This window comes from Streptomyces sp. NPDC059679, assembly GCF_042734105.1.
Taxonomy (GTDB): Bacteria; Actinomycetota; Actinomycetes; order Streptomycetales; family Streptomycetaceae; genus Streptomyces.
The window spans coordinates 1-187551 of sequence record NZ_JBHWES010000013.1 but is presented as its reverse complement, the minus strand read 5'-3'; the positions used below and the strand labels follow the sequence as shown (position 1 = coordinate 187551).

General features: G+C 71.2%; 159 protein-coding genes and 4 pseudogenes. 92 read left to right on the top strand and 71 right to left on the bottom strand.

What is annotated here, in order from left to right:
• From ACFV2X_RS17375 to der, 9 genes are all read left to right on the top strand, one after another.
• A partial coding sequence (locus tag ACFV2X_RS17375; RefSeq protein WP_385617020.1) for a hypothetical protein occupies window positions 1-289 on the top strand: 289 nt, incomplete at its 5' end.
• Between the two features lie 236 nt (window positions 290-525).
• Window positions 526-1677 (top strand): segregation and condensation protein A, encoded by a 1152-nt coding sequence (locus tag ACFV2X_RS17370; RefSeq protein ID WP_385617018.1) that lies wholly within the window; start codon window positions 526-528, stop codon window positions 1675-1677.
• Window positions 1674-2390 carry an SMC-Scp complex subunit ScpB gene (scpB, locus tag ACFV2X_RS17365; RefSeq protein ID WP_385617016.1) on the top strand — a complete coding sequence of 239 codons (717 nt, stop codon included), beginning with the start codon at window positions 1674-1676 and terminating at the stop codon, window positions 2388-2390. The genes ACFV2X_RS17370 and scpB overlap by 4 nt, the downstream gene beginning before the upstream one ends.
• Window positions 2390-3514 carry a pseudouridine synthase gene (locus ACFV2X_RS17360; protein WP_385617015.1) on the top strand — a complete coding sequence of 375 codons (1125 nt, stop codon included), beginning with the start codon at window positions 2390-2392 and terminating at the stop codon, window positions 3512-3514. Before scpB ends, ACFV2X_RS17360 begins: the two co-directional genes overlap by 1 nt.
• 166 nt (window positions 3515-3680) lie before the next feature.
• Window positions 3681-4043: a chorismate mutase gene (aroH, locus tag ACFV2X_RS17355; protein ID WP_385617013.1), complete on the top strand. Its 363-nt coding sequence runs from the start codon at window positions 3681-3683 to the stop codon at window positions 4041-4043.
• A complete protein-coding gene (locus tag ACFV2X_RS17350; protein ID WP_385617012.1) occupies window positions 4040-5137 on the top strand; it encodes a prephenate dehydrogenase in 1098 nt (365 codons plus the stop codon). The genes aroH and ACFV2X_RS17350 overlap by 4 nt, the downstream gene beginning before the upstream one ends.
• A 168-nt stretch (window positions 5138-5305) precedes the next feature.
• A complete protein-coding gene (gene cmk, locus ACFV2X_RS17345; RefSeq protein ID WP_385617010.1) occupies window positions 5306-6019 on the top strand; it encodes a (d)CMP kinase in 714 nt (237 codons plus the stop codon).
• Window positions 5980-6717 (top strand): lysophospholipid acyltransferase family protein, encoded by a 738-nt coding sequence (locus ACFV2X_RS17340; protein WP_385617008.1) that lies wholly within the window; start codon window positions 5980-5982, stop codon window positions 6715-6717. The genes cmk and ACFV2X_RS17340 overlap by 40 nt, the downstream gene beginning before the upstream one ends.
• Window positions 6718-6806: 89 nt before the next feature.
• Window positions 6807-8273 (top strand): ribosome biogenesis GTPase Der, encoded by a 1467-nt coding sequence (gene der, locus ACFV2X_RS17335; protein ID WP_385617006.1) that lies wholly within the window; start codon window positions 6807-6809, stop codon window positions 8271-8273.
• Between the two features lie 59 nt (window positions 8274-8332).
• Here der and ACFV2X_RS17330 read toward each other — a convergent pair whose 3' ends face one another.
• The gene (locus tag ACFV2X_RS17330; protein WP_385617004.1) at window positions 8333-8764 is read right to left on the bottom strand and encodes a hypothetical protein; all 432 of its coding nucleotides are present in this window, start codon (window positions 8762-8764) and stop codon (window positions 8333-8335) included.
• 227 nt (window positions 8765-8991) lie between these two features.
• On the bottom strand, window positions 8992-9783 hold the full coding sequence (locus ACFV2X_RS17325) for a hypothetical protein (RefSeq protein WP_385617002.1): 792 nt from the start codon (window positions 9781-9783) through the stop codon (window positions 8992-8994).
• Window positions 9784-10056: 273 nt separating this feature from the next.
• Here ACFV2X_RS17325 and ACFV2X_RS17320 point away from each other — a divergent pair, with 273 nt between their 5' ends.
• From ACFV2X_RS17320 to ACFV2X_RS17305, 4 genes are all read left to right on the top strand, one after another.
• Window positions 10057-11307, top strand: coding sequence for a glycosyltransferase family 4 protein (locus ACFV2X_RS17320; RefSeq protein ID WP_385617000.1), 1251 nt, complete (start codon window positions 10057-10059; stop codon window positions 11305-11307).
• Window positions 11304-12200: a hypothetical protein gene (locus ACFV2X_RS17315; protein WP_385616998.1), complete on the top strand. Its 897-nt coding sequence runs from the start codon at window positions 11304-11306 to the stop codon at window positions 12198-12200. Before ACFV2X_RS17320 ends, ACFV2X_RS17315 begins: the two co-directional genes overlap by 4 nt.
• Before the next feature lie 124 nt (window positions 12201-12324).
• Window positions 12325-12498: a hydrophobic protein gene (locus tag ACFV2X_RS17310; protein WP_385616996.1), complete on the top strand. Its 174-nt coding sequence runs from the start codon at window positions 12325-12327 to the stop codon at window positions 12496-12498.
• An 80-nt stretch (window positions 12499-12578) separates the two neighbouring features.
• Window positions 12579-13538, top strand: a complete 960-nt coding sequence (locus ACFV2X_RS17305; RefSeq protein ID WP_385616995.1) for a helix-turn-helix transcriptional regulator — start codon at window positions 12579-12581, stop codon at window positions 13536-13538.
• Here the strand turns inward: ACFV2X_RS17305 and ctaD are convergent.
• Complete coding sequence (gene ctaD / locus ACFV2X_RS17300) at window positions 13507-15240, bottom strand: cytochrome c oxidase subunit I (protein WP_385616993.1); 1734 nt, start codon at window positions 15238-15240, stop codon at window positions 13507-13509. The two genes, ACFV2X_RS17305 and ctaD, sit on opposite strands and share 32 nt — an antisense overlap.
• A gap of 532 nt (window positions 15241-15772) precedes the next feature.
• On the opposite strand from ctaD, the gene ACFV2X_RS17295 reads away from it, so the two are divergent.
• Entirely contained in the window at window positions 15773-15988 is a 216-nt protein-coding gene (locus ACFV2X_RS17295; protein WP_385616991.1) for a proteinase inhibitor I78, read from the top strand.
• 182 nt (window positions 15989-16170) lie between these two features.
• Here the strand turns inward: ACFV2X_RS17295 and ACFV2X_RS17290 are convergent, their stop codons facing one another.
• Together ACFV2X_RS17290 and ACFV2X_RS17285 are read right to left on the bottom strand one after the other, a co-directional pair.
• Window positions 16171-17211: a phosphatase PAP2 family protein gene (locus ACFV2X_RS17290; protein ID WP_385616989.1), complete on the bottom strand. Its 1041-nt coding sequence runs from the start codon at window positions 17209-17211 to the stop codon at window positions 16171-16173.
• A gap of 275 nt (window positions 17212-17486) precedes the next feature.
• On the bottom strand, window positions 17487-18689 hold the full coding sequence (locus ACFV2X_RS17285) for a mannosyltransferase family protein (protein ID WP_385616987.1): 1203 nt from the start codon (window positions 18687-18689) through the stop codon (window positions 17487-17489).
• A gap of 327 nt (window positions 18690-19016) precedes the next feature.
• Between ACFV2X_RS17285 and ACFV2X_RS17280 the strand changes: the two genes are divergently transcribed.
• Together ACFV2X_RS17280 and ACFV2X_RS17275 are read left to right on the top strand one after the other, a co-directional pair.
• Window positions 19017-20855, top strand: coding sequence for an MFS transporter (locus ACFV2X_RS17280; RefSeq protein WP_385616986.1), 1839 nt, complete (start codon window positions 19017-19019; stop codon window positions 20853-20855).
• A 191-nt stretch (window positions 20856-21046) separates the two neighbouring features.
• Window positions 21047-22243: an acyl-CoA dehydrogenase family protein gene (locus ACFV2X_RS17275; protein WP_385616984.1), complete on the top strand. Its 1197-nt coding sequence runs from the start codon at window positions 21047-21049 to the stop codon at window positions 22241-22243.
• A 24-nt stretch (window positions 22244-22267) separates the two neighbouring features.
• Here ACFV2X_RS17275 and ACFV2X_RS17270 read toward each other — a convergent pair whose 3' ends face one another.
• The gene (locus ACFV2X_RS17270; RefSeq protein WP_319697288.1) at window positions 22268-22699 is read right to left on the bottom strand and encodes a cell division protein SepF; all 432 of its coding nucleotides are present in this window, start codon (window positions 22697-22699) and stop codon (window positions 22268-22270) included.
• Window positions 22700-22936: 237 nt separating this feature from the next.
• On the opposite strand from ACFV2X_RS17270, the gene ACFV2X_RS17265 reads away from it, so the two are divergent.
• From ACFV2X_RS17265 to ACFV2X_RS17215, 11 genes are all read left to right on the top strand, one after another.
• Window positions 22937-24157 (top strand): DUF5685 family protein, encoded by a 1221-nt coding sequence (locus ACFV2X_RS17265; protein WP_385616982.1) that lies wholly within the window; start codon window positions 22937-22939, stop codon window positions 24155-24157.
• Window positions 24158-24599: 442 nt separating this feature from the next.
• On the top strand, window positions 24600-26630 hold the full coding sequence (locus ACFV2X_RS17260) for an FAD/NAD(P)-binding protein (protein WP_385616980.1): 2031 nt from the start codon (window positions 24600-24602) through the stop codon (window positions 26628-26630).
• 33 nt (window positions 26631-26663) lie between these two features.
• Window positions 26664-27821, top strand: coding sequence for an LLM class flavin-dependent oxidoreductase (locus ACFV2X_RS17255; protein WP_385616978.1), 1158 nt, complete (start codon window positions 26664-26666; stop codon window positions 27819-27821).
• Entirely contained in the window at window positions 27818-29140 is a 1323-nt protein-coding gene (locus tag ACFV2X_RS17250) for an NtaA/DmoA family FMN-dependent monooxygenase (protein ID WP_385616976.1), read from the top strand. The genes ACFV2X_RS17255 and ACFV2X_RS17250 overlap by 4 nt, the downstream gene beginning before the upstream one ends.
• A gap of 262 nt (window positions 29141-29402) precedes the next feature.
• Entirely contained in the window at window positions 29403-30305 is a 903-nt protein-coding gene (locus tag ACFV2X_RS17245) for a S1 family peptidase (protein ID WP_385616974.1), read from the top strand.
• A gap of 274 nt (window positions 30306-30579) precedes the next feature.
• A complete protein-coding gene (locus tag ACFV2X_RS17240; protein ID WP_385616972.1) occupies window positions 30580-31542 on the top strand; it encodes a slipin family protein in 963 nt (320 codons plus the stop codon).
• A gap of 179 nt (window positions 31543-31721) precedes the next feature.
• On the top strand, window positions 31722-31907 hold the full coding sequence (locus ACFV2X_RS17235; protein WP_385617038.1) for a hypothetical protein: 186 nt from the start codon (window positions 31722-31724) through the stop codon (window positions 31905-31907).
• Window positions 31904-32758 (top strand): hypothetical protein, encoded by an 855-nt coding sequence (locus tag ACFV2X_RS17230; protein WP_385616970.1) that lies wholly within the window; start codon window positions 31904-31906, stop codon window positions 32756-32758. The genes ACFV2X_RS17235 and ACFV2X_RS17230 overlap by 4 nt, the downstream gene beginning before the upstream one ends.
• Window positions 32759-32786: 28 nt before the next feature.
• On the top strand, window positions 32787-33725 hold the full coding sequence (locus tag ACFV2X_RS17225) for a DUF6895 family protein (protein ID WP_385616968.1): 939 nt from the start codon (window positions 32787-32789) through the stop codon (window positions 33723-33725).
• A complete protein-coding gene (locus ACFV2X_RS17220; protein WP_385616966.1) occupies window positions 33722-34849 on the top strand; it encodes a serine hydrolase domain-containing protein in 1128 nt (375 codons plus the stop codon). Before ACFV2X_RS17225 ends, ACFV2X_RS17220 begins: the two co-directional genes overlap by 4 nt.
• 249 nt (window positions 34850-35098) lie before the next feature.
• Complete coding sequence (locus ACFV2X_RS17215) at window positions 35099-36172, top strand: S1 family peptidase (protein ID WP_385616964.1); 1074 nt, start codon at window positions 35099-35101, stop codon at window positions 36170-36172.
• Between the two features lie 135 nt (window positions 36173-36307).
• Here the strand turns inward: ACFV2X_RS17215 and ACFV2X_RS17210 are convergent, their stop codons facing one another.
• Both ACFV2X_RS17210 and ACFV2X_RS17205 read right to left on the bottom strand, forming a co-directional pair.
• On the bottom strand, window positions 36308-36751 hold the full coding sequence (locus ACFV2X_RS17210; RefSeq protein WP_385616962.1) for a subtilase-type protease inhibitor: 444 nt from the start codon (window positions 36749-36751) through the stop codon (window positions 36308-36310).
• A gap of 259 nt (window positions 36752-37010) precedes the next feature.
• Window positions 37011-38303 carry a LuxR C-terminal-related transcriptional regulator gene (locus tag ACFV2X_RS17205; protein ID WP_385616960.1) on the bottom strand — a complete coding sequence of 431 codons (1293 nt, stop codon included), beginning with the start codon at window positions 38301-38303 and terminating at the stop codon, window positions 37011-37013.
• Window positions 38304-38459: 156 nt separating this feature from the next.
• Here ACFV2X_RS17205 and ACFV2X_RS17200 point away from each other — a divergent pair, with 156 nt between their 5' ends.
• Both ACFV2X_RS17200 and ACFV2X_RS17195 read left to right on the top strand, forming a co-directional pair.
• On the top strand, window positions 38460-39365 hold the full coding sequence (locus tag ACFV2X_RS17200) for an NADP-dependent oxidoreductase (protein WP_385617036.1): 906 nt from the start codon (window positions 38460-38462) through the stop codon (window positions 39363-39365).
• Window positions 39366-39437: 72 nt separating this feature from the next.
• Window positions 39438-39918, top strand: a pseudogene (locus ACFV2X_RS17195) (phosphotransferase); the annotation flags it as partial.
• 683 nt (window positions 39919-40601) lie between these two features.
• Here the strand turns inward: ACFV2X_RS17195 and ACFV2X_RS17190 are convergent.
• From ACFV2X_RS17190 to ACFV2X_RS17180, 3 genes are all read right to left on the bottom strand, one after another.
• Window positions 40602-40730, bottom strand: a complete 129-nt coding sequence (locus ACFV2X_RS17190) for a hypothetical protein (RefSeq protein WP_385616958.1) — start codon at window positions 40728-40730, stop codon at window positions 40602-40604.
• Between the two features lie 18 nt (window positions 40731-40748).
• Entirely contained in the window at window positions 40749-41597 is an 849-nt protein-coding gene (locus ACFV2X_RS17185) for an SDR family oxidoreductase (protein WP_385616957.1), read from the bottom strand.
• Window positions 41598-41747: 150 nt separating this feature from the next.
• Window positions 41748-42629, bottom strand: coding sequence for an SDR family oxidoreductase (locus ACFV2X_RS17180; protein WP_385616955.1), 882 nt, complete (start codon window positions 42627-42629; stop codon window positions 41748-41750).
• 88 nt (window positions 42630-42717) lie between these two features.
• Between ACFV2X_RS17180 and ACFV2X_RS17175 the strand changes: the two genes are divergently transcribed.
• The gene (locus ACFV2X_RS17175; RefSeq protein WP_385616953.1) at window positions 42718-43296 is read left to right on the top strand and encodes a TetR/AcrR family transcriptional regulator; all 579 of its coding nucleotides are present in this window, start codon (window positions 42718-42720) and stop codon (window positions 43294-43296) included.
• 92 nt (window positions 43297-43388) lie between these two features.
• On the opposite strand, the pseudogene ACFV2X_RS17170 reads toward ACFV2X_RS17175, so the two are convergent.
• Window positions 43389-43523 (bottom strand): annotated as a pseudogene (locus tag ACFV2X_RS17170) (Tn3 family transposase); the annotation flags it as partial.
• 227 nt (window positions 43524-43750) lie between these two features.
• On the opposite strand from ACFV2X_RS17170, the gene ACFV2X_RS17165 reads away from it, so the two are divergent.
• Both ACFV2X_RS17165 and ACFV2X_RS17160 read left to right on the top strand, forming a co-directional pair.
• The gene (locus ACFV2X_RS17165; RefSeq protein ID WP_385616951.1) at window positions 43751-47488 is read left to right on the top strand and encodes a DNA polymerase III subunit alpha; all 3738 of its coding nucleotides are present in this window, start codon (window positions 43751-43753) and stop codon (window positions 47486-47488) included.
• Window positions 47485-48606: a hypothetical protein gene (locus ACFV2X_RS17160; RefSeq protein ID WP_385616949.1), complete on the top strand. Its 1122-nt coding sequence runs from the start codon at window positions 47485-47487 to the stop codon at window positions 48604-48606. The genes ACFV2X_RS17165 and ACFV2X_RS17160 overlap by 4 nt, the downstream gene beginning before the upstream one ends.
• 139 nt (window positions 48607-48745) lie before the next feature.
• On the opposite strand, the gene ACFV2X_RS17155 is transcribed toward ACFV2X_RS17160, so the two are convergent.
• Window positions 48746-49375, bottom strand: coding sequence for a pyridoxamine 5'-phosphate oxidase family protein (locus tag ACFV2X_RS17155; RefSeq protein WP_385616947.1), 630 nt, complete (start codon window positions 49373-49375; stop codon window positions 48746-48748).
• 233 nt (window positions 49376-49608) lie between these two features.
• Here ACFV2X_RS17155 and ACFV2X_RS17150 point away from each other — a divergent pair, with 233 nt between their 5' ends.
• Complete coding sequence (locus ACFV2X_RS17150; RefSeq protein ID WP_385616945.1) at window positions 49609-50493, top strand: esterase/lipase family protein; 885 nt, start codon at window positions 49609-49611, stop codon at window positions 50491-50493.
• 114 nt (window positions 50494-50607) lie between these two features.
• On the opposite strand, the gene ACFV2X_RS17145 is transcribed toward ACFV2X_RS17150, so the two are convergent.
• The 3 genes from ACFV2X_RS17145 to ACFV2X_RS17135 form a co-directional block, all read right to left on the bottom strand.
• Complete coding sequence (locus ACFV2X_RS17145) at window positions 50608-51216, bottom strand: TetR/AcrR family transcriptional regulator (protein ID WP_385617034.1); 609 nt, start codon at window positions 51214-51216, stop codon at window positions 50608-50610.
• A 226-nt stretch (window positions 51217-51442) separates the two neighbouring features.
• On the bottom strand, window positions 51443-52330 hold the full coding sequence (locus ACFV2X_RS17140) for an alpha/beta fold hydrolase (RefSeq protein WP_385616943.1): 888 nt from the start codon (window positions 52328-52330) through the stop codon (window positions 51443-51445).
• A gap of 100 nt (window positions 52331-52430) precedes the next feature.
• Window positions 52431-52937 (bottom strand): MarR family winged helix-turn-helix transcriptional regulator, encoded by a 507-nt coding sequence (locus ACFV2X_RS17135; RefSeq protein WP_385616941.1) that lies wholly within the window; start codon window positions 52935-52937, stop codon window positions 52431-52433.
• A 66-nt stretch (window positions 52938-53003) separates the two neighbouring features.
• Here ACFV2X_RS17135 and ACFV2X_RS17130 point away from each other — a divergent pair, with 66 nt between their 5' ends.
• Together ACFV2X_RS17130 and ACFV2X_RS17125 are read left to right on the top strand one after the other, a co-directional pair.
• Window positions 53004-53426, top strand: coding sequence for a MarR family winged helix-turn-helix transcriptional regulator (locus ACFV2X_RS17130; protein ID WP_385616939.1), 423 nt, complete (start codon window positions 53004-53006; stop codon window positions 53424-53426).
• A gap of 37 nt (window positions 53427-53463) precedes the next feature.
• Window positions 53464-53598, top strand: a complete 135-nt coding sequence (locus ACFV2X_RS17125) for a hypothetical protein (protein WP_385616937.1) — start codon at window positions 53464-53466, stop codon at window positions 53596-53598.
• A 101-nt stretch (window positions 53599-53699) separates the two neighbouring features.
• Here the strand turns inward: ACFV2X_RS17125 and ACFV2X_RS17120 are convergent, their stop codons facing one another.
• The gene (locus tag ACFV2X_RS17120) at window positions 53700-54116 is read right to left on the bottom strand and encodes an organic hydroperoxide resistance protein (protein WP_089513347.1); all 417 of its coding nucleotides are present in this window, start codon (window positions 54114-54116) and stop codon (window positions 53700-53702) included.
• 105 nt (window positions 54117-54221) lie between these two features.
• On the opposite strand from ACFV2X_RS17120, the gene ACFV2X_RS17115 reads away from it, so the two are divergent.
• Window positions 54222-54758 carry a MarR family winged helix-turn-helix transcriptional regulator gene (locus tag ACFV2X_RS17115; RefSeq protein WP_385616935.1) on the top strand — a complete coding sequence of 179 codons (537 nt, stop codon included), beginning with the start codon at window positions 54222-54224 and terminating at the stop codon, window positions 54756-54758.
• 8 nt (window positions 54759-54766) lie between these two features.
• Here ACFV2X_RS17115 and ACFV2X_RS17110 read toward each other — a convergent pair whose 3' ends face one another.
• Window positions 54767-56089 carry an APC family permease gene (locus ACFV2X_RS17110; RefSeq protein WP_385616933.1) on the bottom strand — a complete coding sequence of 441 codons (1323 nt, stop codon included), beginning with the start codon at window positions 56087-56089 and terminating at the stop codon, window positions 54767-54769.
• A gap of 80 nt (window positions 56090-56169) precedes the next feature.
• On the opposite strand from ACFV2X_RS17110, the gene ACFV2X_RS17105 reads away from it, so the two are divergent.
• Complete coding sequence (locus tag ACFV2X_RS17105) at window positions 56170-56625, top strand: Lrp/AsnC family transcriptional regulator (protein WP_089513265.1); 456 nt, start codon at window positions 56170-56172, stop codon at window positions 56623-56625.
• Here the strand turns inward: ACFV2X_RS17105 and ACFV2X_RS17100 are convergent.
• The 3 genes from ACFV2X_RS17100 to ACFV2X_RS17090 all read right to left on the bottom strand — a co-directional run bounded on the left by ACFV2X_RS17100 (window position 56542) and on the right by ACFV2X_RS17090 (window position 59715).
• Window positions 56542-58923, bottom strand: a complete 2382-nt coding sequence (locus ACFV2X_RS17100; RefSeq protein WP_385616932.1) for an MMPL family transporter — start codon at window positions 58921-58923, stop codon at window positions 56542-56544. The genes ACFV2X_RS17105 and ACFV2X_RS17100 overlap by 84 nt on opposite strands.
• A gap of 148 nt (window positions 58924-59071) precedes the next feature.
• Window positions 59072-59341: a hypothetical protein gene (locus ACFV2X_RS17095; protein ID WP_385616930.1), complete on the bottom strand. Its 270-nt coding sequence runs from the start codon at window positions 59339-59341 to the stop codon at window positions 59072-59074.
• A complete protein-coding gene (locus tag ACFV2X_RS17090; RefSeq protein ID WP_385616928.1) occupies window positions 59341-59715 on the bottom strand; it encodes an ArsR/SmtB family transcription factor in 375 nt (124 codons plus the stop codon). Before ACFV2X_RS17090 ends, ACFV2X_RS17095 begins: the two co-directional genes overlap by 1 nt.
• Before the next feature lie 97 nt (window positions 59716-59812).
• Here ACFV2X_RS17090 and ACFV2X_RS17085 point away from each other — a divergent pair, with 97 nt between their 5' ends.
• From ACFV2X_RS17085 to ACFV2X_RS17065, 5 genes are all read left to right on the top strand, one after another.
• The gene (locus ACFV2X_RS17085; protein WP_385616926.1) at window positions 59813-61405 is read left to right on the top strand and encodes a carboxyl transferase domain-containing protein; all 1593 of its coding nucleotides are present in this window, start codon (window positions 59813-59815) and stop codon (window positions 61403-61405) included.
• A 108-nt stretch (window positions 61406-61513) separates the two neighbouring features.
• Window positions 61514-62815: an acetyl-CoA carboxylase biotin carboxylase subunit family protein gene (locus tag ACFV2X_RS17080; RefSeq protein ID WP_385616924.1), complete on the top strand. Its 1302-nt coding sequence runs from the start codon at window positions 61514-61516 to the stop codon at window positions 62813-62815.
• The gene (locus ACFV2X_RS17075) at window positions 62812-64680 is read left to right on the top strand and encodes an IucA/IucC family protein (RefSeq protein ID WP_385616922.1); all 1869 of its coding nucleotides are present in this window, start codon (window positions 62812-62814) and stop codon (window positions 64678-64680) included. Before ACFV2X_RS17080 ends, ACFV2X_RS17075 begins: the two co-directional genes overlap by 4 nt.
• 43 nt (window positions 64681-64723) lie before the next feature.
• A complete protein-coding gene (locus ACFV2X_RS17070; RefSeq protein WP_385616920.1) occupies window positions 64724-66475 on the top strand; it encodes an IucA/IucC family protein in 1752 nt (583 codons plus the stop codon).
• A complete protein-coding gene (locus ACFV2X_RS17065; protein ID WP_385616918.1) occupies window positions 66472-67743 on the top strand; it encodes a type III PLP-dependent enzyme in 1272 nt (423 codons plus the stop codon). Before ACFV2X_RS17070 ends, ACFV2X_RS17065 begins: the two co-directional genes overlap by 4 nt.
• On the opposite strand, the gene ACFV2X_RS17060 is transcribed toward ACFV2X_RS17065, so the two are convergent.
• Window positions 67730-68515, bottom strand: coding sequence for a glycosyltransferase family 2 protein (locus ACFV2X_RS17060; RefSeq protein ID WP_385616916.1), 786 nt, complete (start codon window positions 68513-68515; stop codon window positions 67730-67732). The two genes, ACFV2X_RS17065 and ACFV2X_RS17060, sit on opposite strands and share 14 nt — an antisense overlap.
• A gap of 40 nt (window positions 68516-68555) precedes the next feature.
• Entirely contained in the window at window positions 68556-69596 is a 1041-nt protein-coding gene (locus ACFV2X_RS17055; RefSeq protein WP_385616914.1) for a hypothetical protein, read from the bottom strand.
• A gap of 51 nt (window positions 69597-69647) precedes the next feature.
• Here ACFV2X_RS17055 and ACFV2X_RS17050 point away from each other — a divergent pair, with 51 nt between their 5' ends.
• The 4 genes and pseudogenes from ACFV2X_RS17050 to ACFV2X_RS17035 form a co-directional block, all read left to right on the top strand.
• Entirely contained in the window at window positions 69648-69842 is a 195-nt protein-coding gene (locus ACFV2X_RS17050) for a hypothetical protein (RefSeq protein WP_385616912.1), read from the top strand.
• Entirely contained in the window at window positions 69839-71284 is a 1446-nt protein-coding gene (locus tag ACFV2X_RS17045) for an MFS transporter (RefSeq protein WP_385616911.1), read from the top strand. The genes ACFV2X_RS17050 and ACFV2X_RS17045 overlap by 4 nt, the downstream gene beginning before the upstream one ends.
• 200 nt (window positions 71285-71484) lie before the next feature.
• Window positions 71485-73668: an RICIN domain-containing protein gene (locus ACFV2X_RS17040; protein WP_385616909.1), complete on the top strand. Its 2184-nt coding sequence runs from the start codon at window positions 71485-71487 to the stop codon at window positions 73666-73668.
• A 114-nt stretch (window positions 73669-73782) separates the two neighbouring features.
• Window positions 73783-74574: pseudogene (locus ACFV2X_RS17035) on the top strand (ThuA domain-containing protein); the annotation flags it as partial.
• A gap of 394 nt (window positions 74575-74968) precedes the next feature.
• Here the strand turns inward: ACFV2X_RS17035 and ACFV2X_RS17030 are convergent.
• The gene (locus ACFV2X_RS17030) at window positions 74969-75466 is read right to left on the bottom strand and encodes a TetR-like C-terminal domain-containing protein (RefSeq protein WP_385616907.1); all 498 of its coding nucleotides are present in this window, start codon (window positions 75464-75466) and stop codon (window positions 74969-74971) included.
• Between the two features lie 168 nt (window positions 75467-75634).
• On the opposite strand from ACFV2X_RS17030, the gene ACFV2X_RS17025 reads away from it, so the two are divergent.
• Window positions 75635-77074, top strand: a complete 1440-nt coding sequence (locus ACFV2X_RS17025; protein WP_385616905.1) for an SMI1/KNR4 family protein — start codon at window positions 75635-75637, stop codon at window positions 77072-77074.
• 465 nt (window positions 77075-77539) lie between these two features.
• On the opposite strand, the gene ACFV2X_RS17020 is transcribed toward ACFV2X_RS17025, so the two are convergent.
• On the bottom strand, window positions 77540-78301 hold the full coding sequence (locus ACFV2X_RS17020) for a hypothetical protein (RefSeq protein WP_385616903.1): 762 nt from the start codon (window positions 78299-78301) through the stop codon (window positions 77540-77542).
• Window positions 78302-78473: 172 nt separating this feature from the next.
• Entirely contained in the window at window positions 78474-79049 is a 576-nt protein-coding gene (locus tag ACFV2X_RS17015) for a hypothetical protein (RefSeq protein WP_385616901.1), read from the bottom strand.
• Window positions 79050-79100: 51 nt separating this feature from the next.
• Here ACFV2X_RS17015 and ACFV2X_RS17010 point away from each other — a divergent pair, with 51 nt between their 5' ends.
• Entirely contained in the window at window positions 79101-79868 is a 768-nt protein-coding gene (locus ACFV2X_RS17010; protein ID WP_385616899.1) for a hypothetical protein, read from the top strand.
• Between the two features lie 44 nt (window positions 79869-79912).
• On the opposite strand, the gene ACFV2X_RS17005 is transcribed toward ACFV2X_RS17010, so the two are convergent.
• Window positions 79913-81196, bottom strand: a complete 1284-nt coding sequence (locus ACFV2X_RS17005) for a cellulose-binding protein (protein ID WP_385616898.1) — start codon at window positions 81194-81196, stop codon at window positions 79913-79915.
• A gap of 195 nt (window positions 81197-81391) precedes the next feature.
• The gene (locus ACFV2X_RS17000; RefSeq protein ID WP_385616897.1) at window positions 81392-83770 is read right to left on the bottom strand and encodes a hypothetical protein; all 2379 of its coding nucleotides are present in this window, start codon (window positions 83768-83770) and stop codon (window positions 81392-81394) included.
• Between the two features lie 150 nt (window positions 83771-83920).
• Between ACFV2X_RS17000 and ACFV2X_RS16995 the strand changes: the two genes are divergently transcribed.
• On the top strand, window positions 83921-85465 hold the full coding sequence (locus tag ACFV2X_RS16995) for an SMI1/KNR4 family protein (protein WP_385616895.1): 1545 nt from the start codon (window positions 83921-83923) through the stop codon (window positions 85463-85465).
• 50 nt (window positions 85466-85515) lie between these two features.
• On the opposite strand, the gene ACFV2X_RS16990 is transcribed toward ACFV2X_RS16995, so the two are convergent.
• Window positions 85516-86103 (bottom strand): TetR/AcrR family transcriptional regulator, encoded by a 588-nt coding sequence (locus ACFV2X_RS16990; protein ID WP_385616893.1) that lies wholly within the window; start codon window positions 86101-86103, stop codon window positions 85516-85518.
• An 82-nt stretch (window positions 86104-86185) separates the two neighbouring features.
• Here ACFV2X_RS16990 and ACFV2X_RS16985 point away from each other — a divergent pair, with 82 nt between their 5' ends.
• From ACFV2X_RS16985 to ACFV2X_RS16970, 4 genes are all read left to right on the top strand, one after another.
• Window positions 86186-87139: an oxidoreductase gene (locus tag ACFV2X_RS16985; RefSeq protein ID WP_385616891.1), complete on the top strand. Its 954-nt coding sequence runs from the start codon at window positions 86186-86188 to the stop codon at window positions 87137-87139.
• Window positions 87140-87287: 148 nt separating this feature from the next.
• Complete coding sequence (locus ACFV2X_RS16980; RefSeq protein ID WP_385616889.1) at window positions 87288-88115, top strand: FAD binding domain-containing protein; 828 nt, start codon at window positions 87288-87290, stop codon at window positions 88113-88115.
• Entirely contained in the window at window positions 88112-90859 is a 2748-nt protein-coding gene (locus ACFV2X_RS16975; RefSeq protein ID WP_385616887.1) for a molybdopterin-dependent oxidoreductase, read from the top strand. Before ACFV2X_RS16980 ends, ACFV2X_RS16975 begins: the two co-directional genes overlap by 4 nt.
• A gap of 4 nt (window positions 90860-90863) precedes the next feature.
• Complete coding sequence (locus ACFV2X_RS16970; protein ID WP_385616885.1) at window positions 90864-91835, top strand: antibiotic biosynthesis monooxygenase; 972 nt, start codon at window positions 90864-90866, stop codon at window positions 91833-91835.
• Window positions 91836-91914: 79 nt separating this feature from the next.
• Here the strand turns inward: ACFV2X_RS16970 and ACFV2X_RS16965 are convergent, their stop codons facing one another.
• Entirely contained in the window at window positions 91915-92880 is a 966-nt protein-coding gene (locus ACFV2X_RS16965; protein ID WP_385616883.1) for a helix-turn-helix transcriptional regulator, read from the bottom strand.
• Window positions 92881-92950: 70 nt separating this feature from the next.
• Between ACFV2X_RS16965 and ACFV2X_RS16960 the strand changes: the two genes are divergently transcribed.
• Window positions 92951-93382 carry a VOC family protein gene (locus tag ACFV2X_RS16960; protein WP_385616881.1) on the top strand — a complete coding sequence of 144 codons (432 nt, stop codon included), beginning with the start codon at window positions 92951-92953 and terminating at the stop codon, window positions 93380-93382.
• A gap of 419 nt (window positions 93383-93801) precedes the next feature.
• On the opposite strand, the gene ACFV2X_RS16955 is transcribed toward ACFV2X_RS16960, so the two are convergent.
• Together ACFV2X_RS16955 and ACFV2X_RS16950 are read right to left on the bottom strand one after the other, a co-directional pair.
• Complete coding sequence (locus ACFV2X_RS16955; RefSeq protein WP_385617033.1) at window positions 93802-95994, bottom strand: ATP-binding protein; 2193 nt, start codon at window positions 95992-95994, stop codon at window positions 93802-93804.
• Window positions 95995-96174: 180 nt separating this feature from the next.
• Window positions 96175-96717: pseudogene (locus ACFV2X_RS16950) on the bottom strand (BTAD domain-containing putative transcriptional regulator); the annotation flags it as partial.
• 283 nt (window positions 96718-97000) lie between these two features.
• Here ACFV2X_RS16950 and ACFV2X_RS16945 point away from each other — a divergent pair.
• Window positions 97001-99427, top strand: coding sequence for an ATP-binding protein (locus ACFV2X_RS16945; RefSeq protein WP_385616879.1), 2427 nt, complete (start codon window positions 97001-97003; stop codon window positions 99425-99427).
• Between the two features lie 673 nt (window positions 99428-100100).
• On the opposite strand, the gene ACFV2X_RS16940 is transcribed toward ACFV2X_RS16945, so the two are convergent.
• Window positions 100101-101345 carry a hypothetical protein gene (locus ACFV2X_RS16940; protein WP_385616877.1) on the bottom strand — a complete coding sequence of 415 codons (1245 nt, stop codon included), beginning with the start codon at window positions 101343-101345 and terminating at the stop codon, window positions 100101-100103.
• A 262-nt stretch (window positions 101346-101607) separates the two neighbouring features.
• On the opposite strand from ACFV2X_RS16940, the gene ACFV2X_RS16935 reads away from it, so the two are divergent.
• Window positions 101608-102504, top strand: coding sequence for a sigma-70 family RNA polymerase sigma factor (locus tag ACFV2X_RS16935; protein ID WP_385616876.1), 897 nt, complete (start codon window positions 101608-101610; stop codon window positions 102502-102504).
• Window positions 102505-102606: 102 nt separating this feature from the next.
• On the opposite strand, the gene ACFV2X_RS16930 is transcribed toward ACFV2X_RS16935, so the two are convergent.
• Window positions 102607-104238 carry a TlrC/CarA/OleB/SrmB family ABC-F type ribosomal protection protein gene (locus ACFV2X_RS16930; protein WP_385616874.1) on the bottom strand — a complete coding sequence of 544 codons (1632 nt, stop codon included), beginning with the start codon at window positions 104236-104238 and terminating at the stop codon, window positions 102607-102609.
• Window positions 104239-104465: 227 nt separating this feature from the next.
• Between ACFV2X_RS16930 and ACFV2X_RS16925 the strand changes: the two genes are divergently transcribed.
• Window positions 104466-105239: a sulfite exporter TauE/SafE family protein gene (locus ACFV2X_RS16925; protein ID WP_385616872.1), complete on the top strand. Its 774-nt coding sequence runs from the start codon at window positions 104466-104468 to the stop codon at window positions 105237-105239.
• Between the two features lie 128 nt (window positions 105240-105367).
• On the opposite strand, the gene ACFV2X_RS16920 is transcribed toward ACFV2X_RS16925, so the two are convergent.
• Window positions 105368-106159 (bottom strand): TetR/AcrR family transcriptional regulator, encoded by a 792-nt coding sequence (locus tag ACFV2X_RS16920; protein ID WP_385616870.1) that lies wholly within the window; start codon window positions 106157-106159, stop codon window positions 105368-105370.
• Window positions 106160-106352: 193 nt separating this feature from the next.
• Between ACFV2X_RS16920 and ACFV2X_RS16915 the strand changes: the two genes are divergently transcribed.
• Window positions 106353-108587, top strand: a complete 2235-nt coding sequence (locus tag ACFV2X_RS16915; protein WP_385617031.1) for an ATP-binding cassette domain-containing protein — start codon at window positions 106353-106355, stop codon at window positions 108585-108587.
• Between the two features lie 13 nt (window positions 108588-108600).
• On the opposite strand, the gene ACFV2X_RS16910 is transcribed toward ACFV2X_RS16915, so the two are convergent.
• The 4 genes from ACFV2X_RS16910 to ACFV2X_RS16895 all read right to left on the bottom strand — a co-directional run bounded on the left by ACFV2X_RS16910 (window position 108601) and on the right by ACFV2X_RS16895 (window position 112240).
• Window positions 108601-109098 (bottom strand): GNAT family N-acetyltransferase, encoded by a 498-nt coding sequence (locus ACFV2X_RS16910; RefSeq protein WP_385616868.1) that lies wholly within the window; start codon window positions 109096-109098, stop codon window positions 108601-108603.
• Window positions 109099-109133: 35 nt separating this feature from the next.
• Complete coding sequence (locus tag ACFV2X_RS16905) at window positions 109134-110057, bottom strand: helix-turn-helix transcriptional regulator (protein WP_385616866.1); 924 nt, start codon at window positions 110055-110057, stop codon at window positions 109134-109136.
• Window positions 110058-110184: 127 nt separating this feature from the next.
• Window positions 110185-111228 (bottom strand): LacI family DNA-binding transcriptional regulator, encoded by a 1044-nt coding sequence (locus ACFV2X_RS16900; protein WP_385616864.1) that lies wholly within the window; start codon window positions 111226-111228, stop codon window positions 110185-110187.
• Window positions 111229-111289: 61 nt separating this feature from the next.
• Window positions 111290-112240: a helix-turn-helix domain-containing protein gene (locus ACFV2X_RS16895; RefSeq protein ID WP_385616862.1), complete on the bottom strand. Its 951-nt coding sequence runs from the start codon at window positions 112238-112240 to the stop codon at window positions 111290-111292.
• Window positions 112241-112438: 198 nt separating this feature from the next.
• Between ACFV2X_RS16895 and ACFV2X_RS16890 the strand changes: the two genes are divergently transcribed.
• A complete protein-coding gene (locus tag ACFV2X_RS16890; protein WP_385616860.1) occupies window positions 112439-113362 on the top strand; it encodes an ABC transporter ATP-binding protein in 924 nt (307 codons plus the stop codon).
• On the top strand, window positions 113359-114204 hold the full coding sequence (locus tag ACFV2X_RS16885) for an ABC transporter permease (protein WP_385616858.1): 846 nt from the start codon (window positions 113359-113361) through the stop codon (window positions 114202-114204). The genes ACFV2X_RS16890 and ACFV2X_RS16885 overlap by 4 nt, the downstream gene beginning before the upstream one ends.
• 21 nt (window positions 114205-114225) lie before the next feature.
• Here the strand turns inward: ACFV2X_RS16885 and ACFV2X_RS16880 are convergent, their stop codons facing one another.
• A complete protein-coding gene (locus ACFV2X_RS16880) occupies window positions 114226-115509 on the bottom strand; it encodes an MFS transporter (RefSeq protein WP_385617030.1) in 1284 nt (427 codons plus the stop codon).
• A gap of 341 nt (window positions 115510-115850) precedes the next feature.
• Between ACFV2X_RS16880 and ACFV2X_RS16875 the strand changes: the two genes are divergently transcribed.
• On the top strand, window positions 115851-116681 hold the full coding sequence (locus tag ACFV2X_RS16875; RefSeq protein ID WP_385616856.1) for a putative protein N(5)-glutamine methyltransferase: 831 nt from the start codon (window positions 115851-115853) through the stop codon (window positions 116679-116681).
• A 277-nt stretch (window positions 116682-116958) separates the two neighbouring features.
• Window positions 116959-120444 (top strand): BTAD domain-containing putative transcriptional regulator, encoded by a 3486-nt coding sequence (locus ACFV2X_RS16870; protein WP_385616854.1) that lies wholly within the window; start codon window positions 116959-116961, stop codon window positions 120442-120444.
• A gap of 294 nt (window positions 120445-120738) precedes the next feature.
• Here ACFV2X_RS16870 and ACFV2X_RS16865 read toward each other — a convergent pair whose 3' ends face one another.
• Window positions 120739-121167, bottom strand: a complete 429-nt coding sequence (locus ACFV2X_RS16865) for a hypothetical protein (RefSeq protein ID WP_385616852.1) — start codon at window positions 121165-121167, stop codon at window positions 120739-120741.
• A gap of 94 nt (window positions 121168-121261) precedes the next feature.
• On the bottom strand, window positions 121262-121945 hold the full coding sequence (locus ACFV2X_RS16860; RefSeq protein WP_385616850.1) for a response regulator: 684 nt from the start codon (window positions 121943-121945) through the stop codon (window positions 121262-121264).
• A gap of 160 nt (window positions 121946-122105) precedes the next feature.
• On the opposite strand from ACFV2X_RS16860, the gene ACFV2X_RS16855 reads away from it, so the two are divergent.
• From ACFV2X_RS16855 to ACFV2X_RS16845, 3 genes are read left to right on the top strand one after another with little or no spacing between them, the layout of a single operon-like run.
• On the top strand, window positions 122106-123101 hold the full coding sequence (locus tag ACFV2X_RS16855; RefSeq protein WP_385616848.1) for a Bug family tripartite tricarboxylate transporter substrate binding protein: 996 nt from the start codon (window positions 122106-122108) through the stop codon (window positions 123099-123101).
• Window positions 123098-123679, top strand: coding sequence for a tripartite tricarboxylate transporter TctB family protein (locus ACFV2X_RS16850; protein WP_385616846.1), 582 nt, complete (start codon window positions 123098-123100; stop codon window positions 123677-123679). Before ACFV2X_RS16855 ends, ACFV2X_RS16850 begins: the two co-directional genes overlap by 4 nt.
• A gap of 4 nt (window positions 123680-123683) precedes the next feature.
• On the top strand, window positions 123684-125180 hold the full coding sequence (locus ACFV2X_RS16845; protein ID WP_385616844.1) for a tripartite tricarboxylate transporter permease: 1497 nt from the start codon (window positions 123684-123686) through the stop codon (window positions 125178-125180).
• A gap of 105 nt (window positions 125181-125285) precedes the next feature.
• Here ACFV2X_RS16845 and ACFV2X_RS16840 read toward each other — a convergent pair whose 3' ends face one another.
• Entirely contained in the window at window positions 125286-126227 is a 942-nt protein-coding gene (locus tag ACFV2X_RS16840) for a GNAT family N-acetyltransferase (RefSeq protein WP_385616842.1), read from the bottom strand.
• Between the two features lie 124 nt (window positions 126228-126351).
• Here ACFV2X_RS16840 and ACFV2X_RS16835 point away from each other — a divergent pair, with 124 nt between their 5' ends.
• Together ACFV2X_RS16835 and ddaH are read left to right on the top strand one after the other, a co-directional pair.
• Window positions 126352-126732, top strand: a complete 381-nt coding sequence (locus ACFV2X_RS16835) for a GntR family transcriptional regulator (RefSeq protein WP_385616840.1) — start codon at window positions 126352-126354, stop codon at window positions 126730-126732.
• A gap of 126 nt (window positions 126733-126858) precedes the next feature.
• The gene (ddaH, locus tag ACFV2X_RS16830; protein WP_385616838.1) at window positions 126859-127635 is read left to right on the top strand and encodes a dimethylargininase; all 777 of its coding nucleotides are present in this window, start codon (window positions 126859-126861) and stop codon (window positions 127633-127635) included.
• Between the two features lie 51 nt (window positions 127636-127686).
• Here ddaH and ACFV2X_RS16825 read toward each other — a convergent pair whose 3' ends face one another.
• Window positions 127687-128784, bottom strand: coding sequence for a DUF5925 domain-containing protein (locus tag ACFV2X_RS16825; RefSeq protein ID WP_385617028.1), 1098 nt, complete (start codon window positions 128782-128784; stop codon window positions 127687-127689).
• Window positions 128785-128983: 199 nt separating this feature from the next.
• Between ACFV2X_RS16825 and ACFV2X_RS16820 the strand changes: the two genes are divergently transcribed.
• The gene (locus ACFV2X_RS16820; protein ID WP_385616836.1) at window positions 128984-130351 is read left to right on the top strand and encodes a xylan 1,4-beta-xylosidase; all 1368 of its coding nucleotides are present in this window, start codon (window positions 128984-128986) and stop codon (window positions 130349-130351) included.
• A 166-nt stretch (window positions 130352-130517) separates the two neighbouring features.
• The gene (locus ACFV2X_RS16815) at window positions 130518-130748 is read left to right on the top strand and encodes a hypothetical protein (protein WP_385616834.1); all 231 of its coding nucleotides are present in this window, start codon (window positions 130518-130520) and stop codon (window positions 130746-130748) included.
• Here ACFV2X_RS16815 and ACFV2X_RS16810 read toward each other — a convergent pair.
• The 6 genes from ACFV2X_RS16810 to ACFV2X_RS16785 all read right to left on the bottom strand — a co-directional run bounded on the left by ACFV2X_RS16810 (window position 130745) and on the right by ACFV2X_RS16785 (window position 139398).
• Window positions 130745-134479, bottom strand: coding sequence for a lipopolysaccharide biosynthesis protein (locus tag ACFV2X_RS16810; RefSeq protein WP_385616832.1), 3735 nt, complete (start codon window positions 134477-134479; stop codon window positions 130745-130747). The genes ACFV2X_RS16815 and ACFV2X_RS16810 overlap by 4 nt on opposite strands.
• A 4-nt stretch (window positions 134480-134483) precedes the next feature.
• Complete coding sequence (locus ACFV2X_RS16805) at window positions 134484-135281, bottom strand: polysaccharide deacetylase family protein (RefSeq protein WP_385616830.1); 798 nt, start codon at window positions 135279-135281, stop codon at window positions 134484-134486.
• A complete protein-coding gene (locus ACFV2X_RS16800; RefSeq protein ID WP_385617026.1) occupies window positions 135278-136267 on the bottom strand; it encodes a glycosyltransferase family 2 protein in 990 nt (329 codons plus the stop codon). The genes ACFV2X_RS16805 and ACFV2X_RS16800 overlap by 4 nt, the downstream gene beginning before the upstream one ends.
• 215 nt (window positions 136268-136482) lie before the next feature.
• Window positions 136483-137340: a glycosyltransferase family 2 protein gene (locus tag ACFV2X_RS16795; protein ID WP_385616828.1), complete on the bottom strand. Its 858-nt coding sequence runs from the start codon at window positions 137338-137340 to the stop codon at window positions 136483-136485.
• A 435-nt stretch (window positions 137341-137775) separates the two neighbouring features.
• Window positions 137776-138870, bottom strand: coding sequence for a GNAT family N-acetyltransferase (locus ACFV2X_RS16790; protein ID WP_385616826.1), 1095 nt, complete (start codon window positions 138868-138870; stop codon window positions 137776-137778).
• A gap of 18 nt (window positions 138871-138888) precedes the next feature.
• On the bottom strand, window positions 138889-139398 hold the full coding sequence (locus ACFV2X_RS16785) for a hypothetical protein (protein WP_385616824.1): 510 nt from the start codon (window positions 139396-139398) through the stop codon (window positions 138889-138891).
• A gap of 371 nt (window positions 139399-139769) precedes the next feature.
• Between ACFV2X_RS16785 and ACFV2X_RS16780 the strand changes: the two genes are divergently transcribed.
• Window positions 139770-140582, top strand: coding sequence for an SGNH/GDSL hydrolase family protein (locus ACFV2X_RS16780; RefSeq protein ID WP_385616822.1), 813 nt, complete (start codon window positions 139770-139772; stop codon window positions 140580-140582).
• A 115-nt stretch (window positions 140583-140697) separates the two neighbouring features.
• On the opposite strand, the gene ACFV2X_RS16775 is transcribed toward ACFV2X_RS16780, so the two are convergent.
• The 3 genes from ACFV2X_RS16775 to ACFV2X_RS16765 form a co-directional block, all read right to left on the bottom strand.
• Window positions 140698-142356 (bottom strand): sulfite exporter TauE/SafE family protein, encoded by a 1659-nt coding sequence (locus ACFV2X_RS16775; protein ID WP_385616820.1) that lies wholly within the window; start codon window positions 142354-142356, stop codon window positions 140698-140700.
• Window positions 142357-142459: 103 nt separating this feature from the next.
• Complete coding sequence (locus ACFV2X_RS16770; RefSeq protein WP_385616818.1) at window positions 142460-143806, bottom strand: tetratricopeptide repeat protein; 1347 nt, start codon at window positions 143804-143806, stop codon at window positions 142460-142462.
• Between the two features lie 187 nt (window positions 143807-143993).
• Window positions 143994-145535, bottom strand: a complete 1542-nt coding sequence (locus ACFV2X_RS16765; protein ID WP_385616816.1) for a DUF4331 domain-containing protein — start codon at window positions 145533-145535, stop codon at window positions 143994-143996.
• Between the two features lie 204 nt (window positions 145536-145739).
• Here ACFV2X_RS16765 and sigK point away from each other — a divergent pair, with 204 nt between their 5' ends.
• The 3 genes from sigK to ACFV2X_RS16750 all read left to right on the top strand — a co-directional run bounded on the left by sigK (window position 145740) and on the right by ACFV2X_RS16750 (window position 147616).
• Window positions 145740-146315, top strand: coding sequence for an ECF RNA polymerase sigma factor SigK (gene sigK / locus ACFV2X_RS16760; protein ID WP_385617024.1), 576 nt, complete (start codon window positions 145740-145742; stop codon window positions 146313-146315).
• A complete protein-coding gene (locus ACFV2X_RS16755; RefSeq protein WP_385616814.1) occupies window positions 146312-147226 on the top strand; it encodes an anti-sigma factor domain-containing protein in 915 nt (304 codons plus the stop codon). The genes sigK and ACFV2X_RS16755 overlap by 4 nt, the downstream gene beginning before the upstream one ends.
• Before the next feature lie 126 nt (window positions 147227-147352).
• Window positions 147353-147616, top strand: a complete 264-nt coding sequence (locus tag ACFV2X_RS16750; RefSeq protein ID WP_043487934.1) for a hypothetical protein — start codon at window positions 147353-147355, stop codon at window positions 147614-147616.
• A gap of 314 nt (window positions 147617-147930) precedes the next feature.
• Here ACFV2X_RS16750 and ACFV2X_RS16745 read toward each other — a convergent pair whose 3' ends face one another.
• The 6 genes from ACFV2X_RS16745 to ACFV2X_RS16720 all read right to left on the bottom strand — a co-directional run bounded on the left by ACFV2X_RS16745 (window position 147931) and on the right by ACFV2X_RS16720 (window position 152950).
• On the bottom strand, window positions 147931-149169 hold the full coding sequence (locus ACFV2X_RS16745; protein ID WP_385616812.1) for a type ISP restriction/modification enzyme: 1239 nt from the start codon (window positions 149167-149169) through the stop codon (window positions 147931-147933).
• Window positions 149170-149245: 76 nt separating this feature from the next.
• On the bottom strand, window positions 149246-150694 hold the full coding sequence (gene tnpB, locus ACFV2X_RS16740; protein ID WP_385616810.1) for an IS607 family element RNA-guided endonuclease TnpB: 1449 nt from the start codon (window positions 150692-150694) through the stop codon (window positions 149246-149248).
• Window positions 150691-151266 (bottom strand): IS607 family transposase, encoded by a 576-nt coding sequence (locus ACFV2X_RS16735; protein ID WP_385616808.1) that lies wholly within the window; start codon window positions 151264-151266, stop codon window positions 150691-150693. Before ACFV2X_RS16735 ends, tnpB begins: the two co-directional genes overlap by 4 nt.
• Window positions 151267-151819: 553 nt before the next feature.
• Complete coding sequence (locus ACFV2X_RS16730; RefSeq protein WP_385616806.1) at window positions 151820-152017, bottom strand: DUF397 domain-containing protein; 198 nt, start codon at window positions 152015-152017, stop codon at window positions 151820-151822.
• Window positions 152018-152072: 55 nt separating this feature from the next.
• Window positions 152073-152702, bottom strand: coding sequence for a DUF5753 domain-containing protein (locus tag ACFV2X_RS16725; RefSeq protein ID WP_385616804.1), 630 nt, complete (start codon window positions 152700-152702; stop codon window positions 152073-152075).
• Window positions 152687-152950: a helix-turn-helix domain-containing protein gene (locus ACFV2X_RS16720; protein ID WP_385616802.1), complete on the bottom strand. Its 264-nt coding sequence runs from the start codon at window positions 152948-152950 to the stop codon at window positions 152687-152689. Before ACFV2X_RS16720 ends, ACFV2X_RS16725 begins: the two co-directional genes overlap by 16 nt.
• Window positions 152951-153222: 272 nt before the next feature.
• Between ACFV2X_RS16720 and ACFV2X_RS16715 the strand changes: the two genes are divergently transcribed.
• Window positions 153223-153672 (top strand): hypothetical protein, encoded by a 450-nt coding sequence (locus ACFV2X_RS16715; RefSeq protein ID WP_385616800.1) that lies wholly within the window; start codon window positions 153223-153225, stop codon window positions 153670-153672.
• 366 nt (window positions 153673-154038) lie between these two features.
• A complete protein-coding gene (locus tag ACFV2X_RS16710) occupies window positions 154039-154467 on the top strand; it encodes an RICIN domain-containing protein (RefSeq protein WP_385616798.1) in 429 nt (142 codons plus the stop codon).
• Window positions 154468-154504: 37 nt separating this feature from the next.
• On the opposite strand, the gene ACFV2X_RS16705 is transcribed toward ACFV2X_RS16710, so the two are convergent.
• Genes ACFV2X_RS16705 through hmgA form a run of 3 tightly spaced genes read right to left on the bottom strand, consistent with a single transcriptional unit; the run spans window position 154505 to window position 156756 of the window.
• A complete protein-coding gene (locus ACFV2X_RS16705; protein ID WP_385616796.1) occupies window positions 154505-154651 on the bottom strand; it encodes a hypothetical protein in 147 nt (48 codons plus the stop codon).
• Between the two features lie 24 nt (window positions 154652-154675).
• Window positions 154676-155425, bottom strand: a complete 750-nt coding sequence (locus ACFV2X_RS16700) for a GntR family transcriptional regulator (protein ID WP_385616794.1) — start codon at window positions 155423-155425, stop codon at window positions 154676-154678.
• Window positions 155422-156756: a homogentisate 1,2-dioxygenase gene (hmgA, locus tag ACFV2X_RS16695; protein WP_385616792.1), complete on the bottom strand. Its 1335-nt coding sequence runs from the start codon at window positions 156754-156756 to the stop codon at window positions 155422-155424. The genes ACFV2X_RS16700 and hmgA overlap by 4 nt, the downstream gene beginning before the upstream one ends.
• An 85-nt stretch (window positions 156757-156841) precedes the next feature.
• Here hmgA and ACFV2X_RS16690 point away from each other — a divergent pair, with 85 nt between their 5' ends.
• The 6 genes from ACFV2X_RS16690 to ACFV2X_RS16665 all read left to right on the top strand — a co-directional run bounded on the left by ACFV2X_RS16690 (window position 156842) and on the right by ACFV2X_RS16665 (window position 164037).
• Window positions 156842-157486 carry a TetR/AcrR family transcriptional regulator gene (locus ACFV2X_RS16690; protein ID WP_089513462.1) on the top strand — a complete coding sequence of 215 codons (645 nt, stop codon included), beginning with the start codon at window positions 156842-156844 and terminating at the stop codon, window positions 157484-157486.
• 162 nt (window positions 157487-157648) lie between these two features.
• Entirely contained in the window at window positions 157649-159934 is a 2286-nt protein-coding gene (locus ACFV2X_RS16685; RefSeq protein ID WP_385616790.1) for a molybdopterin oxidoreductase family protein, read from the top strand.
• A 244-nt stretch (window positions 159935-160178) separates the two neighbouring features.
• Window positions 160179-161621: a CitMHS family transporter gene (locus ACFV2X_RS16680; protein ID WP_385616789.1), complete on the top strand. Its 1443-nt coding sequence runs from the start codon at window positions 160179-160181 to the stop codon at window positions 161619-161621.
• Window positions 161622-161702: 81 nt separating this feature from the next.
• On the top strand, window positions 161703-162938 hold the full coding sequence (locus ACFV2X_RS16675; protein ID WP_385617022.1) for an MFS transporter: 1236 nt from the start codon (window positions 161703-161705) through the stop codon (window positions 162936-162938).
• Between the two features lie 74 nt (window positions 162939-163012).
• Entirely contained in the window at window positions 163013-163660 is a 648-nt protein-coding gene (locus tag ACFV2X_RS16670) for a TetR/AcrR family transcriptional regulator (RefSeq protein WP_385616787.1), read from the top strand.
• A gap of 113 nt (window positions 163661-163773) precedes the next feature.
• Entirely contained in the window at window positions 163774-164037 is a 264-nt protein-coding gene (locus ACFV2X_RS16665; RefSeq protein ID WP_385616785.1) for a hypothetical protein, read from the top strand.
• A gap of 553 nt (window positions 164038-164590) precedes the next feature.
• Here ACFV2X_RS16665 and ACFV2X_RS16660 read toward each other — a convergent pair.
• On the bottom strand, window positions 164591-164866 hold the full coding sequence (locus tag ACFV2X_RS16660) for a hypothetical protein (RefSeq protein ID WP_385616783.1): 276 nt from the start codon (window positions 164864-164866) through the stop codon (window positions 164591-164593).
• A gap of 170 nt (window positions 164867-165036) precedes the next feature.
• Here ACFV2X_RS16660 and ACFV2X_RS16655 point away from each other — a divergent pair, with 170 nt between their 5' ends.
• Window positions 165037-168888 carry a helix-turn-helix domain-containing protein gene (locus ACFV2X_RS16655; protein WP_385616781.1) on the top strand — a complete coding sequence of 1284 codons (3852 nt, stop codon included), beginning with the start codon at window positions 165037-165039 and terminating at the stop codon, window positions 168886-168888.
• A gap of 20 nt (window positions 168889-168908) precedes the next feature.
• On the opposite strand, the gene ACFV2X_RS16650 is transcribed toward ACFV2X_RS16655, so the two are convergent.
• Window positions 168909-169373: a MaoC family dehydratase gene (locus ACFV2X_RS16650; RefSeq protein ID WP_385616779.1), complete on the bottom strand. Its 465-nt coding sequence runs from the start codon at window positions 169371-169373 to the stop codon at window positions 168909-168911.
• 180 nt (window positions 169374-169553) lie between these two features.
• The gene (locus ACFV2X_RS16645) at window positions 169554-170228 is read right to left on the bottom strand and encodes a hypothetical protein (protein WP_385616777.1); all 675 of its coding nucleotides are present in this window, start codon (window positions 170226-170228) and stop codon (window positions 169554-169556) included.
• 190 nt (window positions 170229-170418) lie between these two features.
• Between ACFV2X_RS16645 and ACFV2X_RS16640 the strand changes: the two genes are divergently transcribed.
• The 5 genes from ACFV2X_RS16640 (at window position 170419) to ACFV2X_RS16620 (ending at window position 177879) form a co-directional block, all read left to right on the top strand.
• Window positions 170419-173235, top strand: coding sequence for a penicillin acylase family protein (locus ACFV2X_RS16640; protein WP_385616775.1), 2817 nt, complete (start codon window positions 170419-170421; stop codon window positions 173233-173235).
• Between the two features lie 286 nt (window positions 173236-173521).
• Window positions 173522-174571, top strand: a complete 1050-nt coding sequence (locus ACFV2X_RS16635) for a LysR family transcriptional regulator (RefSeq protein WP_385616773.1) — start codon at window positions 173522-173524, stop codon at window positions 174569-174571.
• A gap of 119 nt (window positions 174572-174690) precedes the next feature.
• A complete protein-coding gene (locus tag ACFV2X_RS16630; RefSeq protein ID WP_385616771.1) occupies window positions 174691-175485 on the top strand; it encodes an SDR family oxidoreductase in 795 nt (264 codons plus the stop codon).
• Window positions 175486-175584: 99 nt separating this feature from the next.
• Window positions 175585-177249: an AMP-binding protein gene (locus tag ACFV2X_RS16625; protein ID WP_385616769.1), complete on the top strand. Its 1665-nt coding sequence runs from the start codon at window positions 175585-175587 to the stop codon at window positions 177247-177249.
• Window positions 177250-177285: 36 nt separating this feature from the next.
• A complete protein-coding gene (locus tag ACFV2X_RS16620; protein WP_385616767.1) occupies window positions 177286-177879 on the top strand; it encodes a TetR/AcrR family transcriptional regulator in 594 nt (197 codons plus the stop codon).
• Between the two features lie 19 nt (window positions 177880-177898).
• Here ACFV2X_RS16620 and ACFV2X_RS16615 read toward each other — a convergent pair whose 3' ends face one another.
• Both ACFV2X_RS16615 and ACFV2X_RS16610 read right to left on the bottom strand, forming a co-directional pair.
• Window positions 177899-179113 carry an acyl-CoA dehydrogenase family protein gene (locus ACFV2X_RS16615; RefSeq protein WP_385616765.1) on the bottom strand — a complete coding sequence of 405 codons (1215 nt, stop codon included), beginning with the start codon at window positions 179111-179113 and terminating at the stop codon, window positions 177899-177901.
• A 7-nt stretch (window positions 179114-179120) separates the two neighbouring features.
• On the bottom strand, window positions 179121-180143 hold the full coding sequence (locus ACFV2X_RS16610; RefSeq protein ID WP_385616763.1) for a phosphotransferase family protein: 1023 nt from the start codon (window positions 180141-180143) through the stop codon (window positions 179121-179123).
• Window positions 180144-180346: 203 nt separating this feature from the next.
• On the opposite strand from ACFV2X_RS16610, the gene ACFV2X_RS16605 reads away from it, so the two are divergent.
• Together ACFV2X_RS16605 and ACFV2X_RS16600 are read left to right on the top strand one after the other, a co-directional pair.
• A complete protein-coding gene (locus ACFV2X_RS16605) occupies window positions 180347-180598 on the top strand; it encodes a hypothetical protein (protein WP_385616761.1) in 252 nt (83 codons plus the stop codon).
• Window positions 180599-180726: 128 nt separating this feature from the next.
• Window positions 180727-181653, top strand: a complete 927-nt coding sequence (locus ACFV2X_RS16600; protein ID WP_385616759.1) for an NADP-dependent oxidoreductase — start codon at window positions 180727-180729, stop codon at window positions 181651-181653.
• A gap of 89 nt (window positions 181654-181742) precedes the next feature.
• On the opposite strand, the gene ACFV2X_RS16595 is transcribed toward ACFV2X_RS16600, so the two are convergent.
• From ACFV2X_RS16595 to ACFV2X_RS16580, 4 genes are all read right to left on the bottom strand, one after another.
• Window positions 181743-182174: a DUF202 domain-containing protein gene (locus tag ACFV2X_RS16595; RefSeq protein WP_385616757.1), complete on the bottom strand. Its 432-nt coding sequence runs from the start codon at window positions 182172-182174 to the stop codon at window positions 181743-181745.
• A 4-nt stretch (window positions 182175-182178) separates the two neighbouring features.
• Entirely contained in the window at window positions 182179-182607 is a 429-nt protein-coding gene (locus tag ACFV2X_RS16590; protein WP_089513435.1) for a YidH family protein, read from the bottom strand.
• A 12-nt stretch (window positions 182608-182619) separates the two neighbouring features.
• Entirely contained in the window at window positions 182620-183195 is a 576-nt protein-coding gene (locus tag ACFV2X_RS16585; RefSeq protein WP_385616755.1) for an NUDIX hydrolase, read from the bottom strand.
• Window positions 183196-183278: 83 nt separating this feature from the next.
• Window positions 183279-183983, bottom strand: coding sequence for a hypothetical protein (locus ACFV2X_RS16580; protein WP_385616753.1), 705 nt, complete (start codon window positions 183981-183983; stop codon window positions 183279-183281).
• Window positions 183984-184253: 270 nt separating this feature from the next.
• On the opposite strand from ACFV2X_RS16580, the gene ACFV2X_RS16575 reads away from it, so the two are divergent.
• The 3 genes from ACFV2X_RS16575 to ACFV2X_RS16565 all read left to right on the top strand — a co-directional run bounded on the left by ACFV2X_RS16575 (window position 184254) and on the right by ACFV2X_RS16565 (window position 187525).
• The gene (locus ACFV2X_RS16575) at window positions 184254-185909 is read left to right on the top strand and encodes an FAD-binding dehydrogenase (protein WP_385616751.1); all 1656 of its coding nucleotides are present in this window, start codon (window positions 184254-184256) and stop codon (window positions 185907-185909) included.
• A gap of 103 nt (window positions 185910-186012) precedes the next feature.
• A complete protein-coding gene (locus ACFV2X_RS16570; protein WP_385616749.1) occupies window positions 186013-186855 on the top strand; it encodes a molybdopterin-dependent oxidoreductase in 843 nt (280 codons plus the stop codon).
• The gene (locus ACFV2X_RS16565; RefSeq protein ID WP_385616747.1) at window positions 186839-187525 is read left to right on the top strand and encodes a cytochrome b/b6 domain-containing protein; all 687 of its coding nucleotides are present in this window, start codon (window positions 186839-186841) and stop codon (window positions 187523-187525) included. Before ACFV2X_RS16570 ends, ACFV2X_RS16565 begins: the two co-directional genes overlap by 17 nt.
• Window positions 187526-187551: the final 26 nt, after the last annotated feature.

The following is a 187551-nucleotide window of genomic DNA, read 5'->3' as shown; positions in this document are numbered from 1 at the left end:
GCCGCAGGACGGCCCGTCCGCGCCCGCCCAGGCAGGCCCGGCCCGCCGCCGCGGCCGCGCGGCCAACCGGCGCCCCAGCGGGCGCGAGCGCCACGACGAGAAGATCACGGTCTATGTCTCCGCCGAGGAGCTGATGGACCTCGAGCACGCCCGCCTGGTGCTCCGCGGTGAGCACGGCCTCGCCGTCGACCGCGGCCGGATCGTCCGCGAGGCGGTCGCGGTCGTCCTCGCCGACCTCGAGTCGCGCGGCGACGCGAGCATCCTGGTGCGCCGCTTGCGCGGTCGCTGACGGGGTCGGGCGATAGCCTGCTCGCTTGTTGTAGGGCCTAAGCGACCCCGAGGAAGTAGAGGCAGGTCCCTGGGCCGCCTGGCACGGCACCTCGCCGCGTTGTCGGAGTCGCCCAAGTACGCCCAGTACGAGGGCGATCCTCCGCCTTGCGATGCACCGCACCAGACGACCCAGGAACCCACCCCTACTTCCCCGGGGCCGCTTAGCTGCCCCGACCCCCGGCCCCCTGGACCGTGATGCCCACGAACCCCACCCCCGCCCAGCCCCCTCGCTCACCCCGCCGCAGCCTCGGCCGGGGCCCCGGCACGGGGCCGCGCGCGACGGGCACCGCACCCGGTAACCAGGCCCCGGCCCCTGAGGCCCCACCCGCCGAGCCGCCGCAGCCCGCTGAGCCGCCGCAGCCTCCCGAGCCCGTCGCGGAGCCCACGGACGCCGAGCCCGTCGCGGAGCCCACGCCGGAGGCCGCGCCCGACGACGCGGTGCCGGACGCCGAACCCCCGGCTCACCCGAAGCACGAGCGGCCCCCTGCCGCGGACGCGGGGGAGGGCCCCGGCGACGGGGACGCACGTGGGGATGGGCAGGGGAAGTTCACCGTCCGGCTGGCGAACTTCGAGGGGCCCTTTGATCTGCTGCTCCAGCTGATCTCCAAGCACAAACTCGACGTCACCGAGGTCGCCCTCTCCAAGGTCACCGACGAGTTCATGGCGTATATCCGGGCCATGGGGCCGGACTGGGACCTCGACCAGACCACCGAGTTCCTGGTCGTCGCCGCGACCCTGCTCGATCTCAAGGCGGCCCGGCTGCTGCCCGCGGCCGAGGTCGAGGACGAGGCCGATCTGGCCCTGCTGGAGGCGCGGGACCTGCTCTTCGCGCGTCTTCTGCAGTACCGCGCGTTCAAACAGATCGCGGACATCCTCAACGACCGGCTGATCGCGGAGTCCAGCCGCTACCCCCGCACCGTGGGCCTGGAGCCGCACCACGCGGACCTCCTTCCCGAAGTCGTCATCAGCATCGGCGCGGAGGGCTTCGCGAAGCTGGCCGTGAAGGCGATGCAGCCCAAGCCCAAGCCGCAGGTGTACGTGGAGCACATCCACGCCCCGCTGGTCAGCGTCCGGGAGCAGGCCGAGGTCGTGGTGGCGCGGCTGCGGGAGCTGGGCGAGGCGAGCTTTCAGACGCTGACCGAGGACGCGCCCGATGTGCTGACCGTCGTCGCGCGGTTCCTGGCGCTGCTGGAGCTCTACCGGGAGCGCGCGGTGCACCTGGACCAGGAAGAGGCGCTCGGCTCGCTCATGGTGCGCTGGACGGGCGCGGAGGGGCGGCAGCCGCTGGTGACCGACGAGTTCGACCAGGAACCGCGGTCGCGGCCCGAAAAGGAGGCAGAGACGTGAGCGAGCAGCAGCCATCCCGCACCGCCGAGGCCCCGGACGGGGCCTCGGACCTCGCCGAGCTCGACCTCAAGCCGGCCCTTGAGGCCGTGCTCATGGTCGTCGACGAACCTGCCACCGAGGAACACCTGGCCAAGATCCTGGACCGGCCGCGCCGGGCGGTCCGGGGCGCGCTGCGCGAGCTGGCCGACGAGTACACCGCGCAGGGCCGCGGCTTCGAGCTGCGGCTGGTCGCGGGCGGCTGGCGCTTCTACACCAGCCCCGCCTACTCCGCGGCCGTCGAGCGCTTCGTCCTGGACGGTCAGCAGGCCCGGCTCACCCAGGCCGCTTTGGAAACCCTCGCCGTGGTCGCGTACCGTCAGCCGGTCAGCCGTTCCCGCGTTTCGGCCGTACGCGGCGTGAACTGCGATGGCGTGATGCGGACCCTCCTGCAGCGCGGTCTGGTGGAGGAGGCGGGAACAGAACCTGAAACAGGTGCGATCCTGTACAGGACGACGAACTACTTCCTGGAGCGGATGGGCCTGCGCGGCCTGGACGAGCTTCCCGAGCTCGCCCCGTTCCTCCCGGAGGCGGATGCGGTCGAGGGCGAGTCCCAGGAGGGGCTGCCGTCCTTCGACCCGGACGCACCGGACCCGCAGGACGACGACGACCGAGCCCACGACAACCAGGGCCACAACCAGGGCCACGACAGCGGCCACTCTCAGACGGAATCTTGATGCGAAGCAGCGGCAGGAACAGCAGGGGCACCGGCGGTAGGCAGAACTACCGGGGCGCGGGCAACGGGCGCGACGACAATCAGCAGCGCGCGGGCCGGCCCCGTCCTGAGGAGCGCCGCTACGACGTGGGCGGTGGCCAGCCCGGCGGCGCGAAGAGCGGAGGCCCGAAGGGCGGCGGCCGGGGCGGCGGCCCGAAGTCCGGTGCCGGGGCCGGTGGCGCCCAGGGCGGCGGCCCCAAGGGCGGTGGCCCCAAGGGCGGTGGCCCCAAGGGTGGTGGCCGCGGCCGTAAGCCCGCCGCCCCTGCTCGCCCGCGCGAGTACGAGGCCCAGATAGAGGAGCGCAACCGAGCCCGGCACGACAAGCCGCGGGTCAAGCTGCCCAAGACGTTCCCCGGAGCCGAGCAGGAGGGCGAGCGGCTGCAGAAGGTCCTCGCCCGCGCCGGCATGGGTTCGCGCCGCGCCTGTGAAGAGCTCATCGACCAGGCCCGGGTGGAGGTCAACGGCAAGATCGTCACGGAGCAGGGGCTCCGCGTCGACCCGGAGAAGGACGAGATCAAGGTCGACGGGCTGACCGTCGCCACCCAGTCGTACCTCTTCTTCGCGCTGAACAAGCCCGCGGGCGTCGTCTCCACCATGGAGGACCCGGACGGCCGCCAGTGCCTGGGCGACTATGTCACCAACCGCGAGACCCGGCTCTTCCACGTCGGCCGCCTCGACACCGAGACCGAGGGCATCATCCTGCTCACCAACCACGGCGAGCTGTCCCACCGCCTCACCCACCCCCGCTACGGCGTCAAGAAGACCTACCTCGCCGCGATCCAGGGCCCCCTCCCGCGCGACCTCGGCAAGCGGCTGAAGGACGGCATCCAGCTCGAGGACGGCTACGCCCGCGCCGACCACTTCAGGGTCGTGCAGAACACCGGCAAGAACTATCTGGTCGAGGTGAGCCTGCACGAGGGGCGCAAGCACATCGTGCGGCGCATGCTCGCCGAGGCCGGCTTCCCGGTCGACAAGCTGGTGCGTACGGCCTTCGGCCCGATCGCGCTGGGCGACCAGAAGTCCGGCTGGCTGCGGCGGCTGACCAACACCGAGGTCGGCATGCTGATGCGCGAGGTCGACCTCTAACCACCCCATCCCGTTCGGTTCGCCCGCCGCGTCCGTCCCGCCCCATCCCGTCCCGCACCCGTGACGGTGGGTGTCCGCAGGATGGGCGCGGCGTCGTCGCGCCCGGTCCGCCTCGCTAGGCTGACCGGGGGACGCCGGTCAGCCGGGTACGGAAGGGAGCCCAGACGTGGCGGTACGAGCGGTCCGCGGGGCCGTCCAGCTGGAGCGGGACGAGCCGGGGCATATGCACGAGCAGGTCTCCGCGCTGCTCACCGCCATCCTGGAGCGCAACGGCCTGACGCCGGACGACCTGATCAGCGTGTGGTTCACGGCCACCCCCGATCTGCACAGCGACTTCCCGGCCGTCGCCGTCCGCAAGCTCGGGATCACCGACGTGCCGCTGATCTGCGCGCAGGAGCTCGATATCGCCGGGGCCATGCCGCGCGTGGTCCGCATCCTCGCGCATATCGAGACCGACCTGGCCAAGTCCGATCTCGCCCATGTCTACCTCGGCGCCGCCGCCGCCCTCCGTAAGGACATCGCCCAGTGAGAACCGCCCTCGTCATCGGCACCGGCCTGATCGGCACCTCCGTGGCGCTCGCCCTGGCGGGCCGCGGGGTCCGGGTGTATCTCAGCGACCACGACCCGGACCGGGCCCGTACCGCGGCGGCCCTCGGCGGCGGCACGGTGGACGAGCCGGAGGGCCCGGTCGACCTGGCGGTCGTCGCCGTACCGCCCGCGCATGTGGCCCGGACCATCGCCGACGCGATGCGCCGCGGCATCGCGCGTGGCTTCCTGGACGTCGCCAGCGTCAAGGGCGGGCCGCGCCGCGAGCTGGAAGCGCTCGGCTGCCCGCTGACCCGGTACCTCGGCACCCACCCCATGGCGGGCGCCGAGCGCTCCGGGCCGCTGGCCGGGACGGCCGACCTCTTCGAGGGCCGCCCGTGGGTGCTCACGCCGACCAGTGCCGCCGGCACCGCCACCGACACCGAAGTGCTCAATCTCGCGCTCGAACTGGTCGCGCTGTGCCGGGCCGTGCCCGTGGTGATGGACGCGGACGCGCACGACCGGGCCGTCGCGCTGGTCTCGCACACCCCCCAGCTGCTCTCCAGCATGGTCGCGGCGCGGCTGGAGGACGCGGACGAGACGGCGGTACGGCTGTGCGGGCAGGGCATCCGCGATGTGACCCGGATCGCCGCCTCCGACCCCGCCCTGTGGGTCGACATCCTCTCCGCCAACCCGGGCCCGGTGGCCGACATACTCGCCGCGGTCGCCACCGACCTCGACGAGACCGTCCGGGCGCTGCGCGCACTGCAGTCGGCCGACGACGCCAAGCGCCTCGACGGCACACAGGGCATCGAGGACGTACTGCGGCGCGGCAACGCGGGGCGCGAGCGGGTGCCGGGCAAGCACGGCGCGGCCCCGGCCGCGTACGAGACGGTGTCGGTGCTCATCGGCGACCAGCCTGGCGAGCTGGCCCGTATCTTCGCCGACGCGGGCCGCGCCGGGGTCAACATCGAAGACGTACGGATCGAGCACGCGACCGGCCAGCAGGCCGGCCTGATCCAGCTCTTCGTCGAACCCCTCGCCGCGCCCGGCCTCACGGCCGCCTTGAGGGAACGGGGCTGGTCGATCCGGCAGTGACCACCGATCGGCGGGCGGAGTCCGGCGCAGCCGTCCCGAAGCCGGGGAGGCGCCCTGGCGCCGAGCGGTGCGAGGGCGGCGATATGGCGGCACGAGCTTGGTCGATCCGGCAGTAACCTTGTGCGAGGCCCTTGAGTGGGGCTGCGAAACCGCCCGTGCGCAAGAAAGGTGTCTGTCACCGTGGAAACCGCCGCCCGGACCGCCCCGGCAGCAGTGATTGTCGCGATCGACGGCCCCGCAGGCACGGGCAAGTCCAGCACCTCCAAGGCGGTCGCGGCCAAGCTCGGCCTCGGCTACCTCGACACCGGCGCCCAGTACCGGGCGATCACGTGGTGGATGGTGAACAACGGCATCGACGTCGACGACGCCATCGCCGTGGCCGACGCCGCCGCCAAGCCCGTCATCGTCTCCGGCACCGACCCGTCGGGCCCCACCATCACCGTGGACGGCGTGGACGTCGCCGGCCCGATCCGTACCCAGGAGGTCACCTCCAGGGTCAGCGCGGTCAGCGCGGTCCCCGAGGTGCGGACGCAGATCACCGAGCTGCAGCGGTCCATCGCCGCCGAGGCGCCGCGCGGCATCGTCGTGGAGGGCCGGGACATCGGCACCACCGTGCTGCCCGACGCCGACGTCAAGATCTTCCTGACCGCCTCCGCCGAGGCGCGGGCCGCCCGCCGCAGCGGGGAGCTCAAGGGCAAGGAGGCCGTGGACCTGGCCGCCACCCAGGCCGCGCTGGCCAAGCGGGACGCCGCCGACTCGGGCCGTAAGACCTCGCCGCTCGCCAAGGCGGACGACGCGATCGAGGTCGACACCACCAGCCTCACCCTTGAGCAGGTCATCGAGTGCGTGGTGACCCTCGTCGAGGAGAAGCGTTCCGCGTGACCCGAACCCCCAACACGACCGGCAAGGCCGGCAAGGACGCCGCCGCGCTGCCCAGCGCGAGCGGCGCCGCGGTCGGCCGCCGGATCGGCATCGGTCTGATGTACGGGCTGTGGAAGCCGCGCGTGCTGGGCGCCTGGCGGATTCCGGCCGGCGGTCCGGTCATCCTCGCGGGAAACCACTCCCACAACCTCGACGGCCCGATGCTGATCGGCACCTCGCCGCGGCCGGTGCACTTCCTGGTCAAGAAGGAGGCGTTCGTCGGCCCGCTGGACCCGTTCCTGCGCGGAATCGGTCAGCTGAAGGTGGACCGGGTGAACGCCGACCGGACGGCGATCACGGACGCTCTGGGCGTGCTGGAGCGCGGCGGCGTGCTGGGGATCTTCCCGGAGGGCACCCGCGGCGACGGCGACTTCGCCTCGCTGCGCGCCGGGCTCGCCTACTTCGCCGTACGGTCGGGCGCCCCGATCGTGCCGGTGGCGGTGCTGGGCACGACGGCGCGGCGCGGCCGGGTGGTGCCGGGGCTGCCGCCGCTGCGCAGCCGGATCGACGTGGTCTTCGGTGACCCCTTCGAGGCGGGGGACGGCAGCGGCCGGCGGACCCGCTCGGCCCTGGACGAGGCGACCGTGCGCGTCCAGAAGCGGCTGGGAGCGCATCTGGCGGACGCCAGACGGCTCACCGGCCGCGCCGGCCATCCATAGATGGCCCGCCCTTTGACGTGACACACCAGCGGGCCGTACGGGCCCGCGGCAGCTGCGGACAGCAGCGAAGGACGACGAGGAATGACTTCATGAACGACCAGATCCACACCGGCGGCGACCAGCAGCACGGTGAGCTTGGCGACGCCGAGTACGCGGAGTTCATGGAGCTCGCCGCGCAGGAAGGCTTCGACCCGGAGGAGGTCGAGGGCGACCTGGCCGCGGCGGGGCATGGCCCGCTGCCCGTCCTCGCCGTCGTCGGCCGCCCCAATGTCGGCAAGTCGACTCTGGTGAACCGCATCATCGGCCGCCGCGAGGCGGTCGTGGAGGACCGCCCGGGCGTCACCCGCGACCGGGTGACCTACGAGGCCGAATGGTCCGGCCGTCGTTTCAAGGTGGTCGACACCGGCGGCTGGGAGCAGGACGTGCTCGGCATCGACGCGTCCGTGGCCGCCCAGGCCGAGTTCGCCATCGAGGCCGCCGACGCGGTGGTCTTCGTGGTGGACGCCACGGTCGGCGCCACCGACACCGACGAGGCCGTGGTCAAGCTGTTGCGCCGGGCCGGGAAGCCCGTCGTGCTGTGCGCCAACAAGGTCGACGGCCCCAGCGCCGAGGCGGACGCGGCGATGCTGTGGTCGCTCGGCCTCGGCGAGCCGTACCCGGTCTCCGCGCTGCACGGCCGCGGCACCGGCGACATGCTGGACGCCGTGCTGGAGGCGCTGCCCGAGGCGCCGGCCCAGACCTTCGGCGCCACCATCGGCGGTCCGCGCCGTATCGCGCTCATCGGCCGCCCGAACGTCGGTAAGTCGTCCCTGCTCAACAAGGTGGCGGGCGAGGAGCGGGTGGTCGTCAACGAGATGGCGGGCACCACCCGCGACCCGGTCGACGAGCTGATCGAACTCGGCGGGGTGACCTGGAAGTTCGTGGACACGGCCGGTATCCGCCGCCGGGTGCACCTCCAGGAGGGCGCGGACTACTACGCCTCGCTGCGCACCGCCGCCGCCGTGGAGAAGGCCGAACTGGCGGTCGTCCTGATCGATTCCAGCGAGTCGATCAGCGTCCAGGACCAGCGGATCATCTCGATGGCGGTTGAGGCCGGGCGCGCGATCGTCGTGGCGTACAACAAGTGGGACACGCTCGACGAGGAGCGCCGCTACTACCTCGAGCGCGAGATCGAGACCGAGCTGGGCCAGATCCAGTGGGCGCCGCGGGTCAATGTCTCGGCGCGTACCGGCCGCCATATGGAGAAGCTGGTTCCGGCGATCGAGACCGCGCTGGCCGGATGGGAGACCCGGGTGCCGACCGGGCGGCTGAACGCCTTCCTCGGTGAGATCGTCGCCTCCCACCCGCACCCGGTCCGCGGCGGCAAGCAGCCCCGCATCCTCTTCGGGACGCAGGCCGGGACCAAGCCGCCGCGATTCGTGCTGTTCGCCTCGGGCTTCCTGGAGGCGGGCTACCGCCGGTTCGTCGAGCGGCGGCTGCGCGAGGAGTTCGGCTTCGAGGGCACTCCGCTGCAGATCTCGGTGCGGGTGCGCGAGAAGCGCGGCCGCAAGAAGTAGCTTCCGGGAGCCGGAACGGTCCGGAAGCGTCCGGAAGCGGTCACGGGCGGGGCGCGGGGTCAGTACCCGTGGCCCCGCCCGTCGCGCTGTCCGGGCGGCAGCGCGGGCAGATAGGTGCGGTGGTGGCGCCCGATGGGCTCCCAGACCCCGGTGTGACCCCCCGCGTGGCCGCCCGTGTGCCCGGTGTATCCCGTGTGCCCGGTGTGTCCCGTATGGTCGTGGCCTCCCGTATGGCCGTGCCCGCTCGTGGGACCGTGGCCGCCCGTATGGCCCGGGTAGCCGCCCGTGTGGCCGTGGCCGCCGCTGGTCAGCCCGCGGGGCTGGCCGGGCTGCCCGATGGCGCTGAACGCCGTGAACTCCAGGTTCTCCTCGTCCGAGCGGTCGCCGGGCAGGGCCCGGAACAGCCTCCGGTACTCCGCGTACAGCGCGTCGTAGATCGGCGTGGCGGACGGCCACCGATGATCGCCCAGCATGTCCTGCGCCGGGCGCATGGCCGGAATATGGGCGTGCTGCAGGGCCCGGGCGGGCGGGGGATACGAGGCCCGTGGCAGGGGGTCGTACGGGGCCCGGGAGGGTGGGGGAGAAGAGGCCCGGGAGGGAGGGTCGTATGCGTGCACGTATGTGCCAACGACCCGGCCGCCCGTCGGATGCGGGATCGGCGGTGAATGGGCCGCGTGTACGAGATCGGCACGGCGGGGTGCGGGCGCGGTCATGGGGATCAGGTGCCCGCGAGCGGCATGGCGGCGCCGACCAGGGCGCCGCGTGCGGCGGCCCGGTCCAGGGCGGTGCGCAGCTGGTCCTCGCGCGGCTGGGTGCCGATCGTGCCGGCCGAGGCGGCGTAGAGCAGCACCTGCTGGGAGCGGCCGACGGCGGATCGCCAGCCGTCGCTGACCGGCATCGGGTGGTGGGCCTGCCACCAGGCCACGGGCGCGCCGCCGCCCGGGGCGGGCATCAGTACGGCGTGCAGCTGACCCGCGGCCAGCAGTACGGACCAGCCGGGGATGGGCGCCGGCGGCCGGCCGAGGTCGTACACCGGCAGAAAGCCCTGCTCGGTCAGGAGGGGGAGGAAGTCGTCGCCCGCGCCGCCGATACCGGGCCGGGCGATCGGCTCGGTCGGCTCGACGACGAGCGCGGGCCGGGCCTCGCCGCCCACCAGGACCACCCCGCTGGTGACACCGAGCACCGCCTGGGTGTCGGCGGCGGGCGGCGGTTCGGGGGCGGGCGGCGCGGCGTCCTCGGCGGTGATGGACCGTACGGCGCCGCGCAGCTGATCCTCGGAGACCGGGACGACCTGGGAGGGGACGCAGGTGGCATGCGCGAAGGCGAGCACCGCGGTCTCCTGGCCCACGAAGAGCACGGTGCTGGTGCGCTCCTGGTCGGTGTTCCCGGGTGTGCGGCAGGAGGTGCAGTCGTAGCTGCCCGGGGCGTTCTCGCCGGCCAGCAGCCGGTCGGCTTCTTCGTCGCCGATCTCGGCGCGTACGTCGTCGCTGACGTCGAGCATGCGCGGCACGGGTGGCTCCTCGGTATCGGTCCGTGGCACCGGGTGGTTTCCCGGCTCCATGTAGTCAACGGGCCATCCGCGGCTGGGTCACTGCACTTGAGGCTCTGATGAGCTAAGACCGGTAAAAGTTCCGCACGTTCGCTACCAATTTGACATATGTTCAAGAACAAGACGGTTATGGAGCCCAACCCAGCAACCGTTTCCCGGGTCTGACCCATTGATAGGCGGACGTGTGAGGCTGTCCGCGGGGAAACGGTGGGAAACGGTTGGATACCGGGACGGATGCATATCTCATTCCTGATTCACAACGCGTACGGGATCGGCGGGACGATCCGAACCACGTACAACCTCGCCCGAACGCTGGGCGAACAGCACGACGTGGAGATCGTGTCGGTGTTCCGCCACCGCGACGTGCCGGTCTTCGACCCCGGCCCGAACGTGCGGCTCAGCCATCTTGTGGACATCCGCAAGAAGAGCCCGGGCTACGAGGGTGACGACCCCGAGCACGCCCGCCCCGCGCGGGTCTTCCCGAGGAGCGAGGGCCGGTACAAGCAGTACAGCCGGCTCACCGACCGGCGGATAGCCGAGCACCTGAGGCGGCTGGACTGCGATGTCGTCGTCGGCACCCGCCCCGGTCTGAATGTGCACATAGCCCGTGAGGCCCGCCGCGGGCCCGTGCGCGTCGGTCAGGAGCATCTGACCCTGAGCACCCACTCCAAGGCGCTGAAGCGGACGCTGCGCGGTGTGTACCCGCGGCTGGACGCGGTCACCACCGTCACCCAGGCGGACGCCGAGACGTACCGGGGTCAGATGCGGCTGCCGGGCGTACGGCTGGAGGCGGTGCCCAACAGCGTGCCCGAATCGGGTCTGGAGCCCGCCGACGGCACCGGCAAGTGGGTCGTGGCGGCCGGCAGGCTCGCCCCGGTGAAACGCTACGACCTGCTGATACGGGCGTTCGAGAAGGTCAGCGCGGAACGCCCCGACTGGCGGCTGCGGATCTACGGCGGCGGCGACCAGCGGGCCAAGCTGCGGACCCTGATAGACCGGCTCGGCCTGTACAACCACATCTATCTGATGGGCCCGGCCAACCCGCTGGACCCGGAGTGGGCCAAGGGCTCGATCGCCGCCGTGACCTCCAGCATGGAGTCCTTCGGGATGACCATCGTCGAGGCGATGCGCTGCGGTCTCCCCGTGGTCTCCACCGACTGCCCGCACGGGCCCGCGGAGATCATCGATGACGGCGTGGACGGCCGTCTGGTCCCCACCGGAGACGTCGACGCCATCGCCACGGCCCTTCTGGGCCTCATCAACGACGACGGACTGCGGCAGCGGATGGGCCGGGAGGCGCTGAAGCGCTCCGCCCGCTTCGACCCGTCCCAGGTGGCCGGGCGCTACGAGTCGCTTTTCGCCGACCTCGTGGGGCGCAGCACCGTACGCGGCACCCTGCACCGCGCCCGCGGCACGCTCCTCAGCGGTGTGTTCGCGACGAAGGACGTGGGCTACTCGATGTTCGGAAGGGCGCGTACCGCATGAGCGACGCAAGCACCGCCGAGTTCGCTCCGCCGCGCGCCGACTGTGTGGCGGACTCGGCCGGCGGGCTCACCTTCCAGGTCGCGGATTGGGCCCGTCCCGGGTCGGCCGCCGCCTCCGACGCCGGCCCGGACGCCGCGCTGGTGCTGGTGCGCCGGGGTGCGGACCCCGGCCCCGAGGGCGAGGTGCGGCTGCCGCTGGTGCCCACCGAGGGCGGCAGGCTGCAGGCCGCGCTGCCGAGCACGGTGCCGCTGCTGGAGGGGCGCTGGGACGTCCATATGGTCCTGGGCGAGGCCGAAACGCAGCGGCTCGCGCCGGGCCTGAACGATCTGCGCTCGCTCGTCGACCGCAAGCCGGGCCCCAGCACCTCGCCGCTGGCCGTCCGTATCCCGTACCCGACCAAGCACGGCAATCTCTCGCTGCGCAGCTGGCGCCGCACCCCGCACGCCGAGGCGGGGGAGCTACGGGTCGAGGGCGGCGGGCTGGTGGTGCGCGGCCGGCTGTACCGGGTGGAGCACCCGGCCGAGTGGCTGGCCGGCGCGGTCGCCGAGGCTCGCTTCCGGCCCGAGCCCTCGCGGGTGTGGACGGGGCGACTCGAGATGAACGGTGCGAACGCCGGCCACGGCGCGGACGGCACGGAGTTCTCCTTCACGCTGCCGCTCGCGGAGTTGGCGGACGGCTGGAAGGGCGGTGAGGAGGCGTGGGACCTGTGGCTGCGCCCGGCCGACCCGGACGCGGCCCCGGCGCGGCTGGCGCGGATCCTGGACGACGTCCCGGACAAGAAGGAGATCTTCACCTACCCGGCACAGGCCATCGCCGCTCCGCACGGCGCCGCGAAGGCCGGTCCGTACTACACCGTCAACAACGATCTGGCGGTGCGCGTCGAGAGCGCCTAGCGAACGCGGGGTCCCTACGGGCAAACCAGTATTAATCTGGACATAAGGTGCGCATAAGAGGTGTGCGCCAGGGGTGTGCATCAGGGTGTACACCGGGGGAACTCGCACCGCGGAGGTGTGAACGATGATTCCTGTTCTTCTGGTCCTGCTTCTCGCGGTGGTCCTGTTCGGGATCGGGTTCGCCGTCAAGGCGCTGTGGTGGATCGCCCTCGCGGTCCTGGTGGTCTGGCTGCTCGGCTTCCTGTTCCACCGCACCGGGGCGGCCGGCGGACACCGGACGCACTGGTACCGCTGGTGAGAGGTGACGGCAGCGGCTGACGCCGCTATCCCAGCCGCCGAGGACAATGGCTGTCCTCGGCGGCTGGCACACTCGGCGCCATGTTGGAGACCTCCGCACGTCTGCTCCGCCTGCTCTCCCTGCTGCAGGCCCACCGCGAGTGGTCCGGCGGCGAGCTCGCCGACCGCCTCGGGGTGACCACGCGCACCGTACGCCGCGATATCGACCGGCTGCGCGAACTCGGCTATCCCGTGCACTCCAGCCCCGGGACGGCCGGCGGCTATCAGCTCGGCCCGGGCGCCCAGCTGCCACCGCTGCTGCTCGACGACGAGGAGGCGGTGGCCGTCGCGGTCGGGCTGCGCCAGGCGGCGGGCGGCGGGGTGGAGGGCATCGAGGAGACCTCGGTACGCGCCCTCGCCAAGCTGGAACAAGTGCTGCCGGACCGGCTGCGCCGCCGGGTGAGCGCGCTGAGCGCCTTCACCGTGCCCATGCTGGGCGGATCCCAGGGCCCCATGGTCGATCCGGCGGTGCTGACCGAGCTGGCGAACGCCTGCCGGGACTGCCGTCAGCTGCGCTTCGAGTACCGCGCCCACGGCGGCGCCGTCAGCCGCCGCACCGCCGAGCCGCACCGGCTGGTGGCCGCGCAGCGCCACTGGTACCTCGTCGCCTGGGATCTGGACCGGTCCGACTGGCGTACGTTCCGGGCCGACCGCATCACCCCGACGCCGCCGCACGGCCCGCGCTTCGCCCCGCGCCGGCCGCCCGCCGAGGACCTGGCCGCGTATGTCCGCGAGGGCGTGTCCACCACCGTGTACGCCGAGAAGGCCACCGTGCTGCTGCGGGTGTCCGCCGAGCGCGCGGCCGAGCGGGTCCCGCCGGCCGCCGGGGTGCTGGAGCCGGTCGACGAGCACAGCTGCCTGCTGCACACCGGCGCCGGGAGCCTGGACATCATGGTGATCCATATCGCCCTGACGGGGCTGGACTTCGAGGTGCGGGAGCCGCCCGAGCTGAACGCTCACATCCAGGAGCTCAGGGACCGGCTGACCCGGGCCCTGGACTGATCGGGCCGCGCCCCGGGCCGATCGGGCCCCGCGGCCTCGGCCCCCGCTCCGCCTCCGCGGCCGGGGCGAACCTCGGGTGGTGCAGATCGAAGGCGGGGGATTCGGAGCGGATACGCGGCAGCGCGAGGAAGTTGTGCCGGGGCGGCGGGCAGGAGGTCGCCCACTCCAGGGAGCGGCCGAACCCCCAGGGGTCGTCGACCGTCACCTTGGCGCCGTGCTTGCTGGTCTTCCAGACGTTGTAGAGGAACGGCAGCGTCGACATGCCCAGCAGGAAGGAGCCGAGGGAGGAGACGGTGTTGAGGGCGGTGAAGCCGTCGGCGGCCAGATAGTCGGCGTAGCGGCGCGGCATGCCCTCGGCACCCAGCCAGTGGTGCACCAGGAAGGTGGTGTGGAAGCCGACGAACAGCGTCCAGAAGTGGATCCGGGCGAGCCGTTCGTCGAGCAGTTTGCCGGTGAACTTCGGCCACCAGAAGTAGAACCCCGCGAACGTCGCGAAGGTCACCGTCCCGAAGACGACGTAGTGGAAGTGGCCCACCACGAAGTAGGAGTCGGTGACGTGGAAGTCCATCGGCGGCGACGCCAGGATCACCCCGGTCAGCCCCCCGAACAGAAAGCTGACGAGAAACCCGACCGCCCACAGCATCGGCGATTCGAAGGACAACGAGCCGCCCAGCATCGTGCCGATCCAGTTGAAGAACTTCACCCCGGTCGGCACCGCGATCAAGAAGGACAGCAGCGAGAAGAACGGCAGCAGCACCGCTGCGGTCGCGAACATATGGTGTGCCCACACCATCATCGACAGCGCGGTGATGGCGATCGTCGCGCCGATCAGCGTCACATAACCGAACACCGGCTTACGGGAGAAGACCGGAATGATCTCGGTGATGATGCCGAAGAACGGCAGCGCGATGATGTACACCTCGGGGTGGCCGAAGAACCAGAACAGATGCTGCCACAGCAGCGCGCCACCGAATCGGGCGTCGAACACCACCGCCCCGAACCGCCGGTCCGCCTCCAGGCAGAGCAGCGCCGCGGCCAGCACCGGGAACGCCATCAGGATCATGATCGAGGTGAAGAGGGTGTTCCAGGTGAAGATCGGCATCCGGAACATCGTCATGCCCGGGGCGCGCATCGTGACGATGGTCGTCAGGAAGTTCACCGCGCCGAGGATGGTGCCGAACCCCGCCAGCGCAAGCCCCATGATCCACATATCGGCGCCCACGCCGGGGGAGCGGACCGCGCTGTTGAGCGGGGCATACGCGGTCCAGCCGTAATCCGGACCGCCCCCGGGCAGCGCCAGACCGCACAGCACGATGATTCCGCCGAACAGAAAGAACCAGTACGAGAGCATGTTCAGACGCGGAAAGGCCACATCAGGCGCGCCGATCTGAAGCGGCATGATCTCGTTGGCGAACCCCGCGAAGGCCGGCGTCGCGAACAGCAGCAGCATGATCGTGCCATGCATGGTGAACGCCTGGTTGTACGCCTCGTTCGACATCAGCTGCAGCCCTGGCCTGGCCAACTCGGCGCGCATCACCATCGCCAGCGCCCCCGCCACCAGGAAGAAGCCGAACGCGGTGATCAGATACAGATGCCCGATCTTCTTGTGGTCCGTGGTGGTCAGCCAGTCCACCAGGATCTGGCCCACGCCCGGCACCCGCGCCGGTCCGGCAGCCGCCGCCTGTGCGGTCTCCGTCCCCATCGACGCTCCCTTGAGATAATTTCGGCGGGATTTGGGCTGTGGTCATGATGCGCACGACGGGCGCGCGGGCGCGAGGGTCCACCCCTCGCATCACTCGGTCGGAGGCACCCGGGTGCCGTAGCCGGGTACGGCATGCCGCAGGCGGGTAGGGCGCCCGGATACCGCCGATCGGCCGGGGGAAACCCGCGGTTCCCGACTCGGTCAGTTTGTGGCGGAATTGTGTATTCCGTGGGCGTGAGCGGTCGATTTCCGCCGGGCTTCGGGAATTTACTCGGGAGTTGCTGTGAGCCGGTCTCCGCCAATACCGGAGCGGCGTCAATGCGAGAGATTTGCCGGGGAAATCGGCGGAAACTCGCCGTCACCTTCGTGCCGTCAACACGGAACACGGACGAGTGACAGAGAAGGAAACAAACCCGGGCGTGTTTTCTGTGACACAAGTGTGACGAGTGAGGGACACGGTACGGGTGAGTATGTGTCAGCGGTCGGAGAGAGTCGGGTTCCACCGCCGGGTCACGGCGCATACGGTGGCGTTATGGCACCTGTACCGACGCCCTCCGCCGAACCCGACGACGATCTCGACAGCTATGTGGGCCTCGACGCCCGGACCGCCCAGGAGCGCGCTCGTGAGCGGGGCTGGAGCACCGTGCGCACACTTCCAACGGGCGCGATCATCACCATGGAGTATCTGCGGGGGAGGATCAACTTCGAGGTGGCCGACGACGCCGTGAAGCGCTGCTGGAAGGGGTGACGGCAGGGCGCACCCGCCGAGGCGGCCGAGCCGGTCGAGGCGGCTGATACGGCGACGGCCCCGGACGCTCGGCAGGAGCGTCCGGGGCCGTGGTGCGTTCGGCTCAGCGCGATCGGTGGGCGGCGGGGCTGGGGGAGAGGCGTGCGTACCGTCCCCGCGGGCCCAGCGGCCGTACCGGCGGATCAGCCGCCGGTGCTGGCCGCGCGCCCGCGGCCCGCGGTCGGGCCCAGCGGCGCCGTGGCGCGCGGCACCCGGTCGGCGTGCGGCGGGCGGCGGCTGCCGCCCGGGGCGCCGGCCCGCTCGGTGCGGATCGGATGCGGGCGCAGCGGGTGGTGCGGCCGGGCCTCGGACATGTGCGCCGCGACACCGCTCGGCCGGCCGCCGACACCCACCGTCTCGCGGGCCGGCAGCTCGTCGTCGTGCGCCGTACGCGGGGTGGCCAGGGCCGAACCGGCCACCGGCCGCGACAGCGGCCGCGGCGCCGACGCCCGGTCCCGGTACTCGAGCACCTTGCGGTACATGGCGCGCAGCAGCACCTCGGCGCGCGCCATCGCCGGCTCCAGCCACGGCAGCGCCAGCAGCACCAGCACCCCGGCCGCCCAGCCGAGCACCACATCGCTGACCCAGTGGGTGCCGAGGTAGACGGTGGTCATGCCGACGCCGAACGCGAAGATCGCCGCGATGACCGACGCGATCCTGCGGGCGTGCGGAGTGGTCGCCAGATAGGCCAGCACACCCCAGGTGACCACCGCGTTCGCGGTGTGACCCGAAGGAAATATATCGCCGTTGCCCCACATCTCATTGGAGCCGACGCTGGTCGCGTAGTGCGGACCGAGCCTGCCGAGGCCGAGCTTGACGGACCCGACGGTGATGTTGAGCAGCAGCAGGGAGGTCCCCAGCACGATCAGCGGGCGCAGGGTGCGCTGCTGGTAGCAGCACCAGCCGATCCAGGCGGTCACCGCCACCGCGGTGGGGCCGCGCTGGCCCATGACCACGAAGTAGTCCAGGAAGGTGTGGATCTCCGGCCAGTGCTTGTACGGCCGGAACAGCATGACCTGCCAGTCGAGCCGCACCAGCCACGAGGTGGTGAGCACCCCGATCACCGTCGCCGCGTACACAGCGACGGTGGACCCGAGCAGCCAGCGGCGTGTTCGGGTCATGCGCGGTCGCGCCGGATCGGTCGGGCGCCCCTTCACCTGAGGGAGCTTGTCATCGGTACGCACTCAATCGACGTTACATTGCGTGACAGGCCGCTTCGGTCGATCACGTCGCTTTGTGATGACGATGTGATGTGGAGTGTGTCTCGCCCGGGGTTTTTGAACTCGCCATTCGGGCCGAAATCCCCGGGTGGTCGCGGCTTTTCCGGGAGCCGCGTTCCCGAAGTGGCTCCCCGACTTCTTTATGGAATTCTTACAGGGTCGTTTATCGGCGATTAGCCGGGGTGTTCCTTGGAGTTTCCCCAGCCGTCGCCCGGCCGCCGGGCCGCCCCGCCGCCCCCTCACGGCGGCCCCGTCCCGTTCAGCCAGAAGGCCCCGTACGCCGCCGAGGCGAGCCCCACCGACCCCAGGATCAGCGCGGCCCTGGCCGTACGCAGGCGTGCGAGGGCGGCCGCGAGCGGCAGCAGGATCGGGAAGGCGGGGAGCAGCAGCCGCGGCTTGGAGCCGAAGTAGCCCTTCGCGGTCAGCGCGAGGGTCAGCACCACCCCGGCGTACACCAGCAGCGGCAGCGGGTCGCGCCGCCGTACGCACCGGATGAACACCCAGATCAGCAGGGCCACGCCGATCAGCATCGCCAGCCCGGCCGCGAAGCCCGGCCCCGCCAGCAGGTCCCATGTGAAGCGCGCGAAGGCCACACCGCCGTCGAATCCGTTCCGCCAGCCGCCCTGGACGTCGAGATAGCCGGTGACGCTGCCGGTCCGCACCCCCACCCACACCACATAGCCCAGCCAGCCGAGCGGTGCGAGGGCCACGCCGAGCAGCACCCGCCGGTGCTCGCGCCCTACGAGGCGCCGCCAGGCGAGCCGCCACCGCCCGGCGGGCAGCAGGGCCGCGGCCGCCGTGATCCACACCGCCGCGATCACCGCCGCCCCCACCGGCCGGGTCAGCCCGGCCAGTGCCGCCAGTGACCCGGCCCATACCCACCGCCCGGTGAGCAGCGCGTACACCGCCCAGGCGGCCAGCGCGGTGAACAGCGATTCGGAGTACGCCATCGACTGCACGATGCTGACGGGCAGCACTGCCCACAGCACCACCAGCGCCGTGCCCACGCGCCGCCCGCGCAGCCGGTCGCCGATCGCGAAGATCCCCCACGCGGCGAACAGCGACGCGAGCCAGCTCACCGCCAGGCCCGCGGCGGCGGCGTCCAGCGGGGTCAGGGCCGAGATCAGCCGCTCCAGCCAGGGCAGCAGCGGGAAGAAGGCCAGGTCGGAGTGGACCGAGCCGTCGGGCAGCCGGAGCGTGTAGCCGTAGCCCTCCTCGGCGATGCGCGAGTACCAGACGGCGTCCCAGCGCCCGGAGAGCAGCGTGTGCCAGCTCTTGCCCGTCGCCGACGACCAGATCGCGAGAACCAGGACGCCCAGCAGCCGCGTCCCCGTATACGCCAGCAGCGCCGGAGCGGCCCGGCGCAGCGTGGTGGGAACCGCACGGCCCGTCCGGTCGTCGTGTTTTCCGGCCGGGGGGTCGGTTTGGGCGAGTCCGGTCACGGACCCGATTATCCAGGCGCCCAGCCATGCGACCTGGTCGGCCGACCGGGGCCGAAGGGGCGGTGCGGCGGGGGACGAGGTGTGGGGGCGAGACGGTGGGGACGGGGCTCGGGGGAAAAACGGGAGGGACAAATGGGGGACACCGGAACGTACGCCTTCGTTCACCCCTGCGACGTGGGTCTCAACATGGGATGGGCCACACGACCCGCGTGACGACTCGCGTACGCTGACCATTCACTCGCCCTCGCCGCCGGGTCGCCGGACGTCCTCAGCCTGCGACGTCCCGCTCCCGTGGGGCCGCGAGCGCACGACAGGGAGGTGCGGTTTATGTCCGGGACGACCACGGCCGGCAAACGACGGACGACGGGCGTTCCCCGGCAGTGGCGCGGCACCGACGCGGACGGCGGAGCCCACCGCTGGATCGTGCTCCTCGTGCTCTGCGTCAGCCTGCTGCTGGTCGCCGTCGACGCGACCGTGCTGCATGTCGCGGTGCCCGCCGTCACCGAGGACCTGCGGCCGGGCTCGATCGAGCTGCTGTGGATCGTCGACGCGTACCCGCTGGTCTGCGCCTCCCTGCTGATCCTGTTCGGCACGCTCGGCGACCGGGTCGGCCGCCGCCGGGTGCTGCTGCTCGGCTACGCCCTCTTCGGCGCGGCCTCCGCCCTCGCCGCCGAGGCCGGCAACCCGAAGGTCCTCATCGTGGCCCGCGCCCTGCTGGGCGTCGGTGGCGCGATGATCATGCCCGCGACGCTGTCGATCCTGCGCCAGGTCTTCCCGGATCGCCGCGAGCGCGCCCTGGCCATCGGCGTCTGGAGCGCGGTGGCCGCCGTGGGCGCGGCCGTCGGGCCGCTGCTCGGGGGCTTCCTGCTGGAGCACTTCTGGTGGGGCTCGGTCTTCCTCATCAACATCCCGCTGATGGCGGTCGCCCTGCCCGTCGGCCGCTGGCTGCTGCCGGAGTCCACCGGCGACCGCGACGGCCCCTGGGACGTGCTGGGCGCGATCATGGCCGCCTGCGGGCTGTTCTGTGTGGTCTTCGGCGTCAAGCGGGTGGGCAGCGGCGCGGCCCTGCTGGATCCCCTCACCGCCGCGCCGACGCTGTTCGGCGTGGTCCTGCTGGTGCTCTTCGTACGCCGGCAGCGCCGCCGCAAGCATCCGCTGGTCGATCTGCGGCTGTTCACCCGGCCCGCGTTCTCCATCTCCGTCGGCTGTATCGTGCTCGCCCTGCTGGCGCTCGTCGGCCTGGAGCTCATAGCCGCCCAGTATCTGCAGCTCGTCCTCGGCCTCACGCCGCTCGAGACGGGCATGCGGCTGTTGCCGCTCACCCTCGCCGCCATGGCCGCCGGGCTCGCCGGGTCCCGGATGCTGCAGCGGCTCGGCCCCCGCACCATGGTCGCCTTCGGCTTCTCGCTCACCGCGGCGGCCGTCCTTTCGCTGGTCGTCATGGGCCAGGCCGACCGGCCGGCGGTCCTGGTCGGCGCCTTCCTCTTCCTCGGCTTCGGCCTGGAGACCACGCTCTTCGGCGCGTACGAATCGATGCTCAACGAGGCGTCGGTCAAGTCCGCGGGCGGCGCGGCCGCGATCGGCGAGACCTCGTACCAACTCGGCGCCGGTATCGGCATCGCCCTCCTGGGCAGCGTCATGAACGCCACCTACGCGCCCGGCGTCTCCCACGCCGCGGGCGTCCCGGAGTCCGCGAGCGAGGCCGCGAGCGCGTCGCTCGGCGCGGCCTACAAGGTCTCCGACCGGCTCGGCGGCAAGGAGGGCGAGTCGCTGCGCGCGGTGGCGCGCGAGTCCTTCGTCCACGGTCTGCATGTCACGCTGGTGGTCAGCGCCGGTCTGCTGCTGGTGGGGGCGCTGGCGGCGCTGCGGCTGCCGAAGTCGATGGAGTGCGCGCCCGACGAGGACGGGGCGGACGCCGGGCACGGGGCGGACGCCGGGCACGGGGCGGACGCCGGACGCGGGGCGGACGCCGGACGCGGTACCGATGCCGGGCATACGGCGAATCCCGGCACCGGGCATGACCTGGAGCCGGCCCCGGCCCCGGACACAGCCCACGACGCGGCGCAGGACACGGGCACCGCGCGGGTGCCCCGCCCGAACCGCCCCGACCGCGTCGGCCCCGACCGCGCCGACCGTGCGGCGGTCGGCGCGGAGACCTCCGGCTGACGGCGGTTCCCTCCGGCCGCCGCATCCGCGCCGCCGGGCGGCCGGGCGCGGTCTGGACGCCGGGGATTACCCGGCCGTAGCGTCGGATCCGACCGGAACGATCACCCCGGCGGCACCGAGACCGCACCCCGACGCAGCTCAACGACCCCAACGCAGCCGACCCGAACCGCACCGGAACCGGAGGCCGAACCATGTCCGAGGGCGCCACCCGCAGCCTGCCGCCGTTCGACCCCGCCGACCCGCTCGGGATCGACGACCTGCTCGCCCCGGACGACCTCGCCGTCCGCACCACCGTCCGCCAGTGGGCCGCCACCCGCGTCCTGCCGCAGATCGCCGACTGGTACGAGCGCGGCGAACTGCCCGGCATCCGGGAGCTGGCCCGCGAGCTCGGCTCCCTCGGGGCGCTCGGCATGTCGCTGACGGGATACGGCTGTACGGGCGCGAGCGCCGTCCAGTACGGGCTGGCCTGCCTGGAGCTGGAGGCCGCCGACTCGGGGATCCGCTCCCTGGTGTCCGTACAGGGCTCCCTCGCCATGTACGCCATCCACCGCTTCGGCTCGGAGGAGCAGAAGGAGCGGTGGCTGCCCCCGATGGCCGCGGGCGAGACCATCGGCTGCTTCGGGCTGACCGAGCCCGACCACGGCTCGGACCCGGCCGGGATGCGCACCTACGCCAAGCGGGACGGCTCCGACTGGGTGCTCACCGGCCGCAAGATGTGGATCACCAACGGCTCGGTGGCCGGGGTCGCCGTGGTCTGGGCACGTACGGACGAGGGGATCCGGGGATTCGTCGTGCCGACGGACACCCCCGGCTTCTCGGCCCCTGAGATCCGGCACAAGTGGTCGCTGCGCGCCTCGGTGACCAGCGAGCTGGTGATGGACGAGGTGCGGCTGCCCGCCGACGCCGTGCTGCCGGAGGTCACCGGGTTGCGCGGCCCGCTCAGCTGTCTGAGCCACGCCCGCTACGGCATCGTCTGGGGATCGATGGGCGCGGCCCGGGCGTGTTTCGAGGCGGCGCTGGAGTACGCGGGATCCCGCGAGCAGTTCGGCCGGCCCATCGGCGGCTTCCAGCTCACCCAGGCCAAGCTCGCCGATATGGCGGTCGAACTGCACAAGGGGGTGCTGCTGGCCCATCACCTGGGAATGCGTATGGACGCCGGAACGCTCCGCCCCGAGCAGGTCAGCTTCGGCAAGCTCAACAATGTGCGGGAGGCGATCGAGATCTGCCGCACGGCCCGGACGATCCTGGGCGCCAACGGGATCTCCTTGGAGTACCCGGTGATGCGGCACGCGACGAATCTGGAATCGGTGCTCACCTATGAGGGCACCGTCGAAATGCACCAACTGGTGCTCGGCAAGGCGCTCACCGGACTGGACGCGTTCCGCTGAGCGCGGTCCGGTGAGCGGCCTTGCCTAGCTCTGGTTGAAGAAGCCGGTGGCGTGGTGTCTGTTGGCGCTGAGGACTTCGTAGTCCGGCGGCGTCAGAAGGAAGACGCGGTTGGCCACGCGGTCGATCGAGCCGCGCAGCCCGAAGATCAGCCCGGCCGCGAAGTCGACGACGCGCTTGGCGTCGGCGGGCTCCATGGTCGTCAGATTGACGATGACCGGCACGCCCTCCCGGAACATCTCGCCGATGCCGCGCGCGTCCCGGAAGCTCTCGGGGGTGACCGTGGCGATACGGGTGCCCTCGTCCCGCGCGGCCTGGTCGGCCACCCGCACCCGCGGGTCGGTCACCCAGGCGTCGCCGGGCTCGGGTCCCTCGGCGTAGTCGTCGTCGTAGTAGCGCTCGTCATCGCTGTCGTCGACGAGGCCAAGCCAAGCACTCGCCTTGCGCACCGATCCCATGGACGCCTCCTTTCACTGCCGCTCTCTGTACTGCACCTGCCCCCTCTATCGTCGTCCATGATGCAGAAGGTGTGCCACGTGGATTGCGGCCGCACAGGGGATTCGTGACGGTACTGGTGCACAACGTATGGCGACGAATCAGAGTTCCTCCTGCTAGCAGGCCCTGACGAGGCGATGGGTAGACTCCGCCGGGCCGGACGGGTGACGCCGGGGACGTATGGGTGAACGGGGAGAAAGTTGTTTGGCATTATCCGCCCTTGTCGGCATCGGCTGTCGGAAAACCTGCGCACCGAGTGGATGGCGCATCTGTGCGGGTTGTGCCTCGCGTTGCGCGGAGCCCGTGGCCAGTTCGCGCGGGTCGCCACCAATTACGACGGACTGGTCGTGTCGGTGCTCGTGGAGGCCCAGTCGCGGCGTACGGAGGGATGGCGGCGCACCGCCGGGCCCTGTCCGCTGCGCGGAATGCGGAGCGCGTCGGTCGCCCAGGGCGAGGGCGCGCGGCTGGCGGCCACCGTTTCCCTCGTGCTGGCCTCGGCGAAGATACGCGACCATGTGGCCGACGGGGACGGGGCGTTGGCGCGCCGGCCGGTCGCCGTGGCCGCCCGCCGGGTCGCCGCCGGATGGGACCGGGCGGGCGCCCGCAGCGGTGCGGAGCTCGGCTTCGACACGGCCGTGCTGCTGGACGCGGTCGGCCGTCAGGAGGGGATAGAGCGGGCGGCGGGCCTCGGCACCCCGCTGCTGACCGTCACCGAGCCGACCGAGACCGCGACCGCCGCGGCCTTCGGACACACCGCGATACTGGCCGAGCGGCCCGGCAACCGGGCGCCGCTGGAGGAGGCGGGGCGGCTGTTCGGCCGGCTCGCGCATCTGCTGGACGCGGTGGAGGACCTGGCCGAGGACACCGCGGCCGGGGCCTGGAACCCGATCACGGCCACCGGTACGGACCTGGCCGAGGTGCGCAGGCTGTGCGACGACGCGGTGCACGGGGTGCGTCTCGCGCTGCGCGAGGCGGAGTTCGAGAACGGCAAGCTCGCCCATGTGCTGCTGGCGCATGAGCTGCGGCGCGCGGTGGACCGGGCGTTCGGCACCACGTCCTGCTCGCACGGGCCTTCTGCCGCGCATGCCCCGCACGCCGCGCAGGGTGCGCCGCCGCCGCAGTCGCCCTGGATCAACAACCCGTACGGGCCCGGTCCGGGCGGCCCCGGGGGCGTCCCGCCCGAGCCGCCGAACCGCAGGCGGCGCGGGCTGATAGCCGGTTGCGCGGTGTGGACCGGGCTCTTCTGCACCTGTCAGGTGTGCTGCAAGAACCCGTACGACGACCCGTGGACCGGTGAGCCGCGCGAGGGCTGGTGCCATAAGTGCGATGACTGCAGCGACTGCTGTGACTGCTGTGACTGTGGCGATTGTTGTGGTAACTGCTGTAGCTGCGACTGCTGTGACTGCAGCTGTGATTGCTAGGCGGGCTGAAAAGCGCGAGGGGAGGGGAAGCGCTGAAGCGTGGGTGAAGGCGCGCGTACTGGGTGAACTGGGGGAATGGGTAAGGCGGGCGCCGAACCCGGACAGCGGGCGGCGGGCAGCCGGAGCAGATGAGAACGCCTCGGGACGCCAGAGCGGCGGAGGCGGCGGTCAGCCCGTACAGGAACCCGAACAGGACGCGGACCACACCCGACCGAAGTCGATGTGTCCGCGCGTGATCAGTCGCTGACGTGGCTGCATGGCCCAAGTGGAACAGCCTTGCGGTTCCGCGTCAACTGGCCATGAGACGCGCCGCCCACAGTTCGGACAACCTTGACAACGGGACGTGGGGACGGCTTAGCCTCGGCAACAGGCCGTGCTGAGGGGCGCGGCCGGGTGTGAAGGCCACTGGCGTGTTCGGTGACGAACCGACGGAGCCTTCCGCATGTCCGTGCGACCGGACCTTCCCTCCCGCCCCCCCGCCCTTGTGATCGTCGGTGCGGGCCCCCGCGGCACCGGCCTCGTGGAGCGCATCGCCGCCAACGCCCCCGAGCTGTACGGCGAGGCCGCCCCTCTCGACCTGCACCTGATCGATCCGCATCCGCCCGGCGGCGGCCGGATCTGGCGCCCGGACCAGTCGCCGCTGCTGTGGATGAACTCTATGGCCGAGGACGTCACCGTGTTCTCGGACGAGACCGTCGAGCAGGACGGCCCGGTCCGCCCCGGACCCTCTCTCGCCGAGTGGGCTGAGCGCGCCCGCGCCGGGGCGCTCCCCGACGGCCCCGCGCCCGGGTTTCCCCCCGAGTTTTCGCCTGACCACCCCGAGTTTTCGCCTGACCTTTCCCCCGAACTCGCCGCCGAAGCCGCCGCGCTGACCGGCCGTGGCTTCGCCAGCAGACGGCTGCAGAGCGCGTATCTGGCCTGGGTGCACCAGCGCGCGGTGGCCGCCCTGCCGCCCGCCGTCACGGTCCACCGGCACCCCTGCCGCGCCGTACGGATCACCGGCCCGCGCGACGGGGTGCAGCAGGTGTGGCTGGAGGGGCGGGCCACCCCGCTGGCCGCCGACGCCGTCGTGCTCGCCCTCGGCCACCTCGACGCCGAACCCGACCAAGAGCAGCGGGCGCTGGCCGCCTTCGCCGCCGAACACGGACTCGTCCATCTGCCGCCGGAGTTCACCGCCGACAGCGACCTGAGCCGACTGCGCCCCGGCGAGCCGGTGATCGTGCGCGGCTTCGGGCTCGCCTTCGTGGACCTGATGGTTCTGCTCACCGAGGGGCGCGGCGGACGCTACGACGAGGGGGGCGACGGCGCCGGGGAGCTGACGTACCGGCCCTCCGGCCGCGAGCCGGTGCTCCACGTCGGCTCGCGGCGCGGCGTCCCGTACCGCGCCAAGATCGGCTACGGATGGCGGGGCGAACGCCCACCGCTGCCCCGGTTCTTCGGACCGGCCCAGGTCGAGGAGTTGCTGCGGCGCCCCGGCCGGCCCGACTACCGCCGCGACATCTGGCCGCTGATCGCCAAGGAGCTCGGCTTCGCCCACTACCACCGGCTGTTCACGGCCCATGCCGACCGTACGGCGATGCCCTGGCCGGACTTCGAGGAGCGCTACGCCGTCTGCCCGCCCGGCGGCCCCGGACTGCGCGCCCTGGTCGCGGCCGCCGTCCCGGACCCGGCGGACCGGCTCGACCTCGACGCCCTCGACCGGCCCCTGGCCGGGCGGCGGTTCGCGAGCCACGAGGCGCTGGAGCAGGGCCTGCGCGCGCATATCGAGGCCGATCTCGCCCGCCGCCACGACCCCGGCCACAGCCCCGACCTCGCGGTCTTCCTCGCCCTGCTGTCCGTATACGGCCAGCTGACGCGGCTCGGCGACATCGGCGGCCAGTGGCACGGCTTCTTCAGCTACCTCGCCTCCGGCCCGCCCGGCCCCCGGCTGCGCCAACTGCTCGCGCTCTCCCGCGCCGGCGTGGTGCGCTTCCTCGGCCCGGAGCTGCGGGTGGTCGCCGATCCGCTGCGCAAGGTCTTCCGGGCGAGCGGCGCCGGGGTGGCGGGCCCGGCGGTGGAGGCCCGTGCGCTGGTCGAGGCCCGGCTGCCGGAGCCGACCGTGGCGCACACCCGCGACGCGCTGCTGCGCTCGCTGCACCGGGACGGCGCCGCCGCCACCCCCGCCGGGCTGCTCGCCGTCAGCCCCGACGACGGCCGGATCCTGGACCGGGCCGGCCGCCCCCACCAGCGCCGCTTCGCGCTCGGCCCGCACACCGACGCCCGCGGCTCCGGGGGGTTCGCCCGGCCCCGTACGAACGCGCCCGTCTTCCGGCAGAACGACGCGACGGCGCGCGCCCTGCTGTCGCTGCTCCGTTCCCTGTCCCCGCAGGCTCCGCAGGCTCCGCAGGCTCCGCAGGCTCCGCAGGCCCCGCAGGCTCCGCACGCCTCAGGCGCCCCGCACGCCTCGCTCGCTGTCCGAGCCCAGGCCCGCTGAACCGTCGACCCCTCATCAGGAAGGCCCCTGACCATGGCCGAATCCCAGCCTCCTCCCGCCCCGCACCACCGCGCCCCGCACCCCTACGGGGCCCGCCCCGCGCCCCGGCCCCGACTGCTCCACCTGGCCGCCGCCATCGACGGCACCGGGCAGTACGGGGCGCCGTACTTCGTCGAGCTCGCGCGCCTCGCCGAGCGCGGCATGCTCGACTTCATCACCCTGGACGATTCCCTGGGCCCACCGGGGGAGCGGCAGGGCAGGCTCGACGCGCTCGCGGTGCTCTCGCGCGTGGCGCCCGACACCGGGCGGATCGGCCTGGTGCCGACCGTCACCACCACCCACACCGAGCCGTTCCACCTCTCCTGCGCCGTGGCCACCTTGGACTGGGTCAGCCACGGCCGGGCGGGCTGGCGGGCCGAGGTGTCGCCGGCCGAGGCGGAGGCCCGGCTGATCGGCCGCCGCACCGCCGCCCCCGCCGAGGAGCTGTGGGCGGAGGCCGGGGAGGTCGCGGACGTCGCCGCCCGGCTGTGGGACAGCTGGGAGGACGACGCCGAGATCCGCGATGAGGCCACGGGCCGCTTCGTCGACCGCGACAAACTGCACTATGTCGACTTCGAGTCCGCCCGGTTCAGCGTGCGCGGCCCGTCCATCGTGCCCAGGCCGCCCCAGGGCCACCCGGTCGTCGTGGTCGACGCCACCGACCCGGTCGCCCGGCGGACCGCGGCCCGGCACGCCGATGTGGCGTACGTACGGGCCGCCACGCCCAAGGCGGCCGGCGCGATCCGCGACGAGCTGCGGCGGCGCGCGGTGGCGTACGGCCGCGACGAGGACGCGCTCACCGTGCTCGCCGCCCTCGCGGTCGACCTGTGCGAGGGCGAACCGGCCTCCGAACTCCCGCCGCCCAGCGGCCCGCTGACCGCACGGGCCGACGGACTCCCGCTGTACCGCGGCGGCCCGGTCGACCTCGCGGAGCTGATCGCGCGCTGGCACCGGGCGGGGGCCGTGGACGGCTTCCACATCACGCCCGTCGTACCGCGCCTCGACCTGGAGCGTTTCGTCAACGGCACGGTGGCGCTGCTCCAGCACCGCGGGCTCTTCCGCACCTTCTACCCCGGCACCACACTCCGCGACCACCTGGGCCTGACCCGCCCGGCCAACCGATACGCGCAGCCGAGGGAGATGGTCCGATGAGCGACGGAACGGCGAAGACGATGCACCTGGCCGCGCACTTCCCGGGCGTCAACAACACCACGGTCTGGCAGGACCCGCGGTCCGGGAGCCAGATCGAGTTCTCCTCCTTCGAACACCTCGCGCGCACCGCCGAGCGCGGTCTGTTCGACTTCTTCTTCCTCGCCGAGGGGCTGCGGCTGCGCGAGCACAACGGCCGCATCCACGACCTCGACGTGGTCGGCCGGCCGGAGTCGATCACGGTGCTGAACGCGCTGGCCGCCGTCACCGAGCGGCTGGGCCTGGCCGCCACGGTCAACACGACCTTCAACGAGCCGTACGAACTCGCCCGTCGGCTGGCCTCGCTCGACCACCTCAGCGGCGGCCGCGCGGCCTGGAACGTGGTCACCTCCTCCGACGCCTTCACCGGCGAGAACTTCCGGCGCGGCGGCTATCTCGACCGGGCCGACCGCTACGCCCGGGCCGCGGAGTTCGTCGCCACGGCGCGCGAGCTGTGGGACTCCTGGCCGGACGGCGGCGCCCCTGGCGCCTTCGACCACACCGGGCCGCAGTTCCGGATCTCGGGGCGGTTCGGCGTGCCGCGGAGCCCACAGGGCCACCCCGTGATCATCCAGGCCGGGGACTCCGACGAGGGGCGCGAGTTCGCCGCGTCCGCCGCCGACATCATCTTCACCCGGCACGGCACGCTGGAGTCGGGCCGCGCCTTCTACGCCGACGTCAAGCGGCGGCTGGCCGACTACGGTCGCGATCCGCAGGATCTGAAGATCATGCCCGGGGTGACCTTCGTGCTCGGGGACACCGCGGCCGAGGCGCAGGAGAAGGCCGCCGAGATCCGCCGGCAGCAGGTCTCCCCGCAGACCGCGATCCTCACCCTGGAGCAGATCTGGGGCGTCGACCTGTCCGGCTACGACCCGGACGGGCCGCTTCCGGACATCGACCCGGACCCCGACTCCCAACGGGTCCAGGGCCGGGTGCGGCATGGCGATCCGGGCGCCCTGGCCGCCAAGTGGCGCGCGCTGTCGGAGGAGAAGGGGCTGTCCATCCGGCAGACCGTCATCGAGGCGACCGGACGGCAGTCCTTCATCGGCACACCGGAGGCGGTCGCCGAGGAGATGGCCGCTTTCGTACGGGCCGGGGCCGCCGACGGCTTCATCCTCGTACCGCATCTGACCCCCGGCGGGCTCGACGAGTTCGTCGACCGGGTGGTGCCGCTGCTCCAGGAGCGCGGTGCGTTCCGGACCCGGTACGAGGGGGTAACGCTGCGCGAACATCTCGGTCTTTCACGGCCCCGGGCGAAGTCGTCGGCAGAGGGCGGAACCTGATCCCCCGCCGACTCGTCCAACCAGGTACCCGAGGGGATGGGTGCACAGCCCCGGTGGCCGGAAGCCGCCGGGGCCATGCGACTTGTGCCGACGACTTTTTTAATTGACCTCTTGCGCACCTTGGTTGACTCCACGAATACTTCCGGGAGCGCTTGTCAGGAGCACGTCGGAAACGACCGCGGCGTTCCCGTTCGTGTGCTCATTGACTGCGCCTCACGGGCCTGCCCACCCAAGCGGACCCCCGATTCCCTCGGAGGAAGAGTTGAGGATCAAGCGCAACGCCCCCCACAGCAAGCACGCGAGACGTCTCGCCCTGGTCGCCGCCACCTCGGCGCTGGTGGCCGGGACGGCGCTCGCCGCCCCCGCCTACGCCGGAAACGACGCGACTCCCAAGACCACCGCGGCCGAGGCCAAGGCGGCCGGCAGCGCCGTGCTCGAGGCCGATGTCGCGGGCACCGCCTGGTATGTCGACAAGGCGACCAACACCCTTGTGGTCACCGCCGACAGCACCGTCTCGCAGGCCGAGATCTCCAAGATCAAGAGCACCGCCGGCGCGAACGCCGACGCAATCGAGATCAAGCGCACCCCGGGCAAGATAAACAAGCTGATCTCCGGCGGAGACGCGATCTACGCGAGTAGCTGGCGCTGCTCCCTCGGCTTCAACGTGCGCAACAGCAGTGGTGCCAACTACTTCGTCACCGCCGGTCACTGCACCGACGGCGCGGGCACCTGGTGGAGCAACTCCGGCCACACCACGACCATCGGCCCCACCGCCGGCTCCAGCTTCCCGACCAACGACTACGGTCTGGTCCGGTACAGCGGCTCGGTGACCCCCGCCGGCACCGTCGGCAGCCAGGACATCACCAGCGCCGCCAACCCCACCGTCGGCCAGACGGTCACCCGCCGCGGCTCCACCACCGGCATCCACAGCGGCCGGGTCACCGCGCTGAACGCCACGGTGAACTACGGCGGCGGTGACATCGTCTACGGCATGATCCAGACCACCGTCTGCGCCGAGCCCGGCGACAGCGGCGGCCCGCTGTACGCCGGCACCACCGCCCTCGGCCTCACCTCCGGCGGCAGCGGCAACTGCACCTCCGGCGGTACGACCTTCTTCCAGCCGGTCGTCGAGGCGCTGAACGCGTACGGCGTGAGCGTCTACTGATCCGCCGATCGACCGCTGATCCGCTGATCGACTGCTGATCCGCTGATCCACCCGATCCACGGCCGGTACGGATCCCCACGGTCGTACCGACCCACGGCCGGCTGCCCGGCCGAGCCCCGTGACCCCCGCCCGGTCCTCCGGGCGGGGGTTCCTGTCGTTCCCGGGCGATTTCGGTTGCCGACGCATCCCTCCCCGGCCCGCCGGGGCGGGACTATCGTTGACAACAACGCCCCAAATGGGGCATCGCTCGCGATACGGCAGGCAGGTGGCCGTGATGGTGCAGGAGCTTGTGACAGCAGGCGCGGTCGTGCTCTCGTGCGGGGCCGTCTATGCGATGGCGGCGGCGCGCGTGATCAAGCAGTACGAGCGGGGCGTGGTCCTCCGGCTCGGTCGGCTGCGGTCGGGGATCCGGCCCCCAGGGTTCACGATGATCGCTCCGGGCTTCGACCGGCTCCGCAAGGTGAACATGCAGATCGTGACCATGCCCGTGCCCGCACAGGAGGGCATCACCCGGGACAATGTGACCGTGCGGGTCGACGCGGTCGTCTACTTCAAGGTCGTGGACCCGGCGGACGCGATCATCCAGGTCGAGGACTACCGCTTCGCGGTCTCCCAGATGGCCCAGACCTCGCTGCGCTCGATCATCGGCAAGAGCGACCTGGACGATCTGCTGTCCAACCGCGAGAAGCTGAACCAGGGCCTGGAGCTGATGATCGACAGCCCGGCCGTGGGGTGGGGCGTGCATATCGACCGGGTGGAGATCAAGGACGTCTCGCTGCCGGAGACCATGAAGCGCTCCATGGCCCGCCAGGCCGAGGCCGACCGGGAGCGGCGGGCCCGCGTCATCAACGCGGACGCGGAGCTGCAGGCATCCAAGAAGCTTGCGGAGGCGGCCGCGCAGATGTCCGACACGCCGTCCGCGTTGCAGCTGCGGCTGCTGCAGACCGTGATGGCGGTGGCTGCCGAGAAAAACTCCACGCTGGTGCTGCCCATCCCCGTGGAGCTGCTGCGCTTCCTCGAGAAGGGCCAGGAGGCGCCCCAGCCCGACGGCACCCGCGCCGCCCCGGAGCCCCGGCCCGCGGATCGGCCGACGGATCAGCCCGCGGATCGGCCGGCCGCCGCGGCATCCTCCGGCATGCCCGAACTGGTCGAGCCGACCGAGCCCCGTGCCGAGCCCCGTCCGCGCCGTGAAGTGCGTACGGAGGCGAGCCCCGAGACCGTGACCCGCCGGAGCTGATCCCCGCACCAGAGGCGCAACAGAGCCGGTGGTCCGCATCGACGGACCGCCGGCTCTGCTGTGCGCCGTTATGACTAACGATTTCCCCTTTTGGGCCGTCGTGTCGTGCTTGATGCGTTTTCGTCTAATTTGATAGGGAGGCATCCACGTAATGTTGGCGCTCTTCACCGGGAGTGACGATGCTGGTCGAAAGACAACGGCAAGACGGCCTGACCCTGCACGCGGAGTTGCTGGAGGGGCTGATGGCACGGCCTGAGGCGCCGGTGAGCGGCGCTCCGCTGCACACCCCGGCCGTGGGGCAAATCATCTTTTTGCTGGTCTCCCCGAAAGAGCCCAAGGAGCCGAAGGAGCCTCGGCGCCGGTGATCACCGAGCGGTCACGCGCTGCTGTCAGCGCATCGGCCGAGTTTTTGGCGCGCTGTGCCCTCGATGCCCTGCGGGGCGCCGGGGGCACGGCTGTCGTGGCGGCGCACCTCCGGGCGGCGGATTCTCAGGCGGTGCATCGCGAGCCGTCCGTAGCAGGCGACGGAGGCGGCGAGGGAGGCGGCGCGACGGCGACATCGAGCGCGGCGGTCGCGGTGGGCGCCGTACGGGTTCTGGGGGCCGATGCGCTGGCCCCGTATGTGCTGACCGGCCGGGCCCTGCTGCCGGAGGAGTCGGCCGCCGTACGCCTCAGTCTCTCGGCGCTGCCTCCCGAACACCGCCCGCCCGCCGCGCCACCGGACGGGCGGGAGCGGCCGTGGCTCCGGGCCTGGAACGACTGGGGGCTGGTCGCCGTGGCGGCCCGGCTCGATCCCGACCCGTGGTGTGCCGCGGCGCCGGTGCCGCAGGGGCCGCCGCCGTGTGACGACAGCGCGCCCCGCCACCGCTCGGCCGATGGTGCGGTCGGCGGCGCCGAGGGCTGGGTGCCCTGGTCGCTGCGGATGGGGCAATTGGCGTCGCTGGCGCTGCCCGGTCTGGACGGGCCCGTGCACCAGGCCGCGCGCTCCGGCGTCCTGGCCCTGTCCCGCGGCGCCACCCGCGCGCTGTTGCGGCGGGACTTCGCCACCGCGGCGCGTATCACCCGCTGGCTGGCCTGGCTGGCCGCCGACGGAGTCGCGCTCCCGCTGGATGTGGCCCTGCTGGCCGAGGACATCGCGCTGCGCGGCGGCGACGACCGCTGTCTGCTGGACGCGGCGATCGCCCGCCGGATGCTCGGCCTGGAGGTGCCCTCATGAGCGCCGGGGCTGAGCGGGAGGGAGGGGCATGAGCACGGCCACGGCCCTGGCCGGGGTCGCCCATGGCATCCGTTCCCGCGCTCTGGGCTGGCTGCACACCCACCGCCAACTGGGCGCGCTGGACGGCGGGGACATCACCGGGAACACAGACGGCTACAAGGCACTCGCGGAGACCGGGCTGGCCGCCTCCCTGGTCCTGCGCGACGGCACCGCCGGCAGCCGCGAGGCCACCCTCGCCCGCGAACTGCTGGACTTCAGCTGGGCCCAGCTGAAGGAGGGCGCTCTGCTGTACGAGCGGCTGCTGCGCCACCCCCTGGCCACCGACACCATCGAGGGATACGCCCACTTCGCCCGGGCCGGCTACCGCCACCCCGGCCTGGAGCGGCTGATCCCCCACCACGTCGCGCTGGGCGCCGCCCATGTCGTCGAGCATGTGCCCAACCGCCGGCTCGCCGTCGCCAACGCCCTGCGCATCACCGGCCACGACCGCGGCGCGGGGGCGCCCGACTGGCAGACGCAGACCCGGGCCACCTGGCTCGGCGGCACCCCGGCGCCCTGGTACATCGACTGGATGACCGGGTACGGCGTCACCCACACCGTCTTCCACCTCACCGACTGGGGACGGCAACCGGGCGGACTGCCCGGGGATGTGGCCGGCTACCTCACCCGCTGGCTTCCGGTGTGGACGGACATCTGGACCGAGACCTGCCAGTGGGATCTGGTGGGCGAGTTGCTGCTCGTCGGCAGCTGCCTCCCCGAGCCGTACGGTGAGGTGGACGACTGGCGGCGGCTGGCGGAGCTCCAGCACGCCGACGGCCTGATGCCCCGCGACGACCAGCCCGTCGACGACGACACCGTCACCCGCTTCCACGACCATCAGCACACCACCATCGTGGCCGCCATCGCCGCCTCCGTCGCCTTGGCCCGCGCCCTGGACGCCCCCGGCACGCCTGACGGCACCGTATGACCACCCACACCCCCACCGGAAGCCACGCAGACGGCCCGGCAGACGGCGCGGACCACCTGCTCGCCCCCGCCGTGGTGCGCCGGGCGACCGGCATGCTGCTGTCCGCGGCGCCCGGGGCCAGCGCGATCGCGGTCGGGCTGCACCACGAAGGCCGCCGCGCCCTGGTGGTACGCGGCCATATCGCCCACCACAGCCATGTGCCGGCCGACGCGGACACCCGCTTCGAGGCCGGATCCCTCACCAAGACGTTCACCGCCCTGCTGCTGGCCGAACAGGCGGCCCGCGGCGACCTGGGCCACCACGACCCCCTCGCCCGTCACCTCCCCGCCGCCACCCGCCTGCCCTCGGGCGGCACCGCCATCACCCTGACCCATCTCGCCACCCACACCTCCGGACTGCCGCGCCTCCCGCCCGGACTGCTCCGCTCGGCGGCGCCACTCCTCTTCACCAACCCCTATGCCGCCTTCACCTCCGACGACGTGCTGCGCGCGCTGGCCCGCACCAGGCTGCGGGCCGCCCCGGGCACCCGTGTGCGCTACTCCAACTTCGGCCTCGGCCTGCTGGGCCACGCCCTGACCGGCGCGGCCGACGGCACCCCGTACCCCGCGCTCCTCGACGCCCGCGTGCTGCGGCCGCTCGGGCTGCGGGACACCGGCTGCGCCACCTCGGCGGCCGAAGGGGGCGCGCAGGCCACCGGCTACTGGTACGGCCGAGCCCGGCCCGCTTTCCGTATCCCCGGCCTGCCCGCCGCGGGAGCCCTCCGCACCAGCGCGCGTGATCTGCTCGGCCTCGTCGAGGCCATCCTCGACCCCGCCCCGGATGTCGCCCCGGCCGTCGCCTCGACCGCCGTCCCCGCCGCGCTGCGGACCGCTCTGCGCGATGTCACCCGCCCCCGGGTCCGGCTGCCGAACGGCCGTGGCCTGTCCCTGGTGTGGAACATCCGCCGACGCCCCGACGGCTCGGACCTGTACCACCACTCGGGCGCCACCCGCGGATTCACGGCCTTCGCCGGCTTCAACCCGCGCCATGCAACGGCCCTGGTAGCCCTGGCCAACGCCGCCCCCGGCCCCGGCAACGCCCTTGTCCAAGAGGCGTACAACGCCCTCATCGGTCTGCAGGGGTAAGGCCCTCGGCGGTAGCCCTGCGTCGAACAGCCGTACGCCCGCACGGCTGTGCCCGGCGCGGCGGGGCGCATTTTCGTGATCTTCCGTGCGACGTGTACGCGACCTTGTACGCGCCCCGCGCACCCCGGAATACTCGTCGGCGCAATTTGGCATGGACGCGCCCCCCGCTGGGCAGGTGCGCCTGTGCCAAGAGCCCTCCGGGTCCGACGTACCTCATCGCCGGGCCCAACCCCCCACAGGAGGCTTGAGTTGAAGCACCGACGCATATCCCGGCGACGTATGGCCGTCACCGGCGCCGCCGCCGTGGCCCTGGCCGCGGGGGCCATCTCCCTGCAGACCGCCAACGCGGCCCCCACCCCGCCGCCACCCCCCTCCCTCTCGGCCGCCGAGGCCGGGCAGACGGCGGCCGCCCTGATCGCCGACCTCAAGGACGGCGCGGCCGGGGCGTATTACGACGCCGAGGCCAAGAAGCTGGTGGTCAACGTCCTGGACCAGGCAGCCGCCGACCAGGTGCGCGAGGCCGGGGCCGAGGCCAAGGTGGTCAAGTACTCGCTGGCGCAGCTCGGCGCGGCGCGTGCGGTACTGAAGGACAAGGCGACCATCCCCGGCACCTCGTGGTCGGTCGACCCGAGGACCGACAAGGTCGTCGTCACGGCCGACAGCACGGTCGAGGGAACCCGGCTCGACCGGCTGAACAAGGTGGCCGACGGGCTCGGCGACAAGGTCGAGGTGCGCCGTTCGGCCGGGACGTTCCGTACCTTCATCGCGGGCGGCGACGCCATCTGGGGCCAGGGCGGGCGCTGCTCGCTGGGCTTCAACGTCGTCAAGGGCGGCGAGTCGTACTTCCTGACCGCAGGTCACTGCACCGAGGCGATCAGCAGCTGGTCCGAGTCCCAGGGCGGCCCGGAGATCGGCAAGAACGCGGGCAGCAGCTTCCCCGGCAACGACTACGGGCTGGTCAAGTACACCGGCGACACCGCGCACCCGAGCGAGGTGAACCTCTACGGCGGCACGCAGTCCATCACCAAGGCCGGCGATGCGACGGTCGGCCAGAAGGTGCAGCGCAGCGGCAGCACGACCAAGGTGCACGACGGTGAGGTCACCGGCCTCAACGCGACCGTCAACTACCAGGAGGGCACGGTCGAGGGGCTGATCCAGACCACCGTGTGCGCCGAGCCCGGCGACAGCGGCGGTTCGCTCTTCGCGGACGACACCGCGCTGGGGCTGACCTCGGGCGGCAGCGGCGACTGCTCCTCGGGCGGTGAAACCTTCTTCCAGCCGGTGCCTGAGGCGCTTCAGGCGTACGGCGCCGAGATCGGCTGAGAGGTGACTGGTTGACGCGACTGACCGGCAGGGCCTTGGAGGTCCTGCCGGTCAGTGCGCTCAGTCGCTCAACGCGCTTGGGCACTCAACGAGCTCAGCTGCTCAGGGCGCTCAGGCGCTCAGGCGCTCAGGCGCTCAGAAGTCGAACACCTGGCTCCGGACGTTGTTCTTGAGGCAGGGGTTCGGGAAGGTGTGCTCGTACCAGACCCGGCGGCCCTCCCAGACCCCCTCGGCGGTGACGGTGACCGGGCGCCACTCCTTCGTACAGGCTCGACCGTGCTCCGTTCTGGCCGTCAGCGTCCCGAACTCCCCGTCGACCGCACGCAGTTCGGCGCAGGCTCGATCGGGCGTCGGGTGGGTGCCGGTCGAGGTGGGGCGACAGCTCAGCGTCACCGCGCGCCGCACCGCGGCCGAGCCCGCGTCCTCCCCCTCTCCATAGCTGAGCACCAGCGCCGAGGGCGGGTACAGACTCCTCGGCTGCGCGGGCGCGGCGCTCGCCACGCCGCCTGCTCCTGTCCCCACCACGCTGCTCAAGATCAAGGCGGCGCCCAGAGCGATCGCCCCTGCGGTTTTCCGCATTTCGAACACTCCCTTGCTCGTGGTTGCAGATACCGGACGGAGTCTTACGCGATGCGTGTCAGGAACGCATGTCGATCGAGCACTTCCGGTCGCAACACGTAATCATTCGGTGGCTCATTGTTGCGTGAGGAAAGCGCGTTCCCCGGGAGCACGCGGCGGCGACCTGGCCGGGACCGCACGGCGACGGTCCGGCCTCAGCCGGACCGGCTCGACCGGAATGCGCCCGAGGCTGCGCCGGTTGGGGGAGCGGCGGAGCGGTTCAGGAGCCGTTCACACCCCATGCATGGGCGAGCGCGGCGGCCTCGCCGCGTGAGGCGACACCCAGCTTGTCCAGGATGTTCGCCACATGGAACTTCACCGTCGACTCGCTGATGTGCAGTTCCTGCGCGATATGCCGGTTGCGCCGGCCCTGGGCCAGGTGCCCCAGCACCTCCAGCTCCCGCGCCCCCAGCGCCTCCAGCGGATCCGCGCGGGCCGGCTGCGGCGGCCCCAGCGGCACGGTCGCCGTCACCGTGGTGCCCCACTCCGGGACCGCGTCCACGTCCACGTGTCCGCCCAGCGCCGCCAGCCGCTCGCCGACCCGGCGCGCGTCCAGTGCGGTCCGGCTCAGGACGCCGGGCCCGTCGTCCCGTACGGTGGCGCGCAGCTCGCGCGCACCGACCTTCCAGGCGACATGGACGCGCCGCACCGGCTGCCGTCCGCCGTCCTGGCCGTGCCCCTGCTCGTCGAGCATGGTGTGCACCACGGCCCGCACCGTCGCGCGCGCCGCGTTGGCCACATCGGCGGGCAGCCGCAGGTCCGCGCCCTCCTCCGTACCGGGCGGGCCCAGGTCCAGCCGTACGTTCAGACCGCGCAGCGCCGACCGCAGCGACTCGGCGAGCCGGGCGAAGGCGTCACCGGCCGGTTCCTCCACCAGCGCCTGGTCGCGGTCGGACCCGGCGCGCAGCTCGACCAGTGCGGCGCCGGCCAGGTCGACCGCCCGGGCCCGGGCAGTCGGGTCGTCCAGGTCGCGGCTGCGCAAGACGCCGAGCAGAGCGGTGAGGGTGGCGCCGTGCGCATCGACCAGCTCGGCGATGGCCGCGGCCCGCGCCGCGGCCGCCGCCCGCGACTGTACCAGCGGCCCCGGCACGGCCTCCGAGGCCATCCGCTCCCGGTGCGCGGTGACCAGGTCCCACAGGGCGCGCGCCGTCCTCAGGTGCTCGGCCGGAACGGGGCTCTCCGCGGTCCCGACGAGGACGAGCAGCGCACCTCGCGCGGTGACGTCGCTGTGCAGGGCCAGGACGGGCACCTCGACGCCGCCCATCCGGGCCCGCCCCTGCCAGCTTCCCTCGCCAAGCGCGTGGGGGAGCAGGGCGGCCACCTCGGCGGTGGTGATGGGCGCTCCGGGGTCGCCGGGCGGATTCACGTACGTCTTGAACGGCGAGTGCGGGCAGTTGCTGGACAACTCGGCCACCGCACCGTGCGGAATCGCCTCGACGAGCGCGGCGGACAGGCGAGGCAGGATCTCGCCGAGGGGTACCCGGATCACATCGACTGCGGTGGTGAGGTCCATGTGGGCCAGCGTAAACAGCGCTGTCCGCGCCCCGCCTGACCTTTCGGCCAGGTCGAACCGGCCGAAGGGCGGGGCGGGACGGAGCGCGTCCCGGCCGAGGATGGAGCCGTTGGATCAACCCCGATGTGTACCCATATGAAGCTTGGAGTGAGAGTCATGAAGGCGATCGCCTACGAGGAGTACGGCGGCCCCGAGGTGCTGCGGCTGGGGGACATGGCGGAGCCGCACCCGGGCCCCGGGCAGGTCCGGCTGAGGGTCGTGGCCGCGGCCGTGAACCCCCTCGACTACAAGATCCGCCGTGGCTGGATGCCCCAGATGGGCCCCGCCGAGTTCCCGGCGATCCCCGGCCTGGAGGCGTCCGGGATCGTCGACGAGGTCGGCCCCGATGTGACCGGCCTGTCCGTGGGCGACGAGGTGCTGGGCTGGACCGACACCGGGGCCTACGCCGCGTACGCCCTGGCCACCGTCGTCGCCCCCAAACCGGCCGACCTCGACTGGGAGTCTGCCGCCGCGCTCCCCGTGGCCGCCGAGACCTCGGCGCGCGTCCTCGACCTCCTCCAGCTGACGGACGGCGAGACCTTGCTGCTGCACGGGGCCGCCGGCGCGGTCGGCGGAGTCGGCGTCCAACTCGCCGTGGCCCGGGGCGCCACCGTCATCGGCACCGCCTCGCCCGCCAACCACGACTATCTGCGCTCGCTCGGCGCCATCCCCGTCGCCTACGGCGAAGGCCTCGCCGACCGGGTCCGCGCCGTCGCCCCGCGCGGCGTCGACGCCGTCTACGACGCCGCCGGGCAGGGGGCGCTGCCCGTCTCCATCGAGCTGCGCGGCGGTACGACCGACCGCATCGTCACCATCGCCGACATGGAGGCCGCGGATCTCGGCGTCACCTTCTCCGCGGGCGACGCCCTCTCCGCCGAGGCCCTCGCCGGCCACGCCCGCCTCGCCGCCGCGGGCCAGCTGCGGGTGCCCATCGCCCAGAGCTACCCGCTCGCCGACGCGGCCAAGGCCCACGAACAGAGCGAAACCGGCCACACCCGCGGCAAGCTCATCCTGCGGCCTTAGCGGACTGGCCGACTCGGAGCCGATCCGCCGATAGCGTGCTCGTCATGACGGCGGAGGCGGAAGACGGCACCCTTCGATGGCGTTCCCACCCCGGTCCGGCTCACCGCCGACGGCCGCGAACAGCTGATCTTCGTCCCCGGCGATGTGGCCCTGCCGCCGTTTCCGCGCTGGGCGCTGACGCCGGCCGCCCTGGCGCCGGTGGGGAGCCTGCTGCGGCGGCTGCACGAGGCATGTGCGGCCGTCGGGGTGGACGGTCGCGCCGAGTGGCCCCGGGATCTGGCCGATCCGGAAGGTCCGGGGCGCGGAACGATCGTGTGCCATAACGATGTGTGCCCGGAGAACGTCGTGTTCCGTGACGGCCGTCCCGCCACCCTGATCGATTTCGACTTCGCGGCCCCGGGCCGCCCCATCTGGGACGTCGCCATGACGGCCCGTTACTGGGTGCCCATGATCGATCCCGCGTCCGCGACCGCTGGAACGAGCCGAACTGCCCGGGGCCATCGAGCAGGCCACCGAGACCTGCCGGGTCTTCGTTGCCAACCGGGTGGCCGACCGGCCGGAGGAACTAACGCGTGTTCGGCGCACCGTGCGGGCCCACCTCCAGATATGGAGGCTCGACGAGCTGATCGACGACACCCTGGAGATCGTCACCGAGCTTCTGGTCAACGTGTACAGGCATGCGGGCGGGGAGGCCGTTCGTCATCGAGGAGGTCGCCCACGTACCCGCTGAGTGGATCGCGGTGCTGTCCGGCCCCAATCTCGCCAAGGATCAGGGGCTCTCGACGCGCTGGGAAGTTCGACGCGTAGAGCGCGATGCCGAAGTAACGGACGAGCACCGCTGGACGGCATGCTCCGTCCGCCGGGTGCGGGCTTCGTCTCGCGCCTCCGGCGCAAGGCGGCCAGCATGCCGCGGAGCGGTAGATGCCGGTCCGGTTCGAGGCCTCCCCCACCCCTTCTTAAAAGAATGCTTGCTCTACATCAAGCGTTTTTCTGAGAGGGGGTGGGGAAGGGCCGCAACCGGACTGCGCTCCCGCGCTCGGCGCGACGCCACCGGGAAGGGAGCCGGGGCTGCTTCCTATCGCCGCAGCCCGCCGGGCCGCCGGACGGCGACGGCGGCGCACCTCCCCTCCCCCTTCCCGCTGCTGGCTGCTGTGTGCGCCGGAGGCGTGAGGCGATGCCCGCACCCGCCGGAGCCGAATGCCGTCCAGCGGCGCTCAGGCTCCGTACCGGCACGGCTCAGCAGGCGCCCGCGACGGCGCGGTAGACCTCGACCAGCTCGTCGGCGGTGGCGGCCCGCTCCCGACACGCCTCCGTACGGTCCCTGGAGCGACACGCCTCACGACCGGCCGGGGTCGCCACCGACACCGCAGGTCAACGACAAGCTCAGCGGAAGTCGTCGGAGTGGTCGACGGCCCACTGGGCGTAGGTGTGCGCCGGCGTGCCGGTGATCTTTTCGGCGATGACGGAGGTCAGGACCGGGACGCCGTCGGCGGCGGCCCACTGACTCACGATTGCCTCGGCCACGACCGGAGGCATTGTTCTGCCCACTTCCGCGCGAGCCTGCTCGTCGGAGACGTGTTCGATCCGGATGCGGCGGCCGAGGGCATCGCCGATGTACTCGACCTGCCGTTGCAGGGTCAGGGACTCGGCTCCGTAGATGGTGTATGCCTGGTGCGAGTGGCCCGGTTCGGTCAGGGCGGTCACCGCAAGCGCCGCGATGTCCTTCTCGTGCACCGGTGCCGACTGCGCGAGCGGATAGGGAAGACGGACGACGTTGTCCGTGCGGATCGATTCGGCCCACCAGGTGCGGGTGTTGGTCGCGAATGTCCCCGGCCTGAGGAACGTCCAGTCCACGCCGGACCGTTGGATGGCCTGCTCGATCGTGCGGTTCAGGCGGGGGACCGGGTGGTCGGCGTCGGGGTTCAGGACCGACACCGACGAGAGCAGAACCACCTGCCGGATCCCCGCGGCTGTGGCCGCCGCGGCGACCTTCTCGATGTCGTAGGGCTTCCGGGGGTCGAGCATTCCGTAAAGGAACACCTTGTCGGCACCGTCGAGCGCTGCGGGCAGCGTCTCGGGACGCTCCAGGTCGGCGGCGACTGCTTCCCACCCGGGCGTCAAGCCCGCGGCTGGGGTCCTGCTGACTGCTCTGACCTGCTCACCGGCGGCCAGCAGGCCATCGGCCACGTGACGACCGACGTTACCGCGAGCGCCGAAGACAACTGCCACCATGACGGGACCTCCTGTTGGTTGTGGACGTGAATGGCTGCACAGTCGGCGATGCCGTGGAGACCCGCTTTCACCACGGACATGTCGACAGTGCGGGACGTGTTGCTGCCACGCGGGTGGCGGTCCGGCGTCAGCGGGCCTCCCGGTCGCCGGTCAGGGCTGGATGTTCTCCAGGTCATCCAGGAGGCTGGGGTGCTTCGGCTCCCAGCCGAGGGTCTGCCGGGTGTGGGCGCTGGACGAGGGCTGGTCGTTCGCGAAGATCGGGCCGAGAGGGCCGTACGTCTGCGACGGCACCGGCTCGACCGGCAGGCCCAGCCGTCGGCCGATGACCGCGGCGATGTCCCGCACCTGGTCTCCCTCGTCGGCCACGGCGTGCCAGAAGGTACCGGCTTCCGCCTGTTCCAGGGCGAGCCGGAAGAGGACTGCCGCGTCGAGCGCGTGGACGGCCGGCCAGCGCTGTGTGCCGTCGCCCGGGTAGCCGGACACTCCGGTCCGGCGCGCGATGTCGGTCAGCAAGCCGGCGAACCCGCCCGCGCCGTTGTTGTGGACCGTGCGCGGCAGGCGTACGGCCGTGCTCCGGACCCCGCGCGAGGCAAGGCCCAGGACCGCCGTGACCGCGCGACCGCGACCACCGACCGGCCCGTCGGTCGGCACCGGGTCGGCCTCGGTGGAGACACGGCCCGGCACCCAGGGCGTACCCGAGACGGTCACGAAGGGGCGGTCGCTGCCGACGAGTTCCCCGCCGAGGGTCGCGAGGGCGGCACTCTCCTCGGCCACATTCTTCGCGAGGTCCTCGGGGCTGCTGAAGTCATTGCCGAATGCCAGGTGGATCACCCCGTCGGCCTGAGCGACGCCGGCACGAAGGACGTCCAGATCGGCGAGGGCTCCCCGGAGCGGCTCGACGCCGGCCGCCTCGGCAGCGAGCGCGGACGCGTCGGAACGGGCGAGCGCGAGGACGGTGTGGCCGCCCGCGAGCAGTTCGGCGACGACGGCGGACCCGATCAGACCGGTCCCGCCGGTGACGAAGACGCGCATGGAAACCCTCCCGAAAGTGATGGGACTCTTGTCCCGTCACACGCTACCAGGGTGACGGGACAAGAGTCCCATCACATATGCTGGCCCCATGGGTAGGTGGGAACCAGGCGCACGCGAACGCCTCGTCGTGGCCGCAGTCGACCTGTTCACCGAGCAGGGGTACGACGCCACGACGGTCGCGCAGATCGCCGAGCGCGCCGGGGTTACCAAGAGCACCTTCTTCCGGCACTTCCCCGACAAGCGCGAGCTGCTGGTGGCCGGACAGGAGACGCTGAGCCGGCTGCTGGCCGAGGGGATCGCTGAGGCGCCCGGTGACGCCAGCCCGCTCGAGGTGGTCGCTGCCGGTCTTGAGCGCGCGTCGAGCGCGATGGGCCCCATGAATCGCGAGCTCGCCCCGCGCCTGAAGGCGGCCGTCGCCGCCAGCGTTGAGCTTCAAGAGCGTGACGCCCTCAAGACCGTCGGCCTCGCGGCCGCGATGACGACCGCCCTGGTCGCCCGCGGCCTGCCCGATCCGACCGCGGCCCTCGCGAGCGAGCTGGGCGTCCTCGCCTTCAAGCGCGGGTTCGCCGAATGGTCCGAGGGCGACCGTGACGGCAAGGATGATCTCGCCGGGTACGTCCTGGTGGCCCTGGACGAGCTGCGTACGGTGAGCGCATCGCTGGGCTGATCGGGCAGATCCACCCGCTCATCGGCTGGTTGCGCATCGACCCATCGCTCGTCAGTAGTTGACCACCGAGCTGCGGGCCGGGAGATGTGTGCCAGGACCTCGGCGTCCACCTCGCGGCCGGCGCCGCGCGGTTCGCCGACGGCCTGGCCCATGTACTCGGTGTGCCAGCAGGTGACCGCGTTGGTCGCGACGGTCAGGCACCACGCCTGCTCGTTCTGCTGCTCGGGCTGGCGCCGGGCGCCAGCCCGTCTGGACCCCTATACCGCCATGCGCTATGGGGGTTATGGGGCTTTTAGTCCCTTATGGTGAAGGGGAGAGATGTTATTCCCGCAGGTCACGCGGGAGGCGGGTCGTTTCGCACGAGTGTTCGAGAATTGGTTTAAGGTGGGGCGAGGGGCTGCGCCGCGTGGCGGGCAGGGACGGCAGGGGGTGCGACAAGCGGCAGGAGGTGTGGATGCCAGGGTTCACGCATCTGCACACCGCCTCCGGGTTCTCCATGCGGTACGGAGCCGTCCACCCGGAGCGGCTGGCCCAGTGCGCCGCCGAGCGCGGTATGGACGCGATAGCGCTGACCGACCGCGACAGCCTCGCCGGGGCGGTCCGGTTCGCCAAGGCGGGCGCGGCCGCGGGGGTGCGGCCTCTCTTCGGGGTGGACCTTGCCGTACAGGCGCGGGCCCCGGAGCCGGGGCGTACGGTCCGCCGGCGCACGCCGGTGCGCGGCGGGGCGTTCATCGATGAGTCCGCGCCCCGCGCGGTCTTCCTGGCGCGGGGCGGCGCGGCCGGCTGGGCCGCGCTGTGCGGACTGGTCTCCGCCGCCCATGCGGGAACGCATGCGGGCGGCACCGGGCAGCCCCTGCTGCACTGGGAAGACCTCGAAAGCGGCGGCGGCGCCACCGCCCTCGCCCCGCTGACCGTGCTCCTCGGCCCGGACTCCGACGTCGGCCGGGCCCTGGCCGCCGGGCGGCCCGACCGGGCCGAGCACCTGATCGCCCCCTGGCGCGAACTGTTCGGCGACGCGCTGCGCCTGGAGGCCGTGTGGCACGGCCGCACCGGCACCGGCCCCGGTTCGCTGCGGCTCGCCGCCCGTACCGTCGGCTTCGCCGCCGACCAGGGTGTACGGGCCGTGCTGAGCAACGCCGTACGGTACGCCGACCTGGGGCAGGGCCCGGTCGCCGACGTACTGGACGCCGCCCGCAGGCTGGTGCCGATCGACCCGCGCGACCCCGCGGCGCTCGACAGCGGTGAGCGCTGGCTCAAGGGCCCGCGGGACATGGCGCGGATCGCCGAGAAGATCGCGGAGGCCGCGGGGTGGCGGCAGGACGCCGCGTACCGGCTGCTCGAGGAGACCGGGCGCACCGCCGCCGCATGCCTCGTCGACCCCGAGGACCACATCGGCCTCGGCAGCATCCACTTCCCCGAGCCGCATCTGGTCGGGGCCGGGCACCGGAGCGCCGAGCGGGTGCTGCGCTCGCGCTGCGCCGCCGCCATGGTGCTGCGCGGCTACGATCGCGACCACGAGCGGTGGGGGCGGCTCGAGGACGAACTGCGCACCATCGAGCGGCTGGGTTTCGCCTCGTACTTCCTCACCGTCGCCCAGGTCGTCGACGACACCCGGGCGCTCGGCATCCGGGTGGCCGCCCGTGGCTCCGGCGCCGGCTCCTTCGTCAACCACCTGCTCGGCATCGCGCACGCCGACCCCGTCGCGAACGGCCTGCTGATGGAGCGGTTCCTGTCGGTGCGGCGGGCCGCACTGCCCGATATCGACATCGACGTGGAGTCCGCGCGCCGTCTGGAGGTCTACCGCACGATCTTCGACCGCTTCGGGGCGGAGCGGGTCGCGACCGTCTCGATGCCCGAGACCTACCGGGTGCGCCACGCGGTACGGGACGTGGGCGCGGCCCTCGGTATGGACCCGGCCGAGGTGGACCGGCTCGCCAAGTCCTTCCCGCACATCCGCGCCCGCGACGCCCGCGCGGCGCTCGCCGAACTGCCCGAGCTGAGCGCGGTCGCGGCCGAGCAGAAACGTTACGGCAGGCTCTGGGAGCTGGTCGAGGCGCTGGACGGGCTGCCCCGCGGCATCGCCATGCACCCGTGTGGAGTGCTGCTCTCCGACGCCGGGCTGCGGGCCCGTACGCCCATCGTGCCCACCAGCGGCGAGGGCTTCCCCATGTCGCAGTTCGACAAGGACGACGTCGAGGACCTGGGGCTGCTCAAGCTCGATGTCCTCGGAGTGCGGATGCAGTCCTCGATGGCGCACGCGGCCGCGGAGGTGGCGCGGGTCACGGGCCGCCCGCTGGACCTCGACGACCCCGAGGTGGTGCGGCCGAACGACCCGGCGACCTACGGCCTGATCCGCTCCACCGAGACGCTGGGCTGCTTCCAGATCGAATCGCCCGGCCAGCGCGACCTCCTCGGCCGGCTGCAGCCCACCTCCTTCCACGACCTCGTGGTCGACATCTCGCTCTTCAGGCCGGGCCCGGTCGCGGCCGACATGGTGCGCCCCTTCATCGAGGCGCGGCACGGCCGCAAACCGCCGCGCTATCCGCATCCGGACCTGGAGGACGCGCTGCGCGAGACGTACGGCGTGGTCGTCTTCCATGAGCAGATCATCAAGATCCTGTCGATCATGACGGGCTGTGAACGGGACCTCGCCGACGAGGCGCGGCGCGCGCTGTCCGACCCCGAGCGGCAGGGGCGGGTACGGGCCTGGTTCCACGCGGAGGCGGCGAACCGCGGCTACCGGCCGGAGGTGCTGGTGCGCACCTGGGAGATCGTCGAGGCGTTCGGGTCGTACGGCTTCTGCAAGGCGCACGCCGTGGCCTTCGCGGTGCCGACGTACCAGTCCGCCTGGCTCAAGGCGCACCACCCGGCGGCCTTCTACGCCGGGGTGCTCACCCACGACCCCGGGATGTACCCGAAGCGGCTGCTGCTGGCGGACGCGCGGCGGCGCGGGGTGCCGATTCTGCCGCTGGATGTGAACCGGTCGGGCGCGGATTATCGAATCGAACTGGTGTCTGGTGATGGGATGTCAGCAGCCGGGGCGGCGGGTACGGGGCCCATGGGCGTGAGCTCTACAGGCGAGGGTCCCAGGGGTGCGGGCTCCGCGAGTGCGGGTTCCACGGGCGCCAGGTCCACCCGTGCGGGCTCTACGGGCGCGGGCTTCACGGCCCCCGGCTCCGCGGGCGCGGGCTTCGGGGTACGGCTCGCGCTGAGTGATGTGCACGGCATCAGTGAGGCCGAGACCGAGCGGATCGAGTCCGGGCAGCCGTACTCCTCGCTCCAGGACCTGTGGCGGCGCGCCCACCCCGGGCGGCCGGTCGCCGAACGGCTCGCCCAGGTCGGCGCGTTGGACGCCTTCGGCACCAGCCGCCGCGATCTGCTGCTGCAGATCGCCGAACTGCACCGGCAGCAGCGGGGCGCCCGGCGCGACGGCACCGGCGAGGGTCAACTCCCGCTGGCCGAGACCGCGCCGCCCGCCCCCGCCGGGCTGCCCGACCTGAACCCGGAGGAACGCCTCGGCGCCGAGCTCGGCATCCTCGGCATGGACGTCTCGCGCCACCTCATGGGCGACCACCGGGCGTTCCTGGAGGAGCTGGGCGCGGTCCCGGCGAAGCGGCTGCGCGATGCGCGGCACGGCGAGACCGTGCTGGTCGCCGGGGCCAAGGCCGCCACCCAGACCCCGCCGATCCGCTCGGGGCGGCGCGTCATCTTCACCACGCTCGACGACGGCACGGGGCTGGTCGACTGCGCCTTCTTCGACGACAGCCACGCCGCGTGCGCGCACACCGTCTTCCACTCCTGGCTGCTGCTGGTGCGCGGCGTGGTCCAGCGGCGCGGGCCGCGCAGCCTCAGCGTCGTCGGCTCGGCGGTCTGGAACCTCGCCGAGCTGGCCGAACTCCGGCGCGAGGGCGGCCTGGAGGCAGTCGCCGCCGAACTCGCGGGTGCGGGTGCGGGTGCGGGTGCGGGTGCGGGTCGGGCGGAGCCCGAGCCCGGTGTCCCCGCCGACGCGGACGCCGAAGCCGGGAGCGAGGCCGGGAACGAAGCCGGGAGCGGGACCGGCGGCGACTCCGGGCGCCGCATCCACCTGCCCACCGGTTACGCCATGCACCCGTGGGCCGACCTCCAGCCCGCGGGCGAACAGGCCGCCACCGGCCGCAAGCTGTGGCATTCCAGCCCAGGGAGCGCGGGATGACTCCCCAACCGACCCATGAGGCCCATGAGCAACCGCATGTGCTGTACGTGCGCTTCCACCCCGCCGAGGGAACGGCGGGGACGGCCCCCGACACGCCCGGCCGAGGCGCCGGTCGAGGTCCTGGCTCTGGTCCTGGCCCCGGTCCCGGCCGTCGTGGCCCCGGCCGTCCCGGACCCGTTCTCGGCGCGGACACCTACGAGGGCCTGCTCGCCCTGCTCACCGAGGTGACCCCCGTCGTTGAGGCGGTGCCGCCCGACGCCGCGCTCGCCGATGTCGCCGGCGCGCTGCGCTACTTCGACCGGGACGCGGCCGGACTGGCGGAGATCGTACGGGTCCGGGCGCTGGCCCGGTACGGCGTCGACTGCACCGTCGGCGTCGCCGCCAACCCGCTGCTCGCCCGCATGGCCGCACAGGACGCCGGCGCGGTCCGTACCGTCCCCGACGACCCGGACGCGGTCGCCGCCTTCCTCGCGGACAAGCCCCCCACCGCCCTGCCCGGCGTCGGCCAGGCGACCGCCCGCACCCTGTGCTCGTACGGTCTCGACAGCGCCGCCCGGATCGCCGCCGTGCCGCTGCCCACCCTGCGCCGGATCCTCGGCCCGGCCACCGCCCGCCGGGTGCACGACTGGGCGCGCGGGATTGACCCCGTCCCCGTCACCCCGAACGCCCCGGCCCGCTCCATCGCCGCCGAACACCGCTTCGGCCACGACGAGCTGGACCCGGAACGCAGATGCCGCGCGCTGCTCACCCTCGCGGACCGGCTCGGCTCCCGGCTGCGCACCAGCGGACAGGTCGCCCGCGCCCTCACGCTCACCGTCCGCTACGCCGACCGCTCCACGACCACCCGCAGCCGGACCCTGGCCGAACCGACGGCCCACACCCCGGCGCTGATCGCCACCGCGTACGCCCTGCACGCCGCGCTCGGCCTGCAGCGGGCCCGGGTGCGGTCCATCGCGCTGCGCGCCGAGGGGCTGGCCGCCGCCGAACTGGCCTCCCACCAGCTGACCTTCGACCCCGCGGACGACAAGGCCCGCCGTATCGAGGCCGCCGTCGACCGGGCACGGGCCCGCTTCGGCGAGCGGGCGGTGCGCCCGGCCGGGGGATTCGACATCTGGTGACCGAAGCGTCCCTGTGAACGAAGCGCCCTTTGACCTGTCCCGGGCGCCTGATGTGTGCTGGCCGCCTTAGCCGCCTTAGCCGCCTTAGCCGCCTTAGCCGCCTTAGCCGCCCTGGGCGTTCCGGCCGTCCGGGCCCGCCTCAGCTGTAAAGCCGCTCCGCGTACTTCGGGCCGTAGTGCTCCTCCAGCGTCTCCAGGGGGACGTCCGGGGCTTCGAGCGCCTTGCATATCCGGGGCCTGGACGGCAGCTCGTCCGGGCGCCAGGTCTCCGGCTTCCAGAGCTCCGAGCGCAGAAACGCCTTGGCGCAGTGGTGGAAGACCTCTTCGATCTCGACGAGGAGAGCGAGCCGCGGGCGGTTGCCCTTGACCACCATGTCGTCGAAGAACGGGGCGTCACGCAGCAGCCGCGCCCGGCCGTTGATCCGGAGCGTGTCACTGCGCCCGGGCAGCAGATAGATCAGCCCGACGTGAGGATTGGCGAGCACATTGCGAAAGCCGTCCATCCGCTTGTTGCCGGGGCGGTCCGGGATCGCGATGGTCGTGTCGTCGAGCACGAGCGTGAACCCCGCGGGGTCGCCCTTGGGGGAGACATCGCACCGCCCCTGGGCGTCCGAGGTGGCGATCAGGCAGAACGGCGACCGGGCCAGCCACTCCCGGTCCAACTCATGCAGCGCGGGACGGGACTTGTTGGCCGCCTGCTGCTTGGGCTCGCCGACCAGCTCCCGCAACTCGGCCTCGGACGAGACCTCCACCAGGTCTGTTGTGCTCATCAGCGTCCCCCCGTCGTCCTTGAGATCACGTGCTGCCGACTCTACGCCACCCCTCTGACAGGGCCGTGTTCCTGGACGTTGGGTGAGGGGTGGGTGAGGTTTTCTTCACCTACGGATGGCTGGATGGCTTTGCTACTGGCGCGTAATTTAAGGCCGACACACCACCCCTGTGATCCGGATCGCAGAGCGCACGGTCCTGCGCAACCCTCCCCCACCAGCGAGGAGTCCATGTGATGTCGCACTGGAGGCGTATCCGCTCGCTCCGCAGGTCACTGCCCGCCCTGGCCCTGGCGGTCGCGGCGGTCACGGCGGCCATGGCGCCGGTCGCCGCGAGCGCCGCGCCCGACGAAACCGCCGCCGGTCAGAGCGCGACGAGCAGCGGTTGGAACGACTATTCGTGCAAGCCGTCCGCCCAGCACCCCCGCCCCGTCGTCCTGGTGCACGGCACCCTCGGCAACTCGGTCGACAACTGGCTCGGTTTCGCCCCGTACCTGGTCGACCGCGGCTACTGCGTCTTCTCCCTCGACTACGGCCAGCTGCCCGGCGTGCCCATCTTCTACGGCCTCGGCCCGATCGCCGATTCGGCGAAGCAGCTGTCCGCGTACGTCGACCGGGTGCGCACCGCCACCGGGGCCGCCAAGGTCGACATCGTCGGCCACTCCCAGGGCGGGATGATGCCCCGCTACTACCTGAAGTTCCTCGGCGGCGCGGCCAAGGTCAACGCCCTGGTCGGCCTGGCCCCCACCAACCACGGGACCACCCTGTCCGGGCTCACCAAGCTGCTCGACTACTTCCCGGGCGCGGCCGATGTGCTCGCCAAGCACACGCCCGGTCTGACGGACCAGGTGGTCGGGTCGGCATTCCTCATCCGGCTCAACGAGGGCGGCGACACCGTACCCGGCGTGCGCTACACCGTCATCTCCACCAAGTACGACGAGGTCGCCACGCCCTACCGCGCGCAGTTCCTGACCGGTTCCGACGTCAAGAACGTCGTGGTCCAGGATCTGTGCCCGAGCGATCTGTCGGAGCATGTCACGATCGCCATGACCGACCGGGTCGCCTTCCACGAGGCGGTCAACGCCCTCGATCCGGAACACGCCACCCCCACGACCTGCTGACGCCCCGCCCCGTCCCGTTTCTTCGCTCAACCGCCACGGCGCCCCGGCCCTCCGGTGCGCCGTGCGCGTCGTGCGCGTCGTTCAAAGGGCAGTCCGCCTGCTTCGAACGCCCTCTCAGGCGGGCGGCCACTGCCGCAGGGCCATGTCGGCCACCATTTGGAGGTCGTCGCGGGTGGCGCCGCCGGCGGCCTGAACGGCGATGCCGTTGCTCACGGTCATGAGGTATCGGGCGAGCAGGCCGGGATCGGTCCCTGCCGGCAGATCGCCCTCGTCGACGGCCCGCTGAAACCGCTCCTGCAGGAGCGAGGTGGCGTTGTTGCGCCACGCCGCCAACGTGTCCCGGGCACCGCGACCGGGCTCGCCCGCCGCCAGGGAGCCTTGGACGCCGAGGCATCCGGCGGGGGAGTCGGGGCGGGTGGTGGCCCGAACGGAGCCGGCGAGGAACGCGGCGGCCACCTGCCGCGCGGTCGGCTCCTCCATGGCCCGAGGGGCGTATGCGGCGGGGCCGTCGGTGTAGCGCTGCAGGGCCTTCTGAAACAGGTCTTCCTTGTTGCCGAAGGCGGCGTACATGCTGGTGCGGCTGATGCCCATGGCGTTGGTCAGGTCGGTGAGGCTGGCGCCCTCGTAGCCCTGGCTCCAGAAAACCCGCATGGCCTGTTCGAGCGCATCTTCGGCATCGAAGCCGCGTGGCCGGCCGATCGGCGCCTTCCGCTGAGTCTGCACAAATGAATCGTACCCCTCCGGTACCGAGCGGTGCAGATCTCTGCCGAGGCCAAGGTAGTGGGGCAGTGACTCCACCCAGCAGCCGATGATCTGGGCGACGATGCCGGCGACGATGAACTCGGTGGTGCCCATCAGGAACGTGCCGAGCTCAACAGTCAGACGACGAACGGAAGCTTGGCGGATTGCCTCGCGGAAGAAGACATCAGTGCCCCGGCATGGTTTGGGATTACGCGAAGAAAGCGGTGAGTTCCCGCACGATGTCGTCGGGGCGTTCCTCAGCGAGATAGTGCCCCGCCCCTTTCAGCTCGACGTAGCGTGCGTCCGCCGCCAATCCCTCCATCTGCGCGAGAAGGAGCTCGTAGTACTTGCCGCCGATTCCGAGCAGAGGCATGGTCAGTGCCGGGTAGCCCTTCAGATCGGCTATGTCCTGCTGAAAGGTCTGGTACCAGCCGTTTCCGCCGCGGATCGCATCCGGTGTGTTGTACGCGGCGGCGTAAATGGCCCGGGCCTCCTCGCTGAAGGCTTTGGGGTCCCCGCCCTGGAAGTCGATCAGCCAGTCGACGATGAACCGGAACCGCCCCTCGAGGAGCTGCTCGGGAAGCTGGTTGAGCTGGTTGAACGCGAACCACCACGGTGCCGCTTGGCCTGGCTGGGGCAGTATGCGTATGTCGTTGAATACCTCGGTGGGATGCCCGGCCTCCCACAAAGCGACCTTCCGGGTCGCTTCGGGATGGTTGGCGGCGAAGCTGTAGGCCACCATCGACCCGATGTCCTCGCCTGCGATATGGGCCTGGCTGTGTCCGAGGGTGCGAAGCAGCTCGTAGATGTCCCGGGCCATGGTCTTCTTGTCGTACCCGTCCGCGGGCTTGTCGGAGTCGCCCATGCCGCGCAGGTCCGGGGCGATTACGCGGTAGTGCCGCGCCAGTGGCGGCATGATCTTGTGGAACTGGTACCAGGTGCATGGCCATCCGGGGAGCAGGACCAGGGGGTCCCCCTGGCCTCCGGTGACATAGTGCAGCCGTGTGCCGTTGACTTCAGCGAAGCGGCTTGTAAAGCCTTTCACCATTGGTGTCCTTGGTTTCTGGGCCTTCGGGGCGGCGGGTGCGGTGTCCATGGCCTCCCCCACTTGCGTACCGATCGATACGGATCGGCGCGCAGGGGACTGTAGCACTTCCGTACCGATCAGTGCGGAAAACCTTGATCCCCGGGGCCGTTCACCGCGGCGCCTGACCCCCGGTCCGGCCCCCGACCCTGCCGAGCGCGCCGACGAAGTCCGTGAGCAGCCGGGCGAATTCGGCACGGTCCGCTTCCGGCCACTCGGTCATCGCCTCCGCGAACACCGACCGCCGGAACCGCCGGACCTCGTCCGTCAGGGCGCGCCCCGCCTCGGTCATGACCAGCAGGGCGCGCCGCCCGTCTGCCTGATCCGCCTCCCGCCGCACCAGCCCGGCCTCGACCGCCCCCGCGACCAGCTTGCTGGCGCGGGGCTGGTCGACGGCCAGGGCGGCGGCGACGCCGGAGACGGTGGCGGGCGCGCCGCTCTGCTCCGCCGCCTCGATCGCGTCCAGTACGTCGAAGGCGGCGCCTTTCGCCGCCGAGCCCCTGGGGGAGTCCTGGTCTTCCCCGCCGGCGAGCCGCGCCAGTGAACGCCTGCTCTGGCTGCGCCGGATGGCGACCATGGCCCGCTCGATGTCGTCCACGGGTTCTCTGTTGTCGGCCATCACGGCTCCATGCATAATCAAGAACAACTAGTTGCTATTTTACATGCATCTCTGGAGGCGAAGGCGATGAAGCGGATCGGATACTGGCTCAAGCACTTGGACGGCCTGATCGAGGCCGACTTCGAGCGCATCCTGAGCGACAGCGGCCTCGTCCGGCGCCACTGGCAGGTTCTGAACACCCTGTCGACGGGCCCGAAACCCCTCGGTGAACTCGCCGAGGCGCTACGCCCCTTCTGGGGCGAGGGCGCGATCACGCTCGACGAGGTCCTGGACGGTCTGGGCCGCCGGGGCTGGGTTGTCCAGGAGGGCGCCGAGGGCCCGTATGCGCTCACCTCGCTCGGCGCCGAAGGTCACGCCGCGGTGGCCGAACGGATCGGGGAGGCCCGGCGGCGGATCATCGAGGGGGTGTCGGACGAGGAGTACCTCGCCACGGTGGGCGTGCTCCGCCGCATGGCGGAGAACATCGAGGGGGCGGCGCGGGCCGCATAACGTACGAAGGCGCCACCTCGGCCGTCGACGCTCTCGGGTGAGCGCCGGCGACATGGAGGTGGCCGGGCGGGCTCAGGGCGGGACTGTGGTGCTGCGCGCCGCCGGACGGGGGCCGCGGGGCGCGGCCCGCTTCGAGGCGATGTTCGCCGCCGCCCGCCGCGGACCTCGCTGATACGTATCTGCCTCGAGTGGCGCCGCGGCGTCGCACCTGGAACGCCCCCGTGCCCTTGCGGACGGGGGCGTCCGCGTTGGCGCCCGGACTGACGCCTACGGCTACTCGGCGATCAGCTCGACGGCGATGTTGCCCCGGGTCGCCTTCGAGTACGGGCACACCTGGTGCGCCTGCTCGACCAGGCTGCGGCCGGTCTCGCCCTCAAGCTCCTCGGGCAGCTCGACGCGCAGGGTGACCTTCAGCCCGAAGCCGCCGTCCGACTCGTCCTTGCCGATGCCGACCTCGGCGGTGACGGAGATGTCCTTGGTGTCGACCTTCGCCTGGCGGCCGACCAGTCCGAGCGCGCTGGCGAAGCAGGCCGCGTAGCCCGCGGCGAACAGCTGCTCGGGGTTGGTGCCCTGGCCGCTTCCGCCCAGCTCCGGGGGCATGGCCAACGCCAGGTCGAGCTGCTTGTCGGAGCTCACCGCCCGGCCGTCGCGTCCGTTGGCCGTGGCCACCGCGGTGTAGAGCGCGTCCATGAAGACCATCCCTTTCGGATCCTGCGGCGCGCCGTCGTGCGCTCCGTCATGGCAGAAGTAGAGCACACAATTAAGTTGTGCACAACTAAGAGGTACCCTAGGCACATGCCACACCAGCCCGCGCCGGCCCCCGCCCCGGCCCCGAATCCGACAGAGACCGCAGCCGCCGACGATCTGCTCCGTCTGGACCTGCAGGTCTGCTTCGCCCTGCACGCCGCCTCGCGCGCCTTCGGCAGCGTCTACCGGCGGGTTCTGCGCGATATCGAGCTGACCTATCCGCAGTACCTGGTGATGCTGGTGCTGTGGGAGCACGGCGAGATGCCGGTCAAGAAGCTCGGGGAGTTCCTGCGCCTGGACTCGGGTACCCTCTCGCCGCTCCTCAAGCGCCTCCAGGCGGCGGGCTTCGTCCAGCGTGAGCGCAGCCTCCACGACGAGCGCTCGGTTTCGATCCGGCTGACGGCCGAGGGCGAGGCGCTGCGGGAGCCCGCCCGGGCCGTGCCGCTCCAGATCATCCAGGCCAGCGGCCTGGAGGCGGACGACGTGGTCGATCTGCGCGCCCGGCTGCAGCGGCTGACGGCGGCGCTCGACGCCGCGCAGGCGAGCGCGGTGGACGCGTCGGGCGCGTCGGGCACCGAGAGCTGAGCCGCCGGTCACCCCCGGGCGCGGCGCCGGTGGGCGACTGCCTGGAAGCAGAGCGCGGCGCCGGCCAGCGCCAGCGGGATCAGCAACAGCGGCCCGGAGAGGGCGAGGACGGTGGAGACGACGGCCGCGCTGCCAACCGCCGCCCACCACAGCGGAGTTCGGCGCGGAAGCAGCGCAAGCGCCGCCAGCAGCCCCGCCAGCGTGACCGCGGCGAGACAGGTCGAGGTGGCGCGCATCAGCCGGTCGAGGTCGGCCGCGCCCGTCGCGGCCACCGCCCCGACCGGGGCGCACGCACCGGCCAGTACGGCCAGGCTGCGCCGCGGCACCTCGCCGGGCCCACCGCCCCGGGTCAGCCACCGGGGCGCCGCGCCGTCACGGGCGAGGGCGGCGCCGAGCCGGGCCGCGCCCGCCAGGTAGGCGTTGACGGCGCCGAAGGTGAGGAACAGGGCCGCGACCGCGGCCACCGGCCGGGCCGCGCCGCCCAAGCTCCGCGCCAGCAGTTCGGTCAGCGGGGTGTCCGTGGTCGCGGCGGCGGGGCCGAGGGCGCCGACTGTCGCCAGCGAGAGCCCCAGGTACAGCACGGTGATCACGGCGAGGGTGAGCGCGGTGACCCGTGGCAGGTCCCGGCGCGGATCGGCGAACTCGGCGGACAGATGGCTGGCCGCCTCCCACCCCGCGAAGGCGAAGAAGAGCACCCCGGCCGCCGAGCCGACCGAACTCCAACCGCCTGGCATGAAGGGAGTGAAGTGCGCGGCGCGCAGATGCGGCACCGCCGCCAGGACCGCGGCCAGCAGCAGCGCCGCCAGCAGCCCCACGAGCAGCAGCTGCACCCGGCTGGACAGATGCAGCCCGCCGAGGTTCGCGGCGAAGGCCGCCGCCAGCACCAGCCCGGCCACGGCCGCCGTGCCCGTATCGCCCAGCCCCGCCGCGGCGGCGGTGTACTGGCCGCCGATCCAGGCGCCCGCGACCACCCCGACCGGCACCACCCCGAAGAACCACCACCCGACGATCGCCGCCGCCCGTGGCCCGAAGGCCCGGTGGACATACGTGGCCACCCCGCCCCCGTCGGGGAACCGCGCGCCGAGCGCGGCGAAGCAGGCGGCGATCGGGACGCTGGTCACCAGCAGCGCGGCCCAGGCCAGCACCGAGGCCGGACCGGCGGCAGCGGCGGCGAGCGCGGGCAGCGCGAGCACGCCGGGGCCGAGGAGGGCGCCCGCGTACAGCGCGGTGCCGCCGCCGAGACCGAGCCGGCGACCGCCGGAGCGGGCTGCTGGAGGAAAGGGACGCGGCGGACGTGAGGAAGGGGAAGTGCGAGTACGTTGTACGGTCACGGCTCGGGAAGTTAGTCGAAAAACTGATGAGCTGACCGGCTCACCGAACGAAATTCGGTGAGCCGGTCCGGAGAGGCCCCATGGACGAACTTGATACGGCGATCGTCCGCGAACTGCAGCGCGACGCACGGCAGACCAACCGCGATCTCGCCCGCACCCTCGGCATCGCCCCCTCCACCTGTCTGGAGCGGGTGCGCGGTCTGCGGGAGCGCGGGGTGATCACCGGCTATCGCGCGACGGTGGACCTGCGCGCCCTGAACCGTCCGGTGCAGGCGCTGCTCGCGGTCCGTATCCGGCCGCCGAGCCGGGAGGTCATCGAGGGTTTCAAGACCTATCTGATGACGCTCCCCGAGGTGCTGTCCGTGTATGTCGTCGCGGGCAGCGACGACTTCCTGGTCCATGTCGCGGTGCCGGACGTGGACCGGCTGCACGCCTTCCTGATGGACCGCTTCTCAGGGCGCCGGGAAGTGGTCGACTTCCGCAGCTCGATCATCTACCAGCATGTGGCGGGCGAGACGATCGCGCCCCTGGAGTGAGGTCTGCGGGAGTGCGGTCTGCGGGAGTGACGCCTGAGGGAACGACCTCCGCCCGAACAGCGTGATCGCGGCGGGCAGCAGCACCCCGCGCACCAGCGTCGCGTCGATGAGCACGGCCACCGCAAGTCCGACGCCCATCATCTTGTACTCGATCGCGGACAGCACGACGAAGACGCTGAAGGCCGCGGTCATGATGACGGCCGCGCTGGTGACCACGCCCGCACCGGACGCGACGCCCCCCACCACCGCCTCGCGCGTGGCCTCCCCGGCGAGCCGGCGCTCGCGGATCCGGCTGAGCACAAAGATGTGGTAGTCCATGCTCAGCCCGAAGAGGATGACGAACATGAACAGCGGCAGCCAGCCGACCACCCCGCCGTACGAGGTGAAGTCGAGCGCCGAACTCAGGTGGCCGCCCTGGAACACCCAGGTCAGCACCCCGTAAGCGGCGCCGATCGACAGCAGGTTCAGCACGATCGACATCAGCGCGACGGCCGGCGAGCGGAAGGCGACGACCAGCAGCACGAAGGCCAGCAGCAGCACGAAGGCGAAGACGTACGGGGTGCGGTCGGTGATCCGGTCGGTGAAGTCGTACGCGAAGGCCGTCTTGCCGCCGACCGCGTAGTCGATCCCGCCGTCGGTCTCGCTGTCAGCTCTGCCCGCCTCGCCCAGCGCGGCGGGCAGTGTCCGCTTACGCAGCGTCTCCAGCGCCCGGTTCGCCACGTCATCGGTGCCGAAGCTCGCCAGCGGCACCCGCACCACCAGCGCCCGGCCCACCCTGGTGGCCGAGATGGGCTCGTTCAGCACCCCGCCGCTCGCCGCGGCCCGCCGGTGCAGGCTCTCCACGGCCTTCCGCACCGCCGGGCTGTCCACGGCGCCCGGATCCCGCTTCCCCCAGATCACCACCGAAGCGGGGGACGGGGCGCCCGGGAACGCCTTCTGCATCCGGACCGCCGCGTCCACCGTCGGCACCTTCCGCGACAGGCTGTCGGTCACCGCCGCGTCCTGCAGGTGCATCCCCAGCGCGGGCAGCGCGACCACCAGCAGCGCCAACGCCGCCGAGCCGCCCCACACCAGCGGGCGCCGCACCACCGCGCGGGCCACCGCCCCCCAGACCCGGGACTGGTCCGCCGCGGTCCGGCGGCGGCCCACCCACGGGATCCGCGCCTTGTCCACCCGGTGCCCCAGCGCGGCCAGCAGGGCGGGCAGTACGGTCACCGAGCCGACCATCGCGACCCCGACCACCAGCACCGCGCCGGCCGTCAGCCCCTTGAAGTTGTCAAGACCCGTGAACAGCAGCCCGACCAGACACAGCATCACCGTCAGACCCGAGACCACCACCACCCGCCCCGAGGTGCGCGCCGTGATCCGCAGCGCCTCCGCGACATCGTGCCCGGCCGCGCGCTCCTCGCGTGCCCGGCGCAGATAGAACAGCGAGTAGTCGACGCCCACCGCCACGCCGATCAGCAGCACCATGGAGGACGTGGCGCTGTTCACCGGCACCCAGTGGGCGAGCACCTGGAGAAAGCCGAAGGTGGCGACGACCGTGGTGGCCGCCAGCAGCAGCGGGATCGCGGCGGCGATCAGCGAACCGAACACCACCAGCAGAATCACCACGGTGAGCGGAAGCGAGAAGAACTCCGCCCGCTTGAAGTCCCCCTTGATGCCCTCGTCCACCACACGCGACAGGCTCCTGTCGCCCGCCTGCGCGAGCCGTACCCGGGGGTGGCGGGCCTGTACGCTGTTCACCGCCTCGGTCGCGGCCTCGTAGTGCTCGGACCACTGCTCCTGGGCCCCCGCCATGGTGAAGGTGACCAGACCGGAGCGGCCGTCCTTCGACACCAGCCGGCTTCCGGCGCGCTCCAGCGGGGAGCGGACCGCGGTGACCGTGCCGGGGGTGCGGCGAAGCGTTGTGACCAGGTCCTGGGCGGCGCGGCGCAACTCCGGGTCCTCGGTGAAGCGCGTCGGTGTCGCGTCCTGCGTACGGGCCTGGACCAGGACGTTCTCCTGGGGCGGCGGATACTTCCGCTGCGCGTCCAGCACCCGGCCCGCGCGGCCGGACTCACCGGGGTCGGTGCTGTCCGCCGTATCGCCCGGCATGACCGCGCTCGCCAGGACCGCCACGGCCACCAGCGCGAACCAGCCCGCGATCGCCAGGGCCCGATGGCGGACGGACCACCCCGCGACCCGCTCCACCAGCGCGGCCCGCCCGGATGCCCCATCGGGGCTTCCGCCAGGGCCTCCGTCCGGGCTCCCGCCCGGTGCTTCGGCCCCCTGCCGTGACTTGCTTTTGCGCAGCATGAGCTGCTGTCCTTTCCACGAAGGGACGTATCCGTGAGAACTCGCCCATGGGCGAGGTGATGCTTCTTCCTTCACCTGGGCCGTCGAGTTGCCGCTCGACGGCCCAGGACCCGCGTCGTATGTCTTGATCGCCTGTTCGACGGTCTGCCTATTCGACGGTCTGGAGGATGCGCTCCAGCGAATCCATCCGGCCCTGCATCTCCGCCAGCCGCCCGCTGATCTCCTTCAGCCGCTCGTCCGTGGCCTGCTGCGCGGCGGTCGCGCTCTCGGCGAGCTTGCGGTACTCCAGCTCCCGCACCACCTGGACCTTCGCGCGCCGAGTCGCCGCGAACTGCCAGATGACCGTCGTGAGCACCGTGGTCACCAGGGCGAAGAGGCCGAAGGCCCCGACGACCTCGGTCCAGTCGTGTCCATCCATCACTTCGATCCCTTCGTCTTCTGCTCGTCCGGGCCGTCGCCCGGCGGGGTCAGCGTCCGCTCCGCGGCCTCGACGGTCTCCGGCGTCAGCTGGATCGCGAACCGGTTGACCTCGTAGAACTTCATGGCCTTGCCGTCCTCCGACACTTCGACCCGGGCCGTCACCAGCCCGGCCGCCTCCAACTTGCGCAGATGGACCTGGAGCAGCGCCCGGCTGATGCCCAGCGCGCGGGCCAGCTCGCTCACATACATGCGCTCCCGCGAGAGCGCGGCGACGACCCGCAGGCGGTGCGGATTGGCCAGCGTCGCCAGCACGCGCACCAGTTCGTCGCCGCTGAGATCGCGCGGCTCGCCGCTCGGCGCCGAGGTAGTCATAGCGAAACCCTGCACATGCCAAAAAAAGTTAGCACATGCCCAGGATGATTGAGACCGCCCTTGTCGGCAGCCCCGTTGCCCGTGGCAGGGTGTGACCATGACCGGAACGAACCCCCGCACATCAGCCCTCCAGCTGATCGAGACCGTCGTCGACCCCGACAGCTGGCGCCGCTGGGACGAGCCGGTCGACATCACGACGGACGACCCCGACTACCGGGCCGACCTGGAGCGGGCCCGCGAGCGCACCGGTCTCGACGAGTCCGTCATCACGGGTGAGGGCCGTATCGAGGGGCGGCGGGTGGCCATCGTGGCCTGCGAGTTCCGCTTCCTCGCCGGGTCGATCGGCGTCGCGTCGGGGGAGCGGCTGGTACGCGCCGTGGAACGGGCGACGGCGGAGCGACTGCCCCTCCTCGCCGCGCCCGCGTCCGGCGGTACGCGGATGCAGGAGGGCACGGTCGCGTTTCTGCAGATGGTCAAGGTCGCCGCGGCGATCACCGACCACAAGGCCGCCGGCCTGCCCTACCTCGTCCATCTGCGCCACCCCACGACGGGCGGAGTGCTCGCCTCCTGGGGCTCGCTGGGACACGTCACCGCCGCCGAGCCGGGCGCGCTCATCGGCTTCCTGGGGCCGCGGGTGCACGAGGCGCTGTACGGAGAGGAATTCCCGCCGGGCGTCCAGGTCGCGGAGAACCTGATGGCCCACGGCCTGGTCGACGCGGTCCTCCCGCCCGAGCGGCTGTCGGAGGTGGCGGCGCGGGTGCTGCGCGTTCTGTGCGGGGACGCCGCCGCTGTGGCGAACGGGGCTGTCCCGGCGGCGGGGCCGTCCGGCCCTGCCGCCGGGACCGGGCTGGAGGCGGGGGTGGGCCCGGGGCGCGGTGGGCCCAGCGCCGAGGAGTCGATCCGGCGGTCGCGGCGGGGGGAGCGGCCCGGGGTGCGGGACTTGTTGCGCGCCGCTGCCGAGGATGTGAGCCCCCTCAGCGGTACGGGCGCGGGGGAGCACGACCCGGGGCTGCTGCTCGCGCTCGCGCGCGTCGGCGGGACTGCGTGTGTCGTCCTCGGGCACGATCGGGCCGCGCGCCACGGGGGCGCGGCGGCCGACGGGCCCGGCGGGGGACAGCCGCTCGGCCCCGCCGGGCTGCGCACCGCGCGCCGTGGCATGCGCATCGCCGCCGAGCTCGGGCTTCCGCTGCTCACGGTCGTCGACACCGCGGGCGCGGCCCTGAGCCGGGAGGCCGAGGAGGGCGGGCTTGCCGGGGAGATCGCCCGCTGTCTGGCCGATATGGTGACCCTCCCCGCGCCCACCCTCTGTCTGCTGCTCGGCCAGGGCGCGGGCGGCGCCGCGCTCGCGCTGCTCCCCGCCGACCGGGTCCTCGCGGCGCGCCACGCCTGGCTGTCCCCGCTGCCGCCCGAGGGCGCCTCCGCGATCCTCTACCGGACCACCGAGCGGGCGTACGAGATAGCCGACCGGCAGGGCGTACGCTCCGCCGACCTGCTCGCTCACGGCATCGTCGACCGAATCGTAGAAGAGGGGGCAGAGGACGCGGGGGCACACGAGCCCGCGTACGACTCCTTCCTCGCCCGCCTCGGCGACACCCTCGGCGCCGAACTCGCCGCGCTCCGCGCCCAGGACCAGGACGAGCGGCTGGCCGCCCGCCGGGCGCGGCACCGGCGCATCGGGCTGCCGCGCTGACTGGGCAGCGCGCCGGGCTCGCGGAGTTGACGGCGCATCGGGCTCAAAAAGGAGCAGACGGGTGAGACGAATTGGCGGTCTTAGGCATGCCTAACCTAATCTCGGGTCGTGAACGAGAATGATCTAGACGGGGCATTCGGCCTGCCCTCAGAGACCGCGACGCGCCTCTGTCTCCTCGCCCTCAACCCCACCGACTCCGTCACCGAGGGCTTCCTTCCCGCCGCGGCCCGGCTCGGCCTCGCCGTCACCCTCCTCACCGACCAGCCCGACGCGCACCGGCGCGCGTACGAGCGCCACGCGTCGGCCGGGGGCGTGCTGCCCGAACTCGATATCGCGCACTGCGACGTCCGGGACTTCCGCGAGGTCATCGGCCGTATCTCCGCTGATATGCCGGAGGCCGGAGACCAGGCCCGCCCCGTCGCGATCTTCACCAACAGCGACCACCTCCAAGTCCAAGCCGCCCTCGCCGCCGACTACTTCGGCCTGCCCGGCAAGGACTGGCGCGCCGCCCTGCGCACCAAGAACAAGGCCGAGCTGCGCCGCAGCCTCGCCGCCGCCGGCGCCGACACCCTCTGGTGCGCCGAACTCGCCCCCGACCAGGACCCCTCGGCCCACCCCTGCCTCGTCGGCCCGGGCGTGCCCTACCCCTGCGTGCTCAAGCCGCGCGAGGGCGTGGCCAGCGAGGACGTGGTGCTCGTCGCCGACGCGGACGAACTGGCCGAACGTGTTCGCGAGATACGAACGCGGCGGCCCGAGGCGTATCTGGTGGTCGAGGAGTTTCTTGAAGGCCCGCTGCAGACGCTGGAGACCATCGGAGACGGCCGTACGCTGCACACCCTCGCGGCCTTCCGTACCGACATCTCCGCGCCCCCGTACTTCATCGAGGAACGCCTCGAACTGCTCCCCGCCCCGCCCGAGCCGCACACCGGCCAGGTGCTGGACCAACTGCGGGCGCTGGGCGTGGGGTTCGGCGCCTGTCACACCGAGTACGTGGTCCAGGGCGACCGCGCCCGCCTCATCGAGGTCAACTACCGCGCCATAGGCGACCAGTGCGACCTCGTACTCGCCGAACTCCTCGCCATCCCCCTCTTCGAGCACATCCTCCGCACCCACCTCGGCGCCCCCCTCCCCACCGACCTCGGCGCCCGCACCGACGGCAGGGTCCGCATGGAGTACGTCATGGCCGACCGCCCCGGCCGCCTGGCCACCGCCCCCGCGGCGAGCGTCCGCGTCCGCGACGGCGTACGGCTCGACTACCGCCCGCTGCGCGAGATCGGCGAGGAACACCCGCTCTACGGCACCAACCGCGACTTCCTCGGCGTACTCCGCGCCACGGGGACCGACCAGCGGCGGATCGACGAGGCGGTGGCCGGGTTCCTGGCGGCCAATGAGTGGGTGATCGCGCCATGATCCGCGCGGATGAGGAAGCGGCGGACACCACGGGCGCGGCGGACACCACGGGCGCCGCTGACGTCTTCGAGGCGGATCTGCTGGCGCGTGTCCTCGACACGCTGCTGAGGGAAGACGCGTACGGGCTGCGCGGCCGCGCCCAGACCGTACGGCGTGCCGACGGCGAATGGCTGCGGGTCGTCCTCACGGACGGCGGGGGAGTGCTGCTGCCGGTCGAACCGGACGGCTTCCAGTGCGAGATCCGGGTCCGGCGGCCGGCCCAGCTGCTGGTGGAGGGGGAACCGGACGACACCGCCCTCACCACCCTCGACGGGGTCCTCGCCCGCCTCCGCCACGCCGCCGACCCCGACGACCGGGGCCGCTACGACGCCTTCGTCGTCGAGTGCCGCCGCACGCTGGACGCCGTGCGGCTGCACGCCGACATCCGCCCCCGCGTCGTCGAGCGGCTTGTCGCCGCCTACGGCAGTGAGCCCGCCGAGCAGTGGGCAGGGGTGCGTGGGTCGCTGGCGTACGACACGTTGGCCGCCTTCCGCGACCACCCCGTCTACCCCACCGGCCGCGCCCGACTCGCGCTGAGCGACGCCGAACAACGCGCTCACGCACCCGAGTTCCACCCGTCCTTCCGGCTGCGCTGGGCCGCGCTCCCGCGCGAGGCGGTGGCCGGTGATACGGCGCGGCTGCCCGACTGGTGGCCGACGCCCGGGGTGCTGGGCCTGCCGGGTGGCCTGGACGACAGCCATCTCGCCTTTCCGGTTCATCCGCTGAGCGCACCCCGCATGCTGGCCATCGGTCTGCGCGCCACCCACCTCACGGACCGGGCCCACCTCGCCGACGACGCGTGGCTCGACGTACGGCCCACGCTCTCCACGCGTACCGTCGCCGTCACCGACGACCCGCTCACCCACCTCAAACTGCCGCTCGCCACCGCCACCCTGGGCGCGCGCAACCGCCGCACCATCAAGCCAGGAACGCTCGCCGACGGCCACGCGGGGCAGCTGCTCACGGAGGCGGTGCTCGCGCGTGAGCCGCGGGTGGCGGAGGGCGTGCTGCTCGCCGACGAGGGTACGTATCTGCACGCCGGGCACGAGTTTCTGGCCGCGCTGGTACGGCGCTACCCGCCCGGTCTCGACGGCTGCCAGGTCGTGCCGCTGGCGGCGCTGCTCAGCCCCGCACCCGGGTCCGCGCCCGGAACCGGGCTCGTCGTCGACACCCTGGCCGACCACTACTGCGGCGGCGACCTGTTCGCGCTGCTCGACGCCTACCTCACCCTGCTGTTCGACGTGCACACCACCCTCTTCGCGTACGGCGTCGCGCTGGAGTCACACCAGCAGAACACCTCCCTCGTCCTCGACACCGAACACGGCCGCCCCCGGGTACGGCTGCTGCTCAAGGACCACGACGGCCCGCGTGTCCACCCCGCCCGGCTGGCGGACGCCCTCGGCGCCGACGAGGCCGCCCGCCTCCTGGGGGGATTCGACGACCCCAGGATCCTGACCGACGGCGACGGGCCGGTCGCCGATGTGTTCGCCACCATCACCGTGCATCTGTGCGCCGGCGCCCTCGCCTTCGAGCTCGCCCGGCTCGGCCGGGCCCCGCTGGACACGCTGCTGCGGCTGATACGCGACCGGCTCGCCGAAGCCATTGACCGGCTCGACCGGCTCGACCGGCTGGGAAACGACCGGCCCGGCGCGCCCGGCGCCGTGCTGCGCGCCCTCGTCCTGGACGCGGAGCGGCTGCCGGTCAAGGCCATGGTCACCGCGGGCAGCCTGTTCACCAAGCAGCGCTCCGGGGCCGCCGACATCAACAAGCACTACGTCACCGGGCCCAACTACCTCCTCCCGGGCCACCTTGCCCGCGGCCGATGAGCGCCGCGCCCTCCTCCACCTCCACCCCCGCTGGAGTCGCCTCATGACCACATCCATCTCCCCGTCCGACACCAACACCGGAACCCTCCCCGCCCTCCCCGCCGATCACGTCGTCGCCCACACCCTCCTCAACTGCCTGCTCCGCGAGGTGTCCGGGCCGGAACACCAGACCGTCGTGGCCGACGGCCACCTACGGCTGCGACTGCCCCGCTGCGGTGTGCTGCTGCGCGTCGCGCTGCGCCGCACCTCCCTCATCGGCGCACACCGGTTCACCGGCCCGGTCACCGAGGAGCGGGACGGCGCGTGGGCCGAGGTGTCCTGGCGTACGCTCGCCGAGTACATCCACCGGGAGCTGCGGCTGCGCACCGGGGTGCGCAACGACGAGTTCCTGGAGCAGGTGGCCTCCAGCCACGCGGGCGTCACGGTGGCCCTGGAGAGCCGGGAGCGTACGGGCGCGGCCCCGCACCACCACACCGACGGCGACCCGCACCTCACCTACCTCGCCTCCGAACAGTCGCTGCTGTTCGGCCACCGCTTCCACCCCACCCCCAAGGCCCGCTCCGGCAGCGCCGACTCCTGGGCCCGCTTCGCCCCCGAGACCGGCGCCCGCTTCCCCCTCCACCACCTCGCCGTACGCCGAGAACACGTACGCGAGGAGGCAGTGTCCACCGCGGCCCTCGCACCCCTCGACCGGCAGCGCCCCGTGCCCGACGGCTACCGCCTGCTGCCCGTGCACCCCTGGCAGTACGCCATGCTGCGCGACCACCCCGAGCTGCGGGCGGCGGTCGCCCGCGGCGATGTCCTGGACCTCGGCCCCGGCGGGCCGGACTTCGCGCCCACCGCGTCCGTCCGCACGCTCTACGACGGACGGGACTTCCTGAAGTTCAGCCTGAACGTCCGGATCACCAACTGCCTGCGCAAGAACGCCGAGTACGAGCTGTCCGGGGCGGTCGCCCTGACCCGGCTGCTGGAGCCGCTCGCAGCCGACCTGGCCGCCCGCTTCCCGGGCGCCGCGCTGCTGCGCGAGCCCGCGTACCGGACGCTGGACCTGGGCGGCGAGCTGGAGTTGATCGAGGGCTTCGGGGTGATCGTGCGCGAAGGGCTCGCCGCCCGGCTGCGCCCCGGGCTCACCGGGCTGCTCGCGGCGGCCGTCGCCGACGAGTACCCCGCCCCCGGCGGGGCGCGGGTCGCCCAGCTCCTCGGCGACACCGGGCCCGGACACGCGCTCGCCTGGTGGGAGGCGTATCTGGCGCTGCTCGTACCGCCCGTCCTGGCCGCCTACTTCGACCACGGCATCGTCCTCGAACCCCACCTCCAGAACGTCGTCGTCGGCGTCGACCCCTCCGGCCTGCCGCGCCAGGTACTCTTCCGCGACCTCGAAGGCACCAAGCTGCTGCCGGAACACCACGCGGCGGCCCTCGCCGCGCTGCCGCCCGCGCTGGCCGGCCCCATGACGTACGACCGTGAGCGCGGCTGGGACCGCGTCGTGTACTGCCTGCTGGTCAACCACCTCGCCGAAATGCTGGCCGCCCTCGCCGACCGCCACCCGCACCTGGAGCCCGAGTTGTGGTCGGCGGTCCGCCGGGTCCTGGACGAGCGTGGCGCGGCACACGACGACCCGCCCGCCCTCCGCGCCCTGACCGCGGGTGTCCCGCTGCCGGCCAAGGCCAACCTCCTCACCCGCTGGGCCCGTAAGGCCGACCGCCACGCGGGTTATGTCCGCATCGCCAGCCCGCTCGCCTCCGACCTGCTGTCCGAGGCGGCCTGCGTCGTAGCCCCCGGGAGCCCCCGATGACCACCATCGACACCAGCGACACCACCGCACCCCTCACCGGCTCCGTGGCCGCCCTCGCCGACACTCTGACCGGCGACGACCTCCCCGCGTACGTCTACGACCTCACCGCCCTCGCGGAACACGCCGAGGCCGTACGGGCCGCCCTGCCGCCCGCCGTCGAGCTGTACTACGCGGCGAAGGCCAACCCGGCCCCCGAGATCCTGTGCGCCCTCGCCCCCCACGTCACCGGCTACGAGGTCTCCTCCGGCGGCGAGTCGGCCCACGTCCGCGAGGCCGTCCCCGCCCACCCGCTGGCCTTCGGCGGGCCGGGCAAGACCGAGGCCGAGCTGCGCCGGGCGCTGAAGCTGGGCGTGGAGCGCTTCCACGTCGAGAGTGAGCACGAGCTGCGCCAGCTGGCGGCCCTCGCCGCCGAGGAGGGCCGCACGGCCGACATCCTGCTGCGCGTCAACCTCCCCGTCGCCGACGACGCCCTGGGTGCCGCCGCCCTCGCCATGGGCGGCCGCCCCAGCCCCTTCGGCCTCGACCCCGACCACATCGCGGAGCGCTGCCTCCCCCTGCTGACGCCGGGCGGCCCCCTTCGCCTGCGCGGTATCCACGCCCACCTCGCCAGCGGCCTCGACGCCCCCGCCCTCCTCGCGGTCGCCACCCGAATCACCGACTGGACGCGCGACCTCTCCGCCCGCCACGGCCTGCGGCTCACCGAGGTGAACGTGGGCGGTGGCATGAGCGTCGACTACGCCCGCCCCGACCGCCGCTTCGACTGGGCCGCGTACGGCAGGGGCCTGGCCGAGATCGCCGAGCGGAACCCGGAACTCACCCTGCGGATCGAGCCCGGCCGGGCGCTGACCGTCTACTGCGGCTGGTATGTCACCGAGGTCCTGGACCTCAAGCACAGCGGTGGCGAACCCTTCGCCGTCCTGCGCGGCGGCACCCACCACATGCGCACCCCCGCAGCCAAAGGCCACGACCACCCCTTCGCCGTGCTCCCCACCGACACCTGGACCCGCCCGTGGCCACGCTCCGGTGTACGGGACGAGCCGGTGACCCTGGTCGGCCAGCTGTGCACACCGAAGGACGTCCTGGCGCGGCGGGCGCGGACCGGGGAGCTACGGGTCGGGGACCGGGTGGTGTTCGCGCTGGCGGGCGCGTACGCGTGGAACATCTCGCACCACGACTTCCTGATGCATCCACGGCCCGGCTTTCATTACGTGGGCGGAGAATCCGCCGCGTCTACGGGGAGGCGGAGGGAAGACCTCAGGAGTGGTTGAACAGGCGGTTCGTCCCCACGCCCATCATGGCCCGCAGCGCGCGGGTGTGTTCTTCGATGATGCGCATACGGGCCTCCCACTCCGGGCCTTGGGAGTGGAACGGATGCTGGGTGATCTGATCGGCGTGCTTGCGGTAGAGAAGGCCGACCTCGTCGTGGAACCACCCGTCGGCCAAGGTGTCGAGCCCGAGGAGCAGGCCGGTGTCGCCTGACGCCGGCAGCGCCATCCACCCACCGAGGACCAGCATGAGATCGCGGCGGGCGCAGAGCGTTGCGGGGTGGACCTGGGCCCGCTTGTTGAGCTGCCAGTACTGCCACACACTTCCCGCCGGGAGCACGCCGTTTTCCGGGTCGCCCTCGAAACCCACGGTCGACCCGTCCGGGAGGAGGTCCAGCGCCCGCGACGTGGTCCACCCCACCTCGGGATAACGAGTGAGGACGTCGATATCCCGGGCGAGCGCGCCCGGCGTCAGGCGGTCATCCGCGTCCAGAACCTTGATGAACTCACTTTCCCCGGAGACGCAGCTGCGGGCGAACGCCATCGTCCGTGCGACCTGAGGGCCACCGCGACGCGAAAAGTCGATGGATATTCGGGGGTCGTCGCCAGGGAGGTGTGCGGCGGCGTTAACGCCTTCGCCGTCTTCTTGCACCAGCCACCGCCAATCCCAGCCCTCGGGAAGCTCTTGCTGAGCGAGCGATGCGTAGGCTTCCGGCAAAAGGGACACGGCGGGTCCGTGCACAGGAGTGACGAGGGAAACGAGGCGGCGGCTCACTGCAACTACTCCTCAAGGCTGGCCATGCGAGACGCCCAGGTTAGGCGCGGCCGACGCGCGGAGCGAGCCAGGTTGCGAACTGTTCTCCCAGCTCCGCCCGGGCCGTTTCGATGACGGTGGCCGGGTCGTTCACCGGGGCAAGCCCGAAGTGCCGCTCCAGCCAGGCGATGTATTCCCCGCGGCCGGGGCTCTCCTCGCCGTCACGGAAGGCGATACGACCACTATCGTCCCACGGTTCGCCGTCGAGGGAGGCGAGGAACTGGAGGAATTCCCGCAGATCGCGGGCGATGAGATGCACTCCACCTTCGCTGCTCAGCATGGCGACGGGGAGGGCGGCCAGGTCGGTCCGGTCGTCGACGCGCCACAGGACGTACAGCGCGTCACTGCTGTTCGCCACGGCGAACGGAACCAAACTCTCGGCGAGCTCCGGATTCTCCGGGGCCTCGCCGTATCCGTACTTCCCGAATTCCACCGCCATTCCGAATCCGGTCGCGTAGTTCTCATCGAGCTCCTCCTCGAACTCCCTGAGGAGATTCAGCTCATGGCAGGGCGAGTACACGGCCTCCGGGATCAGCGGATATACCCAGGTCGTGAACGCCTTGCCCAGCTCCACGAGGGCCGCTTCGACGCTGTCGTACGCGTCGTCCAGCGGCGCCAGGCCGAAGTGCCGGTCCAGCCAGGCGAGGTACTCGTTCCGGCAGGGGGTCGGCTCGCTGTTGCGGAAGCCGAGAGGCTCGCCCCAGTCGCAGCAAGGCTCCTCTTCCAGCGATGCGAGGAATTGGAGGAATTCCCGTATGTCGCGGGCGACGAGGTGGATTCCGCCTTCGTCGCCGAGTATGGCGACGGGGAGGGTGGCCAGGTCGGTCCGGTCGTCGATGCGCCACAGCGCATACAGCGAACCGCTGCCGTTGGCCTCGGCGAAGAGGATCAAACGGTCCTCGAGCTGCGGGTCTTTGAGGAATGTGTTGTCGCGTCCGAATGTGGTGTCCAGCGAGAACCCGGCGGCGTACAAGTCGTCGACGCTGCCTTCGAACTCCGCGAGCAGGTTCAGTTCGGGGATGGGCGAGTACGTGTCCGTCATGAACCCGAGACCCTACCCGTGCGGGCCGACAGCGAGAGGGGTAAGTTACAGGTGGCTCACCAGTCCCTACCGGATGCCACCGGCCTCGATCCGGTGCAGATCAAGACGTTCATGGCGTACGGAATGCTGCTGAACACCAACGCCGCCCTCGCCACCGCGGACATCGACGCCGACTGGGCACGTCAGGCGACCACCCGCAGCCACGCGGGCCTCCTCTCACACCTCACCACCGAGACGAACCGATGACCGCGAGCGGCACCACGCCCGCAGCCACCCCCGAGCGCCGGACGGTGCCGTTGGTGCCCGCGCTGATGTTCATCGCGCTCGTCGTCGCCGTCGTCGGCAGCCTCGGCGCGCCGCTGATCACCTCGGTGGCGGGGAAGTTCGATGTGTCGCTGGCCGCCGCGCAGTGGACGCTCACCGCCCCGCTGCTGGTCGGCGCGGTCGCCACCCCCGTGCTCGGCCGGCTGGGCACTGGCCCGCGCCGCCGCCAGGTCATCCTGGCCACGCTGGCCGTGGTCGTGGTGGGCAGTCTGCTGACGGTGGTGCCGCCGTCGTTCGGCTGGCTGCTGGCCGGGCGGGTGGCCCAGGGGGCCGGGCTGGGGCTCACGGCGCTGATGATGGGTGTCGCCCGCGACCATCTGCCCGCCGAGCGCTCCGGCCCGACGATCGCGCTGTTGTCGGTGGCTTCCACGGTCGGCATCGGTGTCGGCTATCCGCTGGCCGGGTTGCTGACCGATATGGCCGGGCTGCGCGCGGCGTACGGGCTCGGCCTGCTGATCACCGCGGTGGCGCTCGCCACCGCCTGGTGGTCCGTACCGCAGCCGCCGGCCGGCCGTGCGTCGGCGGTCGACGTGCCGGGCGCGACGCTGCTGGGCGGCGGCCTGATCGCCCTGCTCCTGACCATCAGCCAGACCACCGTATGGACCGATCACCCGGCGCTTGCCGGAGCCCTCCTGGCCGTGGCGGCCGCGCTGCTCGGCGCCTGGGTGCACCGCGAACGCCGGTCGCGCGCCCCGCTGGTGGATCTCGCCCTCCTCCGCAACCCCGCGGTGGCGGGGGCGAACGCGGTCATGCTGCTCGGCGGCATCGGCATGTATCTGTTGCTGACGCTCGTCACCCGCTATGTGCAGACGCCGCGGTCGGTCGGCTACGGGTTCGGTGTCGATGTCTTCGTCGCGGGCCTGGTGCTGGTGCCCTTCTCCGCGCTGGGGTTCGCGGGCGGAAAGCTGGTGCCGCCGCTGCGCAAGCGGCTCGCTCCGGCGACGGTGCTCGCCGTCGGGGGCGCGGCCGTGCTGGTGGCGCTGATCCTGTTCGCCCTGATCCGGAGCCGGTTGTGGCTGTCGTTCGCGGTCATGGGCGTGCTGGGTCTTGGCGTCGGTGTCTTCTCGGCGGCCATGCCGGCCGCCATCCTCGCCGTCACCCCCGCCGAGGAGACCTCCAGCGCGATGAGCTTCAACCAGGTGGTCCGCAGCGTCGGCTTTTCGATCGGCAGCGCCCTTGGCGGGCTGACTCTGGCGGCCGCGACTCCGACCGGTGCGGCGTTCCCCACCGATACCGGATATACGACAGCGGCCTGGCTCGGTACCGGGGCGATGGCGGTCACCGTCGTCACCGCGCTCGCTCTCCGGCAGACATCTCGACGAGATCGTCGGGATCCCGCCGCGCGTTCAAGTCTTTTGGGGTGATCCTCGGGAGAAACCCTTTGCTTGCTTCACCTCTTGACGTCTTTGGTTCAGACCTTTAGGTTCACCCATCGCCGCCGGCCATTCGCCGACTGCCCCCCACGGCGACAGGAGGACCTGTGCTCCGAACCTTGCGTCAGGTCAGAGAGGGCAGCGGCAGTCGCAGCCGCCGCCACAGACATGCCCGCGCCACACGTGCCTCGATGGCGGCCACCCTGGTCGCGTTCTCGGCCGCGTCGCTGCTGACCGCCACCCCTTCCCGGGCAGCCGCAACCGCAGACGCAACCGCAACCGCGGCCGCCGCACTGCCCACCGAGTGGGCCACCGTCGTGAACGGCGGCAGTGGCAAATGCCTGGACGCCCGGTCCGCCGCGACCGCGAACGGCACCGCCGTGCAGCAGTACGGCTGCAACAACTCCACCGCCCAGCAGTGGAGTTTCACCGCGACGAGCGACGGCTACGTCCGGATCAACAACCGTAACGACGCCAACCAGGTCGTCGATGTGACCGACGTGTCCACCGCCGACAACGCGCCCCTCCAGCTGTGGACCTACGGAGGCGGCGACAACCAGCAGTGGCAGGCCGTGGACGAGGGTGGCGGCGCGTACCACTTCGTCAACCGGCACAGCGGCAAGTGTCTGGACGTCCCCTCCGCCTCGACCGCGGACAGCGTGCAACTGGTCCAGTACACCTGCAACGGCACCGCGGCCCAGCGGTTCCAGGTGGCGCCCGTGTCCGCCCCGCCCGGCGGCGATGTGGACCTCGGCCCGAACGTCGTCGTCTTCGATCCGTCCATGCCGTCGGCCACCATCCAGAGCCGGCTGAACTCCATCTTCCAGCAGCAGGAGACCAACCAGTTCGGCTCCCAGCGCTACGCGGTGATGTTCAAGCCGGGCACCTACAGCAACGACGTCAACGTCGGCTTCTACACCCAGGTCCTGGGACTCGGCCAGTCACCCGACGCGGTGACCATCAACGGCGCGGTCCACGCCGAGGCCGACTGGTTCCAGGGCAACGCCACCCAGAACTTCTGGCGCGGCGCCGAGAACCTGTCGGTCACCCCCAACGGCGGCACGGACCGGTGGGCGGTCTCCCAGGCCGCCCCGTACCGGCGGATGCATCTGCGCGGCAACCTCGCGCTGGACGACGGCGGCTGGTCCAGCGGCGGCTATCTGGCCGACAGCAAGATCGATGGGCAGGTGCGGTCCGGCAGCCAGCAGCAGTGGCTGACCCGTAACGCGCAACTCGGCAGCTGGACCGGGTCCAACTGGAACATGGTCTTCGTCGGCAGCCAGGGCGTACCGGGCAACAGCTTCCCCAACCCCCCGTACACCACGGTGGACCGCACCCCGGTGTCCCGCGAGAAGCCCTTCCTGTACGTGGACGGCTCCGGCGCCTACAAGGTGTTCGTACCGTCCACGAGGACCGACTCCTCGGCCACCAGCTGGGCCGCGGGCAACGCCTCCGGCGCCTCCCTCCCGCTGGACGACTTCTACGTCGTGAAGCCCGGCGCGACCGCGGCGCAGATCAACACGGCCCTGGCCGTGGGGAAGAACCTCCTGGTCACCCCCGGCGTCTACCACCTCAACGAGACACTGAAGGTGACCCGCGCCGACACCGTCGTCCTGGGGCTCGGCCTCGCCACCTTCGTCCCGGACAACGGCATCACCGCCATGACCGTCGCGGACGTCGACGGAGTCAAGATCGCGGGCCTGCTCTTCGACGCGGGAACGGCCAACTCGCGCACCGTGATGGAGGTCGGCCCCACCGGCGCCTCCGCCTCCCACGCCGCCAACCCGACCTCCCTCCACGACGTGTACTTCCGCGTCGGCGGCAGCGGCGTCGGCAAGGCCACCACGAGCCTCGTGGTCAACAGCGACAACGTCATCGGGGACCACATGTGGATCTGGCGCGCCGACCACGGCAGCGGCGTCGGCTGGACCAGCAACACCGCGGACACCGGGCTCGTCGTGAACGGCGACGACGTGGCCATGTACGGCCTGTTCGTCGAGCACTACCAGAAACACCAGACGGTCTGGAACGGCAACGGCGGCCGCACGTACTTCTACCAGAACGAGATGCCCTACGACCCGCCCAACCAGGCGGCCTGGATGAACGGCTCCACCCAGGGCTACGCCGCCTACAAGGTGGCCGACTCCGTCACCAGCCACCAGGTCTACGGCTTCGGCAGCTACTGCTACTTCAACGTCAACCCGGGCGTCACCGCCGAGCACGCCATCGAGGCGCCGAACAACCCCAACGTCCGCTTCAAGGACATGGTCACCGTCTCGCTGGGCGGCACCGGCACCATCCGCCACGTCGTCAACGACCGCGGCGGCCCGTCCAACTCCGCCACCAACGTGGCCAACCTCGTCGCCTATCCGTAACGGCACCGGCAACGGAAAGGAGTTCCCGTGTCCAACATCCGACGCACCACACCGTCCCGCGCGGTGTCCGCGGCCCTGCGGCTGCTGGCCCTGCTGGCCGTACTGCTTGGCCTGATGGCGGCCCCCGCCGCCCACGCGACGACGCACACCCCGAAGACCCCGAGGGCCCCGTTCAAGGTGCTGGCCCTCTACAGCGGCACCTGGGACGCCGCACACATCAACTTCGTCCACGAGGCCAACGACTGGTTCCCCAAGCAGGCCGCCCAGAACGGCTTCACCTACACCGCCAGTAACAACTGGAACCTGCTCGCGGACGGCGGGGTCAACGGCTACCAGGTCGTCCTCTTCCTCGACGATCTGCCGCAGACCGCCGCCCAGCGCACCGGCTTCGAGCGGTATATGCGCGGCGGCGGCGCCTGGATGGGCTTCCATGTGTCGGCTTTCACCACCGAAGCCCAGAACTGGTCCTGGTACCACAACCAGTTCCTCGGCAGCGGCAACTTCAAGTCCAACACCTGGGGCCCGACCACGGCCAAACTGAAGGTCGAGGACCGCACCCACCCCGCCACCAAGAACCTGCCCGCCCTGTTCACCTCGTCGGTCAGCGAGTGGTACAGCTGGTCGAACGATCTCCGGCAGAACCCGAACATCAAGATCCTGGCCTCCGTCGACCCGAGCAGCTTCCCCCTCGGCACCGACCCCGACCAGAGCTGGTACAGCGGCTACTACCCGATCCTGTGGACGAACACCACGTACAAGATGCTGTACGCCAACTTCGGCCACAACGCCATGGACTACGCGCACAACACACCCCTGTCCTCCACCTTCGCGAGCGAGACCCAGAACCGCTTCCTGCTCGACGGCCTGAAGTGGCTGGGCGGCGCGGCCACCACCCAGCCATCGGCCACCCAGCCCTCCTCCGCGCGACTCTGATACGCCAGTGCCCCGGGCGCCGCGGGAGGGCGCCCGGGGCGCCGGGCTGACGATCGAAGCGCGCTTCAGCTGCGCCGCCACGACCGAGGCGACCCGGCACCGGCGCCGCGGTCGATGGCCGTATGACGTCGGCACACCTCCTGTCCCCGCATGCCGGCCCACCGTGTCAGGACGACCGGAGGGCGGTGATCCGGTCGGCGAGGGCCCGATTCATCGCCTTGAACTGCGGCAGGGTGTTGTCGTGCAGCGTGCCCCGGTAGAACGGGATTGCCACGCCGGTGAAGTACTCCGAGCGCGGCGAGCAGCCGACGGCGGCGCAGGCGGTTCCGGGGCGGGCGGACGGCGGTTTCCGGCGCGGTCATGGCCATCAGCTCTCCGGGTGGGGAAGGACGCCGGTGAGGGTGGCGTTGACGAGGCGTTCGGCGTAGGCACGGTCGATCGGATGGCCGGTGATCAGAAGCCGGTAGTAGAGCGCGCCGGCGAGCTGGTCGAACAGCAGGCCGGGGTCGGTGGCGGCATCGAGGGCGCTGCGCTGCCTGGCACGTTCGATCAGCCCGAGGACCAGTTGGTTGCGCCGGGTGAAGACCTCACGTACCGGCACCCCGATATCGGGATGCCGGGCAGCCGCGGCCACGAGCTCGGCCACCACTCCGGCCGAGTGGTCGTCCGCGTCTCCGTGTTGCCCGGCACGTCGCATGCGGTTGAGCCCGAGGGCGATCTGCTCGGCGTGGTCGGTGAGATCCGCGCGTACGTCTCCGGTGTCCGGCACGGCGACGTCGTCCTGCATCCGGGCGACGACGGCGATGGCCAGATGATCCTTGGCCGGCCAGCGCCGGTAGTAGCGGGATCTGAGCTGTTTACGCAACGGAGGTATCGAAATCTGCCCCCGCGGCGGCCGCGTCACCCGCATCCGGGCGTCGCGGTGACCAACCCTGGTCGGCGCCGGAGGCCACGGCATCCGTTGCGGGCGGTTGTCGTACCCCTGTGCTGTTCTTGTCCTGCAGCAGTGGCCTCGAGATGAGGGAGTACATCGGTGAACCGCGAGCAGTGGCGTCCGTTCCTCCAGCAGTGGAGCGAGGAGTGGATCGACAGCCATGACCCGGAGAAGGACGCCGAGCTGGACGAGGCCGTCGTGCGTGACCGCTGGCTCGGCTTCGCCCCGGCGAGCGAAGAGGAGATCGCAGCGGCAGAGGCCCGCTTGGGCCGCACTCTGCCGGTGTCACTGCGCGAATTCCTGGCGGTCACCAACGGGTGGCGGGACGCGGGCTGCTTCATCTACCGGCTGGCCGGAACGGCTGAGCTGGAGTGGCTGGCCGACTCCGACCGGTCGTACCTGATCGACATCTACGACGAACTCGCGGAGGACGACGCAGAGAGCGAGGATGAAGAAGACGCTGACATGATCAATGAGGCAGCGGTGCTGAGGCGTTCTCTGCTCGTATCGCTCGATGGCGACGCGGCGGACATCTTCCTTGACCCCGGGGACGTGAATGAGCGCGGGGAGTGGACCGCTTACTGGCTCGCTTCGTGGTCGGGGAACGGGCTGGAGCCTTTCGACTCCTTCTACGAGTTGATGTATGACCAGTACAAGTCGTTCCATGCTCTGCGGAAACCGGAGGGGGAGACCAAGGACCGCTGGGGCACCCAGGTGGAAGAGGCCCGGCTCGCTGCCCTCAAAGGCGAAATCGACGGCCCCTTGAAGGTCCTGACCGACGCCGAAGACTTCGGCAACGAGCGGGCTCTGCTTCTGCGGTTCCAGATGCTGACCATGCTCGGCGGCGGTCAGCACGAGGCCGGGATCAGCCATGTCGTGAACTACGCGCACCATCCCGGCATCCTGCAACACCCCCTGTTTGGCGCCGAATTGCTGCCTCTTGTCTTCGAGGAAGACCGCACTCGCGATCTGCCACACGGATGGTCGACGCTGCGATTCTCCAAGGAGAACGGCCCGGAATGGCTGCGGTCGCTCATCGCCGACCACGAGGTCCGCCGTGCCGCCCCTGATTTCCAGCTCTCCTTCGGCAACCCGGAATTCAACGCCGCGGTCCACCACATCACGGACCGACTGGCCGCCGACCCCGCGTTCCAGGTCCCGGACCCGTATGAGGAGCAGCGACGGAACGCGACCTACGAAGAGGCGTGGGTGGACGGTCAGCCCGTCATGCGCGTGGAAATATCAACCCTGACTGTCTCCACGGTCCTCATCAGCGAGGAATCGGAGGACGGCGTGCCGGCCGACTTCGAAGCGAACGACCCCTTCGGCGCGTACGACCGGGCACGGGAGCGTCAGCGCCAGCTCATTGACGCGGCCTGGCCCGAACTGAGGGAGGCGATACGGCTATGGCGTCCGCTGCATGAGGACCACATCGCCCCCGTGGTGCTGTTCGCCGACCCCGTGCTCGCCGAGATGATCACCGGCGAGCGGGGGCGGGAAATCCTGTCGATGAGGCGGGAAGTCCGGCCGGAACACTAGGCGGTGGGTGCCTTGAGAGGAGTAAGGGGCAGCTGGCCCAACGCCCCGATTCCTCGGCCCGGCGGGCCCCTGAGCTCAGGACTGGCTCCGCTGCGCTGGACTGGGGGCGCGGGAGCGCGACGGATGGGCGAGCACCGGGGTGACGGCCCCCTGGGCAAGACGGCGACGATGCCTCCGGCGCCCCTCCGTTTCCCGCTGCCGGCCGTTTTGCGCCGAAGGCGCGAGACGATGCCCGCACGCGGCGTCCGGACCATACCATCCAGCGGTCGCCGGCCCGTTCGTCGCGCTCGCGCACCCCCAGCCGAGCGCACCGCTGGTCTGACCGGCTCGCCACCGCGCGGCAGCAGTTGCGGCGGAGCGCAGCGGAGCCAGTCCTGAGCTCAGCCGCCCGCCGGGCCGAGGAATCGGGACGCCGGGCCAGCCGCCCCCTTCCATTGGGTGCGGTAGCAGTCCGCGGAAGCCGGGCTACGAATTGGTGGGGACAGTGTCTTCACCGTCCGTTGAGGGGGGCATGCCTCGCTCTGCTGCCCAGGCGCACAATGCGGCTTCGGCTACCGTGCGGGACAGAGGGCCGCGGGCGAGGTGGAGTTCCTGAAGGTGGCGGATGGCCGCCCCTATCGTGCGACCCTGAGGTATGCCGAGCAGGGCGATGATTTCCTTGCCGTTGAGGGGCACCGGGACGCCGGGCAGGCGCTCATGAATGGCTCGGTCGGCTGCGGCACGCTCCTCGTACTCACGCTTGGCCCGCTCCCTCGCGTACCACTCGTCGTAGTCGGCCGCGTCGTACGCCTTCAGGGCGGCCCAGCGCCAGTCCTCCTCGTCCCGTCCTTGGCCAAGGCCTACTTCCACGAACAGGTCGCGACAGTCCGGCGCGCGGGGGTCGGCCGACACCACGCCGAGCCGGGCGAGCGCCGCGTTGATTGGCCAGTCCTCCCGCAGACCATCGAATTCCGACGTCTGCACTGGGCCCCATACCTGCACACCAGCCCGCCACAAGGCAGCAGCCTGATGCCCGTCGCCGCCCCAGAAGTCCGCTTTCACATGGGCCACAGGTCCGCCCTGTGAGAGGGCACACAGGATTCGCGGCAGATCACTGCGGAGCGCGGTGGGCAGTGGCATCAGCCCCAAACGTTGCGCGAGTGGGGCAACCACCGCCTCCGTCACTCCTTCGGCCCAGCTTCGCAAGCGGTCGAAGTCGCCTATGACAGCGTCGAGTCGGTACGACATCTGCGCACGGTAACCGCGTTCCCTCGGTGTCGGCCATCCGCTTTCGTCGCTGCCATCATCACGATCGAAGCACCCAAATAGATGGCTTCTTAGCCTTCCACCGGCGTACGACCAACCTGCCCTGCCGTCAACCCACGCCACCGCCGGAATCAACGAACTACCGGTAGTCATCTCACCACGGTTCGCGGAACGTGATGCCGAGGTGCTGGAAGAGCCCTTCGCGCTGCTCGGCAGTGGCCAGGACCATGACATCGTCGTGTCCGATGGTGTAGTGGCCGCTGTCGACGCAGCGGAAGGTTCGGGGGTCGTCGTCGGGGCTGAGCGCTTCGATGGCCGCCTGGGCCGCGCCCATGTCGAGGTAGTCGTTCGACTCCTGCTCCACGTCGAAGGAGAGCTCCTTGCCGTTGCGCTCGAAGTACATCGTCCCGAGGCCGGCGTCCTCGTCGTCCGGGTCTTCCTTGTCGAAGCGGAAGTTGTCGACGGTGACACTTCCTCCGGTGAGAGCCGCGGCTTCTCCCAGGAGCCATTGGTAGTGCTGGTCGGCGAAGTCGACGTCATCGGCGTGGATGGATACGGCCACGCCGAACTCCGTGAGCGAGCCGGCTATCTCATGGATTGGTTTCATTGCCATGTAGGCGAGGTCGTCGAAGTCGTCTATGACGCTTTGAGCCGTCTCCTGAGTGATCATGCCGAGTTCGGTGAGGACTTCAGCAACCCGTACGTAGTTGATCGGTTGAGGCTTCGCCATGGGTTCATCCTGTCAGCCGGAGATTGCTCCGCCCCCGGTAGCGTCGGACCCATGGCGATCACTACGGAAACGATCACACGGTTGCGGACCGCCGCGATGGCGGGCGATGCCCACGCCGCGCTGGAGCTGGGGCGACTGTTGTGCCTGACGGCATCGGAACCGAGAACGCCCGGCTCCGGTGACCAGACCTGGCCTGAGGAGCGTTGGCTGCGCGCCGCAGTGGAGGCACGGCCCGATGACATCGAGGCCCTGACGTTGCTGACTGGTCGCCTGGCCCAGCAGATCTCTTACTGGGAGGCCGTCTTGGACATGAACCCCGAGGTCATGGAGCAGTACGGGGAGGATGAGGGCACCATCAGGCGGCGGCAGATCGAGGCGGAGGAACTGTACGCCCGGATACGCGCGGCCGGTCCGTCCGGTCACGCCGCCGAGGCCGGACTGGATGAGCTGGCTGTGCTGCTCGGCGTGAGCGGCGAATCAGCGGCGGAGGCCGCGTACAGCGTCTACGTGTTCGAGGACGATGCATGGAGTGGAAGCGTGCGGTACAGCACGACCATCGTCGCGTCCGACGCCGACGAGATCCGCTGGGCATGCGATGAGTGGTTCGCGCTGGAGACCGGGCTCAGCAGCGCCCCCACGCTCACCACGTACGTGGACGGCGCCGAGGTGAGCTCGATCGACCTGCGCAGGCACCTCGTCGACGCGACCGTGTCATGGGACGACGTCGCCGTGCCCGAGCTGACCGGTGTTCGGTTGCCCGTGGGGCTGCCGGTCCCGGGGCACGGGCTGTGCTACGGCTTTGCGGGCGTGGCCGAGTAGCGCCCGAGATGCCGGAGCGCCCCGACGGAGCCGGGGCGCTCGAATCACTCGCCGCCGGGCTGATCGGCGAGGGTCGGAGTCGTCCAGGTTCGCCATTCGGCGAGGTTGCCCGGCTTCTTGCTCGAGATCCTGATCGTGCCGGCGGTGTTGCCCGTCTTCAGCAGGAACTTCTGGATGTTCTGCTGCAACGGGGTCTTCCACTCGGGCCTGACGGCGCAGTGGTTGCCGTCCTGGATGTCGGACCAGTACGTGATGTTGGCGCCCGCGCCGAGGGCCTTGTAGACCTCGGCCCCGCCGAGCGCCGCCACGCTGCCGGACTTGGCGCCCAGCCAGTCGATATGCGGGTTCTCCATGATGAACAGCCCGCGCGGCGCCACCATGGCCACGATTTCGTGTGTGTCCAGTGGCAGTGTGGTCGGGTTGCCTGTGAAGGAGCCGAACGCATCGCCCAGCCACGGCTGTTCCGAGTAGGCGCTGCTCAGGGGCTGTGAACCGCTCTCTCCGGGAATGCCGCGGAGTATGGGAGCCCCCGCGGTGCCCGACTCGATCGGCATGGTCAGCGCGATCCGCTGGTCGAAGGCGCCGATGGCGAAGGCACCCTTGCCGTAGCGCGAGCAACCCGTGACGCCCATCGCGTCCGCCTTGAGGATGTTGCCGCCCGACTGCTCGATGACGTCGATGATGCGGCTCACCCCCCAGGCCCAGGCCATGAGCACTCCGGTGCTGCTCTGTGAGCCGTAGATGCTGTAGTACGCGCCCTGCTTGTTGTTCCGTGGCGTGCCCTCGCGGCCGACCGCGAGGGGGTCGTAGCTGATGACGGCGGCGCCGGAGGCCTTGATGGTGGCGGTGTCCGCGCCGAATCCGCCCACGACCACGACGGCCGGGAAGGGGCCGGAACCACTGGGAAGTTCGACCTTGGCGGAGAAACTGGAGCTCTTGCCCTGGTCCGACACGTTCACCGTGATGTTGGTGTTCGAGACCGTCCCGGTGACACTGGCGGGCTTCGCGTGTTTCTCGCCGTAGACGTATTTCTCTGCCAGCTTCTTGATCTCGGCTCGTCTGCACCGCCAGTCGGACTTGGTGGTGATGCGCGTCCCGTTGAGCCGTGTGAAGGGGTCGGGGAGCTTGGAGTTGGCGGTCAAAGAGCCCGGGTCTTGTACGGCGCAGTCGGCGCCGTCGTCCTCGACACCGGGGGCGATGCGTGTCGCGGGCGTCCCGGGGTTGCCGGTGGCGCCTGCCTGGGTGGTGAGGGTGGTGGCCGTCAGGCTTGCGGCGGCCACGAGGACCGCGGGTGCCCACACCCGTGGCCGTAATCGCTCAAAGCGCATGTGGGGACCTCCCTGAGAGGGCGTGTTCTGGTGTGGGAGCGCTCCCACCATAGGGGCGGGTGCGATGGGTAGCAACACCTGTGACCCGGGCTCGGTCTTCCCATCGACCAGGCCCGGGACCCGGTCCCGCTGAGTGGCGCGTCAGCCTTGTGTCAGCCGCGAGTCAGCCCCGTGCCGGCCTCGCGCGAGCCCCGCTCAGTCCCGCGCCTCAAGGCTCTCGCGTACGAGACCGGCGGCCCAGGGCGCCCCCTCCATCGGCCACGAGGCGGCGAGTCGGGTGAGCAGGGCCCGGTGGTCCGCCAGCCGGGGCTCGTCGGTGAGGCCCAGGGCGGCCGCGGCCTGCACCTCCAGTTCCTCGCACCTGGTGGCGCGCACCAACTCCTCGGTCGCCGCGCCGCCCGGGGCATCCCGCAGCGATCCCAGCGCGTGGGTGCGCTGCGATACGGGAAGGCTGCCGTCGCGGGCGAGGGCCCCGAGGGTGCTGATCAACTCCTCGTCCGCCGTGTTCGTTTCGTAGAGGAACCCGCTGACCGTGTACAGGGCGCTGCTGCGCACCTCGGGGTCGCCGGCCTGCCGTAGGACACCCGCGAGCAGCGCCGCGTCGCCCGGCTCCCACGAGCGCCCCACGCGCAGCGCGTCCAACGCGCTCAGGTGGCCGGCGCCGGCCGGTGCCGGGGGCCGGTGCAGCGCCTCGCGGGCGCGGGCCAGCACCTGCGGCGCGTCGACCGAGCGTGCCTGCTCGCCGAAGTGACGCTCGAGGCCCTTGTCGTGGTACCAGTGATCCAGCGCGATGCCCACCGCCACCTCCTGACCGCTGTCGAGCAGGGTGCGGAGCGCGCGGTGGTACGCCTCCTCGCCGCTGGGCGCCCGCAGTTCGCGGTGTGCGCGGTGGAGGTCGGGGTCGGCGAGCCGGTGGTCTTCCCAGTGGATGCTGTGCATGCCACCCAACACCGCCTCGCGGACCAGATCGGCGTCGTGTGCCGAGGACATGATCTCGACCGGCCAGCTCTCCACCGCCTCTTCGAGCAGTTCACGGTGCTCGTCGATGCGCTTCGGGCGGGACAGCCACCAGGCCGCCTGGACGTGGATGTCCCAGTCGTCGCCGGCCAGGGCCCGCAGCAGCAGCGGGTTGGCCTCGGGGCCCAGCGCGTCGCCCAGCACGCGGAGTGCGATCTCGTGGTGGCCGGACAGGGATGGGTCGAACACGAAGCGGCTGATGAGGTCGACAAGTCGTTCACGATCGGGTCCGTCGGCCGCCCCGGCGGCCTCGGCCGTACGGTCGTCCGGCGTCGTCCCGGCCGCGCCGTCGTCTGCTTCGTTCGTGCCACCCGCGTCGTCCACGTCATCGGCGTCATCCGTGTCCAGCACTCCGTACGCGACCCAGAGCGCCTTGTCGCGTACCCCGTCGCTGGTGGCGCGCTCCAGCACCTCGGCGATCCGCCTCGCGTCCGATGGTTGCGGCCAGCGGGCGCCGATCGCGTTCAACGCGCTGATGTGGTTGGCGGCCTCGCCGGTACGCGGGCTCAGCTCGGGTGGCGACGGAGGATCGCCCAACACCTCCCAGGCCCGAGCGACTGCCTCGGGTGCGTACGCCTCGATCTCGTTCGAATTGAGGAAGTGGCCCAGCCCCTGCCAGCTCTCGAAGTAGTCGAGCGCGATGCCCACGGCCACCGGGTTTCCGCTGTGGAGCAGGGTGCGGAAGGCGCGGTGGTAGGCGTCCTCGCTGCCGGTGGGAAACATCAGCTCCGCGTGGGCGCGTTCGAGCTCCGGATCGTCGTCCAGCCGGGCCCCGAGCCAGTAGATGCTGTGAAACCCGGTCAGCGCCTCCCGCACCAGGCGCGCCTCGTATGGCGCGTCCTGCGGCCAGGTGGCCGCCAACTGCTCGACACGTTCCCGGTGGTCATGGAACCGGCCGCTGGTGGTGAGCCCGAGAGCGCCTTGGATCTGCAGCCGGAGCTCGCTCGACTCAGTGGCGCGGACCAGGAGGGCCGTCGCCTCGGGGTCGTCCGCCTCGAACACCGCGTGCAGGGCCTGCGTACGCTCCCCCATGTCGACGTCGAGGCTTTCGTCGAACGCCACGGCGCCGAGCGCGGCGACCAGCCGCGGGCTCGGCGTCTCGGCCGCGGCCAGCGCGGTGGCGGCGGCCGAGCAGGCGGTGGAGCGCACATTGTCATTGGTGGCGAGGGTCAGGGCGTCGGCGATGAGGTCCGCGTCGGCGGCTTCGGCGAGGTTCATCATCGCGTTCAGCGCGCTCGCGTGGTTGGCGCCCGCGGAGGTGTCCTCGTCCTCGGGGATCGGCGGCTGGCGGAGCAGTTCGCGGGCCACGGCGAGTACGTCGGGTCCGTACTGCTCGACCGCGCTCTCGCCACCGAACCGGGTCAGCGCCCCGGAGTACTGGAAGTGGTCGAGCGCGATGCCCGCGGCGACGGTGTGTCCGCTGTGGAGCAGGGTGCGGAAGGCGCGGAGGTACGCCTGCGCCTCGGTCGGAGCCATCAGCTCGTCATGCGCCTGCTCCAGTTCCGTGTCGGGCAGTTCGCAGCCTTGCCAATGGAAGCTGTGGAAGCCGGCCACCATGTATCCGCGTCTCCTTTCCGGGGGTCACCGAGCCTATCCCGTTGCAACGGGGCCCAGTTGTCGGTCACTGCTGCTGGAATGGGTCCCACGAGCAACACTCAGTCCGAGCAACCGAGCAACCGAGCAACCGAGCAACCGCAAGGGAGCCGTATGACCAGCCCGCAGAATCCGCAGAACCCGCAGATCACCGCACTGCTGCAGCAAGTGGCGCACAGCATGGCCAAAGGGGCGCCTCCAGGGTGGCGGCGGGCGTCGATCAGCGCTCGTGCCGGCCGGCACGGCATCGGCAGCCATGGAGTGGTCAATGTTCTGGCGAACGGCAGAACACGCCCCGGATCCATGCGGACCCCCAAGCAGCTGCAGCGGGTTTTCGAGCTGGACGACACCAGGGCCGACGAACTGACCATCGAGCTGGCGGTGTACCCCGACGGCCGGTTCGAGGCGCTGACCAGCCGAGCCATCGTGCTGCAGCCCCAAGGGCCGGGCCATGTCCACGTATTGCGGCCCGACGTCCGGCCACCCGACGCCGGCGATCTCCAGTCCGGGCCCGTGGACCTGACACAGGCCGGAGACGCGCAGGAGGTGGTGCGGCTGCTGTGGGCGTATCTGCGCAAGCGGGCCGAGATCTTCGGCTGGGAGCCGGGCCGCCTGGAACACTTCGAGGACGTGCTGCCCGCCCCCTGGAACGCCGAGGAGATCGACGACTACGAGCGGAAGCTGGGCGCGCCACTTCCGGACGACCTGCGCGCACTGTACGCCGTGGCCGACGGCGACGGCGGGGACGACGGCGCCCGGCTCTTCGACCGCCATATCTGGCTCGACATCGACCAGGTGGTCTCCTTCCGCCACGCGGACCGCTGGTGGGCGGCGGGTGACACCTGGCAGTACCACTCGCTCGGGTCGGTGCGCTCCGATGGTCTGCCGCGGGCCAGGGCGCGGTCCTCGGCCTACCGCCCCGGCTGGATCATCTTCGCGGAGAGCACCGGCGGCGACTTCCTGGCCGTGGACATGGATCCGGCCGAAGGTGGCCGCCCGGGTCAGGTGATCCGGGTGGGTCTGCATCATGACGACGGGCCCGTGTACGTGGCCGACTCGGTGACCGAGCTACTGCGGCTGCAACTGGCGGCGCTGGAGCGCGGCGACTACGAATGCGACGCCGCGTCCGAGGAGCTGTGGATCGACGCCGGGCTGCCGGAGCTCCCCGGCGACACCATCGAAGGCGCGGACGGCGAAAAGGACGGCGGAACGGAGGGCGCGGGCGCGGCGTCGGAGCCCCCCGTGCACCACGCTGACGTGACCTGCGACGCGGAGCTGTCGCCGCTGGCGGGACATCCCACGCTGGCGGCCGTGACGGTGCGGTCGACCGAGCCCGTGTCGCTGGCCCCGCTGCGGGACTGCCCCCGGCTGTACGGGTTGGATCTGTCGGGGGCGGCGGTGCGCGACGTCGAGGTGGCCGCCCGGATACCGGGCCTGCGGTATCTGGCGATGCGCCCGGAGCAGTGGCGGGAGCTCATCGAGCGCGCCGGGCCGCCGCCCGCCCTGGCCGCCGCCGTGCTGGCCGCCCCTTCCTCGGACGCCTCCTCCTCGGACGCCTCCTCCGACGTCTCCTCGCCGAAGACGCTGGCCGAGTGGGCGGCCGGCCTCGGCGGCGACCAGGGCGACATCCGCTACTACTCCGGCCGACTGCCCGGCTAGGGCTGTCGTCAAAGGGGGCGTCCGACCACAGGCAGGACCGGGCCTGGGGGCTACGCCGCGCAGCCCCGCAGAGCGAACGCGATGGTGGCGCCCAGGCCCTGCTCGACCTCTTCAGCGGGGAGTGTGCCGTTCGCCGCCAGGGTGGCGAAGCCGTGTATCGCGGCCATGACCGGCAGCATGATGCCCTCCACCGGCCCTGGACGCACCTCGTCCCTGCGTTGCCCTTCTTCGATCAGCCCCGTGGCGATCCCTGCCAGCCGCTGCGAGCATGCGATCAGCTCCTTGGACGCACCCGGTTCGTGCTTGACGGAGTACATGAGCTCCAGCAGGGCCGCGTTGTCCGTGGCGAAGCCCACGTAGGCGCGTGCGACCGCGTCCAGCCGGTCGGCGAAGGCATCGCCCGACTCCCGCGCCGCGGTCAGTGCCCCCAGGAAGCGGTCGAATCCCTCCAGGGCCAGCGCGTCCAGCAGGGCCTGCTTGTCCTTGAAGTGGCGGCTGGGCGCGGCATGGCTGACTCCGATGTCACGGGCCAGCTCCCGCAGCGACAGGGCGGCCGGGCCCTTGTCGCGCAGCGTCTGCTCGGCGCGGGTCAGCAGCGCGGTGCGCAGGTCTCCGTGATGGTACGGGCGGGTCTTCATGCCCAGCAGTCTATCCGCGGTGTGATCAGCGTCTACATTGTTGGCGTTGACATCATTGTTTGCGATGCCTACATTGGCTCGCATGGCAAAGACTCTGAACACATCCCGCTGGAACGAAACCCACCTCCCCGACCTGACCGGCCGCACCGCCGTGGTCACCGGAGCCAACAGCGGCCTCGGCCTCGCCACCGTCGACGCCCTGGCCCGGGCCGGTGCCCACGTCGTACTCGCCGTACGGGACACCGGCCGCGGCGAGGCCGCCGCCGCGGCCGTGACCGGTGCGCGCGGCACCCTGGAGGTGCGCCCGCTCGACCTGGCCGACCTCGCCTCGATCCGCCGGTTCGCCTCCTCCTGGCAAGGCGACCTCGATCTGCTGATCAACAACGCCGGCGTGATGAACATCCCGGAGGCCGGTACCAAGGACGGCTTCGAGATGCAGTTCGGCACCAACCACCTCGGCCACTTCGCGCTGACCAACCTGCTGCTGCCCCATATCACCGACCGGGTGGTGACCGTCTCCTCCGGGGCACACCGGATCCCGAGCGACAACCACATCCACTTCGAGAATCTGAACCTGACGGGCGAGTACACCCCGATGCACGCCTACGGCCAGTCCAAGCTGGCCAACCTGCTCTTCACCCTGGAACTCCAGCGCCGCCTGACCGCGGCCGGCTCCCACGTACGCGCCGTGGCCGCGCACCCCGGCTGGGCCGCCACCAACCTGCAGGGCAACGACGCCAGCTTCCTGCGCCGCGCGGCCATGCGGATGGGCAACCGGGTCTTCGCGCAGGACAGCAAGGCGGGCGCGCGGCCGACGCTGTACGCCGCGGTCCAGGACCTGCCCGGCGCGGCCTACGTCGGACCGGACGGCTTCGCCGAAATGCGCGGCGCCCCGACGCTGGTCGGCCGGTCCGTGGCGGCCAGCGACCCGGAAACGGCCCGCCGCCTGTGGACCGTGTCGGAGGAGCTGACCGGCGCCACCTTCCCCCAGCGGCTGGGCGCGGACTTGGCGAGGCCGACCGGTTCGGCGATATAATCGATATCTCTGCGCGCGCCGGTCCTTCCTGGAGAAGTTCGACCGCAGCGGCCCGAATTCGACTCTGTCGCTCTGTCGCTCGGTTGATCGAGTTCGGTAGGCGGTGGTCGCACGAATATCGCCGTGAGCGTGAGGGAGGTCAGTTCCCTTGGACCTCAACACCATCACCGAAGTCGTCCGGCGGCCCTCCGACAGGCCAGGCGCGGACTGGCGCGAAGGCGACACCTGGCTCGCAGGCGGAACGTGGCTGTTTTCCGTGGAGCAGCCGAGCCTGCGCCGCCTGATCGATCTGACGGCATCGCACTGGGACCCGCTCGTCCCGAGCGACGCGGGCCTCGAAATCGGCGCCACGTGCACCATCCGCGACCTGTACGCCTTTGCGCTGCCAGGTGTTGGGATCGCGGGCACCCTTTTCACCAAAAGCTGCGAGGCATTCCTGTCCTCGTTCAAGGTCTGGAACTCGGCGACCGTCGGCGGCAACATCTGTCTGTCCTTGCCCGCAGGTCCAATGATCACGCTGACGGTCGCACTCGAGGCGACGTACGAGTTGTGGGCTCCCGACGGGTCCACGCGCACCGTCGATGCCCTCGACTTCGTGACCGGCGACCACCGGAACATTCTCACTCCCGGGGAAATCCTGCGGCGCATCGACATTCCGGCGCGCGCTCTGAGGAAACGCGCTGCGCACCGCCGGTTCACGCTGACCCGTCTCGGTCGCTCGACGGTATTCCTCATCGGTACTCAAACCCCAGGAACGAGCGACCTGGCGCTCACCGTCACAGCAGGCACGACACGGCCTGTGCGCATTGCTTTCGACACCATGCCCGATGCCCGAACTCTGCAGCGGAGCGTCGACGTCATCCCCGAAGGGGTCTGGTTCGCCGATCCCAACGGAACCCCCGACCACCGCCGCCATCTGACAAAACACTTCGCCGAAGAGATTCGTCGCGAACTCATCGCCGGGGGTCCGGCATGACGTATGTCGTGAACGGCAAGAGCTTTGACGAAGAGCCGGCCCCCGGACAGTGCCTGCGCACTTTCCTCCGCTCACTCGGCCACTACGGTGTCAAAAAGGGGTGCGACGCGGGCGATTGCGGCGCATGCACGGTGTGGTTGGACGGCGATCCGGTACACAGCTGCATCACCCCTGCCTACCGCGCAGAGAGTCGTGAAGTGACGACGATCGAGGGCATCGGCTCACCCGGCGATCTGCATCCCATGCAGCGACAGTTCCGCGATGCCCCGGGGTTCCAATGTGGCTTCTGCACCGCAGGGATGATCATGACGTCGGCAGCGTTCACCGAGGCACAGAAAGAGGACTTGCCCCGGGCGTTGAAAGGCAACCTCTGCCGTTGCACCGGCTATCGCGGGATCGAGGATGCCGTGAAGGGCGTCGCCGGCGTGGAGACAGCCGTGCCGGGAAAGGCCGCCGGGACGAGCGTCAGCGCCCCGGCGGCCGAGGATGTGGTGACCGGCCGTGCCGAGTTCACCATGGACACCCACATCGAAGGCATGCTGCACCTCAAGGTGGTGCACTCACCGCACGCGCATGCCCGGATCGTCTCGATCGACAAGACCGCCGCACTCGCGGTTCCCGGTGTGCATCGGGTCTACACCTGGGAGGATGTGCCGCGTAAGCGTTTCACTACGGCGATCCACACCGACCATCTCGTCGATCCGGACGACACCTTCATCCTCGACAACACGGTCCGCTTCGTCGGCCAACGCGTCGTCGCGGTCCTGGCCGACACGGTGCGGGCGGCAGAAGAGGGCTGCCGGAGGGTCGACGTGGAATACGAGGTGCTGCCGTCCGTATTCGACCCCGAAGAGGCGATGGCCGAGGGGGCGCCACAGCTGCATGGAACGCACGATCCATTCGTCCGCGATCCTGTCCACAACATCCTGATCGAGATCCATTCGCATATCGGCGATATCGACGCGGGGTTCGCCGAAGCCGATGTGATCCACGAAGGCACGTACCACACACCGCGGGTGCAGCACGCGCATCTCGAGACCCACGGCTCCATTGCCTGGATGGACAACGGCCGTCTGAACGTCCGCACCAGTTCGCAGTCGCCGTCGATCGCAAAGGGAAAACTCGCCTATCTCTTCGCGCTGCGCCCGGACCAGCTCCGGGTGTTCTGCAAACGCGTCGGCGGCGGCTTCGGCGGCAAACAGGAGGTCATCTCGGAGGATCTGGTCGCGCTCGCCACCCTGGACACCGGACGGCCCGTCTGCTTCGAGTACACCCGCGAGGAGGAGTTCACCACCGCTTCGACACGGCATCCGATGACGCTGACGGTCAAGCTCGGCGCGAAGGCGGACGGAACACTCACGGCGTTCCAGGTCCGCAATGTGTCGAACACGGGCGCCTACGGCAACCACGGCGGCGAAACGCTGTATGCGGGCGGCGCTGCCGTCATGATCTACCGCTGCCCCAACAAGAAGTATGACGCGTTCTCCGTCTATACCAACACCACTCCCAGCGGGGCACTGCGCGGTTACGGGATGACGCAACCGACGTTCGCCGTGGAATCGGCGATGGACGAACTGGCACGCACACTGCACATCGACCCGCTCGAACTGCGACGACGCAATATCGTGCGACCGGGCGATCCGCTCGTCGCCATGCACGACGGCCCCGACGACGTGGTAGTCGCCGAGGACGGACTTGCGAAGTGCGTCGATCTCGTGGCTGACGCCATGGCCCGTACGGCAGACGCCCGTGCGGCCGATGAGCCGCCCCCCGGATCCGGCTGGCTCGTCGGGGTCGGCGTCGCGAGTTCCGTGCACGAGACCGCGCCACCGACCGAACACATCTCCGAGGCATGGGTCACGCTCGGCGACGACCTCATGTACGAGTTGGCCGTCGGCACCGTCGAATTCGGCGAGGGTACGTCGACCGCGCATGTCCAGATCGCGGCCAATCAGCTGGGCACGACGCCGTCGCGGATTCGCCTGGTGCAATCCGACACCGACCGCACGGGATTCGACACCGGAGCCTTTGCGAGTGCGGGCCTTTTCGTGGCGGGCAACGCGGTACTCCGAGCGGCCAACGCTGTGCGCGACCGGATACTGGAGGTGGCTGCCGCGCATATGGGTGTCCATGTCGCGATGTGCTCGATGGACGAAGAGGGCGTCGTCTGCGGCGACCAGCGTGTGTCGTTGGCCGAGCTCGTCGCATCGGCCCGGGCGCACGGAGTCCGGTTCACCGCCGCCCGCAAGGCGTACGGCTCGCCCCGAAGCGTCACCTCCAATACGCAGGGCTTCCGAATCGCCGTCCACCGGGTGACGGGAGAGATCCGTATCCTTTACAGCGTCCAGGCGACCGACGCCGCCGTAGTCATCAACCCCGCACAAGTCCGGGGACAGGTGGAAGGCGGTGTCGCCCAGGGAATCGGCTTCACGCTGACCGAGAACCACCACGTCGACGCGGACGGCGCCATGGAAAACCCGAACCTGCGCAACTACCGCATCCCCACCTACGCCGACATCCCTCGCACCGATGTGCTCCTGGTGGACTCGGCGGACTCCCTCGGTCCCCTGCGGTCGAAGGGGATCGCGGAATGCTGTATCAACCCGGTGGCCCCCGCGCTGGCGAATGCCCTCCACGACGCCACGGGCGTCCGCTACCGCGCGCTGCCCCTGACACCCGAACGGATCTACAGCCGGCTCAACGAAGACCAGCCGGTGCCGAGGACTGAGCTGCCGAGGAACTGAGCAAATGAACGCCCAGAAGCTCGAAGACGCTACGGCGACGGTCATCATCGGCCTGAAGATCCTGCCCGGCCTTGAGCGGGAGTACGAGGCGTGGCAGCAGGGCGTCAACGCGGCTGCCGCCGAATACCCCGGATACCTCGGTGACGAGATCGCCCGGCCGACACCCCTGCAACCCGACTGGGTTGTCGTATACCGATTCGACTCAATAGTCCATCTGCAAGCGTGGATGAACGGCGCGACCAGGCAGAGGTTCCTCGATATCGGCAGCAAATACTTTGACGGCCCCGCAACCCAGCAGGTGGTCAGCGGCTCCACGCAGCCAATGGACCCTCTTGTGACCGTCGTGGTCACCCATCGCGTCCACTCGAACCAGGTCGACGAATTTCTCGAGTGGCAGCGCCATATGAACCAGGAGGAGAGCACATTCGAGGGATTTCGCGGAACCGAGCTTTTCCGTCCCATCGAGGGACTTCAGGACGAATGGACCACGCTGTACCGATTCGACAACGCCGAGCATCTCGACGCGTGGCTGACGTCGCCCGAGCGGCAGAAGATTCTCGCTGAAGGCCGGAAGTTCAACGACTTCAAACTGCGCACGATCGACGACTCGTTCGGCAGCTGGTTCGCCTTCGAAGAGAACGGCAAGGAAGCGCCGCCGCCCTCGGAGACCAAAACCGCCATCGCGGTGTGGGTCGGCCTGTACCCGACCGTTGTGCTGCTGACGCTCGCCCTGTCGCCGCTGAAGATGCCGCTCTGGTTCGGGCTGCTGGTCGGCAACCTGCTTTCGAGCTTCATCATGAGTTTCCTGACGATGCCCTACTACGTGAACCGGCTGCTCAAGCGGTGGCTGAGGCCGTCACCGGACGAACCGGCGGTGAAGACCAACCTCGTCGGCCTCGGCATCGTCGGCGCGGTGACCGTGTTCTGGGGCGTTGTCTTCTACCTCGTGACGACCCAGATCTGGACACTCCCCTGACCTGCGCCGTACCACGTCAGGCCCCGACCATGCGCCGCTCCCAGAAGTCCCGAAGGTGGGGGAGGGCCCCAGGCGAAAGTCAGGCGTAGCGGTCGGTGAGCTCGGCGCCGATCCGGGCCAGTTCGGCCTGGACGGAGGGCGGTTCGAGTACGTCGATCAGCGCGCCCCAGCCGGCGAGGTGTCTGGCGATGTCCAGCGGGGTCGGTGCGGCGATGAGGACCCGGGCGCGTCCGTCGTCGAGTTCGGTGTCGAGGTGGCAGTGGCGCCCGAAGAGATCGCGCAGCACCGGCACATACCGGGCCTCGATGAGCACGGTGGCCCAGGTGTGTGAACGCCGCCGCTCCACTTCGCCGACGACCTGTTGCCACGCCGTGGCGAGCGCGAAGTCGTCGGGGCGCTCGGCGGGCTGGTCGGTGGGCTCGGCCGTGACGATCCGGTCGACCCGGAAGGTGCGCTGCCCTCGTTCGGTGCCGGCGATCAGGTACCAGATGTCGTCCTTGTCGACCAGGCCCCAGGGGTCGACCAGCCTCTCCGTCCGTTCCCCGGCATGGTTCTCGTAGATCAGGCGCACCTTCCGACGGCGGACCACGGCGGTCTGCAACCGCTCGACCGGCTCGGGGCGGTCGCGGGCGTCCGCGCCCCAGCGGACGGGGTCGGTCATGGTGGCAGCGGCGGCCGCCTCGGCGTCGGCGCGGAAGGTCTGCGGCAGCGCGCGCACGAGTTTGCGCAGCGCCGCCTTGACCTCGGCCGAGACCGCCGCGGCGGCCGCCGGGCCGACCAGCAGGAACAACGCCTGCGCCTCCGCGGCCGAAAGCCCGCTGAGATCGGTGCGGGCACCCCCGACCAGCGACCAGCCGCCGCCGCGTCCGGGCTGGGGGTATACGGGGACGCCCGCTGCCGACAGTGCCTCCAGGTCGCGGCGGGCGGTGGCCACGGACACCTCCAGCTCGTCGGCCAGCTCGGCGGCGGTCACCCTGCCGCGGGACTGGAGGAGCAGCAGGGTGGCGATGAGGCGGTCGGCGCGCATGTCTTCAGCCTCGCTCATAAAGTGCTCAATTGGTGAGCACTTTAAGCCGGAGGATGGTCACATCGCCGATCGAAGGAGAAGAACCCCCATGTTGCGAGGACTCACCACCGTCACCCTTTTCGCCGACGACGTCGCGGCTGCCCGGAGCTGGTACACCGAGCTGCTCGGCATCGAGCCGTACTTCGTGCGCCCGATCGAGGGGACGCCCGCGTACGTCGAGTTCCGTATCGGCGACTACCAGCATGAACTCGGCATCGTGGACCGCCGATTCGCCGTGCCCGGCCGGTCGGGCGAGGACGGGGGCGTGGTGATCTACTGGCACGTGGACGATGTACAAACCACCTTCGAGCGGCTGCTGTCCATGGGGGCCACGGTGCACGAGAAGCCGACCGAGCGCGGGCCCGGGTTCGTCACCGCGTCCGTGGTCGATCCGTTCGGGAACACCCTCGGAGTGATGTACAACCAGCATTACCTGGATGTGGTGGAGGCCCGGGCGGGCCGGGGCGGGGGCGCGGCGTAGCCCCGACACCACCTGAATATGGGCAGTGGAGTCTGTAGGCTACGCCGCGCCGTCGAATTCTCCAGTCAGGAGTCTATGCACATGTCCTCGCGGCCGGATTGGGTGCTCGACGGGAGGGCTAGATATTCTACCGGGCGGACCTGCTGGTGCCGGTGTGAGTGGCCTTCGGGCATTGCGGCGCCGCTGGTGGAAATTACAACAATGGCAAAGGTTATGCCATGCAAAGCGGCTCGGCGCAAAGTCTGCACTAAGAAATCCTTCGTGTCCACAGGGAATGGGTATCCCCAGAGGGTTCCGACACCTCACGTAAAGGTCCTGGAAGGATAGGGTGCGGGGCGGCGTGAACTCAAATCTGGCAATAGCCAAGTGATCAAGTGGACATTTCGCCTCAATGCTCGCCCGGGGTGCAAAGCTGGTTCCTACGAACGCTCATTCCGGAATGCGGCAAGAATCTTCCGCGCGCTGGCTGTTTCGGTGGCAGCATGTGCTTCGTGCGCGATGGCGAGAGCGGCCTCGATGTGAGCGGTGGCGACATCCTTGCGGCCGAGTTGGTACTCTGTGAGTCCGAGTTGAAGCATGGCCTTCACTTCTTCGGAAGTAGCCCCGATCTGTTGGGCTACTTCCAGAGCCCTGCCGTGGTGGGCTAGAGCTTCATTGTGCTGCCCGGTGGTCCGGAGCACTGTACCGATCCCATTCAGCGCCGCGGATTCACTACGCTTTTCGCCGATATCGCGGAATGTAGCCAGGGTCTGACGATAAAGAGTGAGGGCGGAATCGAGTTCGCCGAATACTTGAAGGACGTCCGCAAGGTTCATCTGTATGATCGCTCGGTCTACGGCGTTACCATCCGAGCGGGCAAGATCCATCGCTCTCTCATAGGAGCGGCGGGCTTGATCGTGGTTTTCGGTAATGAGATGCAGGTCGCCCAAATTGTTGTACATGAGGGCTTGACTGCGCCTGTCGCCACTTACTTGGAATCCATCCAGGGCGGCTTGGAAGGAAGCGCGGGCTGTGTCGTAGTCGCCGAGGTGTAAATAGGTGATACCTAGATTGTTCTGTGAGCGCGCTATTTGGTGACGGCCGGCGGTGCGGAGACGAATGTCGAGGGCTTCCTGCTGCAGCGCAAGTGCCTTCTTGAACAGTCCTTGATTTCTGTAGGGAAGGGCAAGCTGATGAAGTGCCTCGGCGGCAGTCTCCTCGTCATTCCCGGCACGGGCCAATTCAAGTGCCCTGGTGGCTGAGCTGATGGCCCGGGGGTAATCTCCGGCGTGAGCGTGAGTCAGACTGAGATCGATGAGGGAGCGTGCCTCCGCCGGCTGATCGCCGGACGAGCGCCAGTGAGTGATCGCTTGGCGGTGCTGCGTCTCCGCGGTGGGGCCGTGACGTTCTGCGTCCAGCATTCCGCCGAGCGCATGCGCAAAGAGTGCTGCCCGACGTGGGGGACCTGTTCGCCAGGCCTGCTCTATGGTGACCAGGAGGTTTTCGCGTTCGAGAGTGAACCAGCTCCGTGCGGCCGCTGGGTCGGGCCATGCGGGCGCGTCGGGGATGTGGGCCACCTCCACGGGCGTGCGTGGACGATGTGGATAAACAAGACGGTCGGCGAGGTCTGCCAGGTAGAGGTAGGAGTCGATGAGGCGGCCGGTGGCCAACTCGCGCTGATGTTCCTGCTCTTCGGTATCGGCGAGAGTGCGGGCGTATTCTCGCAGTAGATCATGTATGCGATAGCGGTGGGGGGTGGGCTCTTGAAGGAGATTATGGTTCAAAAGATCTTCGAGAAGATGTTTGGTTTCATCGAGGCTGAGTCCGGTGAGTGATGCAGCGGCGTGCAGGCCGAACTCGGAGCCAGTGTGGAGTCCGAGTCGACGGAAGGCGGTCTGTTGCTCGGCGGTCAGCCATCTGTAGGAGAATTCGAAGGTCCGGGCGATTGCGCGGTATCCGTCGCGGAATTCTGCAAGGCGCCGGCTGCTGGAGACCAGCTGGTAAGTGAGATCGGAGGTGCTCCAGGAGGGGTGTGAATTCAGTCGGCTGGCCATTATTTCGATGGCGAGGGGTAGGTATCCGCAGAGCCGTACTATTTCTGCGACTTCGGAGGTGTTTCGCGTCCGCTCGTCGGCAACTCGCTGCCGAAAAAGAGCGATCGCGTCGGATTCTTGCAGTACATCGAGGGAAAGGTGCTGCAGGCCCGGTAATCCGACGAGGCGCCGGCGGCTCGTCGTTATCACTACGGAGGAGGAGTCACCTGGCAGAAGGGGGCGGACTTGTTCGGGGCCTGAAGCATCATCGAGAATGATAAGCAGCCGCCGTTGAGTGAGGAGTGAGCGCCACAGGGCCGTGGATTCGTCGATGTCTTGCGGGATTCGCTGGCTGGGCACACCAAGGATGCGCAGCAGGGCCTGCAGCGCCGCATCGGGAGTCAGGGGTTTGTGAGTGCCGCCGTGTGCCCGCAGGTCCAGATAGACCTGGCCGTCGGGGAAGAGGGGGCGCAGTTCATAGGCGACGTGGATGGCGAGAGCGGTTTTGCCCACGCCGGACATGCCATCGATCGCCTCCAAAGCAATTGTTCCGTGCATGTCATTTTGTGATGCCTTCAAAACCGCATGTATCAGCTCCATCTCGGTGTCCCGGCCAACCAGCTCGACTCGGCGCGGTAAATTCTGGGGTGGGGGCGTGGAATGGAGCTGTAGGTGAGAGTTGGCGCTGCCTGGGATCAGGTCGCCGACGGAGACCTGGCGCAGAATGCTTTGCTGGACATGCCTGAGCCGCTGGCCGGGTTCGGAGCCGAGTTCTTCGACAAGCTCGCGTCTGACCTCCTGATAGATGCGGAGGGCTTCAGTCGCTCTCCCGCAGCCGTACAGGGCCAGCATGAGATGCTCGGCTATCGCCTCATCCCTGGGGTGTTGACTGGTCAGCAAGGACAGGGAGCCCACGAGGTCGGCGAAGTGCCCGCGTCGGAGTGCGATGCCTGCTCGGACCATGGCCGCGGCGAGATTCCGAAGGATGAGCGCATCGCGGACCTGCTGCGGCCACAACCCGGAGAGCCCGGCGAGTGGCTCGCCCTGCCACACCTCGTCGGCTTCGTCGAGGTGACGAAGAGCCCGCTGGTCGTCGCCGCTGTCGACGAGTGAGCGTGCCTGGGCGATGAGGCTGAGGTATCGGTGGAGGTCAACAGATTGCGGGTCGGCCTGGAGGGTGTATGTATGAGCCTGCTGTGTCACTGTTGGGGCATCGAGGTCAACACTGATCCTGCGCCGCAGCCGTGAGACGTAAGTACGGAGATTCTCCCGGGCGCGCTGCGGGAGGGAGTCCTCCCATAGTCGGTGAAGCAGTGTGTCCATCGGCACCGGACGGCCTATGTCGACGGCTAAAGAGGCCAGTACGATGCGTTCCTTGACCGAGCCCAGGGGACGGGGCTGCCCGTCCCACAGTTCGACGGTGCCAAGTATGTGGAACTCCACCAGCGCCCTCCCGCCGGTATTGCTCCCTCAGTTACTTCAGTCATCATGAGAGTGGCATAAGGCCTGGCCTTGCCGCTAGACCGCAGGGGTCACTCTTGTCTGAAATTTGCTGCCTTATGTGACATGTGGGCAGTGTGGTGGCTAGGCGGGCGGAAGGGGAGCGGTGACGGAGCAGACGCTTATGGAAGCCCTCGCGCTGGCGCTCAGTGGTGGGAGTGAATCCCCAGCCTGGAAGTCGTTTGCCGCATTCCTCCGCCCTGCATGCGCGGCGGACAAGGAGGTGGCGGAGGCATGGCGGCGAGTCGTGGCAGGCAGTACCGAGGCGGATGATGTCTGGGCGCTGGCGTGTGCCGTGATCCGACACATCGAACGTGACGACGCTTTTGGTGAGAGCCTGCACGGCTGGCTCACCGACGGTCCTGCGAGAGCGGCGGCCATCGCGCGATCGGAGGCGGCCGAACACCGCAACGTCATCGATGGCCGCAGCCAGGTGTGGGGTTCTGTCGTGCAGGCCCGGGATATCGCCGGGGGCATTCATATTCACCAGACACCACCGGCGCGGGCCGTGGTTCCGCGTCAGCTACTTCCGGTTCCTGCCCACTTCACTGACCGCGAGGACGATCTGCAGGTGCTTGCGCGCTTGCGCGCGTCGCGGAACGCCGTTGCCCCTCACGTCATAGTGATCAGCGGGCCGGCAGGGGTGGGGAAGACGACGTTGGTCTCCCGCTGGTTACAGGAGCGGGAAGCGGAGTTCCCCGATGGCCAGCTCTATGTGGATCTTCACGGCTTCACCCCCGGCGAACCCGCCAGCCCTGCCGAGGTGCTGGGACATCTGTTGCGGGCCTTCGGGCAGGGGGAGGTGCCTACCACACTTCCCGAACTGGCGGCGCTCTGGCGTTCGATGACTGCTGACCTCCGCTTTGCCGTCGTGCTTGACAACGCCTTGACCGCAGCGCAGGTACGTCTTGTGCTGCCGAGTTCCCCCGGGAGTCTGGTCGTGGTGACCAGCCGGAACCGGCTGACCGGCCTGGCTGTCGACGGTGCTGCATTTCATCAACTCGGGCTGCTGGACCATGGATCGGCGGTGGAGTTGCTTTCGCGCAGCGTTGGCAGGGAGCGGGTGGACGATGAGCGATCGGCAGCACATGAAGTCGTGATGCTATGCGCCTGTCTGCCCCTGGCGGTGTGTCTGGCCGCTGCGCGCCTCGCTTCTCGGCCCGAGCGATCCGTGGCTTCCCTGGTTGAGGCGTTGACCAGAGGGCTTGGACCGCTCGGGGCGCTGCGGGTGGAGGGCGCGCGGACCTTGCAGGCGGTGCTCGATGAGTCGTATGGGGTGTTATCGCGCGAGGCCACGGTCGTCTACCGGCGCTTGGGCCTGCTGCCGACCGCCGTCTTCGACACCGCGATGGTGGGCGCCGTGTGCGCACTGAGCGAGGTCGAAGCCGAAGGACTCCTGGAGACTTTGACAGATATGAATCTCCTCGAGGAGATCGGGGCGCAACATTACCGCTTCCATGACCTCGTGCGTCAGCATGCGGCCCAGCGCGGTAGTGAGGAGGTGGCATCGGTCCAGGCGGAGACTGTGCGGCGCTTTGTGGATTGGTGCCTGACCGTGGCGACCTCGGCAGAGGAGGTGCTGACTCCGAGCCACCGCAATCTGGGCTCACGTGAGTACCTGTTCGCGCCCGCGGCTCCCGTTTCCTTCATGGATGAGAGCGCGGCGCTGGCTTGGCTGGGCACGCACAGAGAAGCCCTCATGGGAGCCGTACGCAGTGCCGCGAAAGCCGGGTGGGAGACCACGGTCTGGCAGTTGGTGGATGCCATGTGGCCGATGTTCTTGCGCCTGCGGCTGTACGACTCGTGGATCGAGGCCCATGAGCTCGGGCTCCAGGCTGCGCGGCGCGCTGGTGACCGCGCCGGCGAGGCTCGTATGCTGACCTCTGGCGGCATCGGCCTGCGCAGTGTCGGACGGTATGACGACGCGATCGTGTGGTTCACGCAGGCACTTGATCTCGCCCGCGAGGACGGTAACACTCGAGATGAGGCTCAGGCGCTCAACGGCTTGGGGAGTTCCTATCGGGGCGCGGCGCGACTCGGCGAGGCCCAGGACTGCTTCTCTCGCGCGCTTGCTCTCCGGGAGGCGATCGGTTATCGCAGAGGCGCTGCGCTGTCGCGGCTGCGGCTTGGCGAGCTTGCCCTCGATGCGGGAGATCACGGCAAGGCGATCGACCACCTCGACCGAGCCCTGACGGAACTCGTCGCTGAAGACGACACCTACGACGCGACACGGGCCCGCTCCCTGCTGGGCTTTGCTCTGGCCAGGCAAGGGCGGCGTGAGAGCGGGGTGCGGGAGTTGAACGCGGCCCTGGGAGATTTCGGAGTTTCCGGATCCGACTTCTGGCGCGCCAGGACGCTGGAGATGCTTGGGCAAGTGGCGCACGACGGGGCCGACGAATCGGCGGCCCGGGCCTTTTATGAGCGCTCTCGTGTGATCTATTCCTCCATTAGTCCCATGGACACCAGACGGGTGGAGAGGCGCCTCCGGGAACTTGGTCCAGAGACGCCTCCATTTGATGCGGAGCAGCATTAGGCTGCCAAGCGTTCCTCCCTCGTAAAGTCCGCCAGCGGCAGGACAAGGAGGCGGTGACGCTCACGCGCCGTATCTGCCGGACCAACGCGTCCTCGTGCGGTGGTCAGAACGACGGAACGAAGAGTCTGCCAGGGCTGCCCGAGAACGAGTTGGCTGTGCAGGAACGATGCCATGCCCCAGAGTTCCGTTCTTGTCAGGATCCGCCCTGGCGCCCTGTCTGGAAACGCTATGATTCGCGCGCCGTTCCGGGCGCCGGCCACACAACCGCCCTTGGTGTCCCGGGCAGCAGCTACGAGGCACCCCGGAAACTGGGAAAGGATCCGGCTCACCCACTGCACGGCGCGACCTGTCTGCTCCGGCCGTTGAAGACCGACCACGTCGCCGGCCGCGGACAACAGTGAGTCCCGCGGGCCTCCCAGTCCCACGCTCAAGTGAACGTCCGTGGGATCCGACCCGCCGTGCCACGCCCCGAGCAAGGTCCGTGATATTTCCGCACGCGATGTGCCGGTCACATCCGAGACCATGGACAGCGGCCAGCGCCGCACTGTGTAGCGTCGGCGTTCCGCCAGGTGTGTTGCGTCCAGGGTCGTGAGTTCGGGACGGGCGAGCCTCGATGACGGCATACGCCAATCGTCCTGGCCACCTGCCCATACCGCGGCGACCGCACAGGCTGTCATGCCGCTGCTCCCTCGATCCACCCTGTCCATGAGTCCAAAGGTTCCGGCTTCGGGGCGGGTTCGGTCAGCGGCTGGTAGGCAGGCTGCCCGATTCCCAGGCGGTGGTACATCAGCCTGCGGATGTGCTGATGGAAACGCCCTGGCTCGGAGGAAATCCGTCGGGCAGCTGCTTCGTACTCTTCGCGCCGGTATTCCGCGGCCGCGTAGTGAAGCTGCTCCTCCAGGGGGTGGCCCGGGGAAAGCACCGGCGCGGTCGTCGCGAGAGCAGCGGCCGGTGAGGCATGGTGCACCTCGGCGTACGGGAAGCGGGCCAGCACGATGGGAACCGGCATGAGCGTGGCGTACGAGGTGAGCGAGCCATGGTCGCCTACGACCCAGTCCGCGGCCGCCAGCACTGCCCGCCAGTCGACCTCCGGTGGTACCAGAGCGAGCCCGCGCCGACGGTATTTCGAGAGCCAGGCATGGACCTGCCACCTGCCGTGGCCCGCCCATATGTTGGGGTGAGTGAGAACCGCCGTGCGGTACTTCCCGGCTGGTAGTTCGCTGAGCAGGCGGGGCAGCAGTGCGTCGAAGCCTCCGAATGAAGCCGAAGCGCCCCACGTACTGGCCACCACCACCAACTTCTGCCCTTCGTCCAGCCCAAGGGCCGCACGATACGCATCCCGGTGCGGAAGGCTGGCGAGGAGCCGGTCGTAGGACGGGTCTCCGACTACCGATGCCACCGGCAGAGCCTCGGGACAACTGCGTGACAGCGTCTCGAGCTCGTCGCGGTGGGCGACTCCCAGCACCGCCGGAAGTACCTTTCCATTCCGGGTGAGATTGTCCCGCCCCAGCATGCCGGGCGGCCTTTCACGCGCGTCGGTGCCGTGCCAGACACGTTGCAGTTTGATGTGTCCCGCGCCGTGAGAGAGCAGGATCAAAGGCGCGCGTACTTGGTCGATGTGTTCCCAGCCGGCGGCCAGAGCGAGGTCGAACTCGGACCTCGCAGCCTCCTGCCAGGGCAGCACCGGGCTGCCGAGGCGCTGCAGGAACCGGGTCACTCCCTCACCGAACGCGTGCGGCGCCACGGTGAAGAAGACTTCGACGCGCATGTCCGCTTCCAGCAGCGAGAAGACGTCGAGCAGTCGCTGCCCAAAAGTGAGCGTCTGTACGACGACGAGTACCTTCTTGCAGCCGCGAACAGTGAGCCACGGCTCGCGGTCTAAGTGAACGGACCCTGTGAGGCCGAATGTCGTTGACATGGGTTCCCCCCTTGAGATCGCCCGGACCCCCGTGATCCGGGCTGTGCGGCCGCACATCCGCCGACAGGGTGGGCGTTGTGACCGGCCGTGTAGGGGCCTGCCCGCAAGGGTGGACAGAACCCTTGCAGAAACCTTGCAGACTGCCGTGGGCGCCTTGCGGCGGTCCGGAACCGTGGATCGGTTGGCGCCGACACCGGAACCTGCTGGGGCAGCGGTAGCGTCCGGCATTGCACTGATGGACCGGACCGCAAGGATGTGACGGGTGAGCGACAAGGAACTTCTGGCCCAGCGATTCGAGGAGCACCGCTCCCATCTGCGCGCGGTGGCCTACCGCATGCTGGGCTCGCTCAATGAAGCGGACGACGCCGTCCAGGAGACCTGGCTGAAGCTGAGCCGTTCCGATGTCTCCGAGGTGCGGAACCTGGGCGGTTGGCTGACCACCGTGGCGGGCCGGGTGTGTCTGGACATGTTGCGCTCCCGCAGTTCGCGACGGGAGGAGCCGCTGCCGGAGCAGCAGGATGGTCCCATCCGGCTGCCCGATCCGGTGGTCAGCGGCCCGGGCGGGGTGGACCCCGAGCAGGAGATGTTGGTGGCCGACTCGGTCGGCATCGCCCTGATGATCGTGCTGCAGACCCTCTCGCCCGCCGAGCGGTTGGCGTTCGTGCTGCACGATCTGTTCGCCGTCCCCTTCGACGAGATCGCCCCCATCCTGGGCCGTAACTCCGCCTCCACCCGGCAGCTCGCCAGCCGCGCCCGCCGCCGGGTGGAGGGGGCCGCGCCTGCCGCCGACACCGATCTCGCCCGCAAGCGCGAGGTGGTGGACGCGTTCCTCACCGCCTCGCGCGGCGGGGACTTCGACGCCCTTCTGGCCGTCCTCGACCCCGATGTCGTGGCCCGCTCCGACGGCGGCGTGCTGCGGCCGAGCCTGCTGCGGCGCGGTGCGCAGGAAGTTGCCTCGCAGGCCATCACCTTCGCGCGGATCGCGGAGGCCGCGCGCCCGGTGCTGATCAATGGCTCGCCCGGGGTGGTCTCGGTCGCGGAGGGGCGCGTGGTGTCGGTCATGGCGTTCACGATCCGGGGCGGCCGGATCACCGCCCTGGACATCCTCACCGACCCCGAGCGCATCGCGGGGATGGACCTGGACGCGCTGAGCGGCTGATCCGTACGCGCACCGCCGCGCATCGCCTGCGGCAGGAGCCGTGTCAGGCCATCGACGTCCGAGGTGATGACGGTGACGTGGCCCTGCCGCAGGAGCGATCTCCTACAGCCGTGTGATGTGGCCGGTGCGCAGCTCCAGGCGGGTGCCGGTGAAGTGGCTGCGCATGCGGCGGTCGTGGGTGACGGTGACGACCGCGCCCGAGTAGTTCGTCAGGGCTCCTTCCAGCTCTTCGATGAGGGCGGGGGACAGGTGGTTGGTGGGCTCGTCGAGCAGCAGCAGATCGGCGGGGCCGGTCACCAGACGGGCCAGCTCGATGCGGCGCCGTTGCCCGTAGGACAGCTCGCCCACCTTCAGCCGCAGGTCGGCCGGGCTGAACAGGCCGAGTGAGAGGAGGGCGTCGGTGTGGTCGTCCGGGTCGCCCGCCCGGCCGTGGGCGAAGGCCTGCGGCACGGTCAGGCCGGGCGGCCACGGGGTGGCTTCCTGCCGCAGATGCGCGATGCGGCCGTGCGTACGCACCGTCCCGGTGTCCGGGCGCAGTTCGCCGGACAGAACCCGCATGAGCGTTGTCTTGCCCGCTCCGTTGGGCCCGGTGATGAGCAGCCGCTCCGCGCCCCCGATCCGCAGCGACGGCACCCGCAGCCGGTCCCCGACGCGGACGTCGGTGAGCTCGGCCGCCACCTGTGGCGACGTGCCGTCGGCGGTGGTGATACGGGCGGCGAACACCAGCGGGTCGGGTGGCGGGGCGACGGGATGGTCGGTGAGGCGCTCGACGCGTTCCTTCGCGTTGCGGATACGGACCATCGCACCGTGGCCCCGGCCACGGCTGCGGAAGCCCCCGTGGCCGAACACGGCGAACGGCATTTTGCGGGGGATCGCGTCAAGGCGGGCCACATTCGAGGCGGCCAGTTTCTCGTTGCGGGCCAGCTCGGCACACCAGTCCTCGTACTCCCGCAGCCGGCGCCGGCGCTCGGCGGCCTTCGCGGCGAGATAGCCGTCGTACCCGTCGCCGTAGCGCGACACCTTGCCCTCGCCGACTTCCAGGATCGTGGTGGTGACCCGCTCCAGGAACACCCGGTCATGGGTGACCGCGAGCACGGTGCCGCGATGCGCCCGCAGATGTGCCTCCAGCCAGGCCACGGCCGAGTCGTCCAGATCGTTGGTCGGCTCGTCCAGCAACAGCAGCTCCGGACGCGACGCCAAGGTGGCGGCCAGCGCCAGCCGCGACCGCTCGCCACCGGACAGCGTGCCCAACGCCCTGGAGCGGTCCAGGCCCGGCAGGCCGAGCCCGTGCAGGGCGATGTCCACCCGGGCGTCCGCCTCGTATCCGCCGCGCGCCTCGTACCGGGCGACCAGCCCGGCGTAGGTGTCCAGCGCCGCCGTGAGCTCCGCACCCGCCAGGCCGCGCAGCCCGGCCTCGGCGTGGCGCAGCCGCGATTCGAGAGCGCGCAGATCGGCGAGGGCCACATCGACGGCGTCCTGGACACTGGCCTCGGGCGGCAGGTCCAGAGACTGGGCGAGATGGCCGACGCCGCCGGGCGCGACCACGGTCAGCTCGCCGTTGTCGGGCAGGTCCTGCCCGGCGAGGAGCCTCAGCAACGTGGATTTCCCCGCCCCGTTGTCGCCGATGATTCCGGCCTTCTCGCCCGGTTTGACGGTGAAGGACACATCGTCCAGCACCACGTGGTCGTCGTAGCGGCGGGTGACGTTCTGAAGAGTGAGTTGTGCGGCAACCATGGAAGAGTCCCCTGTTTCTCGGCCCAGCGCAGATGACAACGCGCGACGGCGGAGCAGCGCTCAACGCGGTCGCGCGGGGACTGTCACAGGGAACCCATGCGCGGCACCGTACCCGGGGAGGTGCCGCCCCACACCTCATTTTTCAGCCGCCGGCCATCGGGAGAGCCATCGGGAGAGACGGCCCCCTGGTGGCGCCGGAAAACGGGGGCTTAGCATAAGCCCCTGGCATGGACACCATCACTCTCTGGGCATTCGTCGCGCTCGCCGGGGCCGCGACCCTCGTCGGCTTCTCGAAAACCGCCGTCAGCGGCGCCAACACCGTCAGCCTCGCGGTCTTCGCGGCCGTACTCCCGGCCCGCGAGTCGACCGGGGTGCTGCTCCCGCTGCTCATCGTCGGCGACGTGTTCGCCGTCTACACCTACCGCCGTCACGCCGACTGGGCCACGCTGGTGCGGCTGTTTCCCGCGGTGGCCGCCGGGGTGGTGGCGGGCACGGTGTTCATGCTGTGGGCCGACGACGCCGCGGTGCGCACCTCGATCGGGGCGATTCTGCTGCTGATGGCCGGGGTCACGGTGTGGCGGCGGCGTGCGGCCGGGAAGGCGGACGACGCCGGGAAGGCGGAGAAAGCGGGGGAGGGGCAGGGCAGCGCGCGGCTCAAGGCCGGGTCTTACGGCGTGCTCGGCGGCTTCACGACCATGGTGGCCAACGCGGGCGGCCCCGTGATGTCGATGTATCTGCTCTCCGCGGGCTTCCGGAAGCTCGGTTTCCTGGGCACTTCGGCGTGGTTCTTCCTGATAGTCAACGTCGCCAAGGTGCCCTTCAGCGTCGGCCTCGGCCTGATCGACGGACACTCGCTGCTGCTGGACGCGGCGCTGGCCCTGTTCGTCATACCCGGGGCGTTCCTGGGCAAGGCGGTCGTGGACCGGATCAACCAGCGGCTCTTCGAGCGGCTGGTGATCGCGGCCACCGTGGTGGGCGGCGCCCAGTTGCTGCTGCGCTGAGCCGACGTGCCGTACGCGCCTCCCGCGCGGCTCGTGCGGTGGCGCGCAGGGACGCCTCCTCCCGCCAGACGTCGGTGGCCCCAGCGATCGGCTCGCCCAGCAGATGGCGGCTGGGCCAGGCGCGGCCGCTACGAGGCCGCTCGTGACTCGATGAGCGCGGCGAGGCCGTCCAGGACCCGCGCCAGGCCGAAGCGGAAGGCGTATTCGGGGTTGTACGGGCTCTGGTGGGCTTCGCCCGCGGCGCTGCCCACCCGGGCCGCGAGAGGATAGCGCTCGGCGTCGAAGACCTTGGCCAGCAGGGGTGCGTGGGCCTCCCACCACTGCGCGTCGGACATCGCGCTGTCCCGGCCGGCCGCCTGGGCGTCCAGTTCGGCGCGGGCCGCGGCGCGGACGAAGTCGAGCAGGAAGGTGAGCGCGGCGTCGATCTCGATGTCGTCCAGGCCCAGGCCCTCGAAGGCGGCCAGCTCGTGCTCGTACTTGGCGATGACCCCAGGGCCGAGTGGCGGCCGGGTGGCGGGCACGGTCGCCACCCAGGGGTGGCGGCGGCACAGCTCCAGGTTCTCCCGGGCGACGGCCTCGACCCTGGTGCGCCAGGGGGCGGCGGCCGGTTGACCCGAGCAATCGGCGCGCTCCATCTCCAGATAGGCGGTGTCCAGCATGAGGTCGAGCAGTTCGGCCTTGGCGGGGACGTACGTATAGAGGGTCATCGGCGTGACGCCGAGCCGCTGGGCCACGCCCCGCATGGTCAGCGCCTCCAGACCGCCGGAGTCGGCGAGCGCGATGGCGGCCTGGACGACGGCGTCGACGCTGAGGCCCTGCTTGGGGCCGCGGCGGGGTGGCGCGTCCGCGGGTGCGGGCTCGCGCCACAGCAGTTCCAGGGTGCGGGCCGGGTCGCCCGCGCCGCTGCGTTCCTTGGCCATCGGTACCGTTCACCGTTCCTTGTCGTCCGACCCGTGTTTCCGAGCCGTGTTGTCCGGGCTGTGCTCCTCCGCGGCTATTTTGTCGCGCGGTTACTCCGTACGTTGTATAGGGTACGGCGTACCCTGTTTTTCTGTTCCAGGAGGAGTAGCCGTGAACGCCACGTCCGGACCCCGCCCGGCCGACAGCCACCATCTGATCCAGGTCCGCGGAGCCCGAGCGAACAACCTCAAGGACGTCTCCCTGGACATCCCCAAGCGCAGGCTCACGGTGTTCACCGGAGTGTCCGGGTCCGGGAAGTCCTCGCTGGTGTTCGGCACCATCGCCGCCGAGTCGCAGCGCCTGATCAACGAGACGTACACGGCCTTCATCCAGTCGTTCATGCCGAGCCTGAGCCGCCCCGACGTGGACGGGCTGCACAATCTGAGCGCCGCGATCGTCGTCGACCAGGAGCGGATCGGCGCCAACTCGCGCTCCACCGTGGGCACCGCCACCGATGCGTACACCATGCTGCGGATCGTCTTCAGCCGCGTCGGCACCCCGCATATCGGGACGTCCTCCGCCTTCAGCTTCAACACCCCCGAGGGCATGTGTCCGGCCTGCGAGGGGCTCGGCCAGGTGTCGAAGATCGACGTCGACCAGTTGGCGGACCGCGAGCTCTCGCTGAACGAAGGGGCCATCACCGTCCCGAGCTTCGGCGTGGACACCTGGTACTGGCAGGTCATGGCCCAGTCCGGCTTCCACGACCCGGACAAGAAGCTCAAGGACTTCACCGAGCAGGAGTGGGCGGACTTCCTCCACAAGGAGTCCACCAAGGTCAAGGTCGGCTCCATCAACGTCACCTACGAGGGCCTTGTCACCAAGATCCAGCGGCTCTATCTCACCAAGGACCGCGAGTCGATGCAGGCCCATATCCGCGCCTTCGTGGACCGGGCCGTCGTCTTCGCCGACTGCTCGGACTGCGGTGGCAGCAGGCTGAGCGCCGCCGCGCTGTCCTCGACGATCGGCGAGGTCAACATCGCCCAGTGCTCGGCCATGCAGATCAGCGACCTCGCCGAGTTCATACGGTCCATCGACGACCCGTCGGTGGCCCCGCTGCTGGGCAACCTGCGGCATCTGCTGGATTCGCTCGTCGAGATCGGGCTCGGCTATCTGAGCCTCGACCGCGCCTCCGCCACCCTCTCCGGCGGTGAGGCGCAGCGGGTCAAGATGGTGCGCCACCTCGGCTCCAGCCTGACCGATGTGACCTACGTCTTCGACGAGCCGACTGTCGGGCTGCACCCCCATGACATCCAGCGGATGAACGATCTGCTGCTGCGGCTGCGCGACAAGGGAAACACGGTGCTGGTCGTCGAGCACAAGCCCGAGGTGATCGCGATCGCCGACCATGTCGTGGACCTCGGTCCCGGGGCGGGTACGGGTGGCGGCGAGATCTGCTACAGCGGGGACATCGCCGGGCTGCGTGCCTCCGCCACCCTCACCGGGCGCCACCTGGAACACCGTACGCGGCTGCGCGAGACCGTACGGACCCCGCGTGGCCGGCTGACCATCAAGGGCGCGGATCTGCACAACCTGAAGCGCGTCGACGTGGACATCCCGACCGGGGTGCTGACCGTGGTCACCGGCGTGGCCGGCTCGGGCAAGAGCTCGCTGATCCACGGCTATCTGGCCGGGCGGGACGGGGTGGTGGTGGCCGACCAGTCGCCCATCCGCGGTTCGCGCCGCTCCAACCCTGCCACGTACACCGGGCTGCTCGGCCCGATCCGCACCGCCTTCGCCAAGGCCAACGGCGTCAAGGCGGCGCTGTTCAGCGCAAATTCGGAGGGCGCCTGCCCCAAGTGCAACGGCATCGGACTGATCTACACCGATCTGGCGATGATGGCCGGGGTGGCCTCGGTGTGCGAGGAGTGCGAGGGCAAGCGGTTCACGCCCGAGGTGCTGACATACACGCTGCGCGGCAAGAACATCAGCGAGGTGCTGGGCATGTCGGTGGCGGAGGCGCACGAGTTCTTCCCCTCGGGGCAGGCGCACACCGTCCTGGGGCGGCTGGTGGACGTCGGGCTGAGCTATCTGCGGCTCGGCCAGCCGCTGAACACCCTCTCCGGCGGTGAGCGCCAGCGGCTCAAGCTGGCCATCCACATGGCCGAGAAGTCCTCGACGTACATCCTGGACGAGCCGACCACCGGACTGCACATGGCCGACGTCGACAAGCTGCTGGCCCTGCTGGACCGGCTGGTCGACGACGGCAACACGGTCATCGTCATCGAACACCACCAGGCCGTGATGGCCCACGCCGACTGGCTCGTCGACCTCGGCCCGGGCGGCGGCCACGACGGCGGACAGGTGGTGTTCACCGGCACCCCCGCCGACCTGGTGGCCGGCGCGGACACGCTGACCGCCCGCCATCTGCGGGAGTACGTGGGAGGCTGATGCTCCGACGTGGTCAGCGCGGGGCGGTGAGCCGGAGCCGGTAACGGACCGCGGGCCGCCCGTTCAGCTCGATGTCCTCCACGGCCGTGAACCCGCTCCGCCGGAGCACGGCCGTGGAGGCATGGTTGTCGAGCGTGGCCGCCGCGACGAGGGCCGAGAGCCCGTACGAGTCCGCGGCCAGCCGGCACACCTGAGCCACCGCGGCCGTCGCGACACCCCGGCCCGCGGCCCGCTCGCCGACGCGGTAGCCGAGCTCGGCGGCGCCTTCCAGGACGTCCACCAGGTTCACCCGGCCGATCAGCTCTCCAGCCTCGTCCAGGACCACATGGAAGTGGCACACACCGGCCTCCTGCTCATCGAGCCGGAGCTGGTGGATGGAGGCGAACTCCGTGAAATACGAGTCGCCCCGGTCCGGGATGGACCGCGCGAAGTACGCCCTGTTTTCCCGCTCGAAAGCCAGCAGGGCGGGTGCGTGGTCCGCCCGAAGCCGCTCCAATCTGACCGTGATCATGTCCGCGAGCATACGGGGCCGGGGCCGTGCCGTGCTCAGTGCCGGTGGTCTGTCGGCGTCGTATTCGGCGCGTTCTTCGCGCGCTGGGGAGCGGCCATGTCCAGCAGCACCATCGCGTCGTAGTCCGGGGTGCCCGGCTCCGCGAGGTACACGCCCAGGCGCTGACCGGGGGTCCCCTCCAGGTTCATGGCCTGGATACCGAGGGTCATCTCGCCGACGTGCGGATGGTGGAAGGTCTTGCGTGTGGCAGCCCTGCGGCCCTTGACCTCGTAGCGCTCCCACAGGGTCGCGAAGTCCGGGCTCTTGAGCAGGAGCTCGCCGATGAGGCCCGCCAGGTCGGGGGCGTCGGGGTCGGTCCCGGCCAGGGCGCGCAGCCGGGCGACGCAGCCGCGGATCTGGTTCTCCCAGTCGGCGAAGATCTCGCGGGCGGCCGGGTGCAGAAAGAGATAGCGGGCCAGGTTGCGCTGTTTGGCGGGCCAGTCGCCGATACCGGCGTACAGCGCCAGGCCGCCGGGGTTGCAGGCGAGCAGGTCGAGGGTGCGGCTGGCGACGTAGGCCGGGTTCGGGCGCATGGTCTCCAGCAGCAGTTTGAGCTGCGGCCGTACGGTGCGGCTGGGGGCAGCCGGGAGCTCGGGCGCGTACCGGGCGGCGCGGGCGGCCAGCTCGCGCAGATGGTCGCGCTCGTCGTCGTCCATGCGCAGGGCGCGGGCGAGGGCGTCGACCACGGATGGGCTGGGCCTGGTCTCCTTGCCGCGCTCCAGACGGGTGTAGTAGTCGATGCTGACTCCGGCGAGGGCGGCGAGCTCTTCGCGGCGCAGACCGGGAGTGCGGCGCAGACCGGGGCCGGGGGTCAGACCGACCTGGTCGGGGGTGACCTGGGTGCGCCGGGCGCGCAGAAATCGGCCCAGCTCCGTACCACTGCCGCTGCCGCCAGTGCTGTGCTGCTGCTCACCTGCCATGTCGTCCAGTGTCACAGCGCGCGGGCCCGGACGGGAGCCGAGTGGGGGGCCGTGTCACACCCTGGAACGGCGCTCCCCGGCCCCGGGCTCCCCGCCTCGCCTGCTCGCCTGCTCGCCCGCTCCCGGCTCAGGTCGGCGCCGGGCCGGTGCTGCGGCGGACGACCAGCTCCGTGGGGATGTCCACGCGGACCCCGGGCTCGGGCGCCCGGTGGAGCTGGTCCAGCATCAGGGCCAGACAGCGGCGGCCGACCTCGGCGAAGTCCGTACGGACCGTGGTCAGCGGCGGCAGCAGATGCGCGGCCTCGGGGATGTCGTCGTAGCCGACCACGCTGACGTCCTCGGGCACCCGGCGCCCGGCCTCGTGCAGCGCGCGCAGCACGCCCACCGCCATCTGGTCGTTGGACACGAAGACCGCGGTGACCTCCGGGCGCTCGGCGACCCGGCGGCCCAGCTCATAGCCCGAGTCCGCGCTCCAGTCGCCGAACAGCGGCTCGGGCGCGACGGCCCCCGCGTCCTTCAGTGCCGCCCGCCAGCCGTCGAGGCGGGCCTCCGCCGCGATCCAGCCGGCCGGGCCCGCGATATGCCAGACCGTACGGTGGCCGAGGCCCAGCAGATGCTCGGTGGCCTGGCGGGCGCCGGACGCCGAGTCCCCGGCGACGACCGGGACCCGCTCCCCGAAGCTCTTGTCGAGGGTGACCAGCGGAATGTCATGGCCCGACTCGACCAGGGCCTGGCCCACCGAGCGCTGCGGCGCGATGGCGATCACGCCGTCCGCGCCCTCGCCGAGCAGCCGGTCCAGCGCGCCCGCCACGGACGCCTGGTCGGTGGCGGTCAGCGCGATCGTACTGACCAGATAACCGGCGGACTGGGCCGCCTCGTTGATGCCCGCCAAGGTGGCGGCCGGGCCGAAGCGGGTCGCGTCGAAGGAGATCACGCCGAGCATCCGGCTGCGCCCGCTGGCCAGCGTGCGGGCGCTGGCGGTCGGGCGGTAGCCCAGCTCCCGCATCGCGGCCCGCACCCGCTCGCGGGTCTCCTCCCGGACCCTCGGGTGGTCGTTGAGCACCCGCGAGACGGTCTGGCCGGACACCCCCGCGAGCCGGGCGACGTCCGCCATCAGAACCCGGGAGCCGGCCGTCCCCCGGCGGCGCCTCGTCCGGACGGGCTCCGCCATACCGGGACTTCCTTCCTGCCTGCTGCCCTGCCTGCTGTGTCTGCCCTTACACCCTAGCCAGCTAGGCCCCCGGCAGCCGGTGGCGGGCGAGGGCTTCGCGCTGGGGCGGGGTCAGCCACTCGGGCCGGGCGGCGACGGCGTACGTGTCGGGTGCGGTGCGCCGGAGCGCGACGGGGGAGCTGACGTCCGGGTGCTCCTCGGCCGCGCGCAGCGCGTCGGCGAGGCGGTCCGTGGGCCAGTCCAGCGCGGTGGCCAACTGGTCCGCGGTGAGTGGCGCGCCGCTGTGGACGAGCGCCGCGAGCACGGTCAGTACGTCGGCGGCCAGGGCGGCGTCGGGGCCGCCGGACATGTTGTCGCTGAGGCCGGCGAAGAACTGGCGCATCCGGTCCAGCCGGGCGCCGGCGGGCGTTCCGGCGTCGAAGAGGTCGACCCCACGCCGCGCGGTCCGAACCCACATCTCGGTCGTATAGGCGCTCGTTATCCACGACCGGATCCAGACGTCGTCGTCGATGACGTACAGCTCGCGCCGCCCCCCTGGGGCGCGTTCGCGGCGTATCAGCTCCTGCCCCTCGAGATAGCCGATGGCCTTGGACACCGACGCGGGGCTGACCCGCAGTTGCTGGACCAGCTCGGCCGAGCCGAGCCGGCCGGAGTCGGTGGTGAACAGTTGGGCGAACACGCGGGCCACCATCCGGGTCAGCCCCGTCTGCACCATCAGCCCCGCGAACTCCTCGGCGAAGGCGCGTACCGCCTCGGGGTCGCGCCCGTCGGCGCTGATGGCGGCCGGGGGCTCCGGGCGCCGGGGTGGCCCGGGGCGGCGCGAACGCCGCTCGGTGGCTCGATGGGCCCGGTCGGCCCGGTAGCCGTCGGACCCGCCGTTGCGGGCCACCTCCCGGCTGATGGTCGACGTCGGCCGGCCGAGCCGCCGGGCGATCTCGGCGTAGCCGAGTCCCTCGGCGAGCCCCGAGGCGATGTCCTGGCGGTCCCCGTGGGTCAGCCTGCCTCCCGGCATCGGTGCGCCTCCCGTGGTTGTCGATGGCCGGTCCAGTATGCGTTCAGAGTCAGCTCATTGCAACGAGAGATCCAGAAGTGCGTTGCATTTGCCTTCAATTTCATTGCAACGTCCCTTGGGGAACTGGATATTTGGTGTTGACGATTAACGAAACGCAACGTAGCTTTCGTGTCCTTCAAACGCATTGAGCGAGGTGACATGAAGACGGCGGCACGCGAAGAAGTCGCGCTCGACGTCGACGGGCTGCGTATGCGGTACGGCTCGGTCGACGTCCTGCGCGATGTGACGTTCCAGGCGCGCCACGGGGAGGTGTTGGCGCTCCTCGGGCCGAACGGGGCGGGCAAGACCACCACCATCGAGATCCTGGAAGGCTTCCGGGCGCGGTCGGCGGGCCGCGCCCAGGTGCTCGGCGCGGATCCGGCGCAGGGCGACGAGCGGTGGCGGGCGCGGGTGGGGGTGGTCCTGCAGTCCTGGCGGGACCACGGCAAGTGGCGGGTGCGTGAACTCCTCGCCCACTTGGGCGGCTACTACGCCGCATACTCCACCGCGGCGATCCGCAGGCCGTGGGACCCCGATGAACTCGTCGCGGCGGTCGGCCTGACCGAGCACGCCGGCAAGAAGATCAAGACGCTGTCCGGCGGTCAGCGGCGCAGACTGGACGTGGCCATCGGCATCGTGGGCCGCCCCGAGCTGCTGTTCCTCGACGAGCCCACCACGGGATTCGACCCCGAGGCCCGGCATGAGTTCCACGGCCTCGTCCACCGCCTCGCCGCGGACCACGCGACCACGATCCTGCTCACCACCCACGACCTGGACGAGGCGGGCAAGCTCGCCGACCGCGTTCTGATCCTGGCCGGCGGGCGGATCATCGCGGACGGCTCGGTGGACGAGCTGGCGCGGCGGATCGCGGGCGAGGACGAGGTGCGCTGGACGCGGGGCGGTGAGCGCTTCACGGCGTCGACCGCCGATTCCACCGCCTTCGTACGTGGGCTGTTCGGCCGGTACGGCGAGGCGATCGGCGAACTCGAGGTGCGCCGCGCCTCGTTGGAGGACACCTACCGGGCGCTGGTCCGGCAGAACGAGGACGCGGCGGGGCATGAGTCGACGGGGGTGGGCCGGTGAACCCCGGAACCGCGGCGCTGCGGGTGGGCTGGAGCCGCGGCGTGATCGAACTGCGGCAGTCGTTCACCAACGGCGCCGAGCTGCTGTCCCATCTGCTGTGGCCGGTGCTGATGCTGACCGCCATGTACTTCATGCGGGACACCACACTGAGCGGCGGGCTCCTGCTCGGCAGCATGGCCCTGCCCAGCATCCTGGGGATGAACGCGGCGATGGGCATGGTCACCATGAGCCAACTGCTCACCGCCGACCGCGAGGACGGGACCCTGCTGCGCGCCAAGGCCACCCCGCACGGGATGCGCGGCTACCTCGTCGGCAAGGTCGTCTCGGTGGCCGGCGGACTCCTCGCCGATCTCGCCATCCTGCTCCTCCCCGGGCTGCTGCTCATCGACGGCCTGGCGGTCGGCAGCGCGGAGTCCTGGCTGACGGTGGCCTGGGTGCTGGCCCTGGGCATGTTGGCGACCCTGCCCCTCGGCGCGGTGCTGGGTTCGCTGTTCCCCAGCGCGCGCGGCCAAGCGCTCGTCCAGCTGCCGGTCCTGGGCCTGATGGCGATCTCCGGCATCTTCTACCCGGTCACCGCGCTGCCGGAGTGGCTGGAGTGGGTCGCCCAGGCGTTCCCGATCTACTGGCTCGGTCTTGGCATGCGGTCGGCCCTGCTGCCGGACACGGCGGTCGGCATCGAGATCGGGGACTCCTGGCGGCACCTGGAGACCGTCGGAGTGCTGGGGGCCTGGGCCGCGCTCGGCCTGGCCGTGGCCCCTGTGGTACTGCGGCGGATGGCGCGCCGGGAGTCGGGGTCGAGTGTGGCCGAGCGCCGCGAGAAGGCCCTGCGGCGGGTCCTATGAGACGGGCGCCGGGTGGCCGCGCTACGGCTTCTCGCCCACCCGGTCGCCGATGCCGCCGAGAGGAGGCCGCCCGGCGGTGGTGGCGGAACGCGGGTCGGTGTGGGCCGGGCGCGTGGCCGTGGCGCGGATCAGCCAGCTTGTCGTGGCCAGGCAGATCGCCGAGACCGCGGCCAGGATGAGCGGCACCGACCGGATGCCGGACAGTTCGATGGCCTTGCCGAGCGCCGGGCCCGCGGCCACGCCGCCGACCATGGACGCCGCGATGACCAGCGCTCCGGCCCGGCGGGCGCGCGGGGCCGCGTCGTTCAGCCAGGGCAGGCCGGTCGGGAAGATCGGCGCGATGAACAGGCCGACGCCCGCGTATGCGTACGGGGCCAGCGCGGGCACCGCGGCGAGCAGCAGGCACGCGGTCATGCCCGCGCAGCTGACCACGATGATCGACCGGGCGGGCCAGCGCAGCGCGAGCGGCGCGACCAGGAAGCGGCCGACCGTCATCATCAGCCAGTAGACGGAGGTCGCGGAGGCGGCGGCGGTCGCGCCGTAGCCGACGGTCTCCAGGTGGGTGGGCTCCCAGCCGCCGACGCCCGCCTCGATGCCGACATGCAGGACGTACAGGAGCACGAAGGCGCCCAGCACGGTGGCCAGGCTGCGGGACCGCGCCCGCGCCCGCCGCGCGTCCGCGCCCGCGGCGTCGTCCACGCCCGCGTCGTCATCCGCTTCCGCGGCCTCGCCCGTACGCGGGGGAGCCTCGTCCCGCACCCCGGCCAGGCACAGCAGCAGCGGCAGGGTCAGGGCGGCGAAGCCGAGGAAGACGGCGGTGTAGTGCTCCGCCCCCACCAGGCCGATCAGCGCCGGGCCGAGGATCGCGCCGATGCCGAAGTGGGCGTTGAGGATGTTGAGCATGGCGGTGCTGCGGCGCCCGAACCCGACGGCGAACAGCTGGTTCAGGCCGTAGTCGATGCCGCCGAAGCCGAGCCCGGCCACCAGCGCCATGGCGAGGGCGACCGGCCACGTGGGCGCGAGGGCGAAACCGGCCGCGCCGACGGCCATCAGCAGATACGAGCCGCCGAGCAGCCTGCGGTTGCCGATCCGGGCGGCGGGGTCGGCGTGGCCGAAGAGCCGGTCGAAGACGAGGACGCCCGCGACACCCCCGACGAAGTGGGCGCTGAGGCCGAGTCCGGCGGTGGAGGGGGAGAGGCCGAACTCGTCGCGGAAGGCGGGAATCGACGGTCCGTAGAGCGCCTGCAGCGCGCCGATCAGGATGAAGCCCACGCAGGAAGCGACCACGGCGGCGCGGCTGAACAGCGGGGTCCGGGTGGGGGTCCGGTCGTCGGGTCGGGGGAGCGGAGGCGTGATCGGAGGCTTGTTCACGACGGGAGTGTTACCGCTAACATTTCGCCCGTCAAGGCATTTGCCACACCGCGGGGGCCCGCTGCCCGGGACGGGCCCTCGCTCCCTCGGCCCCCCTCGCACACGTTTGCGCCGCCGACTGCCTCGGGTAAAGTGATCGCGGCTTCAGTAGCGAACGACCGAGGAGGTGAGACCCATTACCGCTGTGTCAGGTCGGGTGCTCTCATCTCACGGCCGTGCGGTTCCTCAGGGATAGGTGACCGCGGGAGCGCCCAAAGGCGTTCCGAAAGGCTCCCATGTCGGTCTCACCGTCACTTCTTCCCCTCTCCACCATCGTCACCAGGCTCCGCGCCGTCGGCTGTGTCTTCGCCGAGGACGAGGCGCGACTGCTCGTCACCACGGCCCGCACTCCCGATGAACTCGCCGCCATGGTCGACCGGCGCGTGGCGGGGCTTCCCCTGGAACACGTCCTCGGCTGGGCGGAGTTCCACGGTCTGCGGATAGCCGTCGACCACGGCGTCTTCGTACCCCGCCGCCGCACCGAATTCCTCGTCGACCAGGCCGTCGGCCTCGCCCGGCCAGGGGCCGTCGTCGTCGACCTGTGCTGCGGCTCGGGCGCGGTGGGCGCCGCGCTGATCGCGGCGCTGGGTCCGGTCTCCCCGGTCGAGCTGGGTCCGGTCCCGCCGGTCGAGCTGTACGCGGCCGACATCGAGCCCGCCGCGGTGCGGTGCGCCCGGCGCAACATCCCCGCCGACAAGGGCCGGGTGTACGAGGGCGACCTCTACGAGCCGCTGCCCGCCGCGCTGCGCGGGCGTGTCGACATCCTGGTCGCCAACGCCCCCTACGTACCCACCGACGCCATCCGCCTGCTGCCCCCGGAGGCCCGCGACCACGAGCCGCGCGTCGCGCTGGACGGCGGCGCGGACGGGCTCGACGTACAGCGGCGGGTGCTCGCCGGGGCGGCCCAGTGGCTGGCGCCCGACGGCCATCTGCTGATCGAGACCAGCGAGGGGCAGGCGCCGCGTACCGCCGAGACCTTCGCCCGGCACGGGCTGATTCCCCGGATCGCCGGATGTGAGGAGCTGGGCGCGACCGTCGTCATCGGCACCAGGCCCGGGACGGTCTGAAGATCTGACGGCCTGATCACGCCTCAATGAGGCGCACGTCGGCGCGTCCCCCAACGCGCCGACGTGCCGGGGCCGCCGACCTGCCATCCCCCGTCAAGCAGGTCGGCGGCCTTCCCGAGGCGCCGCTCCGTCCCAAATCGGAGCCGCTGAGAACACTCTGCCGCACGGGACTTGGACGAAATCTTGAGGAAACCTTGGACGCTCCTGCACGCGGCCTGCCGAATTCGCGAGAAGATCAGGGCGCGGCGGGAGAGAACCAGGGTTGGGGGAGGCTCACATGGACTTCCGGGTCCTCGGCCCCGTTGAGGCGTGGTCCAAAGACCGGCAAGTCGACCTCGGGCACGCCAAGCAGCGCTGTGTGATCGCGGTCCTGCTGGTGGAGGCGAACCGCGTGGTGCCCGTGGGGCAGTTGATCGACCGGGTGTGGGGCGAGGAGCCCCCGGCGTCCGTGCGCAGCGTGCTGTACGGGTATGTCGCGCGGCTCCGGGCGGCGCTGCGCGCCTTGGAAGAAGGCGCGGTGGGGGCGGGGGCGGCTGCCGGCGGGCACGACGGCGCCCGGCTGGCGCGGCGTGCCGGTGGCTATGTGCTGGAGGTGTCGGCCGAGTTGGTGGACCTCCACCGGTTCCGCGGCCTGGTCGCCGAGGCCGCGGCCGCGGAGGAGGACCCCACCCGCGCCGCCGGGCTGCTGCGCGGGGCTCTCGGGCTGTGGCGCGGGGAGGCCCTGTCCGGTCTGTCCGGCGACTGGGCCTGGAACATGCGGGAGCGTCTGGGCAGCGAGCACATCGCGGCCCGGCTGGCGCTGGGCGACGCGGAGCTGCGGCTGGGCCGGCACGGCGAACTGCTGCCCGAACTGCGCGATCTGGCCGCCGCCCACCCGCTGGACGAGCGGGTCGTACGGCAGCTCATCGTGACCCTGTACCGGTGCGAGCGGCAGGCCGAGGCGCTGGAGGTGTACACGCGCACCCGCGAGCGGCTGGCCGATGAGCTGGGGGTGGACCCCGGGCCCGAACTCCAGGCGCTGCACCAGCGGATCCTGGTGGGCGACCTCGGTGTACGCCCGCCCGCGCCGCTCGCGCCTCAGCCCGCCTCTGTTGATGCGCCACCCGGCCCGCAGAACCACAGCGGTCCGCGGCTGGTCCCCGCCGAACTGCCGCGCGCCGTACCCGGCTTCACCGGCCGCGCCGAGGCCGTCGCACGGCTGCACGCCCTCGTCCCGTCCGACGGCCCGGCGCCCGACACCGGCACGGTGGTGATCTCCGCGATCGGCGGCACCGCGGGCGTGGGCAAGACCGCCCTGGCCGTGCACTGGGGCCATCAGGTGCGGGACCGGTTCCCGGACGGCCAGCTGTACGTGGACCTGCGAGGCTTCGACGGCAACCGCGAACCGCTGCGCCCGCGCGACGCCCTCGGGCAGCTGCTGCGCGGACTGGGCCTGACGCCGCAGGAGATACCGGCCGACGAGGACGAGATGATCCGCCGCTACCGGTCCCTGCTGGTGGACCGGCGGATGCTGATCCTGCTGGACGACGCGGTCTCGGCCGAGCAGGTGCGCCCGCTGCTGCCCGGCGGCCCGTCCTGCCTCACCGTGGTGACCAGCCGCAACCGGCTGGGCGGCCTGGTCGCACGGGAGGGTGCGCACCCTCTCATGCTCGACGTACTGGCCCCCGAGGAGGCCCACGCCCTGCTGGCCGCCGTCCTCGGGGAACCGCGGGTGGCGGCCGAGCCGGACGCCGTGGCGGAACTCGCCCGGCTGTGCGGCTACCTCCCGCTCGCGCTGCGCGTGGCCGCCGCGCAGCTCGCCTGCGAGCCGGGTCGGCGCGTCGCCGGCCTAACGGCCGAGCTGGCGGAGGGCAGCAGGCTGGCGGTGCTGGAGCTGGAGGACGACGAACGGTCCGCGGTCCGCGCCGCCTTCGACCTCTCGTACCGGGCCCAGGACCCCCGGGCCCGGCTGCTGTTCCGCCGGCTCGGCCTGGTCCCGGGCCTGGAGTTCGACGCCGGGGCCGCGGCGGCGCTGCTGGACGACACCGAGGAGCAGGCCGCGCGACTGCTGGCCACCCTGGCGGGCGCGCATCTGATCGAGTCGCGCGGGGAGGGCCGCTACAGCTTCCACGACCTGCTCCGCGAATACGCCTGGGAGCGGCTGGAGTCCGACGACCCGGCGGTCGACGACCTGGCGGCGGAGCCGGCGGCAGCGCGGGACCGGCTGTACGCGTGGTACCTGCTCGCCGCGGACACCGCCGGGCGCATCCTGTATCCGCAGATCCCCAGGCTGCCGCGCGAGATGGCCGAGGGCGCCGAGGCGGCGCCGGGGCACCGCGGGGACCGCGAGGGTGGGCCGTACGCCCCCTTCGCGGCGGGCTTCGAGAGCTTACGCGTCCCCCACGTCCGCGCACCGATGCGGCTCGCCGACGAGGTCGAGGCCATCGTGTGGCTGGAGGCCGAACGGGCCAATCTGCTGGCCGTCATCGAGCGGGCCGCGCGCGAAGGGCCGCGCGCCGTGTCCTGGCATCTGACGGACGCGCTGCTCGGCTACTTCTGGCTCTGCCTGCCCCGCGGCACCTGGCAGGTCACCGCGCAGAGCGCACTGGACGCCGCGGTCGCCGAGGGCGACCGGCGCGGTGAGGCCGCCATTTACTACAACATCGGCTTCGCCCTGTGGGACCTCGGCGTCCTCGGCCAGTCCGCCCTCCACCACCAGCGCGCCATCGAGCTGCACCGCGCCATCGGCTGGTCCCCCGGCGAGGCGGCGGCGCTCGGCGGACTGGCGTACGTGGAATGGGAACAGGCCCGGCTGGACGATGCGCTGGTGCACTTCGACGCCGCGCTGGCGATCCTGCGCGAACTCGGGCAGACCGACGCCGAGGCGCTGGCGCTCATCGGCGTCGGCCTCGTCCACCGGGACATGGGACGGCTGCCGGAGGCCGTGAGCGACCTGGAGACGGCGCTGCACATCCGGCGCAAGGCCGGAGTCCGCTACGAGGCCAACCACCTGGACAACCTCGGCATCGCGTACTGGGAGGCCGGCCGGCTGCGCGACGGCCTGGAAGTCCTCGGCGAGGCCGTGGCCATCAACGAGGCCGTCGGCTACCGCAACGGCCACGCGGTGTCGCTCCAGATCACCGGCCGGATCCAGCTGGAGTGCGGGCGCTACGAGGAGGGCCTTGAACACGGCGAGCGCGCGCTGCGGCTCGCCGTGGACACCGGAAACCGCCGGATCCAGTCCGACGCCCTCAACACCATCGGCGAGGCCCACCGACGCGCCGGGCGAGGCGAACAGTCGGCAGAGAGCCACGAACGCGCGCTGCTCGCGGCGCGCGCCGCACAGAACCGGCGCGCCGAGGCGGACAGCCTGCTCGGCCTCGCGGCCGCCTACCGCCTCCTCGGCCACGCCGAGGCCGCACTGGCCCGGGCGGACGAGGCCCGGCAACTGGCGCGGCGCTGCGGCTTCCGGCTGGTCGAGGGGCAGGCCCTGACCGAACTCGGCGAGATCCACGCCGCCGCGGGGCGATACGCGCAGGCGCTCGCCCGGGCGGTCGAGGCGGTTGCCGTGCAGCGGGAGTCGGGCCACCCGCTGGGCGAGGCCCGGGCCCTCGACCTCATCGGCCGGGTGCCGGACGCCGTGCCGGGAGCCGTGCCGGAGCCGGCCGTGAGCGGGGAGGAGGGGGAGGTCACCGGGGCTGGCCGGGGGGATGGCCGGGCCCGCGCGGCCCGGCGCCGCGCGGAGCAGATCTACGCGGCCACGGGGGCGCGGCCGGCGAGTTGAGCCGCCGTTCCCGTGCCAGGTCCCGCCTCGGCTCCGTCCTGGGCCCGCGCCAGGTCCCGGCTGAGGCCCTGTGCGCCGCGCCGAGGCGAGGGCCCGCGCGCGAGGCCCCGCCCGTGGTCCAACGCCAGATCTCTTCCCGGGGCTCAGCCAGGGTCCGTCCCAGCCCCTGCCCGCGAGTCCCACGCGAGTCCCACACGAGGGTCCTTCGCCGGGCCCGCCCGCGGGCGCCGTGCCCGGTCCCGCGCGAGGCCCCGCCCCCGCCCCACCTCAGGGCCCAGGGCCCAGGTGGCGCGGTCAGTCGAGGTCGTCGCAGATCTGGTGGGCCTTGTCGAGGTTCTTCTTCACCTCGCTGTTGCCGAAGTCGAAGGTCCTGGCGTGCTGGTTCTGGACGGTGAGCAGGGCCTTCGCCAGCGGCTTGTACTGGGCGTCGCCCGCGGCCGCCGACGCGGAGAGCGTGATGGCCGCACCGAAGCGGTTCATCGCGATCTCGCCCTTCGCACCCTTCGTGACGTAATCGGATGTCTCGAATCCGCTCAGCGCACGGCAGGCGTCCCGGGCGTCGCCCGCCGCGTCGTTGCCGGACGAGCCGTCGCCGCTGACCGCCCAGGCCACGCCGACGCCGGCGCCGCCGATCAGGATCCCCACGATCAGCGCGGCGGCCAGGGCTCGGGGGGACTTGCGCGGCGCCGAGGGGGCCGGAGCGGCGTCCGGAGGTATGGGCACGGAGGCAGGCTGCTGTGACGACATGCGGACAAGATAGCTGCTCAGCGGGGCTATGCTGGGGCCGGGTGCGCCTCCGTGTGTGCCCCGGCCGCCGTCAGGCGATCCAGCGGTAGCGGCGCTCCGGGCGGCCCGTGCCGCCGTAGCGCAGGGTGACCTCCACCCGCCCCGTCTCGGCGAAGTACTCGAGATAGCGCCGGGCGCTCACCCGGGAGAAGGCGCCCGCCTCCGCGCACTCCGCCGCCGAAAGCCCCTCGGTGTGCTCGCGCAGCGTGCGCTCGACGAGGCTCGCGGTGTGCGCGGCCAGGCCCTTGGGCAGTTGCCCGCGCGAGCGCGAGCCGCGCGGGCGGGTGCCGAAGATCTGGTCGACATCCTCCTGGCTGGCCTCGCCGAGCGAGTCGAGTCGGGCCCGCAGAGAGGCGGCGTGGCGCAACTGCTCCTGCAGGGCGGTCCGGTCGAAGGGTTTGATGAGGTAGTGCAGCGCCCCCGCGCGCAACGCCTCGCGTACGGCGTGCGGGTCCTTGGCCGCGGTCACGAACAGCGCGTCCACATGGCGGTGTTCCGGCTGCTCCCGCATCCGGCGCAGCACACTGATGCCGTCCATGTCCGGCAGATACACGTCCAGCAGGACCAGGTCGGGACGGAGCGCGTCGGCGGCGCGCAGCGCCTCGGCGCCCGTGTGGGCCACCCCCGCGACCGTAAAGCCGTCCAAGGCCGCCACATAGCGGCTGTGCAGCTTGGCCACCATGAAGTCGTCGTCGACCACCAGCACTCTCGTCATCGAACGCGCCTTCCCGTTGGCCTTCCCCGTTGGCCTTCGCCGTGTACGCAACGACCACAAGGTCTCTTAATACCGAAAGAGAGACAGCGCGTTAACCCACCGGCAACATGTGGCGCGCCTCACACAGACACCCACGCAAGAACAGAAAGGCGGTGTCACCGTGCGTCTGAGTCCGCGTCTGCGTACCCCGCTCGCCCTCTTCTCTGCGGCTCTGATCGTGCTCCTCGGGCCTCCGCTGCTCAGCTCCGGCAGCGGCTCCGCCACCGGTACCCATATCCCCGGCCTGCGCCTGATGGTGCCCAACACCCCAGGCGGCGGCTATGACATCACGGCGCGTACGGCGGCCAAGAGCGCCGAGGACGCCGATCTGAGCCGCAACATCGAAGTGTTCAACCTGCCCGGCGCGGGCGGCACCGTCGGGCTCAGCCGCCTGGTGGCCGAGCGCGGCAACGGCAAGCTCGCGATGTCGATGGGCCTGGGGGTGGTGGGCGCGGTGCACACCAACCACGCGCCGTCCACGCTCGCCGATACGACGCCGATCGCGCGGCTCACCCAGGAGCCGGACATCGTGGTCGTGGCGAAAGACTCCAAGTACCGCGACTTCGATCAACTGGTCGCGGACTGGCGCGACAAGCCCGGCTCGCTGCCCGTGGGCGGCGGCTCCTCGCCCGGCGGACCGGACCATCTGGCCCCCATGCTGATGGCCAAGGCCGCCGGGATCGCCCCGAAGAAGGTCAACTACATCCCCTACGACGGCGGTGGCGAACTGCTGGCCTCCGTTCTCGGCGGCAAGGTCGCCTTCGGCGTCTCCGGCGTCGGCGAGTACCTGGATCAGATCGAGGCGGGCGAGCTGCGGGTGCTCGCGGTGACCAGCGAAAAGCGCCTGCCGGGCCTGGACGCGCCGACGCTCAAGGAGTCCGGCCTCGACGTCTCGTTCACCAACTGGCGCGGCATCGTCGCCCCGCCTGGACTGACCGACACCGAGCGCGACAAGCTGATCGACCTGGTCACGAAGATGCATGCCTCGAAGCAGTGGCAGGAGGCGGTGCGGCGCAACCGCTGGACCGACGCCTTCATGACGGGGGACGAGTTCGGACGCTTCCTGACCGCCCAGGACAAGCGCGTGGACACGGTGCTGAAGGAGCTCGGACTGTGACGGACGGCCACGCGGACACCAACACCGAGACAACCACCGAGACAACCACCGGCACAGACCCCGGCACAGACCCCGGCACAGGGCTCAGAGCGTTCCTGCGCGGCCGCTCCGAACTCGGCGTCTGTGCCCTGCTGCTGGCCATCGGTGTCCTCGTGCTCACCGACGCCCTCACCATGGACACCGACTTCGCCCAGCGCGGCCCCGTCGGCCCCAGGACCGTGCCGATCGTCGTCGGCGTCGCGCTGCTGGTCGTCGCCGTACTGCTGGCCGTGGACGTGCTGCGCGGCGGCAAGGGCGAGGCGGAAGGCGGCGAGGACATCGACCTGGCCGCGCCCGGCGACTGGCGCACCGTCCTGCTGCTGGCCGGTGTGTTCCTCGCCAACGCCTTCCTCATCGACCCGCTCGGCTTCCCCATCTCCGGCGCCCTGCTCTTCTGGGGCTCGGCGTACGCCCTCGGCAGCCGCGCCTTCCACCGCGACCCGCTGATCGCGGCCGTGCTCTCCACCGTCACCTTCTTCGTCTTCGACCGGCTGCTCGCGGTGCCGCTGCCCGGCGGCCCGCTGATGGAGGTGCTGTAACGCGATGGACTCCCTCTCCTCCCTCATCGACGGCTTCGGCACCGCCCTGAGCCCGGTCAATCTCCTGTGGGCGGCGGTCGGTGTGCTGCTGGGCACCGCCATCGGGGTGCTCCCCGGTATCGGCCCGGCGATGGCCGTCGCGCTGCTGCTGCCCGTCACCTACGGACTCGACCCCACCGCCGCGTTCATCATGTTCGCGGGCATCTACTACGGCGGTATGTTCGGCGGCTCCACCACCTCCATCCTCCTCAACACCCCCGGTGAGACCGCCGCCGTCGTCGCCGCCATGGAAGGCCATCCCATGGCCCGCTCCGGGCGCGGCGCGCAGGCGCTCGCGGCGGCGGCCATCGGACACTTCGCGGGCGGCATGATCGGCACCTGTCTGCTGGTCTTCCTCGCCCCGACCGTCGCCGAGCTCGCCGTCGACATCGGCGCGCCGGACTACTTCGCCATCATGGTGCTGGCCTTCATCGCCGTGACGTCGGTGCTCGGCAGCTCCCGCATCCGCGGCTTCGCCTCGCTGCTGATCGGGCTCACCATCGGCCTGGTGGGCCTGGACCAGATGACCGGACAGCAGCGGCTCACCTTCGGCTCGCTCCAGCTCGCCGACGGCATCGACGTCGTCATCGTCGCGGTCGGCCTCTTCGCCATCGGCGAGGCGCTGTGGGTGGCCCTGCATCTGCGCCGCCGCCCCGACGAGCCGATCCCGGTCGGCCGCCCCTGGCTCGGCAAGGCCGAGCTGCGCCGCACCTGGAAGCCCTGGCTGCGCGGCCCGGCGATCGGCTTCCCGTTCGGCGCGATCCCGGCGGGCGGCGCGGAGATCCCCACCTTCCTGTCGTACGTGACCGAGAAGCGGCTCTCCAAACACCGCGACGACTTCGGCAAGGGCGCCATCGAGGGCGTGGCAGGACCGGAGTCGGCCGCCTCCGCGTCCGCCGCGGGCACGCTCGTCTCGATGCTCACCCTCGGCCTGCCCACCACCGCGGTCGCCGCGGTGATGCTGGCCGCCTTCCAGCAGTACGGCATCCAGCCTGGACCGCTGCTCTTCGAACGCGAACCGGACCTGGTGTGGGGGCTGATCGCCTCGCTGTTCATCGCCATGGTGATGCTGCTGGTGCTCAACCTGCCGCTGGCGCCCGTATGGGCCAAGCTGCTGCGCATTCCGAGGCCGTATCTGTACGCGGGCATCCTCTTCTTCGCGGCGGTCGGCGCGTACGCGGTGGGCGGCGAGCCGCTGGACCTGGTGATCCTGCTGATCATCGGCCTGTTGGGGCTGCTGATGCGGCGGTACGGCCTGCCGGTGCTGCCCGCGGTGATCGGCGTCATCCTCGGTCCGGGGGCCGAACAGCAGCTGCGGCGGGCCCTGCAGATCAGCGACGGGAGTGTGTCGGGGCTGGCCAACACGCCCTTCTCGGTGACCGTGTATGTGGTGATAGCGCTGATCCTGTGCTGGCCGCTGGCGAAGCGGCTGGTGCTGCGCGGATCCGCGAAAACATCCTGACCGGCGGCGTTACGGTGACGGCCCGGTGGTCCCGCTCGCAGTGGAGCGGGACCACCGGGCCGTGGGCTGTTGGCGACCGGGGGGTCGGCTGCCGGGGTTCGCGCGCTACGCGCCGAGCTCCCGTACGTACCGCCACTGCGTGGCCACCGGCGTGTAGCCGAACCACTTGTTGACGGCGAGCATCGGCTCATTGCCCCCGTCGTTGCCGGCGAACGCCTCCACGCAGCCCGCCGCGCGGGCGCGGTGCAGCGAGTCGTTCTTGGCGAGTTTGGCCAGCCCCCGGCCGCGGAAGGCGCGGAGCGTGCCGGTCATGCCCGACCAGTAGCGGCCGCGCCGGTCGGTGTGGGCCATGCTGAACGCGGCGACGGCGCCGTCGACGACGGCGACCGAGGTCAGCTCGCGGTCCAGGGCCGGGTGTTCCCAGGTGAGGGCCAGCCACTCGGCGTACGGCGGGCCGGCGAACCTGACGTCACCCGGCTCGTCCTCCGTGCACTCGGCGTCCGCCTCGTACAGCGGGCGCGGGTCGTCGGCGAAGTCGGCGGCCGTGCGCAACTCGACACTGCCCCGCCGGGAAAAGCGGAGGGCCTGGAGGTCCAGCGGGGGCAGCGCGGCGCCGGCCAGGTCCAGCCGCTGGACGCGGGAGCCGCCGCCGCGCCGGTAGCCGCGCCGCTCGGCGAAGGTCACGCAGCGTGGCTCGTCCAGCGCCCAGGCGGACACCTTGGCCGCCCCCAGCCCCGCCAGACGCTCCTCGGCGGCCGACACCAGCGCGGACCCGGCCCCCGTACCGCGCGCGTCGACGCGCACCGCGGTCTGGGCGAACGCGTGCCCCGGCTCACTGGCGTCGTGGAACACACCCGTCGCGCAGGAGCCGACGACCTGTCCGTCGGCCTCCACGACCAACAGCCGGTACTGCCGCTCGGGCGGCGCGCTGGCAACCGTCCAGGCCACCGTCTCCGGTGTCGTCACGAGATAGGGGAAGGCGGAGCGCCGCGCCTCGGCGACGGCCTCGGCGTCCGCGGCACGGAAATCGCGCACGATCAGCGTCATGGTGCCGCAGGCTACGGCCCGCCGCCCCACGCCGCCTCTCCATTTCCGTGTCTGCGCCCCACCCGGCCGACCGTGGCACACAATAGGTGCGACAAACCCACCCGCACGCCCTGGAGCCCAGCCCGTGGCCTTGAAGATCACCGTCGACCCGGATTCGGCGACGGCCCCGTTCGAACAGATCCGCGCCCAGATCGCCGACCAGGTCCGCTCGGGGGGCCTCCCGGTGGGCTACAAGCTGCCCACCGTACGCGGCTTCGCCGAGGAGCTGGGACTCGCGGCGAACACCGTCGCCAAGGCATATCGGGCGCTGGAGTCCGACGGAGTGATCGAGACCCGAGGCCGCCACGGCAGCTTCGTCGCCGCCGCGGGCGACGCGGCCGCGCGGGAAGCCGCGAGCGCGGCGGCGGCCTACGCCCAACGGGTCCGGCGGCTCGGCCTGGACCGGGTGGCCGCGCAGACCGCCGTGGACGAGGCGCTGCGGGCGGTGTACGCCGCGGACGCGTGACGGCGTGCGCCCGGCGGATCGCCGAAACCCCGAACGGCCGGGCGCGTGCCGCACCATGGAGGCCGGAGGCCCGCAGCCGACCAGGACCAGGACCAGCACCAGCACCAGCACCAGGATGGAGTCCCCATGCCCAGCGCCAAAGCCATCGTCCGGCGGCCGAGCCCCCGCCTCGCCGAAGGGCTCGTCACCCACATCGACCGTAAGCCGGTCGACGCCGCGCTGGCGCTGCGGCAGTGGGAGGTCTACGTCGTGGCGCTGCGCGCGCACGGCTGGGAGCCGGTGGAGGTGCCCCCGGCGGACGACTGCCCGGACGGCGTCTTCGTCGAGGACACCATGGTCGTCCACAAGAACGTCGCGCTGATCGCCCGCCCCGGCGCCGCCTCCCGCCGCGCCGAAACCGCCGACGCGGAGGAGGCGGCGACCGCGCTCGGGTGTTCGGTGAACCGGATCCGCGAGCCGGGCACCCTGGACGGCGGGGACGTTCTCAAGATCGGCGACACCCTCTACGTCGGCCGCGGCGGCCGCACCGACGCCGACGGCGTACGGCAGCTGCGCGCCGTCTTCGAGCCGCTGGGCGCCCGGGTGGTGGCGGTTCCGGTCAGCAAGGTGCTCCATCTCAAGTCGGCCGTCACCGCCCTCCCCGACGGCACGGTCATCGGCTATCCGCCGCTGGTCGACGACGTACGGGCGTTTCCGCGCTTCCTCCCCGTCCCCGAGGAGTCCGGCGCCCATGTCGTCCTGCTCGGCGGTGGCAAGCTGCTGATGGCGGCGAGTGCGCCCAAGAGCGCCGAGCTGTTCGCGGATCTCGGGTATGAGCCGGTGCCCGTGGACATCAGCGAGTTCGAGAAGATGGAGGGCTGTGTGACCTGCCTGTCGGTGCGCCTGCGCGACCTGTACGCCTGACGACCGGGACCTGGACCTGGACCGGGACCTCGACCGGGCAGGCTCAACCCACTACAGATACAGCCCCGCATCCGCGTCGGCCGACTGCGGCGGCACCGACGCGGGCCGGGTGCCGCGCCGCAGCGCGTACAGCTCGGCCAGCGTCGCCCCGTCCCGCCCGATGGACTCCTCGCTGCCCAGCCAGCCGACGGCCTCCTCGCGGGTGAGCCGCCCCACCTCGATCCTGGCCAGACAGCGGCCGGGCCGGACCACCGCCGGGTGCAGCCGCTCCAGGTCCTCGTTGGTGGTCACCCCGACCAGCACGTTCCGCCCCTGGCCGAGCAGCCCGTCCGTCAGATTCAGCAGCCGGGACAGGGCCTGGCCCGCGGTGTGCTTGGCCTCGCCGCGGATCAGTTCGTCGCAGTCCTCAAGCAGCAGGAGCCGCCAGCGGCCCTTGGCCGAGCCGTCGTCCTCGCCGATGGCGATGTCCATCAGATAGCCGACGTCCGAGAACAGCCGCTCCGGGTCGAGTACGCAGTCCACCTGGCACCAGTCCCGCCACGAGCGGGCCAGGGTGCGCAGCGCGGAGGTCTTGCCGGTGCCGGGCGGGCCGTGCAGCAGCAGGAGCCGGCCCGCGATGTCGTCCGGGGTGACCTTCATCAGCCCGTCCATGGCCTCGGCGACCGGGGCGGTGTAGTTGCCCCGGATCTCCTCCCAGGTCCCGGCGGAGATCTGGCGCGTGGTGCGGTGCGGGCCGCGCCGCGGGGAGACGTACCAGAAGCCCATCGTCACGTTCTCCGGCTGGGGCTCCGGCTCGTCCTCCGCGCCGTCGACCGCCTGCCGCAGCACCTTCTCCGCGAGGTCGTCCGAGACGGCCGTCACGGTCACATCCGCGCCCCGGTTCCACCGGGACACCAGCAGCGTCCAGCCGTCGCCCTCGGCGAGGGTCGCGCTGCGGTCGTCGTCCCGCGCGGCGCGCAGCACCTTCGCGGCGGGCGGCAGCAGCGTCATACCGGACTTGACCCGGTCGACGGAGTGGCTGCGGGCGTACGGCTGCTCGCCGGTCGCGAACCGCCCGAGGAAGAGCGCGTCCACGACGTCGGACGGGGAGTCGCTGTCGTCGACGTTCAGCCGGATCGGGAGCGACTGCTCCGGGGGTGTGGTGGGCAGGGCCTGCCTCCTGGTCGGGCGGGACGGTGCGGCGGTCAGCGCACACCCGAGCCATGATTCAGCACGGGGGTCCGTCGCGCACCTGGGTTTGGGGGCGTTTACCGAGCTGTTCTCGAAGAAGCCCGCCGAATGGGGGCGTTCGTGGATACTCTTACCCGATATGGGGCGTCATGAGACGGGACGTCGTACAGGGGGACGGATGGTGTTGTCGCGCGGCGGGCGGTGGCGGATCGCGGCACTGCTCGGCATCGGCGTGGCGGCCCTGGCGCTGCTGCTCACCACCTGCGCCGGCCGGCCGGGGGACGACGCCGGGCGGCGGGGCGCGGACCGGACGCGCGAGCGGCCCGTCACGGCGGCGCCCGGCTGGGGCCTCACCCACACCCAGTACAGCGCCGACCGCGGCACCGAGCAGGGCAGGCGCGCGGCGGAGAAGACGCTCTCCGCACAGCCGCTGACGCAGAACCAGCACATCATGGGCTGGGGCGCGAGCAACCCCGAGCCCTCGCCCGGCCGCTACGACTTCGCCGACCTCGACCGCCGCGTCGACCTCATGCGCAGGACCGGCGCCACGCCCGTACTCACCCTGTGCTGTGCCCCCGACTGGATGAAGGGCGGCAAACCGGGGGACACGGACTGGTCGCAGCAGGCCCTGGAGACGGCGCCCACCCCCGAGCACTACGCGGACTTCGCCGAGCTCGCGGGCAAGGTCGCCCGGCGCTATCCGGACGTGCGCCACTTCATCGTCTGGAACGAGCTCAAGGGGTTCTACGACGACGACAAGAACCGCTGGGACTATGAGGGCTACACCAAGCTCTACAACCTGGTCTACGCGGAGCTGAAGAGGCAGAACGGGCACAACCTGGTCGGCGGGCCGTACGTGGTCGCGGACAGCGAGCCGCCGGGCGGGGCGGGCGGGTCCTCTGCCGTGAGCGGGCCCTGGGGCTCGCTGGACCAGCGCTCCGCCGATGTGATCACGTACTGGAACCGGCACAAGGCGGGCGCGGACTTCGTCGTCGTCGACGGCTCCAGCTACACCCGCGAGGGCGATCAGCTGCTGCCGGACGAGTTCGGCGCGACCGCCAAGTTCACGGATGTGACGCGCTGGCTGCGCGAGGCCACGCGGCTGCCGGTGTGGTGGGCCGAGTGGTACGTGGAGCCGCCCGACGCCGACGACGACCGCGACGGCTGGAGCGAGCCGCACCGCCTCGCCGTGCAGGCCGCGGCGATGACCCGGCTGGCCCAGGGCGGTACGGCCGCCGCGCTCTACTGGAACCCGCAGGGCACCGGCGCCAAGTGCCCCGGCTGTCTGTGGCGCGGCACCGAGCTGGCGGACGGCGGCGGCCCGCTGCCGATGATGGACCTGCTCGGCCGCTTCGCCCGGGAGTTCCCGCCCGGTACCCGCTTCCGGACCGTGGACATCGCCGCCGACGACCGGCCGAATGTGGTGGTCCTCGCGGACGACGACGCGCTGCTGGTGGTGAACACCCTGAAGCGGCCGATCCAGGCGAAGATCGACGGCCGGTCGTTCGACATGGACGGGTACGACGTGCGCTGGTTCAAACGCTGAGCGCCGTCGCGGCCACGCGGCGGCGCCGGACATCGCCGCGCATCGGGACCGGTCCCGGATGGTCCGGGCTAGGTTGTGGCCGCGGTGCCATGGGGCACCCACGACCAGTGTGGCTTGGTGGACATCTATGTGGACGGGTTCTGGGGGACTGGTTCCCCTCCTCTTCGTGGTCGGCGCTCTTCCCGGTGCCGCCATGGGGGAGCCGATCGTCGCCTTCCTGGGCGGTTGCCTGATCGGGGTGGTGCTCTACCGCATCGGTGAACGCGAGAGTCAGCACGCGGAATGGTGGGAGAACACCTTCTTCTTCATCCCGACACACTTCTGGGGGATCGCCGGCTTCGTTCTGTCGGCCGCGATGGTGCTCACCCTTGCCGCCGACCCTTCCTACGGTGCTTAGGACATCGTCCAGAAGCGCTGCCCGAGCGACGCCAGCAGCACGGCCAGCAGCGGCAGCGAGAACCAGAACGAGCCCTGCAGCCACCGCAGCCGCCGCACACTCGGCCGGACCGTCACCCGCACCACCTCACGCGCCGTCAGCAGCGCGACCAGCGAGACCGCCGCGAGCGCGCCGAGCACCGACCACGGCGTCCAGGTGATCCGCGGCCCGGCCGGCCCCGGTGCGGGGCGGGGCACCGGTCCGGGTGGCCGCCGCGTCAGCTCGTACAGCGCCGCGTCGTCGTTCGACACCACCCGGCGCAGCTCGGGCCGCCGGTCCAGGGAGCGCAGCAGCCGCCGCTCCCAGGCCGCCGAGTAGCCCGAGTCAAGACGCAGATAGACGGACTGGCCCCGGCCCACCATCAGATACGAGTTCGGCCCCGCCCCGCGCAACGCCTCGACCAGGCCGTCGACGAGGACCGGGTCGCGCGGCGCGAGCGTCGGCAGATAGCTCACCCGCTCCATGTCCCGGTCCCCCCACGGCATGGCCGGAGTGACGTTGTTGACGGTGTCATTGCTCAGCCACAGCACACGTACGGTCGGCTTGTCGTGTGCGTACACGTACTCCATCGCCGCGACCTCGCCCGGCCGTACCCGCTCGAACGTCTCATTGCCCCAGCGGGCGACCAGAAAGCCGAACATGAGCACGAGCCCCGCCATCAGCGCGGCCACCGGGCCCAGGCCCCGGCGGGCCGACACGACGCGCGGGAACAGCGACAGCGCCCCCAGCGCACATGCGCCCGGCAGCGCGAACATGAACACGCGCAGCGCCATTTCCCCGCCGTACGACTGCATGCCGAAGCCGAGGAACGGTACGAACGTCAGCACCACCAACGACCGCTCAGCGAACCCCGCCGCGCGCCGCCGCAACACCCCCCAGCAGGCGAAGGCCAGCACCCCGCCCGCCAGCGCCACACGGGTGCAGAGCACCAGCTTGTGCACGCTGCTGCCGCCCTCGATACGCCCCGAAACGGACGAGGACACATTGCCGCCCACCCCGCCGACCCCACCGAACAACTCGTCGAAGTGGCCCGACCAGTACGGCTCGGCCAGGAACCCGACCCACACCGCCACCAGCACCCCGCACAGCAGCGGCAGCCCGACCAGCTCCGACCGCCGCACCAGCACCAGCGCCGTCACCACCCCCAGCATCATGAACGGCGTCAGCTGGTGCGCCGCCACGGACGCCATGAACAGCACGAGCAGCAGCCCCAGCAGCGCGCCGCGCTGCCCGCGCGTGGCGTCGGCCACCTCTGCCTCGCCCGGCCACCACCTCCCACGCAGCACACGCGGCTCCCGGAACCACACGAGCAGCACGGCAACGAAGAGGAGATAGAAGAGATACGTGAACCCCTGCGGCGAGAAGTAGTCCTGACCCACCCAGCCGCACAGCGCGAACAGCCAGGCCGCCGTCCACTTCGCGCGCCAGCTCGCGCGCAGCGACCGCAGCAGCACCATCATGGGCGCGAGGTAGAGGAGCTGAAGGGCCGTCGGCCACCAGCGCAGCACCTCGGTGAAGTCCGTAACACCCCCGGCCCGCGCCAGGAACTCAGCCCCCGCGAAGAATCCGGGCCAGCTCCACCGCGCGTCCAGATCCGGCGCCGCCTCGCCGTTCCGGCCGATGTAGTCCAGAAACCCGACATGCTGCCACGCGGTCGCAAACCGCGGCTCGCCCTCCAACACGGCGGGCACGGCGTGCAACGACACCACCGTCGCCACCAGCGTCACGGCAAGCAGCCCATGCCGCGGCCGCGCCGGCCACAGCGCGCCGACAAACGCGACCACCAGCAGCGCCGCCCCGAGCAACGTCGCGCGCGGCAGCACGGAGACGAGCCCGAGGCCGCCCATGCCGTCCAGATCGCCCTCGCCCATCCGGCTCACCGGCACCCAATAACACGCGAGCGCGACGCCCAGCATGAGCCACAGCCCGAACGTCACGACGCGCCCGCGCCGGGGTGCGCCGGCCTTGGTTGCCCTCGGTCGAGTTGGCGTGTCCGGGCGGTTGGCAGGGCGGGGCCGCGCGTCGGGGTGCCAGGCCGAGCCCCCTGCCGGGTCGACCCGAGCGGGGGCTGTGGCTTGCCGGCGGTCGCTGTGCGGCGGAGCCGCATGTCCCATGCCCATGCGGATGCCGAGCGCCAGCGTGTCGTGGTTGAGCGCGGCGCGCCGCGCCCAGTGGGTGCCGTAGCCCGGGTCGGGCCCGCGGTCGCCGTGGACGGCGAGATCCGCGAGGTCGCCGTCGGGCGCGGTGCCGGGCTCGGGCGGTGGGGGCGGGGCGGCGTAAGCGCCGTACGCGCCGGGCTGGGCGTAAGCGCCGTACGCGCCTGGCCCGGCAGGCTTCGCGTACGCCGTGGACCCCACGGGCCGGGCCCTGAGCACCCCGCGCAGCTTGACTGCCGCGATGGCGGCGATCACCGACAGGCTGGAGATCTCGGCGACCCCCGCCCCCGTGAGCCCCATCCGCGGCAGCAGCGCCGGCGTCAGGCCCAGCACCGACACACACAGCAGACCCTGCAGATAGGCCAGCCCCGACGTGCGGCTCTGCGCGCGCAGCACCGCGAAGTACACCTCGATGACGACCCGCAGCGCCGACCCCACCGCGAACCACCGCAGCAGCGGCGCGCCCGCCTGCGCGTACCCGTCCCCGAACACGCCGAGGATCTGCGGCGCGAAGACGAAGAGAACGAGGCAGACCGGGACCATGATGCGCGCCATCCGGCGCAGCGCCGCACGGCAGTTCTCCGCGAGCCGGGCCGGGTCGTGCGAGCCCTCGACGGTCAGCGAGGCGCCCATGTTGATGGCGAGCAGGTTCGTCGTACCGGCGATGGTGGTGGTGATGTAGAAGTACGCGTTGTCGGTCGCGCTGACCTGCGAGGCGACGATCACCGGCACCGCGTAGACCACGGCCAGCGAGAAGAGCGACCCCGTGCAGTCCCCGGCCAGGAAGCGCCCCATCTCCCGGTAGGTCGCGGGCCGCGCCGTCTCCCGCGTCGCCTCGACATGCCGGGGCACCAGCCGCCGGAACACCAGCCAGCCCAGCGGCACCACGGACACCGCGATCGAGGCGACCCAGGACACGAACACCCCGGCCGTCGGGATCGCCACGGCCAGCGCGACGAGCAGCAGCAGCTTCGCCGCCGAGAAGACGGTGTTGCCCACCGGCACCCAGAACGCCCTGCGCAACCCGGTGAGCACCCCGTCCTGGAGGGTCAGCAGCGCCCACCCGACCACCGCGGCGATGAAGCCGAGGCCGTGGAGGGTCCCGTGCAGAAAGCGGTACGAGGGCCCCCACGTATCGAGCGTCAGCAGGAAGACCCCGGCCGCCACCGCGACGATCACCGAGCTGCCCGCGTACGTACGCAGGACCAGCCGCCCGGTCGTCCGCCCGGCGACCGGGATGAAGCGGGCCAGCGCCCCGGTGAGGGTCACCGCCGTGACCCCCGCGAGAAGCTTCATCGCGGCGATGGCCGCCGAGCCCTGGCCGACCGCGTCCTCCGCGTAGTAGCGGGCCGCGGCCAGCCAGAAGCCGAGGCCGAGGACGGCCGAGATGCCCGTGTTCAGCATCAGCGCGTAGGCGTTGCGGAACAGCTGGTTGCGATCGCGGTCGCCGCGGGGGCTGGTGTGCCCCGCGGGGGCCGCTGCCCGCGCGGTGGGCTTCTCGGCGGACTTCTCGGCCCGAGTGGTCGTATCGGACACGGGCTCAGCGCACCTTCCCCCACACCTGACGTGATACCTGACGTGATCTGCGGACCAGGGCGTACCCCTTGGTGAGCGCCCGGTCCCGGGCGAAATACCGGCCGAGCGACCGGCCGTTGACCAGCCGCTCGAACTCCTCGATACGGGTGGTACGGCCCACCGTCACCCGCCGCAGGGCGTAAGGCCCCTGACGGCGCGACGCGAGGCCGTTGCCCACCGCGAGCCCCACCTCGAACCCGGCCGCGCGCACCGTGCGGCGCACGCGGGGGCTGGAGTAGCCATAGGGATAGGCGAAGGACGTCGGCGGGCGGCCGAGTTCGTCCGTGAGGATCTCCCGGCAGCGCAGCATCTCGAACCACAACCGCTCGTCGTCGACCTGGTCGAGCTGCGGGTGGGTGTGGCTGTGCCCGCCGATCTCGATCCCGGCGGCCGCGAGGGCGCGCAGCTGGTCCCAGTCGAGCATGAGATCGGGCGCGCCGCCCGTGTCGTACGGGCCGCGCAACCAGCCGGTCGCGGCGAACAGCGTGGCCGCGAAGCCGTGCGCGGCCAGGGCGTGGAGGGCATACCGGTGCACGCCCTCGTAACCGTCGTCGAACGTGATCACCACGGGCCTGTCGGGCAGCGCCTCCCCGCCCCGCCAGGCGGCGGCCAACTGCCCGCAGGTGACCGGCGTGAACCCGCCCGCGCCGAGCAGATCCATCTGCTCGTGAAACGCGCCCGGCGAGACGGAGAGCCCCCGCGCCGCGCGCGCGGGAGCGTGTGCCACGGCGTGGTACATCAGTATCGGCACCCGCCCCTTCATCCGCGGCTCCCCGCCCCCGCCTCCGCCCCCGGGAACGGGGGCACCGCAAAGCCCGCGCCGGTTGACCTCCGGGCGCGGGCGGCGCCCACCACGTAGCCGCTTGCCGCGGCCGCGACGCCGGCCACGATCGCGCCCGCGCGGCCCGCGCCGCCCGGTCGGCCGAGGAGCGCGTCGCGCAGGCCACGGGCGACGGCCGCGGGGAGTACGCGGGTGATGTAGCGGCGTTCGGTGGACAGGCCCGCCTGGGCTCCGACGCTGCGGGCCACGAGAGCCTTGGAAAGGCCCTCGGCGTAGGCGCGGGTGCGGAAGTAGGCGAAGCGTTCGCGGACGGGTGGGACCTTGTGGTGGATCACGGCGCGGTCGTCGATGAGCAGCACCGCGTCCGGCCGGGCGCGGGTGAGCCGGATGCACAGTTCGGTCTCCTCACAGCCCAGCGGCCGCTTGTCGCCGTCCCGTCCGATGCCGGTCGCGAAGCCGCCCGTGAGCTCGAAGGCCGCGCGGCGGAAGGACGCGTTGCCGCCGAGGACGTTGCGCACCTGGACCCGGCCGGGCGGCAGCCCCCGGTACGTACAGCCGACGACCCAGTCGAACTCCTCGGGGAACCAGGGCGGGCGGCGGCGGGAGGCCCACACCGGGACGGTGCGCCCGCCGACGGCGAGCACCGCCGGGTCGGCGTAGGCCGCGGCGAAGTGGTGCAGCCAGTCGCGTTCGGCGACGGCGTCGTCGTCGAGGAAGGCGATCACCTCGCCGGTGGAGGCCGCGATACCGGTGTTGCGGCCCGCCGACAGGCCGCGGGGGCCCGCGTTGGCGAGCACCCGCACCGGTACGTTCCCGTAATACGCGGCGAGACGGCGACGCAGCGCGGGGTTGTGGTCGACCACGAGCAGCGTCTCGTGGGCGGGCAGCGACTGGCCGCGCACCGAGTCGACCGCCGCGAGGATGTCGTCCCAGCGCTCCTCGGTGAAGACGCAGATGACCACGGATATCCGGCTGATCGGGCAAGATGTGCTGCGTGCGTTGCGAGAACCAAGCGCGCACAACGTGCTGAGCGAGAACCAAGCCAGCACAGCAACTCCTCTGCTTTGCCGTATCAAACCGGGCTGGTTCCAACCCGGCTGGTGTTGATCGTGTAAGACCTGTCGTCCCGCTGGGCCGCAGGCGACGTGAGCCAGGAATCCCCCTGCTCCAGCTGGGGGAGGGTTCAAGACAGCTCTCCCCGGATCGTGGCGGGCGCTGGCGCGGGGTGGCGGCGCCGCTTCGCGCCCCGCTCGCGCAGGATCACCCTCAGCACGCGCAGCCCGTCGCGCACGGCCCGTAGATTGCTGACGCCGTGGATGCGCTCGTACTCGTGGCTGGGGATCTCCTGGACCCGCAGGCCCGCCTTGACCACGCGGATGTTCATCAGGGTCTCGACCTCGAACCCGGCGCAGTCCAGCGCGATCTCGTCCAGGCAGTGGCGCCAGAAGGCGTTGTAGCCGTAGCACAGATCGGTGTAGCGGGCGCCGAACTTGTGGTTGACCAGCGCGGTCAGCGCGCGGTTGCCGAGCTTGCGGATCGGCGTCATATCGTCCGTGCCGCCGCCGTTGGCGAATCGCGACCCCTTCGCGAAGTCGGCGCCGGAGACCAGCGCGGACACATAGCTGACGATCTCGCCGCCGTCGGCGGAGCCGTCCGCGTCGACCATCACCACGATGTCGCCGGTGCAGGCGGCGAATCCGGTGATGAGCGCGTCGCCCTTGCCCTTGCCGCGCTGCGGTACGACCTTCACCCCCGGCCACAGCTCGCGGGCCACCCGGACCGTGTCGTCCGTGGAATTTCCGTCCACGAGTACGACTTCATGGATCCAGTCGGGAAGTGTCTTGAAGACGTACGGAAGGTTCTCGGCTTCGTTCATGGCCGGAATGACGACGCTCACCGGCGGCGCGATCGCGAGATGGGAGGACACCGGGCGATAGTGATGCGATCCGGAGATCGATGAGATTGGTCCGCGTTCCGCTGTGGATTCACTTTCCGGCGCGGATTCGCCTTTCGGTGCTTCCGGGTGCACAGAGGAGCTCATGGATGTTTTCCCTCTCGTCCGGTGGACCGTCCGCCCCCGGGCGGTCCGTTGGGTTATCCGGTTCGAAAGGGGGGTTCTCACCCGCCCATGACGGCATGACGACGTGACGGCAAAACGGCACACCGATATAACGGCATGGCGCATCATCGCCTGACGACATCGACAGCCGAACGAGAACGAGCGAGCTGGCTGGTGTTACTTGCTTCGCGGCCCGCGTCACGGCATGCCCGAGCAGCACAAGCGCACAGGACAGCCGGGCGCGGCACCCCCCTACCGCGGTCCCGCCCCGGAATTCATCGCGACGTTCGAGCCCTCCCCTGGAGCCGCCATGGTGATGGTTCCGACGCGGGTGTGACTGTGGCTTTGACGGTATTTACCTTGATTGATCCATGGCAAGAGTAATCATCCAAACACCCCCTTTGGTAAATGTGTTCGTCAACTCTTGGTCCGGATACTGCCCAATCGCTTGAGCAGCCGGTCCGCCGGTCCGAAAAGCTCCGGCCGGGAAAGCACTGTATTGCGCAGTGCCCGAATCGGCGCACGTCGCGCCCGGTGCCCGAGCGCCACCGGATGGCGGCGCGTCACCCACCCCTCCGACACGCTGAGATCGCGTGTTTTCAGGGAGTTCTTGTATTCCCTCTCACCGCGCCCGAGATCGAGATAAGCCACCCCCTGGGCGGCCGCCCCCTCGGCCATCCGCAGATGCAGCACCAGCCCGGGCGAGTATTTCGCGAACGCCGTGTCGTACGCCGGGAACCAGCAGGCCAGTACGCGCTCCGAGCGCAGCCCGAAATGCGCGGCCACCGGCCGCCCGCCGCAGTAGAGCACCGAGAGCAGCCCGGCGCACGAGGCGCCGCGCGTATGGAAAAGCTGCTCCACCAGGTGGGTGATCCAGACGTGGGCGAAGCGGTCGCTGCGCCCCGTCCTGCGGTACTGCGCGGACTTCCAGTCGATCAGCGTCCGCAGCACGGCCGGATCGCGCTCGTCGTGGACGTATCGCACTTCTCCGATGTCCCGGGCCAGCTTGCGCTCCTTGGTGAGCGTGGTGCGGGTGAACTTGGGTGAGCGAGTGCGGAGCTGGGCCAGATACGCCTCGAAGCCCTGCTCGACGTCGATCACCGGGGAGGGAAAGGAGCCCCGGGCCCCCACCTCGAAGGGCTTCTGCCCCTCCACCAAGTGATCGAACTCCCAGACCGCGAGCCCACAGGCCCGTAGCAACTCGCGCGCGTCCCACTGGAACCCGGGCCGGTGCATCAGGCCCTGCGAATCCGAAAGGCCCAGGCCGATCGCCCGCCCCACGCCGAGCCGGGTCCGCTGGAACGGGAAGAAGGCCACCGGCTCGCCTTCTTCGCGCACCACCGCGATCCGTACCCCACGTCTGCAGCGGCCGATGGCCAGGGTGAACTCCGGGGCGAGAAAGGGGTTGGCGAGCTCGGGCGCGCCCAGGAGATGCGCCTGCGCCTGCATGGCCGTCCAGGCCGCCCGGTCGGCGGCCGTCAGGTCGCCGGGGCGATACACGCCGATGTCCACGTTTCATCCCTGACTGTCTCATCCCTGACTGCTTGTCGCGCGGACACTGCTCCTCGTGCGGGGAGTGCTGTGGCTACTGGGCGTGTTTGGGCTGCTCGTCGTGCATGGGCTGCTCGCCGTACGGGGGCTGCTCCTTGCGTGGCGACGGCGCCGCGCGCGGGCCTGCCGTACCGACAGGAGCCCCACGGACAGGAAGAGCCCCAGGCTCACCGCGCCGACCGCCACCACGCCCCCGCGCACCGACCACATATGCGAAGCGAGCATCGCCTGCGCGACCAGCAGATCCAGCGCGAGCGCACCGACGCCCGCGAGCACCGCGCGGGCCGCCCCGTCCAGCCCGCGCAGCGCGCCCCCCAGGGCTGAAGCGGGCGCCGTGATCAGGAAGAGGAGAGTGAAGGGCGCGCGCAGCGGTGAGCCGATGCCCGCGAGTGTGAGCGCGGCACCGACTCCTCCGACGCCGACGGCGACCCCCGCGAGCGCCGACGGGAATCGCACACCTGTTGGGCTCTTGTCACTGTTGGTCTGCATTGGCGACTTTGCCCCCTGAAGCGCCGGATGCCGGGCTTCAATGTCGCGCAGGCGGAGGAAGCCCGTCAAGATGCGGCAGATGTGCGAACGGGCGGGTCAGAGACGTGAGTTGACCGTTCCGCTCCGCTTGCGCAACGGCGTGCGCGGTGGCGCGTGACCAGCGCGGGGGGCTGACGCGCGCGAAGTTCATCGGCCCGACCGGAATATTTTCCTAACTACACGCATAGACCCTTGGTTTCGGCGGGATGACATAGCCATGTCACGCCGAGGCAACAACGCGGCGGTGTGACAGACGGTTTCGAACATGATTGCCCCTTTCGGGGCGGTCGTGCCGCAACAGCATCGGCAGCAATCCTGCTAAGGGAGACTGAATGAAACTGTCCAGACTCACGGCCACCGCAAGCGCATTCGTCGTCGGTGTCGTGCTCGCCCTCGCCGGGGCCGGCGCGGCTCAGGCCGCGGAGAGCGCCGCCGGGCCCGCCTATGTGGCGCTCGGTGACTCCTACTCATCCGGCGTCGGCTCCGGCAGCTACGACTCCGCGAGTGGCAGCTGCAAGCGCAGCACCAAGGCCTACCCCAAGCTCTGGGCCGCCGCGCACGCCCCGTCGAGCTTCAACTTCACGGCCTGCTCCGGCGCCAAGACCGGCGACGTCCTCAACAACCAGCTCGGCCCGCTGAACTCCAGCACCGGTCTGGTCAGCATCAGCATCGGCGGCAATGACGCGGGCTTCGCCGACGTCATGACCACCTGTGTGCTGCCCGGCGAGGACAACTGTCTCAGCGCGGTCGCCAACGCCCGCAGCTACGCCCAGAACACCCTGCCCGGCAAACTGGACCAGGTCTACGACGCGATCCGGGCCAAGGCGCCGTCCGCCCGTGTCGTCGTCCTCGGCTACCCGCGCTTCTACAAGCTCAACGGCGACTGCATCGCAGGGCTCACCGAGGCCGAGCGCACCGCGATCAACAACGCCTCGGACTACCTGAACTCCGTCACCAAGGGCCGCGCCTCCGCCCACGGCTTTGTCTTCGGTGACGTGGCCACCCCGTTCACCGGGCACGAGATCTGCTCCGCGAGCGAGTGGCTGCACAGCGTCACCTGGCCCATCGACGAGTCCTACCACCCGACCGCCGCGGGCCAGTCCGGCGGCTACCTGCCCGTCCTGAACACGGCTGACGGGATCTGATCAGCTCTTTCAAGCTTTTTGCTTCGCCGCCATGTACGAGCGGGAGGCCCCGGACGGTCCGTCCGGGGCCTCCTCGTACACCGCCTCGGCGGCTTGTGTATTTGTCGATACGGCGTCAGCCCAGCGTGGTCGCCGCCCCCCTGAGTACCAGCCCGCAGCCCAGCGCCAGCACCACCGCCGCCGTGCCCACGGGCGAGGCGCGGTGCACCAGGCGCAGCACCCGTTGACCGCGGCCCCCGTCGCTCGCCCGGGCCGCCAGCCGCTCCGTGGCCCGCCGCCCCAGGCGCACCACCGCGATCCCGGCCAGCGTGAGCGTGAGCGCGAGCCCCGCCCCGTACGCCAGCACCAGCAGAAACCCGAACCACGCCTGCCCGAGCGCGGCCGCCCCCACGAGGACGACCACGGCGGACGGGCTGGGCACCAGCCCGCCGGCGAAGCCGAGGAGGAGGGTGCCGCGCAGGGTGAGGCGGCCGGTGGGGAGGGGGTGGGAGTGGGTGAAGCCGCCGTGGGAGTGGACGTGGACGTGGGCGTGTTCGTGTTCCTTTTCGTGTTCGTGCGGGTGGCTGTGGTCAGACGCATGCTCGCGTGCGTGCTCGTGCCCGTGGCTGTGGTCGCTCGCGCGTGCGTGTTCGTGCCCGTGGCTGTGCTCGGGACCGTGCTTGTGTCCGTGCTCGTCGTGATGGTGATGGTGTGCGGGAGCGCGCCGCCGCAGCGCCTTGCGCAGCAGCCCCGCCCCGGCCAGCGCCACGAGCACCCCGCTCGCGATGCCCAGCCACGCGATCACCGACGGCGCGGCCGCCGAGCCCGCCGTGACCAACAGGCCCAGCGCGAACACCCCGAGGGTGTGGGTGACCGTCACCGACGCGCCCAGCGCCAGCACATCGCGCATCGCACTGCGTCCGCCCGCCGCCGCGGCCGCCGCCATCAGCGTCTTGCCGTGGCCGGGCGCGAGTGCGTGCATCGCGCCGAGCAGCATGGCGGTGGCGAACGCGGTCACGGCGAAGAAGGGCGTGATGTCGTGCCGCGCCACCAGGTTGGTGAGCGCCTGCGTCCAGCGGTCCACGCCACGCGGCAGTACGGAGCTGCCGGGCGGCTCGGACTGTTCCTCCGCCGACTTGGCGAGCGCGGGCCCGCCCGGCGCGGTGCGCAGCGCGGCGGTCCGCTCGTCGGGCGGGGAGGAGAGCTGGTCCTGCGGATAGCGGGTCAGCCGCCGGGAGGCGGAGGACGTGGGCACGTCGGAGGCCGCGAGCGTCATACGGTCTCCCCGCGCGGTCATCTCACGCCAGCCGGGCCCCGTGCCGATGTCCGCCGGACGGTACGCGAGCGAGGCGTGCCCGTCGCGCGGCAGCGCGGCGGTCAGCCGGCACTCGACGCGCAGCGTCGGCAGACCGGCCTGCCCGGCCCGCGAGCGCGCCTGCGCGCCCTCGCTCCGTACGGACACCGACCGCCCCCGCACCGTCAGCCGCGCGTCCCGCGCCGCGCTCGCACAGCGCCGCTCGGCCCAGGCGGCCAGTTCGGGGCGGGAGAGCTTGTCGTCGCCGTCCTTGTCGATCCGCGGCTTCGCCTGCGCGGCCGGAATCTCGGCGAGGTCTTCCACATGGTCGACCCGCAGCTCGCTCGGCGCGACGACCAGCCCGTCGTAGCGGTTGACGGTGAAGTTCCCGAGCGGATGCGCCTCGGCGGCCCCGGCGGGCAACACCACGATGGCGGCCGCCCCGAAGAGCACGGACGCGGCGGCGCCGATGCGGCGGGCGCGCCGGATCAGCCGGTTCATGGACGGGTACCTCCTGTGGTGCGGATGGGGCGGTGCGGGCGCGCGGTGGGCGGGGGCTTCGGCACCTGCGCCGTTCGGGGTGGTCTGAGCGCCTGATGGCCGGTCATCGGGGGCCGCCCAGCCCCTTCAGCGCCGTCTTCGCCGCGCGGGCGCCCGTGGGGGAGAAGGCAGGGTTGAGGTCGAGGGCCGCGGTGAGGTGGCGCCGGGCGGAGGCGGTGTCGCCGAGGGACTTCTCGATGACCCCCCGGTGGTAGAGGAACGACGCGTTGCGGTACCCCGGCGCCGCCGCGGACTTGGCGTAGGTCAGGGCCTCGCGGTCGCGGCCGGCCCGGTGCAGCGCCCAGGCCAGCGCGTCGGCGGTGTGCACGCTGTGCCGGCGGCCCCATTCGGCGCGGGCCGCCCGCAGCGCCTCCGCGCGGTCGCCGTGGTCGGCGGCGATCAGCGCGCTGTCGAGGTCGGTCGCCACGCCGTTGGCCCGCGCCAGGTCGATCCAGGTGGCGGCCACGGCGTACTGCTCCCGGGCCCGGGTACGGTCGCCGCGCGCCTCGTACACCTCGCCGAGGGCGGCGAGCTCGGCGGGCAGCGGGTAGCGCCGTACGACCTCCTCCAGGTCGCGGGCCGCCGCGTCGAGGTCGCCGACCGCGGCGTGGGTGCGGCCGCGGCCCTCCAGGGCCGGGAGGTAGCCGGGCTCGGCGCGCAGCGCGTCGGCGTAGTGGCCGCGGGCCCGGGGGAACTGGCCCTGGCTCCAGGCCAGCTGGCCGAGCGCCGTGGCCACGTACGCCACGTCCCCGGGCGCGGTCGCCGACTTCCGCGCGCGCAGCAGTACGCGGCGGGCGCCGGCCGGGTCGCCGCGCAGCTCCAGGACGTAGGCGAGACGGGTGAAGACGGGGATGCCGGGGCGCAGCGAGTCGGCGCGCCTGGCGGCGGCGTACGCCTCGTCGTACCGGCCGAGTTCGACGAGCGCGTCCACCCGGACGGCGAGCGCCCGCTCGCTGTACGCGTTGACCTTCAGCGCCCGGTCGGCGTCCCGCAGCGCGCCGGGGAAGTCATGGCGCGCCGCGGCGAGCGCGGCGCGGCCGGCGAGGGCCGGGTCGTTGTCGCGCGGCTGGGCGGACAGGGAGCGGGCGAGGGCCTTCTGGGCCTGGGGGTAGCGGGTGGGGTCCCCGGTGGTGCGGGCCTGTTCGACGTAGGCGGCGCCGAGTGTGGCCCAGCCGGCCGCGTCCTTGGGCTTGGCGCGCAGCCGGGCCTGGAGCGCGCTGATGCTCTTCCCCAGGTCCTCGGAGCTGACCTGGTCGAGCGCCGCCCGCCCGGCGGGCAGCACGGCGGTGGTCCGTGCGCCGGACGGGCGGTCGTCGGACCCGCCGACGGCGAACGCGGCGACCGTGAGCCCCGTCGCGAGCGTGACGACGACGGCGGCGGTGCGGACGAGGTGCCGGACGGGGACGGGCATTGCGGCTGCCTTTCGGATGATGGGCGTTCAGGGCTCGGGCGCCGGCGGGCGCCGGTGCTACCGGGATGTACGTACGGAAGCGGGCCCGTGCTCGCCGGTCCGGGCCGGCGGGCGCGTTTCTTCTCGCATTTCTGCTCGAACGCGCCCACCGGCCGGTGCGCGGAACCGACCCCCGTCGCACGCCCGATCAGTGCCTGCGCGTGTGCACCCGCACCAGCCGCTGCCGGCGCCGGCGCCAGGTCAGGCCGACGGCCAGCAGCAGCACCGCCGCGCCACCCGCGGCGGCGGACGTGGCGAGCAGGGTGTTGTTGTCCTCGGTGGAGGTGGAGACGATGCCGGAGCCGCCGTTGAGCAGGGTGCGGCCGTCGGCCGTGGTCGTGGCGCTCTTGGTGGAGCTCTTGACGTCCGAGCCGGAGTTGGGCAGCCCGATGTACGGGAAGTAGCCGCCGAACTTCTGGTCGTCGTTCGAGTCCACCGCGTCGCCCAGGTCGTTCTTCTCGCCGAGGAGTTCGCCCTCGACGACCTGAAGCGCGATGTCCAGGACGTCATCGGTCAGCCGACGGCCGTTGGGGAAGCCGGCCTGGTCGCCGTCCAGGACGCCGAGGCGCTTGGGCTTGTCGGTCGGCTTGATCGAGGTGTTCAGGCGCAGCATCTCGGAGGCCTTGACGCCCTTGACCTGGTTGAGGTCGGGGACCCCGGTGAGGAAGACCTGTTCGAGGTCCTTGCGCGGGGCGTCCTGCGCCTTGATCTTGAAGATCTGCTCGATCAGCTTGGGCAGCTCCGGGTCGTCCACGTTGTCCAGGAACTGCGCGTCGTCCTTGGGCTCCGAGGCGTTGAACTTGTCCTTGTCCTTACGGGGATTGACAACCTCGTTGACCAACGGCATTCCGAGCCGCGAGACCTGGGTGTAGTCGCCGTAGGCGTCCGCGCGCTGGGTGGTGGACCACATACCGATCACCGGCTGCTCATGGGACTCGCGCACCTGGTCGGTCGGCACCTGGAGGGCCAGCGACTGGACGTTGTAGCCCTTGAGCGTGTCGTTGCCGACCTCGGACAGGTCGCCGCCGTACAGCAGGTCGAAGACCCGCAGGTCGGCGAAGAACGGGTCGTCGGCCTGACCGGCGAAGGCCGTGGCGCCGCCGTACACCTTGCGCACCGCCTGGTCGCGCAGGGCCGCGTAGTCCGGCATGGACGCCTTTCCCACGTTCGAGGGGGCCACGACCAGATCGTCCGCGATCTTCGTGCGCTCGCCGGCCTTGCCGTGGCGCATCTTGATGAGCTCGATGTCGTACGTCTGGAAGAAGTTCAGGTCGTGGTCGTCGAGCGAGGTGACCGGGCCGGTGTTGTAGAGGAACGTGTCCTCGTTGCGGACGTGGTCCTTGAAGGTCCAGCGGTAGATCAGGTCTTCCCGGGCGTCGCCGTCGTTGTCGATGCGCAGGTCGTACTGGGCGTCTTCGGCGAACTTGAAGAAGTTCGGGCCTCCCGCCGGGTCCTGGAACGGCAGGAAGTTCGCGATCAGCGTCGTCGTGTCCGCCTTGTCGGGGCTCACGAACGCGTAGACGTCGGTGGTGTCGTACTCCGGCTGGCCCGAGATCAGCGGCGCCTCCCGGTGGCTGGAGGCCTCCGCCTCCCCGGGCCCGAGCGCGGCCACACCGGCCACCGCGAGCCCTCCCGCGACCAGCGCTCCGCCCACGAGCGCGGCCACACTCCTCTTGGTGATTGAGGTCATCTGGGTCGGTCCTTCGTACGTGTGGTGGACAGGCTGATGCCGGCTATTCGGAGCGGTCGGCCGACCGGATTGGTGGGTCGGTGGATTTTTTTTGGCGGCGTCGCGAAGCAACCGAAGACGGGGCAGCTGAGACGGATGGCAGGAAGCGGGGTTTGCCGCGTGAGTGTGGAGCGGACGGGAGAGCGGGGTCCGGTACGCGGGTGGGTGGGCGGACAGGAGCGCGCAGGGGAGCGCGGGCGTGGCCCGGACGACCTGCTGCCGCTGGTCGCCGTCGGAGACCACCGTGCGTTCGAGGACCTGTACGGCATGGTCTCGGGGCCCGTGTACGGGCTGGTGCGGCGCGTGCTGCGGGACCCGGCGCAGTCCGAGGAGGTGGCGCAGGAGACGCTGTTGGAGGTCTGGCGCACCGCCGGGCGGTTCGACCCGCGCCGCGGCTCCGCGCTCGCGTGGATCCTCACTCTCGCCCACCGCCGCGCCGTGGACCGGGTGCGGTCGGCCCGCTCGGCGGCCGACCGCGAGGCGCGGGTCGGCGGGCAGGCGGAGGGCCCGGCCTTCGACCAGGTGGCGGAGGCGGTCGAGGGGCGTCTTGAGCGCGAGTGGGTGCGCGGCTGTCTGGCCCGACTCACCGAGCTGCAGCGGCAGTCGGTCACCCTCGCCTACTACGAGGGGTACTCCTACCGGGAGGTGGCGCATCGGCTGGCCGTACCGTTGGGGACGGTCAAGACGCGGATGCGGGACGGGCTGACGCGGCTGCGCGAGTGCTTGGGAGCGGCGGTATGACCAATGACCGGTCAGCCGACCGGCGAATGGACGGAGTCCCGGCGTATCGGGGCGGCAAGGGGCGCAAGGCGCACGCCCTGGCGGGCGCGTACGCCCTCAATGCGCTGGACCCCAAGGAACGCCGGCGGTACGAGAAGCATCTGGCCCGCTGCCCGGGGTGCGCCCAGGAAGTGCGCGATCTGGCGCAGGGCGCGGTACGGCTGGCGCGCGCGGTGGCCGCCCCGGCGCCACCCCAGATGCGGCAGCGGGTGCTGGCGGCCGCTCAGGCCACCCCGCAGGAGGCGCACTCGGCGGCGGACGGCGGATACGCCGCGCCGCCCGCGCGCGCCGCCCACGCGGGCCGTTCAGGGCCCGGCGGGCGGCGGGCGCGCGGCGGGGGCTACCTCCGGCGCCCCGTGTTCGGCCTGCGGCTCGCCGGGGCCGTGGCCGCCCTGTCCTTGATCGCGGCCGCCGTGCTCGGCGTCGAACTGGTCCGTACCCGCGACCGGCTCGACCAGGAGCGCGGTGCGACGCGCGCCGTCGAACAGGTGCTCTCGGCGCCGGACGCCCGTGGCGTCAGCGGACGCGACGCCCAGGGCCGCGGCATCAACGCCGTGACCTCGCGCCGGCTCGGCGCCGCCGTGGTCACCGTCTCCGGGCTGTCGGCACCGCCCGGCGGGCGGACGTACCAGCTCTGGATGATCGACGCCCCGCCGGAAGGGTCGCAGGGAGAGTCGTCGGGCGGGTCGCCGGGAGGGGCCGCCGCGCCCCGTTCGGCCGGACTCCTGAAGGGCAGCGGGGAGGGGACGCCTCTGGTCACGGGCGGCTTCGGCGCACGTACGGAGCGCCTGGCGGTGACCCTGGAACCAGATGGCGGATCAACCCGGCCCACCACGAATCCAGTCGTGCAACTAGCCCTCGGTGATCCATGATTCGCGATGGACGCGTCAACGCCCTTGACGCGGAGGTGAATCAGCGACCTTGGGTGCGTGGGTGACGGCTCGCCGAGGTAGGGTTACTCTGCCCGGGGCGGGTGCCCTCGACGGGTGGGGAGTGACATGGAGCAGATAACAGTACGCAGCAGGCCACGAGTGCCTGCCATCAACTGCGGGAGCGGGTCGACCAGCGCCCGGCTCGACCGCCATCTCGCGGTGTTGGGCGGCCCTGCCGTGCCGCAGCGGGAGGCCGAGGGCGCCACGGTGCTGATGCAGGAGCTGACCGCACGGGACCACGCGCGCACCGAGCGGAACAGGGGCGCCAGGGTCTCGCTGTTCGCACCGCTGCGACGGTTGCGCCGTTCGCTGTTCGGCAGCCGCCACTGAGCCTTTGGGCGTACTTGGCCCGTCCGGTTGATTCCGGTCGGCCTGGTGAGCCCGAAAAGCCTGGTTGGCCCGGTTGGTCCATCCCCAGGGCCCGCCGCGGTCGTCTGCCGTCCGCGACAGCTGTGTCGTCGTCCGCATCCCGGACACGGAGATTCCGGCCCCGCTCCAGCCGGTGAGCCCGTGTCAAGGTCGTTCTCCCGGGATGCGGACCGCGACGCGCTCGGCACCCACACGCACACGTCCTCGCCCCGGAGGCGTGTGCGCAGCCTTTGAGCGCCCCGTCCGTACGACTCGCGCCTCCGGCTTCTCCGGCTTCAGACCAGCGCGAACTGCCCGCCCGGACCCTCCTCGTGATGGTCCAGCACGGACGCCGGGCGCCGGGCCGCGGCAGGCACCGGCAGCACGCCCGCCTCGCCCAGCTCCGCCGGGCCCATACGCGGCCCGGCCGCCAGCCGTTCGGCCAGCGCCCGCCGCGCCGGGCGCTCCTCGGCGAGCAGCGCCAGCACGGTGATCAGCTCCAGCAGCTCGGACGTCCAGTCGCGCGGCCAGGCCCCCGGGAGGACGGCCTCCAGCGTGCCGGGCTCACCACGGGCCGTACGGCGCTCGAACCAGGTCTCCAGGACCCGCGCCCCGCCCGCATGGAACTCCCACGCACCGCGCGGCACCGGTGAGATCCGCCCCGCGCCGAGGAGCAGGGCCGCCTCGTCCGGGTCGTACGCCAGGGATTCGGGCAGCCCGCGCTCGGGGAGCGCGGCGCGTACGTAGGGGCGCTGGCCGCCCGGCATGCGCGGGCGTTCGCTGCTGTGCGCCCCGCGGGTATGCAGCCACAGCGCCCGGCGGCCCAGCTCCACCCCCGCCTCCCAGGTCTCGGGGTCGGCGGTCAGCGGTACCGCGCACCCCTCCGGGCGGTGACCGGCCACCGCGGCGACCCAGGCCAGGAAGTCCTCGGCCGCCACCGGCCGGGCCAGCTCTGCCGCGAGGTGGTCGAGCAGCCGCGGCGCCAGGTTGGGCTCGCGGCCGCCGGGACGGCGGTAGAGGGGCCTGATCCGCCCGGGGCGGCCCGCGGGGGAGTAGCCGTCCGGCAGCAGCGCCGAGAACGTCAGCGTCGGACCCGGGTCGGGCCCGGCCCCCTCGACGGCGTGTATCTGCCGCTCGTCGGCCACCCGCCACAGCTCCGGCCGGGCCGCGTCGATCAGCCGGTGGTCGGGGATCAGCCACTGCTGGTCGTACGGCCCGTGGGCGACCCGCACCGGCTCCGGGCAGGGCCCGCGCTCGCCCGCCAGCGGGGCGGTGGAGGTCCGCTGACCGGGCAGCTGGGGCACGGCGCTGTGCAGCGTACGGGAGCGGCTCGGCCGGAACAGCGCCGCCCGCCCCGCCTCGTCACCGGCCCCGACCAGCCGCTCCCAGCGCGCCTTGAGCACCGCCGGATCCGGGCCCATCACCCACGCCCGCCCGAGCCGCAGCGGCCCCACGGACCAGGGCATCAGATCCGCCAGCAGCGGTGCGTCGGCCCATACGGCCCGGTCGGCCTCGGTGGCCTGTGTAGCTGTCACACCGCAGCCCTTCCGTTACCGAGAGCCTTAGCTGCTCTCAGCCATCCGGGCATTTCGGCCCGGATGGTCCGTCGCATCACCAAAGCGTAAGGGCTTCGGCTTGAGTACGGTCTCTCGCTTCCTTCCCACGTGGGGTGGGGATTGCGCCACCTGCCCGCCCCGGCCCGGCCTTGCGGCTGGGTCGGGTGGCGCGGGTCTTACGGTTGGCTTCACGAGGCTTCGACGCCTTCGCGGCCTCCAGGTCTCCGGCCACTCCGGTACCTGTGGTGCTGGCCACCGCGAGGGCGACGAGGTTGTGCGCTGAGTTCTCGTCTCGGTCCATCACGAGCGGGCACTCGTCACAGTCGAAGACTCGGACGTGCAGCGGCAGCTTGGCTTTCACCGCGCCGCAGTTCGAGCAGGTCTTGGAGGAGGGGTACCAGCGCGAGGCGACCACGGTGCGGGTGGCGTTACGTCGGCCCTTGTAGGTGAGCTGGCGGCGGATCTCCCCGAACCCGGCATCGGCGATCCTTCGGGCGAGATGCCGGTTCTTCAGTATTCCGGCGACGTTTAGATCTTCGATCACGACGGTGCCGTACTCGGCCCGGATGCGGGTGGTGAGCTTGTGCAGGGCGTCGGCGCGCAGGTTCGCCACCCGGTGGTGCACCTTGTTGCGCTCAGCGTTCGCTTTCTCCCACGGCTTCGACGGCTTCTGCCCGGTGCGCTGGTCGGGCCCTTGACGGCGGGAGACCCGGCGCGAGTGCAGACGCAGCAGCTTCAACGAGACGTCCAGGTGCTTCGGGTTCGGCTCGTAGCGGATCTGCCCGGCGCTGTCGGCCATGACCGCGAGGTGCTTCACGCCCAGGTCGATCCCGGCCGCCGCATCCGGGCGGGCGACGCGAACCAGGTCCCGTTTCACCTCGGCCTGGAAGGAGACGAACCATCGGCCGCGCTCGTGCCGCACGGTCGCCGACAGGATGCGCGCGGTTCCGGCTGTGATGCCTTCCCGCAGACCATGGGCGCGTTCGTGCACGCGGATCGTGCCCAGCCGGGGCAGGGTCACATGCCTGCCGTCGGTTCCGACGCGGATGGTGCCGGTGGTGAACCGGCAGGACAGGCGCGCCTTCCGCTTCGACTTGCGCCGGGGCGCGCCCATCGCTCGGCCCTTGCGCTTGCCGTTCTTCGACTTTGCGTAGTTGTCGAACGCGGCGGCGGCGTTCGACAGGCCGGTGTTGTACGCCTCCTTGGAGTTCTCTTCCCACCAGCCGGCGAACCTGGGGTCGGTGCGCTTGGCCTCGTTGAACGCCTTTCGCAGCACGGGCAAAGTCCACGGGCGCCACTTGGTGACCTGATCCTCTGGGATGCCGTAGGTGGCTTCGGCCTTGCGCTGCCACCAGGAAGCCGTCATCCACGACACCGCCCAGTTGTAGGCGGCGCGTGCCGCACCGCAGTGCGACCTGAGCGCCCGCTCCTGCGCGGCGTTCGGGTCGAGCGCGAACCGGTAGGCCTGCACCACGAACCCGGGCTGGAGCTGGAACTTTTTCACCCGGCGGCCTCGCCGGTCATGACGGCAGCGGCGCGCGCGGCACGGTTCTCCGCAGCCTGACGCCCGTACTGGCGGGCGCATATCGAGGTCAGCACCTCGGTGATGTCCCGCACCAGGTCGTCCGTGGTCTCCTGCTGATCGAGGACCACCAGGCGCCGCCCGGATGCCGACAGAGCGGCTTCGAGGTGTTCGACACCGAACCGGGCCAGCCGGTCACGGTGCTCCACCACGATCACGGTCGCGTCTGGGGCGGCCAGCAGCCGGTGCAGCTTGCGCCGCCGCCCGTTCAGACCGGAGTCGACCTCGGTCACCACCTCGGCGACCGGCAGACCCAGCCCGGTGGCGCCGGTGACGACACGGGCCACTTGCCGGTCAAGGTCCGCTTTCTGATCGGCCGACGAGACCCGACAGTACGCCACCGTGCGCCCCTTGGGCCGCTGCTCGGGTTCGTGCACCAGCCACACGCCGGTCGCGGTCCGGGTCGCGGGAACGGGGAGCTTCCCGTCTCTCGCCCACCGCCAAGCCGTCTGGTAGTGCACGCCGTTGCGCGCAGCCCATTCTGACAACCTCACGTAACCATCATATATAGAAGTTGATAGGTGATGAGACTTCAGTCAGCAAATAACTTCCCCGCAACGTATCCATGCCTCTGCCACCGGGTGCCGTGCGGCGAGCGTGCGGCTCGCGTGGCCGGTCGCCTCGTGCGGCGACCAGGGACCGGTCGGCCTCATGGTCGTGGCAAGCTCCCCCCGTGGCGGGGAGCAGGGTAACCACGGAGGACGACCGCGTTGCCGAAGGGCATTCGGGACCAGGCCGGAGCGGGGGCAGTAGCTATGCGGCGAGCTGGCCAAGCAGAGTGTCCAGTCACCGGACGATGTCGTCGGGATTGGTGTGCTGGATCGCCTTGCCCCTCACCGCAGACTGACAGTGAGGGATCCGCGATAGGACAAGACAGCTCGTTGCTTGAAGCGCGGCGATACGGGATCGGTTCCCTTGTCCATATATGGCGAGGGACAGTGCCCCTGCCCAGTCCCACCTGCTGAGGACAGGGCAGGGGGCACATCGTTGAGTGGCGGAGTGGTCGGCCTGATCGGCCCGCAACAGACACGACCTATGGGACCACTCCTAGATCATCCGGGAGCCCGCCCGTTCCGTGCGGACGAACGCCAGAAGCTCAGCCCGTCCGTCACGAGTGAAGTGCAAGGCGGGGCCGCTCTTGTCCTTGGAGTCACGGACCAGGACGTCGCCATGGGTCTGGAGCCGGTCGGCTATCTCCACGCAGTTGTTACCGGTGCCGTCGCTGTAAGACGACCCAAGCTTCATCGGGGACCAGCCGGCTGGCTGAAGTGTGAGTGTTCATGGCTTTACTACTTTCGAGTTAGTTCTTCCAGAAAATCGATGGTGGCTTCGAGACCGAGGGCCAGGCCCACCATCGCGTCGAACCTACGGGTGAACCGATCGACCTCACGTCGTGTGTCCGAGGTCGAAACGGCACCCCACGCGTTGTCAGTCTGCACTCGGGCGGGCAGCTCCCCAGGTCGAGGATGGTGAAGTCGTTGCTTGATCGGTACCCCCGCCTGAATGGGAGCACCTGGATCGAGACGTGGTCCTCCTTGGCCAGCCGGATGATCTCTCCGTACTGCTCGCGCATCACGTTGTCGTCGCCGACTGGGATCCTCAGAGACGCCTCACCGAGAACGACGCGGAGCTTGACTGGATCCGTGCGAGCCAGGACCCGCCGTTTCCGCTCCATGCGTAGCTCGACGTTCCGCTGTATGAACTCCGCCGTGGTGTCTTCGACGGGACGCTGGACCTCGAACAACGCCTTGGCATACGCCTCGGTCTGAAGCAGCCCGTAAACCACTGTCGGGTGGTACGCACTGATCGATGTGGCCTCAGCTTCGAGGCCAACGAAGTGCGGCATGCCGGTTGGCATGAAGTTGCGGTACTGGGTCAGCCAGTCCTCGTTCGGAGCGTCACGGTTCAGCTCGATCAGCTGCTCGACCAACTCTTCATCGTGACGTCGTACTTCTTCAGCAGGGTGCGGAGATCTCCGACGTTGCGTCTGAAGTTCAACTCACCGTTCTCGATACGGGCGAGTGAAGCCTCTGAGAGCGCTTTCAGACCCCGGACGGCTGCCTTCCGGGTCATCCCCCGCGCCCTGCCCGGCTCGACGGGCGGACAGTTCTCGCGCAACTGCTTCAGCTGGATGCCGAGTTCCAGTCGTCTGCCTGTCGCGCCGCGCTTTGCCGCCATGTGTGCACCACCCTCATGTCTGTGCGCAGGTCGGTACTGCCGTGCGCAGAGTGTGTCATCCCCTGCGCATGCTTCACATCCCCTGTGCATGTTCCTGAATAGTCCAATTTGGCTCCCGCTGAAAATTCAGTGGCGATCCAGTTGCGATTCAACGGGCTCTCGGGTCCTCGTAGTTCAGCCAGGACAAACTCGGGCAGTCGCAGACGAATCCAGGTCTCATTAGCAGTGGGACCTACGTGGCGCTGCCATTCTGAGCTGTGGAGGGGTGAGGCATGGCTATCACCGCAACGGGCGCGGAGGTCCTTGCGGAACGTGGCCTCGGGAGCATCGCCGAGCCTCTGCCTAATGCGCTCGAGGATCTGATGCTGACCATCCAACGACCACCAGTGCAGGGCGACATGGACACAGCGGTCGCCCTCGGCCCCTGGGTTGGGATCCTCCGCCGGATCGGCGCAGCCAAGCTCAACTACTGGGGCCTCTCGGCGCAGGTCGACAACGCCCTGCTGCTGATCAGCGAACTCGTCACCAACGCCTTGAAGCACGGGAAGGGCACTGAAGTCCGGTTCCGCTTGATCCTCGGTACTGACTGGGACATTGATCTGGTCGTGATGGAGGTCGACGACGGGTCAGCTGGCTGCCCTCAGCTTCGTGAAGCCAGCCTTGAAGAAGAGAACGGGCGACGTCGTCAGCCTGATGAACCTCACCGACGACGGCTGCGGTGAGACGTGCGGAGCCTGCACCACCAACGTGGCCTGGCCAAAGGCGTACGTCACCCCAGGCCGGTGCCTTCGCGAGTGCGGGGTCAGGGCCCGTTCTGCCTTGGCCAACAAACTGCCCAGAAGACGAAGGCGGTCCTCTTCCTGTGGCCCCTCTGGCCGCACCTCCGGATCCGCCACCGGTTCAGCCGCCAGAGCGACCAACGTCCGGTGGTCGTACAGGTCACCGGGACCGGTCCCGGGCTGGGCTGGCCATCATGCAGGACAGGGCTGGTGGCCGTACAGGTCACCGGGATGTCTAGGGGGCGCCAGGGTTCGGCCCCGGAGAAGGAAACGGTCATGCTTGCATTACGATCCGGACGCCTCAGTCGCGTGACCGGACTGACCGCCGTACTTGTGACGGGAGTCTTCGGCCTCGGTGTGGCCAACGCTTCCTCAGCGAAGGCAGACGCGATCAACACGTTCAAGAACCATGCGACCTCAAAGTGCCTGGAATATGGGTACACCTCCCCCCGCTGCGACGGTCACCAGGCCCAGCAATGGAATGTCCACGCGTGGGCCGACGGCACGCGCGAGCTGAAAAACATGTTCGTCGGCAAGTGCCTCGACGACAGCAACCAGTACGGGCTGCGCACCTTCGCCTGCAACGCCACGCCCTACCAGAGCTGGTATGTCATCCGCCACAACAACAACACGCTGTCACTGAGGAACGAGGCGACCGGACGGTGCCTCGACGACAGCCTCGATTACGGGCTGCGCACCTTCCCCTGCAATGGCTTGTCGTATCAGGAATGGTACTGAACGCCCGCTTGGCCACCGCGCGGCTCAGGGCGGGCCCTCAGCGGTGAGCCGCACCGTGTGAGATCAGCCGGGCGGTCCCGGGCGTATGTCCGGGGCCCGCCCGGCGCGCCTTCTCCTCCCGCTCGGCTTGTTCACGCGCGCGGCGCTCCTCCTGCTCGGCGCGCTGGCGCCGCAGTTCCTCCATGAGGGCGCGATGCCGCCCCAGCGGTCACCGCGCCTCGACAGTGACCGTGAACGAGAAGCGGTCCCCCCGGTAGTGGATGCGGGCGACGTCGACCGCTCGGCCCGTTTCGTCATAGGTCACGCCCGTGTAGTGCAGGATCGGGCTGAGCAGCGGGACCCGTAGCAGCCGGGCGGTCTCCGGGTCGGCCAGCCGGGCCTCGACGGTGTCCGTGATGCGGCTGATGCGGACGCCCGCCGCGTCCCGCAGCACCTTGGTCATCGGCCAGCGCGCCAGGTCGGCCACGTCGATGCGGTCGGCGAGCTCCGGGCGGACGAAGTTCTCGGCCCAGTTGGTCGGCTCGCCGCCCGCCGCGTCGCTCCGCAGCCGCCGGTAGGACGTGGCCTCGCGCAGGCCCGGGAAGTGTTCCGCGAGCTCCGCCGGTACGGGGACGGGCCCATGGCCGAGCACGGTGGTGCGTTCGCCGGACTGCTGGGCCACGATCGCGTCCACCGAGCCCAGCAGCCGCACCGGCGCGCCGCGCCGCGCGTTCGGCTCGATGAAGGTGCCGCGCCGGCGGTGGCGGCTGATGAGCCCTTCGGACTCCAGCTCCTTGAGGGCCTGCCGCATCGTCAGGACGCTGACCCCGTAGTGGGCGGCCAGGCGGTCCTCCGTGGGCAGGCGCAGCGGCTCGTGGGGGCCGCGGCCGAGTATGGAGGCCCGCAGGGACTGCGAGACCTGGTACCACAGCGGCAGCTTGCGGTTCAGGGTGAGGGAGTCGGGGGCGAAGGTGGTCACCGGAAGTGCCGCTCCAGGCCCTGCCAGACGTCGTCGTAGCCCTGCTGGAGGTGGTCCGCCTCGCGCGCCTGCCGGGTGACCGTCACGGGCCAGCGGGTCTCGAACATGAAGGCCAGCCCGTCGTCGACCTTCCGCGGCGTCAGCTCCGCGCTGCTCGCCCGTTCGAAGGTCTCCCGGTCGGGGCCGTGCGCGGACATCATGTTGTGCAGGGAGCCGCCCCCGGGGACGAAGCCCCCCTTGCCGGCGGTCTTGGCGTCGTACGCGCCCTCGATCAGGCCCATGTACTCGCTCATCACATTGCGGTGGAAGTACGGCGGCCGGAAGGTGTCCTCGCCGACCAGCCAGCGCGGGGCGAAGACGACGAAGTCGACATTCGCCAGGCCGGGGGTGTCCGAGGGCGAGGTGAGGACCGTGAAGATCGACGGGTCCGGGTGGTCGTAGCTGATGGAGCCGAGCACATTGAAGCGGCGCAGGTCGTAGACGTAAGGGACGTGGTTGCCGTGCCAGGCGACGACGTCCAGCGGGGAGTGGTCGTACGTCGCGGACCAGAGGCTGCCGCAGAACTTGTTGACCACCTCCACCGGCCCCTCTACGTCCTCGTACGCCGCGACCGGGGCCAGGAAGTCGCGCGCGCTCGCCAGCCCGTTGGCGCCGATCGGGCCGAGGTCGGGGAGGACGAAGGGGCGGCCGTGGTTCTCGCAGACGTAGCCGCGTACGGCGGGGTCGAGCGGTTCGACCCGGAAGCGTACGCCGCGCGGCACCAGTGCCATATGCCCCGGTTCGGCGCGCAGCCGGCCGAACTCGGTGTGCAGCAGCAGCCCGCCCTCCTGGGGCACGATCAGCAGCTCGCCGTCGGCGTCGCTGAACACCCGGTCGACCATGGGCGCGTTCGCGGCGTAGAGGTGGATCGCCATACCGGACCGGCGCGTGGCGTCGCCGTTGCCGCCGAGCGTCCACAGGCCGGCCAGGAAGTCGGTGCCGGGAGCGGGCTCGGGCAGTGGATCCCAGCGCAGCCGGTTGGGGTCCGGGGCGCACTCGGTGAACGGCGCGCCGCGCAGTGCGCCGTTGTCCACCCGGACGAAGGGCGGGTGCGCGGCGGACGGGCGGATGCGGTACAGCCAGGAGCGGCGGTTATGGGCGCGCGGCTCGGTGAAGGCGGTGCCGCTCAGCTGCTCCGCGTACAGCCCCAGCGGGGCGCGCTGGGGGGAGTTGCGGCCGATGGGCAGCGCGCCGGCGACGGCCTCGCTGCTGTGCTCATTGCCGAATCCGGAGGAGTACACAAGCCCTTCGGCCGTCTTGCGCGCCCGCTCGATGTCCGTACCGCCGCTCATCGTCCGGCTCCCGCCACTTGGTCACTCGGTCACTCGGGGTTTTGATTCCTATGTATGACCATAGGAATCGAAACCGGGTGCGTCAATGATCGGGCAGGATGGTGGCGTGCCCATACCGCCCCTCCGCCGCGCCCCCGTCCAACGCCGCAGTGCCGAGCGCCTTGGCCGGATCCTCGACGCCTGCGCCGAACTCCTCGACGAGACCGGCTACGAGGACCTGAGTACCCGCGCTGTCGCCGAGCGCGCCGGCGTGCCCATCGGCTCCGTCTACCGCTTCTTCTCCAACAAGCGGGCGATGGCCGAGGCTCTGGCCCACCGCAATCTCGACCAGTACGCCGCCCGCGTCACCGAGCGCCTGGCGAAGTCGGGGACGGACGGCGGGGGCTGGCGGGAGGCCATGGACGTGGTGGTCGACGAGTATCTGGCGATGAAGCGCGGGGCGCCGGGCTTCGCGCTGGTCGAGTTCGGCATGCCGGTGCCCGTGACCGCCCCGCCCGAGCAGCCCAACCACCTGGTCGCGGACCGGCTGCGCGGGCTCCTGGGCGAGCGGCTGGGTCTCGAGGAGTCCGGCGAGGCGGGGGAGCGGGTGCGGGTGGCGTTCCTGCTCGCCGTCGAGACGGCGGACGCGCTGCTGCGGCTGGCGTTCCGCGTCGACCCGGAGGGCGACCCGGTGATCGTGGCCGAGACCAAGGAACTGCTGCGCTCGTATCTGGCGGGGGTGCTCGACTGAACTAACCGGGGTCCGGGGGGCGTCCGGGGGGCCGGGGGCTTGCCCCCGGTTTCGGGAAGGGGCGGGTAGGGGAAAATCCACCCCCTCCCCCACATGCGTACCAGTCGGTAGGGTGAGGAGTCGTCGCGTCACCGTTGCCGCCGCCGTCCCCAGGAGGGACCGATGAGCCGTACCGCTCTGCGCATCTGCCCGCTGTGCGAGGCCACCTGCGGGCTGACCCTGACCATCGAGGAGGGGCGGGTCACCAGGGCGCGCGGGGACGGTGCCGATGTCTTCAGCCACGGCTTCATCTGTCCCAAGGGCGCGTCCTTCGGCCAGCTCGACGCGGACCCCGACCGGCTGCGCCGGCCGCTGGTGCGGCGCGGCGGGCGGCTGGAGCCGGCGGGCTGGGACGAGGCGTTCACCGCGGTGGAGGCCGGGCTGCGGCCGCTGATCGAGCGGTACGGGCCGCAGGCGGCGGCCATATTCCTCGGCAACCCGAACGTCCACACCATGGCCGGCGGGCTGTATCCGCCGCTGCTGCTCGGCGCGCTCGGCACCCGAAACGTCTTCACCGCCAGCACCCTCGACCAGATGCCCAAGCACGTCTCCAGCGGGCTGCTCTTCGGCGACGCCAACGCCATCCCGGTGCCCGACCTGGACCGCACCGACCACCTGCTGATCATCGGCGCCAACCCGCTGGACTCGGGCGGCAGCCTGTGCACCGCCCCCGACTTCCCCGGGCGGCTGCGGGCCCTGCGGCGGCGCGGCGGGCGGCTCACCGTGGTCGACCCGCGCCGCACCCGTACGGCCGAGGCCGCCGACCGGCATCTGGCCATCCGGCCCGGTACGGACGCGCTGCTGCTGTTCGCGGTGGTGCAGGTGCTGTTCGCCGAGGACCTGGTGGCTGCCGCGGGGACGGTCGGCGAGCCGGTGACGGACGCGGCGGGTGTGACGGGCGTGGATGAGGTGCGGCGGCTCGCGGCGGACTTCACGCCCGAGGCGGTGGCCGCGGCCTGCGACGTGCCCGCCGAGGAGATCCGTACGCTCGCCCGCGAGCTGGCCGCCGCGCCGCGCGCCGTCGTCTACGGGCGGATCGGCTCCACCACCGTCGAGTTCGGCACCCTCACCAGCTGGCTGGTCGACGTGGTGAACACCCTCACCGGCAACCTCGACCGGCCCGGCGGGGCCATGTTCCCGCTCTCCGCCACCGGCAGGGCGCCGCGCCCGCCGCGCCCCGGGAAGGGGTTCGCGCTCGGCCGCTGGCGCAGCAGGGTGAGCGGGCACCCCGAGGCGAAGGGCGAGCTGCCCGCGGCCGCGCTGGCCGAGGAGATCGAGACGCCGGGGGAGGAGCAGGTCAGGGCGCTGATCGTGATAGCGGGCAACCCCGTGCTCTCCGCGCCGGACGGCGACCGGCTGGACCGGGCGCTGGCCGGGCTCGACTTCATGGTGAGCGTGGACCCGTATCTGAACGAGACCGCGCGCCATGCGCACGTCGTCCTGCCGCCGCCCCCGCCCAGCCAGAGCCCCCACTTCGACTTCGCCTTCAACACCCTCGCCGTCCGCAACCAGGTCCGCTACAGCCGCCCCGCCGTCCCGCTGGACGCGGACCGGCTGAGCGAGTCCGAGATCCTGGCGCGGCTGGTGCTGTGCGCGGGCGGGCACGGCGGCGCCGACCCGGCGGCCGTGGACGCCATGGCGATCGACGCGGCGCTCGGCAAGGCCGTGGCCGACCCCGGTTCGCCGGTGTACGGACGCGACCGGGGAGAGCTCGCCGCCCATCTCACCGGGGTCGGCGGCGACGAGCGGCGGCTGGACATGATGCTGCGGCTCGGCCCGTACGGCGACGGCTTCGGTGCCGACCCCGACGGGCTGACCCTGGCCAAGGTGCTGGCCCACCCGCACGGCATCGACCTGGGGCCGCTGCGCCCCCAAATGCCCGGCTTGCTCAGGACCCGCAGCGGCACCGTCGAGCTGTGCCCGGAGCCGATGGCCGCCGAGGTGGAGCGGCTGCGCCGGGCGCTGGGCGGGCGCGCCGACGGGCTGGTGCTGGTCGGCCGGCGCCATCTGCGCTCCAACAACAGCTGGATGCACAACGTCCCCGCGCTGGTCGGCGGCAGCAACCGCTGCACCCTCCAGCTGCACCCCGAGGACGCGGCCCGGCTGGGTGTGACCGACGGCGGTCTGGTGCGGGTCAAGGGGGACGGCGGGGAGCTGGAGGTGCCGGTGGAGGTGACGGACGCGGTACGGACCGGGGTGGTCAGCCTGCCGCACGGCTGGGGGCACGACCGGCCCGGCACCCGGATGTCGGTCGCGGCGGCGCACGCCGGGGTGAATGTCAATCAGCTCATCGACGGCTCCCGGCTCGATCCGCTGTCCGGCACCGCGGTGCTCAACGGCTGCCCGGTGCAGCTGACGGTGGTCGCTCAAGGCGCCAAGACACCCGCCCCTTCTCCCGCTCAGTCTTGACGCGCTTCTACGCGCGGGCTTCCTTCGTCACTGCTCGCTCCTTCGTCACTGCTCGCTCCTTCGTCGCTGCGCGGCTCCTCAGTCCAGCCCGCACAGCGCGCCAAGACACGCTCACTCCGCTGACCTGGGGTTTTGCGCTTATTGCTCACGCGTCAAGACCTTGTTAACGGAAAGTTGCGCCACCTAACGTCGCCTCGACCGCCAGTTCTGGGGGAGTTCAAAGGTGAACGTGAGGTAGCCAAATATGCTGACAATCCTCGGATTCGTCATGATCGCCACCTTCTTGGTGTTGATCATGATGAAGAAGATGACCCCGATGGGCGCGCTGGTGCTCATCCCGGCACTCTTCTGCGTCATCGTCGGGAAGGGGGCGCATCTGGGGGACTACGTCCTGAAGGGCGTCGGTGACCTCGCGCCCACCGCGGCCATGCTGATGTTCGCCATCATCTACTTCGGGGTGATGATCGACGTCGGCCTCTTCGACCCGATCGTCCGGGTCATCCTGCGGTTCTGCAAGGCCGACCCGATGCGGGTGGTCGTCGGCACCGCCATACTCGCCGCGATCGTCTCGCTCGACGGTGACGGCTCCACGACCTTCATGATCACCGTGTCGGCCATGGTGCCGCTCTACCGGCGGCTGAAGATGAGCCTGGTGGTCATGACCGGTGTCGCCGCCATGGCCAACGGCGTGATGAACACGCTCCCCTGGGGCGGCCCCACCGCCCGCGCCGCCGCCGCGCTCAAGCTGGACGCCAGCGACATCTTCGTGCCGATGATCCCGGCCCTCGCCGCCGGTCTGCTCTTCGTCTTCGCCCTCGCCTACGGCCTCGGCCTGCGTGAGCGCAAGCGCCTGGGGACGCTGACCCTGGAGGACGTCACCGCCGACCCCGAGACGGTGCTGGTCGGCGCCGGTTCCGGCGCCGGTTCCGGTGCCAAGGGGCGTCGTAAGGGCAAGAAGGTCACCGGCGGCGCGGGCGGCGGCACCGACGCCGAGGCGCCCGAGACGCACGGGGCGGCCGGGGCGGCCGAGGACGGCGACGAGGAGCACCAGGGGCTCGACCCCAACCGGGCCACCCTGCGCCCCAAGCTGTACTGGTTCAACGCGGCCCTCACCATCGCGCTGCTGACCATGATGATCCGCGAGGACCTGCCGATCCCGGTCCTGTTCCTGCTCGGCGCCGCCATCGCGCTCACCGTCAACTTCCCGAGCGTCGCCGACCAGAAGGCCCGTATCGCGGCCCACTCCGAGAACGTCGTCAACGTCTCCGGCATGGTCTTCGCCGCCGCCGTCTTCACCGGCGTGCTCACCGGCACCGGCATGGTCGAGCACATGGCCCGCTGGCTGGTCGACGGGATCCCGGACGGAATGGGCCCGCACATGGGCCTGGTCACCGGCATCCTGTCCATCCCGCTGACCTACTTCATGTCCAACGACGGCTTCTACTTCGGCATCGTGCCGATCCTCGCCGAGGCCGGCGCCGCCCACGGGGTCGACCCGGTCGAGATCGCCCGCGCCTCCCTGGTCGGACAGGCCCTGCACATGTCCAGCCCGCTGGTCCCGGCCGTCTATGTCCTGGTCGGCATGGCGAAGGTCGAGTTCGGCGACCACACCCGCTTCGTGGTGAAGTGGGCGGCGCTCACCTCGCTGGTGGTGCTCGGCGCGGGTCTGCTGTTCGGCATCATCTGACCCGTGAAGACACGAGAGCCCGGTAGGGGCTGGCTGCTGCGCCTGGTCATCGCCTTCGCCTTCGCACAGGGGGCGGTGAGCATGGCCCGGCCGGCCGTCTCCTACCGGGCTCTCGCGCTGGGCGCCGACGCCCGGGCGGTCGGAGTGATCGCCGGCGTGTACGCCCTGCTGCCGCTGTTCGCCGCCGTACCGCTGGGGCGCCGCACCGACCACGGGCGCTGCGCCCCGCTGCTGCCCATCGGGGTCGCGCTGATCGCGACCGGCTGCGCGCTCAGCGGCCGGGCCGGGTCGCTGCTGGAGATGGCCATCTGGAGCGGGGTGATGGGCCTGGGTCATCTGTCCTTCGTGATCGGCGCCCAGTCCCTGGTGGCCCGGCAGAGCGCCCCGGAGGACCAGGACCGCAACTTCGGCCACTTCACCATCGGCGCCTCCCTCGGCCAGCTCATCGGCCCCATCGCCGCCGGGCAGGTGGTCTCCGAGCACGCGGACGCCCTGGCCAGGACCAGCGCGGCCGCGCTCTTCGTATCCGCCGTCGTCGCGGCCTTCGCGGTCACGTCCCTGTGGCGCATCGAGCACCGCACACCGGCGGCGGACCGTACGCGGGCCGGGGCATCGGACCGCTCCGAGGGCGACGGGGCGCGCTCCGGCCGGGTCTCCGTGGCCGGCATCCTGCGCACCCGGGGCGTGGCCTCCGGGATCTTCATCAGCCTCGCCGTGCTGTCCGCCACCGACATCCTCACCGCCTACCTCCCCGTCGTCGGCGAACAGCGGTCCATCGCGCCCGCGGTCATCGGCCTGCTGCTGAGCGTGCGCGCCGCCGCCACCGTCGCCTGCCGGCTCGTGATGACCCCGATGATCCGGCTGATGGGCCGTACGGTCCTGATGGCCGTCAGCTGTCTGGGGGCCGGGCTGCTGTGCGCGGCGCTCGCCCTGCCGGTGCCCGCCTGGGGGCTCGGGATCCTGCTGGCCGCGCTCGGCTTCTGCCTCGGCGTCGGCCAGCCGCTGTCGATGACCACCGTCGTCCAGGCCGCCCCGGACGGGGCCCGCTCCACCGCCCTGGCGCTGCGGCTGACCGGCAACCGCCTCGGCCAGGTCGCGGCCCCCGCCGCCGCGGGCCTGCTGGCGGGGCTCGCGGGGACCGCCGCGCCCTTTGTGATGCTCGGCGTGCTGCTGCTCGCCTCCGCGGGCGTCGCGATACGCCCCGTACGCCCCGCCGAACGCGGCGCCCCACCCGCCCCGCCGGAGGCGCCCGCGCCCGCCACGGAGCCCTCGGCCGAGCCGTCGGCCCATCCGCGCGGCGCACGCCCGCCCGCCTGAGCCCCGGTGCGTAGTCAGGGTGAGCCGCCCGAGTGAGCCTAAGCGCTTGCTCACCGGCATGTAGGGTGTCCGCCATGAATGCGGAGGCGAAGAACACCGAGGGCGCCCCCGAGGCGTGGCGCGACATCACCCCGGATGCAGCCCGGCGGCTGATGACCGCCGCGGTGCACGCCTTCGCCGAGCGCGGCTACCACGCCACCACCACCCGCGATATCGCGAGCCGCGCCGGTATGAGCCCCGCCGCGCTCTATATCCACTACAAGACCAAGGAAGAGCTGCTCTACCAGATCAGCAAGGTCGGTCACCGGTTCGCGCTCGACATCCTCGAGGAGGCCAGGGACGGCGCCGGCACCCCCGCCGAACGGCTCGCCCAGGCCGTACGCGCCTTCGTCCGCTGGCACGCCGAGCACCACACCACCGCCCGCGTCGTCCAGTACGAACTCGGCGCGCTCGCCGAGGACCACGCCGCCGAGATCACCGCGATGCGTCGGGCCTCGGACGGCGCGGTGCGCGCGATCGTCGAGGACGGGGTGAAGGCGGGCGACTTCGACGTCGCCGATGCCCGCGGCACCACCGTCGCCGTCCTGTCGCTGTGCATCGACGTAGCCCGCTGGTTCAACCCCCGCGGCCGCAGCACCCCCGACGAGGTCGGCGAGCTCTACGCGGGGCTGGCGCTGCGCATGGTGGGCGCGGCCGGTCCGGGGCGCCCGAGCAGGGCCTAGCCGGCCGTCCCGGCGCCGTCGGCCGCGCCGCACAGGGTTACAGCTGCGGCTCGGCGGAGTTCGTCGACTACGGCCCGGGTGCGCCCGGCGGGGGTGACAACGACGACTACCTGGTGATCCACGACTACTGCTCCGGCGGACACGGGGTCAAGGCGTGGCTGTGGTGGTACAACCCCGACGGCAGCCAGATCTACTACGGCGCGAAGTACAACGGCAACGGCGAGGCCGGTGCCGGGGTCGTCTGGGACCCGTTCGCCGACTACGGAAACGTGGACAAAGGCGAGAAGGTCGCGCTCAAGGTGTGCCTGGTGGACGGCTCGGGCGCTTCCACGGGCACCAGTTGCCGAGAGGGCAGCCATGTCAGCGAGGACGGCTGAGCACGGTTGAGGACGGCTGAACACCTGACGCCCTGCCCGGTCCCCGCGGCGCGTCCGATCCCGGCGCGGCGCGGGGACCGGGGATCAGGCCGTGCCCCGGCCTTTACGCCGCGCAGGATGCCGCGCGGATCGCCCGGGGCGCGGGGCTGACCCCGCGCAGCGCGGGAGCGCCAGTGCCACGGGGTCAGACCCACACGTAGAGTTCCCACCAGATGCTGGACGACCGCGTGCAGACCCATTCTTCGTAGCCGAGGTCCTCGGCGGTCTCCTGGCAGTCGCGAAGGGTCCTGCACTGGTAGACAGGCCCACCCGGCCTGCTCCACAAAGGCTCGCAGGACCCTGTTGCGGTTTCCGCGGAGACAGGTGCTGCCTGCGCGGTGGTGGTGGCACCGCCGGCCAGCACGGCGGCTCCCATCGCCACACTGGTGAGCAAGAGTCGTGTGCGCATGGAACGGTTCCTTTCAGATGGCGGGGCCGCAGCCCCGGCAGCGGGGTGAGGCTGCCGGGGCTGCGGTGATCAGTCCGTTCACGTGGCTTTCAGGGCGTCACGTGCTTACGAGTTGGTGTCCACGTACAGTCCCCAGGCGCTGCGGCTAGAGCTCCACTTGCAGTACCAGTAGCTATAGACGGAGTTCTCTCCGTCGCCCTCGCACGCCGCGTAGCTGGAGTACCAGCCGGCGACGACGATGGCGGAGGTGGTGGGCGGTGCGGCGGCCGCCGTATTGCCGGGGTCGAGGGACGCGGGTGCCGCCTGCGCGGTGGCGACGGCACCGCCGGTCAGCAGGGCGGCTCCCAGCGCCGCACTGGCGAGCACAAGTCGAGTACGCAATGTCTCCCCTTGAGGTCGAAGTGTTGCTGGCGTTTGCATCACCGATTCCAGCCGCCCGCCCCTTTGTTTGGCAGTGCTGTTCCGACGGCCAAACATTGGCCGGACGCGACCTCGCCGCGCGTTACGGGCGCGCCTAACGTGGCCGTCGGACCGGTTAGGGGCGGAGGAGTATGGCGGGGCGTCGTGAAGTGCCCGTGGATCCGGGTGCTGGGCCGGTGCAGCGCTTCGCGTTCGAGTTGCGGAAGCTTCGGTCGGAGACGGGCGGCCTCACCTATAGGGCCATGGCACAGCAGACGGGATATTCGATCACGACCTTGTCGCAGGCGGCGGGCGGCGACCGCCTGCCGACGCTGCCGGTGGCGCTGGCCTATGTACGGGCGTGCGGGGGCGACGGGGCGGAGTGGGAGGCCCGATGGCGTGAGGTGGTGGAGGAAGAGGCCGCACGGACCGTCGAGGGCGGTGGCGCCGATGGGACGGATCCGCCGTACCGGGGGCTGGCCCGGTTCGAGACAGGTGACAGTGACAGGTTCTTCGGCCGTGAGCGACTGACCGGTGACCTGCTGGACCTCGTGCGCCGTGAACGGTTCGCGGCGGTGTTCGGCCCGTCGGGCAGCGGTAAGTCCTCCCTGCTGCGCGCCGGGCTGATCCCCGCCCTCCGCCAGGGCCAGGTGACGGGTGCGCGGCTGGCGGCAATCCGGGTCCTGTCTCCCGGCGAGCGCCCTTTCAGCGCCCATGCCCGTCTTCTCACACCGGCTGACGCCGACGGCGCTGCGGACACGCTCGTGGTCGTCGACCAGTTCGAGGAGATCTTCACCCTCTGCCAGGATCCTGAGGAACGCGTCCGCTTCATCGATCTGCTCCTCGCGGCCCGCCGGGCTGACAGCCGATTACGTGTGCTGATCGCGGTTCGTGCCGACTTCTACGGCCGCTGCGCCGAGCAGCGAGACCTTGCCGACGCCCTGCGCGACACCACCATGCTGGTGGGGCCCATGACACCGGTCGAATTACGGGAAGCGGTGGTGAAGCCGGCTGTGGCCCACAGGCTGATCGTGGAGCAGGCGCTGACCGCCAGACTGGTCGATGAGGTCGCGGGTGCGCCCGGTGGACTGCCGCTGCTGTCGCATGTGCTGCTGGAGACGTGGCTCCGCCGCCGTGGCGGCAGACTGACGCTGGAGGGCTACCAGGCCGCGGGCGGTCTGGACGGTGCGATCGCCAAGACCGCCGAGGACGTCTACACCCGACTCGGTTCGCAGCAGGCGGAGGTGGCCCGTGCCATCCTGCTCCGCTTGATCAGCCCTGGCGACGGAACCCCGGACACCCGCCGACCCGCCCGCCGCGCCGAACTCGACACCACCCGCCACCCCGAAGAGACCGCCGTGGTCGTGGAGCGCCTGGCCCGCGCCCGGCTGCTCACCCTCGACGGCGACAACGTCGAGCTCGCTCATGAAGCGATGATCAACGGCTGGCCCCGGCTGCGCGGATGGATCGAACAGGACCGAGAACGTCTCCGCATCCACCGCAAGCTGACCGAAGCGGCCACGGCCTGGGCCGAACTGGGCGAGGACAGCGGCGCGCTGTACCGGGGAACCCGCCTGACAATGGCGGAGGAACGCCTCGCGCCCGAAGACCTGACCGCTGTGGAGCGGTCCTTCCTCACCGCCGGCATCGCCCACCGCGACCGCGAACAGCACACAGCCGCCCGCACGGCCAGGCGCCTGCGCCGACTGCGTACGGCCCTGTCCCTCGCCGCCGTACTCGCGCTCCTCGTCGGTGTGATCGCATGGCAGCAGAACCGGTCCCAGGAGCGCGAGCGCGTCCAGGCCCAAGCCCGCCGGATCGCGGCACTGGCCGACAGCCTGCGCGCGACGGACCCCGTCACCGCCATGCGGCTGAGCGTCGCCTCCTGGAACCTGGCCGACCTTCCCGAAACCCGCTGGGCTCTGATGGCAGCCGCGGCGCAGCCGGAGCAGGACGCCTTCACCGATCCCGATGAGGATCCCGCCGCAGTGCGCTATCTCAGCCCCGACGGCCGCACGCTGGTCAGCGTCGGCGCCAAGCACGTGGTGAAGTGGGATGTCCGCACACATCGGCGCACCGGTTCGTTTCCGGGGCTGGGCGACAATCTCGTGAGTGCCGGGGTGATGAGCGCTGACGCCAGTCGGCTCACTCTGGTGCGCGAGGACGGCCGGGTGCGCACCTGGGATGTGCGTTCTGGTCGTGTCCTGCGCGACCGGATGCCGGCGGACGACGGGGCCGAGATCAGCCCGAGCGGGCGCGTCCTTGTTCTTTATCGGACCTGGGGGCCACAAAAGGTGGTTCAGCTGCGGGACGCAAGGACCCAGCGCGTGCTGCTGGAACGTCGTATGACTCGTCAACTGCCCGAGCTCGGTGACAGGCAACTGTTCGAGGTGCCGGACTGGACCATGCGACGGCTGCATCAGCAGCGCCTGGTCAGGGCGTATCCGCTGCCCGACGCGCAAGTGAGCCCGAATGACCGGCTGGTCGCCCTGTGCCTGCCCGGCGCCCGCCTGCGGATCTGGGATCTCGCCCGCCGGCAGGGGCTGAAGACCCGGTGGGCTCCCAAAGCGACGGCGGGCAACTGCGCGCAGGAGGACTTCCAGTTCACCCCGGACAGCCGGCGCCTGGTTTTTCGCAGCGCCACCGGAGTCCGGAGGTGGGATATCGCTTCGGGGCGGGAATTGCCGGAGATCCGGCACAAGGGGCTGAGGGAACTCGCGTTCAGCGCGGACGGCAGGTTCATGGCCGCAACGGACGATGACGAAGTCCTGCTGTGGCGGACCGAAGCGTCCGCGACCCCCGTCTTTCGCTATGCCCTCTCCGACGAGGTGGTCAACGAACTTCGGCTGGATCTGAAAGAGCGCCGCATACGCTATTTCGCGGGCCGGTCCCAGACCGTAGTGCGCACCCTGGCCCTGGACGGCGTTCTGGATGCCCGCTGGCAGAACCGGTCGGCAGTAGCGGCGTCCTTCAGTCCGGACGGCCGCACCCTCGCCATCGCCCACCAAGAAACCCGCACCGGCCGCGCCCACATCCAGCTGCGCGACGGACGAGGGGGCAACCCGCTGGCTGCCATGCCGCCGACAGCCTGTCCGACCCTCCAGGAGGAGCCGAAGGACCCCGTGCCCTGCCCCGTGCATCTTGCTTTCCGGCCCGATGGACGCCTCCTTGCCTATGGCGTCAGCAACCCGACGCATTCCTTACGGCAGGAGACGGTGTCCTTATGGGACGTGCCGGCCCGGCGCATCACCGGCTCGCTGTCGGTCACACGTACCGACCCCGAGGTCCCCGGTGCTCCCGGGAACCCCATCAACGGGATCCTGTTTCACCCGGACAGAAGATCACTGGTGATCTCCCGCATACCAGAGGATGAAGCGCTTGAGTTCTGGGATCTGGACCGCAAGTCCAAGATCCGCGAAATCGCCGGCATCGGCGGCAAAGTCCTGGCAGCGGAACCCGGAGGACGCACCATGGCCACCAGCCACGGCCAGTTCCTCGATCTGCGGTCCGGTCGCGTGACACGCCGGACGCTGACCCCAGGGGCGACGACGACGCTGGCGTACAGTCCGGACGGAAAGTACCTGGCCGCAGGCGATGAATCCGGTCAGGTCACCATCTGGGACACCGCCGCCCGGCAAGCCCTGGGAGCCCTTCCCGCCACACCGGCCCGCGACGGCGAACCCAGGAACGTGACAGCCCTGGCCTTCTCACCCGACGGGCGCACTCTCGCGGCCGCAGGGAGGGACGGCACGCTGCGGCTGTGGGACACCGACTCCAACCGGCCGCTTGGATCTTCACTTCCCACGGCAGGCGGCGCGGTGCTGTCCCTGGCCTTCAGCCCGGTCGGCGGTGTCCTGTACGCGGCAGGCGAGCACGTACCGCTACAGAAGTACGTGGTCGCCCCGCGACAGGTCGCCACCGCCGTGTGTCGGCGCGCCGGGGCGCTGTCGCGGGCCGACTGGAAGGCGCATATCCCCGCAGTGCCGTACCACCGGGCCTGCTGAAACATCCCCGTGGGCAGGTGTCAGAGGTAGTAGCGCGCCACGGACTCCGCCACGCACACCGGCTTCTGTCCGCCCTCGCGCTCCACGGTCACCACCAGCGTCACCTGCACACCGCCGTCGGCCACCTCGGTCACCTCCGCCAGCCGTCCCGTGGCGCGCAGCCGTGAGTCGACCGGGACGGGGGAGGGGAAGCGGACCTTGTTCACGCCGTAGTTGATCCCCATGCGCACGCCCTCGACCCTCAGCAGCTGCGGGGTGAACGAGGGCAGCAGGGAGAGCGTCAGATAGCCGTGGGCGATCGTGGTGCCGAACGGCCCCGCGGCCGCTTTCTCCGGGTCCACGTGGATCCACTGATGGTCGCCGGTCGCCTCGGCGAACAGGTCGATCCGCTTCTGGTCGATCTCCAGCCAGTCGCTGGGGCCGAGGTCTTCCCCGACCGCCGACCTCAGCTCGTCGGGCGAGGTGAAGATCCTTGGCTCTGCCATCTCACGGCCTCCCGGGCATCCGATCACTAAGCGACTGCTCAGCATGGACGGGCGGGCGCCGCCTGTCAACGAGCCACGGCCATGGCTCCGGACGCGAACGAGCCACGGCCATGGCGCCCGACGCGGCGGCGCGCCCGCCGGTTTCCGACGGGCGCGCCCCGGGGCTTGGTCATGGCTCCCTCACACGGTGGCGTACCGCCTGTGGGGCCGGGCGGACGCGGTGGCTGAGGTGGACGCGGCGGAGTGGCCGGACTTGGGGGCGCGGCCGGACCTGGTGTGGCGGGCGGCGGCCAGGGCCTCGGGGGTGAGCACCGGTGCGGGGACGACGATGCCGCAGGTGCCGCACATCGGCCCCTCCCAGGGGTAGCGGCCCAGGTTGTCGTGCCAGGTCAGCCGGTCCTGTGTGCAGACCGGGCAGGTCGAGGCCGGCCCCGACTCCATCGCGAGGATCAGCCGGCGCAGCACCTCCGCCAGCCGGTCGTCGGGGTGGGCCGATGGGCTCTCGCAGGGCATGATGTGGTTTCCGCCCCAGGTGTGCAGATGCCAGTCGTCCACGGCGCTCGGCTGGCGGATGCCGTGGTGCTTCTCCTGCCGGCGCCGGGCCGCGAAGTCCGCCTCGTACGCGAGCCACAGGGCCCGCGCCTCCTCCAACTCCTCCAGCGCGGTGATCAGTAGTGCCGGTTCGGGGTGACGGTCCTCCAGGGCGATCCCCGCCCGGGAGCACAGATGGTGCCACGTCGCTCGATGCCCGTACGGCGCGAACCGTTCGAGGCATTTGCGCAGCGAGGTGCGGCGCGCAGTGATGTGCCTGCGTGGGTTGCGGACGTCTCGTGCGAGTGCTCTGAAACCGGCCATCTCTTTCCACCTCCGCGGGTGCGGACCCGACTCGTTGTGGAATGGACGTAACGGAGCGCGATCCGGATCCCTTCGATTCCGGAAATCCGCAAGGAAGTTGGATTTCAGGGAAAGGTGACGGCTGCTCATCTTCCGAGCCGGTCATACCGCCGGTAACCTCCCGTCCCAACGGCACCCGGGAGGAGCGTACATGCGACGACGAACCGGCAAGCTCACCTGTACCGCGATCGCCACTACGGCCGTACTGGCCCTCGGCGCCGCGCTCGCGGGGCCGCTCCCGCAGCGGGCGCAGGCGGCGCCGGCCGCCGCGGCCGTCACCGACTACTGCCAGGACCAGTGCTCGGACATCCTGCCGCCGGGCCAGAACGGCAACGCCACGCTCGCCGAGATCCTCGCCAACCGCGCGTTCGGCACCCACCCCGAGCACAGCACCGACCAGCTCGGCCCCTACAACAACCTGGTCGCCGGGTATCCGACGCTCACCGATGACAAGCTGACCGACTTCTTCAACGACTCGTCGTTCGGGGTGCCCGCCGACCAGGTCGCCTCGGTGACCAAGCCCCGCGACGATGTGACGATCACCCGCGACAAGAAGACCGGGGTGCCCCATATCCAGGGCACCACCCGCGAGGGCACCGAGTTCGGCGCCGGATACGCCGCCGGCCAGGACCGGCTGTGGCTGATGGACCTCTTCCGGCACGTCGGCCGCGGCGAGCTGACCTCCTTCGCCGGCGGCGCCGAGGCCAACCAGGGCCTGGAGCAGAGCTTCTTCGGCCAGGCGCCGTACAAGGAGGAGGACTACCAGGCGCAGATCGACTACATCCTCGCCACCCAGGGCGAGCGCGGCAAACAGGCGCTGGCCGATGCCCAGTCGTACGTGGACGGCATCAACGCCTACCGCAAACAGGCCAAGGACGGCCGCTACTTCCCCGGCGAGTACGTCCTCACCGGCAAAATCGACGCGATCACCAACGTGGGCGAGATCGAGCCGTTCAAGCTCACCGATCTGATCGCCCTCGCCTCCGTCGTCGGCGCCCTGTTCGGCAACGGCGGCGGGGGAGAGGTGGAGTCGGCGCTGTCGCTGCTCGCCGCCCAGCAGAAGTACGGCATCGCCGAGGGCACCAAGGTGTGGGAGTCCTTCCGGGAGCGCGACGACCCCGAGGCCGCGCTGACCGTGCACGACGGCACCAGCTTCCCGTACGCGGGCAAACCGGCGAACGCCAAGGGCACCGCCCTGCCCGACCCCGGCTCGCTCACCCCCGAGCAGCTGGTCTACGACAAGACCGGCAGCGCCAAGACGGGGGCGACGCAGCAGGTCGAAGCCCCGAAGAAACTGGAGGCCCTGCGCGGTATCTACGACGACGGCGTGCTGCCCCGCGATCTGTTCAGCCGTAAGCACGGCATGTCCAACGCGCTCCTGGTCTCCGGCAAATACACCGCCAGCGGCAACCCCGTCGCCGTCTTCGGCCCGCAGACCGGCTACTTCGCCCCGCAGTTGCTGATGCTCCAGGAGCTGCAGGGCCCGGGTATCAGCGCCCGCGGCGCCTCCTTCGCGGGCGTGGGCATGTACGTCCAGCTGGGCCGCGGCCAGGACTACGCCTGGAGCGCCACCACCTCCGCCCAGGACGTCACCGACACCTTCGCCGTCGAGCTGTGCACACCGGACGGATCCACCCCGACGAAGGACTCGACGTACTACCGCTACCACGGCTCCTGCCTGCCGATGGAGAAGATCGAGCGCCGTAACGCCTGGAAGCCGACGCTCGCCGACTCCACCGCCGAAGGCTCGTACCGGATGCAGGTCTACCGCACCAAGTACGGGCTGGTGACCCATCGCGCGACGGTCGACGGCAAACCCGTCGCCTACACCCTGCTGCGCGCCAGCTACCGCCACGAGGCCGACTCGATCGTCGGCTTCCAGATGCTCAACGACCCCGGCTATGTGAAGGACGCCAAGTCCTTCCAGAGCGCGGCGCAGCACATCAACTACACCTTCAACTGGTTCTACGCCGACTCCCGGCAGACCGCCTACTACAACAGCGGGCTGAACCTGGTCCGGCCGGCGGACGTGGACCCCTCGCTTCCGATCAAGGGCGAGGCGGCGTACGAGTGGCGGGACTTCGACCCGACGGTCAACACCGCCGCCTACGCCCCGCCCGCCCAGCACCCCCAGTCCATCGACCAGGACTACTACGTCAGCTGGAACAACCGGCAGGCCAAGGGTTACACCGCGGCCGGCTTCGGCAACGGCTCGGTGCACCGCGGCAACCTCCTCGACGACCGGGTGCGGGCGTTGGTGAAGAAGGGCGGGGTGACCCGCGCAGCGCTCACCCGCGCCATGGCCGAGGCGGCCGTCGCCGATCTGCGCGGCGAGGACGTGCTGCCGGAGCTGCTGAAGGTCCTGCGCAGCGCGCCGGTCACCGATCCGCAGGCGGCCAAGGCCGTACAGCAGCTCGAGTCCTGGCAGACGGCGGGCGCCCAGCGCCGTGAGACATCCGCCGGCTCGCACACCTATGGACACGCCGACGCCGTACGGATCATGGACGCATGGTGGCCGCTTCTGGTGGAGGCAGAGTTCAAACCTCAGCTGGGCAGCGATCTGTACGATGCGCTGCGCGCCAATCTGACCGTCGACGAGGCGCCCTCGGCCGGCCACGGCCCCACCGGCTCGCACGCCGGGTCCTCCTTCCAGTACGGCTGGTGGTCCTACGTCGACAAGGACCTGCGCGCGGTCCTCGGCGAGGACGTCCAGGGCTCGCTCGGCAAGAAGTACTGCGGCGCCGGGGACCTGTCCGCATGCCGTGACGCCCTCCTGACCAGCCTGAAGCAGGCCGCGGCCAAGCCCGCCACGGAGGTCTACCCCGGCGACGCCAACTGCTCGGCGGGCGACCAGTGGTGCGCCGACTCGATCATCCAGCGTCCGCTGGGCGGCGTCACCCACGACAAGGTGCACTGGCAGAACCGGCCGACGTACCAGCAGGTCGTGGAGTTTCCCACGCACCGCTGACGGCCTTACGCCCCAACCTCGCGCCGCGGCGGGCCGGCACGACGGCCCGCCGCGGCGCCGGTGCGTCGGCCGTGCCCGATCCGCGCCGTCCTTGTCCGCCGCAGTCGTCGGCTGCGGTTGTCGGCTGCTGCTGCGGGAATTGCCGAATCCCCCGGCGGAATGCGGTCGGCCGAATTCCCGAATACAAACCTCAAGAAAATTGCCGCTGTTCTCCCGATCAGTTTGCCGGAGCCCATTGGACTATGCTGCGAAGCCGGAATTCGTAGGCTCGGAGCGGAAGGCCGGCATGCCCTTAAACCCCCGGTGGCAGTACCCCACGGCACTGCTCGACACCACGATGGACCAGCTCCGCACGCTGCTCGCGGTCCACGAGGCGGGTACCGCACTGGGCGCGGCCCGGCTGCTGGGGCGGGAACAGTCCAGCGTTCAGAAACAACTCGACACCATGAACCGGAACTTCGGCGCGCTGTGCGGTGAACCGCTCGTACTCAAGCGCGGCCGGAGCCGTAACGTGCTCTTCACCCCCACAGGGGAAGCCCTGGCCGAACTCGCGCGCGGCACGCTGCAGGAGTGGCTGGACTCGGTGCACGGGTGCCGCCGCCGGCTCGGCAGCCGGCTGAACGTGGGCTCCACCCGCTACACCCTCGGCTTTCTGCTGGGCGCCGTGGAACTGGTCACCGAAGACTTCGAGAGCCGTGGTGTGGAGCTCAAGGTCGAGCATGTGCGCACCCGCGATCTGCTGGACCGGCTCGGCTCCAAGGAACTCGACCTGGTCTGCGGCTCCGTGCTGACCACCGGGGACGGGGACAGCCGGCTGGACGGCTTCGAGGTGATGGAGTGGCGGCGCAGCGGGCTCTCCCTGGTGACCAACCTCGCCGAGGACGAGTTGCCGGGCCCCGGGCTCTCGGTCCGCGAACTCCCCGGGCTGCCGCTCGCGGTCTCCGCCGACGGCCTGATACCCGGCTTTCTGCGCGGCTGGTTCGGCGCCCGCTACCGCCAGGAGCTGCATATCGCGGCCGAGATCGACACCGTGCAGTACGGCCTGGAACTGCTCTCCTCCGGCGTGCTGCGCGGCTGTGTGCTGGTGACCCAGGGGATCGGCGAAGCGGTCGCCGACGGGCGGCTGCAGAGCGGCGCGGGGCTGCGGACGCTCCAGCTGGCGGATGACCTCGGGCCGGATCTGGCCGTGCTGGTCGGGGTGTTCGTACGCGGCGGGGAGCGCACCGCATGGGACGCCGCCCATCCGCTCAACGTCCTGTGGGACGCCCTGGCGGGCGAGAACGCCCGCTGGCGGAGCGTGATGAACAAGCCGGGCGAGGGCGGGGAGGGCCGGTAGATCGTCCCTTCCGTACCCCGTCGTGCCCCTTCCGTTTACACATACCGACTGGTTAGTCTGCCGAGCAGCTGAGCGACGCGGCTGAGTGACGCAGTCGACCCCCGGCCGAAGGAGCATGCGTGGATACCGTGCGTGGAGATGCCGTACGCGGGAACGCCGTGCGTGGCGCGCGAACCGTGGTGACCGGGGCAGGAGGCGGTATCGGTGCCGCGCTGGCCCGCCGGTTCGCCGCCGAGGGCGCGCGCGTCGTGGTCAACGATCTCGACGCCGACAAGGCGAAGGCCGTCGCCGAGGGGATCGGCGCGGTGGCCGTGCCGGGCGACGCCTCCCGTGTGGTGCCCGAGGCGCGGGCGGCGCTCGGTGGGGGCATCGACATCTACTGCGCCAACGCCGGCGTCGCCCCCGTCGGCGGCCCCGAGGCCGACGAGCTGCTGTGGGCGGACGCCTGGGACGTCAACGTCATGGCGCATGTCCGGGCGGCCCGTGAGCTGCTGCCCGAGTGGCTGGAGCGTGGCAGCGGCCGCTTCGTCTCCACCGTCTCCGCCGCCGGTCTGCTGACCATGGTCGGCTCGGCCCCGTACAGCGTGTCCAAGCATGCCGCGCTCGCCTTCGCCGAATGGCTGTCCACGACCTACCGCCACCGCGGCGTCAGCGTCCACGCGATCTGCCCGCAGGGCGTGCGCACCGATATGCTGCGCGCCACCGGGGCCACCGGCGACCTCATCCTCGTGCCGACGGCGATCGAGCCCGAGCAGGTCGCCGACGCCCTCTTCGACGGGATCGCGCAGGAGCGCTTCCTGATCCTTCCGCACCCCGAGGTCGCCGAGTACTACGCGGCCCGCGCCACCGACACCGACCGCTGGCTCACCCACATGAACCACCTCCAGCGCAAGGTCGAAGAGGCCAACGGCTGATCCGTACGACCGGCTGATCAGTACGTACGCCCCCGTACCCCCATCCCCGCACCCCCATCCCCCGAGCAGACAGTCCCCCGAGCAGACAGGGCCGCCCTCATGACCTCGTACCAGGACAAGCCATGGCTCGCTCAGCTCAACGAGGTGCAGCGCCAACCGATCCGGCCGCGGCCCAGCGTGCTGCACGCCTTCCGGGACGCCGTGCGGACCAGGCCCGACCGGGCCGCGCTCGCCTACTTCGACGGGCAGGTGACCTACCGGGAGGCCGATGAGCTCTCCGACGGCATCGCCGGCCATCTCGCCGCGCGGGGCTTCAAGCCCGGCGACCGGCTCGCGATCATGCTGCAGAACACCCCGCACTTCGTGCTCGCCCTGCTCGGCGCGTGGAAGGCGGGCGGCACGGTGGTGCCGGTCAACCCCATGTACAAGGGGGGCGAGCTCGGCCACATCCTGGCCGACGCCGAGGTGAGCGCCCTGGTGTGCTCGGGCCACGCCTGGGAGGAGTACGCGCGCGAAGCGGCCGCCGCCTCCTCCTCCGTGCGCATCGCGCTCACCGCCGACGCGTACGACTTCCAGACCCGCGACGACGTCCGCGTCCTCACCCATCGGCGCATCCCCGCGCCCGAGGACACCGACGATCTGCTCGCGGCGGCCCGCGGCGGCGCGGCGCGGCCGGATGTGCCGGAGCCCGGCCTCGACGACATCGCGCTGATCAGCTACACCTCGGGGACCAGCGGCACCCCCAAGGGCGCCCTGAACACCCACGGCAACATCTCCTACAACGCCGACCGGCAGCATGTCGGCCATGAGATGCCCGACGGCTCCACGATCTTCGTGCTCGCGCCGCTGTTCCACATCACCGGCATGGTCTGCGAGCTGGCCGCCTCCATCGCGGACGCCGGGACCCTCGCCATGGCCTACCGCTTCGAGCCGGGCGTCGTCCTCGACGCCTTCGCCGAGCACCGCCCCGCCTACACCGTCGGCCCCTCCACCGCCTTCATGGCGCTGATGGCCCACCCGAAGGTGACCCGCGACCACTTCGCGTCCTTCCTGCTCGCCTCCTCGGGCGGGGCCCCGCTGCCGCCCGCGCTGGTCGAGCGGTTCGAGGCCGACTTCGGCCTCTACCTCAAGAACGGCTACGGCCTGACCGAGTGCACCGCCCCCTGCGCCAGCGTCCCGCCCGGCACCAGGGCCCCCGTCGACCCGGTCTCGGGCACCCTGGCGGTCGGTCTGCCCGGACCGGACTCGGTGGTGCGCATCATCGATGACGAGGGCCGGGACGTGCCGTTCGGCGAGCCGGGCGAGATCGCGGTGCGCGGTCCCATGGTGGTGCCCGGCTACTGGCGGGCACCGGAGGCGAGCGCGGCGTCTCTGCCCGACGGGGAGCTGCGCACCGGGGACATCGGTTTCATGGACCCGGACGGCTGGCTGTACGTCGTCGACCGCAAGAAGGACATGATCAACGCCTCGGGCTTCAAGGTGTGGCCGCGCGAGGTCGAGGACGTGCTGTACACCCACCCCGCCGTGCGCGAGGCGGCCGTCGTCGGCGTCCCCGACCCGTACCGCGGGGAGACGGTCAAGGCGTACATCAGCCTGCGGCCGGGCGCCGAAGTGGCGCCGGAGGAGCTGACCTCGTACTGCGCGCAGCGGCTCGCGGCGTACAAGTATCCGCGCCGGATAGAGATCCTGCCCGAGCTGCCCAAGACGGCCAGTGGCAAGATCCTCAGACGGGAGCTGCGGACGGCGCGGAGCCCCCGGGAGTAGCGAACCCGGCACCGACGAGAGGCAGGTGGCGACCAGATGGCCAGAATGAGGGACGGCGACGGGAAACCGGTGCCACAGCGCTTGCTGGCCGCGGCCACCCGCCTCTTCGCCGAGCGCGGCTACGACCGGACCTCCGTCCAGGAGATCGTCGAGGCGGCCGGGGTCACCAAGGGCGCCCTCTACCACTACTTCGGCTCCAAGGACGATCTGCTGCACGAGATCTACGGGCGGGTGCTGCGGCTGCAACAGGAGCGTCTGGACGCCTTCGCGGACGCGGACGCGCCCGTAGAGCAGCGGCTGCGGGACGCGGCGGCCGACGTCGTCGTCACCACCATCGACAACCTCGACGACGCGACGATCTTCTTCCGGTCCATGCACCATCTCAGCCCGGAGAAGCACAAGCAGGTACGGGCGGAGCGGCGGCGTTACCACGAGCGGTTCCGTGCCTTGGTGGAGGAGGGCCAGCGGGCCGGGGTGTTCAGCTCGGACACCCCGGCCGACCTGGTGGTGGACTACCACTTCGGCTCGGTCCACCACCTGGGCACCTGGTACCGCCCCGACGGACCGCTCACCCCCCAGCAGGTCGCCGACCACCTCGCCGACCTGCTGCTGCGCGCCCTGCGGCCCTGACAGCGGTTCTTAGGGGGTTTTAGAGGTACTTCTTCAGCTCCCGCCGCGCCAGCGACCGCTGGTGCACCTCGTCCGGCCCGTCCGCGAGCCGCAGCGTCCGCGCCGCGGCCCACAGCTCGGCCAGCGGGAAGTCCTGGCTGACCCCGCCCGCGCCGTGCAGCTGCACCGCCTGGTCCAGGATGTCGACGACCGTGCGCGGGGTGGCGATCTTGATGGACTGGATCTCGGTGTGCGCCGCCCGGTTGCCGACGGTGTCCATCAGCCAGGCCGTCTTGAGGACCAGCAGCCGCAGCTGCTCGACCGCCACCCGCGCATCCGCGATCCACGCGTGGACCTGGCCCTGCCGGGCGAGCGGTTTGCCGAAGGCCGTACGGGACACCGCCCGGCGGCACATCAGCTCGATCGCGCGCTCGGCCATCCCGATCAGCCGCATGCAGTGGTGGATACGGCCGGGGCCCAGCCGGGCCTGGGCGATGGCGAAGCCGCCGCCCTCCTCCCCGATCAGATTGGCGGCCGGGACGCGCACACCGTGGAAGACCACCTCGGCGTGGCCGCCGTGGTAGTGGTCCTCGTAGCCGTAGACCCGCATGGCCCGGCGCACCTCGACGCCCTCGGTCTCCCGCTCCACCAGCACCATCGACTGCTGACGGCGCAGGTCGGGGGAGTCAGGATTGGTCTTGCCCATGACGATGAAGATCCTGCAGTCCGGGTTCATCGCCCCGGAGATGTACCACTTGCGGCCGGTGATGACGTAGTCGTCGCCGTCCCGCTCGATCCGGGTCTCGATGTTGGTCGCGTCGGACGAGGCGACCTCGGGCTCGGTCATCGCGAACGCGGAGCGGATCTCGCCCGCGAGCAGCGGCTCCAGCCACTGCTTGCGCTGCTGCTCGGTGCCGAACTGGGCCAGCACCTCCATGTTCCCGGTGTCCGGGGCGGCGCAGTTCAGGGCGGTGGGGGCCAGCTGGGGGCTGTGGCCGGTGATCTCGGCGAGCGGGGCGTACTGGAGATTGGTCAGCCCCGCGCCCAGCTCGGCGTCGGGCAGAAACAGATTCCACAGGCCCTGCTTGCGCGCCTCCGCCTTGAGCTCCTGGACGACCGGCGGGGTCAGCCAGAGGGAGTCCAGCCGGGCGCGCTGCTCCTCGGCCACCGCCTCTGCCGGGTGGACATGCTCCGCCATGAAGGCGAGCAGCTTGGCCCGCAGCTCCTCGGTGCGGGCGTCGAATGCGAAGTCCATGGCTGTCTCAGCCCTTCCGTAGCGTGGTGAGGCCGCTCTCGACGAACACCGGGACGACTTCGCCGATCCGGTCGAAGCCGGCGCCGACGGTCTGGCCGAGGGTGAACCGGTAGTGGATGCCTTCGAGGATCACGGCGAGCTTGAAGTAGGCGAACGCCGTGTACCAGGCGACGCCGCCGACATCGCGGCCCGAGCCGGCCGCGTACCGCTCGATCAGCTCGCTCGGCGCGGGGTGGCCGGGGGCGCCGCTGGTCGTGGTGATCGGCGAGTCGGACGAATCCTCCTGCTCGCTGTACATCACCAGCAGGCCCAGGTCGGTCAGCGGATCGCCGAGGGTGGACATCTCCCAGTCGAGAATCGCCTTGATCCGGTCATCGGCGCCCACGAGCACGTTGTCCAGCCGGTAGTCGCCATGGACCACGGCGGGTTCGGGGGAGAGGGGCAGCGCCTTGCCGAGCGCTTCGTGCAGCTCGTCGATCCCGGGCAGCTCACGGTTGCGGGAGGCGGCCAGCTGCTTGCCCCAGCGGCGCAGCTGCCGCTCCAGGAACCCGTCCGGGCGCCCGAAGTCGGCGAGGCCGACGGCGGCCGGGGCGACGGCGTGCAACTCGACCAGGGTGTCCACCAGGCCGAGCACGACACGGCGGGTGCGCTCCGGGCCGAGGGGGGTGAGCTGTTCGGCCGTGCGGTACGGCGTGCCCTCGACGAACTCCATGACGTAGAAGGGCGATCCGAGGACCGACTCGTCCTCGCACAGCAGCACCGGCTCCGGCACGGGCACGCTGGTCGGGTGCAGCGCGCCGATCACTCGGTGCTCGCGCCGCATGTCGTGGGCGGTGGCGAGCACATGGCCCAGCGGCGGGCGGCGCACGACCCAGCGGGCGGCGCCGTCGTCCACCGTATAGGTGAGGTTCGACCGCCCGCCCTCGATCAGCTCGGCATGCAGCGGCCCGCGTACCAGCCCCGGCCGCTCACGGTCCAGATGGGCGCGGAGCCGTTCGAGGTCGAGTCCTGGCGGATTGCCTGAGTTCATCGGGTCTCTGCCTCCGTTGAAGGTGCTGCGGGCGGGCGCGGGGCGGGTGATCGGACGGTCCCGCATCATGATGCCGACCAGTCGGTATGGAGTCCAGTGCTGGGCCGTTCGAGGTGCGAGGCCGTGTCGTAGTCCCCGCCGCATTACGCCGCTCGGCAGGCTGCGGGCGAACGCCGACGCGTGCATTTCAGAGAGGCAGTCTGATGAAGAGAATGATTCGAGCCATGGTGCTGGGCGCTTCCGTTGCCGCCGCCATGGTCATCGGCGGAGGCCCCGCGGCCCAGGCGCAGCAGCCGATGTCGTACGGAGCCGCTGATGGCGACGGTCCTGCGGTAGAGGTGCAGAAGAGCGACTGCGACAGCCGCGGCGGCGGGGGCGATCAGGCGATCCCCGTCGGACGCAGCGTCGTCGCCAAGAGCGGCAGCTCCACCTGCCGCAACATCAGCCTGGGCTAGCCCCCGGTTTGCGCCGGGTCGGCGGGCGCGGGAGCGTCGAAGACGGGAGCGTGGGCTCCGGCCGCGCTCGCCGTCCGGCCCGTACCCCGCGCGGGAACGCAGGAACGCAGGAACGCAAGGAGCGCCCCATGAAGGCCATCACCTACCGCCGCTACGGCGGCTCCGAGGTCCTGGAGTACGGGGAGGTCCGCGAGCCCAAGGTCGGCCCCGACACCGTCCTGGTCAAGGTCACGGCCGCGGCCGTCAACCCGGTCGACTGGAAGGCCCGGGCGGGCTATCTGGACTCCGTCCTGGAGGCCGTCTTCCCGGTCATCCCGGGCTGGGACGTCGCGGGTGTCGTCGAGCGGACCGGCCCGGCGGTGACCGAGTTCGCGGCGGGCGACGAGGTGATCGGATACGTCCGCGAGGACTTCCTGTCCCGGGGCACCTTCGCCGAGTACGTCGCGGCCCCCTTGCGCACGCTCGCCCGCAAGCCGCGGAACCTCACGTTCACGCAGGCCGCGGGCATTCCGCTGGCGGGCCTCACGGCGTACCAGACACTGGTCAAGGCGTTGAAGGTGGCCGAGGGCGACACCGTTTTGGTGCACGCCGCCGCGGGTGGCGTCGGTTCCCTGGCCGTCCAGCTGGCCAGGCACCTCGGCGCCCGCGTCATCGGCACCGCCAGCGAGCGCAACCACGAGTACCTGCGCTCGCTGGGCGCCGAGCCGATCATCTACGGGGACGGGCTCCGCGATCGGGTACGGACGCTGGCCCCCGGAGGGGTGCACGCCGTCTTCGACACCGTCGGCGGCGAAGCGCTCACCGAATCCGTCCCGCTGCTGGCCCCGGGCGGGCGGCTGGCCTCCATCGCCGACCAGGCGGTCCTCGCCCTCGGCGGCCGCTATGTCTTCTGCCGGCCCGACCCGAACGACCTCCAGGACCTCACCGATATCGCCGAGCGCGGCGCCCTCGGCGTGGAGGTCTCGTCCGTCTTTCCCCTGGAGAGGACCGCCGATGCGCACCGCCTCAACGAGGAGGGCCACACCCGCGGCAAGATCGTCGTCACGGTCGGCTAGGGACGAGTTTCGGCGGATCAGGCCGTCGGCGGATCAGCGTGTCGCCGGGGCAGCGTGTCGCCGGGGCAGCGCGTCACCGGATCAGCGCGTCATCGGGCCAGCGCGGCGCCGAAGGCCACGAGCGCCAGGGTGCAGCCTGCCGCCGCCGCGGCCGCCCGCGGGGACAGTGCGGGCGGACGCGGCGCGGACATCGCCCGGATGCGGCGGCCCGCCACACCCAGGAAGCCAAGCCAGGCCAGTGCGGCCAGCGCCGCGCAGACCACGGACACCGGCCCGGTCCCGTTGTGCAGGGCCTGCCGTGCGGCCAGCGACGCGGCGACGGCACAGGCCAGCGTCGTACGCCGCCAGGCCAGCCGGGTCCGCTCGGGCTGCAGCCCGGGATCCCGCTTCCAGGGACCACCCTCGGATCCCTGATCGGGGGACTCGGGTGACTCGGGGGGATCGGGTGAGCCGGGATCCGGTGACTGGGGATCGTGTCGCTCGGGGCCCTGCGGCCCCGTGGGCGAGTCGGGCCCGGCCATCGGCTCAGCCGCCCCAGCGGACCGCGACGAGGCCCACCATCACCAGGGCGATCACCCCGACGGCCAGCCCCAGCACGACCGGGAAGCGGGAGACCGGCAGGTCCTCGCCGCGCCGCATCGCCCGCTCACAGCGGACCCAGTGGTTGAGCGCCCGCACCGCGCACACCGCGCCCCCGGCCAGCAGCGTGAGCGCAGCCGCGAGCCGCAGCGTGCTGTTCGTGTCCGGAAGGAACTGATCGACCGCGAAGCCCCCGCCCACCAGCGCCATCGCGGTGCGCAGCCAGGCCAGGAAGGTGCGTTCGTTGGCGAGGGAGAAGCGGTAGTCGGGGGTCTCCCCCTCGGCGCGCAGCCGCTCGGGCGCGAACCACAGCCGCACATCCGCGACGGCGGAGGCGAGCCTGCCCCGGGTCGGCGTGCGGTTGGCGTCGATCATGGGACAAGCGTACTAGGGCTCGTCCGGACCCTCCGGACCTGCCGGAGACCGACCCTGGTGGCGCCACTCCAGCAGCCGCCGATATGCCTCGGCGCCGTCCGGCACCCACTCCCACTCCGCCAGCCGCCGCCCCAGCTCCTCCTCGTCCAGGAAGGCGTGCCAGGCGATCTCCTCGGCCTGTGGGACGACCGGCAGCTCGCAGCGGACCTCGTAGATCCGCGACCACCAGGTGTGCTCGGGCGTGTCGTAGAGGAAGGAGAACAGTGGCGTCGGTGCGGGCAGCCCGGACACCCCCAGCTCCTCCTCGGCCTCGCGCAGCGCCGCCGTGTCGTACGACTCGCCCGCGCCGACGACACCGCCGACGAACATGTCGTACAGGCAAGGGAAGACGAGTTTGTTGGCGGTGCGGCGGTGTACGAAGATCCGGTCCGCGCCGTCCCGGGTCAGCACGAAGACGGCCCGGTGGCGCAGTCGGCGGGCCATGGCGTCGGCGCGCCGGGCCTGGCCCACCACCCGGTCCCGCTCGTCCACGATGTCCAGCAGCTCATCGGCGGAACGCGGCTCCTGAGGCGGTTCCTTGTCAGCCATGCCGCCATCCAAGCAGAACGGGGGACCCAGCAGTACGGGTGCTCACCCAGCACGGGGGCTCATGCGGCAAGGGGGCGCGGCGGTCAGCGCCGCTGTCCTCCGCCCGGGTACCCCGGGTAGCCCGACCCGCCGTGGTGGCGCCCCCCGCGGCCGGACCCGTCGTAGCCGGACCCGTCGTAGCCGGAGCCGTACCGGTCCGCCCACTCCTTCGCCCAGCGCGCCGCCTCCTCCCGGTCCCGCTGCCAGTCCTCGGCGGTCCGCCCCCGGCCGCCCCAGTGGGACGGCCAGGAGGGGCGCGACGGCTGCTGGGTGCGGGCCGGGGGCTGAGTGGGCGCCGTGGACGGGGCCTTGGGCTGTGCGGCCGGGACGCTGGTGGCCGCCGCGGGCTCGGCGGTGCGCGAGGCACCCGGCAGCGGCTTGGCGCCGGCCACCGCGTCGGCCACCGGGACGGCGTCGTCCGCGCTGGCGTCGGGCGCCGACGACGGCGCGTCGTGTGCGGGCGCGGCGGCGGCCTGGCGGCCGTCCTTGCCCAGCATCAGGAAGAGCGCGGTGGCGGCGCCGGTGGCGGAGAGCAGAATCGCCCCGGCCGCGGCCTTGCGCCGGTCGCTGACGGGGCGTCGGCGGGCGTGCCGGGGACCGACCACCTCACCCCGCAGCACCTGCGGCCCCTCCTCGGCGCTGGACCCGGAGAGCTCGACGGGCTGCGGGCCGGGAGTGACCAGCGTAGGACTCACCACGCGCTTGTCCGCGCTGTGCGGTCGCGAGGGAGAGGGATGGTGGTCAGCCATGGTGCTTGATGATGCCCGCCCGCCGAACCCGCTGTCCATCTCGGCGATCGATTGTCCCCTTTATTGGCGTTACGTCGCACAAGGCGGCACGGGGCGGGAGTTGGGCCCCGCGGCCGGGCGCCGTGAAGCTCGTGGCGGGGCGCGGCCCGCCCGGCGGGTTGACGCCATACCGGCCGGTAGGCAGGATCGACCGACACCACGGTGCCCGGGCACCACGGCCCGGCCGCCGGCGCTCCTGCGCGCTCCTGACAGAACGGGACACCAGAATCCATGGCGTACGACGCGGATGTGATCGTGGTCGGGGCGGGGCTCGCGGGCCTGGCGGCCACCGCCGAACTCGCCGACGCGGGCCGCAAGGTGATCCTGCTGGACCAGGAGCCCGAACAGTCCCTCGGCGGCCAGGCCCACTGGTCCTTCGGCGGCCTCTTCCTCGTCGACTCGCCCGAGCAGCGCCGGCTGCGCATCCGCGACAGCCGCGAACTGGCCTGGCAGGACTGGCTGGGCACGGCCGGGTTCGACCGCGAGGAGGACCACTGGCCGCGCCGCTGGGCCGAGGCGTACGTGGACTTCGCGGCCGGGGAGAAGCGGGCCTGGCTGCACGCCCAGGGGCTGCGGCTGTTCCCGCTCGTCGGCTGGGCCGAGCGCGGCGGCTACGACGCGAGCGGGCACGGCAACTCCGTCCCCCGCTTCCATGTCACCTGGGGCACCGGTCCCGGCGTCGTCGCGCCCTTCGAGCGGCGGGTGCGGGCCGCGGCCGCCCGCGGCCTGGTCCAGCTGCGCTTCCGGCACCGGGTGACCGGACTGTCCCGCAGCGCGGGCGCCGTCGACACCGTCACCGGCGAGATCCTGGAGCCCAGCGACGCCGAGCGCGGCGCCCCCAGCAGCCGTGAGGTCACCGGCGCCTTCGAACTGCGCGCCCAAGCGGTGATCATCACCTCGGGCGGGATCGGCGGCAACCACGAACTCGTCCGCCAGAACTGGCCCGAGCGTCTTGGCACCCCGCCCGAGCGGATGCTCTCCGGAGTCCCCGCGCATGTGGACGGCAAGATGCTGGGCGTCGCGGAGGCGGCGGGTGGGCGGCTGATCAACCGCGACCGGATGTGGCACTACACCGAGGGCATCGAGAACTGGAACCCCATCTGGCCCCGGCACGCCATCCGTATCCTGCCCGGCCCCTCCTCGCTGTGGTTCGACGCCCGCGGCAAGCGGCTCCCCGTGCCGCTGTTCCCCGGCTTCGACACCCTCGGCACGCTCGAACACATCATGCGGACCGGCTACGACTACACCTGGTTCGTCCTCACCCGGAAGATCATCGAGAAGGAGTTCGCGCTCTCCGGCTCCGAGCAGAACCCGGACCTGACCGGCAAGAGCGTCCGCGATGTGCTGAACCGCGGGCGGGGCGGGGCCCCGGGCCCGGTCCAGGCGTTCATGGACCACGGTGCGGACTTCATCGTCGAGAAGTCGCTGACGGGCCTCGTACGGCGGATGAACGAGCTCACCAAGGAGCCGCTGATCGACGAGGCCGAGCTGCGCCGCCACATCGTCGCCCGAGACCGGGAGATCGCCAACCCCTACACCAAGGACCTCCAGATCACGGCCCTGCGCGGTACCCGCAAATACATCGCCGACCGCCTCATCCGCACCGCCGCCCCGCACCGCGTCCTCGACCCCAAGGCGGGCCCGCTGATCGCCGTCCGCCTCAACATCCTGACCCGTAAGACGCTGGGCGGTCTGGAGACCGACCTGTCCGCGCGGGTGCTGACCGAGGGCGGGGAGCCGCTGCCCGGCGTGTACGCGGCGGGCGAGGCGGCCGGGTTCGGCGGCGGTGGCGTCCACGGCTACCGCTCCCTGGAGGGCACCTTCCTCGGCGGCTGTCTCTTCTCCGGCCGTACGGCGGGCCGCGCGGCGGCTGAGGCGGTGGGGTAGGGCGGGCGGTGGGGCGGGGCGGGTGCGCCGACTTCTGACGGAAGTCTGACGAAAGGCCGAAGAGCCTGGCGTCCGGCGCCCCCGGAGTGCTCTCATCGAGGACATGGACCGCAATCCCGGCGCCGCGGAGCACCCCGCCGCCGACCCGGACACCACCGACCCGGGTGCCCCAGAACCAGGCCCCAGCGCCGACCGGGACACCGCCGACCCGGACACGACCGACCCGGCGGACACCACCGCCGACCGCGGCACCCCCGTCGGCCGGCGCGTCATCCTCGGCATGCTGGCCCTGGGCGCGGGCGGCATGGCCGCCGCCCCCTGGCTGCAGCGCCGCCTGGAGAAGTTCCTGGCCGTGGCGGCGGAGAACGACCCCACCGGGGTGACCGGGCTGCTCCCCAACGGCGGTGGGTTCCGCTACTACTCGGTGACCTCCTCCGTCCCCCACAAGAACGCCGAGAACTACCGCCTCACCGTCGGCGGACTTGTCGACAAACCCGCCGACTACCGGCTCGCCGACCTCCGCGCGCTGCCCCAGCACCGCATCGTCCACGACGTCCAGTGCGTCACCGGCTGGCGCGTGCCGCAGACCCCCTTCGAGGGCGTACGCCTGGCCACGCTGCTGGACGCCGCCGGGGTTCGCCCGGGGGCCGGGGCCGTCCGCTTCACCTGCTTCGACGGGGCGTACAGCGAGAGCCTGACCCTCGAACAGGCCCGCCGGGACGACGTCCTGGTGGCCCTGCGGATGCGGGACGAGCCGCTGGGCCACTCCCACGGCGGCCCGGTGCGGCTGTACGTCGCCCCCATGTACTTCTACAAGTCGGCGAAGTGGCTCTCCGGTATCGAGGTCACCCGCGAGGTACGGCCCGGCTATTGGGAGGACCGCGGCTATGACGTGGACGGCTGGGTCGGCAAGTCGAACGGACGCGACGATGCCCCCACCACCTGACGCGCACCCCGGCGGCCCCGCCCCCGTACGCCCCGCCGCACGCGCCCGCACCGGGCCCCGCCCCCGCGTGGCCCGGTTCACCCCGGCCGAGCGGTGGATCCACCGCACCACCGCCGTCCTCCTGGGCGCCTGTGTGGTGAGCGCGGCCTGTCTGTATCTGCCGCAGCTCGCCGAACTCGTGGGCCGCCGCGCCCTGGTGGTCACGGTGCACGAGTGGACCGGCATCCTGACCCCGGTCCCGACGCTGCTCGGCCTGGTCTCCCGCGCCTTCCGCGCCGACCTCTCCCGCCTCAACCGCTTCGGCCCGCACGACCGCCGCTGGCTGCGCGCGGTGCTGCGGCGCGACGCGCGCGAGGGGGCGCGCCCGGCGGGCAAGTTCAACGCCGGGCAGAAGCTGTACGCCGCCTATATCAGCGGCGCCGTACTGGTGATGGCGGGCACCGGGCTGCTGATGTGGTTCACCGATCTGGCCCCGCTGGTCTGGCGCACCAGCGCCACCTTCGTCCACGACTGGCTGGCGCTTGCCGTCGGCATCGTGCTGCTCGGGCACATCGGCATGGCGCTCGGCGACCCGGAGGCCCGGCGCGGTATGCGCACCGGAACGGTCGACCACAGGTGGGCGGCCCGCGAACACCCGCTGTGGCGGGCCGGTGAGGACCACGACGGGTAACGACCTGGGGTGCGGTGGGGATCGGG

Coding starts and splice junctions, on each gene's coding strand:
- ACFV2X_RS16875 (WP_385616856.1), top strand. CDS start 115,851: ATGTCGGTCTCACCGTCACTTCTTCCCCTCTCCACCATCGTCACCAGG.
- ACFV2X_RS16965 (WP_385616883.1), bottom strand. CDS start 92,880: ATGAGCGAGGCTGAAGACATGCGCGCCGACCGCCTCATCGCCACCCTG.
- ACFV2X_RS16655 (WP_385616781.1), top strand. CDS start 165,037: ATGGCGGGGCGTCGTGAAGTGCCCGTGGATCCGGGTGCTGGGCCGGTG.
- ACFV2X_RS16565 (WP_385616747.1), top strand. CDS start 186,839: ATGCCCCCACCACCTGACGCGCACCCCGGCGGCCCCGCCCCCGTACGC.
- ACFV2X_RS17085 (WP_385616926.1), top strand. CDS start 59,813: ATGACCGGAACGAACCCCCGCACATCAGCCCTCCAGCTGATCGAGACC.
- ACFV2X_RS16860 (WP_385616850.1), bottom strand. CDS start 121,945: ATGACGAGAGTGCTGGTGGTCGACGACGACTTCATGGTGGCCAAGCTG.
- ACFV2X_RS17100 (WP_385616932.1), bottom strand. CDS start 58,923: ATGCTGCGCAAAAGCAAGTCACGGCAGGGGGCCGAAGCACCGGGCGGG.
- ACFV2X_RS17180 (WP_385616955.1), bottom strand. CDS start 42,629: ATGCGCGTCTTCGTCACCGGCGGGACCGGTCTGATCGGGTCCGCCGTC.
- ACFV2X_RS17120 (WP_089513347.1), bottom strand. CDS start 54,116: ATGGACGCGCTCTACACCGCGGTGGCCACGGCCAACGGACGCGACGGC.
- ACFV2X_RS16650 (WP_385616779.1), bottom strand. CDS start 169,373: ATGGCAGAGCCAAGGATCTTCACCTCGCCCGACGAGCTGAGGTCGGCG.
- ACFV2X_RS17070 (WP_385616920.1), top strand. CDS start 64,724: ATGACCACATCCATCTCCCCGTCCGACACCAACACCGGAACCCTCCCC.
- ACFV2X_RS17095 (WP_385616930.1), bottom strand. CDS start 59,341: ATGGATGGACACGACTGGACCGAGGTCGTCGGGGCCTTCGGCCTCTTC.
- ACFV2X_RS17165 (WP_385616951.1), top strand. CDS start 43,751: ATGCCAGGGTTCACGCATCTGCACACCGCCTCCGGGTTCTCCATGCGG.
- ACFV2X_RS17255 (WP_385616978.1), top strand. CDS start 26,664: ATGGCCGAATCCCAGCCTCCTCCCGCCCCGCACCACCGCGCCCCGCAC.
- ACFV2X_RS16780 (WP_385616822.1), top strand. CDS start 139,770: ATGAAACTGTCCAGACTCACGGCCACCGCAAGCGCATTCGTCGTCGGT.
- ACFV2X_RS17140 (WP_385616943.1), bottom strand. CDS start 52,330: ATGGACACCGCACCCGCCGCCCCGAAGGCCCAGAAACCAAGGACACCA.
- ACFV2X_RS16900 (WP_385616864.1), bottom strand. CDS start 111,228: ATGGCGGAGCCCGTCCGGACGAGGCGCCGCCGGGGGACGGCCGGCTCC.
- ACFV2X_RS16610 (WP_385616763.1), bottom strand. CDS start 180,143: ATGAACTCAGGCAATCCGCCAGGACTCGACCTCGAACGGCTCCGCGCC.
- ACFV2X_RS16730 (WP_385616806.1), bottom strand. CDS start 152,017: ATGAAGCTTGGGTCGTCTTACAGCGACGGCACCGGTAACAACTGCGTG.
- ACFV2X_RS16925 (WP_385616872.1), top strand. CDS start 104,466: ATGGACACCATCACTCTCTGGGCATTCGTCGCGCTCGCCGGGGCCGCG.
- ACFV2X_RS16580 (WP_385616753.1), bottom strand. CDS start 183,983: ATGGCTGACCACCATCCCTCTCCCTCGCGACCGCACAGCGCGGACAAG.
- ACFV2X_RS16720 (WP_385616802.1), bottom strand. CDS start 152,950: ATGGCGGCAAAGCGCGGCGCGACAGGCAGACGACTGGAACTCGGCATC.
- ACFV2X_RS16675 (WP_385617022.1), top strand. CDS start 161,703: ATGGCCCGGCCGGCCGTCTCCTACCGGGCTCTCGCGCTGGGCGCCGAC.
- ACFV2X_RS16645 (WP_385616777.1), bottom strand. CDS start 170,228: ATGGCCGGTTTCAGAGCACTCGCACGAGACGTCCGCAACCCACGCAGG.
- ACFV2X_RS17015 (WP_385616901.1), bottom strand. CDS start 79,049: ATGGCGAAGCCTCAACCGATCAACTACGTACGGGTTGCTGAAGTCCTC.
- ACFV2X_RS17260 (WP_385616980.1), top strand. CDS start 24,600: ATGTCCGTGCGACCGGACCTTCCCTCCCGCCCCCCCGCCCTTGTGATC.
- ACFV2X_RS16620 (WP_385616767.1), top strand. CDS start 177,286: ATGGCCAGAATGAGGGACGGCGACGGGAAACCGGTGCCACAGCGCTTG.
- ACFV2X_RS16595 (WP_385616757.1), bottom strand. CDS start 182,174: ATGGCCGGGCCCGACTCGCCCACGGGGCCGCAGGGCCCCGAGCGACAC.
- ACFV2X_RS16805 (WP_385616830.1), bottom strand. CDS start 135,281: ATGAAGGGGCGGGTGCCGATACTGATGTACCACGCCGTGGCACACGCT.
- ACFV2X_RS16990 (WP_385616893.1), bottom strand. CDS start 86,103: ATGAAGACCCGCCCGTACCATCACGGAGACCTGCGCACCGCGCTGCTG.
- ACFV2X_RS16575 (WP_385616751.1), top strand. CDS start 184,254: ATGGCGTACGACGCGGATGTGATCGTGGTCGGGGCGGGGCTCGCGGGC.
- ACFV2X_RS16870 (WP_385616854.1), top strand. CDS start 116,959: ATGGACTTCCGGGTCCTCGGCCCCGTTGAGGCGTGGTCCAAAGACCGG.
- ACFV2X_RS17235 (WP_385617038.1), top strand. CDS start 31,722: ATGCTGGTCGAAAGACAACGGCAAGACGGCCTGACCCTGCACGCGGAG.
- ACFV2X_RS16905 (WP_385616866.1), bottom strand. CDS start 110,057: ATGGCAGGTGAGCAGCAGCACAGCACTGGCGGCAGCGGCAGTGGTACG.
- ACFV2X_RS16670 (WP_385616787.1), top strand. CDS start 163,013: ATGAATGCGGAGGCGAAGAACACCGAGGGCGCCCCCGAGGCGTGGCGC.
- ACFV2X_RS16960 (WP_385616881.1), top strand. CDS start 92,951: ATGTTGCGAGGACTCACCACCGTCACCCTTTTCGCCGACGACGTCGCG.
- ACFV2X_RS16920 (WP_385616870.1), bottom strand. CDS start 106,159: ATGGCCAAGGAACGCAGCGGCGCGGGCGACCCGGCCCGCACCCTGGAA.
- ACFV2X_RS17135 (WP_385616941.1), bottom strand. CDS start 52,937: ATGGCCGACAACAGAGAACCCGTGGACGACATCGAGCGGGCCATGGTC.
- ACFV2X_RS17295 (WP_385616991.1), top strand. CDS start 15,773: ATGGCACCTGTACCGACGCCCTCCGCCGAACCCGACGACGATCTCGAC.
- ACFV2X_RS16585 (WP_385616755.1), bottom strand. CDS start 183,195: ATGGCTGACAAGGAACCGCCTCAGGAGCCGCGTTCCGCCGATGAGCTG.
- ACFV2X_RS16785 (WP_385616824.1), bottom strand. CDS start 139,398: ATGCAGACCAACAGTGACAAGAGCCCAACAGGTGTGCGATTCCCGTCG.
- ACFV2X_RS16685 (WP_385616790.1), top strand. CDS start 157,649: ATGAGCCGTACCGCTCTGCGCATCTGCCCGCTGTGCGAGGCCACCTGC.
- ACFV2X_RS17200 (WP_385617036.1), top strand. CDS start 38,460: ATGAAGGCGATCGCCTACGAGGAGTACGGCGGCCCCGAGGTGCTGCGG.
- ACFV2X_RS17105 (WP_089513265.1), top strand. CDS start 56,170: ATGGACGAACTTGATACGGCGATCGTCCGCGAACTGCAGCGCGACGCA.
- ACFV2X_RS16765 (WP_385616816.1), bottom strand. CDS start 145,535: ATGACCTCAATCACCAAGAGGAGTGTGGCCGCGCTCGTGGGCGGAGCG.
- ACFV2X_RS16940 (WP_385616877.1), bottom strand. CDS start 101,345: ATGTCAACGACATTCGGCCTCACAGGGTCCGTTCACTTAGACCGCGAG.
- ACFV2X_RS17185 (WP_385616957.1), bottom strand. CDS start 41,597: ATGGTGGCAGTTGTCTTCGGCGCTCGCGGTAACGTCGGTCGTCACGTG.
- ACFV2X_RS17130 (WP_385616939.1), top strand. CDS start 53,004: ATGAAGCGGATCGGATACTGGCTCAAGCACTTGGACGGCCTGATCGAG.
- ACFV2X_RS17005 (WP_385616898.1), bottom strand. CDS start 81,196: ATGCGCTTTGAGCGATTACGGCCACGGGTGTGGGCACCCGCGGTCCTC.
- ACFV2X_RS17250 (WP_385616976.1), top strand. CDS start 27,818: ATGAGCGACGGAACGGCGAAGACGATGCACCTGGCCGCGCACTTCCCG.
- ACFV2X_RS16985 (WP_385616891.1), top strand. CDS start 86,186: ATGGCAAAGACTCTGAACACATCCCGCTGGAACGAAACCCACCTCCCC.
- ACFV2X_RS16955 (WP_385617033.1), bottom strand. CDS start 95,994: ATGGAGCTGATACATGCGGTTTTGAAGGCATCACAAAATGACATGCAC.
- ACFV2X_RS17330 (WP_385617004.1), bottom strand. CDS start 8,764: ATGCGCCCGGCGCAGGACATGCTGGGCGATCATCGGTGGCCGTCCGCC.
- ACFV2X_RS16890 (WP_385616860.1), top strand. CDS start 112,439: ATGAAGACGGCGGCACGCGAAGAAGTCGCGCTCGACGTCGACGGGCTG.
- ACFV2X_RS16615 (WP_385616765.1), bottom strand. CDS start 179,113: ATGGACTTCGCATTCGACGCCCGCACCGAGGAGCTGCGGGCCAAGCTG.
- ACFV2X_RS16635 (WP_385616773.1), top strand. CDS start 173,522: ATGCCCTTAAACCCCCGGTGGCAGTACCCCACGGCACTGCTCGACACC.
- ACFV2X_RS16750 (WP_043487934.1), top strand. CDS start 147,353: ATGGAGCAGATAACAGTACGCAGCAGGCCACGAGTGCCTGCCATCAAC.
- ACFV2X_RS16845 (WP_385616844.1), top strand. CDS start 123,684: ATGGACTCCCTCTCCTCCCTCATCGACGGCTTCGGCACCGCCCTGAGC.
- ACFV2X_RS16895 (WP_385616862.1), bottom strand. CDS start 112,240: ATGCCGGGAGGCAGGCTGACCCACGGGGACCGCCAGGACATCGCCTCG.
- ACFV2X_RS17270 (WP_319697288.1), bottom strand. CDS start 22,699: ATGGGATCGGTGCGCAAGGCGAGTGCTTGGCTTGGCCTCGTCGACGAC.
- ACFV2X_RS17280 (WP_385616986.1), top strand. CDS start 19,017: ATGTCCGGGACGACCACGGCCGGCAAACGACGGACGACGGGCGTTCCC.
- ACFV2X_RS17220 (WP_385616966.1), top strand. CDS start 33,722: ATGACCACCCACACCCCCACCGGAAGCCACGCAGACGGCCCGGCAGAC.
- ACFV2X_RS17305 (WP_385616995.1), top strand. CDS start 12,579: ATGTTGGAGACCTCCGCACGTCTGCTCCGCCTGCTCTCCCTGCTGCAG.
- ACFV2X_RS16570 (WP_385616749.1), top strand. CDS start 186,013: ATGGACCGCAATCCCGGCGCCGCGGAGCACCCCGCCGCCGACCCGGAC.
- ACFV2X_RS16770 (WP_385616818.1), bottom strand. CDS start 143,806: ATGCCCGTCCCCGTCCGGCACCTCGTCCGCACCGCCGCCGTCGTCGTC.
- ACFV2X_RS16995 (WP_385616895.1), top strand. CDS start 83,921: ATGACCAGCCCGCAGAATCCGCAGAACCCGCAGATCACCGCACTGCTG.
- ACFV2X_RS17315 (WP_385616998.1), top strand. CDS start 11,304: ATGAGCGACGCAAGCACCGCCGAGTTCGCTCCGCCGCGCGCCGACTGT.
- der (WP_385617006.1), top strand. CDS start 6,807: ATGAACGACCAGATCCACACCGGCGGCGACCAGCAGCACGGTGAGCTT.
- ACFV2X_RS17320 (WP_385617000.1), top strand. CDS start 10,057: ATGCATATCTCATTCCTGATTCACAACGCGTACGGGATCGGCGGGACG.
- ctaD (WP_385616993.1), bottom strand. CDS start 15,240: ATGGGGACGGAGACCGCACAGGCGGCGGCTGCCGGACCGGCGCGGGTG.
- ACFV2X_RS16970 (WP_385616885.1), top strand. CDS start 90,864: ATGAACGCCCAGAAGCTCGAAGACGCTACGGCGACGGTCATCATCGGC.
- ACFV2X_RS17360 (WP_385617015.1), top strand. CDS start 2,390: ATGCGAAGCAGCGGCAGGAACAGCAGGGGCACCGGCGGTAGGCAGAAC.
- ACFV2X_RS16820 (WP_385616836.1), top strand. CDS start 128,984: ATGGTGTTGTCGCGCGGCGGGCGGTGGCGGATCGCGGCACTGCTCGGC.
- ACFV2X_RS17075 (WP_385616922.1), top strand. CDS start 62,812: ATGATCCGCGCGGATGAGGAAGCGGCGGACACCACGGGCGCGGCGGAC.
- ACFV2X_RS17000 (WP_385616897.1), bottom strand. CDS start 83,770: ATGGTGGCCGGCTTCCACAGCTTCCATTGGCAAGGCTGCGAACTGCCC.
- ACFV2X_RS17115 (WP_385616935.1), top strand. CDS start 54,222: ATGCCACACCAGCCCGCGCCGGCCCCCGCCCCGGCCCCGAATCCGACA.
- ACFV2X_RS16775 (WP_385616820.1), bottom strand. CDS start 142,356: ATGAACCGGCTGATCCGGCGCGCCCGCCGCATCGGCGCCGCCGCGTCC.
- ACFV2X_RS16840 (WP_385616842.1), bottom strand. CDS start 126,227: ATGACGCTGATCGTGCGCGATTTCCGTGCCGCGGACGCCGAGGCCGTC.
- ACFV2X_RS16605 (WP_385616761.1), top strand. CDS start 180,347: ATGAAGAGAATGATTCGAGCCATGGTGCTGGGCGCTTCCGTTGCCGCC.
- ACFV2X_RS17040 (WP_385616909.1), top strand. CDS start 71,485: ATGGCGGCCACCCTGGTCGCGTTCTCGGCCGCGTCGCTGCTGACCGCC.
- ACFV2X_RS16600 (WP_385616759.1), top strand. CDS start 180,727: ATGAAGGCCATCACCTACCGCCGCTACGGCGGCTCCGAGGTCCTGGAG.
- ACFV2X_RS17090 (WP_385616928.1), bottom strand. CDS start 59,715: ATGACTACCTCGGCGCCGAGCGGCGAGCCGCGCGATCTCAGCGGCGAC.
- ACFV2X_RS17370 (WP_385617018.1), top strand. CDS start 526: ATGCCCACGAACCCCACCCCCGCCCAGCCCCCTCGCTCACCCCGCCGC.
- hmgA (WP_385616792.1), bottom strand. CDS start 156,756: ATGAGCGGCGGTACGGACATCGAGCGGGCGCGCAAGACGGCCGAAGGG.
- ACFV2X_RS17275 (WP_385616984.1), top strand. CDS start 21,047: ATGTCCGAGGGCGCCACCCGCAGCCTGCCGCCGTTCGACCCCGCCGAC.
- ACFV2X_RS16680 (WP_385616789.1), top strand. CDS start 160,179: ATGCTGACAATCCTCGGATTCGTCATGATCGCCACCTTCTTGGTGTTG.
- ACFV2X_RS17065 (WP_385616918.1), top strand. CDS start 66,472: ATGACCACCATCGACACCAGCGACACCACCGCACCCCTCACCGGCTCC.
- ACFV2X_RS17020 (WP_385616903.1), bottom strand. CDS start 78,301: ATGTCGTACCGACTCGACGCTGTCATAGGCGACTTCGACCGCTTGCGA.
- ACFV2X_RS16930 (WP_385616874.1), bottom strand. CDS start 104,238: ATGGTTGCCGCACAACTCACTCTTCAGAACGTCACCCGCCGCTACGAC.
- ACFV2X_RS16690 (WP_089513462.1), top strand. CDS start 156,842: ATGATCGGGCAGGATGGTGGCGTGCCCATACCGCCCCTCCGCCGCGCC.
- ACFV2X_RS17010 (WP_385616899.1), top strand. CDS start 79,101: ATGGCGATCACTACGGAAACGATCACACGGTTGCGGACCGCCGCGATG.
- ACFV2X_RS16625 (WP_385616769.1), top strand. CDS start 175,585: ATGACCTCGTACCAGGACAAGCCATGGCTCGCTCAGCTCAACGAGGTG.
- ACFV2X_RS16910 (WP_385616868.1), bottom strand. CDS start 109,098: ATGATCACGGTCAGATTGGAGCGGCTTCGGGCGGACCACGCACCCGCC.
- ACFV2X_RS16640 (WP_385616775.1), top strand. CDS start 170,419: ATGCGACGACGAACCGGCAAGCTCACCTGTACCGCGATCGCCACTACG.
- ACFV2X_RS17175 (WP_385616953.1), top strand. CDS start 42,718: ATGGGTAGGTGGGAACCAGGCGCACGCGAACGCCTCGTCGTGGCCGCA.
- ACFV2X_RS16795 (WP_385616828.1), bottom strand. CDS start 137,340: ATGAGCTCCTCTGTGCACCCGGAAGCACCGAAAGGCGAATCCGCGCCG.
- ACFV2X_RS17150 (WP_385616945.1), top strand. CDS start 49,609: ATGTCGCACTGGAGGCGTATCCGCTCGCTCCGCAGGTCACTGCCCGCC.
- ACFV2X_RS17045 (WP_385616911.1), top strand. CDS start 69,839: ATGACCGCGAGCGGCACCACGCCCGCAGCCACCCCCGAGCGCCGGACG.
- ACFV2X_RS16590 (WP_089513435.1), bottom strand. CDS start 182,607: ATGATCGACGCCAACCGCACGCCGACCCGGGGCAGGCTCGCCTCCGCC.
- ACFV2X_RS17210 (WP_385616962.1), bottom strand. CDS start 36,751: ATGCGGAAAACCGCAGGGGCGATCGCTCTGGGCGCCGCCTTGATCTTG.
- ACFV2X_RS17160 (WP_385616949.1), top strand. CDS start 47,485: ATGACTCCCCAACCGACCCATGAGGCCCATGAGCAACCGCATGTGCTG.
- ACFV2X_RS17310 (WP_385616996.1), top strand. CDS start 12,325: ATGATTCCTGTTCTTCTGGTCCTGCTTCTCGCGGTGGTCCTGTTCGGG.
- ACFV2X_RS17055 (WP_385616914.1), bottom strand. CDS start 69,596: ATGACGGACACGTACTCGCCCATCCCCGAACTGAACCTGCTCGCGGAG.
- ACFV2X_RS17240 (WP_385616972.1), top strand. CDS start 30,580: ATGGTGCAGGAGCTTGTGACAGCAGGCGCGGTCGTGCTCTCGTGCGGG.
- ACFV2X_RS17205 (WP_385616960.1), bottom strand. CDS start 38,303: ATGGACCTCACCACCGCAGTCGATGTGATCCGGGTACCCCTCGGCGAG.
- ACFV2X_RS17155 (WP_385616947.1), bottom strand. CDS start 49,375: ATGAGCACAACAGACCTGGTGGAGGTCTCGTCCGAGGCCGAGTTGCGG.
- ACFV2X_RS16715 (WP_385616800.1), top strand. CDS start 153,223: ATGGCTATCACCGCAACGGGCGCGGAGGTCCTTGCGGAACGTGGCCTC.
- ACFV2X_RS16705 (WP_385616796.1), bottom strand. CDS start 154,651: ATGGAGGAACTGCGGCGCCAGCGCGCCGAGCAGGAGGAGCGCCGCGCG.
- ACFV2X_RS16755 (WP_385616814.1), top strand. CDS start 146,312: ATGACCAATGACCGGTCAGCCGACCGGCGAATGGACGGAGTCCCGGCG.
- ddaH (WP_385616838.1), top strand. CDS start 126,859: ATGCCCAGCGCCAAAGCCATCGTCCGGCGGCCGAGCCCCCGCCTCGCC.
- ACFV2X_RS17225 (WP_385616968.1), top strand. CDS start 32,787: ATGAGCACGGCCACGGCCCTGGCCGGGGTCGCCCATGGCATCCGTTCC.
- ACFV2X_RS16975 (WP_385616887.1), top strand. CDS start 88,112: ATGACGTATGTCGTGAACGGCAAGAGCTTTGACGAAGAGCCGGCCCCC.